This window comes from Streptomyces sp. NPDC042100, assembly GCF_055582325.1.
Genome location: NZ_JBVJDK010000001.1, coordinates 365776 through 591495, shown reverse-complemented (window position 1 = coordinate 591495; position 225720 = coordinate 365776). Strand labels below are relative to the sequence as shown.

The 225720-nt window shown below is 71.9% G+C and carries 212 protein-coding genes, 4 tRNA genes and 1 pseudogene (2 of these 217 cut by a window edge); 76 read left to right on the top strand and 141 right to left on the bottom strand.

Annotated elements, in window-relative coordinates:
* The 5 genes from sucD to ACZ6J5_RS02810 all read right to left on the bottom strand — a co-directional run.
* Positions 1-643, bottom strand: the 5' portion of a protein-coding gene (gene sucD, locus ACZ6J5_RS02830; protein ID WP_046912434.1) for a succinate--CoA ligase subunit alpha. It extends 242 nt beyond the left edge of the window; the window shows 643 of its 885 coding nt (coding positions 1-643); the start codon lies at positions 641-643; its stop codon lies beyond the left edge, outside the window.
* Between the two features lie 19 nt (positions 644-662).
* Positions 663-1841, bottom strand: coding sequence for an ADP-forming succinate--CoA ligase subunit beta (sucC, locus tag ACZ6J5_RS02825; RefSeq protein WP_362480708.1), 1179 nt, complete (start codon positions 1839-1841; stop codon positions 663-665).
* 489 nt (positions 1842-2330) lie between these two features.
* Positions 2331-3476 carry a VWA domain-containing protein gene (locus ACZ6J5_RS02820; protein WP_469386905.1) on the bottom strand — a complete coding sequence of 382 codons (1146 nt, stop codon included), beginning with the start codon at positions 3474-3476 and terminating at the stop codon, positions 2331-2333.
* Positions 3473-6163 carry a DUF5682 family protein gene (locus tag ACZ6J5_RS02815; protein ID WP_469386904.1) on the bottom strand — a complete coding sequence of 897 codons (2691 nt, stop codon included), beginning with the start codon at positions 6161-6163 and terminating at the stop codon, positions 3473-3475. Before ACZ6J5_RS02815 ends, ACZ6J5_RS02820 begins: the two co-directional genes overlap by 4 nt.
* Entirely contained in the window at positions 6160-7323 is a 1164-nt protein-coding gene (locus ACZ6J5_RS02810) for an ATP-binding protein (RefSeq protein ID WP_469386902.1), read from the bottom strand. The genes ACZ6J5_RS02815 and ACZ6J5_RS02810 overlap by 4 nt, the downstream gene beginning before the upstream one ends.
* A gap of 138 nt (positions 7324-7461) precedes the next feature.
* On the opposite strand from ACZ6J5_RS02810, the gene ACZ6J5_RS02805 reads away from it, so the two are divergent.
* Both ACZ6J5_RS02805 and ACZ6J5_RS02800 read left to right on the top strand, forming a co-directional pair.
* Positions 7462-8820, top strand: coding sequence for an SWIM zinc finger family protein (locus ACZ6J5_RS02805; protein WP_469386900.1), 1359 nt, complete (start codon positions 7462-7464; stop codon positions 8818-8820).
* Between the two features lie 66 nt (positions 8821-8886).
* Positions 8887-10479, top strand: a complete 1593-nt coding sequence (locus ACZ6J5_RS02800) for a DUF5691 domain-containing protein (RefSeq protein WP_469386898.1) — start codon at positions 8887-8889, stop codon at positions 10477-10479.
* A gap of 99 nt (positions 10480-10578) precedes the next feature.
* Here ACZ6J5_RS02800 and ACZ6J5_RS02795 read toward each other — a convergent pair whose 3' ends face one another.
* Positions 10579-10989: a cobalamin B12-binding domain-containing protein gene (locus tag ACZ6J5_RS02795; RefSeq protein WP_469386896.1), complete on the bottom strand. Its 411-nt coding sequence runs from the start codon at positions 10987-10989 to the stop codon at positions 10579-10581.
* Between the two features lie 223 nt (positions 10990-11212).
* Here ACZ6J5_RS02795 and ACZ6J5_RS02790 point away from each other — a divergent pair, with 223 nt between their 5' ends.
* Positions 11213-12079 carry an esterase/lipase family protein gene (locus ACZ6J5_RS02790; protein WP_469386894.1) on the top strand — a complete coding sequence of 289 codons (867 nt, stop codon included), beginning with the start codon at positions 11213-11215 and terminating at the stop codon, positions 12077-12079.
* A 206-nt stretch (positions 12080-12285) separates the two neighbouring features.
* Entirely contained in the window at positions 12286-13812 is a 1527-nt protein-coding gene (locus ACZ6J5_RS02785; protein WP_469386892.1) for a M23 family metallopeptidase, read from the top strand.
* Between the two features lie 106 nt (positions 13813-13918).
* On the opposite strand, the gene pcrA is transcribed toward ACZ6J5_RS02785, so the two are convergent.
* Positions 13919-16393, bottom strand: a complete 2475-nt coding sequence (gene pcrA, locus ACZ6J5_RS02780) for a DNA helicase PcrA (protein ID WP_469386890.1) — start codon at positions 16391-16393, stop codon at positions 13919-13921.
* A gap of 71 nt (positions 16394-16464) precedes the next feature.
* Positions 16465-16818, bottom strand: coding sequence for a hypothetical protein (locus ACZ6J5_RS02775; protein ID WP_469386888.1), 354 nt, complete (start codon positions 16816-16818; stop codon positions 16465-16467).
* A 341-nt stretch (positions 16819-17159) separates the two neighbouring features.
* Here ACZ6J5_RS02775 and ACZ6J5_RS02770 point away from each other — a divergent pair, with 341 nt between their 5' ends.
* The gene (locus ACZ6J5_RS02770) at positions 17160-18248 is read left to right on the top strand and encodes a C40 family peptidase (RefSeq protein ID WP_469386886.1); all 1089 of its coding nucleotides are present in this window, start codon (positions 17160-17162) and stop codon (positions 18246-18248) included.
* 10 nt (positions 18249-18258) lie between these two features.
* Here ACZ6J5_RS02770 and ACZ6J5_RS02765 read toward each other — a convergent pair whose 3' ends face one another.
* Both ACZ6J5_RS02765 and ACZ6J5_RS02760 read right to left on the bottom strand, forming a co-directional pair.
* Positions 18259-18963 (bottom strand): response regulator transcription factor, encoded by a 705-nt coding sequence (locus ACZ6J5_RS02765; RefSeq protein WP_362480740.1) that lies wholly within the window; start codon positions 18961-18963, stop codon positions 18259-18261.
* Positions 18960-20228 (bottom strand): ATP-binding protein, encoded by a 1269-nt coding sequence (locus ACZ6J5_RS02760; protein ID WP_469386880.1) that lies wholly within the window; start codon positions 20226-20228, stop codon positions 18960-18962. Before ACZ6J5_RS02760 ends, ACZ6J5_RS02765 begins: the two co-directional genes overlap by 4 nt.
* A gap of 167 nt (positions 20229-20395) precedes the next feature.
* Here ACZ6J5_RS02760 and ACZ6J5_RS02755 point away from each other — a divergent pair, with 167 nt between their 5' ends.
* Both ACZ6J5_RS02755 and ACZ6J5_RS02750 read left to right on the top strand, forming a co-directional pair.
* On the top strand, positions 20396-21868 hold the full coding sequence (locus tag ACZ6J5_RS02755) for a PspC domain-containing protein (RefSeq protein ID WP_469386878.1): 1473 nt from the start codon (positions 20396-20398) through the stop codon (positions 21866-21868).
* On the top strand, positions 21855-22115 hold the full coding sequence (locus tag ACZ6J5_RS02750) for a hypothetical protein (RefSeq protein ID WP_469386876.1): 261 nt from the start codon (positions 21855-21857) through the stop codon (positions 22113-22115). Before ACZ6J5_RS02755 ends, ACZ6J5_RS02750 begins: the two co-directional genes overlap by 14 nt.
* Here the strand turns inward: ACZ6J5_RS02750 and ACZ6J5_RS02745 are convergent.
* The 4 genes and pseudogenes from ACZ6J5_RS02745 to guaA all read right to left on the bottom strand — a co-directional run.
* A pseudogene (locus ACZ6J5_RS02745) lies at positions 22025-22474 on the bottom strand (DoxX family protein); the annotation flags it as partial. The gene ACZ6J5_RS02750 and the pseudogene ACZ6J5_RS02745 sit on opposite strands and share 91 nt — an antisense overlap.
* 511 nt (positions 22475-22985) lie before the next feature.
* Positions 22986-24224, bottom strand: coding sequence for a hypothetical protein (locus tag ACZ6J5_RS02740; RefSeq protein WP_469386874.1), 1239 nt, complete (start codon positions 24222-24224; stop codon positions 22986-22988).
* A gap of 161 nt (positions 24225-24385) precedes the next feature.
* Positions 24386-25180, bottom strand: coding sequence for a class II aldolase/adducin family protein (locus tag ACZ6J5_RS02735; protein ID WP_469386872.1), 795 nt, complete (start codon positions 25178-25180; stop codon positions 24386-24388).
* Positions 25181-25387: 207 nt separating this feature from the next.
* Entirely contained in the window at positions 25388-26983 is a 1596-nt protein-coding gene (gene guaA, locus ACZ6J5_RS02730) for a glutamine-hydrolyzing GMP synthase (RefSeq protein WP_469386869.1), read from the bottom strand.
* 321 nt (positions 26984-27304) lie between these two features.
* Between guaA and ACZ6J5_RS02725 the strand changes: the two genes are divergently transcribed.
* Positions 27305-27649: a chorismate mutase gene (locus tag ACZ6J5_RS02725; RefSeq protein WP_469386866.1), complete on the top strand. Its 345-nt coding sequence runs from the start codon at positions 27305-27307 to the stop codon at positions 27647-27649.
* A gap of 681 nt (positions 27650-28330) precedes the next feature.
* Here the strand turns inward: ACZ6J5_RS02725 and ACZ6J5_RS02720 are convergent.
* The 6 genes from ACZ6J5_RS02720 to ACZ6J5_RS02695 form a co-directional block, all read right to left on the bottom strand.
* Entirely contained in the window at positions 28331-30166 is a 1836-nt protein-coding gene (locus ACZ6J5_RS02720) for a GMC oxidoreductase (RefSeq protein WP_469386865.1), read from the bottom strand.
* A 66-nt stretch (positions 30167-30232) separates the two neighbouring features.
* The gene (locus ACZ6J5_RS02715) at positions 30233-31855 is read right to left on the bottom strand and encodes a succinic semialdehyde dehydrogenase (RefSeq protein WP_469386863.1); all 1623 of its coding nucleotides are present in this window, start codon (positions 31853-31855) and stop codon (positions 30233-30235) included.
* 103 nt (positions 31856-31958) lie between these two features.
* Positions 31959-33737, bottom strand: coding sequence for a serine/threonine-protein kinase (locus ACZ6J5_RS02710; RefSeq protein WP_469386861.1), 1779 nt, complete (start codon positions 33735-33737; stop codon positions 31959-31961).
* A 218-nt stretch (positions 33738-33955) separates the two neighbouring features.
* On the bottom strand, positions 33956-37066 hold the full coding sequence (locus ACZ6J5_RS02705; protein WP_469386859.1) for a protein kinase: 3111 nt from the start codon (positions 37064-37066) through the stop codon (positions 33956-33958).
* 78 nt (positions 37067-37144) lie between these two features.
* Positions 37145-39493 (bottom strand): serine/threonine-protein kinase, encoded by a 2349-nt coding sequence (locus tag ACZ6J5_RS02700; RefSeq protein WP_469386857.1) that lies wholly within the window; start codon positions 39491-39493, stop codon positions 37145-37147.
* Positions 39494-39645: 152 nt separating this feature from the next.
* On the bottom strand, positions 39646-41352 hold the full coding sequence (locus tag ACZ6J5_RS02695) for a glycerol-3-phosphate dehydrogenase/oxidase (RefSeq protein WP_469386856.1): 1707 nt from the start codon (positions 41350-41352) through the stop codon (positions 39646-39648).
* A gap of 270 nt (positions 41353-41622) precedes the next feature.
* On the opposite strand from ACZ6J5_RS02695, the gene ACZ6J5_RS02690 reads away from it, so the two are divergent.
* Entirely contained in the window at positions 41623-42864 is a 1242-nt protein-coding gene (locus tag ACZ6J5_RS02690) for a nucleotide sugar dehydrogenase (RefSeq protein WP_469386854.1), read from the top strand.
* Positions 42865-43020: 156 nt separating this feature from the next.
* A complete protein-coding gene (locus ACZ6J5_RS02685; protein ID WP_469386852.1) occupies positions 43021-43515 on the top strand; it encodes a hypothetical protein in 495 nt (164 codons plus the stop codon).
* A 101-nt stretch (positions 43516-43616) separates the two neighbouring features.
* Here ACZ6J5_RS02685 and ACZ6J5_RS02680 read toward each other — a convergent pair whose 3' ends face one another.
* The 4 genes from ACZ6J5_RS02680 to ACZ6J5_RS02665 all read right to left on the bottom strand — a co-directional run bounded on the left by ACZ6J5_RS02680 (position 43617) and on the right by ACZ6J5_RS02665 (position 47947).
* Positions 43617-44741 carry a GuaB3 family IMP dehydrogenase-related protein gene (locus tag ACZ6J5_RS02680; protein ID WP_469386850.1) on the bottom strand — a complete coding sequence of 375 codons (1125 nt, stop codon included), beginning with the start codon at positions 44739-44741 and terminating at the stop codon, positions 43617-43619.
* A gap of 106 nt (positions 44742-44847) precedes the next feature.
* Positions 44848-46347 carry an IMP dehydrogenase gene (gene guaB, locus ACZ6J5_RS02675; protein WP_469386849.1) on the bottom strand — a complete coding sequence of 500 codons (1500 nt, stop codon included), beginning with the start codon at positions 46345-46347 and terminating at the stop codon, positions 44848-44850.
* Between the two features lie 139 nt (positions 46348-46486).
* Positions 46487-47089, bottom strand: a complete 603-nt coding sequence (locus tag ACZ6J5_RS02670; protein WP_046908296.1) for a sigma-70 family RNA polymerase sigma factor — start codon at positions 47087-47089, stop codon at positions 46487-46489.
* Between the two features lie 246 nt (positions 47090-47335).
* Positions 47336-47947: a response regulator transcription factor gene (locus ACZ6J5_RS02665; RefSeq protein WP_003948568.1), complete on the bottom strand. Its 612-nt coding sequence runs from the start codon at positions 47945-47947 to the stop codon at positions 47336-47338.
* 469 nt (positions 47948-48416) lie between these two features.
* On the opposite strand from ACZ6J5_RS02665, the gene ACZ6J5_RS02660 reads away from it, so the two are divergent.
* Positions 48417-48764: a WhiB family transcriptional regulator gene (locus tag ACZ6J5_RS02660; protein ID WP_362468628.1), complete on the top strand. Its 348-nt coding sequence runs from the start codon at positions 48417-48419 to the stop codon at positions 48762-48764.
* Positions 48765-49072: 308 nt separating this feature from the next.
* Here ACZ6J5_RS02660 and ACZ6J5_RS02655 read toward each other — a convergent pair whose 3' ends face one another.
* Positions 49073-49996: a LysR family transcriptional regulator gene (locus ACZ6J5_RS02655; RefSeq protein WP_469386846.1), complete on the bottom strand. Its 924-nt coding sequence runs from the start codon at positions 49994-49996 to the stop codon at positions 49073-49075.
* Positions 49997-50084: 88 nt separating this feature from the next.
* Between ACZ6J5_RS02655 and ACZ6J5_RS02650 the strand changes: the two genes are divergently transcribed.
* The 4 genes from ACZ6J5_RS02650 (at position 50085) to ACZ6J5_RS02635 (ending at position 53757) form a co-directional block, all read left to right on the top strand.
* Positions 50085-50750: an MOSC domain-containing protein gene (locus tag ACZ6J5_RS02650; protein WP_469386844.1), complete on the top strand. Its 666-nt coding sequence runs from the start codon at positions 50085-50087 to the stop codon at positions 50748-50750.
* A gap of 155 nt (positions 50751-50905) precedes the next feature.
* Positions 50906-51679 (top strand): SDR family NAD(P)-dependent oxidoreductase, encoded by a 774-nt coding sequence (locus tag ACZ6J5_RS02645; RefSeq protein WP_469386842.1) that lies wholly within the window; start codon positions 50906-50908, stop codon positions 51677-51679.
* Between the two features lie 239 nt (positions 51680-51918).
* Positions 51919-52896 carry a hydroxyacid dehydrogenase gene (locus tag ACZ6J5_RS02640; RefSeq protein WP_469387424.1) on the top strand — a complete coding sequence of 326 codons (978 nt, stop codon included), beginning with the start codon at positions 51919-51921 and terminating at the stop codon, positions 52894-52896.
* 162 nt (positions 52897-53058) lie between these two features.
* Complete coding sequence (locus ACZ6J5_RS02635; protein ID WP_469386840.1) at positions 53059-53757, top strand: ester cyclase; 699 nt, start codon at positions 53059-53061, stop codon at positions 53755-53757.
* 92 nt (positions 53758-53849) lie between these two features.
* On the opposite strand, the gene groL is transcribed toward ACZ6J5_RS02635, so the two are convergent.
* From groL to ACZ6J5_RS02620, 3 genes are all read right to left on the bottom strand, one after another.
* Positions 53850-55481 (bottom strand): chaperonin GroEL, encoded by a 1632-nt coding sequence (groL, locus tag ACZ6J5_RS02630; protein ID WP_469386838.1) that lies wholly within the window; start codon positions 55479-55481, stop codon positions 53850-53852.
* 125 nt (positions 55482-55606) lie between these two features.
* Complete coding sequence (groES, locus tag ACZ6J5_RS02625) at positions 55607-55915, bottom strand: co-chaperone GroES (protein ID WP_030022440.1); 309 nt, start codon at positions 55913-55915, stop codon at positions 55607-55609.
* Between the two features lie 479 nt (positions 55916-56394).
* Positions 56395-57327 carry a polysaccharide deacetylase family protein gene (locus ACZ6J5_RS02620; RefSeq protein ID WP_469386836.1) on the bottom strand — a complete coding sequence of 311 codons (933 nt, stop codon included), beginning with the start codon at positions 57325-57327 and terminating at the stop codon, positions 56395-56397.
* 101 nt (positions 57328-57428) lie between these two features.
* On the opposite strand from ACZ6J5_RS02620, the gene ACZ6J5_RS02615 reads away from it, so the two are divergent.
* On the top strand, positions 57429-58613 hold the full coding sequence (locus ACZ6J5_RS02615) for a THUMP-like domain-containing protein (protein ID WP_469386834.1): 1185 nt from the start codon (positions 57429-57431) through the stop codon (positions 58611-58613).
* On the opposite strand, the gene ACZ6J5_RS02610 is transcribed toward ACZ6J5_RS02615, so the two are convergent.
* The 8 genes from ACZ6J5_RS02610 to tsaB form a co-directional block, all read right to left on the bottom strand.
* Entirely contained in the window at positions 58558-59232 is a 675-nt protein-coding gene (locus ACZ6J5_RS02610) for a hypothetical protein (RefSeq protein ID WP_469386832.1), read from the bottom strand. The genes ACZ6J5_RS02615 and ACZ6J5_RS02610 overlap by 56 nt on opposite strands.
* A 75-nt stretch (positions 59233-59307) precedes the next feature.
* Positions 59308-60504 (bottom strand): RNA polymerase sigma factor, encoded by a 1197-nt coding sequence (locus ACZ6J5_RS02605; protein ID WP_469387422.1) that lies wholly within the window; start codon positions 60502-60504, stop codon positions 59308-59310.
* 158 nt (positions 60505-60662) lie between these two features.
* Positions 60663-61028 (bottom strand): YciI family protein, encoded by a 366-nt coding sequence (locus ACZ6J5_RS02600; RefSeq protein ID WP_469386830.1) that lies wholly within the window; start codon positions 61026-61028, stop codon positions 60663-60665.
* 107 nt (positions 61029-61135) lie between these two features.
* The gene (locus ACZ6J5_RS02595; protein WP_469386828.1) at positions 61136-61993 is read right to left on the bottom strand and encodes a polysaccharide deacetylase family protein; all 858 of its coding nucleotides are present in this window, start codon (positions 61991-61993) and stop codon (positions 61136-61138) included.
* A gap of 36 nt (positions 61994-62029) precedes the next feature.
* Positions 62030-62281, bottom strand: a complete 252-nt coding sequence (locus tag ACZ6J5_RS02590; RefSeq protein ID WP_469387420.1) for a hypothetical protein — start codon at positions 62279-62281, stop codon at positions 62030-62032.
* Positions 62282-62295: 14 nt separating this feature from the next.
* Positions 62296-63411 (bottom strand): tRNA (adenosine(37)-N6)-threonylcarbamoyltransferase complex transferase subunit TsaD, encoded by a 1116-nt coding sequence (gene tsaD / locus ACZ6J5_RS02585; RefSeq protein ID WP_469386826.1) that lies wholly within the window; start codon positions 63409-63411, stop codon positions 62296-62298.
* Positions 63401-63913 carry a ribosomal protein S18-alanine N-acetyltransferase gene (gene rimI / locus ACZ6J5_RS02580; RefSeq protein ID WP_469386824.1) on the bottom strand — a complete coding sequence of 171 codons (513 nt, stop codon included), beginning with the start codon at positions 63911-63913 and terminating at the stop codon, positions 63401-63403. Before rimI ends, tsaD begins: the two co-directional genes overlap by 11 nt.
* Complete coding sequence (gene tsaB / locus ACZ6J5_RS02575; RefSeq protein WP_469386822.1) at positions 63910-64569, bottom strand: tRNA (adenosine(37)-N6)-threonylcarbamoyltransferase complex dimerization subunit type 1 TsaB; 660 nt, start codon at positions 64567-64569, stop codon at positions 63910-63912. The genes rimI and tsaB overlap by 4 nt, the downstream gene beginning before the upstream one ends.
* Before the next feature lie 121 nt (positions 64570-64690).
* Between tsaB and ACZ6J5_RS02570 the strand changes: the two genes are divergently transcribed.
* Complete coding sequence (locus ACZ6J5_RS02570; protein ID WP_469386820.1) at positions 64691-65260, top strand: hypothetical protein; 570 nt, start codon at positions 64691-64693, stop codon at positions 65258-65260.
* A 40-nt stretch (positions 65261-65300) separates the two neighbouring features.
* Here the strand turns inward: ACZ6J5_RS02570 and ACZ6J5_RS02565 are convergent, their stop codons facing one another.
* The 9 genes from ACZ6J5_RS02565 to ACZ6J5_RS02525 all read right to left on the bottom strand — a co-directional run bounded on the left by ACZ6J5_RS02565 (position 65301) and on the right by ACZ6J5_RS02525 (position 74047).
* On the bottom strand, positions 65301-65492 hold the full coding sequence (locus tag ACZ6J5_RS02565) for a hypothetical protein (RefSeq protein ID WP_469386818.1): 192 nt from the start codon (positions 65490-65492) through the stop codon (positions 65301-65303).
* Between the two features lie 110 nt (positions 65493-65602).
* Complete coding sequence (gene tsaE / locus ACZ6J5_RS02560) at positions 65603-66106, bottom strand: tRNA (adenosine(37)-N6)-threonylcarbamoyltransferase complex ATPase subunit type 1 TsaE (protein WP_469386816.1); 504 nt, start codon at positions 66104-66106, stop codon at positions 65603-65605.
* A gap of 14 nt (positions 66107-66120) precedes the next feature.
* Positions 66121-67275 (bottom strand): alpha/beta fold hydrolase, encoded by a 1155-nt coding sequence (locus ACZ6J5_RS02555; RefSeq protein ID WP_469386814.1) that lies wholly within the window; start codon positions 67273-67275, stop codon positions 66121-66123.
* A gap of 12 nt (positions 67276-67287) precedes the next feature.
* On the bottom strand, positions 67288-68436 hold the full coding sequence (gene alr, locus ACZ6J5_RS02550; RefSeq protein ID WP_469386812.1) for an alanine racemase: 1149 nt from the start codon (positions 68434-68436) through the stop codon (positions 67288-67290).
* Positions 68437-68468: 32 nt separating this feature from the next.
* A complete protein-coding gene (locus ACZ6J5_RS02545) occupies positions 68469-69356 on the bottom strand; it encodes a L,D-transpeptidase family protein (protein ID WP_469386810.1) in 888 nt (295 codons plus the stop codon).
* An 82-nt stretch (positions 69357-69438) separates the two neighbouring features.
* The gene (locus ACZ6J5_RS02540; protein ID WP_469386809.1) at positions 69439-70929 is read right to left on the bottom strand and encodes an NAD(P)H-hydrate dehydratase; all 1491 of its coding nucleotides are present in this window, start codon (positions 70927-70929) and stop codon (positions 69439-69441) included.
* A 103-nt stretch (positions 70930-71032) separates the two neighbouring features.
* Complete coding sequence (locus ACZ6J5_RS02535; RefSeq protein ID WP_362468590.1) at positions 71033-71401, bottom strand: holo-ACP synthase; 369 nt, start codon at positions 71399-71401, stop codon at positions 71033-71035.
* Between the two features lie 8 nt (positions 71402-71409).
* Positions 71410-73257: a glutamine--fructose-6-phosphate transaminase (isomerizing) gene (gene glmS, locus ACZ6J5_RS02530; protein ID WP_469386806.1), complete on the bottom strand. Its 1848-nt coding sequence runs from the start codon at positions 73255-73257 to the stop codon at positions 71410-71412.
* A gap of 40 nt (positions 73258-73297) precedes the next feature.
* The gene (locus ACZ6J5_RS02525; RefSeq protein ID WP_469386804.1) at positions 73298-74047 is read right to left on the bottom strand and encodes a hypothetical protein; all 750 of its coding nucleotides are present in this window, start codon (positions 74045-74047) and stop codon (positions 73298-73300) included.
* Between the two features lie 104 nt (positions 74048-74151).
* Between ACZ6J5_RS02525 and coaA the strand changes: the two genes are divergently transcribed.
* Both coaA and ACZ6J5_RS02515 read left to right on the top strand, forming a co-directional pair.
* Positions 74152-75153 (top strand): type I pantothenate kinase, encoded by a 1002-nt coding sequence (gene coaA, locus ACZ6J5_RS02520; RefSeq protein ID WP_469386802.1) that lies wholly within the window; start codon positions 74152-74154, stop codon positions 75151-75153.
* Between the two features lie 68 nt (positions 75154-75221).
* Positions 75222-76196, top strand: coding sequence for a DUF389 domain-containing protein (locus ACZ6J5_RS02515; protein ID WP_469386801.1), 975 nt, complete (start codon positions 75222-75224; stop codon positions 76194-76196).
* A 120-nt stretch (positions 76197-76316) separates the two neighbouring features.
* On the opposite strand, the gene glmM is transcribed toward ACZ6J5_RS02515, so the two are convergent.
* From glmM to ACZ6J5_RS02495, 4 genes are all read right to left on the bottom strand, one after another.
* The gene (gene glmM, locus ACZ6J5_RS02510; protein ID WP_469386799.1) at positions 76317-77684 is read right to left on the bottom strand and encodes a phosphoglucosamine mutase; all 1368 of its coding nucleotides are present in this window, start codon (positions 77682-77684) and stop codon (positions 76317-76319) included.
* 144 nt (positions 77685-77828) lie between these two features.
* A complete protein-coding gene (gene rpsI, locus ACZ6J5_RS02505; protein WP_189974781.1) occupies positions 77829-78341 on the bottom strand; it encodes a 30S ribosomal protein S9 in 513 nt (170 codons plus the stop codon).
* A 44-nt stretch (positions 78342-78385) separates the two neighbouring features.
* Positions 78386-78829, bottom strand: a complete 444-nt coding sequence (gene rplM, locus ACZ6J5_RS02500; RefSeq protein ID WP_365337593.1) for a 50S ribosomal protein L13 — start codon at positions 78827-78829, stop codon at positions 78386-78388.
* 206 nt (positions 78830-79035) lie between these two features.
* Positions 79036-79443 (bottom strand): winged helix-turn-helix transcriptional regulator, encoded by a 408-nt coding sequence (locus tag ACZ6J5_RS02495; RefSeq protein ID WP_469386796.1) that lies wholly within the window; start codon positions 79441-79443, stop codon positions 79036-79038.
* Between the two features lie 111 nt (positions 79444-79554).
* On the opposite strand from ACZ6J5_RS02495, the gene ACZ6J5_RS02490 reads away from it, so the two are divergent.
* A complete protein-coding gene (locus ACZ6J5_RS02490) occupies positions 79555-80493 on the top strand; it encodes an NADP-dependent oxidoreductase (RefSeq protein WP_469386794.1) in 939 nt (312 codons plus the stop codon).
* A 35-nt stretch (positions 80494-80528) separates the two neighbouring features.
* Here the strand turns inward: ACZ6J5_RS02490 and ACZ6J5_RS02485 are convergent, their stop codons facing one another.
* Positions 80529-82151, bottom strand: a complete 1623-nt coding sequence (locus ACZ6J5_RS02485) for an ABC-F family ATP-binding cassette domain-containing protein (RefSeq protein ID WP_469386791.1) — start codon at positions 82149-82151, stop codon at positions 80529-80531.
* A 56-nt stretch (positions 82152-82207) separates the two neighbouring features.
* Here ACZ6J5_RS02485 and ACZ6J5_RS02480 point away from each other — a divergent pair, with 56 nt between their 5' ends.
* Positions 82208-83191 carry a hypothetical protein gene (locus tag ACZ6J5_RS02480; protein WP_469386787.1) on the top strand — a complete coding sequence of 328 codons (984 nt, stop codon included), beginning with the start codon at positions 82208-82210 and terminating at the stop codon, positions 83189-83191.
* Here the strand turns inward: ACZ6J5_RS02480 and truA are convergent.
* The 32 genes from truA to ACZ6J5_RS02320 form a co-directional block, all read right to left on the bottom strand.
* A complete protein-coding gene (gene truA, locus ACZ6J5_RS02475) occupies positions 83162-84019 on the bottom strand; it encodes a tRNA pseudouridine(38-40) synthase TruA (RefSeq protein WP_469386785.1) in 858 nt (285 codons plus the stop codon). The genes ACZ6J5_RS02480 and truA overlap by 30 nt on opposite strands.
* Positions 84020-84105: 86 nt before the next feature.
* On the bottom strand, positions 84106-84573 hold the full coding sequence (gene rplQ, locus ACZ6J5_RS02470) for a 50S ribosomal protein L17 (RefSeq protein ID WP_401651169.1): 468 nt from the start codon (positions 84571-84573) through the stop codon (positions 84106-84108).
* 120 nt (positions 84574-84693) lie between these two features.
* A complete protein-coding gene (locus ACZ6J5_RS02465) occupies positions 84694-85716 on the bottom strand; it encodes a DNA-directed RNA polymerase subunit alpha (protein WP_003966937.1) in 1023 nt (340 codons plus the stop codon).
* Between the two features lie 149 nt (positions 85717-85865).
* Positions 85866-86270 carry a 30S ribosomal protein S11 gene (gene rpsK / locus ACZ6J5_RS02460; protein ID WP_003956432.1) on the bottom strand — a complete coding sequence of 135 codons (405 nt, stop codon included), beginning with the start codon at positions 86268-86270 and terminating at the stop codon, positions 85866-85868.
* Between the two features lie 66 nt (positions 86271-86336).
* The gene (gene rpsM / locus ACZ6J5_RS02455) at positions 86337-86717 is read right to left on the bottom strand and encodes a 30S ribosomal protein S13 (protein ID WP_015035595.1); all 381 of its coding nucleotides are present in this window, start codon (positions 86715-86717) and stop codon (positions 86337-86339) included.
* A gap of 189 nt (positions 86718-86906) precedes the next feature.
* Complete coding sequence (rpmJ, locus tag ACZ6J5_RS02450; protein WP_003956441.1) at positions 86907-87020, bottom strand: 50S ribosomal protein L36; 114 nt, start codon at positions 87018-87020, stop codon at positions 86907-86909.
* A gap of 62 nt (positions 87021-87082) precedes the next feature.
* Complete coding sequence (gene infA / locus ACZ6J5_RS02445) at positions 87083-87304, bottom strand: translation initiation factor IF-1 (protein ID WP_003956442.1); 222 nt, start codon at positions 87302-87304, stop codon at positions 87083-87085.
* Positions 87305-87443: 139 nt separating this feature from the next.
* On the bottom strand, positions 87444-88295 hold the full coding sequence (gene map / locus ACZ6J5_RS02440; RefSeq protein ID WP_469386783.1) for a type I methionyl aminopeptidase: 852 nt from the start codon (positions 88293-88295) through the stop codon (positions 87444-87446).
* Between the two features lie 108 nt (positions 88296-88403).
* On the bottom strand, positions 88404-89051 hold the full coding sequence (locus ACZ6J5_RS02435) for an adenylate kinase (RefSeq protein WP_469386781.1): 648 nt from the start codon (positions 89049-89051) through the stop codon (positions 88404-88406).
* Complete coding sequence (secY, locus tag ACZ6J5_RS02430; protein ID WP_362468562.1) at positions 89051-90370, bottom strand: preprotein translocase subunit SecY; 1320 nt, start codon at positions 90368-90370, stop codon at positions 89051-89053. The genes ACZ6J5_RS02435 and secY overlap by 1 nt, the downstream gene beginning before the upstream one ends.
* Before the next feature lie 215 nt (positions 90371-90585).
* The gene (rplO, locus tag ACZ6J5_RS02425) at positions 90586-91041 is read right to left on the bottom strand and encodes a 50S ribosomal protein L15 (protein WP_132912410.1); all 456 of its coding nucleotides are present in this window, start codon (positions 91039-91041) and stop codon (positions 90586-90588) included.
* A gap of 2 nt (positions 91042-91043) precedes the next feature.
* Positions 91044-91226: a 50S ribosomal protein L30 gene (gene rpmD / locus ACZ6J5_RS02420; RefSeq protein WP_005313525.1), complete on the bottom strand. Its 183-nt coding sequence runs from the start codon at positions 91224-91226 to the stop codon at positions 91044-91046.
* A complete protein-coding gene (gene rpsE / locus ACZ6J5_RS02415; protein WP_015035588.1) occupies positions 91226-91828 on the bottom strand; it encodes a 30S ribosomal protein S5 in 603 nt (200 codons plus the stop codon). The genes rpmD and rpsE overlap by 1 nt, the downstream gene beginning before the upstream one ends.
* A 45-nt stretch (positions 91829-91873) precedes the next feature.
* A complete protein-coding gene (gene rplR / locus ACZ6J5_RS02410) occupies positions 91874-92257 on the bottom strand; it encodes a 50S ribosomal protein L18 (RefSeq protein ID WP_046908252.1) in 384 nt (127 codons plus the stop codon).
* Positions 92258-92260: 3 nt separating this feature from the next.
* Positions 92261-92800 (bottom strand): 50S ribosomal protein L6, encoded by a 540-nt coding sequence (gene rplF / locus ACZ6J5_RS02405; protein ID WP_469386778.1) that lies wholly within the window; start codon positions 92798-92800, stop codon positions 92261-92263.
* 20 nt (positions 92801-92820) lie between these two features.
* Positions 92821-93219, bottom strand: coding sequence for a 30S ribosomal protein S8 (rpsH, locus tag ACZ6J5_RS02400; protein WP_030209003.1), 399 nt, complete (start codon positions 93217-93219; stop codon positions 92821-92823).
* A 223-nt stretch (positions 93220-93442) separates the two neighbouring features.
* Positions 93443-93628 (bottom strand): type Z 30S ribosomal protein S14, encoded by a 186-nt coding sequence (locus ACZ6J5_RS02395; protein WP_003948630.1) that lies wholly within the window; start codon positions 93626-93628, stop codon positions 93443-93445.
* 5 nt (positions 93629-93633) lie between these two features.
* A complete protein-coding gene (gene rplE, locus ACZ6J5_RS02390; protein ID WP_469387418.1) occupies positions 93634-94191 on the bottom strand; it encodes a 50S ribosomal protein L5 in 558 nt (185 codons plus the stop codon).
* Positions 94188-94499, bottom strand: a complete 312-nt coding sequence (rplX, locus tag ACZ6J5_RS02385) for a 50S ribosomal protein L24 (protein ID WP_041130777.1) — start codon at positions 94497-94499, stop codon at positions 94188-94190. The genes rplE and rplX overlap by 4 nt, the downstream gene beginning before the upstream one ends.
* 2 nt (positions 94500-94501) lie before the next feature.
* Positions 94502-94870, bottom strand: coding sequence for a 50S ribosomal protein L14 (gene rplN / locus ACZ6J5_RS02380; RefSeq protein WP_003956455.1), 369 nt, complete (start codon positions 94868-94870; stop codon positions 94502-94504).
* 99 nt (positions 94871-94969) lie between these two features.
* The gene (gene rpsQ, locus ACZ6J5_RS02375) at positions 94970-95275 is read right to left on the bottom strand and encodes a 30S ribosomal protein S17 (RefSeq protein ID WP_469386777.1); all 306 of its coding nucleotides are present in this window, start codon (positions 95273-95275) and stop codon (positions 94970-94972) included.
* Positions 95275-95499, bottom strand: a complete 225-nt coding sequence (gene rpmC, locus ACZ6J5_RS02370) for a 50S ribosomal protein L29 (protein WP_046908248.1) — start codon at positions 95497-95499, stop codon at positions 95275-95277. The genes rpsQ and rpmC overlap by 1 nt, the downstream gene beginning before the upstream one ends.
* Positions 95499-95918: a 50S ribosomal protein L16 gene (gene rplP / locus ACZ6J5_RS02365; RefSeq protein WP_015035580.1), complete on the bottom strand. Its 420-nt coding sequence runs from the start codon at positions 95916-95918 to the stop codon at positions 95499-95501. Before rplP ends, rpmC begins: the two co-directional genes overlap by 1 nt.
* Before the next feature lie 5 nt (positions 95919-95923).
* Positions 95924-96757: a 30S ribosomal protein S3 gene (rpsC, locus tag ACZ6J5_RS02360; protein WP_469386774.1), complete on the bottom strand. Its 834-nt coding sequence runs from the start codon at positions 96755-96757 to the stop codon at positions 95924-95926.
* Complete coding sequence (gene rplV, locus ACZ6J5_RS02355) at positions 96757-97104, bottom strand: 50S ribosomal protein L22 (protein WP_004571827.1); 348 nt, start codon at positions 97102-97104, stop codon at positions 96757-96759. The genes rpsC and rplV overlap by 1 nt, the downstream gene beginning before the upstream one ends.
* A 42-nt stretch (positions 97105-97146) precedes the next feature.
* On the bottom strand, positions 97147-97428 hold the full coding sequence (rpsS, locus tag ACZ6J5_RS02350; RefSeq protein ID WP_015035577.1) for a 30S ribosomal protein S19: 282 nt from the start codon (positions 97426-97428) through the stop codon (positions 97147-97149).
* A 12-nt stretch (positions 97429-97440) separates the two neighbouring features.
* Positions 97441-98277: a 50S ribosomal protein L2 gene (gene rplB / locus ACZ6J5_RS02345; RefSeq protein WP_469386772.1), complete on the bottom strand. Its 837-nt coding sequence runs from the start codon at positions 98275-98277 to the stop codon at positions 97441-97443.
* Between the two features lie 48 nt (positions 98278-98325).
* The gene (gene rplW / locus ACZ6J5_RS02340; RefSeq protein ID WP_352188385.1) at positions 98326-98649 is read right to left on the bottom strand and encodes a 50S ribosomal protein L23; all 324 of its coding nucleotides are present in this window, start codon (positions 98647-98649) and stop codon (positions 98326-98328) included.
* Positions 98649-99299, bottom strand: coding sequence for a 50S ribosomal protein L4 (rplD, locus tag ACZ6J5_RS02335; protein ID WP_469386770.1), 651 nt, complete (start codon positions 99297-99299; stop codon positions 98649-98651). Before rplD ends, rplW begins: the two co-directional genes overlap by 1 nt.
* A gap of 4 nt (positions 99300-99303) precedes the next feature.
* Entirely contained in the window at positions 99304-99948 is a 645-nt protein-coding gene (gene rplC, locus ACZ6J5_RS02330; protein WP_469386768.1) for a 50S ribosomal protein L3, read from the bottom strand.
* Positions 99949-99958: 10 nt separating this feature from the next.
* Complete coding sequence (gene rpsJ, locus ACZ6J5_RS02325; protein ID WP_003948644.1) at positions 99959-100267, bottom strand: 30S ribosomal protein S10; 309 nt, start codon at positions 100265-100267, stop codon at positions 99959-99961.
* Positions 100268-100701: 434 nt separating this feature from the next.
* The gene (locus ACZ6J5_RS02320) at positions 100702-101868 is read right to left on the bottom strand and encodes a hypothetical protein (RefSeq protein ID WP_469386766.1); all 1167 of its coding nucleotides are present in this window, start codon (positions 101866-101868) and stop codon (positions 100702-100704) included.
* 206 nt (positions 101869-102074) lie between these two features.
* Here ACZ6J5_RS02320 and ACZ6J5_RS02315 point away from each other — a divergent pair, with 206 nt between their 5' ends.
* Positions 102075-104069: a PIG-L family deacetylase gene (locus ACZ6J5_RS02315; RefSeq protein ID WP_469386764.1), complete on the top strand. Its 1995-nt coding sequence runs from the start codon at positions 102075-102077 to the stop codon at positions 104067-104069.
* Between the two features lie 77 nt (positions 104070-104146).
* Here the strand turns inward: ACZ6J5_RS02315 and ACZ6J5_RS02310 are convergent, their stop codons facing one another.
* The 6 genes from ACZ6J5_RS02310 to ACZ6J5_RS02285 form a co-directional block, all read right to left on the bottom strand.
* Positions 104147-106744, bottom strand: a complete 2598-nt coding sequence (locus ACZ6J5_RS02310; RefSeq protein ID WP_469386762.1) for an N-acetylmuramoyl-L-alanine amidase — start codon at positions 106742-106744, stop codon at positions 104147-104149.
* Positions 106745-106982: 238 nt separating this feature from the next.
* Positions 106983-108176 carry an elongation factor Tu gene (gene tuf, locus ACZ6J5_RS02305; RefSeq protein ID WP_389204800.1) on the bottom strand — a complete coding sequence of 398 codons (1194 nt, stop codon included), beginning with the start codon at positions 108174-108176 and terminating at the stop codon, positions 106983-106985.
* Positions 108177-108327: 151 nt separating this feature from the next.
* Positions 108328-110454 carry an elongation factor G gene (fusA, locus tag ACZ6J5_RS02300; RefSeq protein WP_469386760.1) on the bottom strand — a complete coding sequence of 709 codons (2127 nt, stop codon included), beginning with the start codon at positions 110452-110454 and terminating at the stop codon, positions 108328-108330.
* A 39-nt stretch (positions 110455-110493) separates the two neighbouring features.
* On the bottom strand, positions 110494-110964 hold the full coding sequence (gene rpsG, locus ACZ6J5_RS02295) for a 30S ribosomal protein S7 (RefSeq protein ID WP_046908238.1): 471 nt from the start codon (positions 110962-110964) through the stop codon (positions 110494-110496).
* A gap of 2 nt (positions 110965-110966) precedes the next feature.
* The gene (rpsL, locus tag ACZ6J5_RS02290) at positions 110967-111338 is read right to left on the bottom strand and encodes a 30S ribosomal protein S12 (protein WP_003948652.1); all 372 of its coding nucleotides are present in this window, start codon (positions 111336-111338) and stop codon (positions 110967-110969) included.
* Between the two features lie 411 nt (positions 111339-111749).
* Positions 111750-112199: a helix-turn-helix transcriptional regulator gene (locus ACZ6J5_RS02285; protein ID WP_362468539.1), complete on the bottom strand. Its 450-nt coding sequence runs from the start codon at positions 112197-112199 to the stop codon at positions 111750-111752.
* Positions 112200-112452: 253 nt separating this feature from the next.
* Between ACZ6J5_RS02285 and ACZ6J5_RS02280 the strand changes: the two genes are divergently transcribed.
* The 3 genes from ACZ6J5_RS02280 to ACZ6J5_RS02270 are packed head-to-tail and all read left to right on the top strand — an operon-like array spanning position 112453 to position 113751.
* The gene (locus tag ACZ6J5_RS02280) at positions 112453-112812 is read left to right on the top strand and encodes a WhiB family transcriptional regulator (RefSeq protein WP_469386759.1); all 360 of its coding nucleotides are present in this window, start codon (positions 112453-112455) and stop codon (positions 112810-112812) included.
* Positions 112805-113548: a hypothetical protein gene (locus ACZ6J5_RS02275; RefSeq protein ID WP_469386758.1), complete on the top strand. Its 744-nt coding sequence runs from the start codon at positions 112805-112807 to the stop codon at positions 113546-113548. The genes ACZ6J5_RS02280 and ACZ6J5_RS02275 overlap by 8 nt, the downstream gene beginning before the upstream one ends.
* Positions 113542-113751 carry a hypothetical protein gene (locus tag ACZ6J5_RS02270; protein ID WP_469386756.1) on the top strand — a complete coding sequence of 70 codons (210 nt, stop codon included), beginning with the start codon at positions 113542-113544 and terminating at the stop codon, positions 113749-113751. Before ACZ6J5_RS02275 ends, ACZ6J5_RS02270 begins: the two co-directional genes overlap by 7 nt.
* A 133-nt stretch (positions 113752-113884) precedes the next feature.
* Here the strand turns inward: ACZ6J5_RS02270 and ACZ6J5_RS02265 are convergent, their stop codons facing one another.
* Positions 113885-114733 carry an ATP-grasp domain-containing protein gene (locus tag ACZ6J5_RS02265; protein ID WP_469386755.1) on the bottom strand — a complete coding sequence of 283 codons (849 nt, stop codon included), beginning with the start codon at positions 114731-114733 and terminating at the stop codon, positions 113885-113887.
* A gap of 115 nt (positions 114734-114848) precedes the next feature.
* Positions 114849-115190, bottom strand: a complete 342-nt coding sequence (locus ACZ6J5_RS02260; RefSeq protein WP_469386754.1) for a hypothetical protein — start codon at positions 115188-115190, stop codon at positions 114849-114851.
* A gap of 312 nt (positions 115191-115502) precedes the next feature.
* Here ACZ6J5_RS02260 and ACZ6J5_RS02255 point away from each other — a divergent pair, with 312 nt between their 5' ends.
* The 4 genes from ACZ6J5_RS02255 (at position 115503) to ACZ6J5_RS02240 (ending at position 117520) form a co-directional block, all read left to right on the top strand.
* A complete protein-coding gene (locus ACZ6J5_RS02255) occupies positions 115503-115910 on the top strand; it encodes a hypothetical protein (RefSeq protein WP_362468531.1) in 408 nt (135 codons plus the stop codon).
* Between the two features lie 167 nt (positions 115911-116077).
* The gene (locus ACZ6J5_RS02250; RefSeq protein WP_469386753.1) at positions 116078-116680 is read left to right on the top strand and encodes a phage tail tube protein; all 603 of its coding nucleotides are present in this window, start codon (positions 116078-116080) and stop codon (positions 116678-116680) included.
* 115 nt (positions 116681-116795) lie between these two features.
* On the top strand, positions 116796-117086 hold the full coding sequence (locus tag ACZ6J5_RS02245; RefSeq protein ID WP_469386752.1) for a hypothetical protein: 291 nt from the start codon (positions 116796-116798) through the stop codon (positions 117084-117086).
* 110 nt (positions 117087-117196) lie between these two features.
* Positions 117197-117520, top strand: coding sequence for a hypothetical protein (locus tag ACZ6J5_RS02240; RefSeq protein WP_469386750.1), 324 nt, complete (start codon positions 117197-117199; stop codon positions 117518-117520).
* 39 nt (positions 117521-117559) lie between these two features.
* Here the strand turns inward: ACZ6J5_RS02240 and ACZ6J5_RS02235 are convergent, their stop codons facing one another.
* Positions 117560-118441: a hypothetical protein gene (locus tag ACZ6J5_RS02235; RefSeq protein ID WP_469386748.1), complete on the bottom strand. Its 882-nt coding sequence runs from the start codon at positions 118439-118441 to the stop codon at positions 117560-117562.
* 252 nt (positions 118442-118693) lie between these two features.
* On the opposite strand from ACZ6J5_RS02235, the gene ACZ6J5_RS02230 reads away from it, so the two are divergent.
* The 14 genes from ACZ6J5_RS02230 to ACZ6J5_RS02165 all read left to right on the top strand — a co-directional run bounded on the left by ACZ6J5_RS02230 (position 118694) and on the right by ACZ6J5_RS02165 (position 130825).
* The gene (locus ACZ6J5_RS02230; protein WP_469386746.1) at positions 118694-118885 is read left to right on the top strand and encodes a hypothetical protein; all 192 of its coding nucleotides are present in this window, start codon (positions 118694-118696) and stop codon (positions 118883-118885) included.
* Positions 118886-119047: 162 nt separating this feature from the next.
* Positions 119048-119758, top strand: a complete 711-nt coding sequence (locus ACZ6J5_RS02225) for a hypothetical protein (RefSeq protein WP_469386744.1) — start codon at positions 119048-119050, stop codon at positions 119756-119758.
* Positions 119759-119882: 124 nt separating this feature from the next.
* The gene (locus tag ACZ6J5_RS02220) at positions 119883-121085 is read left to right on the top strand and encodes a phage tail protein (RefSeq protein ID WP_469386743.1); all 1203 of its coding nucleotides are present in this window, start codon (positions 119883-119885) and stop codon (positions 121083-121085) included.
* Positions 121082-122356, top strand: a complete 1275-nt coding sequence (locus ACZ6J5_RS02215; RefSeq protein ID WP_469386742.1) for a tape-measure protein — start codon at positions 121082-121084, stop codon at positions 122354-122356. Before ACZ6J5_RS02220 ends, ACZ6J5_RS02215 begins: the two co-directional genes overlap by 4 nt.
* A 45-nt stretch (positions 122357-122401) precedes the next feature.
* Positions 122402-123325, top strand: coding sequence for a phage distal tail protein (locus ACZ6J5_RS02210; protein WP_469386741.1), 924 nt, complete (start codon positions 122402-122404; stop codon positions 123323-123325).
* A 151-nt stretch (positions 123326-123476) separates the two neighbouring features.
* Entirely contained in the window at positions 123477-124673 is a 1197-nt protein-coding gene (locus ACZ6J5_RS02205) for a hypothetical protein (RefSeq protein ID WP_469386740.1), read from the top strand.
* An 86-nt stretch (positions 124674-124759) separates the two neighbouring features.
* On the top strand, positions 124760-125974 hold the full coding sequence (locus tag ACZ6J5_RS02200) for a hypothetical protein (RefSeq protein ID WP_469386739.1): 1215 nt from the start codon (positions 124760-124762) through the stop codon (positions 125972-125974).
* Between the two features lie 54 nt (positions 125975-126028).
* A complete protein-coding gene (locus tag ACZ6J5_RS02195) occupies positions 126029-127168 on the top strand; it encodes a hypothetical protein (protein WP_469386738.1) in 1140 nt (379 codons plus the stop codon).
* Between the two features lie 11 nt (positions 127169-127179).
* Positions 127180-128280 carry a hypothetical protein gene (locus tag ACZ6J5_RS02190; RefSeq protein WP_469386737.1) on the top strand — a complete coding sequence of 367 codons (1101 nt, stop codon included), beginning with the start codon at positions 127180-127182 and terminating at the stop codon, positions 128278-128280.
* On the top strand, positions 128280-128852 hold the full coding sequence (locus ACZ6J5_RS02185; RefSeq protein WP_469386736.1) for a hypothetical protein: 573 nt from the start codon (positions 128280-128282) through the stop codon (positions 128850-128852). The genes ACZ6J5_RS02190 and ACZ6J5_RS02185 overlap by 1 nt, the downstream gene beginning before the upstream one ends.
* 28 nt (positions 128853-128880) lie before the next feature.
* Positions 128881-129294: an ATP-binding protein gene (locus ACZ6J5_RS02180; protein ID WP_469386735.1), complete on the top strand. Its 414-nt coding sequence runs from the start codon at positions 128881-128883 to the stop codon at positions 129292-129294.
* 82 nt (positions 129295-129376) lie between these two features.
* A complete protein-coding gene (locus tag ACZ6J5_RS02175) occupies positions 129377-130285 on the top strand; it encodes a peptidoglycan-binding protein (protein WP_469386734.1) in 909 nt (302 codons plus the stop codon).
* A 38-nt stretch (positions 130286-130323) separates the two neighbouring features.
* Positions 130324-130575, top strand: coding sequence for a hypothetical protein (locus ACZ6J5_RS02170; protein ID WP_469386733.1), 252 nt, complete (start codon positions 130324-130326; stop codon positions 130573-130575).
* Positions 130562-130825: a hypothetical protein gene (locus ACZ6J5_RS02165; RefSeq protein WP_469386731.1), complete on the top strand. Its 264-nt coding sequence runs from the start codon at positions 130562-130564 to the stop codon at positions 130823-130825. The genes ACZ6J5_RS02170 and ACZ6J5_RS02165 overlap by 14 nt, the downstream gene beginning before the upstream one ends.
* 82 nt (positions 130826-130907) lie before the next feature.
* Here ACZ6J5_RS02165 and ACZ6J5_RS02160 read toward each other — a convergent pair whose 3' ends face one another.
* From ACZ6J5_RS02160 to ACZ6J5_RS02115, 10 genes are all read right to left on the bottom strand, one after another.
* Positions 130908-134807 (bottom strand): DNA-directed RNA polymerase subunit beta', encoded by a 3900-nt coding sequence (locus tag ACZ6J5_RS02160; RefSeq protein WP_469386730.1) that lies wholly within the window; start codon positions 134805-134807, stop codon positions 130908-130910.
* A gap of 106 nt (positions 134808-134913) precedes the next feature.
* Positions 134914-138396: a DNA-directed RNA polymerase subunit beta gene (gene rpoB, locus ACZ6J5_RS02155; protein ID WP_469386729.1), complete on the bottom strand. Its 3483-nt coding sequence runs from the start codon at positions 138394-138396 to the stop codon at positions 134914-134916.
* A gap of 547 nt (positions 138397-138943) precedes the next feature.
* Positions 138944-139324 (bottom strand): 50S ribosomal protein L7/L12, encoded by a 381-nt coding sequence (gene rplL / locus ACZ6J5_RS02150; RefSeq protein ID WP_361165928.1) that lies wholly within the window; start codon positions 139322-139324, stop codon positions 138944-138946.
* Positions 139325-139434: 110 nt separating this feature from the next.
* Positions 139435-139965 (bottom strand): 50S ribosomal protein L10, encoded by a 531-nt coding sequence (gene rplJ, locus ACZ6J5_RS02145; protein ID WP_365321149.1) that lies wholly within the window; start codon positions 139963-139965, stop codon positions 139435-139437.
* Positions 139966-140211: 246 nt separating this feature from the next.
* Positions 140212-141138, bottom strand: coding sequence for an SCO4651 family lipoprotein (locus tag ACZ6J5_RS02140; protein ID WP_469386728.1), 927 nt, complete (start codon positions 141136-141138; stop codon positions 140212-140214).
* A 155-nt stretch (positions 141139-141293) separates the two neighbouring features.
* The gene (rplA, locus tag ACZ6J5_RS02135) at positions 141294-142022 is read right to left on the bottom strand and encodes a 50S ribosomal protein L1 (RefSeq protein WP_469386727.1); all 729 of its coding nucleotides are present in this window, start codon (positions 142020-142022) and stop codon (positions 141294-141296) included.
* Between the two features lie 83 nt (positions 142023-142105).
* Positions 142106-142540 carry a 50S ribosomal protein L11 gene (gene rplK / locus ACZ6J5_RS02130; protein WP_030318720.1) on the bottom strand — a complete coding sequence of 145 codons (435 nt, stop codon included), beginning with the start codon at positions 142538-142540 and terminating at the stop codon, positions 142106-142108.
* Positions 142541-142699: 159 nt separating this feature from the next.
* Positions 142700-143593, bottom strand: coding sequence for a transcription termination/antitermination protein NusG (gene nusG / locus ACZ6J5_RS02125; protein WP_469386726.1), 894 nt, complete (start codon positions 143591-143593; stop codon positions 142700-142702).
* 44 nt (positions 143594-143637) lie between these two features.
* On the bottom strand, positions 143638-143925 hold the full coding sequence (gene secE, locus ACZ6J5_RS02120; RefSeq protein WP_362468480.1) for a preprotein translocase subunit SecE: 288 nt from the start codon (positions 143923-143925) through the stop codon (positions 143638-143640).
* Between the two features lie 112 nt (positions 143926-144037).
* Positions 144038-144110, bottom strand: a tRNA-Trp gene (locus ACZ6J5_RS02115).
* 228 nt (positions 144111-144338) lie between these two features.
* On the opposite strand from ACZ6J5_RS02115, the gene ACZ6J5_RS02110 reads away from it, so the two are divergent.
* Together ACZ6J5_RS02110 and ACZ6J5_RS02105 are read left to right on the top strand one after the other, a co-directional pair.
* Positions 144339-145565 (top strand): pyridoxal phosphate-dependent aminotransferase, encoded by a 1227-nt coding sequence (locus tag ACZ6J5_RS02110; RefSeq protein WP_469386725.1) that lies wholly within the window; start codon positions 144339-144341, stop codon positions 145563-145565.
* Between the two features lie 129 nt (positions 145566-145694).
* A complete protein-coding gene (locus ACZ6J5_RS02105) occupies positions 145695-146750 on the top strand; it encodes an adenosine deaminase (protein WP_469386724.1) in 1056 nt (351 codons plus the stop codon).
* Here ACZ6J5_RS02105 and ACZ6J5_RS02100 read toward each other — a convergent pair.
* The 6 genes from ACZ6J5_RS02100 to ACZ6J5_RS02075 form a co-directional block, all read right to left on the bottom strand.
* Complete coding sequence (locus ACZ6J5_RS02100; RefSeq protein ID WP_469386723.1) at positions 146747-147805, bottom strand: UDP-N-acetylmuramate dehydrogenase; 1059 nt, start codon at positions 147803-147805, stop codon at positions 146747-146749. The genes ACZ6J5_RS02105 and ACZ6J5_RS02100 overlap by 4 nt on opposite strands.
* Before the next feature lie 55 nt (positions 147806-147860).
* Positions 147861-148289 (bottom strand): MaoC family dehydratase, encoded by a 429-nt coding sequence (locus tag ACZ6J5_RS02095; RefSeq protein ID WP_469386722.1) that lies wholly within the window; start codon positions 148287-148289, stop codon positions 147861-147863.
* Entirely contained in the window at positions 148286-148744 is a 459-nt protein-coding gene (locus ACZ6J5_RS02090; protein WP_469386720.1) for an FAS1-like dehydratase domain-containing protein, read from the bottom strand. The genes ACZ6J5_RS02095 and ACZ6J5_RS02090 overlap by 4 nt, the downstream gene beginning before the upstream one ends.
* 82 nt (positions 148745-148826) lie before the next feature.
* Positions 148827-148991 carry a 50S ribosomal protein L33 gene (gene rpmG / locus ACZ6J5_RS02085; RefSeq protein ID WP_003956487.1) on the bottom strand — a complete coding sequence of 55 codons (165 nt, stop codon included), beginning with the start codon at positions 148989-148991 and terminating at the stop codon, positions 148827-148829.
* An 89-nt stretch (positions 148992-149080) separates the two neighbouring features.
* Positions 149081-149153, bottom strand: a tRNA-Met gene (locus tag ACZ6J5_RS02080).
* A gap of 44 nt (positions 149154-149197) precedes the next feature.
* Positions 149198-149270: transfer RNA gene (locus ACZ6J5_RS02075), tRNA-Thr, on the bottom strand.
* A gap of 219 nt (positions 149271-149489) precedes the next feature.
* On the opposite strand from ACZ6J5_RS02075, the gene ACZ6J5_RS02070 reads away from it, so the two are divergent.
* Genes ACZ6J5_RS02070 through ACZ6J5_RS02060 form a run of 3 tightly spaced genes read left to right on the top strand, consistent with a single transcriptional unit; the run spans position 149490 to position 152471 of the window.
* Positions 149490-150755 (top strand): amidohydrolase family protein, encoded by a 1266-nt coding sequence (locus ACZ6J5_RS02070; RefSeq protein ID WP_469386718.1) that lies wholly within the window; start codon positions 149490-149492, stop codon positions 150753-150755.
* Positions 150756-150772: 17 nt separating this feature from the next.
* Entirely contained in the window at positions 150773-151429 is a 657-nt protein-coding gene (locus ACZ6J5_RS02065) for an NAD(P)H-binding protein (protein WP_469386716.1), read from the top strand.
* A 52-nt stretch (positions 151430-151481) separates the two neighbouring features.
* Positions 151482-152471 (top strand): DUF6236 family protein, encoded by a 990-nt coding sequence (locus ACZ6J5_RS02060; protein ID WP_469386714.1) that lies wholly within the window; start codon positions 151482-151484, stop codon positions 152469-152471.
* Positions 152472-152588: 117 nt separating this feature from the next.
* Here the strand turns inward: ACZ6J5_RS02060 and ACZ6J5_RS02055 are convergent.
* Positions 152589-152670, bottom strand: a tRNA-Tyr gene (locus tag ACZ6J5_RS02055).
* Positions 152671-152841: 171 nt separating this feature from the next.
* Here ACZ6J5_RS02055 and ACZ6J5_RS02050 point away from each other — a divergent pair.
* From ACZ6J5_RS02050 to ACZ6J5_RS02040, 3 genes are all read left to right on the top strand, one after another.
* Entirely contained in the window at positions 152842-153333 is a 492-nt protein-coding gene (locus ACZ6J5_RS02050; RefSeq protein ID WP_469386712.1) for a YajQ family cyclic di-GMP-binding protein, read from the top strand.
* A 191-nt stretch (positions 153334-153524) separates the two neighbouring features.
* A complete protein-coding gene (locus ACZ6J5_RS02045) occupies positions 153525-154283 on the top strand; it encodes an HNH endonuclease (protein ID WP_469386711.1) in 759 nt (252 codons plus the stop codon).
* Between the two features lie 2 nt (positions 154284-154285).
* Complete coding sequence (locus tag ACZ6J5_RS02040; RefSeq protein WP_469386709.1) at positions 154286-154906, top strand: alpha-ketoglutarate-dependent dioxygenase AlkB family protein; 621 nt, start codon at positions 154286-154288, stop codon at positions 154904-154906.
* A 7-nt stretch (positions 154907-154913) separates the two neighbouring features.
* Here the strand turns inward: ACZ6J5_RS02040 and ACZ6J5_RS02035 are convergent, their stop codons facing one another.
* Positions 154914-155183, bottom strand: coding sequence for a GlsB/YeaQ/YmgE family stress response membrane protein (locus ACZ6J5_RS02035; RefSeq protein ID WP_469386707.1), 270 nt, complete (start codon positions 155181-155183; stop codon positions 154914-154916).
* Positions 155184-155240: 57 nt separating this feature from the next.
* Between ACZ6J5_RS02035 and ACZ6J5_RS02030 the strand changes: the two genes are divergently transcribed.
* A complete protein-coding gene (locus tag ACZ6J5_RS02030) occupies positions 155241-156470 on the top strand; it encodes an APC family permease (protein ID WP_469386705.1) in 1230 nt (409 codons plus the stop codon).
* Here the strand turns inward: ACZ6J5_RS02030 and ACZ6J5_RS02025 are convergent.
* The 14 genes from ACZ6J5_RS02025 to ACZ6J5_RS01960 form a co-directional block, all read right to left on the bottom strand.
* The gene (locus tag ACZ6J5_RS02025) at positions 156451-157533 is read right to left on the bottom strand and encodes a barstar family protein (RefSeq protein WP_469386703.1); all 1083 of its coding nucleotides are present in this window, start codon (positions 157531-157533) and stop codon (positions 156451-156453) included. The genes ACZ6J5_RS02030 and ACZ6J5_RS02025 overlap by 20 nt on opposite strands.
* Positions 157533-157931, bottom strand: a complete 399-nt coding sequence (locus ACZ6J5_RS02020; RefSeq protein WP_469386701.1) for a YccF domain-containing protein — start codon at positions 157929-157931, stop codon at positions 157533-157535. The genes ACZ6J5_RS02025 and ACZ6J5_RS02020 overlap by 1 nt, the downstream gene beginning before the upstream one ends.
* The gene (gene htpX, locus ACZ6J5_RS02015) at positions 157928-158791 is read right to left on the bottom strand and encodes a zinc metalloprotease HtpX (RefSeq protein ID WP_469386699.1); all 864 of its coding nucleotides are present in this window, start codon (positions 158789-158791) and stop codon (positions 157928-157930) included. The genes ACZ6J5_RS02020 and htpX overlap by 4 nt, the downstream gene beginning before the upstream one ends.
* A 146-nt stretch (positions 158792-158937) precedes the next feature.
* The gene (gene mscL / locus ACZ6J5_RS02010) at positions 158938-159393 is read right to left on the bottom strand and encodes a large conductance mechanosensitive channel protein MscL (protein WP_469386697.1); all 456 of its coding nucleotides are present in this window, start codon (positions 159391-159393) and stop codon (positions 158938-158940) included.
* A gap of 34 nt (positions 159394-159427) precedes the next feature.
* Complete coding sequence (locus ACZ6J5_RS02005; protein WP_469386695.1) at positions 159428-160918, bottom strand: NADH-quinone oxidoreductase subunit N; 1491 nt, start codon at positions 160916-160918, stop codon at positions 159428-159430.
* Positions 160918-162471: a complex I subunit 4 family protein gene (locus ACZ6J5_RS02000; protein ID WP_469387416.1), complete on the bottom strand. Its 1554-nt coding sequence runs from the start codon at positions 162469-162471 to the stop codon at positions 160918-160920. Before ACZ6J5_RS02000 ends, ACZ6J5_RS02005 begins: the two co-directional genes overlap by 1 nt.
* Before the next feature lie 27 nt (positions 162472-162498).
* Positions 162499-164472 carry an NADH-quinone oxidoreductase subunit 5 family protein gene (locus tag ACZ6J5_RS01995; protein WP_469386693.1) on the bottom strand — a complete coding sequence of 658 codons (1974 nt, stop codon included), beginning with the start codon at positions 164470-164472 and terminating at the stop codon, positions 162499-162501.
* Entirely contained in the window at positions 164469-164885 is a 417-nt protein-coding gene (gene nuoK, locus ACZ6J5_RS01990) for an NADH-quinone oxidoreductase subunit NuoK (RefSeq protein WP_469386691.1), read from the bottom strand. The genes ACZ6J5_RS01995 and nuoK overlap by 4 nt, the downstream gene beginning before the upstream one ends.
* The gene (locus tag ACZ6J5_RS01985; protein ID WP_469386689.1) at positions 164885-165484 is read right to left on the bottom strand and encodes an NADH-quinone oxidoreductase subunit J family protein; all 600 of its coding nucleotides are present in this window, start codon (positions 165482-165484) and stop codon (positions 164885-164887) included. The genes nuoK and ACZ6J5_RS01985 overlap by 1 nt, the downstream gene beginning before the upstream one ends.
* Positions 165481-166047, bottom strand: a complete 567-nt coding sequence (locus tag ACZ6J5_RS01980) for a NuoI/complex I 23 kDa subunit family protein (protein ID WP_469386687.1) — start codon at positions 166045-166047, stop codon at positions 165481-165483. The genes ACZ6J5_RS01985 and ACZ6J5_RS01980 overlap by 4 nt, the downstream gene beginning before the upstream one ends.
* A 2-nt stretch (positions 166048-166049) precedes the next feature.
* Entirely contained in the window at positions 166050-167018 is a 969-nt protein-coding gene (locus ACZ6J5_RS01975; RefSeq protein ID WP_362468438.1) for a complex I subunit 1/NuoH family protein, read from the bottom strand.
* Positions 167015-168106 carry an NADH-quinone oxidoreductase subunit C gene (locus ACZ6J5_RS01970; RefSeq protein ID WP_469386684.1) on the bottom strand — a complete coding sequence of 364 codons (1092 nt, stop codon included), beginning with the start codon at positions 168104-168106 and terminating at the stop codon, positions 167015-167017. Before ACZ6J5_RS01970 ends, ACZ6J5_RS01975 begins: the two co-directional genes overlap by 4 nt.
* Positions 168103-168675, bottom strand: coding sequence for an NADH-quinone oxidoreductase subunit B (locus tag ACZ6J5_RS01965; protein ID WP_469386682.1), 573 nt, complete (start codon positions 168673-168675; stop codon positions 168103-168105). Before ACZ6J5_RS01965 ends, ACZ6J5_RS01970 begins: the two co-directional genes overlap by 4 nt.
* Positions 168666-169058, bottom strand: a complete 393-nt coding sequence (locus tag ACZ6J5_RS01960) for an NADH-quinone oxidoreductase subunit A (RefSeq protein WP_469386680.1) — start codon at positions 169056-169058, stop codon at positions 168666-168668. Before ACZ6J5_RS01960 ends, ACZ6J5_RS01965 begins: the two co-directional genes overlap by 10 nt.
* Before the next feature lie 259 nt (positions 169059-169317).
* Here ACZ6J5_RS01960 and ACZ6J5_RS01955 point away from each other — a divergent pair, with 259 nt between their 5' ends.
* The 5 genes from ACZ6J5_RS01955 (at position 169318) to ACZ6J5_RS01935 (ending at position 176260) form a co-directional block, all read left to right on the top strand.
* Complete coding sequence (locus tag ACZ6J5_RS01955) at positions 169318-170499, top strand: sensor histidine kinase (RefSeq protein ID WP_469386678.1); 1182 nt, start codon at positions 169318-169320, stop codon at positions 170497-170499.
* Between the two features lie 354 nt (positions 170500-170853).
* The gene (locus tag ACZ6J5_RS01950; protein ID WP_469386676.1) at positions 170854-172140 is read left to right on the top strand and encodes a sensor histidine kinase; all 1287 of its coding nucleotides are present in this window, start codon (positions 170854-170856) and stop codon (positions 172138-172140) included.
* Positions 172141-172272: 132 nt separating this feature from the next.
* A complete protein-coding gene (locus ACZ6J5_RS01945) occupies positions 172273-172932 on the top strand; it encodes a response regulator transcription factor (protein WP_362468647.1) in 660 nt (219 codons plus the stop codon).
* Between the two features lie 345 nt (positions 172933-173277).
* Positions 173278-175215, top strand: coding sequence for a 2-oxoacid:acceptor oxidoreductase subunit alpha (locus ACZ6J5_RS01940; RefSeq protein WP_469386674.1), 1938 nt, complete (start codon positions 173278-173280; stop codon positions 175213-175215).
* Positions 175208-176260 (top strand): 2-oxoacid:ferredoxin oxidoreductase subunit beta, encoded by a 1053-nt coding sequence (locus tag ACZ6J5_RS01935; RefSeq protein ID WP_469386672.1) that lies wholly within the window; start codon positions 175208-175210, stop codon positions 176258-176260. The genes ACZ6J5_RS01940 and ACZ6J5_RS01935 overlap by 8 nt, the downstream gene beginning before the upstream one ends.
* A 58-nt stretch (positions 176261-176318) precedes the next feature.
* On the opposite strand, the gene ACZ6J5_RS01930 is transcribed toward ACZ6J5_RS01935, so the two are convergent.
* The 4 genes from ACZ6J5_RS01930 to ACZ6J5_RS01915 all read right to left on the bottom strand — a co-directional run bounded on the left by ACZ6J5_RS01930 (position 176319) and on the right by ACZ6J5_RS01915 (position 182313).
* Positions 176319-178499: a bifunctional serine/threonine-protein kinase/ABC transporter substrate-binding protein gene (locus ACZ6J5_RS01930; protein WP_469386671.1), complete on the bottom strand. Its 2181-nt coding sequence runs from the start codon at positions 178497-178499 to the stop codon at positions 176319-176321.
* Positions 178500-178501: 2 nt separating this feature from the next.
* Positions 178502-180973: a bifunctional serine/threonine-protein kinase/ABC transporter substrate-binding protein gene (locus ACZ6J5_RS01925; protein ID WP_469386669.1), complete on the bottom strand. Its 2472-nt coding sequence runs from the start codon at positions 180971-180973 to the stop codon at positions 178502-178504.
* Positions 180970-181821: a hypothetical protein gene (locus ACZ6J5_RS01920; RefSeq protein ID WP_469386668.1), complete on the bottom strand. Its 852-nt coding sequence runs from the start codon at positions 181819-181821 to the stop codon at positions 180970-180972. Before ACZ6J5_RS01920 ends, ACZ6J5_RS01925 begins: the two co-directional genes overlap by 4 nt.
* Before the next feature lie 87 nt (positions 181822-181908).
* Complete coding sequence (locus ACZ6J5_RS01915) at positions 181909-182313, bottom strand: winged helix-turn-helix transcriptional regulator (RefSeq protein ID WP_469386666.1); 405 nt, start codon at positions 182311-182313, stop codon at positions 181909-181911.
* Between the two features lie 112 nt (positions 182314-182425).
* On the opposite strand from ACZ6J5_RS01915, the gene ACZ6J5_RS01910 reads away from it, so the two are divergent.
* Both ACZ6J5_RS01910 and rarD read left to right on the top strand, forming a co-directional pair.
* Positions 182426-183301: an NmrA family NAD(P)-binding protein gene (locus ACZ6J5_RS01910; protein ID WP_469386664.1), complete on the top strand. Its 876-nt coding sequence runs from the start codon at positions 182426-182428 to the stop codon at positions 183299-183301.
* Between the two features lie 116 nt (positions 183302-183417).
* Positions 183418-184461 carry an EamA family transporter RarD gene (rarD, locus tag ACZ6J5_RS01905; protein WP_469386662.1) on the top strand — a complete coding sequence of 348 codons (1044 nt, stop codon included), beginning with the start codon at positions 183418-183420 and terminating at the stop codon, positions 184459-184461.
* A 3-nt stretch (positions 184462-184464) separates the two neighbouring features.
* Here the strand turns inward: rarD and ACZ6J5_RS01900 are convergent, their stop codons facing one another.
* Positions 184465-184797: a DUF6401 family natural product biosynthesis protein gene (locus ACZ6J5_RS01900; RefSeq protein ID WP_469386660.1), complete on the bottom strand. Its 333-nt coding sequence runs from the start codon at positions 184795-184797 to the stop codon at positions 184465-184467.
* Between the two features lie 41 nt (positions 184798-184838).
* Positions 184839-186251, bottom strand: a complete 1413-nt coding sequence (locus ACZ6J5_RS01895; RefSeq protein WP_469386658.1) for an MFS transporter — start codon at positions 186249-186251, stop codon at positions 184839-184841.
* 102 nt (positions 186252-186353) lie between these two features.
* Between ACZ6J5_RS01895 and ACZ6J5_RS01890 the strand changes: the two genes are divergently transcribed.
* From ACZ6J5_RS01890 to ACZ6J5_RS01870, 5 genes are all read left to right on the top strand, one after another.
* A complete protein-coding gene (locus ACZ6J5_RS01890) occupies positions 186354-186815 on the top strand; it encodes a winged helix-turn-helix transcriptional regulator (protein WP_469386656.1) in 462 nt (153 codons plus the stop codon).
* A 58-nt stretch (positions 186816-186873) separates the two neighbouring features.
* Positions 186874-187329 carry a VOC family protein gene (locus ACZ6J5_RS01885; RefSeq protein ID WP_469386654.1) on the top strand — a complete coding sequence of 152 codons (456 nt, stop codon included), beginning with the start codon at positions 186874-186876 and terminating at the stop codon, positions 187327-187329.
* 5 nt (positions 187330-187334) lie between these two features.
* Positions 187335-188165 (top strand): 4-hydroxy-tetrahydrodipicolinate reductase, encoded by an 831-nt coding sequence (gene dapB, locus ACZ6J5_RS01880; RefSeq protein ID WP_469386652.1) that lies wholly within the window; start codon positions 187335-187337, stop codon positions 188163-188165.
* A 98-nt stretch (positions 188166-188263) separates the two neighbouring features.
* Entirely contained in the window at positions 188264-188734 is a 471-nt protein-coding gene (locus ACZ6J5_RS01875; protein ID WP_469386650.1) for a nuclear transport factor 2 family protein, read from the top strand.
* A 157-nt stretch (positions 188735-188891) separates the two neighbouring features.
* A complete protein-coding gene (locus ACZ6J5_RS01870; protein WP_469386648.1) occupies positions 188892-189275 on the top strand; it encodes a hypothetical protein in 384 nt (127 codons plus the stop codon).
* A 62-nt stretch (positions 189276-189337) separates the two neighbouring features.
* Here ACZ6J5_RS01870 and ACZ6J5_RS01865 read toward each other — a convergent pair whose 3' ends face one another.
* From ACZ6J5_RS01865 to ACZ6J5_RS01845, 5 genes are all read right to left on the bottom strand, one after another.
* Positions 189338-191149, bottom strand: a complete 1812-nt coding sequence (locus tag ACZ6J5_RS01865; RefSeq protein WP_469386646.1) for a hypothetical protein — start codon at positions 191147-191149, stop codon at positions 189338-189340.
* Positions 191150-191253: 104 nt separating this feature from the next.
* Positions 191254-191766: a DUF1203 domain-containing protein gene (locus ACZ6J5_RS01860; RefSeq protein WP_469386644.1), complete on the bottom strand. Its 513-nt coding sequence runs from the start codon at positions 191764-191766 to the stop codon at positions 191254-191256.
* A gap of 38 nt (positions 191767-191804) precedes the next feature.
* Positions 191805-191993 carry a DUF397 domain-containing protein gene (locus tag ACZ6J5_RS01855; protein WP_469386643.1) on the bottom strand — a complete coding sequence of 63 codons (189 nt, stop codon included), beginning with the start codon at positions 191991-191993 and terminating at the stop codon, positions 191805-191807.
* A 9-nt stretch (positions 191994-192002) separates the two neighbouring features.
* Complete coding sequence (locus ACZ6J5_RS01850; RefSeq protein WP_469386641.1) at positions 192003-192194, bottom strand: DUF397 domain-containing protein; 192 nt, start codon at positions 192192-192194, stop codon at positions 192003-192005.
* Entirely contained in the window at positions 192191-193060 is an 870-nt protein-coding gene (locus ACZ6J5_RS01845; protein WP_469386639.1) for a helix-turn-helix domain-containing protein, read from the bottom strand. The genes ACZ6J5_RS01850 and ACZ6J5_RS01845 overlap by 4 nt, the downstream gene beginning before the upstream one ends.
* Positions 193061-193201: 141 nt before the next feature.
* Here ACZ6J5_RS01845 and ACZ6J5_RS01840 point away from each other — a divergent pair, with 141 nt between their 5' ends.
* Both ACZ6J5_RS01840 and ACZ6J5_RS01835 read left to right on the top strand, forming a co-directional pair.
* Positions 193202-193624 carry an ATP-binding protein gene (locus ACZ6J5_RS01840; RefSeq protein WP_469386637.1) on the top strand — a complete coding sequence of 141 codons (423 nt, stop codon included), beginning with the start codon at positions 193202-193204 and terminating at the stop codon, positions 193622-193624.
* A 293-nt stretch (positions 193625-193917) separates the two neighbouring features.
* Entirely contained in the window at positions 193918-194799 is an 882-nt protein-coding gene (locus ACZ6J5_RS01835) for a helix-turn-helix domain-containing protein (RefSeq protein ID WP_469386635.1), read from the top strand.
* Positions 194800-194809: 10 nt separating this feature from the next.
* On the opposite strand, the gene ACZ6J5_RS01830 is transcribed toward ACZ6J5_RS01835, so the two are convergent.
* On the bottom strand, positions 194810-195160 hold the full coding sequence (locus ACZ6J5_RS01830) for a beta/gamma crystallin domain-containing protein (protein WP_469387414.1): 351 nt from the start codon (positions 195158-195160) through the stop codon (positions 194810-194812).
* A 382-nt stretch (positions 195161-195542) separates the two neighbouring features.
* On the opposite strand from ACZ6J5_RS01830, the gene ACZ6J5_RS01825 reads away from it, so the two are divergent.
* The 3 genes from ACZ6J5_RS01825 (at position 195543) to ACZ6J5_RS01815 (ending at position 200281) form a co-directional block, all read left to right on the top strand.
* The gene (locus ACZ6J5_RS01825; protein ID WP_469386633.1) at positions 195543-197528 is read left to right on the top strand and encodes an eCIS core domain-containing protein; all 1986 of its coding nucleotides are present in this window, start codon (positions 195543-195545) and stop codon (positions 197526-197528) included.
* Between the two features lie 196 nt (positions 197529-197724).
* On the top strand, positions 197725-198699 hold the full coding sequence (locus ACZ6J5_RS01820; RefSeq protein ID WP_469386631.1) for a hypothetical protein: 975 nt from the start codon (positions 197725-197727) through the stop codon (positions 198697-198699).
* Positions 198700-198973: 274 nt separating this feature from the next.
* Complete coding sequence (locus tag ACZ6J5_RS01815; RefSeq protein WP_469386629.1) at positions 198974-200281, top strand: M28 family metallopeptidase; 1308 nt, start codon at positions 198974-198976, stop codon at positions 200279-200281.
* A 93-nt stretch (positions 200282-200374) separates the two neighbouring features.
* Here the strand turns inward: ACZ6J5_RS01815 and ACZ6J5_RS01810 are convergent, their stop codons facing one another.
* Positions 200375-201574, bottom strand: coding sequence for a LolA family protein (locus ACZ6J5_RS01810; protein WP_469386627.1), 1200 nt, complete (start codon positions 201572-201574; stop codon positions 200375-200377).
* 944 nt (positions 201575-202518) lie between these two features.
* A complete protein-coding gene (locus ACZ6J5_RS01805; protein WP_469386626.1) occupies positions 202519-202917 on the bottom strand; it encodes a hypothetical protein in 399 nt (132 codons plus the stop codon).
* Positions 202918-203360: 443 nt separating this feature from the next.
* Here ACZ6J5_RS01805 and ACZ6J5_RS01800 point away from each other — a divergent pair, with 443 nt between their 5' ends.
* From ACZ6J5_RS01800 to ACZ6J5_RS01785, 4 genes are all read left to right on the top strand, one after another.
* Positions 203361-204308, top strand: a complete 948-nt coding sequence (locus ACZ6J5_RS01800; protein WP_469386624.1) for an FtsK/SpoIIIE domain-containing protein — start codon at positions 203361-203363, stop codon at positions 204306-204308.
* 194 nt (positions 204309-204502) lie between these two features.
* On the top strand, positions 204503-205792 hold the full coding sequence (locus tag ACZ6J5_RS01795; RefSeq protein ID WP_469386622.1) for a replication initiator: 1290 nt from the start codon (positions 204503-204505) through the stop codon (positions 205790-205792).
* Positions 205785-205967: a helix-turn-helix domain-containing protein gene (locus tag ACZ6J5_RS01790; protein ID WP_043409963.1), complete on the top strand. Its 183-nt coding sequence runs from the start codon at positions 205785-205787 to the stop codon at positions 205965-205967. The genes ACZ6J5_RS01795 and ACZ6J5_RS01790 overlap by 8 nt, the downstream gene beginning before the upstream one ends.
* Positions 205967-207256 carry a tyrosine-type recombinase/integrase gene (locus ACZ6J5_RS01785; protein WP_469386619.1) on the top strand — a complete coding sequence of 430 codons (1290 nt, stop codon included), beginning with the start codon at positions 205967-205969 and terminating at the stop codon, positions 207254-207256. The genes ACZ6J5_RS01790 and ACZ6J5_RS01785 overlap by 1 nt, the downstream gene beginning before the upstream one ends.
* Before the next feature lie 97 nt (positions 207257-207353).
* Here the strand turns inward: ACZ6J5_RS01785 and ACZ6J5_RS01780 are convergent, their stop codons facing one another.
* Complete coding sequence (locus tag ACZ6J5_RS01780; RefSeq protein ID WP_469386618.1) at positions 207354-207749, bottom strand: hypothetical protein; 396 nt, start codon at positions 207747-207749, stop codon at positions 207354-207356.
* A 1-nt stretch (position 207750) separates the two neighbouring features.
* The gene (locus ACZ6J5_RS01775) at positions 207751-214767 is read right to left on the bottom strand and encodes a polymorphic toxin-type HINT domain-containing protein (protein WP_469386617.1); all 7017 of its coding nucleotides are present in this window, start codon (positions 214765-214767) and stop codon (positions 207751-207753) included.
* 373 nt (positions 214768-215140) lie between these two features.
* On the opposite strand from ACZ6J5_RS01775, the gene ACZ6J5_RS01770 reads away from it, so the two are divergent.
* Positions 215141-219985 carry an FG-GAP-like repeat-containing protein gene (locus ACZ6J5_RS01770; RefSeq protein WP_469386615.1) on the top strand — a complete coding sequence of 1615 codons (4845 nt, stop codon included), beginning with the start codon at positions 215141-215143 and terminating at the stop codon, positions 219983-219985.
* A gap of 82 nt (positions 219986-220067) precedes the next feature.
* Here ACZ6J5_RS01770 and ACZ6J5_RS01765 read toward each other — a convergent pair whose 3' ends face one another.
* Positions 220068-221078: a polyprenyl synthetase family protein gene (locus ACZ6J5_RS01765; RefSeq protein ID WP_469386614.1), complete on the bottom strand. Its 1011-nt coding sequence runs from the start codon at positions 221076-221078 to the stop codon at positions 220068-220070.
* A 175-nt stretch (positions 221079-221253) separates the two neighbouring features.
* Between ACZ6J5_RS01765 and ACZ6J5_RS01760 the strand changes: the two genes are divergently transcribed.
* On the top strand, positions 221254-222759 hold the full coding sequence (locus tag ACZ6J5_RS01760; RefSeq protein ID WP_469386612.1) for a peptide MFS transporter: 1506 nt from the start codon (positions 221254-221256) through the stop codon (positions 222757-222759).
* Between the two features lie 21 nt (positions 222760-222780).
* On the top strand, positions 222781-224778 hold the full coding sequence (locus tag ACZ6J5_RS01755; protein ID WP_469386610.1) for a CocE/NonD family hydrolase: 1998 nt from the start codon (positions 222781-222783) through the stop codon (positions 224776-224778).
* Between the two features lie 79 nt (positions 224779-224857).
* On the opposite strand, the gene ACZ6J5_RS01750 is transcribed toward ACZ6J5_RS01755, so the two are convergent.
* On the bottom strand, positions 224858-225720 hold the 3' portion of the coding sequence (locus tag ACZ6J5_RS01750; protein ID WP_469386608.1) for an LPXTG cell wall anchor domain-containing protein. The gene runs 457 nt beyond the window's last position; only the last 863 of its 1320 coding nucleotides appear in the window; the start codon falls outside the window, past its right edge; its stop codon occupies positions 224858-224860.

The window sequence follows — 225720 nt, the reverse complement described above, 5'->3', positions numbered from 1 at the left end:
CGATCTCGCCGATCATCACGATCAGGTCCGTCTCCGGGTCGGCCTCGAAGGCCGCCAGGGCGTCGATGTGCGTGGTGCCGATGACCGGGTCGCCACCGATGCCGACGGCGGAGGAGAAGCCGATGTCACGGAGCTCGTACATCATCTGGTACGTCAGCGTGCCGGACTTCGAGACCAGGCCGATGCGGCCCGGCTTCGTGATGTCGCCCGGGATGATGCCGGCGTTGGACTGGCCCGGGGTGATGAGACCGGGGCAGTTCGGGCCGATGAGGCGGGTCTTGTTGCCCTTCTCCACGGCGTACGCGTAGAACGCGGCGGAGTCGTGGACGGCGATGCCCTCGGTGATGACCACGGCGAGCGGGATCTCGGCGTCGATCGCCTCGACCACGGCGGCCTTGGCGAAGGCCGGCGGGACGAAGAGGACGGAGACGTTGGCGCCGGTCTCCTTCATGGCCTCGGCGACGGTGCCGAAGACGGGGATCTCGGTGCCGTCGAAGTCGACCTTCGTGCCGGCCTTGCGCGGGTTCACGCCGCCGACGATGTTGGTGCCGTCACCCAGCATGAGCTTGGTGTGCTTCATGCCCGTGGCACCGGTCATGCCCTGGACGATGACCTTGCTGTCCTTGTTGAGGAAGATAGCCATGGCTGTGTGTCCTGGTCCCTTACTTCGCGGCCGCGAGCTCGGCGGCCTTGTCGGCCGCGCCGTCCATGGTGTCCACGCGCTGCACCAGCGGGTGGTTGGCGTCGGACAGGATCTTGCGACCCAGCTCCGCGTTGTTGCCGTCGAGGCGCACGACCAGCGGCTTGGTGACCTCTTCGCCCTTCGAGGCGAGGAGCTCCAAGGCCTGCACGATGCCGTTGGCGACCTCGTCACAGGCGGTGATGCCGCCGAAGACGTTGACGAACACGGACTTGACGTCCGCGTCGCCGAGGATGATCTCCAGGCCGTTCGCCATGACCTCGGCGGACGCGCCGCCGCCGATGTCGAGGAAGTTGGCCGGCTTCACGCCGCCGTGGTTCTCACCGGCGTACGCGACGACGTCCAGGGTCGACATGACCAGGCCGGCGCCGTTGCCGATGATGCCGACCTCGCCGTCGAGCTTCACGTAGTTGAGGCCCTTGGCCTTGGCGGCAGCCTCGAGCGGGTTGGCTGCGGCCTTGTCCTCAAGCGCCTCGTGCTCGGGCTGGCGGAAGTCGGCGTTCTCGTCGAGCGAGACCTTGCCGTCGAGGGCCAGGATGCGCCCGTCCTTGGTCTTCACCAGCGGGTTGACCTCGACGAGGAGGGCGTCCTCGGCGACGAAGGTGTCCCACAGGGTGACCAGGACCTCGGCGATGTTCTCGGCGACCTCGGCCGGGAACTTCGCCAGGGCGACGATCTCGCGGGCCTTCTCCAGGGTGACGCCGTCGTTGGCGTTGACCGGGACCTTCGCGAGGGCCTCGGGGGTCTTCTCCGCGACCTCCTCGATGTCCATGCCGCCCTGCACCGAGGCCATGGCCAGGAAGGTGCGGTTGGTGCGGTCGAGCAGGTACGAGACGTAGTACTCGGCCTCGATCTCCGGGGACAGCTCGGCGATCATCACCTTGTGGACCGTGTGGCCCTTGATGTCCATGCCCAGGATGTCCGTCGCGCGGGCGACGGCCTCGTCCGGGTCCGCGGCCAGCTTGACGCCGCCGGCCTTGCCGCGGCCGCCGACCTTCACCTGCGCCTTGACGACCGACTTTCCGCCAAGTCGCTCGGTGGCCTCGCGCGCCGCCTCAGGCGTGTCGATGACTTCACCGGCCAGCACCGGTACACCGTGCTTGGCGAAGAGGTCCCTCGCCTGGTACTCGAACAGGTCCACGCGCGTCCCTTTTCTAGATGATCGCGGTTCGTTGTCTGCGTGGGCGTGCCGCGGAGGGCAACGTGACTGCGCTGTCACTAGGGAGGCGTACACGGTGTCCGTGGACGCGGCATGTCCGTCTCGCAGGTTATCCCCGTGGGACGTTGGTCCCTAAATCGCAGATCACAACGGAGCGGTGATACGGGTCACAGAACGTAGGCCCGCCGAGGCGTTCCGTGGGGGACGCCCCGGGCGCCCGAAGGCCCCTTGTGGCAGGCGGGGAGCGGGGGTTGCGCCTCGCGCGGCGCGCCGGGGCGCGGAGACGGGGGCACGGGGACCCGACTGTGATATGGGCCTCAGTGCGGCTCCGGGGGCCCCTCCGGGTGGCACGCGGACGACGGATTCCGCACCGCCCGCCGGGACCTTCCGCCCCTCGGGTCTCCTCTCCGGGCGCCCCTCGGGTCTCCTCTCCGGGCGCCCGTCCGGTCTCCTCTCCGGGCGCCCGTCCGGTCACCCCTCGGGTATCGGCAGCGGCCGCTTCTCCAGGGCGGCGGCCATGACCTCCGGGAAGAGGTCGGGGGTGCAGGCGAAGGCGGGGGCGCCGAGCGCGGCGAGCGCGGCGGCGTGCTCCCGGTCGTAGGCGGGGGCGCCCTCGTCGGAGAGGGCGAGCAGGCACACGAACTGCACCCCGGACGCCTTCATCGCCGCGACCCGCTTCAGCATCTCGTCGCGGATGCCGCCCTCGTAGAGGTCGCTGATGAGGACGACGACGGTGTCGGCGGGGCGGGTGATCCGCGACTGGCAGTAGGCGAGCGCCCGGTTGATGTCCGTACCGCCGCCGAGCTGGGTGCCGAAGAGGACGTCGACGGGGTCGTCGAGCTGCTCGGTGAGGTCGACGACGGCGGTGTCGAAGACGACGAGGCGGGTGGCGATCGCGCGCATCGAGGCGAGGACGGCGCCGAAGACGGAGGCGTAGACGACGGAGGCGGCCATGGAGCCGGACTGGTCGACGCAGAGGACGACCTCCTTCCGCACCGCGCGGGCGGCCCTGCCGTAGCCGACGAGCCGCTCGGGGACGACCGTACGGTGCTCGGGGAGGTAGTTCCCCAGGTTGGCGCGGATGGTGCGGTCCCAGTCGATGTCCCGGTGGCGGGGGCGGCTGATCCGGGCCGACCGGTCCAGGGCGCCGGTGAGGGTGGCGCGGGTGCGGGTGGCCAGCCGCTTCTCCAGGTCGTCGACGACCTTGCGGACGACGGCCCGCGCGGTCTCCTTGGTGGTCTCCGGCATCGCCTTGTCGAGGGAGAGCAGGGTGCCGACGAGGTGCACGTCCGGCTCGACCGCCGTCAGCATCTCGGGCTCCAGGAGCAGCGCGGCGAGGCCGAGACGGTCGATCGCGTCGCGCTGCATGACCTGGACGACGGAGCTGGGGAAGTACGTGCGGATGTCGCCGAGCCAGCGGGCGACGGAGGGCGCGGAGCCGCCGAGTCCGGCCGCGCGCTCCCGGCCACCGGGCGCCGGCTCCCGGCGGTCGTAGAGGGCGCCGAGGGCGCGGTCCATGGCGGCGTCGGTGCCGCCGAGGTCGTGTCCCGTGCCGTCGGCCGGCCCGCCGCCGAGGACGAGCCGCCAGCGGCGCAGGCGCTCGGGGCCGAGAGTCATGCGGGGACCTCCGTACCGAGGATGAGGTGCAGCAGGGGCAGCACGCCGTCGGCGCGCTCGGGGTCGGGGGCGGCGGCGAAGCCGGGCGCCGCGGCGGCGGGCCGGGCGGCGCGGCCCTCGGCGGGGCCGCGCGCGACGAGCTCGCCGAGGGTGCGGCGCACGCCCGGCTCGTAGGCGGCGAAGGTGCGCCGCAGCAGCGGGAGGACGTCGGTGAACGCGTCCGCCGGGACGCCGCTCAGCCAGCCGTCCACGAGCGCGAGCAGCCGCTCGTCGTGGACGAGCAGCAGCCCGCCGCCGGAGGCCCCGCCGACGAAGCCCTCGATCCACGCGGCGGCCTCGGCGGGCGGCACCCCGGGCGAGAGCGCGAGCCCCATGGTCCGGGCCGCCTCGTCCTCCCCGAGCCGCCCCTCGTCGAGCAGCAGCCGCGCGGCCCGCCCCCGCACCACTCCGGCCACCCCGTCCCGCCCCACGATCCGCCGCAGCACCCCGGCCCACCGGTCGACGAGGGAGGGAGCGGCGGGGACCGCGGGGGCGGGGGCGGGGGTGGGGACGGCAGGGGTGGGGGTAGGGACGGATGGGACGGGAGTGGGGGCCGCGGAGACGGCAGGGGCGGAGACGGCAGGGGCGGGGGCGGCAGGGGCGGGGGCGGCAGGGGCGGGGGCGGGGGTGGGGACGGCTGAGACGGGGGCGGGGGCCGCGGAGGCAGGGGCGGCGGGGGCGCGAGGGGCCGGGTCCGCCGGATCGATCGGGCCGCCGGCCGGATCAGCCGGACCCACCGGGTTCACCGGGCCCGCCGGATCGGCCGGGTTCGCCGGGGCTGCCGGGGCTGCCGGATCAGCCGGATCAGCCGAATGAGCCAGGCCCGTCAGGTCCACCGGACCGTCCAGGCCCACCGGACCGGCCAGGCCCACCGGACCGGCCAGGCCCGCCGGGAGGAGGGCGATCGAGGCGTGGACCGCGTCCAGGTGGGCGCGCATCTCGGTGGCCGCGTCGGCGTCGAGGCCGGCGCAGGCCGGGGGGAGGCCGACGCAGATCCGCTCGGCGAGGCCCGTGGCGACCTCGCGGAGCGCGGTGGTGTCGGTGGCGCGCACGTCGCCGTAGCGCAGGGCGCGGGCCAGGGCGGGCAGGGCCTGGGCGAGGTGGGCGACGTCGGTGTCCAGCGCGGCGCGGTCGGCGAGCGCCCCGAGGACGGCGGGCAGGGCGTCGGTGAGCCCGGCGTGCAGGCAGCGCTCGGCGAGGGCGGTGAGCGCGGCGAGGTCCGGCGCGGCGGCGGCCCGCGCCTCGGCCCGGGCGGTCGCGGCGGCCTCGACGGTGGTGCCCCACACGCCCGCCTCGGCGACCCGCACGTGCAGCTCGGGCTCCCAGCGCAGCCGCCAGGCCTCCCGGAAGGTGCCGGTGGACGCGCGCACGGCGGCGGGGGCGCCCCAGTCGACGCCGAGCAGCAGCAGCCGGTGGAGCAGCCGGCTGCGGGCGGCGTCGGTGTCCCCGCGCAGGTCGAGCTCCAGCTCGCGCGCCTCGGCCTCGGGCTTGAGCCGCAGGCTCCGCTGGAGCCGGGCGAGGTCGCGCTGGAGCGGCACGGCGGGCGCGTCGGCCGGGACGCCGCCGAGGACGTCGCCGATGACGAGCCGGTCGCGGACCAGGTCGAGCGGGACGTCGGAGCCCTCGCACATGACGGCCCGCACGGCGTCGGTGGTCTCGCCGAGCCCGGCGCAGGGCCGCCCGCGCATCGCGGCGAGCGTGTCGGCGAGCCGGACGGCCTCGATGACGTGCGCGGAGGAGACCGGCAGGTCCTCGGCCCGGAGCAGCCCGGCGACCTTGGTCATCCACCGTTCGAGCGGGCGGTCGGGGGCGCCGAAGAGGTGGGCGTACCAGCCGGGCGCCTCGATGCCCGCCCCGTAGCCGGAGCGGCGGGCGAGCCGGCGGTGGGTCCAGGGCACCCAGGTCACCTCGGTCCTGACCTTGGGGAGTCCCTTGAGCAGGGCCCGGTCGGCGGTGACGGTGGTCGCGCGGCGCAGCGCGGGGACGTGCCAGGCTCCGCAGACGACGGCGAGGTCGTCGCCGAACTCCTTGCGCGCGGCGCGCAGCCGCAGCCGCATGTGGGCCTCGCGGACGAGGTCGCGCGGGTGTCCGCCGTGGCCGTACGCCTCGCGGAGCGCGCCCATCGCCTCGGCGAGGGCCTCGAAGGGGGCGAACGGGTCGCTCCCGCCCCGCAGTTCGACGACGTCCTCCCACCAGCGCTCGGCGTCGTCGTACCCGGCGGTGTGGGCGAGCTCGGCGACGGGGTCGACGCGCAGGGCCCGGCCGTTGGTCTCCTCGGGGGCCGGTTCGGCGGCGGCTTCGGGGGCGGCGAGGGTGTGGGCGGCGGGCAGGTCGACGAAGCGGACCTCGGCGCCGTGGCCGAGGGCCCAGCGGATCGCGACCCACTCGGGCGAGAACTCCGCCATCGGCCAGAAGGCGGCGCGGCCGGGGTCGTCGACGGCGTGCGCGAGGAGGGCGACGGGGGGCCGCATCCCGGGGTCGGCGGCGAGCGCGACGAGGGCGTCGGCCTCGGGCGGCCCCTCGATCAGGACGGCCTTGGGCCGGCCCGCCTCCAGGGCGGCGGCCACGGCCCGCGCGGACCCGGGCCCGTGGTGCCGCACCCCGAGCAGCAGGGGTCCGGGCGCGCCGGGGGCCGGGGCTCGGGTCACGCCGTCACCTCGCGGCAGGCGCGGTAGAAGTCCTTCCAGCCGTCTCTCTCCCGGACCACGGTCTCCAGGTACTCCTGCCAGACGACCCGGTCGGCGGCCGGGTCGCGGACGATCGCGCCGAGCAGCCCGGCGGCGACGTCGGCGGAGCGCAGGACGCCGTCGCCGAAGTGGGCGGCGAGGGCGAGCCCGCCGGTGACGACGGAGATCGCCTCGGCCGTGGAGAGCGTCCCCGAGGGGGACTTGAGCTTGGTGCGCCCGTCGGCCGTGACCCCGTCGCGCAGCTCGCGGAAGACGGTGACCACCCGGCGGATCTCCTCGACGCCTTCGGGCACGGCCGGCAGGTCGAGCGAGCGGCCGATCTGGTCGACCCGCCGGGCCACGATGTCCACCTCGGCGTCGGGGGTGGCGGGCAGCGGCAGCACGACGGTGTTGAAGCGGCGGCGCAGGGCGCTGGACAGCTCGTTGACGCCTCGGTCGCGGTCGTTGGCGGTGGCGATGAGGTTGAATCCGCCGACGGCCTGGACCTCCTGCCCGAGCTCGGGGATCGGCAGGGTCTTCTCGGAGAGCACCGTGATGAGGGTGTCCTGCACGTCGGCGGGGATGCGGGTGAGCTCCTCGACGCGGGCGGTCAGGCCGGCGGCCATGGCGCGCATGACGGGACTGGGCACGAGCGCGTCGCGGCTGGGCCCGTGGGCGAGCAGCCGCGCGTAGTTCCACCCGTAGCGGATGGCCTCCTCGGGGGTGCCCGCGGTGCCCTGGACGAGGAGGGTGGAGTCGCCGCTGACGGCGGCGGCCAGGTGCTCGGAGACCCAGGTCTTGGCGGTGCCGGGCACGCCGAGCAGGAGCAGGGCGCGGTCGGTGGCGAGGGTGGTGACGGCGACCTCGACGATCCGGCGCGGGCCCACGTACTTGGGGGTGATCACCGTGCCGTCGGGCAGGGTGCCGCCGAGGAGGTAGGTGGCGACGGCCCAGGGCGAGAGCCGCCAGCGGGTGGGGCGCGGGCGGTCGTCGGCGGCGGCGAGCGCGGCGAGTTCGTGCGCGAAGGCGTCTTCGGCGTGCGGCCGGAGCACTTCGCCCGCCGCGCCGTCCGGGGCGCCTTGCGGGGCACCGTCCGTGGCGTCGGCGGCGGCGCGGTCCGTGGTGGTTTCGGGCAGGGTCATGGGTCCCCCTCCAGATCGTTCGACCTGCTGTACGAACCACGGTGCACCATGCCACTGACAATCGGCCCCACCCTCCGCCCCACCCGTGGAAACCGCAGGTGGGAGCATGTGTCAGTGGAGGGTCGTACGGTCGTTCCCATGGACGAACAGGGGGAGCTCTGGACGGCGGATCAGGTGCTGGCACTGGCTCCTGACGACGCCTCACGCAGAGCGGGAAGCAAGCTGGGCACGCCCGGACCGTGGTCCGGCACGGGCGGCGGCCGGGGGGCCGTGTGGGGCCTGTGCAAGGGCAGCGGGCGCACGCCGTACCGCACGGTCGTGGACACCACGGGCCCGGCGTACCAATGCAGTTGCCCGAGCCGCAAGTTCCCGTGCAAGCACGCGCTGGGGCTGCTGCTGCTCCGGGCCGGCGGCGACGTGCCGTCCGGCCCCGGCGACGCGGCCGGGGCGCCGGACTGGGCCGCGAGCTGGCTCGCGGGCCGCCGCGAGCGGGCGGAGGCGGCGCGGAGCACCGGGCGCGCACCGGGCGCGGGGCCCGCCGACCCGGAGGCGGCGCGCCGCCGGGCCGAGCGGCGGGCGGCGCGGATCACGGCGGGGGCCGAGGAGTTGGAGCGGCGGCTGGCCGATCTGCTGCGCGGCGGCCTGGCCGCGGCGGAGCGCTCGGGGCCCGGGGCGTGGGAGGAGACGGCGGCACGCATGGTCGACGCGCAGGCGCCCGGCCTCGCGGGCCGGGTGCGGGAGCTGGGGGCGGTGGCCGGCTCGGGCCCGGGCTGGCCGGTGCGGCTCCTGGAGGAGTGCGCGCTGACCCATCTCCTGGACCGGGCCTGGCTGTCGGCGGACCGGCTCCCCGAGCCGCTGGCGGCGACGGTGCGGACCCGGGTGGGCCTGACGGCCCCGCCGGCCGGCCCGCTGCTGCGGGACCGCTGGCTGGTCCTCGCGCAGTACGACGCCGCCGAGGGCAAGCTGACGGCCCGCCGGGTCTGGCTGCACGGGGAGGCGACGGGCCGCACGGCCCTGCTGCTCTCCTTCGGGGCCGCGGGCCGCGCCCCGCAGCTCGCCCTCCCGGTCGGGACCGTGCTGGACGCGGAGCTGCGGGGGTACGAGGGCGGGGGCGGGCTCCGCGCGGAGCTGGTCGAGCAGTTCGGCGCGCCCGCGCCCGCAGGGCCCCCGCCGCGCGGCGGCACGGTCGGCGCCGCCCTCACCGCGTACGGGCACGCGCTGCGCGAGGACCCGTGGCTGGACGCCTGGCCGGTGACGCTGGCCGGCGTCGTCCCGGCCCGCGCGGAGTACGGCTGGCAGCTCGCCGACGCGGCGGGCGCCGAGCGGGAGGCCGTGCCGCTGACCCGCGCCGCCCAGGCCCGCCCGGGGCTGTGGCGGCTGGTGGCCCTGTCGGGCGGCGCGCCGCTCACGGTCTTCGGCGAGTGCGGCCACCAGGGCTTCACCCCGCTGGCCGCCTGGTCGCCGGACGCGCCCGGGGAGACGGTGCCGCTGGTCTGACCCCCTGGAACCGCACGGAACCGCACCGCATCTGTCTCGGAAACCCCCTGCTGAAGGAGGGCTGTCATGGTGGCCATGGACGCCTGGGAAGAGCTCGTCACGTCGGCGCTGCTGGGCACCGACCGCAGACCGCACGGGGGCGCTTCCGGGGACGCGGCGGCCGTCGCGCTGCTGGACGCCGCCGCCGTGCACACCGTACGGCGACGGGCGGGGCTGCGGCCCGGCCCCGCCGCCGCGCCGCTGGAGCCCGCGCCCGAGGACGGCCGCAGGCCGCTGCCGGAGGCGGCCCGGCGGCGGCTGGCCGGGCTGCTCGCGGGCCGGGCGGCGCCCGCGCCCTCCGGGGGGCGGCGGGGGGCCGCGCCCGACCTGGCGGAGCTGCTGCCGCAGTGGCTGGCCGCCGCGCACGAGCGGGGCTACCGCGCCCCGGCGGCGGCGCTGCCCGCGCTCCTCGACGCGGCCCGCGCCCGGACCGACCTGCGGCCCCAGGCGCTGGCCTTCGCGGGCCCGCGCGGGCTGTGGCTGGCCGGGCTCAACGCGGAGTGGAAGTTCGCGCTGCGCGGCGCGGGCGGCGGCGGCGCGCTGCCCGAGCCCGGCGACGCGGCGGCGGTGGCGGCGCTGTGGGAGGAGGGCCTGTTCGCGGAGCGGGTGGCGCTGCTGGCGGCCGTACGGGCCTGGGACCCGGCCGGGGGCCGCGCGCTGCTGGCCGCCACCTGGGGCACGGAGCGGGCCGAGGACCGGCTGATGTTCCTGGACTCGCTGCGCGCGGGACTGTCGGACGAGGACGAGGAGTTCCTGGAGGCGGCGCTCGACGACCGCAGCCGCAACGTGCGCGCGATCGCCGCCGAGCTGTTGTCGGCGCTGCCCGGCTCGGCGCTGGCCGCGCGGATGGCGGAGCGCGCCGCGTCGTGCGTCTCCCTGGACCGTACGCGCGGGGAGGCGGCGATCGTGGTCGAGGCGCCGCACGAGTGCGACGCCGGGATGCGGCACGACGGGGTGACGGCCACCCCGCCCACGGGCCGGGGCGAGCGCTCCTGGTGGCTCGGCCAGCTCGTCGAGGCGGCGCCGCTGCACTGCTGGCCGGCCCGGTTCGGGGGGCGCGGGCCCGAGGAGATCGTGGCGCTGCCGGTCGCCGACGACTGGCAGGCCGAGCTGCACGCGGCCTGGTGCCGGGCGGCGGTGCGGCAGCGGGACGCGGACTGGTCCCGGGCCCTGCTGGGCTCCCCTTCGGCCCCGCAGGCCACCGGGCCCGGCACGTCCTCGCTGGCCGAGCGGGCCAAGCTGCTGTCCACGCTGCCGGAGCGGGAGCGGGCGGGCTGGGTGGCCTCGTTCATAGCGGCGCACGGTCTGTCGGAGGCGTTCCAGCTGCTGGGCGTGTGCGCGGTGCCGTGGGCGGCGCCGCTGGGCGGGGCGGTGGTCGACGCGCTGGACATCGCGCGGGACGCGGGGAGTTACCCGTGGAGCTTCAGCGGGGTGATGGGCCTCGCCGAGCGCTGCCTCTCCCCCGACGCCGTCCCGCAGCTCGCGGCCCTGACGGCCCTCCCGGCCGAGGAGGAGGACGCCTCCCCGGGCGCCGGGGGCTATTGGTCGGAGGCCTTCCAGCGGCTCGTGGCGACGCTGGGCCTCCGGGCGACGATGCACGCGGAGCTGGCGGAGGACTGAGCGGGACGCGACCGCGCGCGAGCGGACCCGGTCCGGGATACGGGGGAGCGGCCGGCGCGCCCCGCGCCGGCCGCTCCCGCGGCCTCCCGCTCGCTCGGCTCAGGCGGCGGCCACGCGGACGTTCGCGTTGACCCACTCCACGATGGAGCCGGTCGTCGCGCCCGGGGTGAAGATCTCGGCGACGCCCTTCTCCTTCAGCGGCGCGATGTCCGCCTCGGGGATGATCCCGCCGCCGAAGACCTTGATGTCCTCCGCGTCGCGCTCCTTCAGCAGCTCCAGCACCTTCACGAACAGCGTGTTGTGCGCGCCCGAGAGGATCGAGAGGCCGATCGCGTCGGCGTCCTCCTGGATCGCGGTGTCCACGATCTGCTCGGGCGTCTGGTGCAGCCCGGTGTAGATGACCTCCATGCCGGCGTCGCGCAGCGCCCGCGCGATCACCTTGGCCCCACGATCGTGGCCGTCGAGACCCGGCTTGGCGACCACCACTCGAATCGGACCGGTCACGCCCATCAGTGCCTCCACATGCGACCCCCGCGCCTGGCCGCGGGAAAGTGAACGAACGTTATCGCCAGCATCCCGCAAGCGGCCGTTTCGCGGTGGGCAGCGAGGGGGAAATCACACGTGGGACATCGTTCGCTCCGCTGAGGAGCCGCCACGGGGTCGCCGTATCACCGCGCCGCCAGCCGCACGGCGCGGGGATGCGGCGCCTTCCGTCCCGGGACGGAGGCCGTCGATGGAGCTCATCCCCACCGAGGTCGCCGACCGCGTGAAGGCCACCGCTCTGGAGCTCGCGGTCCTTGCCGGACACCTGGTCCTCTACCCCTCCGGGCTCGTCTCCGAACGCCGCCCGCGCGGCCCGGTCGCCGAGCGGGACACGCCGGCCCGCCGGCCGGTGGTGCTGCTGCACGGCTTCGTCGACAACCACTCGGTCTTCGTGCTGCTGCGCCGCACCCTCGCCCGGCACGGCCGTGAGCACGTCGTGTCGCTGGACTACTCCCCGTTCACCTGCGATCTGCGCACCGCCGCCGAGCGGCTGGGGCGGCTGGTCGAGGAGACCGGGGAGCGCACGGGACAGGCCGAGGTCGACCTGGTGGGCCACAGCCTGGGCGGGCTGATCGCGCGCTACTACGTGCAGCGGCTCGGCGGTGACGCCCGGGTGCGCACGCTGGTCATGCTGGGCACCCCGCACGCGGGCACCGCCTTCGGCCCGCTGGCCGACGCGCATCCGCTGGTCCGCCAGATGCGGCCGGGCTCGGCGGTGCTGCGCGAGCTGGCGGGGCCCGCGCCGGGCGTCCGGACGCGCTTCGTCAGCTTCTGGAGCGACCTGGACCGGGTGATGGTGCCGGTCGAGACCGCGCGCCTGGACCACCCCGACCTGATCACGCACAACGTGCGGGTGAGCGGCATCGGCCATCTCGCGCTGCCGGTGCACCCGGCGGTCGCGGCCGGGATCCTCGCCGCGCTGGACGACGGCGACCCGGCCACCGGGACAGCCGGGGCTGCCGGGGCTGCCGGGGCTGCCGGGGCTACCGGGGCTGCCGGGGTCGCCGGGGTCGCCGGGGCCGCCGACGCGGCCCCCGGCACCGGCGCGGTGGCGTGACGGCACCCGACCGGAACGTCGGCCTCCCCCGTTCCTCGAACGTTCCTCGAACACAGAGCCAAAGCTCTCCCCACCGGCCGCCGAAAGACGGCCGATCGCCCGTTTCCCCGCGGCTCGAAACCCGCGGAAGATTGTCGGGCGCGCATACCGCCGGGTACAGTCACGCCACTGCTTGACCCCCTGCCCCCGAGGCGAGAGAGAAGTTGGTGAACGACCAGCACCCCCACGCCGGGTACGTCACGGACGCCACCCAGACCACCGGGAGCTTCACCGCGGATCCGCGGTTCGGCGGTTACGACGCCGATTACGCAGCGGGTCTCAGCGCAGGTCAGAGCATGTACGGCGGCTACGCCGAGCACACCGGGTACGCCGACCCGAACGGTTACGCCGGGCACACCGACCCGAGCGGCGCCTGGGACACCGGCTCCTACGGCTCCTACACGGCCACCGGCCAGTGGGACGCCAGCGCGTGGAGCGAGGCGCAGCAGACCGGCCAGTACGAGGCCGTGGCCTTCGCCGCCACCGCGTACGACACCACGGGCCAGTGGACGGCGCCGGGCTTCGAGACCGGCACCTACGACATGACCGCCGCGACCGCCTGGCACCAGGCGCCGACGCAGGAGCCGGTCGTCCCGCAGCAGTACACCCCCGGCCCGGAGCACACCGCCGAGTTCGACGCGTACGCCGCCGAGGTGCCCGGACCCTCCGAGCACACCGAGCACACGGCGTATGTCGACCACACCGACTACGCCGAGTACTCCGAGACCACGCAGGTCCCCGCGTATGAGGGGTACGAGGCGTACGGCGCGGACACCGGCCTCGCGGCGGACGCCGCCGCGGACCAGGACGCGGAGCTCCACGCCTTCCACGCCGCCGAGACCATGGTCGCCCTGGAGGTCCTGCCGGAGGGCGCCGGCTCCGCCGAGGAGCTGCCGCCCGTCGCCGGACGTCCCGCGCGCCGCTCCTCCGGCGGTGGCGGCGCCCGAGGCCGGCGCCGTACGCCCGCCAAGCGCTCCGCGCTCCTCACGGTCGCCGTCCCGTCCGCCTGTGTCATGGGCGTGGCCGGGATCGCCGCCGCCTCGGTCGGCGGGCTCACCGACTCCGGCGCGGACACCAAGGACAACACGACCACCATGGCCGCCGCCGACCCGGCGTCCGTCAAGGAGGTCGCCGCCAACAGCAAGCTGGACACCCAGCTCGCCGCGCTCAGCGCCGACGCCCGCAGCTTCGGCGACCGCGCCAGCCGCACCCAGGAGCGCATCGACCTGCGGCTGCGCCAGGACGCGGAGAAGAAGAAGCGCGAGGAGGAGGCGGCCCGCAAGGAGGCGCTGCGGCCGAAGTTCATGCTTCCGGTCAAGCTGCACCAGCTCAGCGCCCGCTTCGGCCAGTCCGGCGTCAACTGGATGTCCGTGCACACCGGCATCGACTTCCCGGTGCAGTACGGCACCCCCGTGATGGCCGCGACCGACGGCACCGTGCGCACCCAGTGGAACAGCGCCTACGGCAACATGGCGATCGTGACCATGGCGGACGGCACCGAGACCTGGTACTGCCACCTGAGCAGCACCAAGATCCGCTCCGGCAAGGTCAAGGCCGGCGAGGTCATCGCGTACTCCGGCAACTCCGGCAACTCCACCGGCCCGCACCTCCACTTCGAGGTCCGGCCGAACGGCGGCGCGGCGATCGACCCGCTGCCCTGGCTGCTCAGCCGAGGTCTCGACCCGACCAGCTGACGGGCGACAGCCGACAGCCGAAACGACGCGTACGAGGAAGGGCCCCACCGGATACCGGCGGGGCCCTTCCCCCGTTCCCTCGCCCAGGGCCGGGGGCCCGGGTGGACTACAGCTTCTCGACCGGCGCGTACCGCAGCAGCAGGCGCTTGGGCTTCTCGTCGCCGAAGTCGATCGTCGCCTGCGCGTCCGCGCCGACGCCCTGGACCGCCATGACCGTGCCCAGGCCGAACTGGTCGTGGGTGACCCGGTCGCCGGCCTGGAGCGAGATCACCGGCTTGTCGCTGGTGCGCCGGGTGGCGAAGCCCGAGGGGCCGGAGCGGGCGCGCGAGGAGGACAGCGAGGAGGTGATCCCCGAGGTCGGCCCGGCGGGCTTGGCCATGGGGCCGGTCCGCTTCCACTCCAGGTAGGCCGGCGGGATCTCCTCCAGGAAGCGCGAGGCCGGGTTGTACGAGGGCTGGCCCCAGGCGCTGCGCATCGCGGAGCGGGTCAGGTAGAGCCGCTCGCGGGCGCGGGTGATGCCGACGTACGCGAGGCGGCGCTCCTCCTCCAGCTCCTTGGTCTGGCCGAGCGCGCGCATGTGCGGGAAGACGCCGTCCTCCATGCCGGTGAGGAACACCACCGGGAACTCCAGTCCCTTGGCGGTGTGCAGGGTCATCAGGGTGATGACCCCTGAGCCGTCCTCGTCCTCGTCGGGGATCTGGTCGGAGTCGGCGACGAGGGCGACCTTCTCCAGGAACTCGGCGAGGGTGGCGGGCTCTTCGCCACGCTCCTGCTCGAACTCCAGGGCCACCGCGGCGAGTTCCTGGAGGTTCTCGATGCGGGTCTCGTCCTGCGGGTCGGTGGAGGCCTGGAGCTCGGCCAGGTAGCCGGTCCGCTCCAGCACCGCCTCCAGCACCACGGCGGGCCCGGCGCCGGACTCGGCGATGGTGCGGAGCTCCTCCATGAGCGTGTTGAAGCGCTTGACCGCGTTGGCGGAGCGGGCCGCCATCCCGTACGCCTCGTCGACGCGCTTGAGCGCCTGCGAGAAGGTGATCTTCTCGCGCAGCGAGAGGGCGTCGATCATCGCCTCGGCGCGGTCGCCGATGCCGCGCTTGGGGACGTTGAGGATGCGGCGCAGCGGCACGGTGTCCTCGGGGTTGGCGAGGACGCGCAGGTAGGCGAGGACGTCGCGGACCTCCTTGCGCTCGTAGAAGCGCACGCCGCCGACGACCTTGTAGGGCAGTCCGACGCGGATGAAGATCTCTTCGAAGACGCGGGACTGGGCGTTGGTGCGGTAGAAGACGGCGACGTCGCCCGCCTTGGCCGCGCCCGTGTCGGTGAGCCGGTCGATCTCGTCGGCGACGAACTGCGCCTCGTCGTGCTCGGTGTCGGCGACGTAGCCGGTGATCTGCGCGCCCGCGCCCGCGTTGGTCCACAGGTTCTTCGGGCGGCGGGACTCGTTGCGCTCGATGACCGCGTTGGCGGCGGAGAGGATCGTCTGGGTGGAGCGGTAGTTCTGCTCCAGCAGGATCGTCGTCGCGTCCGGGTAGTCCTCCTCGAACTGGAGGATGTTGCGGATGGTCGCGCCGCGGAAGGCGTAGATCGACTGGTCGGCGTCGCCGACCACGCACAGCTCGGCCGGACCGAGGTCCTCGTACCCGGTGCCGACGAGCTCGCGGACCAGGGTGTACTGGGCGTGGTTGGTGTCCTGGTACTCGTCGACGAGGACGTGGCGGAAGCGGCGGCGGTAGTGCTCGGCGACGTCCGGGAAGGCCTGGAGCAGGTGGACCGTCGTCATGATGATGTCGTCGAAGTCCAGCGCGTTGGCCTCGCGCAGTCGCGCCTGGTACATCCGGTACGCCTCGGCGAGCGTCTTCTCGAACCCTCCCCCAGACTCCGTCTGGGAGACGCCCCCAGCGGCCTGGTCGGCGAAGGTCTCCTCGTCGATCAGCTCGTTCTTCAGGTTGGAGATCTTGGCGCTGAAGGACTTCGGCGGGAACTTCTTCGGGTCGAGGTCCAGGTCCCGGCAGACCAGCGCCATCAGGCGCTTGGAGTCGGCGGCGTCGTAGATCGAGAACGACGAGGTGAAGCCCAGCTTCTTCGACTCGCGGCGCAGGATGCGCACGCACGCGCTGTGGAAGGTCATGACCCACATGGCGTTGGCGCGCGGGCCGACGAGCTGCTCGACGCGCTCCTTCATCTCGCCGGCGGCCTTGTTGGTGAAGGTGATCGCCAGTATCTGCCCGGGGTGGACGTGCCGGCTGCCCAGGAGGTGGGCGATGCGGTGGGTGAGCACGCGCGTCTTGCCGGAGCCGGCCCCGGCGACGATGAGCAGCGGGGTGTCCGTGTGCACCACGGCGGCGCGCTGCTGCTCGTTCAGCCCCTCCAGGAGCGCGGCGGTGTCCACGACGGGCCGGTGGGCGCCGTCGCGGTAGTAGGCGTCCCGCTCGGGCGGGGGCGCGTCCCAGTGCTCCCCGAAGAGGGCATGCGGGACCTCCTCCGCGGCCGGGGCGCCGTGCTCGTGGTCCTCGGGCGGGGGCGGGGGCTCCTCCGAGTGGTTCCGGAGGCTCGCCAGGAAGCTGTCGTCAAAGAGGCTGCTCATCGCCTCACGAGTCTAGGACGCCGCACCGACAGTCCGCTGCCGCCTCCGGAAGCGCGAAGGAAAACCGCAGGTCAGACCCAGAGGGTGGCGATGAAGATGTTCGCCATGGTGAGGCCGCCGACGGCGCCGAAAAGGGCCTTGTCGACCTTCTCCTCGTCGCGCTTGACGTAGACCAGGGCGAGGATCACCACGAGGACGGCCAGCTTGATGCCGACCTTGACGTTGTTGACCGTGTGGCCGTCGGCCTGGTTGAGGCCGACGAGCGCGAGGCCGGTGACGAGCATGGTGAGGGCGCCGTGCAGCATCGCGGGCACGAAGCGGGCGGTGCCCGCGCCCATGGCCTTCATCTGGGTGAGGAAGCCGCCCAGGAGGCAGGCGATGCCGATGATGTGCAGGGCGACGAAGACATTGATGAGGACGTCCATGGGGCGGAGCCTAACCGGGGCCATAGCACCGGCTTCCGGGCGGGTCCACCTTCTCCCGCGCTTCGGTCAGCGGCCGCCGCGAGCGCCGCCGGACCCTCCCTGGGAACGGACGAGAACGGTCGGAAGACATCAAGTACCGCCAATAGCGGTCAACTCCCTGCCCCCGCACGGCGGCCAGGTTTAGCGTCCTGCCCCAGGTGACCGGCTCCCCACCTCCGCCGTCCGGCGGCTGCCGGTCGCCCCCGCCGAGAAAAGACCGGCGGCGGTCCGTCCCCCTGTGCGGACCGTCGCCGGCCCCGGCGGGCCGCGTCCCCCACGGGGAGAGGATGTGACCCGCCCTCGTGGCAGCGCACCGCAAGCCCAAGCAGACCCTCCTCGGCGGCCCGGCGGCCCGTACCGCCGCCACCCTGGTCCTCGCCTCCGCGGCGAGCGCGACCGTCTTCCAGGGCTCCGGGCAGGCCGCGCCTCGGCCGACCCCCGCGCAGGTCAAGACCGAGGTGGACCGGCTCTACGAGCAGGCCGAGGCCGCCACCGAGAAGTACAACGGCGCCAAGGAGAAGGCGGACCGGGCCCGCGCGGCCTTCGACGGGCTGCGCGACCAGGCCGCCCGCAGGACCGAGCGGCTGAACCGGTCCCGGGACGCGCTGGGCGCCGTCGCCGCCGCCCAGTACCGCTCCGGCGGGCTCGACCCCGCCCTCCAGCTCGCCCTCACCTCCGACCCGGACCAGTACCTGGAGCGGGCCGCGCTGGCCGAGAAGGCGGGCGACCGGCAGGCCGCCGCCGTCACCGCCGTACGGCGTGAGCTCGCCGCCGTACGGCAGCTCCGCAGCGAGTCCGAGGGGCGGCTGCGCGAGCTGCGCACGCAGGAGGCGGACCTGCGCCGCCAGAAGGCGACCGTCCAGGGGAAGCTGGACGAGGCCCGCACCCTGCTCGACCGGCTCACCGCCGAGGAGCGGGCCCGCTACGAGGCGGCCGTCGCCTCGGGCGGGCACGGCGGGGCCGACGGGCTCGCCGCCCCGGGCGCCACGACGGCCAGGGCCGACCGCTCGGCCGCGATCCGGGGGCCCGTCACCGCCCCCACCTCGCGCGCCGCCGCGGCCATCGCCTTCGCCCAGAAGCAGCTCGGCAAGCCGTACGTGTGGGGGGCGACCGGCCCCTCCGCCTACGACTGCTCCGGGCTCACCCAGGCCGCCTGGCGCGCCGCCGGGGTCTCGCTGCCCCGCACCACGTACACCCAGATCAACGCGGGCACCCGGATCTCCCGCTCCGAGCTGGCCCCCGGCGACCTGGTCTTCTTCTACTCCGGGATCAGCCACGTCGGCCTCTACATCGGCGGCGGCCAGATGATCCACGCCCCGCGGCCGGGCGCCCCGGTCCGGACCGCCCCCATCGACGAGATGCCCTTCGCGGGCGCGACCCGGGTGAGCTGAGGCCCCGGCGTCAGACCAGGCGGCGGGCGGTGGCCCAGCGGGTCAGCTCGTGCCGGTTGGAGAGCTGGAGCTTGCGCAGCACCGCCGAGACGTGGGACTCGACCGTCTTCACCGAGATGAAGAGCTGCTTGGCTATCTCCTTGTACGCGTAACCGCGGGCGATCAGCCGGAGCACCTCCCGCTCCCGCTGGGTCAGCCGGTCCAGGTCCTCGTCCACCGGCGGCGCGTCCGTGGAGGCGAAGGCGTCCAGGACGAAGCCCGCCAGGCGCGGCGAGAAGACGGCGTCGCCCTCCTGGACCCGGAAGACCGAGTCGACCAGGTCGGTGCCGGTGATCGTCTTGGTGACATAGCCGCGGGCGCCGCCCCGGATCACGCCGATGACGTCCTCGGCCGCGTCGGAGACCGACAGCGCCAGGAAGCGCACCGGGTCCTCGGCCGCCGCCATCAGGCTCGCGCAGCGGCGCAGCACCTCGACGCCGCCGCCGCCCGGCAGGTGCACGTCGAGGAGGACGACCTCGGGGCGGGTGGCCGTGATCACCGTCACCGCCTGGTCGACGTCGGCGGCCTCGCCGACCACCTCGACGCCCGTCACCTCGGTACGGCCGATCTCGGCCTGCACCCCGGTGCGGAACATCCGGTGGTCGTCGACGAGCACGACCCGCACCCGGCGCCCCGTGCCCTGCGCCGCCGCCCCGCTCTCGGTCCCGTCGCTCATCCGTCCGCCCTCTCCATCTCGAGCTCCACTTCGGTGCCCCCGCCCGGCACGGACCTCAGCCGCGCCGATCCGCCGTTGCGCTGCATCCGGCCGATGATCGATTCTCGTACGCCCATGCGGTCGTCCGGAACCGCGTCCAGGTCGAAGCCGGGACCCCGGTCCCGCACCGAGACGAAGACCGTCCGGCCCTCGACCTCGGCGTAGACCTGCACCGGCCCGCCCTCGCCACCGTACTTGGCCGCGTTCACCATCGCCTCGCGCGCGGCCTGCATCTGCGCCCCGAGCCCCTCGTCGAGCGGGCAGTCGCCGACGACCACGACCTCCAGCGGGACGCCGTGCTTGTCCTCGACCTCGGCGGCGGCCCGCTTGACCGCATCGGCGAGGGTGGCGGGCTCCTCGTCCTCGTCCTTGCCGGTGCCCTCCGGCTTGTACAGCCAGTTGCGCAGCTCGCGCTCCTGGGCGCGGGCCAGCCTGCGGACCTCGCCGGGGTCGTCGGCGTTGCGCTGGATCAGGGTCAGGGTGTGCAGGACGGAGTCGTGCACATGGGCCGCGACCTCGGCCCGCTCCTGGGCCCGGATGCGCAGGGTGCGCTCCTCGTTGAGGTCCTGCGACATGCGCACCAGCCAGGGCCCGGCGAGCAGCGCGATGCCGGTGAGGACGGCGACGGCGGCGGTGAGGGCGGTGCCGAGCTGGGCGACGGAGCCGCGGACCACGAGGAAGACCGCGAGGCCCGTGCCGACCAGGGCGACGCCGACGAGCCCCCGGACGAGCTGGAGGACCCGTCTGCGGCGGCCGGGGTCGGTCCAGCTCGCCCGGCGGGCGTTGTCCGCCTGGCGCCAGACGAGGACGACGCCGACGCCGATCAACAGCGAGGGCCAGACATAGCGGCCGGCCTGCCGGTCGACGTTGATGCTGCCGATGAAGGAGGAGAAGCCGATCGCGAGCGCGATCAGGGCGAGGACCTGGCCCTTGTCGGGCTTGCGCAGCCGTCGGCGGCCGTCGGCTGTGGTCTCGAAGACGGGGCGGGGCGTGGCCCGGCCGCCGACCCCGAGCGGGACGACGATCCAGAACACCGCGTAGAGCACCGCGCCGAGGCCGTCCGTGAGCATGAGGACCGCGAAGAACGCGCGGACCCAGATCACGGGCAGCCCGAGGTGTCCGGCCAGGCCGCGCGCGACACCGCCGAGCCACCGGCCGTCGGCGCTCCGGTAGAGCCTGCGGACGGGCGGTTCGTCGGTCTCTGCGACGCGGGCGGCTGCGGACATGCACTGATCGTCACACGTCCGGCGGGTCCGGGACATCAGGGTCCGCCCGGATATCGGCCCCGGAGCGTTCTCGGGGTCGGCTCGGGGTCGGACCCCGGCGGAAGATCAGGGTCAAGGCAGGGTCGGTCCCGGTGCCGCCGGGGGTCACGGGGCGTCACCATGGAGCCATGACGAGTTCGACGCCTTCGCACCACGAGGCCCCGCCGCCGGCGGAGGGCCCGCCCGCCCCTCCGCTGCGCAGGTCGCGCGGCCAGAAGGTGGTGGCCGGGGTGTGCGGCGGGCTCGGCCGGCACTTCGACCTGGACCCGGTGCTGTTCCGGATCGTGCTCGGCGTGCTGTCGGTGACCGGCGGCGTCGGGCTGATCTTCTACGGTTTCGCGTGGCTGCTGCTCCCGTTCGCGGACGAGGAGGAGAGCGAGGGGCGCCGGCTGCTGACCGGCCGGGTCTCCGGCTCGTCCCTGACGGCCGTGCTGATGGCCCTGGTGGGCTGCGGGATCTTCCTGTCGATGCTGCACAACGGCGGGACGCTGGGCTTCGCCCTGGTCCTGTCGGTCGCGGTGAGCGGGGCGGCGGTGTGGTCGCTGCGGCGCCGCTCGGTGGCCGCGACCGCCGAGGAGGGCGGCCGGATAGACGCCACCGCCGCGCTCGCCGTCGCCGAGGCACCGCCCGAGACGAAGGCGCCGCCCGTGATGGACTTCCCGTCCTGGTGGCGGGACCCGATCGTGAAGGACGGCTCCACCGGCAAGGTCGCCATCGGCTACATGTGGGGACCGCACGGGGTCCTGGACGCCGAGGGCAAGATCGACGGCGTGGTGCCGACGCCGGGCAGCCAGTGGGGCACGCCGTACGACGAGCCTGAACGGCCCACGCCCTCGACCCGGGTCGGCGCGAAGCCGCCGTCCATCGGCGGCCTGGTGTTCCTGCTGGCGCTGGTGGCGGGCGGGCTCGGCACGGGCCTCTCCTGGCACGGGCATCCGCTGGGCACCAGCCTCCAGATCGGGCTGGCCGCCGCGCTCGCCGTGTTCGGCCTGGGCCTGGTCGTCAGCAGCCTGCTCGGCAGGACCGGCTTCGGCACGGTGTTCCTCACGCTGGTGACGGCGGGCCTGCTGGCGGCGGCCTCGGCGCTGCCCAAGGAGATCTCGACGGAGTGGATCCGGGAGACCTGGCGCCCGGCGGCCGTCGCGGCGGTGCAGCCTCGGTACGAGCTGGGGCTCGGCGACGGCACGCTCGACCTGTCCGCCGTGCCCGTCCCCGCCGGGGTGACGGTGTCCACCGAGGCGGAGGTCGGCGCGGGCCGGCTGAAGGTGATCGTGCCGGAGAACGTCACGCTGAAGGTGCGGGCCCAGGTGGGCCTCGGCGACATCCGCTTCCCGGCGGAGCCGGCGCCCGCGGCGCCCTCCCCGCCCGTGCGGCCCACGGCTCCGGCGCCGTCCACGGCGGGGGCCTCCACGGCGCCCCCGACGGCACCCGCGTCCCCGACGCCCGTCGCCACGCGGCCGGTGGACGACATCGACATCGCCCCGGATCTCGACGAGACCCGGACGTTCCCCCCGCCGCCCGGCGTCCCCGCCGGCGGCACCCTCGACCTCTTCCTGAAGGTCGGGGCCGGACAGGTGGAGGTCATCCGTGCGGGTTCATGAGTTCCGCCCCGGGCGGCTGGTCCTCGGCCTCGCCGCGCTCTGCCTCGCGGCCCTCTTCGCGGGCGACGCGGCGGGCCGCTGGTCGGCCCCGTGGTTCGCGGTGATCCCGGTGCTCTGCGGCGCCCTCGGGCTCGCGGCGCTGACGACCTGGATCGCCTACGGGATCCGGCGGCGCTCGGCAAGCAGCGCGTCGAGCGACAGCAGCGGGGCCCCGGCGAGCAGCAGCGGCAGCCAGGACATCAGATAGGCGAGGTCGTTGCCGAGGTAGTACGGGTTCACCTGCCAGCTCACGGTGAGCCAGAGACTCAGCGAGATCAGCGCCCCGCCGAGCGCGGCGACCCGGGCGTACAGCCCGAAGAGGGTCCCGAGGCCGACCAGGAGCTCGCCGAGCGCGATGGCGTAGCCGAAGCCGACGGGGCTCTTGAGAGCGAGGTCGACGAGGGCCGGAAGCGCGGAGGAGTCCCGCACCCCGTGCATCAGCTCGCCGAGCGAACCGGGCCCGGAGTCGGCGAGGAAGCCGGCGGTGGTCAGCTTGTCGAGCCCGGCGTAGATGAAGGTGACACCGAGGAAGATCCGCAGCGGGACCAGCGCGTACCGGGAGGCGAGCGCCTTCCACGCCCCACCCCCGGCCTCGGCACCGGACCGGGCCCCGGCCCCAGCGCCTGCCCCGCCCCCGGCACCGGCGCCGGCCCCGGCGCCTGCCCCGCGCCCGGTCCCGGTCCCGGTCCCGCCGAGGCCACCGCGCCCCCCGGAGCCACCCGATCCCCCGGGGCCCCCAGGACTGCCAGCGCCGCCGAAGCCTCCAGAACCCCCAGCGCCCCCAACATTCCCAGGACCCCCAGCTCCTGCAGCGCCTCCAGCTCCCCCAGCTCCCCCAGCTCCCCCAGCGCCAAGGTCCCCGGACCCTCCGTCCGGGTTCATCGCTCCGTCGTCCGCTCGTCCCGTCATCTCCGGCCGCCTCTCCGTGCCCCGCGTCCTGACCGCTTCCTGACCGCGTTCTGACCGCTTCCTGCGCGGCTCCTGCGCGGTTCCTGCGTGCGTCACCGGTCGCGCCGTCGCGCGGGCCGGGTCCGAGGAACGATTCTCCTCGGATTCCCTGTGACCGGGCGGGTGGGGCTCAGTCGACGACGTCGATCGTGACCCGGTTGGTCTCGACCCCGGCGGCCGTGACGACCGAGACCTCGACCCGGCCGGGCTCGACGTCGACCGGGAGGGGCACGGTCAGCTCGGTGTCGGCCGGGTTGGCGAAGCCGCCGGGGACGGGGACCAGCGGGACGTGGGCGTGGACCGGGCCGATCCGGACGACCAGCCGGGTCAGCGGCTCCGGACCGGCCGCCCCCGCGGGGACGAAGCCCGTGCCGCGGATCTCGATGTCGTCGCCGGTCCTGATCGGGGCGTCCAGATCGCCCGCCTCACGCGCCCGGACCACCGAGAAGATCTTCGGCCGCCCGCCCTCGGCGCACTTGGCGGCGAGGTAGATCCCGGCGGAGACGACGAGCAGCAGCACGAGCGACCAGGGCAGCTCGGGCAGCCGGTCCGGGGTGCGGCCGAGCCGGACGGCGGCGAGCAGCAGCACGGCGGCGGAGACCAGGACGTACTGCGCGTCGGTGAGGCAGGCGCGGCCGTCGTCGTCGCAGAGGAGGTCGGCGGGGCGGGGGCGGTCGGCGCGGACCTTCTGGAGCCGCCGGGCGGCGACCCGCAGCGAGACGATCAGGCGAGCGGTGACGGCGACACAGGAGACCGCGCCGAAGACGACGAGCAGCCCGGCGCCCCGGCGCAGGCCGAGGTCGACGCCGGGGGCGCCCGCAGCCAGCCGGAGGGAGAGCAGCAGCACGGCGTAGACGCAGAGCAGCAGCCAGCAGGCGGCGACGGCGCGGGAGGTGGAGAGCCGCCGGTCCTCGCCGACGAGGGGCGCGAGGACGCCGCCTCGCTCGCGGTGCAGCCGGGCGGCGGCGGTGAGGGCGAGGGCGGGCAGGACGGCGGCGCCGAGCGCGGCGGTGCGGGTCCCGGTCCAGCCGGTGCCGACGGCGGTGAGGGCCTGGCCGAGGAGCAGCGCGAGGACGGCGCCCCAGACGGCGGCGAGGGTGCCTCGGTAGACCCGGCCGGGCCGGGCCGCGCCCGCTTCCCGGCCGCGCGCGGTGACGGTGCGGGCGGACTGGGCGAGTTCGTCGGAGACCCACTGCCGGGAGGCGACCGGCGAGTGGGCGAGGGCGGCGGGGACGCCGTGCCCGGTGGCGAGTTCGTCGCGGCGGGCGAGGAAGGCGGCGACGGCGCGCCGGTGGCCGGAGCCCTCGCAGTGCGGGCAGTCGCCGCCGTCCTGATCGGCCCCGCACTGTCTCGCCTCTTGCACCGCCACGGCGCCGCCCACTTCCCGTTCGCCCGGCCCGCCCGCCGCCGGCTCGGTCAACTCACTGTTGATTCCTGGGAATTGTGCCGTACCTCGTGCGCATTCGGGGGGCTCTGCACACCCCGCGCGGGAGTGATTGAAGAGTCATCACATTGACGTAAAGACACGTTCTACGACAGGAGTTCGGGCTCCGTGCGGCTGATCCGCCGCCACAGCGGCTGGTAGTTGATCCAGGCGACGAGGTCGCTGCCGAGCTGTTCGCGGGTGGCGACGGCGTCGCGGTGGTCGATGAGCACGGGCTTTCCCGCCGCCCGCGCGGCGAGCTGGACCTGGGCGCAGCGCTCCATGGCGATGAACCACCAGGCCGCCGCGTCCACGGAGGAGCCCACCGTGAGCAGCCCGTGGTTGCGCAGCACCATCGCCTTGCAGGGGCCGAGGGCGACCGCGATCCGCCGGCCCTCCTCGGGGTCCACGGTGACGCCCGTGTAGGCGTCGTAGAGGATGTGGTCCTGGTAGAAGGCGCAGGCCTCCTGGGTGATCGGGTCGATCATGTCGCCGAGCGCGGCGAGCGCCCGCCCGCTCGTCGAGTGGGTGTGGACGACCGCGACGACGTCGGGCCGGGCCCGGTGCACCTCTGCGTGGGCGGTGAACGCGGCCTGGTTGACGTGGTGGGCGCCGTAGACCACCCGCCCCTCGCCGTCGACCAGGATCAGGTCGCTCGCGGTGAGTTCGGCGAAGGGGGCGCCGAAGGGGTTCACCCAGAAGCAGTCGGGGTGCTCGGGGTCGCGCGCGGTGATGTGGCCGGAGACCCCCTCCTCGTACCCCAGGCGCCCGAAGACCCGCAGCGCGGCGGCCAGGCGCTGCTTGCGGTGGGTGCGCTCCTCGGCGGCCGTCGCGTGGACGGGCGGCATGGCGAAGTGGAGCTGCTCGACGGGCACGGGCACCGGCACCGGTATCTGGGTCATGCGCCGGAAGGTAACGCCCGTCCCCATAAGTCACCAGAGCCCGTACGGACCAAAGCGCGGCCCCGCGCGGAAACGCGGACCGCCGCCCCCGTGGCGTACGGGGACGGCGGTCTCGGGCGCTCGCACGAGGGCACGCGTACCTGGGCGATCACACCTGGGCGATCCCATCAGGGCGCTCCTTCGCGCGCGCTCACGCGCGGGGCGGGGTCACTCCCACTCGATGGTGCCCGGCGGCTTGCTCGTCACGTCGAGGACGACGCGGTTGACGTCGGCGACCTCGTTGGTGATCCGGGTGGAGATCTTGGCGAGGACCTCGTAGGGCAGCCGCGACCAGTCGGCGGTCATGGCGTCCTCGGAGGAGACCGGGCGCAGCACGATCGGGTGGCCGTAGGTGCGGCCGTCGCCCTGGACGCCGACGGAGCGGACGTCGGCGAGCAGCACGACCGGGCACTGCCAGATGTCGCGGTCGAGACCGGCGGCCGTCAGCTCCTCGCGGGCGATGGCGTCGGCGTCGCGCAGCAGGTCCAGGCGCTCCTTGGTGACCTCGCCGACGATGCGGATGCCGAGGCCGGGGCCGGGGAACGGCTGGCGCTGGACGATCTCCTCGGGCAGGCCGAGCTCCTGGCCGACCATCCGGACCTCGTCCTTGAACAGCTGGCGCAGCGGCTCGACGAGCTCGAACTCGATGTCGTCGGGGAGGCCGCCCACGTTGTGGTGCGACTTGATGTTGGCGGTGCCGGTGCCGCCGCCGGACTCGACGATGTCCGGGTACAGGGTGCCCTGGACCAGGAAGGCGACCTCGGGGCCCTCCTCCTGGAGGATCTCCAGCTGCGCCTGCTCGAAGACACGGATGAACTCGCGGCCGATGATCTTCCGCTTGGTCTCCGGGTCGGAGACGCCGGCGAGCGCGTCGAGGAAGCGCTGCTGGGCGTCGACGACGACCAGGTTGGCGCCGGTGGCGGCCACGAAGTCCTTCTCGACCTGCTCGGTCTCGCCCTTGCGCATCAGACCGTGGTCGACGTAGACGCAGGTGAGCTGCGAGCCGATGGCCTTCTGGACGAGCGCGGCGGCCACGGCGGAGTCGACGCCGCCGGACAGGCCGCAGATGGCGCGCTTGTCGCCGACCTGGGCGCGGATCGCGGCGACCTGCTCCTCGATCACGTTGCCGGTGGTCCAGCTGGGCTGGATGCCGGCGCCTCGGTAGAGGAAGTGCTCCAGGATCTGCTGGCCGTGCGTGGAGTGCAGCACCTCGGGGTGGTACTGGACGCCGTACAGCTTCTTCTCGTCGTTCTCGAAGGCGGCGACGGGCACCACGTCGGTGGACGCGGTGACGCTGAAGCCCTCGGGGGCGGCGGAGCAGGCGTCGCCGTGCGACATCCACACCGACTGCTCGACCGGGGTGCCCTCGAAGAGGGTGGAGCCGGCCTTGGAGACGTGCAGCGGCGTACGGCCGTACTCGCGGGCGCCCGTGTTGTCGACGGTGCCGCCGAGCGTGGTCGCCATCAGCTGGAAGCCGTAGCACATGCCGAAGACGGGGACTCCGGCCTCGAAGATCGCGCGGTCCAGGCGCGGGGCGTTCTCGGCGTACACCGAAGAGGGACCGCCGGAGAGGATGATCGCCTTCGGGTTCTTGGCCAGCATCTCGGCCACCGGCATGGTGGACGGGACGATCTCGCTGTAGACCCGGGCCTCACGGACGCGGCGGGCGATGAGCTGGGCGTACTGGGCGCCGAAGTCGACAACGAGGACTACGTCCGGGTTGGTGACGACGTCGGGCGCGGCAGCGGGGGTCGCTGATGACACTACGGCGGCCTTCCGGCGGTAGGAGCGGTTCCCCCGAAGGGGGGCTATTTGTCGATTCTACCGGCGAGCCACGGCCGGTTTTCGTCTCACCATCCGAACCCGGATTGCCCCTCGGCTCCCAAAGGGGTCCATACTGTCCCCATGCGCGAGCTCACGACCTACGTCTTTACCTATGGCAACCGGCCCACCGGCTGCCATGGTCGTGCTGCTTGAGCAACTGACAAGCGACTTCCGAGGCGCCCCGGGCCGACAAGGCCCGGGGCGTCCGTCGTTTCCGGGTCAGGATCGCCCGGGGCCCCCGACACCACCAGGAGCCCCGACATGACGACCACGACCACCACCACGCGCACCACGGCGACCACCGCCACCGCCGTCGACGCCGCCGCGACCCTGGCCGAGAAGACCGGCGCCCGCACCGGCGAGGCGGCCGCGCTGATCGGTGACGCGCGCGAGCGCATCGACGCGCTCGACGACCGGATCATCGGCCTGATCCAGGAACGGGTGGCCGTCTCGGCGGTCATCCAGGAGGCCCGGATCTCGTCCGGCGGGCGCCGGGTGAACCTGGCCCGCGAGATGGAGGTCCTCGGCCACTACCGCGACGCGCTGGGCAAGCCGGGCACCGCGCTCGCGATGACGATGCTGGAGCTGTGCCGGGGCCGCATCTGAGCCGGGTCCGGCCGGCGGGCCCCGGGGGTGCGCCCCCGCACCCGAGTTCGGTCGCGCCCTCACCCGTACGGCGCGTGACCGGGCCGGGCGCCGCTTCGTTGGTGGTGTTGTCCGTGCCAGCCAGGGGCGGGCCCGAATGAGACCACGCGTGGCTTCGCTGGGGCGTGTGACGTACCTCTGGTACGTCGTGGGACCTCGCCCCAGCGCATGTGACCGGACGGCAGGGGACAGCAGCCCGGTCACCCAGAAAGGGCGGTCGGTCCCGGGGACGCCCGGGGCCGGCCGCACCCGGCCGATCGACCCGAGACCCCCCACACCGTCCCGCTCCCCCCTCCCGCAGCCCCCGCAGTCCCAGCAGTCCCCGCCTTCTCCCGCACCACCCGCTCCCCCTGCTCCTCCCGCTCCCCCTCGCTTCCCTCCCCAGCGGCGCACTCCACTCCCCCGGCGCCGCGTTCCCCAGGGGCCCCGCGACCGCGACCGGAATCGCGACGCGGGGCCCCTGCGCGTACCGACCCCAGGGGATGTGACACGCGTCACATGAAGATCTCATGAGAGCGCTACAACCAATCCCCCAGGTCACCGGTCATCTATGCAGCACCACCCAGAAGCTGGAGGGGCGCTGCACTCGGAGGGGGGTGCAGCGCCCTTTCCTCTTATCTGGAACCGGTCGCCCGGAGCGGCTCAGACCTTCTTCGGCGGCATCGCCGGCATCCCGAGGAACGGCAGCCTGAGGGCACCGAAGGCCTCCGCCGGGACCGCCGGGGACTTCGGCTCGACGGCCGCCACCCGCACGTACGTCTCGCCCTGGCGCGGCCGCGGGTCCTCCTCGCCCTTGTTCGGCCAGAAGGACATGGCCCGCTCCGCCTGCGCGGTGATCGTCAGCGAGGGGTTGACGCCGAGGTTGGCGGAGACGGCGGCGCCGTCCACGACGGAGATGCCCGGGTGCCCGTAGAGCCGGTGGTACGGGTCGATGACGCCCGTGGCCGCGTCCGCCCCGATCGGGCAGCCGCCCAGGAAGTGCGCGGTGAGCGGAGTGCCCATGAGCTCGCCGATGTTGGAGCCGGCGAAGCCGTTGATCTCCTCGGCCATCAGGGCGGCGGCCCGGGTCGCCGCCTCTATCTGGGTCGGGTTGGGCGCGCCGTGGCCCTGCCGGGCGGTGAGCAGGCCCTTGCCGAGGCCGCCGGGCTTGCGGAAAGTCGTCAGCGAGTTGTCAAGAGACTGCATGACCAGGCCGATGATGGTCCGCTCCGACCAGCGCCGGTTGGAGAGCGAGCGCGCCGCGAGCGAGGGGTGCTTGACCAGCTCGACCAGCCAGTTGCGCACCCGGTGGGCGCCGTAGGGCACCTGGAGGACGGTGAGCCCGCCCATGGAGTTGGAGCCCTTGCCGTAGCGGACGGGCTCGATGTGGGTGTTCTCGTCCGGGTGGATGGACGAGGTGATCGCGACGCCCCTGGTGAAGTCGACCCGGTCCTTGCCGTGCCGCGCGCGGTAGCGGCGGTCGGTGGTCTGGGAGCCGACCAGGGCCTCCGAGTTGGTGCGGGTGAGCTCGCCGAGCCGGCCCGAGATCCGGGGCAGCAGCCCGGTGTCCTTCATCCGGTGCAGCAGGGTCTGGGTGCCGTACGTGCCGGCCGCGACGACCACCCGGCGGGCGGTGAAGGTGCGCCCGGCGCCCTTCTTCCGGTTGTCGGTCGGCAGGGTCTTCACGGCGTAGCCGCCGCGCGAGTCCTCGGTGAGGGCGACGACCGAGGTCATCGGGTGGACGACCGCGCCCGCCTTCTCGGCGAGGTACAGGTAGTTCTCGTTCAGGGTGTTCTTGGCGCCGTGGCGGCAGCCGGTCATGCACTCGCCGCACTCGGTGCAGGCCCTGCGGGAGGGGCCCGCGCCGCCGAAGTACGGGTCGGCGACCTCACCGCCGGGCTTCGCCTTCACCCGCTCCGAGCCGTCGGAGTCGGAGCCGTCGCCGAAGAAGACGCCGACCGGGGCCATGTGGAAGGTGTCGCCGATGCCCATGGCCTGGGCGGTGGCCTTGAGGTGCACGTCGGAGGGGGTCATCGTCGGGTTGAGCCGGACGCCCAGCATCCGCTTGGCCTGGTCGTAGTACGGGGCGAGCTCCTCGCGCCAGTCGGTGATGTCCTTCCACTGCGGGTCCTCGAAGAAGGGCGCGAGCGGCTCGTAGAGGGTGTTGGCGTAGTTGAGGGAGCCGCCGCCGACGCCCGCGCCCGCCAGCACCATGACGTTGCCGAGCAGGTGGATGCGCTGGATGCCGTAGAGGCCGAGGGAGGGGGCCCAGAGGAAGTTCTTCAGGTCCCAGGAGTTCTTGGGCAGGGTCGCCCGGGTGAAGCGGCGGCCGGCCTCCAGGACGCCGACCCGGTAGCCCTTCTCGGTCAGGCGCAGGGCGGTGACCGAGCCGCCGAAGCCGGAGCCGACGACGAGGACGTCGTAGTCGTACGCGTCGTCGGCCGAGCCGCCGGCCGGGCCGTCCTCGGCCTGATTCTGGGCAGGGGGTACCTCGGTCATGGCTCTCCTCGTACGGAAGGGGGGACGGCGGACGGGGACGGCGGACGGGCGCGAACGGGATGCGGGTCAGCGCAGGCGGAGGGCCTTCATCACCTTCAGGGACGTGCTCATGAAGGCCGCGTACTTCTCGTCGTCCATCCCGAAGGAGGGCGCGAGCGGCATCACCCGCTGCTGGGCGACGGTCTGGGCCTCGGTGAACTTCATGATGCCCTCGGAGCCGTGGCGGCGGCCGAGACCGGAGTCCTTCATGCCGCCCATGGGGGCGCGGACGCTGCCGTACGCGGGCGCGTAGCCCTCGTTGATGTTGACGGTGCCGGTGCGCAGCCGGGCCGCGAGGGCGTGGCCGCGGCGGGAGTCGGTGGTCCACACCGAGGAGTTGAGGCCGTACGGGGTGCCGTTGGCCTGCTCGACGACCTCGTCCTCGTCGCTGAAGCGGTAGATCGAGACGACCGGCCCGAAGGTCTCCTCGGTGCACACGGCCATCGGCGCCTCGACGCCGTCGAGGATGGTCGGCTCGTAGAAGAGCGGGCCGATGTCGGGGCGGGCGACGCCGCCGGCGACCAGCTTGGCGCCCTTGGCGACGGCCTCGTCGACGTGCCGGGTGACGGTCTCCAGCTGCCGCTCGCCGACGAGGGAGCCCATGTCGGCGCCGTACGCGAGGGAGTTGCCGAGCCGCATGGCCTTCGTCCGGGCGGCGAAGCGCTCCAGGAAGGCGTCGGCGACGGAGGCGTGGACGTACAGCCGCTCGATGGAGATGCAGAGCTGGCCGGCGGAGGAGAAGCAGGCGCGGACGGCGCCCGCGGCGGCCTTCTCGATGTCGGCGTCCTTGAGGACGATCATGGCGTTCTTGCCGCCGAGCTCCAGGGTGACCCCGACGAGCCGGGCGGCGGCGCCTTGGGCGACCTCGCGGCCGGTGCGGGTGGAGCCGGTGAAGGAGACGTAGTCGGCGTGCCGGACGACCTCGGGGCCGACGACCGGGCCCTCGCCGAGGACGACCTGGAAGACCTCGGCGGGCAGGCCGGCCTCGATGAGCAGGTCGCGGGCCCACAGGGCGGTCAGCGCGGTCTCGGTGTCGGGCTTCATCACGACGGCGTTGCCGGCCACGAAGGCGGGCAGGGCGTCGCCGACGGAGAGCTCCAGCGGGTAGTTCCAGGGCGCGATCTGGCCGACGACCCCGCGCGGCTGGCGCAGTTCGGTGACCTTGGTCAGGGTCGGCACGACACCGGTGTGGCGCTTGGGACGCAGATAGCCGGGGGCCGAGCGGCCGTAGTGGCGGGCGGCGACCGCGACCGACTGCACCTCCTCGTGGGCGTGCAGCCGGGCCTTGCCGGTCTCCAGCTGGATGAGGTCGAGGATCTCGCCCTGCCGCCGGAGGATCAGGTCGTGGAAGCGCAGCAGCACGGCCGCGCGGGCCCGGACGGGGGTCGCCGCCCAGGCGCCCTGGGCGGCGCGGGCGCGCGCGAAGGCGTCGGCGACGTCCTCGGGGGCGGACTCGGGCAGGTCCGCCAGCTTCGCCCCGGTGAACGGGGTGTGGTTGGCGGTGCGGCCGGAGCCCGCGACCCCCCGGGTGAGGCGGGCGATCAGCTCGGGCGTGACCACGTCGGCGGCCTTGCGCGCCCCGGCGGGGGCGGGGGCGACGGGGTTGGTGCCGAGGGGGGCCGTGGTGGGCAGTGCCTGCGAGTCCGTCATGAAGGCGAGCGTAGGACGCGTTCCGCCCTTTGGGTACCCGTGAGTAACGCCTTTTCACCCCCCTCCCCCACCGCGCCAGCGTTCACTGGCACATAAGCCCTGATCAGGGGCTTACGGGGTCTCCGGGGGCCCGCCAGTACTTCTTCACGATGTCGAACTGCTCGCGGGTCCGGTCCCAGCCGTCCTCGGGCGAGGCCATGTACAGGGCGTACTCGACGCCCTCGTCGTCGTAGTACACCTGGTCGATGGCGTGCCGGGGCCCCGGGTGGGTCTGCTTCTCGATCCAGGTGAACTCCCAGACAGCCGAATTCACCCGGTCCCGGAAGGTGTTCTGGGTCAGCCGCACCCGCTGGTACTCGGCCCGCCGGGCCACGATCTTCTCCAGGTCGAGCAGGTGCATGTAGGGGTTCTCGAAGTCCGGCGACCGGTCGATGCTGATCCGGATGCGGTGCTTCCCGTCGTCCGGCGTGTAGTCGATCTGGTCGCCGTCCATCCGGCGCTTCCAGCCCTTGGGGACCGCGAGGCTGAAGCCCTCCGGATCCACGACCCGCTCCCAGCCCGCCGGGACGCCGCCCGCGGCCTGGTCCTTGCCGTCCGGCCCGCCCTTGGCGCCCTGCGCGTCCTTGCCGGTGGTCGCGGTGGCGGACGGATCGTCCGTCTTCCCGCCCGTCCCGCCGGTCCCGCCCGTCCCGTCCAGATGGGTCATCGCGGCGAAGACCGCGCCGCCCGCGAGCAGCCCCGCGAGGACGGCCGCGAGCAGCGTGGCGCGCCAGCGGCCCCGGCCGGCGGCGGGGGTGCCCGAGGCGCCCGATGCGGCGGGGACACCAGGGCCGCCGGGCCGACCGGCCCTGCCCGTTCCGCCGGGCGGTACGGGGACGGTGGCGCCGTCGCCTTCGGAGGAGGAGGCCGCCGGGGCGGGCCCCTCCGGCGCGGTGCCGGACCCGTCCAGCGGCACGGGCAGCGGGGTCGTCGCCGACGGCGCGGCGGCGGCCAGCTCCTCCGCGCCCATCCGCTGGGTCGGCACGTACGCCTGCGCGGCCTCGGGCGCACGCCCCTCCATCGCGTCCAGCAGCATCCGCTCGGCCTCGTCCGCGCGGGGGCGCAGCGCCGGGTCCTTGCGCAGCAGCGCCACGATGACGGACGCGAGCGGACCGGCCTTCTCCGGGTACGGCGGCTCCTCCGTCACCACGGCCTGCATGGTGCTGATCGGCGAGCCTCGGCGGAACGGCGAGCCGCCCTCCACCGCCGCGTACAGCGTGGCGCCCAGGGACCACAGGTCGGAGGCGGGGCCCGGGTCGCCGCCCTGGACCCGTTCGGGTGCCAGATAGTCGATGGAGCCCACGAGTTCGCCCGTCCGGGTGATGGACGAGTCGCCCTCGATCGCCGCGATCCCGAAGTCCGTGATGAGGACCCGTCCGTCGCGGGCGAGCAGCACGTTCCCGGGCTTCACGTCCCGGTGCAGCACCCCGGCCGCGTGCGCGGCGCGCAGGGCGCCCAGCACGTGCAGCCCGATCCTGGCCGCCTCGCGCGGCTCGATCGTGCCGGACTCCTTGGCCGCGTCGGCGAGCGAGGGCCCGTCCACGTACTGCATGACGATCCACGGGCGGTCGTCGTGCTCCAGGACGTCGTGCACGGTGACCACGCCCGGGTGGGTGATCCGGGCCGCCGCGCGCGCCTCCTTCTGGGTCCGCGCGTGCAGGACCAGCCGGTCGGCCTCCGCCACGAACCGGCCCGCCGTCAACTCCTTGACGGCCACCACGCGGTGCAGCACCTCGTCATGGGCGCGCCAGACCTTGCCCATGCCGCCGCGCCCGATGGACTCGCCCAGCCGGTAGCGGCCCGCGAGCAGGAGTCCGGTGCCGGTGCTCTCAGAATGTTCCACGTGCCCCCGCCTGTTTGCTCGGAAGCAAGGTTACGGAGGGGGGTGCGGGGCACGGAACCTCGGGGCGGGTTGTGGAACAACACTGTGACCGGCGGGGCGTCGGCCGCTCGGCGGTTCGTTCCCCGGCCCGCCCGGTGGTTCGACGGACCGACGGACCCGGCCCGCCCGGTGGTCCGACGGACGACGGACCCCGGCCCGCCCCGTGGTCCGACCGGGTGTCAGCGGGTCGCCCGGTACGCCTTCACCGCCTGGTCGTAGATCTCCGACACCTTGTCCCGCTCGTTCTCCGGGCCGATGACCTGGACGACGTGGTAGCGACCGCCCTCGATCAGGGCCAGGTTGCGCACGAACACCTCCCGGCCCGTGCTGTCCTGCCAGGTGAACTGCCCCACCGCCATGGCCTGTCGGCCGATGTCGATCCGGCGCAGCCCGGAGGCGCTGGACCAGGAGGAGTCCCGCCAGGGCTGGAGCTCGCGCTCCTTGGTCCGCTGGTACGCCATGGGGTCGGAGCCGTTCGCCTGGACGGTGTCCCGGCCCGGGACCACGATCAGCGTGAAGTCGCCGCCCGTGTAGCGCACTTGCCCGGCGTCGTTGATCGGGCTGCGCCGCCAGTCGCGCGGGACGCCGACCTCGAAGCCCTCGGGGTCCTTGCGCACGGCGTACCCGGGGGCGAGCGCGGCGCCCGTGCCGGCCGGCGGGGCGGTGGTGCGCGGGGGCGCGGTGGACGGCGTCCCGGAGGGTTTCGCGGACGGCGAGGACGAGGGCTTCCCGGACGCGGAAGGGGCGGTGCTGCCGGACGGCGCGGCGGCCGGGGGCTTCCCCTCGCCCTTCCCGGGCATGACGACCATCGCGTACGCCACGGCCCCGCCGAACAGCAGCAGGATCAGGAGCAGCAGGATCCGCCCGAGCGAACGCGGCGAACCCGAGCTCCGGGGGGCCTTGGCGCTCCGCGCGGGGCGCTGCGGGATCTCCTCGTGGAAGGAGTCCCGCAGGAGGTCGTCGCGGAAGTCGCCCCCGTACTCGCCCCGGAAATCCCCCCGGTGCTCGCCCCGGTGCTCACCCCGGTACTCCGGCTGCCGGAGGTCCGCCGTCTCGTGGCCGGCGTGCGCCTCGGGGCCGGCCGGGGCCTCCTCGGCGCGGCGGCCCTGGCGCGGGACGGCGCCCTTGGCGTGCCGGTGACGGCCACCCGCCGCGCCGCCGCGCCGCCGCCGCACCAGCTCGCCGCGGCGGCGCACGATGGGCAGCCGGGCCGCGTCGGGCGGCGGCAGCGGCAGGGCGCCGAGCCCGGCCTCCGGCTCGGGCGCCGAGCGCACCAGCGAGCGCAGCCAGCCGCTCAGCACCTCGACGTCGGGGCGCTCGGTCGGGTCCTGGTGCAGCAGCGACTCCACGACCGGGCGCAGCGGGCCGCACTCCTCGGCGAAGGCCGGGGGCTCGGCGCAGACCAGCTGGACCAGCTCGGCGGCGCTGTCCTCCGGATACGGGGCGTGGCCCTGCACGGCCCGGTAGAGCAGCGCGCCCAGCGCCCACAGGTCGGTGGCGGGGCCGATGGGCGGGGCGAGCCGCCAGTGCTCGTGGACCGGGCCCGCCTGCTCGGGCGCCCAGCGCTCGGTGACGGGGCCGACGACCGCCATCCGCGCCTGCCGGGCCCGCTCGGCGGCGAGCCGGGTGACCGGGCCTCGGTAGACCGGGCCGCCGCCCACCGGGCCCGCGGGGGACGGTACGGGCGCGGGCGCGGGGACCGCCGCCGTGTACCCGGCCGGGAGCGCGGGCAGCCCGCCGCCGCCCGCCGGGACGGACCGGCCGCCGCCGTCCCGCGAGGCGTGCGGACCGTCGCTCCAGGTCCCGGCGAGGTACGCGCGGGGCGGCGGCCCGGCCCCGTCGTCGTCCCGGCCCTCGTCGTGCTCGTCGTGCTCGTCGTCCTCGTCGTCTTCGTCGTCGGCCTCCGTCCGCGCCCACCACTGCGGCGAGGGGTGCGCGGCGGGGGCGACGGGGGGCGCCGGGGGCTGGGCGGGGGGCCGGGGCTCGGGAGCGGGTCCGCCCGGTGCCTCCGGGGTGGGCTCGGGCGCGGCCCCGGACGCGGGCGCGGGTGCCGGGGCGGCCGGGCGCTGGACGGGCAGCGCGCCGGTCTCGCCGAGCCGGGCGGCGGCGCGGGCCCCGGCCCGGTACGCGGCGATGGCCCCGGCCCGCGCGGCCCGCACCTCCGCGGCGGACGGCGTACCGGACACCGGCGGCGCGGCGGGCGTCCCGGACCGCGCGCCCTCGCCCCGGGCGGGGCCGTAGGGCGTGCCGGCGGGCTCGGGCCCGTAGAAGTCCGCCGGTTCCCTCGGCGCTTCCTCGGCGGGTTCGGGCCGCCAGGTGCCGGCCGGGCCGTAGAGCTCGTCCCGGTGGTCCGCGGCGGGCCCCGGCTCCAGCGCGGCGACGTCCTCGCGGGCGGGCGCGTCGGCCTCGTAGACGTCCCCGTAGCCGCCCGCGTGGGCGGGCGGGTACACGGTCACGTACGCGTCGGCGTCGCTCGCGTCACGGCCGTCGTACGTCTCGTGCCGTCCGTGCGGACCGTGGCCGTCGTACGCGTCGTCGTACGGGTCGTCGTACGGGTCGTGCGCACCACCGTCGCCGTCGCCGTCACCGTCGAAGGCGGCGTCCGCGTCGGCCTCGGCGGCGTGGTCCGCGTAGTCGATGTCGGCATCGGCATCGGCGGCATCGGGGACGGCCGCCGACGGGCGGGGGCCGAAGGAGAGCTCCTCGTCGTCCGGGATCGGCACCGGGGCGTAACCGCACAGGGCCTCCTCCGCGGCGCCCGCGGCGAGGCCGGTCAGGACGACGCGGCCGTCGTCGCAGACGAGGACCGTGCGCGGTGTGACGTTCCGGTGGGTCCAGCCGTGGGCGTGCAGGGCGCGCAGGGCGGTGAGGAGGTCGGAGCCGATCTCGGCGGCCCGGTAGGGGCTCAGCGGGGCCTCGGCGAGGAGCTCGGAGAGCGGGGTGGCCGGCAGGGACTCGCTGACTATCCACAGCGAACCGGCCTCGGCGAACACGTCGAAGACCTGGTCGAGCCTCGGGTGGTCGGGTATCTGCGCGGCGGCCTGGGCCGCCTCCAGGGCGCGCCGGACGCCGGGGTCGGCGGGGCGGCGGGTGGCCCGGCCGGGGGCCGTATAGGGCTCGTCGCCGACCAGTTCGGCGTCGACGACCTCGGGCAGCGGCACCTGCCGGATCCGGACTTCCTGTCCGCTGTAGGTGTCGAACGCGCGCGTCTCGACCAGGTCGTACGCGTCGTCCGGAGGTACGGGCAGCCGGTAGCGGTCCGCGAGCACCCTTCCCGCGTAGTCGTCCACGACGCCTCCCCCCGCGCCTTGCCGTCCCCCGTGACCCGGGGCCTTGGGGCCCGGGGTCTTTCACCATACGTGCGCCCGTCAGTCCTTGGGGCTGAACGTCGCGAACGCCGTCTCGCGCAGCGTCTTGCACTCCGGCGCGTCCCAGGTGTCGGCCTGGCAGCTGACCATGATCGAGTAGCCGTGGTCGGCGTCGACCTTGAAGCCCCGGTTGAGTATCCGGATCCGCTTCCCGTTCTGGTCGCGCTCGAACTCCCAGTCGGCGACGGTCGGATAGCCCTTGTACGCGACCGGGCGGATGCCGATGTGCTTGTAGCCGTTGCTGGACGCGGCCACCGCCGCCTTGGCCAGGTTCCAGGCGGCCGCGGCGTCGTCGCGCGGGCTGTCGTTGAAGTCGACCTGGACGCGCGGGAAGCCGGTGCCTCCGGCGTGGAAGATGCCGCCCGAGTTCTGGCCCGCTATCGCGGCCAGCTTGAAGGAGGCGGGCATCGCCATCTGGAAGTGGAAGCGGCTGTTGGTGACCGTCACATAACCGGCGGGCAGCTCCGCGCCCCCGGTCCGCTCGCCGCCGGGGGTGGCGCCGGGCGTGGTGCCGCCCTTCCCGCCGGTGGTGCCGGTCGGCTTGTCGCCGCCGCCCTGCTGGCTGGGGCCGCCGCCAGAGGCGTTGGTGTCGGTGCCCGGGCTGCCGCCGGAGGCACCGGCCGAGGCCGTGGTGCCGCCGTTGGTGCCCTTGCCCTCGTCGGCGCCGTCCTGGCCGCCGCCGAGGGCGACGTACAGGATCGTGCCGAGCAGGGCGGCGACCACGACCGCCGCGATGATCACGAGGGTGCGGCGCGGGACGACGTCGGTGAGCGAGGCGCGGGACTGCGCGGGCCGGACCGGGGCCGGGGCGCCGGGGCGCCGCTCGGGCTCCGGCTTGGCCGCGGCCGCGTTCCGCACGGACTTGAGGGCGCCGCGCATCCGGTCGGCCGTCTCGCCGGTCTTCTCGCGGGCCGGCTTCTCCCGGGCGGGCGCCGTCGGGGCGGCCGGCGGGCGCTCGGGGAGCGGGGGCAGCCGGACGACCCTGGTCTCCTCGGGGGACGGCTCCGGCGGGGCCTCGGGCGCGTCGAGCACGGCGCGCAGCAGCACCCGCGCCCCGGCGTCGTCGAGCCGCTGGTCGGGGTCCTTGGCGAGCAGGCCGTAGATGACCTTCTCCAGCCCGGGTCCCGCGTTCTTCGGGGGGTCGACCGGCTCGGTCATCACCGCGGTGAGCGTGGCGATGGCGGAGCCCTTGTCGTACGGCGGGCTGCCCTCGACGGCCGCGTACAGCAGCCCGCCGAGCGACCAGAGGTCGGCGGCGGGGCCGGGCTTGTGGCCGCGGGCCCGCTCGGGCGAGATGTACGAGGGGGCGCCGACGAGCATCCCGGTGGAGGTGATCGACGGATCGCCCTCGACCTGGGCGATGCCGAAGTCGGTGAGGACGACCCGGCCGTCCTCGGCGATCAGCACGTTGGACGGCTTCACGTCGCGGTGGAGGATGCCCTCGCGGTGCGCGGAGCGCAGCACGTCCAGGATGGCGAGGCCGACCTCGGCGGTGCGGCGCGGGGTGAGGGTGCCGTCCTCGCGCACGGCGTCGGCGAGGGACTTGCCCTCGATGAGCTCCATGACGATCCACGGGCGGTCGTCCTCGTCGACCACGTCGTAGACGGTCACGGCGCCGTTGTTGCGGATCCGGGCGATGGCCTTGGCCTCGCGCAGGGTCCGGGTGATGAGGCGTCGCTTCTCGTCGTCGTCGACGCTGTTGGGGAAGCGCAGCTCCTTGACCGCGACCGTCCGGCCGAGCGTCTCGTCGACGGCCCGCCACACGGTGCCCATGCCGCCTCGGCCGAGCACGACCCCGAGGCGGTACCGCCCGGCGAGGAGCCTGCCTCCGGCGGACGCGGCGTCAGCACGGCCGGTGCGCCCGCCCGTTCCGGCGGCGCGCTTCGCGTCGACGTCGGCCAGGTCCGCGCCGAAGCCGGTGGCGGGGGCGGCCCCGTCGGTCGAGCTCCCGGCGGCCGGGGTGCCGCGCTTCTTGGTCAGGTCCGCGCCCGACCGGCCACCGGCCCCGGAGCCCGCGCCCACGGCGTCCCGGGGATCACGGGGATCCCGGGAATCCGCCGCGCCCAACTCATCGGCCGCGTCGGCCCCACCGGAGGCACCGTCAGCCCCACCGGCGGAACGGGTCGCACCGGCGGCCCCGGCGGCCCCGGCCGCGTCCTCGGGTCCCGCGGCGCCCGCCGCGTCCTCGGCCCCAGGCGCTCCGGCCGGGTCCTTCCTGTCCGTCGTCCTGTCCCGGTCCGCCTTGCGCGCGGCCGGAACAGTGCCCCGGTCGCCGTCGGTGGCGGCCCCCGCAGGGGCGTCCCGCCGGGGGTCCTGCCCCGTGTCCCGCGACTGCTCCGCCTCCGACATGCGTCCCCTCGTCGATCCCTGATCTGCGCCCGCGGCCGCCGCTCCCGCACGATGCGGCAACCCGCCCTGGAAGAGAGCTCATTGTCCCTCACTCCGGGACCGATGCCTCCCCCGGGTCCGTACTCCGAGAAGCGATCCCGTGCCCGCGCCCGTCAGATCGGCACGATGTCGGGCGCCCCCAGCCTGGCCGCGTCGGCCGTCAGGTCGTCGGGCTGGCGCTGCGATTCGCGCTCCGCCTCGACCCTCTTCTCGTAGTGCTCGACCTCCTTGTCGATCTGGTGCGCGTCCCAGCCGAGGACCCGCGCCATGAGCTCGGCGCACTCCCGGGCGCTGCGCGTGCCCCGGTCGAAGGTCTCGATGGAGATGCGGGTGCGCCGGGTGAGGACGTCGTCCAGATGCCGGGCGCCCTCGTGCGAGGCGGCGTAGACCACCTCGGCCTTCAGGTAGTCCTCGGCCGCCGGCAGCGGCGCACCGAGGGCCGGGTCCGCGGCGACCAGGTCCAGGATCTCCTCCGTCAGGGAGCCGTAGCGGTTGAGCAGATGCTCGACCCGGGCCACGTGCAGCCCGGCGCGCGCGGCGATCCCGGCGCGCGCGTTCCACAGGGCCCGGTAGCCCTCGGCGCCGATGAGCGGGGTGTCCTCGGTGACGCAGGCGGCGACCCGCTTGTCGAGTCCGTGGACGGCCTCGTCGACGGCGTCCTTCGCCATCACCCGGTACGTCGTGTACTTGCCGCCGGCGACGACGACCAGGCCGGGGACCGGGTGGGCGACGGTGTGCTCGCGGGAGAGCTTGCTGGTGGCGTCGGACTCGCCGGCCAGCAGCGGGCGCAGGCCCGCGTAGACGCCCTGCACGTCGTCCCTGCTCAACGGGGTCGCCAGCACGCTGTTGACGTGTTCGAGCAGATAGTCGATGTCGGCGCTGGAGGCGGCGGGATGGGCCTTGTCGAGGTCCCAGTCGGTGTCGGTGGTGCCGATGATCCAGTGCCGTCCCCAGGGGATGACGAAGAGCACGGACTTCTCGGTGCGCAGGATGAGGCCGGTGGTGGAGTGGATCCGGTCCTTGGGCACGACGAGGTGGATGCCCTTGGAGGCGCGGACGTGGAACTGGCCGCGCTCGCCGATGAGTGCCTGGGTGTCGTCCGTCCACACCCCGGTCGCGTTCACGATCTGGCGGGCCCGGATCTCGTACTCCCCGCCGGCCTCGACGTCCTGGACACGGGCGCCGACCACCCGCTCGCCCTCGCGGAGGAAGCCGACGACCCGGGCGCGGGCGGCGACGTGCGCGCCGTAGCTCGCGGCGGTGCGGACGAGGGTGGTGACGAAGCGGGCGTCGTCCATCTGGGCGTCGTAGTACTGCAGGGCGCCGACCAGGGCGTCCTTGCGCAGGCAGGGGGCGACCCGCAGGGCGCGCCCACGGCTGAGGTGCCGGTGCACGGGCAGGCCGCGGCCGTGGCCCGAGGAGACCGACATCGCGTCGTACAGCGCGACGCCGGAGCCCGCGTACCACCGCTCCCAGCCCTTGTGCTGGAGCGGGTAGAGGAAGGGCACGGGCTTGACCAGGTGAGGGGCGAGGCGCTCCAGGAGCAGGCCGCGCTCCTTCAGGGCCTCGCGGACGAGGGCGAAGTCGAGCATCTCCAGATAGCGCAGCCCGCCGTGGATGAGCTTGCTGGAGCGGCTGGAGGTGCCGGAGGCCCAGTCGCGGGCCTCGACGAGACCGGTGGAGAGGCCCCGGGTGACGGCGTCGAGTGCGGTGCCCGCGCCGACCACGCCGGCGCCGACGACCAGCACGTCCAGCTCGCGCTCGGCCATCGCCGCGAGTGCCGCCGCGCGCTCGGCGGGTCCCAGTGTCGCTGTCCTCACCGCTGCCTCCCGTCGTCCCCGTGTGGCCGGGTCGGGCCCACGGATTCGATTCTGTCCCGGCCCTCCGGCTTCGGCCACCGCCCGAACCGGCCCCTGTGGATAACACTCGGCGAGCTTCGACCGCACAATGCCGCATATCGGTCATATTTACGCCTAGTCTGACATTGCGCCCGCCTCGTTCTGTCCACAGGGCTTGCGCCACGCGTCCCGACGGGCTAGCCACCCACGGCCTCAGACCCCCTCCGGCACCAGGGAAGGACGGCCCACCTCATGCCCGCTGATCTCGCCGTCATCGGCCTCGGCCACCACGGACTCCCCCTCGCCCAGGCGGCCACCTCGGCCGGCGTCGCCACCATCGGCTACGACACCGACCCCCGCCCCGTCGCCGAACTCGCCGCCGGCCGGTCTCCCGTCGACGGCTCGCTCACCGCCGCCGAGATCCGCCGGATGCTCGCCGCCGGCTTCCGCCCCGTCACCGGCCCCGCCGAACTCGGCCGGGTCCGCACCGCCGTCGTCTGCGCCCCCGCCCCGCCCGGCCCCGACGGCACCCTCGACCTCACCGCCGTCACCGACGCCGCCCGCGCCCTCGCCGCCCGGCTGCGCCCGCACACCACGGTCCTCCTGGAGTCCCCGGTCCCGCCGGGCACCACCGAGGGCCCGTTCCGCGCGCTCCTCGAAGCCGGCTCGGGGCTGCGCGCCGGGCGCGACTTCCACCTGGCCTACTCCCCCGGGCGCCTCGACCCCGGCAGCCGCACCCATGCCTTCGCCGGCACCCCGAAGGTCATCGGCGGGCTCACCCCCGCCTGCACCGAGTCCGCCGCCGCCTTCTACGGGCGCCTCACCGACAAGGTGGTCCGCGCCCGGGGCCCGCGCGAGGCGGAGACGGTCAAGCTCCTGGAGACCAACTTCCGGCACGTCAACATCGCCCTGGTCAACGAGATGGCCGTGCTCTGCCACGAACTCGGCGTGGACCTGTGGGATGTCATCCGCTGCGCCGAGACCAAGCCCTTCGGCTTCCAGGCCTTCCGCCCCGGGCCCGGCGTCGGCGGCCACGGCGTCCCCGTGGACACCGTCGGCGGCCACCGCCCGCTGCGGCTGGTCGAGCTCGCCGGCCAGGTCAACGAGCGGATGCCGCAGTACGTCGTCCAGCGCTCCGCCACCCTCCTCAACGAACACGGCAAGTCCGCGCGCGGAGCCCGGGTCCTGCTGCTCGGCATCACGTACAAACCCGACCTGGCCGACCGGCAGGGCTCCCCCGCCGACGAGATCGCCCGCCGGCTGATGGACCTCGGCGCCTCGGTCAGCTACCACGACCCGTACGTCCCCGACTGGCGCGTCCGCGAGCTCCCGGTCCCCCGCGCGGACTCGCTCTACGAGGCCGCCGCCCACGCGGACCTGACGATCCTGCTCCAGCACCACCGCACGTACGACCTCCAGGGCCTGTCCGTGAAGGCGCAACTCCTGCTCGACACCCGCGGCGCCACCCCGGCGGGGGCAGCGCACCGGCTCTAGGGGGCCCGCGGCACACGTCCGGAGCAGACGCCCGAAGCAGACGCCCGAAGCAGACGCCCGGAGCAGACGTCCGAAGTAAACCCTCTGTGAACATGCCACAGGGGGCTGCTAGCCTCCAGGCCGCTTCATTTCGCGTCCCTTGGGGGGAACTTTTTCATGTCTCAGCCCGTTCCGCCGCCCGGCAACCCGTTCGCCCAGGGCGCCGAGCAGCCCTTCGCACAGCCGCCGCTCGCGCCCGCCCCGCCGGCCCGCTCCAACGTGGGCCTCGGCCTGGTCGTCGCCCTCGTCGCCGCGCTCGTCGCCGGCGGTGTCTACGGCGGCATCGCCGGCGCCATCGAGCGCGAGATCGGCTGGGCCGCCGTGGGCGTCGGCTTCCTCGTCGGCTTCGCGGCCGGCAAGGCGGGCGGTCGCAACCCGGCCCTGCCCGTGGTCAGCGCGGTGCTCTCGCTCGGCGCGGTCTACTTCGGCCAACTGCTCGCCATCGCGGTCATCGGCGCCAAGGAACTGAACGTCTCGGTCACCACGATCCTCTTCGACCACCTCGACGTCGTCCAGGCGGCGTGGAAGGAAGAGCTCGACCCGCTGACTTTCCTCTTCTTCGCCCTCGCCGCCTTCGCCGCCTTCAGCGGCTCGAAGAAGGCCGCGCAGTAAAGAGGCCGCGCGGCACAGTAGGACCCGGATACGTGTGAGGGGCCCCGCACCACCCGGTGCGGGGCCCCTCACTCACGTACGTACGGGGTACGGCGGACGCGTCAGCGCTTGTGCTGCGCGTCGTGGACGGTCACCTCGACGCGCTGGAACTCCTTGAGCTCGCTGTAGCCCGTGGTGGCCATCGCGCGGCGCAGGGCGCCGAAGAAGTTCATCGAGCCGTCCGGGGTGTGCGACGGGCCCGCGAGGACCTCCTCGGTGGTGCCGACGATGCCGAGGTCCACCAGCTTGCCGCGCGGCACGTCCTCGTGGACGGCCTCCATGCCCCAGTGGTGGCCCTTGCCGGGCGCGTCCGTGGCACGGGCCAGCGGGGAGCCGATCATGACCGCGTCGGCGCCGCAGGCGATCGCCTTCGGGAGGTCGCCGGACCAGCCCACGCCGCCGTCGGCGATCACGTGCACGTACCGGCCGCCGGACTCGTCCATGTAGTCGCGGCGGGCCGCGGCCACGTCGGCGACGGCGGTGGCCATCGGGACCTGGATGCCGAGCACGTTGCGCGTGGTGTGCGCGGCGCCGCCGCCGAAGCCGACCAGGACGCCCGCGGCGCCGGTCCGCATCAGGTGCAGGGCCGCGGTGTACGTGGCGCAGCCGCCGACGATCACCGGGACGTCGAGCTCGTAGATGAACTGCTTGAGGTTGAGCGGCTCGGCCGCGCCGGAGACGTGCTCGGCGGAGACGGTCGTGCCGCGGATCACGAAGATGTCCACGCCGGCGTCGACCACGGCCTTGGAGAACTGCGCGGTGCGCTGCGGGGAGAGCGCGGCGGCGGTGACCACACCCGCGTCGCGCACCTCCTTGATGCGCTGCCCGATCAGCTCTTCCTTGATCGGGGCCGCGTAGATCTCCTGCAGACGGCGGGTCGCGGTCTCCTCGTCCAGCTCCGCGATCTCGTCGAGCAGCGGCTGCGGGTCCTCGTAGCGGGTCCACAGGCCCTCGAGGTTCAGCACGCCGAGGCCGCCGAGCTCGCCGATGCGGATGGCGGTCGCCGGGGAGACGACCGAGTCCATGGGGGCGGCCAGGAAGGGCAGCTCGAAGCGGTAGGCGTCGATCTGCCAGGCGATCGAGACCTCCTTCGGGTCCCGGGTGCGGCGGCTCGGTACGACGGCGATGTCGTCGAACGCGTACGCCCTACGGCCGCGCTTGCCGCGCCCGATCTCGATCTCAGTCACGTTGTGTGGCCTTTCCCTCTTGGTCTGCGCCTACCAGTATCCCCGACACACGGCGAAGGGGCGGCTCCGGCCACATGCCGGAACCGCCCCCCTGTGTCGCGGAGTGTTACTTCCTGCTGTAGTTCGGCGCCTCGACGGTCATCTGGATGTCGTGCGGGTGGCTCTCCTTGAGACCCGCCGAGGTGATCCGGACGAAGCGGCCGTTCTCCTGGAGCTCCGGGACCGTGCGCCCGCCGACGTAGAACATCGACTGGCGCAGGCCGCCGGTGAGCTGGTGCACCACCGAGGCGAGCGGCCCGCGGTAGGGCACCTGGCCCTCGATGCCCTCGGGGATCAGCTGCTCGTCGGAGGCGACGCCCTCCTGGAAGTAGCGGTCCTTGGAGAAGGACTTGCGGTCGCCGCGGGTCTGCATGGCGCCCAGCGAGCCCATGCCCCGGTACGACTTGAACTGCTTGCCGTTGATGAAGAGCAGCTCGCCCGGGGACTCCTCGCAGCCCGCGAGCAGCGAGCCGAGCATCACCGTGTCGGCGCCCGCGACGAGCGCCTTCGCGATGTCGCCGGAGTACTGCAGGCCGCCGTCGCCGATGACCGGGATGCCAGCCGCCTTGGCGGCCAGGGAGGCCTCGTAGATGGCGGTGACCTGCGGGACACCGATGCCGGCCACGACGCGGGTGGTGCAGATGGAGCCGGGGCCGACCCCGACCTTGATGCCGTCCGCACCGGCGTCGACGAGCGACTGGGCGCCGTCGCGGGTGGCGACGTTGCCGCCGATGACGTCCACCGAGGAGTTCGACTTGATCTTGGCGATCATGTCGCCGACCAGGCGGGAGTGGCCGTGCGCGGTGTCGACGACGATGAAGTCGGCACCCGCCTCGATGAGGGCCTGGGCGCGCTCGTAGGAGTCGCCGGCGACGCCGACGGCCGCGCCGACGAGCAGCCGGCCGTCCTTGTCCTTGGCGGCGTTCGGGTACTTCTCGGCCTTGACGAAGTCCTTGACCGTGATGAGGCCCTTGAGCAGCCCGGCCTCGTCGACCAGCGGCAGCTTCTCGATCTTGTGGCGGCGCAGCAGCTCCATGGCGTCCACGCCCGAGATGCCGACCTTGCCGGTGACCAGCGGCATCGGGGTCATGACCTCGCGCACCTGGCGGCTGCGGTCCGACTCGAAGGCCATGTCACGGTTGGTGACGATGCCGAGGAGCTTGCCCGCCGGGTCGGTGACCGGGACGCCGCTGATGCGGAACTTGGCGCAGATCGCGTCGGCCTCGGCGAGCGTGGCGTCCGGGTGCACGGTGATCGGGTCGGTCACCATGCCGGACTCGGAGCGCTTCACCAGGTCCACCTGGTTGGCCTGGTCGGCGATCGAGAGGTTCCGGTGCAGCACGCCGACGCCGCCCTGGCGGGCCATCGCGATGGCCATCCGGGACTCGGTGACCTTGTCCATCGCCGCGGACAGCAGCGGGATGTTCACCCGCACGTTCCGGGAGATGTACGAGGAGGTGTCGATCTGGTCGGGCGCCATGTCCGACGAACCCGGCAGCAGCAGTACATCGTCGTAGGTCAGCCCGAGTGTCGCGAATTTCTCGGGCACTCCGTCGACGTTGGTCATGACACCTTCCCCAATGGCCTTGATCGGTGCGGATGTCCATGCTAACGGGCCGCGGCCGCGTCTCATTCCACGAGCAAGATCAGCGAGCAGCTTTGGACGTTCGTACGTGTACGCGAGGGACACCGGCCCCTCGCCACCCCTACTGCTCGGCCAGCGCCCGCAGCCGGCTCAGCGCGCGGTGCTGGGCCACCCGGACCGCGCCCGGGGACATTCCGAGCATCTGCCCGGTCTCCTCGGCGGTGAGCCCCACGGCGACCCGCAGGACGAGCAGCTCGCGCTGGTTCTCCGGGAGGTTGGCGAGGAGCTTCTTGGCCCACTCGGCGTCGTCGCTGAGCAGCGCGCGCTCCTCGGGCCCGAGCGAGTCGTCGGGCCGCTCGGGCATCTCGTCGGAGGGGACGGCCGTCGAGCCCGGGTGCCGCATGGCGGCCCGCTGGAGGTCGGCGACCTTGTGTCCGGCGATGGCGAAGACGAAGGCCTCGAAGGGCCTGCCCGTGTCCTTGTAGCGCGGCAGCGCCATCAGGACCGCGACGCAGACCTCCTGGGCGAGGTCCTCCACGAAGTGGCGGGCGTCACCGGGCAGCCGGTTCAGCCGCGTCCGGCAGTAGCGCAGGGCGAGGGGGTGCACGCGCGCGAGGAGGTCGTGCGTGGCCTGCTGATCCCCCTCCACGGCACGGTGAACGAGTGCACCGATCTCCCCCTGCCCGGCGGGCACGGGGGACCCCATGGTCTCGTCGTCGCGCATCGCTCCATGGTGCCTTGACGCCTGCTCGTTCGCGGCACCGCGTCCGTAGTTGTGCACCGAAGCGTTATGAGCAGGTGCGCCGGCACTCATCTCCTGCGCCCTCCCCTTCCGCTCGTTGTCCGCTCGCTCGTTCGTCTCGTCCCCGAGGAACTCCACACCTTCAAGGATGCGGCATTCCGCGGAGAAGTGACACAAGCCCGCCCCGTCCGCCGCTCGGCGGACGGGGATGCGGCCGATGGCCGCGGGTCAGCGGACCAGGCCCCAGCGGAATCCGAGGGCGACGGCGTGCGCCCGGTCGGAGGCGCCCAGCTTCTTGAACAGCCTGCGCGCGTGGGTCTTGACCGTGTCCTCGGAGAGGAAGAGCTCGCGCCCGATCTCCGCGTTGGACCGGCCGTGGCTCATGCCCTCCAGCACCTGGATCTCGCGGGCGGTGAGGGTGGGCGCGGCGCCCATCTCGGCCGAGCGCAGCCGGCGCGGGGCCAGTCGCCAGGTGGGGTCGGCGAGCGCCTGGGTGACGGTGGCCCGCAGCTCGGCGCGCGAGGCGTCCTTGTGCAGATAGCCACGGGCACCGGCGGCGACCGCGAGCGCGACGCCGTCCAGGTCCTCGGCGACGGTGAGCATGATGATGCGGGCGCCGGGGTCCGCGGAGAGCAGCCGCCGGACGGTCTCCACGCCGCCCAGGCCGGGCATCCGCACGTCCATCAGAATCAGGTCCGAGCGGTCCGCGCCCCAGCGGCGGAGGACTTCCTCGCCGTTGGCCGCGGTGGTCACGCGCTCCACGCCGGGCACGGTCGCGACCGCGCGGCGAAGCGCCTCTCGGGCAAGCGGGGAGTCGTCGCAGACGAGGACGGAAGTCATGCCTGACCTCCGCGGCTCTCGCAGCTGAAGCGCGTCACCTTGAGCCTCCAGGGCTGGTACGTATCGTCACCTGTGCGGTTGACACCCCCGGACACCTGTCCGAGCGCTTTCTCCTTCAACCGCCTCCGCACTCTCTAACGATGGTCACTCGAAAGAGTTACGGGTCGGACGGCCGCCTTCGGCACTCTATGTGAGGGACCGTACGCGGAGGAGAGCGTCGCAGGTCATCCGTCCTTCACCCGAAGCTATGCCCCATTTAGCGGGTTTTCTTCCCTTTTCGCGGTGTCTGTGGCTAGATTCGCAATGAGTCATATTTACATCTACTTAGACAGTAGTTGTACGGTCGGACCGAGCCCGCGAGAGCCGGTCCGCGGCACCCGCAGGGGACGAAGGGCCCCGTCGATCAAGCCGGCCAAGCCATCAACCCGCCCACCAATCCGTTCGACACGGTTTCAAGGGGACTAGCGCAATGGCAGATTTCTCCCGCCTTCCCGGACCCAACGCCGATCTGTGGGACTGGCAACTGCTCGCGGCCTGCCGCGGGGTCGACAGCTCCCTGTTCTTCCACCCCGAGGGAGAGCGCGGCGCGGCACGGAGTGCGCGCGAGAACTCGGCGAAAGAGGTCTGTATGCGGTGCCCGGTGCGCGCGCAGTGCGCGGCACACGCACTCGCGGTACGGGAGCCCTACGGCGTGTGGGGCGGCCTCACCGAGGACGAGCGCGAGGAGCTCATGGGTCGAGCGCGCAATCGCCTGGTCACGACGTCCGCCCCCGCGCGGGCGTCCCACACGAGTTCGGCAGGCGTGGGCCACGCCTGAAGTAACGTTTCTGCACTAGGCCTCGGGCGGGCGGATTCCGCCGCCCGCGCGGGGGGCCGTCGCCCGGACGGCGGGCGCGTACCCCGGTACGGGTGAACGCGCTCGGCCGGCCGATACCGGCGGCCTCACCCGGACGGCCGGGGGCCCTCACCCGGACGGCCCGGCGCACTCACCCCGACGGGCCCGCGCCCGCACCCGTCCGGCCGGACCCGGGTCTCCCGGACGGCGCCCCCCGCCCCCGGCCGGGGTCCCCCGGACGGCGGCCCAGGACCACCCGTACGGCGGCGCCCCGGGCCCACCCGGACGGACTAGCCGCGTGTCGTCGCCGCCGGGCGCCCGGCGGCGCGGGCCGAGGCCCTGGTCAGTTCGTCGAGGGTGGCCGCGACGGCCGGGACCTGGGCGAGGTCCGGAAGGGTGAGGGCCACGATCTCGCGCTCCACGGCGGGCTCCACCGTCACGGTGACGGCGCCCTTCGGCCGTACGGACTCGATGGCGAGCTGCGGCAGCACGGCCACGCCCAGGCCGGCGCCCACCAGGCCGATCACGGCCGGATAGTCGTCGGTGGCGAAGTCGATGCGCGGGGTGAAGCCCGCCTCCCGGCAGACGTCCACGAGCTGCCGGCGGCAGCGCGGGCAGCCGGCGATCCACGGGTCCTCGGCCAGTTCGCCGATGGCCACCGAGTCCGCCCCGGCCAGCCGGTGCCCCTCGGGCACCAGGCCGACGAGCCGGTCGGCGAGCAGCGGGCGGACCACCAGGTCGTCCCAGGCGTCGGGGCCGGTCCCGTAGCGGAAGGCGAGGGCCACGTCGCAGTCGCCCTCGCGGAGCATCTCGACCGAGCGCGGCGGCTCGGCCTCCACCAGGGAGACCCGGGTGCCGGGGTGGGCGGCGCGCAGCGCGGCCAGGGCGGTGGGGACGAGGGTGGAGCTGCCGCTGGGGAAGGACACCAGCCGTACCCGTCCGGCCCGCAGACCGGCGATGGCGGCGACCTCCTCCTCGGCGGCGGTGAGCCCGGCCAGGATGCCGGAGGCGTGCCGGACCAGCGCCTCGCCCGCCTGGGTGAGGCGCATCTCCCGGCCGGTGCGGATCAGCAGCGGGGTGCCGGCGGAGGACTCCAGGGCCTTCATCTGCTGGCTCACGGCGGGCTGGGTGCAGCCGAGTTCGCGCGCGGCGGCGGAGAAGGAGCCGGTGGCGGCGACGGCGCGCAGGACACGGAGGTGGCGGGCCTCGATCATGGCTCAAGCATAAGCCACCCTTGGGTACGATGCCGAATTCATGCCCTGACCTTTGAGAACGCCGCCGGACAGACCCTAGGCTGCCCCTATGGAACTGCTGAGCGTGAACGTGGGCCGGCCGAAGACCGTCGGCTACACCAGCGCCCCCTCGGGCCTGACCGGCATCGACAAGCGCCCGGTGGAGGGCCCGGTCCCGATCGCCGCCCCCGCACCCGGCGGGGCGAGCGGGGTCGCCGGGGACACCGTGTGCGACCTGCGCTTCCACGGGGGCGCCGACCGTGCCGTGCACGCCTTCGCGCGCGAGGACATGGACGCCTGGGAGCGGGAGCTCGGCCGCCCGCTGCCCGCCGGGTCTTTCGGCGAGAACCTCACCACCCGGGGCCTGGACGTGAACGGCGCCCTGATCGGCGAGCGCTGGCGGATCGGCCCCGACCTGGTCCTGGAGGTCACCGGCGGGCGCATCCCCTGCCGTACCTTCGCCGGCTTCGTCGAGGAGGACGGCTGGGTGCGCCGCTTCAACGCGTCGGCGGCGGGCCCCGGCGCGCTGCTGCGCGTGATCACGCCGGGCGAGGTCCGCGCGGGCGACCCCATCGAGGTCGTCCACCGCCCCGACCACCCGATCACCCTCACCCGCCTCCACCACGCGGCGACCACCGACCGCTCGCTGCTGCCCGAGACGCTGGTGGCGGCGGAGTGGATGGAGTCGGGACTGCTCGCGCTGGCGCGGAAGTACGCGGAGAAGTACGGGGAGTAGAACGGGGAGACGGACGGGGAGACGGACGGGGAGACGGACGGGGAGCAGGGTCCGCCCCCCTCAGCGGGCCGAGGCGGCGCGGGAATCGGCCGCCGGGGCCGGTGACGTCCCTTCCCGCACACGGTGTTCACGCGCCGCGGGCTAACGTGCCGCGTATGACGACTGCACTGATTACGGGCGCGACCGCGGGCATCGGCGCCGCCTTCGCGCGGCGGCTGGCCTCGGACGGGCACGACGTGGTGCTCGTGGCCCGCGATGTGAAGCGGCTTCGGGACCAGGCGACGGAGCTGCACGACCGGCACGGGATCGAGGCGGAGGTGCTGGCCGCCGACCTCTCCGAGGAGGAGGGCATCGAGTCCGTCGTGGCCCGCCTCTCGGACGCCGGGCGGCCGGTGGACCTGCTGGTGAACAACGCGGGCTTCGGCAACAAGGGCCGGTTCCTCGAGGTCTCCATGGCCGACGAGCTGACGATGCTGAAGGTGCACTGCGAGGCGGTGCTGCGGCTGACCTCGGCGGCGGCGGACTCGATGCGGACCCGGGGGCGCGGCGGCGTGGTGAACGTGGCCTCGGTGGCCGCGTTCCTGCCGCGCGGCACGTACGGGGCGTCGAAGGCGTGGGTCGTGCAGTTCACCCAGGGCGCCGCGCGGGACCTCGCCGGGAGCGGGGTGCGGCTGATGGCGCTGTGCCCCGGCTTCGTACGGACGGAGTTCCACCAGCGGGCGGGGATGGGCACGGACAACATCCCCGGCTGGATGTGGCTCGACGCGGACAAGCTGGTCTCCGAGGCGCTCGCGGACCTGGCCCGCGGGCGGACGCTGTCCGTGCCGGACCCCCGGTACAAGGCGCTGATGGGCGTGGTGAAGCTGGCCCCGCGCGGGCTGCTCGGCGGGGTGTCCTCCCGCGCGGGGCGCAAGTACGGGCCGAAGTAGGCACGTACCGGAGCGATCCCGTGACCGCCCCCGCCCCCGCTCCCGTACCGGCCCTCGGGCCCGGCGGGCGGCGCCCGGCGGGCGGCGGGCGGATTTCGATCATTTGATCTTCCGCTCTTGACTTGGGCCGGGGGCGGTCACAGGATCGCGGCCGACCCCGTCCGCGCCGCCGTGTCAGGAGCAGTGCCGTGTCCCGTAGCCGGAGAAGCACCGACGACCGTCCCGCCCTCCTGCTCGCCATGGGCCCCGGCACCGCCGGACGGCTCCTCACCGACGCCCACCGGGCGCGCCTCGCCGCCGTCGCCCGCACCGACCCGCTGCTGGTCGCCCACGACCTGACGGCCCCCGACGAGCGGACCGCCGCGGCCCTCGCCGAGGCGGAGCTGCTGCTCACCTGCTGGGGCGCCACCCCGCTCACCGCCGAGGTGCTGGCCCGCGCGCCGCGCCTCAAGGGCGTGGTCCACGCGGCGGGTTCGGTCAAGCACCACATCACCGACGCCTGCTGGGAGCGCGGCATCCGGGTCGCCTCGGTCGCCGCCGCGAACGCGCTGCCCGTCGCCGAGTACACGCTCGCCGCGGTCCTCTTCGCCGGGAAGGGCGTGCTGCGCTCGGCGCGGGCGTACGGGGAGCTGCGCACCGGCGACGCCTGGCTCGACGAGTCCGCCCCCTGGGGCAACTACCGCCGCACAGTCGGCGTCATCGGCGCCTCCCGGATCGGCCGCCGGGTCATCGAGCTGCTGCGCCCCTTCGACGTCGAGATCCTGCTGTACGACCCGTACGTCACCGATCCCGGCCCCGGCGTGGCCCTCGTCCCGCTGGACGAGCTCTGCGCCCGCTCCGCCGTCGTCACCGTGCACGCCCCGCAGCTCCCCGCGACCCACCACATGCTGGGCGCCGCGCAGCTCGCGGCGATGCCGGACGGCGCGACCCTGGTCAACACCGCGCGCGGCTCCCTCGTCGACGAGGCCGCCCTCCTCCCCCACCTCGTCTCGGGCCGCCTGCACGCCGTCCTCGACGTCACGGACCCCGAACTCCCCGCCCCCGGCTCCCCCTTGTGGACCCTCCCCAACGTCCTCCTCACCCCGCACGTGGCCGGCTCCCTCGGCAACGAGCTGCACCGGCTGGCGGAGGGGGCGATCGAGGAGGTGGCGCGGTACGGGCGGGGGGAGCCGTTCGCCGAGGAGGTGCGGGCGGCGGACCTGGGGCGGTCGGCCTAGGAGGTGACCGGGCCCGGTTCCTCGCGGGGGCCGGCCGGCGGCGCGCGTGGCCGCTCGGCCTCCGCGGCATCCCCTCCGTGCCCTCCGTGCCCTCCACACTGCCAGGGCGCCCCGCCCCCGCGGTCCTAGACTGGAAGAGTCCGTCCCGGCCCGGGAGGCGTCATGAGTTTCGTACAGATAATCGACTGCAAGACCAGCCGGATCGACGACCTGAACCGGCTCATGGACGAGTGGGTGACGCGGACCGAGGGCAGGCGCACGGCCACCCACAGCATCGTCGGCACGGACCGCTCCGACGCCTCGCACGTCGTGGAGATCGTCGAGTTCCCCTCGTACGCCGTGGCCATGCGCAACTCGCAGCTGCCGGAGACCGACCGGATCTTCCGCGAGATGGTCGCGCTCTGCGACGAGATGCCGACCTTCACCGATCTGGACGTGATCCGCGACGAGGCCCTCTACAAGGGGAACTCCCGCCGCTTCCTCGCGCTGCTCGGCGGCGGGGAGGACGTGGCGCTGCTCGACGAGGTGCTCGCCGAGGGGTACCACGACCACGATCCGTCCAGTCCGGTGGACGCCATCGGCATGGACGCGGTGCGCCGCGAGGTGGAGGCGTGGCGGGGCGGCTTCGACTTCGCGTTCACCGTCGAGGACCAGATCGCCGAGGGTGACCGGGTGTGCACCCGGTGGACCTGGAACGGGACGCACACCGGCGACTTCATGGGCTTGCAGCCCAGCGGCATCGCGGTGGAGATGACCGGCACGCTCATCCAGCGCTTCCGGGAGGACGGCAAGGCCGTGGCCGGCTGGTGGCAGTACGACATGCTCGGGCTGATGGGGCGGCTCGGGGCGGTCGAGGCGTAGCGGACGGCCCGGAACGGACCTGAGGCCCGGTGCCCCCGCGACGGGGGCACCGGGCCTCAGGACTGCGAACTACGAACTACGCGCTACGGGGCTCAGTGCGAGTGGCCGTGGCCGCCGTGCGAGTGACCGTGGTCGGCCGGCTCCTCTTCCTTCTTCTCGACGACCAGGGTCTCGGTCGTGAGGAGCAGGGAGGCGATGGAGGCGGCGTTCTCCAGGGCGGAGCGGGTGACCTTGACCGGGTCGATGACGCCGGCCTTGACCAGGTCGCCGTACTCGCCGGTCGCGGCGTTGAAGCCCTGGCCCTTGTCGAGCTCGGCGACCTTCGAGGTGATGACGTAGCCCTCAAGACCGGCGTTCTCGGCGATCCAGCGCAGCGGCTCGACGGCGGCGCGGCGGACGACCGCGACACCGGTGGCCTCGTCGCCGGCCAGGCCGAGGTTGCCCTCCAGGACCTTGACGGCGTGGACGAGCGCGGAGCCACCACCGGAGACGATGCCCTCCTCGACCGCGGCGCGGGTCGCGGAGATGGCGTCCTCCAGACGGTGCTTCTTCTCCTTCAGCTCCACCTCGGTGGCGGCGCCGACCTTGATCACGCACACGCCGCCGGCCAGCTTCGCGAGGCGCTCCTGGAGCTTCTCGCGGTCCCAGTCGGAGTCCGTGGACTCGATCTCGGCCTTGATCTGGTTGACGCGGCCGAGGACGTCCTCGGAGGAACCGGCGCCGTCCACGATCGTGGTGTCGTCCTTGGAGATGGTCACGCGGCGGGCGGTGCCCAGCACGTCCAGACCGGCCTGGTCGAGCTTGAGGCCGACCTCCTCGGAGATGACGGTGGCACCGGTGAGGGTGGCCATGTCCTGGAGCATCGCCTTGCGGCGGTCACCGAAGCCGGGCGCCTTGACGGCGACGGCGTTGAAGGTGCCGCGGATCTTGTTGACGACGAGGGTGGAGAGCGCCTCGCCCTCGACGTCCTCGGCGATGATCAGCAGCGGCTTGGAGCCACCGGCCTGGATGACCTTCTCCAGCAGCGGCAGGAGGTCCTGGATGGAGGAGATCTTGCCCTGGTTGATCAGGATGTACGGGTCGTCGAGGACGGCCTCCATACGCTCCTGGTCGGAGACCATGTACGGCGAGAGGTAGCCCTTGTCGAAGGCCATGCCCTCGGTGAACTCCAGCTCCAGGCCGAAGGTGTTGGACTCCTCGACGGTGATGACACCGTCCTTGCCGACCTTGTCCATGGCCTCGGCGATGAGCTCGCCGACCTGCTGGTCCTGCGCGGAGAGCGCGGCGACGGCGGCGATGTCCGACTTGTCGTCGATCGGGCGGGCGGTCGCGAGGAGCTCCTCGGACACGGCCTTGACCGCGGCGTCGATGCCCTTCTTCAGGGCGGCCGGGGAGGCGCCGGCGGCGACGTTGCGCAGGCCCTCGCGGACGAGCGCCTGGGCGAGCACGGTGGCGGTGGTGGTGCCGTCACCCGCGATGTCGTTGGTCTTGGTCGCCACCTCCTTCACGAGCTGGGCGCCGAGGTTCTCGTACGGGTCCTCGATCTCGACCTCGCGGGCGATCGTGACACCGTCGTTGGTGATGGTGGGGGCGCCGAACTTCTTGTCGATGACGACGTTGCGGCCCTTGGGGCCGATCGTCACCTTCACCGTGTCGGCAAGCTTGTTGACGCCGCGCTCAAGGGCGCGACGGGCGTCCTCGTCGAACTTCAGGATCTTCGCCATGGAAGCGGTTCAGCCCTCTCGAAATCGTTGAAAGAAAACTGCGCCCCTGGACGCCCGCGGAAAAGCACAGGGGTCAGGGGCGCAGCTCAAAGCATCTTCAGGTGCCTGTGAAGGTCCTGGGTGACTTACTTCTCGATGATCGCGAGCACGTCGCGAGCCGAGAGGACGAGGTACTCGTCACCGTTGTACTTCACCTCGGTGCCGCCGTACTTGCTGTAGAGCACGACGTCGCCGACCTGGACGTCGAGCGGCAGGCGCTCGCCGTTCTCGAAACGGCCCGGGCCCACGGCGAGGACGGCGCCCTCCTGGGGCTTCTCCTTCGCGGTGTCCGGGATGACCAGGCCGGAGGCCGTGGTCTGCTCGGCGTCGAGCGGCTGGACCACGATGCGGTCCTCAAGCGGCTTGATGGCAACCTTGGAGCTGGCGGTCGTCACGATCCGACCTCCCCCTTCGGAGATCTCGCGGGGTTAACTGTCTGAGGTGGCGACCAGGTGGATCCGTCGTCGCGGGTGCCGGACCTGCCCGTCGCTGTGTTGGCACTCTCCGGTGGGGAGTGCCAGAAGCGAGACTATGACCGCGATTAGCACTCGGTCAAGCGGAGTGCCAATTCACGACCCTGTGGCGTGACGCGGGGACGCTCCGGGAAGAACGTCCGGCCGGTGCCCGTGGTTCCGTACGAGGGGCCTGACCGGGGCCGGAACCCCGGATGCCGACGCCGACGGGGACGGAGACGCCGGCTCGGTGCGGGCGGGGGCGGGCCGGCCGGCGCGCGGCGGGTGCGGGGTGACCCGCTCCGCCGCCTTGCGGCCGAGCCGTTCGATCGGGTCGATCGGGTCGGCCGCGCTCGCGCAGGAGGTGAGGGCGAGCAGCGCGCCGGTCAGGGCCAGTGCGACTGCCGGCCGGCGCGCCCGGCTCATACGTAGTCCTCCAGCCTGGCCACCGCGTAGCCCTTCGCCGTGATCGTCTTCATCACCCGGCGGATCATGTCCGGCATGGTGCCCTTCCAGTCCTCCTTGCCCCGGAAGTGGGTGAGGACGATGTCGCCGGGGTGCAGGTCCCGGTCCCACTCGCGCCACTCCATGTGGTCGGGGAACGCCTCGGAGGCCCACAGCGGGACGGCCTTGACCCCGCAGCTCTTGGCCGCGCGCAGGGTGTCCTCGTTGTAGTTGCCGTACGGCGGGCGGAAGAGCTCGGGCCGCTTGCCGAAGCGCTTCTCGATGACGTCCTGCATCCCGCAGATCTCGCGCTTCTGGTCGGCGTAGTCGAGGCCCGGCAGATAGCGGTGGTTGAGGGTGTGGTTGTGCAGGGCGACGCCGCCCGGCTGGGAGGTCCGCATCTTCCGGAAGTAGCCGTAGTCCTCCTTGACCAGGTAGTCGCTGAGGAAGGCGCTGTACGGGAGCTTGAGCTCGCTCATCATCCGCAGCAGCTCGGGGTCCTTCTCGGCGCCGTCGTCGATGGTCAGGAAGACGATCTTCTGCTTGGTCGGGACGGTGGTGAAGACCGGCGGCAGGCCCTCCCCGTCGGTCTCGAAGCCCTTGCGGGTGGTGATCCTCGGCTTCACCTTGGGCGGCGCCGGGGCCTCCAGCGGCGGCTGGGCCAGGCCCCACTTCCTGGCGGCGGCCACCCGGGCGGCGCGCTCGGCGCGGACCCGGTCGGCGTACGAGCCGAGCGCGCCGGCCGCGTTCTGCGCGTGCGGCTGGCCGGCGGCGGGCTTGGGGGGCGCGGCGGGCTCCGCGCCGCCGGGGCCCGCGCAGGCGGAGCCGAGCGCGGCGACGGCGAGGGCGGCACCGACCATCCGAATAGTCCGGAATGATCTCTTTTGTTCTTTTTGTCGTACTAGCTGCATGGCGCCGCATCCTTTCAGCGCCGACCCCCTCCCGGGCGCCGACACCACCGGCGCGGCCCGCACGGTCCCCCGGGCGGCCCACACCCCGCGCGCCCCTCAGAATGGGACGGGTGACCGACCTCGCCTCCTTCGCCGCCCTGCTCGCCCCCGAGGGGCAGGCCCTGCTCGCCGCCCTGCGCGACTACGACCCCGCCCAGGAGCTGGCGGTGGCCTCCCGGCTGCGCCGCGAGCACCCCGCCGAGCTGGTCTCGGCGGCGCTCGGCCAGGCCCGGCTGCGGCAGCGGGCGGTGGCGAAGTTCGGCGCCGAGGACGCCCACCGGATGTACTTCACGCCCAACGGCGTCGAGCAGTCCACCCGCGCCACCGTCGGCGCCTACCGGGCGGCCCGGCTCAAGGAGCTCGGCGTGCGCAGCGTCGCCGACCTCTGCTCCGGCGTCGGCGGCGACGCCCTCGCGCTCGCCCGCGCCGGGATCGCGGTGCTCGCCGTCGACCGCGACCCGCTCACCGCCGAGGCGGCCCGCGCCAACGCGGCGGCGCTCGGCCTCGACGGGCTGATCGAGGTGCGCTGCGCGGACGTGACGGAGATCGACACCTCCCCGTACGACGCCGTCTTCGTCGACCCCGCCCGGCGCGGCGGACGCGGCCGGATCTTCGACCCCGAGGCGTACTCGCCGCCGCTGTCCTGGGCGGTCGAGGCGGCCCGCAAGGCCCCGCACGCGGCCCTGAAGATCGCCCCGGGCGTCCCGCACGAGGCGGTGCCCGAGGAGGCCGAGGCGGAGTGGATCTCGGACGGCGGGGACGTGAAGGAGGCCGTGCTCTGGTTCGGCACCGAGCCCGGCGCCCGCCGCGCCACGCTGCTGCCCGGCGGCGCGAGCCTCACCGGCGGGACCCTCCCCGACCCGGCCGTGCGGCCCGTCGGCCGCTATCTGTACGAGCCCGACGGCGCCGTCATCCGCGCCCACCTGGTCGCCGAGGTCGCCCGGGAGCTCGGCGGCGGGCTGATCGACCCCACCATCGCGTACGTCACCGCCGACGCGCTCGTCCCCACCCCGTACGCCGCCGCCTACGAGATCACCGACGAACTCCCCTTCAACCTGAAGAAGTTGAAGGCCCTGCTGCGTGAGCGCGAGGTCGGCACGCTGACCGTGAAGAAGCGCGGCTCCGCCGTCGAACCGGAGGAGATCCGCCGCCGGGTGAAGCCCAAGGGCCCCAACTCCGCGACGGTGCTGCTCACTCGGGTCGCGGGAGCTCCGACGATGCTGATCGGGCACCCGGCCGGGCGGTGAGCCGGACCGCCATCCGGTAGTGCCCGAACGCCTTCGCGAGGCCGGTCAGCCCCGTCACCCACAGGATGAGCGCGGCGCCCATGCCGTACGCGACGACGCCGTAGCCGCCGCCCGCCGGGTCGGTGCGCAGCGGGACCGCGAAGGCCGTCCACAGCCCGACCGCGCACAGCGCGAACGACAGCACCAGCCAGCTCGCGCTCAGCACCGGCAGCCGCAGCCGCGCGTCCGAGGCCGCGTCCCGGTCGAGCGCCGCCCAGGCCAGCAGCCGCTCGCGCACCACCCGGTCCCGGCGCACGCCGCGCACGGTCAGCCAGACGGCGGGGACGAGGACGCCGAGGCCCAGCAGCCCGATGACGACCGCGGCCATCATGGCCAGGTACTCGGGCTGCTCGTTGCCGGCGGTCTCGGCGGCGCCCACCAGCGTCACGCCGATCAGCGCCCAGCCGAGCTGGAGCAGCCCGCAGCACACCAGGAACAGCGTGAGCCGCCGGGGCCCGAGCAGCCACCGCCCCAGGGTGCCCATGGCGAACTCCCGGTCGGCCAGCAGCGCCCGCCGGTCGGGCCAGCTCCGGAGCTCGACGGGCGGCGGAGGCGGCGGCAGCGGTATGCGGGGCGACATGGCGGGGAGCCTATCCGGCGGCCGGCCACGCCCCGGCGGCCCACCGGCGGCCCGGCACTCCGGCGGCCCAGCGGCTCACCCCGCCGCCCGGCGGAGCAGCAGGGCCCGCTCCCGCTCGTTGCGCGTGAGCTCGGCGGCGCGCGCGAACTCGGCCCGCGCCTCCGCGTCCCGGCCGAGCCGCGCCAGCAGCTCGCCCCGGACGCTGGGCAGCAGGTGGTAGCGGTCCAGGGCCGGGGCGGCGGCGAGGGCGTCGACGAGCGCGAGGCCCGCCTCGGGGCCCTCGGCCATCGACACGGCGACCGCCCGGTTCAGCTCGACGACCGGGGAGGGGGCGACGGCGGCGAGCCGCCGGTAGAGCGCGGCGATCGTCGCCCAGTCCGTCTCCTCGTAGCGCGCGGCCCGCGCGTGGCAGGCGGCGATGGCGGCCTGGAGGGCGTACGGACCGGTGGCGCCGTCCGCCGCGACGGCCCGCTCCAGGGCCGCGTACCCCCGCCGGATCAGCAGCCGGTCCCAGCGCCGCCGGTCCTGGTCGGCGAGGAGCACCGGCAGCCCGTCCGGGCCGGTCCTGGCCGCCGTCCGGGAGGCCTGGATCTCCAGCAGGGCGGCCAGCCCGTGCGCCTCGCCCTCCCGGGGCATCAGCGCGGCGAGCACCCGGGCCAGCCGCAGGGCGTCCTCGCACAGGGCGGGGCGCAGCAGGTCGTCGCCGGCGGTCGCCGCGTACCCCTCGTTGAAGATCAGGTAGATGACCTCCAGGACCGAGCCGAGCCGGGCCGCCCGGTCCGCCCCGTAGGGCACCTCGAAGGCGACCCCGGAGCGGGCGAGGGTCCGCTTGGCCCGGGTGATCCGCGCGGCGACCGTCGCCTCCGGCACGAGGAAGGCGCGGGCGATCTCGTCGGTGCGCAGCCCGCCGAGCAGGCGCAGGGTGAGCGCGGTGCGGGCCTCGGCGGAGAGCACCGGGTGGCAGGTGGTGAAGACGAGCCGGAGCACGTCGTCGTCGATGTCCCCGGGGCCCGAGGGCTCCGGGTCGTACGCCGGCTCGGTCAGCTCGCGGCCGGCCTCGGCGAGCTTGCGGGCGTAGGTCTCGCGGCGCCGGACGAGGTCGACGGCGCGGTGCTTGGCGGTGGCGGTGAGCCAGGCGCCCGGCCGGGCCGGGACGCCCTGGCGCGGCCACTGTTCGAGGGCGGCGACGAGGGCGTCCTGGGCGATCTCCTCGGCGATGCCGACGTCCCGGACGATCCGCGCCACGGTGGCGATGATCCGGGCGGACTCCATCCGGAACACCGTGTCCAGGGTCTGTTCGACCGACTGTGCCGTCACGCCTCACATGACAGCACAGCCCACTGACAAGCACTGACAAGCGCTGACAAGCGCTGACAAGCGCCGGCAAGCGCCGGCAGCGCCGACCGCCGCCCGGCGCCCGGCGGCAGGGTTCAGGACCCCGGCATCTCCTCGACCTCGCGGATCTCCAGGCCCACGGTCCAGTGCTTCGGGTGGACCTCCAGGAAGCGCCGGCCCCACTCGACGGCCTCGGCCATGTCCTTGCACTGCATCATGGCGTAGCCGCCGACGACCTCCTTGGTCTCCGTGAAGGGGCCGTCCGTGTAAGCGAGCTTCCCGTCCTGCCAGGAGATCCGGGTGCTGTCGGAGGTGGGCTTGAGCCCGGCCGTGTCGAGCATGACGCCGGCCTTGGTGATCTCCTCGAAGAGCGCGCCCATGCGCTCCTCGAAGCCGGGGTCGGCGGACGCCATGTCGATGGTGTTCTCCTCGATGCGGACGAGGGAGAGGTAGCGCGGCATGGTGACTCCTCGGTGCGGTGGCGGGGCCGTTCCCCGCCTTCACACTCATACGTCGATCGGGGACGGCCCGCATCGACACCACCCCGGAGGAATCTTCCGGGCCCGCCCTAGAGGTAGTCCTCCAGGCGCGCGATCGTGAAGCCCTGCTCCTGGATGTGGCGCAGCAGGTTGGCCGTCATCTCGGTCATCGTCCGGCCCTTGAGCTCGGACGGGCCCCGGAAGTGGGCCAGGATGATGTCGCCGGGGTGCAGCTTCTTGTCGCCGCGCTGGTACTGCATGTTGGTGATCTGCATGGACTCGCGCCACAGCACGATCGCGTCGATGCCGCACTCGGCCGCCGCCGCGCGCGTGGACTCGTTCCAGTTGCCGTAGGGCGGGCGGAAGAGGCGCGGCCTGGTGCCGTACTCGGCGGTGAGCTTGTCCTGCTGGCCGCAGATCTCCCGGCGCTGGGCGGCGGCGGACAGGGTCCGCATGTTCGGGTGGGTGAGGGTGTGGTTGGCGACCCCGTGGCCCTGGGCGACGAGCGGCTTGAAGTAGCGGTAGTCGGTGCGGATGGCCGCGTCGGTGAGGAACATCGTCAGCGGGATCCCCAGGTCCCGCGTCATCGCGACGAACTCGGGGTCCTTCTCGGCGCCGTCGTCGATGGTGAGGAAGACGATCTTCTCTTGGGTCGGGATGTCGCTGACCACCGGCACGGGCCCGCCGGGCGACCGGGTCACCGGCTTCCTCGCGGGCGGGGCGGGCGGGGCGGCGAGCGGCTTGAGCCCCCACTTGCGGTACGCGGCGGCGCGCGCCGAGGCCGCGTCGGGGGTGCCCGGGGAGCCGGCGGACGCGGAGGCCGAGGGGCTCGCGGTGCCGGCGCCGGAGGGGGCGGCGCCCGCCGGACCGGTCTCCGTCGTGCAGCCGGTCGCGGCGAACAGGGCCACGGCGGTCAGCGCCGCCCACAGCGCGATCGTCTTCTTCACACGCTGTGGGATGCGCGAACCGTGCGAAGGGTTGCCCTACGTGACCGATTCCACCGACTCGAAGCGCCAGCGGTGCACCGGGCGGCCCACCAGGGCCGCGTCCGGCTCCGGCAGCTCGGGCAGCTCGGCGTCCGGCCCGCCGCCCGTCGCCCACCAGGTCAGCACCAGGACCCGCTCGCCCGGCGCCCGGAAGGTCTCGCGGCGCAGCGGCGCGCCCGGCAGCTCCTGGGCGCGCGCCCAGGCCAGCAGCTCCTCGCCGCGGCCCTCGGCGGCGCGGGCCTCCCACATCAGCGTCACCGTGGTCACGGGTAGAGGTTCTCCTTGCTGACCTCGTGCACGTGGTCGTGGTCGTGCACGTGCCCGTGGGCGTGCGCGCCCGGCACGTGCGGGTCCGTCACCGGCAGCGAGGAGTCGGCGGACAGCTCCAGGTCGGAGGCGGGCCGGTTGCGGGCGACCATCTCGGCGCCGAGGGCCGCGACCATCGCCCCGTTGTCGGTGCACAGGCCCGGCCGGGGCACCCGCAGCCGGATGCCGGCCCGCTCGCAGCGCTCCTGGGCGAGGGCCCGCAGCCGCGAGTTGGCGGCCACGCCGCCGCCGATCATCAGGTGGTCGACGCCCTCGTCCTTGCAGGCCCGGACGGCCTTGCGGGTGAGCACGTCGACGACCGCCTCCTGGAAGGACGCGGCGACGTCCCGGACCGGGACCTCCTCGCCCGCGTTCCGCTTGGCCTCGATCCAGCGGGCCACGGCGGTCTTGAGGCCGGAGAAGGAGAAGTCGTACGCGGGGTCCCTGGCGCCGGACAGGCCGCGCGGGAAGGCGATGGCCTTGGGGTCGCCCTCGCGGGCGAGCCGGTCGATGACCGGTCCGCCGGGGAAGCCGAGGTCGAGCACGCGCGCGATCTTGTCGAAGGCCTCGCCCGCGGCGTCGTCGATGGTCGCGCCGAGCGGGCGCACGTCGGAGGTGATGTCCGAGGACAGCAGCAGCGAGGAGTGGCCGCCGGAGACCAGCAGGGCCATCGTCGGCTCGGGCAGCCGGCCGTGCTCCAGCTGGTCGACGCAGATGTGCGAGGCGAGGTGGTTGACGCCGTAGAGCGGCTTGCCGAGGGCGTAGGCGTACGCCTTGGCGGCCGAGACGCCGACGAGCAGCGCGCCCGCCAGGCCGGGGCCCGCGGTGACGGCGATGCCGTCGAGGTCCTTCGGGGAGACGCCGGCGTCCTTCAGGGCGCGCTCGATCGTCGGGACCATCGCCTCCAGGTGGGCGCGGGAGGCGATCTCGGGCACGACGCCGCCGAAGCGGGCGTGGGTGTCGACGCTGGAGGCGACGGCGTCCGCGAGGAGGGTGGTCCCGTGGACGATGCCGACGCCGGTCTCGTCGCAGGAGGTCTCGATGCCGAGTACGAGCGGTTCGTCAGCAGCCATCAGAATCAGTCTCAGTTCCTTGAACGGTCAGTCGCATCACGAGCGCGTCCACGTTTCCGGGCTGGTAGTAGCCGCGCCGGAAACCGATGGGCTCGAAGCCGAAGCGCTCGTAGAGCTTCTGGGCCCGGGTGTTGTCCACGCGCACTTCGAGCAGGACCTCGTCGCACTCGAAGGCGGTGGCGTGCTGGAGCAGATCGGTGAGGAGGCGCCCGCCGAGGCCGGTGCCCTGCTGGTCGCGGGCGACGGCGATGGTCTGGACGTCGCCGAGCCCGCCGGCCGCGGCGAGTCCCGCGTAGCCGACGATCCGGCCCGCGCCGCCGCCGGTGCCCGCCGGCTCCTCCGCGACCACGTAGCGGCGGGTCGCGCGGGGGCCCCGGGAGTGCGCGAGCTCCGACCAGAACATCCCCTCGGACCAGGCGTCCTCGGGGAACAGCTCGGCCTCCAAGGCGAGCACGGGGCCGATGTCCCACCAGCGCATCTCGCGCAGGGCCGCGCCGCTCACTTCGGCGTGACCACCTTGTAGTTCTTCGGCACCTGCGCGTCGGGGCGGCGCAGGTACATCGGCAGCGGGTCCAGGAAGCCGCCGTCGCCGCCCGCGGCGAGCCGCTCGGCCGCGAGGGCGGCGAGCGCGGCGGCGGACTGGTGCTCGGGGTCCCGGGCGTCCGGGAACGCCTCCGGGTACAGCCGTGCCCCGGCGCCGACCACGGGCAGTCCGGCGAGCCGCTCGGCGATGTCGGCGGGGCGGTCGACGGCCGCGTCGGTCTCGCGAGTGCGGGCGTCGGCGTAGCGCGCCCAGTAGACCTCCTTGCGGCGGGCGTCGGTCGCCACCGCGAAGGGGCCCTCGATCCCGGAGGCGTAGGCGAGGCCGTCGAGGGTGCACAGGCCGTGCACCGGCACGCCGAGCGCGGAGGAGAAGGCGGCGGCGGTCGCGAGACCGACGCGCAGGCCGGTGTACGGGCCGGGGCCGACGCCGACCACGAGCCCGGTCACGGCGTCGAGCGCGAGCCCGGCCTCCTTCAGGATCCGGTCGACGGCGGGCAGCAGCAGCTCCCCGTGCCGACGGGCGTCGACCTGGCTCGACGCGGCGACGACGGAGTCGCCGTCGTGCAGGGCGACGGTGACGGCGGGTGTGGCGGTATCCATGGCGAGCAAGAGCACGCGAACAGCCTACGGCGCCGGAGCGGGGGGCGTGTCCGGCCCACGGCGCCCCGCCCCTGCGGGGCGGCGGCTGCTACGGTCAGGCGACCGATACGTACGTACGACAGAAGGTGGGCGCGCGGTGGCACGGAGCAGCTCGGGATTCGTGGCCGGGCTCACCGCGGCGGCCGTCGCGGTGATCGGCTTCCTCGCCTACCAGGCCTCGGCCGTGGCGCCCTCGGCCGCCGAGCTGGCCGCCAAGCCCCAGACGCCGAGCTCGGCCCCTTCCGCGCCGGCGAGCGGCAAGCCGAAGCCGGCCGCGAAGGACCCGCTGGCGCTGCCCGCGACCTCCGGGACGGGCGAGCGGGTGGTGTACGCGCTGGCGAACCGCCGGGTGTGGCTGGTGGACGCGAAGAACCAGGTCACGCACACCTTCTCGGTGATGCCCAGCACGGTCTCGCCGCAGCCCGGCGCGTACGCGGTGACCTCGCGCTCGGGCGCGGTGCGCGGCTCGGACGGGGTGCAGATCGAGCACGTGGTGCGGTTCGCGACCGTGCAGGACGTGTCGGTGGGCTTCAGCGCGGCCGTGGACAACTCGACACCGACTCCGGACCCCTCGCGGAAGACCGGCGGCATCCGCATGAAGCGGGCGGACGGCGACGCGCTGTGGACCTTCGCGGTGATCGGCGCGAAGGTCGTCGTCGTCGCCTAGGACGTGCGGGACCGCCCGGGAGCCGGGCGGGGCGCGCCGCTCAGGCGGCCTCGTCGTGGACCGCCGGGCGGACCGCGGGGTGGACCGAGGGCTCGGGCTCGTCCGCCGCCGGCGCGGGCTCGCGCGGCGGGGTCGAGACGGCGCTGGCCGCGGCGCAGGAGGCCAGCAGGTCTCTCATCGAGACGCTGTCCGCGGTGCGGTCCATCCGAACGGCGTGCTGCGGCGTCGCCATGAATGCCTCCCGTAGGTTAGGTGCACCTAACCAGCTCATGGGTCCATGTCACCACGGCGTGGAGCACTCACGCAACATTTTCCCGACACGTTGTCGGAACCTACGTACGTTCAGCCCAGCAGCAGGTCCGCGCCGGCCCACCGGTCGCCGATCCCGTTGAGCACCACCGTCCGCCGGTCGTCCACGTCGTCCGTGCCGTCATGGCCGACCACCCGGTGGATCAGCACGTGCAGCCGGTCGTCCGTCAGCTCCTCGACCTTGCCGTCACCCCACTCGACGACCACGACCGAGTCCGGCAGCGAGACGTCCAGGTCCAGGTCCTCCATCTCGTCGAGCCCGCCGCCCAGCCGGTACGCGTCGACGTGGACCAGGGCGGGGCCGCCGACCAGCGAGGGGTGGACGCGGGCGATGACGAAGGTCGGCGAGGTCACGGCCCCCCGGACGCCCAGGCCCTCGCCGAGCCCCCGGGTGAGCGTGGTCTTCCCGGCGCCGAGCTCGCCGGTGAGCATCACGAGATCGCCGGGGCGCAGCAGCTTCGCGAGGCGGCGGCCGAGCTCCGTCATCCGCTCGGGCGAGTCGATGGCGAGGGTGGCCTGGTTGTGCGGAGTGTCCATGCCCGCCAACCTACCTAGCCGCCGGCCGGTCCCTCGCCCGTGGGGACCGCGCCCACCCGTCCGAGGAGGTCGGCGAGCCGGTCGGTGACGGCCTCCGGGTGCTCCAGCATCACCAGGTGCCCGGCGTCCGGCACGATGACCAGCTCGGCGTCCGGCAGCAGACCGGCGAGCGCCTCGGTGTGCGAGCTCGGCGTGACCAGGTCCCGGTCCCCGGCGAGCGCCAGCACCGGCAGCTCCCGGAAGGCGGCCAGCGACGCCGTCTCGTCGTGCTCGACGAACGCCGGATAGAACTCGGCGACCACGTCGATCGGGGTGGACTCGATCATCCGCTCCGCGAACCGGACCACCGAGGGGTCCACGTCCTTCGAGGAGAACGAGTACTTCTTGATCAGGCCCGCGAACAGGTCGGCGGTCGCCCGCCGCCCCCGCTCCACCAGCTCCGCCCGCGAGCCGAGCGCCCGCAGCACCCCGGGCAGCACCCGGCGCACCGCGTTGACCCCGGCCATCGGCAGCCCGTAGCTGATCTCGTCGAGCCGCCCGGCCGAGGTCCCCACGAAGGCGGCGCCGACCACCCGCTCGCGCACCAGCTCGGGATGCCGGCCGGCCAGCGCCATCATCGTCATCCCGCCCATCGAGTGCCCCACCAGCACCAGCGGGCCCTCCGGGGCGGCGGCGTCGATGACGGCCTTGAGGTCGTCGCCGAGACGGCCGATGGAGACGGGCGTGCCGTCCGGGCCCGCCTGCTCGACCCCTCGGCCGGACCGCCCGTGGCTGCGCTGGTCCCAGTAGACCGCGCGGACCAGGCCCCGCAGCGCGGCCCGCTGGAAGTGCCAGGAGTCCTGGCTCAGGCAGTAGCCGTGGCTGAAGACGACGGTCACCGGCGCGGGCGCCTTCCGTCCGAACAGGCGCCGCCTGCGCGGGGCGGGCGCGTCCGCCTCGACCTCGTCCACCTCGTAGTACAGCCGCGTGGAGTCCTCGGCGACCGCCCAGCCGGGAGCCCCGCGCAGCGCCCCGAACGGGCCCTCCGAGTCCAGCGCGAGGCGTGCCTTCTCGCGCACCGAGCGCCCGACGGTCAGCCGCTCGACCGCGACACCGGCGGCGGCGCCGGCCGCGAGCACGCCTATCGCGGCACCGGCCCAGCCGGCCCTCCGCCAGGTCTCCTCGCCCACGGCCGCCCCCCGTTACGCGCCCAGGTGGACGCGCGGGACGCGCGCGCCGATCCGGGTGACGATCTCGTACGCGATGGTGCCGGCCGCGTCGGCCCAGTCCTGCGCCGTCGGCTCGCCCCCGTCGCCGGGCCCGAACAGCACCGCCTCGGTGCCCGGCTCGGGCCGGTCGCCGCCGAGGTCCACCACGAACTGGTCCATGGCGACCCGCCCGGCCACCGTCCGCACCTTGCCGGCGACGAGCACCGGACCGCGCCCGGAGGCGTGCCGGGGGATGCCGTCCGCGTAGCCGATCGGGACCAGGCCGAGCGTGGTGTCGCCCGGGGTCGTGTAGTGGTGCCCGTACGACACCCCGTGCCCGCCGGGCACGTCCTTGACCAGGGCGACGCTCGCCTTGAGGGTCATCACCGGCCGCAGCCCCAGCTCGGCGGAGGTGCCGATCTCGGGCGCCGGGGAGACGCCGTACATGGCGATGCCGGGCCGCACCAGGTCGAAGTGGGTCTCGGGCAGGGTCAGGGTGGCCGGCGAGTTGGCGATGTGCCGCACCTCGGGCTCGACCCCGGCCTTCTCGGCGTACTCCAGCAGGGTCCGGAAGACCTCCAGCTGGGCGGCGATCGAGGGGTGCCCCGGCTCGTCCGCGCAGGCGAAGTGCGACCAGAGCCCGGTCACCTTCACCAGCCCCTGCGCCTCGGCCTTGAGCGCCTCGGTGACCAGCTCCGGCCAGTCGGCGGGCTGGCAGCCGTTGCGCCCGAGCCCGGTGTCGGCCTTGAGCTGGATCCTGGCCCTGCGCCCGGTCTCCCGGGCCGCCTCGACGACCTCGGCCAGCGCCCACAGGCCGCTCACCGACATGTCGAGCCCGGCCTCGATGCCCTCCGCCCACGGGTCGCCCGGCGTCCACAGCCAGCACATGATCCGCACGTCCCGCAGCCCGGCCGCCCGCAGCGCCAGCGCCTCCTCGGGCGTCGCCGTCCCGACCCAGGTCGCGCCCGCCTCGACGGCGGCACGGGCGCAGGGCAGGGCCCCGTGCCCGTACGCGTCGGCCTTGACCACGGCCATGATCTGGACGTGCGGCTCGACCCGGGCGCGCAGCGCGCGGACGTTCGCACGCAGCGCGCCCAGGTCGATCTCGGCACGGGCACGGCGGGGCAGTGGTGTCTCAGTCATCGCGGCCCAGTCTCTCAGGTCGCCGGGCCGCCTCACCCTTCCGGCCGCTTGCCCCACACGTAGACCCGGTCCCCCTTGCGCAGCACGCCCCACAACCGCTCGGCGTTCCGGTAGCTCAGGTTCACGCAGCCTCGGCTGCCGACGGGGGTGGCGATCTGCCCGTAGACGGCGTGGAAGGCCTGGCCGCCGCTGAAGAACTGGGAGAACGGCATGGGCGTGTCGTAGATCGACGACCAGTGGTCCTTGTGCCGCCAGTAGATCTTGTGCCAGCCGGTCCTGGTCCGGTAGCCGGCCCGCCCGCTGCGCACGTTGACCACGGCGTACGTGATCTTCTTCCCCTTCTGCACCCACATCAGCTCCCGGTCGAGGTCGACACAGGCGACGGGGTAGGAGCGGGCGGGGCACTTCCCGGCGGCGTTGGGGTTCTCGCGGGCGGCGAGCAGTTCGGCGCGGCCCCAGGTGACGGGTCCGGCGTAGCCGTTGGCGGGCTTGATCTTCTCGCGCTGCTGGAAGGCGCGGATGGCCTTGCAGTCCGCGGCGGACTGCTTCCCGTCCGCCTTCAGCTTCAGCAGCCGCTCCACCCGGCGCTGGTGGGGCCCGGTCTTCGCGGTGCAGGCGGCCTTGGCGGCGTCGCGCGGCAGGAACTCGACGAGCTCGTCCACCTCCTTCGCCGGTACGGGCACGGGCTCGCCGCCCTCCACCTGCCTCGGCGGCAGCACCTGGTCGGGGGTGTCCATCGGGTACTCGCCCCGCCCGGCGGCGACCCCGCCGGGCAGCAGCACCTCCGCGGCCTCGGGCTCGGGCGCGTCGGCGCGGGCGGGCGGGGGCAGCAGGGCCGGGGTCAGGGCCAGCGGCAGGGCCAGGGCCAGGGCGGGCAACAGCGCGGTGACGCCTCGGCGGCGTCCTCTCCATCTGGTCACCCGCCCATCCCATGCCGCCCCGGGCCGGGGCGCCTGCGCTGCGCCCCCTGCGGAGCAACGCGTTCCGCCGAGTGGCGGGCGCTCAGCCGCCGGTGACGTCCCGCCAGGCGCCCGGCAGCGCCGCCGCCACGTCGCCCGCGGCCACCGGGGCGCCCCGGGCGGCGCGGCGGGCCGCCAGGCCGTGCAGGTAGGCGGCGGCGGAGGCGGCGTCCACGGGCGCGAGCCCGGCGGCGAGCAGCGAGCCCGCGAGGCCGGACAGCACGTCGCCGCTGCCCGCCGTGGCGAGCCAGGAGGTGCCGGTCGGGTTCACCCGCACCGGGCCGGTCCCGCCCGGCCCGCACACCAGCGTCGTCGAGCCCTTCAGCAGCACGGTGGCCCCGAACCGCTCGGCCAGCGCCCGGACGGCCGCGAGCCGCCCCGCCTCGACCGCCCGCCGCTCGACCCCGAGCAGCGCCGCCGCCTCCCCCGCGTGCGGCGTGAGCACCGTGGCCGCGCCGCGCGCCCGCACGGCGTCGGGGCACAGCCCGCGCAGCCCGTCCGCGTCGACGAGCACGGGCACCCCGGCCGCGAGCACCTCGGCGACCAGCGGGTGCGGGGAGATGTCCCGCGCGCGGTCCGCGGACCTCGGCGTCTCCCCCGGGGCCTCGCCGATCCCCGGTCCCACCACCCACGCCTGGACCCGGCCCGCCTTCGACGGCGGGCCCGCGTGGACCAGGGTCTCGGGGCGGGCGGCGAGGACCGCCGGGCCCGCCGGGCCGACGTAGCGGACCGCGCCCGCGCCGCCGCGCAGCGCGCCCTCGACGGCCAGCACGGCGGCGCCGGGGTAGCGGGCGGAGCCGGCGACGACGCCGACGACCCCGCGCCGGTACTTGTCGCTCTCCGCCCCCGGCACCGGCAGCAGCCGCGCCAGGTCCTCGTGCTGGAGCGCCTCCAGGTCCGGGACCGAGGGCAGGGTGGCGCCGAGCCCGATGTCGACCAGCCGCAGCGCGCCCGCGTACTCCCGGGCCGGGTCGATCAGCAGCCCCGGCTTGTAGGTGCCGAAGGCGACGGTCGCGTCGGCCCGCAGCGCCTCCCCCGGCACCTCGCCGGTGTCCGCGTCGACGCCGCTCGGCAGGTCCACGGCGACCACGACCGCGTCGGAGCCGCGCGCCGCCCGCGCGACGGGCACCGCGTCGGGCCGCAGCCCGCCGCGCCCGCCGATGCCGGTGATCCCGTCGAGCACGAGGTCGGCGGCGGCCAGCGCCTCGTACGGGTCCTCGTGCGGGCCGACCACCCGGCCGCCCGCCGCGCGCAGCGCCGCCAGGCCGCCCTCGTGGGCGCGCGCGGAGAGCGGCACGGCCGTCACGCCCGCACCGCGCCGGGCCAGCAGCGCCCCGGCGTACAGGGCGTCACCCCCGTTGTCGCCGCTGCCGACGAGGAGCACGACCCGGGCCCCGTACACCCTCGGCAGCAGCCCTCGGCAGGCGGCGGCGAGTCCCGCCGCGGCCCGCCGCATGAGCGTGCCCTCCGGCAGCCGGGCCATCAGTTCGGCCTCGGCGGCCCGTACGGTCTCCACGCGGTAAGCGGTACGCATGGCCCCCAGCCTGTCCGCTCGGCGCCCCGCCCGCCACCTTCGGCGCGGTCGCGTACGAGGGGGCCCGCCCCTCCGGCCCGCCCCTCCGGCCCGCCCCTCCGGCCTACCCCTCCGCGATCACCACCGCCGAGGCCACCCCGGCGTCGTGGCTCAGCGACACGTGCCAGTGCCGCACCCCGAGCTCGGCCGCCCGCGCCGCCACCGTGCCGCGCACCCGCAGCCTCGGCTGCCCGGTGTCCTCGACGTACACCTCGGCGTCCGTCCAGTGCAGCCCCGCCGGGGCGCCCAGCGCCTTCGCGAGGGCCTCCTTGGCGGCGAACCGCACCGCCAGCGACGCGCTGCCCCGCCGCTCGCCGCTGGGCAGCAGCAGCTCGCGCTCGACGAAGAGCCGGGAGAGCAGCCCCGGCGTCCGTTCGAGCGACGCGGCGAAGCGGTCGATCTCCGCCACGTCGATCCCCACCCCGATGATCATCTGTCCACTCACTCCACTGTCACGGATTTGGCCAGGTTGCGCGGCTGGTCCACCTCGTTGCCCCGCGCCGTCGCCAGTTCGCAGGCGAAGACCTGGAGCGGCACCGTGGAGACCAGCGGCTGGAGAAGCGTAGGTGTCGCGGGGATCCGGATGAGGTGGTCGGCGTAGGGGACGACCGCCTCGTCGCCCTCCTCGGCGATCACGATCGTCCGGGCGCCCCGGGCCCGGATCTCCTGGATGTTGGAGACGATCTTGTCGTGCAGCACGGAGCGGCCGCGTGGCGAGGGGACGACGACCACCACCGGCAGCCCGTCCTCGACCAGCGCGATCGGGCCGTGCTTGAGCTCCCCGGCGGCGAAGCCCTCCGCGTGCATGTAGGCGAGCTCCTTGAGCTTCAGCGCGCCTTCGAGGGCCACCGGGTAGCCGACGTGCCGCCCGAGGAACAGCACCGTGTCCGCCCCGGCCAGCGAGCGCGCCAGCTCCCGCACCGGCTCCATGGTCTCCAGCACCCGCTCGACCTCGTCGGCGATCCGGGACAGCTCGCGCACCACGGCGTGGATCTCGTCCCCCCACTGGGTGCCGCGCACCTGGCCCAGGTAGAGCGCGAGCAGGTAGCAGGCGACGAGCTGGGTCAGGAACGCCTTGGTGGAGGCGACGGCGACCTCGGGCCCGGCGTGCGTGTAGAGCACGGCGTCCGACTCGCGCGGGATCGTCGAACCGTTGGTGTTGCACACGGCCAGCACCTTGGCGCCCTGCTCACGGGCGTGCCGCAGCGCCATCAGCGTGTCCATGGTCTCGCCGGACTGGGAGATCGCGACGACCAGGGTCCGCTGCCCGAGGATCGGGTCCCGGTAGCGGAACTCGCTGGCCAGCTCCACCTCGCAGGGGATCCGGGTCCAGTGCTCGATGGCGTACTTGGCGATCAGCCCGGCGTGGAAGGCGGTCCCGCAGGCGATGATGACGATCTTGTCGGCCTCGCGGAGCACCGCGTCGGGGATGCGCACCTCGTCCAGCCGCAGCCGCCCCTCCGCGTCGATCCGGCCGAGCAGGGTGTCGGCGACGGCCTTGGGCTGCTCGGCGATCTCCTTGAGCATGAAGGAGGCGTAGCCGCCCTTCTCGGCGGCCGAGGCGTCCCAGTCGATGTGGAACGCCCGTACGTCGGCGGGGGCGCCGTCGAAGTCGGTGACGGTGACACCCTCGCGGGTGAGCTCCACGACCTGGTCCTGGCCGAGCTCGATGGCCGAGCGGGTGTGGGCGATGAAGGCGGAGACGTCGGAGGCGAGGAAGTTCTCGCCCTCGCCGACCCCGACGACGAGCGGGGAGTTGCGCCGGGCGCCCACCACCACGTCCGGCTGGTCGGCGTGCACGGCGACCAGGGTGAAGGCCCCGTCGAGCCGCCGGCACACCAGCCGCATGGCCTCGGCGAGGTCGCCGACCGAGGAGAACTCCTCGGCCAGCAGGTGGGCCACCACCTCGGTGTCCGTGTCGGAGCCGAGCCGGTGGCCGCGTTCGGCCAGCTCGGCGCGGAGCACGGCGAAGTTCTCGATGATCCCGTTGTGGACGACGGCGACGCGCCCCGCGTTGTCGAGGTGCGGGTGCGCGTTCGCGTCGGTGGGCCCGCCGTGGGTGGCCCAGCGGGTGTGTCCGATGCCGGTGGAGCCGCTCGACAGCGGGCGGTCCACCAGCTCCTTCTCCAGATTGACCAGCTTGCCGGCCTTCTTCGCCGCGGCGAGCCCCCCGTCGGAGAGCACCGCGACCCCGGCCGAGTCGTAGCCCCGGTATTCGAGCCTCTTGAGGCCGGCGATCACCACGTCGAGTGCCGACTGTCCGCCTACATAGCCAACGATTCCGCACATAGCGCGCAGCCTACGGCCCGGCGGCCCCGGAGGGCCGGAGTCAGCGCAGCTTGGCCGCCTGCGCGTCGACCAGGTCCTGCGGCAGGCCCTTGACCTTGCCGCTGACGCTGATGGTCGAGAAGGTGGCGAGGTTGTTGCCCTTGCGGAAGACCGCCAGGGTGCTCGTGAAGGGGGTCCCCTCCATGTCGCTGACGACGGTGAAGGCCACGGCCTCCTCACCGGCGGTCAGCGGCAGCGGGGTGACCTTCGTGACCTTGGTCTTCTCGCCGCTGGAGCTGACGGTGAAGCCCTCGCCGCAGGCGGTGGAGGCGGCCTTCAGCGAGCCGATGGCCTGCTGGGCGCCCTGGCCGCCGTACGAGCCGAGGGTGACGGCCGTGACGGGCGCGGCGAGCGCGTTCATGACGTCGTCCGGGGAGCCGGCCGTGCCCTTCTTCGCCTGGATCGCCTTGCGCAGCGCGCTCGCGCCGGGGGTGCCGGTGGAGACGCCGGACATGGCCTCGGCGAGCGGCTCGCAGGCCGCCTTGTCGGCGCCGACGTCACCGGCGTTGACGATGTCGGCCGCCCCCGCCTTCTTCACCAGGTAGCCGGGGGCGTCGGGCTGTCCGATGACCAGCTTCTCCAGCTCGGCCGCGGTCAGCGCCTTCACGTCGGGCTTGGCGGCGGCGGAGGCGGAGGCCGCGGCGTCGTTGTCGCCCTTCGGCTTCCCGTCCGGGGCGTCACCCCCGCAGGCGGTGAGCAGCAGGGCCAGGGAGGCGGTGGAGACGGCGGCGACGGCGGTACGTACAGACATGCGCATGACCGAATGATCACGGCCGGGGCCGCCGGGCCACAAGCCGATTGCCGCGTGACCCACCCCACGGCACACGATCGCCCCGGAGCCACGACAATGGCGGGGTGATCACTTCGCCGCCACGAAGCCCGAACGGTCCCGCCGGCAACGGAGCCAGGCGGGCGGCCGAGCCGACGCCGTACGTCGATCTCACTCGGGCCGAGTGGAGCGCGCTGCGGGACAAGACCCCGCTGCCGCTGACCGCCGAGGAGGTCGAGCGGCTGCGCGGCCTCGGCGACGTCATCGACCTCGACGAGGTCCGGGACGTCTACCTGCCGCTGTCGCGCCTGCTCAACCTGTACGTACAGGCCACCAGCGGGCTGCGCGGGGCCCTCAACACCTTCCTCGGGGAGAAGGCCGAGCAGCGCGGCACCCCCTTCGTCATAGGGGTCGCCGGCTCGGTCGCGGTCGGCAAGTCGACCGTCGCCCGCCTCCTCCAGGCCCTCCTCGCCCGCTGGCCCGAGCACCCCCGGGTGGAGCTGGTGACCACCGACGGCTTCCTCTACCCGATGGACGACCTGCGGGCGCGCGGGCTGATGTCCCGCAAGGGCTTCCCCGAGTCGTACGACCGGCGGGCGCTGACCCGCTTCGTCGCGGACATCAAGGCGGGCAAGGAGGAGGTCACCGCGCCCGTCTACTCGCACCTGATCTACGACCGGGTGCCCGGCGAGCGCCTGGTGGTGCGCCGCCCCGACATCCTCATCGTCGAGGGGCTGAACGTCCTCCAGCCGGCCCTGCCCGGCAAGGACGGGCGCACCCGGGTCGGGCTCGCGGACTACTTCGACTTCTCGGTGTACGTGGACGCGCGCCCCGAGGACATCGAGCGCTGGTACCTCAACCGCTTCCGCAAGCTGCGCGACACCGCCTTCCAGGACCCCTCCTCGTACTTCCGGCGCTGGACGGCGGTCTCCGAGGAGGAGGCGCTGGACTACGCCCGCACGATGTGGCGGACCATCAACAAGGTGAACCTGCTGGAGAACGTGGCCCCCACCCGGGGCCGGGCGACGCTCGTGGTGCGCAAGGGCCCCGACCACAAGGTGCAGAAGCTGAGCCTCCGCAAGCTCTGAGGTCCGTAGGCCCTGAGCCTCCGCAAGCTCTGAGGTCCGTGGGCCCCGGGCCTCCGTAAGCTCTGAGGATGCTGCACCTACGGATGATCGTCCCGCCCGACCGGACGGAGGCGGCCGCCGCCCTCATCGGCCGCACGGTGGGCACCACCCACGTGGTGGTCCTGCCGGGCGCCGCCCGCGAGCCCGCCGGGGACGTGGTGATGTGCGACGTGGCCCGCGAGGCCGCCGACGAACTCATCAACGGGCTAAGGGACCTGAGGATCGACCAGGACGGCTCGATCGCCGTCGACGACATCGACCTCTCGCTGTCGAAGCGGGCCGAGGCGGCCGAGGAGGAGGCTCCCGGGGAGGGCGCCGACGCGGTGGTGTGGGAGCAGTTGAGCGACGCCACCCACGAGGAGTCGACGCTCACCATCACGTACAGCGCGTTCATGATCCTGGCGACCATGATCGCGGCCTGTGGCGTGGTCCTGGACAACGCGATCCTGATCGTGGGCGCGATGGCCGTCGGCCCGGAGTTCGGGCCGCTGGCGGGCATCTGCACCGGGATCGTGCGGCGCTCCCCGAAGCTGGTGCTGCGCTCCTCGTGCGCCCTGGTCGTCGGCTTCGCGGCGGCGATCGCGGCGACGACGGTGTTCAGCCTGGCGATGGACGCGCTGGGCCTGTTCAGCGTGGCCAAGCTGGACGCGCCCCGGGTGAACACCGGCTTCATCTGGCAGCCGGACCCGTTCTCCTTCGTGGTCGCCCTGCTCGCGGGCGCGGCCGGCACGCTGTCGCTGACCTCGACGAAGTCGGGTGCGCTGATCGGCGTGGCGATCTCGGTGACGACCGTCCCGGCAGCGGCGAACGCGGCGGTGGCGCTCAGCTACGGGCAGTACGGCCAGATGTGGGGCTCGATCGAGCAGCTCGCGCTCAACCTGACCGGCATCATCCTGGCGGGCACGGTGACCCTGCTCGGCCAGATCCTCCTGTGGCGCACCCAGCGCGGCCGCTGGGTGCGCAAGGGCCGCGGCCCGGACGCGACGCCCACCACCACCCGCTGAGACGGTGCCGGCCCCCTTCCCGCGTACGGGGAAGGGGGCCGGGGCGTCCTCGGACGCGCGCGTCCGCCGGTCCGGTGGTCCGCCGGTCCGGGGGTCGAGGGTCCGGGGGCCGAGGGTCCGTCAGCCGGTCTGGCCGAGGGCCGACTTCACGACGTCGGCGAGGCGGCCGGCCACCGAGCGGGCCTGCTCGATGTCGGCGGCCTCGACCATGACCCGCACCAGCGGCTCGGTGCCCGAGGGGCGCAGCAGGACGCGGCCGGTGGAGCCCAGCTCGCGCTCGGCGTCGGCGACGGCGTTGGCCAGCTCGGCGGAGGTGCCGACCCGGCCCTTGTCGACGTCCGGGACGTTGACCAGGACCTGCGGCAGGCGCTCCATGACGGCGGCGAGCTCGGCGAGGGACTTGCCGGTGGCGGTGACCCGGGCGGCCAGCATCAGGCCGGTGAGGGTGCCGTCGCCGGTGGTGGCGTGGTCGAGCACGATGACGTGCCCGGACTGCTCGCCGCCGAGGGCGTAGCCGTGCTCCTTCATGGACTCCAGGACGTAGCGGTCGCCGACCGCGGTCTGGACGAGGTCGAGGCCCTCGCGCTCCATGGCCAGCTTGAAGCCCAGGTTCGACATGACGGTGCCGACGACGGTGTCGCCGCGCAGCGTGCCCGCCTCACGCATGGCGAGGGCCAGCACGGCGAGGATCTGGTCGCCGTCGACCTCCTCGCCCGCGCCGTCCACGGCCAGGCAGCGGTCGGCGTCGCCGTCGTGCGCGATGCCCAGGTCGGCGCCGTGCTCGACGACGGCGGCCTTCAGCAGCCCGAGGTGGGTGGAGCCGCAGCCGTCGTTGATGTTGAGGCCGTCCGGCTCGGCGCCGATGGTGACGACGGTGGCACCGGCCCGGGAGAACGCCTCGGGCGAGACGCGCGCCGCGGCGCCGTGCGCCTCGTCGAGGACGATCTTCAGCCCGTCGAGGCGGTTGGGCAGGACGCCGATGAGGTGGGCGACGTACTTGTCGAAGCCCTCGTCGTAGTCGCGGACCCGGCCCACGCCCGCGCCGGTCGGCCGGTCCCAGGGGGCGCCGGTGCGGTGCTCCTCGTACACGGACTCGATCCGGTCCTCCAGCTCGTCGGCCAGCTTGTGCCCGCCGCGCGCGAAGAACTTGATGCCGTTGTCGGGCATGGCGTTGTGCGAGGCCGAGAGCATCACGCCGAGGTCGGCGCCGAGCGCGCCGGTGAGGTAGGCGACGGCGGGCGTCGGCAGCACGCCGACCCGCAGCACGTCCACACCCGCGCTGGCGAGGCCCGCGACGACGGCCGCCTCCAGGAACTCCCCCGAGGCCCGCGGGTCGCGGCCGACCACGGCCGTCGCCCGGTGGCCCTCGAAGGTGCCCGCCTCGGCGAGCACGTGCGCGGCCGCGACCGAGAGGCCGAGCGCCAGCTCAGCCGTCAGATCGGCGTTGGCCACACCGCGGACCCCGTCCGTGCCGAAGAGTCGTCCCACAGCTGTCCTCCGAATGTACGTGCCATGCCCAGGGTGTCCGGGGTCCTGCCCCAAGATTATGAAACCAAGGTGTGAAAAAGCCGTACGCCCCGGCGGCACGGACAGTGCCGCCGGGGCGTACGTACAAGCAGACCGAGCAGGCGATTAACGCTTGCTGTACTGCGGAGCCTTACGGGCCTTCTTGAGACCGGCCTTCTTGCGCTCGACCGCACGGTCGTCGCGGGAGAGGAAGCCGGCCTTCTTCAGCGCCGGGCGGTTGTTCTCGACGTCCGCCTCGTTCAGCGCACGGGCCACGCCGAGGCGCAGGGCGCCGGCCTGGCCGGAGACACCGCCACCCGCGATGCGGGCGATGACGTCGTAGCGGTCGTCCAGCTCGAGCACCTTGAAGGGCTCGTTGACTTCCTGCTGGTGGACCTTGTTCGGGAAGTAGTCCTCGAGCGTACGCCCGTTGATCTTCCACTTGCCGGTGCCCGGGACGATCCGGACGCGGGCGATGGCGTTCTTGCGACGGCCCAGGCCGGCGGCCGGCTGCGGGTCGCCGAAGCGCGACGCGAGGGACTCGGAGGTGTAGTCACCCTCGACGATCTCGGTCTCGGTGGTGTACTCCTCGACGCCCTCGAACTCGTCGACGGGGGTCTCGGGGGTGGTCTCGGCCACGATGCTCCTCAGATTTCTTTCGTTCTTAGGGGGTGTGGCCGGAACTACTGCGCGACCTGGGTGATCTCGAACGGAACCGGCTGCTGGGCAGCGTGGGGGTGGTTCTCGCCCGCGTAGACCTTCAGCTTCGAGAGCATCTGACGGCCGAGGGAGTTCTTCGGGATCATGCCCTTGATGGCCTTCTCGACGGCCTTCTCGGGGTTCTTGTCCAGCAGCTCGTCGTAACGGACGGAGCGCAGACCACCCGGGTAGCCGGAGTGGCGGTATGCCATCTTCTGGGTCTTCTTGTTGCCGGACAGGTGAACCTTGTCGGCGTTGATGATGATGACGAAGTCGCCCATGTCCATGTGGGGGGCGTAGACCGGCTTGTGCTTGCCTCGCAGGAGGTTCGCGGCCGTGGTCGCCAGACGGCCCAGGACGATGTCCTGCGCGTCGATGATGTGCCACTGGCGAGTGACATCGCCGGGCTTGGGGCTGTACGTACGCACTTCGTAGCCTTCGCTTCTTCAGTGGATGGAGTCACAAGACACACCTGAAGCGATCATGCAGCTGGGGCCTGCACTGCCGGGACCATCGCCCGTATGCGAGCCACTGGTAACTGCTCCAGGGAACCTGCGTAGCGGCCCTTCGCGTGAGAACGACGAAGCCAATACGCATAACAAAGCAGAAGCGTACCCGCGCTCCCCCGGGCGGGTCAAAACGCGTCGGCGCCCCGGTCATAGGCCGCGCGGGCCGCGCCGACCTCCTCGACGTGCCCGTCCGCCCAGTCCTTCACGGCCCGCACCACGGGCAGCAGGCTCGCCCCGAGCGGGGTCAGGGCGTAGTCCACCCGCACCGGCACGGAGGGCGTCACCGTACGGACCACCAGCCCGTCCCGCTCCAGACCCCGCAGCGTCTGCGTGAGCATCTTCTGGCTCACCCCGGCGACCTTGCGGCCCAGCTCCGCGTAGCGGCGCGGCCCGTCCGCGAGGGCGTTCAGGAGCAGCGTGACCCACTTGTCGGAGAGCCGGTCGAGGAGCTGCCGGGCGGGGCACTCGGCGAGATACGCGTCATAGGCGCGCCGGGCCTCCGCACGGCGCTCGGCGGCGGTACGGGTGCCCATGGGCACGCTCCTTCCGGTGCGGTACGCACTCCGGGGTACGTACTTCCCGACGGAGAGTAGCCCTCCCTAGGTTCGTCGGGTCAGCACACCGCCCCAGGGAAGGCCCCGGCCATGCGCGCTCTCGTCATCGACTCCTTCGGCGGCCCCGAGGTCCTGCGGATCGCCGAGGTCCCGGTGCCCGCGACCGGACCCGGAAGGGTCCGGATCAGGGTCGAGGCGGCCACCGTCCACCCGGTCGACCTCGCGACCCGCGCGGGCGTCCTCGCGGAGGCCGGACTGATGGCCGGCCGGGGCCGCACCGGCCTCGGCTGGGACGTCGCCGGCCTCGTCGAGGAGACCGGCCCCGGGGTGACGGGACTCACACCCGGCGACCGGGTCATCGGCCTGAACGACCGGCTGGACGTGCCGCTCGGCAGCCAGGCGGAGTACGTGGTCCTGGACGCCCACGCGGTCGCCCCGGCCCCCGCCCGGCTCGCCCCCGAGGCCGCCGCGACCCTGCCGCTGGCCGGGCTCACCGCCCTCCAGGCGCTGGACGCGCTGGACCTGCCCGCCGGGGAGACGGTCCTGGTCACGGGCGCCGCGGGCGCGGTCGGCGGCTATGCCGTGCGGCTGGCCGCCGCGCGCGGCCTGCGGGTCGTGGCGACGGCCCGCCCCGCCGACGAGGCGGCCGTGCGGGAACTGGGCGCCGGGCTCTTCGTCCCCGCCACCGCCCCGCGCCTCGGCGAGGCCGTCCGGGAGCTGGCCCCCGGCGGCGTGGCCGGGGCCCTGGACGGCGCCGTCCTCGGGGCCGCCGCCCTGGACGCCGTGCGCACCGGCGGCGCCTTCGCGGCCCTGGTCGCGGGCGGCGCCCCGTACCCGCTGCGGGGCATCCGGATCGTCCCGGTCTGGGTCCGGGCCGACGCGGCCGGCCTGGCGCGCCTCGCGGCCCTGGCCGACGAGGGCGTCCTCGTCCCGCGCCTGGCCGGGACCCTCCCCCTCGCCGAGGCCGCAGAGGCACACCGCCGCCTCGCGGCGGGCGGCCTCCGCGGCCGGCTGGTCCTGGTCCCGTGAGCGGACCGGACCCGGCGGGAATCGTCAGACGGGCCCTACCGGGCCCGCTCCACCCGCCGCTCGTCCCACACCGGTTCGGTGGTCTCCCGGACGACCCCGTCCGAGCCGAAGACCAGGAAGCGGTCGAAGGAGCGGGCGAACCAGCGGTCGTGCGTCACCGCCAGGACCGTGCCCTCGTACGACTCCAGACCGTCCTGGAGCGCCTCGGCCGACTCCAGGTCCAGGTTGTCCGTCGGCTCGTCCAGCAGCAGGGCCGTGGTGCCGGCCAGCTCCAGGAGCAGGATCTGGAAACGGGCCTGCTGGCCGCCGGAGAGCTTGTCGAAGGGCTGGTCGCCCTGCCGCTCCAGCTCGTAGCGGCGCAGCATCGACATCGCCGCCCCCCGGTCCTTCGCGTGGTCGGTCCACAGGATGTCGACGAGCGGGCGCCCGAAGAGCTCCGGGTGCGCGTGGGTCTGCGCGAAGTGGCCGGGGACCACCCGCGCGCCCAGCTTCCAGGTGCCCGTGTGCGCCACCGAGGGGTCACCGGCCAGCAGCCGCAGGAAGTGCGACTTGCCGGAGCCGTTCGAGCCCAGGACGGCGACCCGCTCCCCGTAGAAGATCTCCAGGGAGAAGGGCTTCATCAGGCCCGTGAGCTCCAGGTTCTCGGCCGTGAAGGCCCGCACCCCGGTGCGCCCGCCGCGCAGCCGCATCCGGATGTCCTGCTCGCGCGGCGGCTCCGGCGGCGGGCCGGCCTCCTCGTACTTCCGCAGCCGGGTCTGCGCGGCGGCGTAGCGGGAGGCCATCTCGTGGCTGACCGCGGCGGCCTGGCGCAGGGTGACGACGAGCTTCTTCAGCTGCGCGTGCTTCTCCTCCCAGCGCCGCTTCAGCTCCTCGAAGCGCGCGAAGCGCTCCCGCCGGGCCTCGTGGAAGGTGTCGAAGCCGCCGCCGTGCACCCACACGTCGGACCCGGCCGGGCCGGGCTCCACGGCCACGATCTTCTGCGCGCCCCGGGACAGCAGCTCCCGGTCGTGGGAGATGAAGAGCACGGTCTTGCGGGTCTCCCGCAGCCGCTCCTCCAGCCAGCGCTTGCCGGGGACGTCCAGGTAGTTGTCCGGCTCGTCGAGCAGCAGCACCTCGTCCTGGCCCCGCAGCAGGTACTCCAGGACCAGCCGCTTCTGCTCGCCGCCGCTGAGCGTGCGCACCTCGCGGAACTGCGCCTTGTCGTACGGCACGCCCATCGCGGCCGTGGTGCAGATGTCCCAGAGGGTCTCGAACTCGTACCCCTGGACCTCGGCCCAGTCGCTGAGGGCCTGCGCGTACGCCATCTGCGCGGCCTCGTCGTCGACCGTCATGATCTTGTGCTCGGCCTCGTCGACCGCCTTCGCGGCGGCCTTGATGCGCGCGGGCGCGACCGAGACCAGCAGGTCGCGCACGGTCGACCCGTCCCGCACGGAGCCCACGAACTGCGGCATCACGCCGAGCCCGCCGCTGACGGTGACGGTGCCGCCGTGCGGCTGGAGCTCACCGGCGATCATCCGGAGCAGGGTCGTCTTGCCGGCGCCGTTGGCCCCGACCAGGGCGACGACGGCGCCCTCTCCCACCCGGAAGGAGGCGTCCCCGAGCAGGACCCTCCCGTCCGGAAGGTAGTACTCCAGATGTGCGGCCTCGACATGTCCCATGGAAGGCATTGTCACCGCCGGACCCGCCCGATCCCAAGCGGATTAGGATGCGCGGCATGAGCTTTGGGGGACCACAGTGGCCGCAGCAGGGCCCGGAACAGCCGCAGCCGTACGGACAGCCGCCGCAGCCGCCGCAGCAGCCACAGCCGTGGCAGCCGCAGCAGCAGGCCCAGCCGCCCTACCAGCAACCACAGCCGCAGCCGCAGCAGCCGCCGAATCCCTTCCCCGGCGCCCAGCAGGGCCACACCCCGGACTGGGGCGCCCTCGCCGACGCCTCCGCCGCCCGTAACAAGCGCAGGCGCGGCCTGCTGATAGGCGGCGGCATCGTCGCCGCGCTCGCCGTCAGCGCGGTCGTCGCCACCTCCGTGGTCCTGACCAACAAGAAGAACAACGAGGCGTCGAACCAGCCGATCACCGCGACCGGCTCCGCCGCCCCCGGCGACTCCGCCAGCCCGGCGCCGACCTTCTCCTCGGTCGCTCCGCTGCCCCCGCCGAACCCGATGGACTTCCTCTCCGACGCGAAGAAGGACAAGGCGCCGCTGAGCGCCGAGGGCCTCTTCCCCGGCAAGAAGCTGACCATGAACGGGCGCCCGTACCAGAAGGGCGCGACCTCCTCCACGACGGACTGCGCCGCCGTCACCCAGGGCGGGCTCGGCCCGGTCCTCAAGAGCAACGGCTGCACCCGCGTGATCCGGGCCACGTACGTGAAGGACGGCGTCGCCGTCACGGTCGGCGTCGCCGTCTTCCCCACCGACGACCAGGCCCTCCAGGCGAAGAAGCAGGCGGCCGGCGGCATCGCCCCGCTGGCCGGCGCCGGTGTCGGCGACTTCTGCCACGCGACGGTCTGCCTGCGCCGCACCAACTCCATCGGCCGGTACGTCTACCTCACCCAGACCGGCTTCGCCAACGGCAAGAAGGTCACCACCGGCGACCAGCCGGTCTTCCGGACCGCGGACGACCTGGGCACCTTCACCTTCAACCAGATCTACGCCCGAGGCCGGGCCCAGGCCTCAGCAGCAGCCGGCGCTCCCGGGGAGTGAGCGCTTGTTGCGCGCCTCCCGGCTGCGCGCGGCGAGCTGGTCGTCGGCCGGGTAGCCGACCTCTTCCAGGGTGAGACCGTGCGGCCGTACGACGTGCACGGCCGAGTCCCGGACACCGGCGGCCAGCACCTTGCCGGGCCACTCCACCGGCCGGTGCCCGTCGCCGACGAAGAGCAGCGCGCCGACCAGCGAGCGGACCATGTTGTGGCAGAAGGCGTCGGCCTTGACGGTGGCCTCCATGACCCCGTCGGGCCGCCGCTGCCAGCGCAGCTCCTGGAGGGTGCGGATGGTCGTCGCGCCCTCGCGCCGCTTGCAGTACGCGGCGAAGTCGTGCTCCCCGACCAGCGCGGCGGCGGCCTCGTTCATGGCGTCCATGTCGAGCGCCCAGTCGTGCCACAGCACGTGCCCGCGCAGCAGCGGGTCGACGCCGCCGGGGTTGTCGGTGACGCGGTAGGCGTAACGGCGCCAGACCGCCGAGAAGCGCGCGTTGAAGCCCTCGGGGGCCTCGGCCACCCGCCACACCCGGACATCGTGCGCGAGCCGCCCGGCGAGCCGCCGCAGCAGCTTGTCCCGGTGCTCGGCCCACAGCTCGACGGGCAGGTCGACGTGGGCGACCTGGCCGCGCGCGTGCACCCCGGCGTCGGTCCGGCCGGCGACGGTCAGCTCGTACGTCTCCTTGGAGCGGGTGACCGTCTTCAGGGCGTCCTCGATGTCGCCCTGCACGGTGCGCTGCCCCTGGGCCTGCTTGGCCCAGCCGGAGAAGTCCCTGCCGTCGTACGAAAGGTCCAGCCGTACCCGTACGAAACCGGGCTGCACGTCGTCGCTCACGCGACCCATCCTCTCAAAGCCTGAACATACGGAACGGGCCCGCACCCCGAGGGGTGCGGGCCCGCGCACAAGACCGTTCAGAACGCTCAGGCGTCCTGCTCGTCCTTCTTGGTCTCGACCGCGGCGGCCTCGTCGGCCTCCTTGACGGCGCGCACGGTGGCGGCCTCGGCCTCGGCGACGGTCGCCTTCTTGGCGATCTCGCCCTCGACCAGCTCGATCACGGCCATCGGCGCGTTGTCACCACGGCGGTTGCCGATCTTGGTGATACGGGTGTAACCACCCGGACGCTCCGAGTAGCGCGGCGCGATCTCGGTGAAGAGGGTGTGGACGATGCCCTTGTCGGTGATCGTCTGCAGCACCAGGCGACGGTTGTGGATGTCGCCCTTCTTCGCCTTGGTGATGAGGCGCTCGGCGACGGGACGCAGACGGCGGGCCTTGGCCTCGGTCGTCGTGATGCGGCCGTGCTCGAACAGCGACTTCGCCAGGTTGGCGAGGAGCAGCTTCTCGTGAGCGGCGGAACCGCCGAGGCGGGCACCCTTCGCGGGACGCGGCATGGTGTTTCTCCTAGGTGTCTGCCCCGGCCGTGTGAGGTACCGGGGTCAGTATCCGAGCAGGCGGTCGCCTGTCGGAGATCCGGGCGGCGCCCCGGTCGGGGGCGCCTCCGGAAAGTGTGCTCAGTACTGCTCGGTCTCGACGAAACCGGCGTCCGCGTCGTCGTCGGCGCCGAAGGCGTCGGCGGCGGCGGTCGGGTCGAATCCGGGCGGGCTGTCCTTGAGGGCCAGGCCCATGCCGGCCAGCTTCGCCTTGACCTCGTCGATCGACTTCGCACCGAAGTTGCGGATGTCGAGCAGGTCGGCCTCGGAACGCGCCACGAGCTCACCCACGGAGTGGATGCCCTCGCGCTTGAGGCAGTTGTAGGACCGAACGGTGAGCTCCAGCTCCTCGATCGGCAGCGCCAGGTCGGCGGCCAGGGCGGCGTCCGTGGGGGACGGGCCCATGTCGATGCCCTCGGCGTCGATGTTGAGCTCGCGGGCCAGACCGAACAGCTCGACCAGGGTCTTGCCGGCGGACGCCATGGCGTCACGCGGGCGCATGGCCTGCTTGGTCTCGACGTCGACGATGAGCTTGTCGAAGTCGGTGCGCTGCTCGACTCGGGTCGCCTCGACCTTGTAGGTGACCTTCAGCACGGGGCTGTAGATGGAGTCGACCGGGATGCGGCCGATCTCCTGGCCGACCTGCTTGTTCTGCACGGCGGAGACGTAGCCGCGACCGCGCTCGACGGTCAGCTCCATCTCCAGCTTGCCCTTGCCGTTGAGCGTGGCGAGGACGAGGTCGGGGTTGTGCACCTCGACACCGGCCGGGGGCGCGATGTCGGCGGCGGTGACCAGGCCCGGACCCTGCTTGCGCAGGTACATCACGACCGGCTCGTCGTGCTCCGAGGAGACGACCAGCTGCTTGATGTTCAGGATGAGGTCGGTGACGTCCTCCTTGACGCCCGGCACGGTGGTGAACTCGTGCAGGACCCCGTCGATCCGGATGCTGGTGACAGCGGCGCCGGGGATCGAGGAGAGGAGGGTACGGCGGAGGGAGTTGCCGAGGGTGTAGCCGAAGCCCGGCTCCAGCGGCTCGATGACGAACCGGGAGCGGAACTCGTCGACGACCTCTTCGGTCAGCGAAGGACGCTGAGCGATAAGCATGTCTTCGTTTCCTTCGTTTGTGGACGCCCACTATTTGACGCCCGACAGATACTGCGAGGTACAGCCAAGGGTACGGGCGGCACGTCCCCTCACGGGGTCGTACCGCCCGGACACTCAAAGACGCACAGGCGTCGCTACGTCAGACGGGGTCAGACGCGGCGGCGCTTCGGCGGACGGCAGCCGTTGTGCGGGGTGGGGGTGACGTCCTGGATCGAGCCGACCTCGAGGCCGGTGGCCTGGAGGGAGCGGATCGCGGTCTCACGGCCGGAGCCGGGACCCTTGACGAAGACGTCGACCTTGCGCATGCCGTGCTCCTGCGCGCGGCGGGCGGCCGACTCGGCGGCCATCTGCGCGGCGAAGGGGGTGGACTTGCGCGAGCCCTTGAAGCCGACGTGGCCGGCGGAGGCCCAGGAGATCACGTTGCCCGAGGGGTCCGTGATCGAGACGATCGTGTTGTTGAACGTGCTCTTGATGTGCGCGTGGCCGTGAGCGACGTTCTTCTTTTCCTTGCGGCGCACCTTCTTGGCAGCGCCCTGACGACCCTTGGGGGGCATCTCTTACTCCTACGGGAGGTGGTCGGTCCTACAGCGAAGACCGCTTGGTCAAGCGTCCGCTGAGGACTACTTCTTGCCCGGCTTCTTCTTACCGGCGATGGCGCGACGCGGGCCCTTGCGGGTACGAGCGTTCGTGCTGGTGCGCTGGCCGCGGACGGGCAGGCCACGACGGTGGCGGAGGCCCTGGTAGCAGCCGATCTCGACCTTGCGGCGGATGTCGGCGGCGATCTCGCGACGGAGGTCACCCTCGGTCTGGAGGTTGGCGTCCACGTACTCGCGGATCTTGACGAGGTCTTCCTCGGCAAGGTCGCGGACACGGGTGGACGGGTTCACGCCGGTCGCGGCGAGAATCTCCTCGGACCGGGTACGCCCGATGCCGAAGACGTAGGTGAGTGCGACCACCACGCGCTTTTCGCGCGGGATGTCAACACCGGAAACGCGTGCCATTCAATGGCTCCTGTGTTCTCGGGGGTCTGCTGCAGAACCGCTCCCGGCTGCCGTGTGAGGTACAGGTCGGGTCCCCGGCCCCCGCCGGAGGTGCCGTCAACCGTGGGACACGATCGGACGGGCTCTGCGTATGTACGTGTTGCTATGCGTCGCGCGAAGAACTGCGAAATGCAGGTCGGTCGGCGTGCGTCAGCCCTGGCGCTGCTTGTGGCGCAGGTTGTCGCAGATGACCATGACCCGGCCGTGACGGCGGATCACCTTGCACTTGTCGCAGATCTTCTTGACGCTCGGCTTGACCTTCATGGGATGTGAGGTTCTCCGGGTCAGTGCCTTCACCCACGCCGAGGGCGGGGTGCGGGCAAGATCTACTTGTACCGGTAGACGATCCGGCCACGCGTCAGGTCGTACGGAGACAGCTCCACGACGACCCGGTCGTCCGGAAGGATTCGGATGTAGTGCATCCGCATCTTGCCGGAGATGTGCGCGAGGACCTTGTGACCGTTCTGGAGCTCCACCTTGAACATGGCGTTCGGCAGGGACTCGATCACGGTGCCCTCGATTTCGATGGCACCTTGCTTCTTGGCCACGCTTCGCCCTTCGAATCGGCTACCTTGATCGACTCTCGCTCCGGGTGCGGACACACGGGTACACGAGAGCCGACGCATCAGTCTACGTCAGGGCTATCCAAAAGACGAATCCGGGAAGTCTGCCCCACGTGGAAGATCATTACGCCAGCGGATCCGGCGCCGCCACCACACCCAGCTCCGCCAGCTTCGCCTTGCCTCCGTCGATCGCCGTCAGGACCAGCGGGCCCGCCTCGGTGAGGGCGACCGAGTGCTCCCAGTGGGAGGACCAGGTGCCGTCGGTCGTGATGACCGTCCAGTCGTCCGAGAGGACCTCGGTGTGCGGGGTGCCGAGGGAGACCATCGGCTCGATCGCCAGGCACAGGCCGGGCACCAGCTTCGGGCCCTTGCCGCGCTTGCGGGAGACGTAGTTCAGCAGGTGCGGGTCCATGTGCATCTCGGTGCCGATGCCGTGGCCGCCGTAGTCCTCGATGATCCCGTAGCGGCCCAGGCTGTGGTCGCCCACGGCAGGACGCGGCTGGCGCTTGATGTACGTCTCGATCGCCTTCGAGATGTCGACCAGCCGGCCGCCCGGCTTCATGGCCGCGATGCCGGCCCACATCGACTCCTCGGTCACCCGGGAGAGCTCGACCAGCTCGGGCGCGTGCCCGGTGCCCACGAAGGCGGTGTACGCCGCGTCCCCGTGCCAGCCGTCGACGATCGCGCCGGCGTCGATCGAGATGATGTCGCCGTCCTTCAGGACCGTCTTCTCGTCCGGGATGCCGTGCACGACGACCTCGTTCACCGAGGTGCAGATCGTCGCGGGGAAGCCCCCGTACCCCAGGAAGTTCGACTTCGCGCCGTGGTCGGCGATCACCTTGCGGGCGACCTCGTCCAGGTCCCGCGTCGTCGCGCCCGGCACCGCCGCCTCGCGCGTGGCCGCGTGGATGGCCGCGACGACCAGCCCCGCCTCGCGCATCTTCGCGATCTGCTCGGGGGTCTTGATCTGCACCATCGTGACGGGGGCCTTCCTTGCGGGTACTGCGCGGTTACGGGGGGACAGAACAACGATACGGCCGCGGCGCCCCTGCGGGCATCGCGGCCGTATCGGACCGAGCGTGGGTTACTTCTTCAGCGCGTCCATCGCGCGGGCGGTGACGTCGTCCACCTTGCCCAGCGCCGAGATCGTCACGACCAGGTTCTGCGCCCGGTAGAAGTCGATGATCGGCTCGGTCTCCGTGTGGTAGACCGACAGGCGCTTGCGGACGGTCTCCTCCGTGTCGTCCTCGCGCTGGTAGAGCTCGCCGCCGCAGGCGTCGCAGACGCCCTCGGCCTTCGGCGCGTTGTACGTCACGTGGAACACGTGCGAGGAGTCGTTGCGGCAGATGCGGCGACCCGCGATCCGCTTGACGACCTCGTCCTCGGGGACCTCCAGGTCCAGGACCGCGTCGAGCTGGACGTGACCCGCCTTGAGGATCTCGTCCAGGGCCTCGGCCTGGGCCACGTTGCGCGGGAAACCGTCGAGCAGGAAACCGTTGGCGGCGTCCGCCTGCTCCATGCGGTCCTTGGCCATCCCGATCGTCACGGAGTCCGGCACGAGCTGCCCGGCCTTCATGTACGACTGCGCCTCGACCCCCAGCGGCGTGCCCTGCGAGATGTTCGCACGGAACAGGTCACCCGTGGAGATGTGCGGGATGTCCAGGTTCTTGGCAAGGAACGCGGCCTGCGTTCCCTTGCCGGCCCCGGGCGGTCCGACGAGGACGATTCGCATCAGCGGAGGAACCCTTCGTAATTGCGCTGCTGGAGCTGGCTCTCGATCTGCTTCACGGTCTCAAGACCCACACCCACGATGATGAGGATGCTCGTCCCGCCGAACGGGAAGTTGGCATTGGCGCCGCCGAAGCCTGCCAACGCCATCGTCGGCACAAGAGCGATCAGACCCAGATACAGCGAGCCCGGCCAAGTGATCCGGTTGAGCACGTAGCTCAGGTACTCGGCAGTAGGACGACCGGCCCGGATACCCGGGATGAAGCCACCATACTTCTTCATGTTGTCGGCGACTTCCTCGGGGTTGAACGAGATCGCCACGTAGAAGAAGGCGAAGAACACGATCAGGAGGAAGTACGCGGCGATGTAGTAGGGGTGGTCACCCTTGACGAAGTGGGCTTCGATCCAGGTCTTCCACCCGGCGGTCGAGTTCGAGAACTGCGCGACCAGTGCCGGGATGTAGAGCAGCGACGACGCGAAGATGACGGGAATCACACCCGCCTGGTTCACCTTGAGCGGGATGTACGTGGACGTACCGCCGTAGGACCTGCGGCCGATCATGCGCTTCGCGTACTGCACCGGGATGCGGCGCTGGGCCTGCTCGACGAAGACGACGAGGGCCACCATCACGAAACCGATCAGGATGACGGTGCCGAACTCGATCCAGCCCCCCGCCAGGTTGCCGCTCTCCTTGATGGCCCACAGGGCACCGGGGAAGCCGGCGGCGATCGAGATGAACATCAGGATGGACATGCCGTTGCCGATGCCGCGGTCGGTGATGAGCTCACCGAGCCACATGACCACACAGGTACCGGCGGTCATCGTGATGACCATGGTGGCGGTGGTGAAGATCGACTGGTCCGGGACGACCTGGTTGGCGACGGTGCAGCCGCTGAAGAGCGCACCGGTCCGGGCCGTGGCGACGAGGCCGGTGCCCTGGAGGACGGCGAGGGCGACCGTCAGATAACGCGTGTACTGCGTGATCTTGGCGGTGCCCGACTGCCCCTCCTTCTTCAGGGCTTCCAGGCGCGGGATGACGACGGTCAGCAGCTGCAGGATGATGCTCGCCGTGATGTACGGCATGATGCCGAGCGCGAAGATGGTGATCTGCAGCAGCGCCCCGCCACTGAACATGTTGACGAGGCCGAACAGGCTGTTGTTGCCCTGGCTGGCCTGGTCCACACACTGCTGCACGGCCTCGTAGCTGACGCCCGGCACGGGGATGTGGGCCCCGAGGCGGTACAGCACGATGATGCCCAGCGTGAAGAGCAGCTTCTTGCGCAGGTCGGGCGTCTTGAACGCCCGGGCGAACGCGGTGAGCACGGTGCCTCCTGCGACCCCCGCGCACGTGCGTCAGAGGTGACGGTCTTGAGGTTCGACGAATATGAAGCCGTCCGGAGAACCTGCGGGCATACCGCACGCACTCTAAGGACAGTGGACGCCACCTTACCGGCGACTATGGCCCCCTAGGAACGACCAACCGGGGATGCCCCTTTTGAGAGGCATCCCCGGTCGGATGTTCAGGCCATCGAGTCGTCTCAGACGAGCTCGGTGACGGTGCCGCCGGCGGCGGCGATCTTCTCCTTGGCGGAGCCGGAGACGGCGTCGACCGTCACCTGCAGCGCCACGGAGATCTCGCCGGTGCCGAGCACCTTGACGAGCTGGTTCTTGCGAACCGCACCCTTGGCGACCAGATCGGCCACCGTGACCTCGCCACCCTGCGGGTAGAGCGCGGCCAGCTTGTCCAGGTTCACGACCTGGTACTCGGTGCGGAACGGGTTCTTGAAGCCCTTGAGCTTCGGGAGGCGCATGTGGAGGGGCATCTGCCCACCCTCGAAGCGCTCCGGAACCTGGTAACGGGCCTTGGTGCCCTTGGTACCACGACCGGCCGTCTTACCCTTCGACGCCTCACCACGACCCACACGGGTCTTGGCGGTCTTGGCGCCCGGGGCGGGACGGAGGTTGTGGATCTTGAGCGGGTTGTTCTCCGCCATGATCAGTCGACCTCCTCAACCGTCACGAGGTGGCGGACGGTGTGCACCATGCCGCGGAACTCGGGGCGGTCCTCCTTGACGACCACGTCGTTCAGGCGCTTGAGCCCGAGCGAACGAAGGGTGTCGCGGTGGTTCTGCTTGCTGCCGATGTACGACTTCGTCTGCGTGATCTTGAGGCGAGCCATTACGCACCCGCTCCCGCACGCGCACGAAGCAGGGCCGCGGGGGCGACGTCCTCGAGCGGCAGACCACGGCGAGCCGCGATCTCCTCGGGACGCTGCAGACCCTTGAGGGCCTCCACGGTCGCGTGCACGATGTTGATCGCGTTGTCGGAGCCGAGCGACTTCGACAGGATGTCGTGAACGCCGGCGCACTCGAGAACGGCGCGCACCGGGCCACCGGCGATCACACCGGTACCGGGGGAAGCCGGCTTGAGCAGGACGACGCCCGCGGCCTTCTCGCCCTGGATCGGGTGAGGGATGGTGCCCTGGATGCGCGGAACCTTGAAGAAGTTCTTCTTGGCTTCCTCGACACCCTTGGCGATGGCCGCGGGAACTTCCTTGGCCTTGCCGTAACCGACACCTACCGTGCCGTCACCGTCGCCCACCACGACCAGCGCGGTGAAGCTGAAGCGGCGACCACCCTTGACAACCTTGGCGACGCGGTTGATCGCGACAACGCGCTCAACGTACGCGGTCTTCTCGGCGGCAGCGCCACCGTCGCGGCCCTTCCGGTCCCGCCGCTCGCCGCCACCGGCACCGCTTCCGCGGCGCTGGGGTCCAGCCATTGGATTACCTCTCTCTGTTACGTCCGTTAGTCCCGGAACCGGGGCTTAGAACTTCAGCCCGGCTTCGCGGGCGGCGTCAGCCAGAGCGGCAATGCGCCCGGCGTACCTGTTGCCACCACGGTCGAACACGACGGCCTCGACACCGGCGGCCTTGGCGCGCTCAGCGACCAGGGCACCGACCTGCTTGGCCTGCGCGGACTTGTCACCCTCGCCACCGCGGATCGACGCGTCCAGGTTCGACGCCGACGCCAGGGTGTGACCCTTGAGGTCGTCGATGACCTGAGCGGTGATGCCGCGGTTGGAACGCGTCACGACGAGGCGCGGACGCTCCGCCGTACCCGACACGTGCTTGCGGATGCGCAGGTGACGGCGCGCCTTGGCAGCGCGCTTGTAAGCGTCGCCCTTGGCGATCTTGACACCGTATGCCATGGCTTACTTACCAGCCTTTCCGACCTTGCGGCGGATGACCTCGCCCGCGTACTTGACACCCTTGGCCTTGTACGGGTCGGGCTTACGCAGCTTGCGGATGTTGGCGGCGACCTCGCCGACCTTCTGCTTGTCGATGCCCTCGACAGCGAACTTGGTCGGGGACTCGACCTTGAACGAGATGCCCTCGGGCGCCTCGACCAGGATCGGGTGGCTGTAGCCGAGCTGGAACTCCAGAGCGGAGCCCTTCGCGGCCACGCGGTAACCGACACCGCTGATCTCGAGCGCCTTGATGTATCCCTGGGTCACACCGGTGATCATGTTGGCCACCAGCGTGCGGGACAGGCCGTGGAGGGCCTTGTTCTGACGCTCGTCGTTCGGACGGGTGACGTTGAGAACGCCGTCCTCGCCCTTAACGATCTCGATCGGGGAGGCGACGGTGTGGGTGAGGGTGCCCTTGGAACCCTTCACCGTGACCGTACGGCCCTCGATGGTGACGTCCACGCCGGCGGGAACCGTGATGGGGAGCTTGCCAATACGAGACATAGCTTTTCCTCCGTTCCCGACTACCAGACGTAGGCGAGGACTTCCCCACCTACGCCCTTCTTGCCTGCCTGCTGGCCGGTCAGGAGACCGTGGGACGTGGAGATGATCGCCACGCCCAGGCCGCCGAGGACCTTCGGCAGGTTGGTGGACTTCGCGTAAACCCGGAGGCCGGGCTTCGAGATCCGCTTGATGCCCGCGATGGAGCGCTCACGGTTCGGACCGAACTTGAGCTCGAGGACGAGGTTCTTGCCGACCTCGGCGTCCTCGACCTTCCAGCCCGTGATGAAGCCCTCCTGCTGGAGGATTTCCGCGATGTGAGACTTGATCTTGCTGTGCGGCATCGTCACGGTGTCGTGGTATGCCGAGTTCGCGTTACGCAGACGCGTGAGCATGTCTGCGATCGGATCAGTCATGGTCATGAATTGGCCTTCGGCCTCTCTCGCCGGGGTTTCCTGGTGCACCATCCCTCTCCCCGATCCGAGACGGGGCGGGTGCGGTGCGGTGGACCTACGGCGTAGTAAGTCGTACGGGCGACGGACGCCCAACCCCACTAGCCTAAGCCATGCGGGGGTGGGCCTCCGCCAACCCAGTGCTTACCGAGAGACTCCGGTCATTCACCAACGCCCAAAGGGCGAAGGGGAATTACCAGGAGCTCTTGGTCACGCCCGGCAGCTCGCCACGGTGAGCCATCTCACGAAGGCACACGCGGCACAGGCCGAACTTGCGGTACACGGAGTGGGGACGACCGCAGCGCTGGCAGCGGGTGTAACCCCGCACGCCGAACTTGGGCTTGCGGGCAGCCTTCGCGATGAGAGCCTTCTTCGCCATCTCGCTTACGCCTCCTTGAACGGGAAGCCGAGGTGACGGAGAAGCGCGCGGCCCTCGTCGTCGTTGGTCGCCGTGGTCACCACGGTGATGTCCATACCCCGGGTACGGTCGATCTTGTCCTGGTCGATCTCGTGGAACATGACCTGCTCCGTGAGACCGAAGGTGTAGTTGCCACGGCCGTCGAACTGCTTGGGGGACAGGCCGCGGAAGTCGCGGATGCGCGGCAGCGCGAGCGACAGGGTGCGGTCCAGGAACTCCCACATGCGGTCGCCACGGAGCGTGACGTGGGCACCGATCGGCTGACCCTCACGCAGCTTGAACTGCGCGATGGACTTGCGGGCCTTGGTGACGGCCGGCTTCTGACCGGTGATCGTGGTGAGGTCGCGGATCGCACCGTCGATCAGCTTCGAGTCACGGGCGGCGTCGCCGACACCCATGTTGACCACGATCTTCACGAGGCCGGGGATCTGCATGACGTTCTCGTAAGCGAACTCGTCACGCAGCTTGCCCGCGATCTCCTCGCGGTACTTCGTCTTGAGACGCGGAGTGGTGGTAGCCATCAGATGTCCTCACCCGTCCGCTTGGCAACGCGGATCTTGTTGCCCTCGTCGTCGAAGCGGTAACCGACACGCGTGACGACCTTCTTGCCGTCCTTCTCCACGACCAGCTGGACGTTGGAGACGTGGACCGGAGCCTCGGTCGTCACGATGCCGCCGGCCTGCGACGGGCCGGCCTTGGTGTGCTTCTTGACCCGGTTGACACCCTCGACCAGGACGCGGTTCTCGGCGGGGAAGGCCGTGATGACCTTGCCCTGCTTGCCCTTGTCCTTACCGGTGATGACCTGGACCAGGTCGCCCTTCTTGATCTTCATGCTTACAGCACCTCCGGCGCGAGCGAGATGATCTTCATGAACTTCTTCTCGCGCAGCTCACGGCCCACCGGGCCGAAGATACGGGTGCCGCGAGGGTCGCCGTCGTTCTTCAGAATGACGGCGGCGTTCTCGTCGAAGCGGATGTACGAGCCGTCCTGGCGGCGGCGCTCCTTGACGGTGCGAACGATGACCGCCTTGACGACGTCACCCTTCTTCACGTTGCCACCGGGGATCGCGTCCTTGACGGTGGCGACGATGACGTCACCGATGCCCGCGTAGCGGCGACCCGAGCCACCGAGAACACGGATGCAAAGGATCTCCTTGGCACCAGTGTTGTCGGCGACACGCAGTCGCGACTCCTGCTGGATCACGTCTTATCTCCTGATTTGTCTGCCGGTTCCCCACCGGGGGCCGATCACTCGGCCCCCGGCAGAGCCTGGCGGAACGAACCTGAGGGAATCCTCAGGTACTTACTTGGCCTTCTCGAGGATCTCGATGACGCGCCAGTGCTTCGAGGCGGACAGCTTGCGCGTCTCCATGAGGAGGACGCGGTCGCCGACGCCCGCAGCGTTCTGCTCGTCGTGAGCCTTGAGCTTGTTCGTACGGCGGATGACCTTGCCGTACAGCGCGTGCTTGACGCGGTCCTCGACAGCGACGACGACGGTCTTGTCCATCTTGTCGCTGACGACGAGGCCCTCGCGGACCTTGCGAGCGTTGCGCTCGCCCGCGGCGGAGCCGCCGTTCGATGCAGTCTCAGTCACGTTGTTCTCGCTCATCAGACGTTCTCCACCGTCTCGATGCCCAGCTCGCGCTCGCGCATCAGGGTGTAGATCCGGGCGATGTCCTTACGGACGGACTTGAGCCGACCGTGGTTCTCGAGCTGGCCCGTCGCCGCCTGGAAGCGGAGGTTGAACAGCTCTTCCTTGGCCTCGCGGAGCTTGGCGACAAGCTCCTCGTTGCCCAGCTCGCGCAGCTCGGACGCCTTGGTACCGGCCGACATCACAGCTCACCTGCCTCGCGCTTAACGATCTTGCACTTCATCGGCAGCTTGTGAGCCGCACGAGTCAGAGCCTCACGCGCGATCTTCTCGTTCGGGTAGGACAGCTCGAACATCACCCGACCGGGCTTGACGTTCGCGATCCACCACTCGGGAGAACCCTTACCGGAACCCATGCGGGTCTCGGCCGGCTTCTTCGTGAGCGGGCGGTCCGGGTAGATGTTGATCCAGACCTTGCCGCCACGCTTGATGTGGCGGGTCATCGCGATACGCGCGGCCTCGATCTGACGGTTGGTCACGTACGCCGGCGTGAGGGCCTGAATGCCGTACTCGCCGAACGCAACCTGCGTGCCACCCTTGCTCATGCCCGAGCGCTTGGGGTGGTGCTGCTTGCGGTGCTTGACCCTACGGGGGATCAGCATGTCGGTCAGGCCTCCGTTCCGGTGCTCTCAGCAGCCGGAGCGGCGGCGGGAGCCTCGGCCTTGGGGGCCTCGGCAGCCTGAGCCTGCTGCGGCTTGCGACCGCGACCGCCACGCTCGCCACCACGGCCACCGCGGCCGGCCGGACGGTCAGCGCCGCCACGGGACGGGCGGTTGCCGGCGCGGGCAGCAGCGTTCTCGGCGCGGACCTCGGCGATGTTCTTGACGTCGCCCTTGTAGATCCAGACCTTCACGCCGATGCGGCCGAAGGTCGTCTTGGCCTCGAAGAAGCCGTAGTCGACGTTCGCGCGGAGCGTGTGCAGGGGCACGCGGCCCTCGCGGTAGAACTCCGAGCGGGACATCTCGGCGCCGCCGAGACGGCCGCCGCACTGGATCTTGATGCCCTTGGCGCCGGCCTTCATCGTGCCCTGCATGCTCTTACGCATGGCGCGACGGAAGGAGACGCGGGAGGAGAGCTGCTCGGCGACGGCCTGGGCCACGAGCTGAGCGTCCATCTCGGGGTTCTTGACCTCGAGGATGTTCAGCTGGACCTGCTTGCCGGTCAGCTTCTCCAGCTTGCCGCGGATGTTGTCGGCCTCGGCGCCACGGCGACCGATGACAATGCCCGGGCGAGCGGTGTGGATGTCCACGCGGACGCGGTCACGGGTGCGCTCGATCTCAACCTTCGAGATGCCGGCGCGCTCCATGCCGGACGTCAGCATCCGACGGATGGCGACGTCTTCCTTGACGTAGTCCTTGTACAGCTTGTCGGCGTACCACCGGGACTTGAAGTCCGTGGTGATGCCGAGCCGGAACCCGTGCGGGTTAACCTTCTGGCCCATTACCGGGTTCCTTCCTTGCTGCTGACGACCACGGTGATGTGGCTGGTCCGCTTACGGATCCGGTAGGCACGGCCCTGAGCACGCGGACGGAACCGCTTCAGGGTCGGGCCCTCATCCACGTACGCCTCGCTGATGACCAGCGAAGAGGCGTCAGTGTGGTCGTAGTTGTGCGCGGCGTTGGCGATGGCGCTGTCCAGCACCTTGCCAACCGGCACGCTCGCGGCCTGCGGGGCGAAACGCAGGACCGCCTGAGCCTCCGTGGCGTCCATGCCACGGATAAGGTCCACCACGCGGCGGGCCTTCATGGGCGTGACGCGGATGTACCGCGCCTGGGCCCTGGCTTCCATGGTTGTCCTTCCAGTGTCTGTCATGGTCATTCCACCCCGCTACTAGCGGCGCTTCGACTTCCGGTCGTCCTTCACGTGACCCCGGAAGGTGCGCGTCGGCGAGAACTCGCCGAGCTTGTGGCCGACCATCGACTCGGTGACAAACACCGGAATGTGGGTCTTGCCGTTGTGCACCGCGATCGTGTGGCCGAGCATGGCCGGGATGATCATCGAGCGACGGGACCAGGTCTTGATGACGTTCTTGGTACCGGCTTCGTTCTGGGCGTCCACCTTCTTGACGAGGTGGCCGTCGACGAAGGGTCCCTTCTTGAGACTGCGCGGCATCTAAACCCGCTCCTAGCGCTTCTTGTTCGTCTTGCGGCGGCGGACGATGTACTTGCTCGAAGCCTTCTTCGGCGAGCGAGTACGACCCTCCTTCTGACCCCACGGGGAGACCGGGTGGCGACCACCGGAGGTCTTGCCCTCACCACCACCGTGCGGGTGGTCGACCGGGTTCATCGCCACACCGCGGACGGACGGGCGAACGCCAAGCCAGCGCTTACGGCCGGCCTTGCCCCAGTTGATGTTCGACTGCTCGGCGTTGCCGACCTCGCCGATGGTGGCGCGGCAGCGGGCGTCGACGAGACGGATCTCACCGGACGGCATACGAAGGTGGGCCATCGTGCCCTCCTTCGCCAGCAGCTGCACGGAGGCACCAGCGGAACGCGCGAACTTGGCGCCGCCACCGGGGCGGAGCTCGATCGCGTGGATCGTGGTACCGACCGGGATGTTGCGGAGGGCCAGGTTGTTGCCGGGCTTGATGTCCGCACCCGGGCCGTTCTCGACGCGGTCACCCTGCGTCAGGCCCTTGGGGGCGATGATGTAGCGCTTCTCGCCGTCCGCGTAGTGCAGCAGCGCGATGCGCGCGGTGCGGTTGGGGTCGTACTCGATGTGAGCGACCTTGGCCGGCACGCCGTCCTTGTCGTGACGACGGAAGTCGATCACACGGTAGGCGCGCTTGTGGCCGCCACCCTGGTGTCGAACCGTGATCCGACCGGTGTTGTTACGGCCGCCCTTGCTGTGCAGGGGACGGACCAGCGACTTCTCCGGCGTGGACCGCGTGATCTCGACGAAGTCGGCTACGGAGGAGCCACGACGGCCCGGCGTAGTCGGCTTGTACTTGCGGATTCCCATTTCTCAGTCCTCGGAAGATATCCGACTTCTGGACGTCTCCGACCGCCGTCAGGCGGTCGGGCCGCCGAAGATGTCGATGCGGTTGCCCTCGGCAAGGGTCACGATGGCGCGCTTGGTGTTGGCGCGCTTGCCGAAACCGGTGCGGGTGCGCTTGCGCTTGCCCTGACGGTTGATCGTGTTGACCCCGGTGACCTTGACCGAGAAGACCGCCTCGACGGCCTGCTTGATCTGGGTCTTGTTGGCGCCGGGCGCGACGATGAACGTGTACTTGTTCTCGTCCAGCAGCGCGTAGCTCTTCTCGGAGACGACCGGCTTGACGAGGATGTCGCGCGGGTCCGTGAAGGTCTTGCTGGTGATCGTGGCCTCGGACATCAGGCCTCGCTCCCTTCGGTCGTGGTGGCCTGGGGGCCAGACACGAAGGACTCGAGGGCGGCCTGGGTGAAGACCACGTCGTCGGATCGCATCACGTCGTACGTGTTCAGCTGGCCCGGCTCCAGGATGTGCACCTGGGGCAGGTTGCGGGCGGACAGCCACGCGGCCTCGTCGGAGCGCTCGACGACCAGGAGCAGGTTCTTGCGCTCCGAGATCTTGCCGAACAGCGTCTTGGCGGCCTTGGTGGAGATGCCACCCTCGACCACGCCGGAGACGACGTGGATGCGGGAGTGGTTCGCCCGGTCGGTGAGGGCACCGCGGAGGGCGGCGGCCTTCATCTTCTTCGGGGTCCGCTGGGAGTAGTCACGCGGCACGGGACCGTGCACGACGCCACCACCGGCGAACTGCGGGGCGCGGGTCGAACCCTGACGGGCGCGGCCGGTGCCCTTCTGGCGGTAGGGCTTCTTGCCACCACCACGGACCTCGCCACGCGACTTGACCTTGTGCGTGCCCTGACGGGCGGCGGCCAGCTGCGCGACGACGACCTGGTGGATCAGCGGGATGCTGACCTTGGCCTCGAAGATCTCGGCCGGGAGCTCGACGGTCCCGGTCTTGTCGCCCGCGGGCGACAGAATGTCAATGGTGCTCATATCCTCAGGCCCCCTTGGCCGCGGTGCGGACCAGGACGAGGCCGCCGTTCGGACCAGGAACCGCACCCTTGATCAGGAGCAGACCCTTCTCCGCGTCAACGGCGTGGACGGTCAGGTTCTGGGTGGTCACGCGCTCGTTGCCCATACGGCCGGCCATGCGCATGCCCTTGAAGACGCGGCCCGGGGTGGCGCAGCCACCGATCGAACCGGGCTTGCGGTGCACGCGGTGGGCACCGTGAGAAGCCTTGCCACCACGGAAGTTGTGGCGCTTCATGACACCGGCGAAGCCCTTGCCCTTGCTCTTACCGGTGACGTCGACCTTCACGCCGGCCTCGAAGACCTCGGCGGTGATCTCCTGGCCGAGCGTGTACTCGGAGGCGTCAGCGGTGCGGAGCTCCACCAGGTGGCGGCGCGGGGTGACGTCGGCCTTGGCGAAGTGGCCCTTGAGGGGCTTGTTCACCTTGCGCGGGTCGATCTCGCCGAAGGCGATCTGGACCGACTCGTAGCCGTCGTTGTCGTTCGTGCGGACCTGGGTCACGACATTCGGGCTGGCCTTGACGACGGTCACCGGGACGACCCGGTTGTTCTCGTCCCAGACCTGCGTCATGCCGAGCTTCTCGCCCAGGATGCCCTTGATGTTCTTAGCCATCTGCGCGCCCTCAGAGCTTGATCTCGATGTCGACGCCCGCCGGCAGGTCGAGACGCATGAGCGAGTCAACCGTCTTCGGCGTGGGGTCGAGGATGTCGATGAGGCGCTTGTGCGTGCGCATCTCGAAGTGCTCGCGCGAGTCCTTGTACTTGTGCGGCGACTTGATGACGCAGTACACGTTCTTCTCAGTGGGCAGCGGCACCGGGCCCGCGACCGACGCACCAGTGCGGGTCACCGTCTCGACGATCTTCTTCGCCGAGGAGTCGATGACCTCGTGGTCGTAGGCCTTGAGCCGGATGCGGATCTTCTGTCCCGCCATGGCTACTCAGTAGTCCTTTGTCTAGAAACGCTCTGGAACCCGGGGGTTCTACCGACTCCCTCTCCGACCCACGCGGTCGGGCGTGTCGCACTCCCTCTACGAAGAATTCCCTAAGGAATTCCCAACCAAGGGGGTGCGGGCCCAAAAACCCGCGAAGCCGGGGACGGAACACCACCCGGGCGCCTGGCCGGCACCCCGCTGACACTTCCCGGAAGATTCCCGTACGTCCGCTCCTGAACAGGGGCGACGAGTACTGTGGGACTCGCTTCCGGTCCTCCCGGCGGGAGGCGCGCAGCATCGGTACTCAACCGAGCAACCCCGACAGTCTGCCATACGCGGGCATCCCGCCGCCAATCGGGGTCGAAGACTGTACCCCACGTCACGTCGCGGTACACGCAGGGGCACGACCGGCGGGCCGCGCCCCGCGCGGGGGCTCAGGTACGAGTGGCCTGGTGGCAGGTGTCCGGCTCCTCGTCCAGGTCCTTGCTCCGGTCGTACGGGTCGAGGGCCGGCCCGGTCGGCCGCGCGCCCCCGGCGGCGTGGTCCTCGGTGAACTTCGGGCGCAGGAAGCCGGTCGCCCGGCGGGTGCAGTCGTCGTTGGCCGCGCTCTCGTCCCAGCGCAGCACGAAGAGCCGCTCCGGGGTCGCGCGGATCCTCGCCGGGTCGTACAGCGCGAAGGTCATCTGGCGCCGCACCACGGTCCTGGCCACCTCGTCGAAGCCGGGCCGGGTCTTGAGCACCGGGTACACGAAGGTGTAGTCCGCGTGCACCAGCACCTCGTGCCGGTCCTTCCCCGCCGTCACGGTCATCCGGCCACGCGTCTTGACCACGTCCCCGGCCAGCCGCACCTCCGCCGGGTCGAAGCGGCTGAAGAGCAGCACCGGGTTGTCCCGCTCCGAGGGCTTGGCGAGCATCCGGTCGACCCGCCCCCGGACGTCGTCCTGGTACGGGTCGAGCAGCGCGATCGCGGCGTCCGGGCGCTTGCCGCCCGCGACCACCGCCGGGTCCAGGTTGGCCGCCACCAGGAAGGTCTTCGCGCGCGTGAGGGCCTCGGCGACCCGCTCCCGCGACATCCAGCCCACCGCCTTCGCCGGCGGCGGCACGATCCCCGCCGCCCCGTCGGCCCAGCGCACCGCCGGGGAGCCCTTGAAGGGCTCCCTCAGCGTCGGCCGGTCCGGGTCCACCGGCTCCGGCGGCGCGGCCGGCCGGGCCGTCTCGGCGGCCAGCGGGGTGGTGTGCCCGGGCCGGTCGCTCCAGCTCGACGGCAGGGCGGAGGCCACCCCCTCCGGGAGGTACCCGGTGACGAGCTGGGGCCGTACGGCGACCAGCGCCAGCGCGGCGACCAGGGTGACGCCGAGGGCGGCCCGCACCCGGCGCCGGCGGTGCGCGGTGCCGTTCATCTCCTGCCAGGCGGGCCCGGTGCGCCAGCCCGGGGGCTCCTGGGCCTTGGGCCGCTTCGGCCCCTTCGGCCCCTTCGGCCGCTTCGGCGGGCGGGCCTTCCGCGGCAGCCGGTCCTGCTCCTCCGTGCCCAGCCCCTGCTCGCGGGCTCCCTCGACGAACGAGGCCCATTCCTCGTCGGAGACCGACCGCTTCTCACTCATGCTTCCCACCCCGGTGACGCCGTGCCGCATACTGCGAACCGGACGGTCTCACGCCGCCCGCCGGGAGAAACAGAATGGTCAGCGCCTTTTGATCAGTTCGTGACCCGCCCTCGGCCGGCCACCGTCGAACCCGGAGCCCCGAATCGCCGTCTAGTCAGGCGCACGGGGACCGGCAGGGACACGACGGCACAGGGGACGTACGACCGGTGGACAGCAGAAGAGTGACGCGGCGCGGGGTGCTCGCCGGAGCGGTCGCGGTGGGCGCGGCGACGGCCGCCGGGTGTTCCGTACCCAGCCCGCCGAGGGCCGAGCAGAGCGCCGACCCGGCGCCCGGACGGCCGGTCGCGCACGCGGCGGGGCGGGCGCTGCTGATGCAGTTCGCCGCGCACCCGGACGACGACCTGTACTTCATGAACCCCGACTCCCAGCGGCTGCTCGACGCCGGGGTCCCGCTCGTCTCCGTGTACGTCACGGCGGGCGAGCACACGGGCCGGAACTGGATCAAGGGGATGCCCCCTCGGCAGCCCGACCGGGCCGCCTACTCCTCCGCGCGCCACCAGGGGCTGCGCCAGGCGTACGCGGAGGCGCTCGGCGCGGACCGGTTCACGCCCTGGGAGCGCCGGACCACCGAGCTCGCGGGCGGGCGCCGGGCCGAGGTGGACACGCTCGCGCACGGCGGGCGCAGGGTCGAGCTGGTCTTCCTCAACCTGCCCATGCACACCCCCCGCCGGTACATGGCGCTGCCCGCCCTCTGGGAGGACCGCGCCCTCGAACTGCGCACCCACCTGTCCGCGGACTCCCCCGTCGCCCGCTCCGACGGCTACGACCACGACGGGCTGATCGAGGTCCTCGCCGGGCTGCTGGCCGCCTACCGGCCGACCGTCGTGCACACCCTGGACCCCGACCCGGACCTCCAGCACAGCGACGCGGCGACCCGAGGGCGGGACAGCGAGCAGCCCGGCTACTCCGACCACGGCGACCACACCGCCGTCGCCTCCTTCACCTGGGCCGCGCTGCTGCGCCGGGTCGCCCGCGCCACGGCCGCCGGGGAGCCCGTGCCCGCGTTCGCCACGGTCTCCTTCCGGGGCTACTACAACCGCCACTGGCCCAAGAACCTCCCGCCCCGGGTCCTGGCCGAGAAGGCCGCCCACCTCGTCCCGTACGGCGGCGACCCGTCCTGGGAGTGCGGCAACCCCTCCGGCTGCGGCGACTACGGCGTCGGCGGCGACCGCCCGCTCACCAACCGCAAGGGCTGGGTGCGCGCCACCCACTACCGCTGGCCCGCGCCCGGACCGGCCGTCGCGCCCGGGCCCGACGGGCGGCTCGCCGCCTACGGGGTGCTGGGGCTGCGCGCGGTCCGCTGGCGGGAGACCGCCCCGGGCTCCGGGCGCTTCGGCGAGCCCGAGGACCTGGGCGGCGGCCCGCTGGCGCCCGCGCTGGCCCGCGCGGTGCTGCCGGACGGGCGGCTGCTGCTGTTCGCGGTGCGCTTCGCCGCGCTCGCCGGGCGCGGCGGGCCGAACCGGCGCGAGCTCGTGGTCCTGGAGCAGCGCTCCCCCGGCGGGCCGTTCCTGGCCTGGCGGGGGCTGGGCAATCCGGAGCGCGGCGACGACCGGGGACGCCGGATCGGGGCCCCGGCGGCCGTGACCGGGCCCGACGGGCGCGTCCACCTCTTCGTACGGGACGCCGACAAGGGCGTCGCCACCCGCGTACGGGCCGCCGACGGCACCTGGGGCCCGTGGAGAGCGCTCCCGGCGCAGGGGGAGCTTCAGGACGGCCTGACGGCGCTCACGGACGCGGGGGGCCGGGTGCACCTGCTGGCCGCCGGCCGGGACGCCGTACAGCACTGGACCGACGGGAAGCCGGCCGCCGCGCTCCCCCGCGCGGGGGACCCGGTCGCGGCGGTCCCGGCCGAGGGGCCCGAGGGCGTCCGGGTGTTCTACCGGCGCCCGGCCGAGGCGGCGCTGCGCGCGAGCTCAGGTCCGGTCCCGGACTTCGACGGCTACGGCCTGCTGTCCGCCGCCCCCGGTCCCGGCGGCCCGCTGCTGCTGGGCCGGGACGAGCACCACCGGGTCCAGCTGTCCCGCGCGGGGCGGCTCCACACCCGTACGGAGGGCCCGGCGCCGGTCGGCGACCCGGTGCCGCACGCGGGGGCGGCGGTGGGCCTGGGGGCGGACGCGCGGCCGTGGCTCTGGCGCCCGTAGCGGGCCCCTGAGACCCGGAAAGGCCGAGGGCCCGCCTCCCCGAAGGGAGGCGGGCCCTCGACGCGTCCGCGCTCAGGTCACTTGGTGAAGTAACCCGTGATGTCGGCGAGCAGGTCGACCGAGCCGGACTTGTTGTAGAAGTTCACCTTGCCGTTGACGACGGGCACGACCACCAGGTTGGGGATGGTCAGGCCGGCGGTGAAGTTCAGGTTCGACGCGCTGGAGCGCTCCTGGCCGTCCGGGTAGACGGAGACGAAGCTGTTCGCGGTCGGGCCGGTGGCCGTCACGTTGAGGACGACGGCGGTGACGCCGGTGGCGGGGACGCCCTGCACGCCCGCCACGTCGAGCGTGACGAAGCTGTTCGGGCCGACCTTCGCCTTCGGGACGCCGAGGCCGGAGCGGGTGTCCATGAGGCGCAGCGGGCCCAGGTTGACGTGCGAGGCACCGGTGGTCTCGGACGTGAAGTAGCCGGTGATGTCGGCGAGCAGGTCGACCGAGCCCGACTTGTTGTAGAAGCTGACCTTGCCGTCGACGACCGGGACGATCACCAGGTTGGGGATGGTCTGGCCGGCGCTGAAGTTCAGGTTCGAGGCGCTGGAGCGGGTCGTGCCGTGCGGGTACACGGAGACGAAGCTGGCCGAAGTGGCGTTGGTCGCGGTCACGTTGAGGACCACGGCGGTGACCTTGTCGGCCGGGACGCCCTGCACGCCGGTGACCTGGAGGTCCACGGTGCCGTTGGCGCCGACCTTGGCGGCCTGGTCGAGGCCGAGGCCGGAGCGGGTGTCCATCAGGCGCAGCGGGCCCAGGTTGACGTGGGTGGAGCCGCTGGTGTCCTTCGCGTAGTAGCCGGTGACGTCGGCGAGCAGGTCGACCGAGCCCGACTTGTTGTAGAAGTTCACCTTGCCGTTGACGACCGGGACGACCACGAGGTTCGGGATCGTCTGGCCGGCGCCGAAGTTCAGGTTCGACGCGCTGGAGCGGGCCGCCCCGTTCGGGTACACGGAGACGAAGCTGCCCGCGGTCGGGGCGGTCGCCGTGACGTTCAGGACGACGGCGCCGACGCCGGTGGCGGGGATGCCGCCCTGGCCGGCGACCTGGAGGACGACCTCGCCGCCCGGACCGACCTTGGCCTTCGGGACGCCGAGGCCGGAGCGGGTGTCCATCAGGCGGGTGGGCGCGAGGGGCCGGAAGGTCTTGGCGCCGGCGGCGGTCACGTCGACCGTGCCGGAGACGGTGGTGCTGCCGGTCTTGTACGTGGTGCGGACGGCGACCTTGTGGACCTCGGGGCCGGTCACGGAGACGGCCGCGCTGCGGTCGGCCGCCGCCGCCTCGGCGACGGGGGTGCCGTCGACGAGGACCTCGAACTTGGCGATCAGGGCGTTCGCCGTGGCGGTGGACCAGTTCACGGTCGCGGGACCGGAGGTCTCGTAACCGCTGCCGTTCCAGGCCGCCGTGCCGCCGAGCGAGTCGATCTTCAGCTGCGAGTCGTTGCTCTTGGCGTAGGTACGGATCTGCGGCAGCTGCGGGTACAGCATGGTGCCGGGGCACTCGGTGTTGAAGCCGTTGCGGTGTCCGGAGACGGCGTCGAACTGGTAGGTCTGGCCGACCGTGAACTGGGTGCCGAAGAAGTTCTTCTGCGTGGCACCGGCGGTCAGCGTGGCCTTGCCGGCCGGGTCCACCCCGTACTGGCCGAGCTTGTACGCGACGACCTTGGCGGCCGAGGCGAGCGCGGCGTCGGAGGCGGCCTTGTTGGTGTAGTCGCCCATGATCGAGACGCTGGTCGACTCGGAGTTCCAGCCGTAGGTGTGGGCACCGAGGACCGGCTGGTCCACGCCGCCCTGGCGGCCCTCGAAGATCGTGCCGCACTTGTCGACCAGGAAGTTGTATCCGAGGTCGCGCCAGCCGTTGGTCTTCACGTGGTAGACGTGCATCGCCCGGACCAGCGCGGCGGACTGGGAGCAGTCGTACTCCCCGTCCGTCGTGTGGTGCACGAAGGCGGCCTTGATCTTCCCGCTGGGCAGGTAGATCGGGCCCTCGTTGTTCAGCGACTCGTCGGCGCCCCACTCGGCGCGGCTGACGATCGGCGGCAGCGGGGCCGTGGACGGCGGGCCGGCCGGGGTCGGCGGCGCGTCGGCGCGGAAGGCGGCGTTCTGCGCGCGGAAGCCGCCCTGCTGGGCGGTGGTGCTGGTGCCGGGGTCGACGAGGTCGAGGCGCAGGCCGGCCGGCAGGGCGCCGGTGGCGGCGCCGTCGGTGACCCGGACCTCGGCACCGTCGGAGGCACCGACCCAGATCGGCTCGGTGGAGCCGCGGGCGCCGGCGCGCTTGCCGTCGAGCAGCGCGGGGTACGGCTCCAGGTCCATCCACTCGGTCCACGCGCCGGTCTCGGCGTCGCGGGAGCGGGCCTGGATCTTGCCCTGGATCTTCGCCTCGGGGTCCGTCCAGGACACACCGAGCAGGCCGAAGCGCTGGGTGTCGCGCTGGGACAGGACCGCCTCACCGCGGCCCTTGTCGGTCAGCAGCAGCTTCTGGACCGCGCTCTTGACCGTGCCGGTCTCGTCGCCCTGGGCGCTGTAGACGCTGGGCGGGTTGGCCGCCGGGCCCGTCTCGCCGTTCACCGCACCGTTCGCGGCGGCCTGGAAGCCCAGGACGGAGGCCGCGGCGAGGGCCGCGGTCACCGCCGTACGACGTACCAGTTTGCTGTGTTTGCGACGCACTCCACGTCCCGAACTCAAGTCGTCTCCACCCCTGTATGTGCCGTGACACGGCTGACCGGGCGCATATTACGGGACGTCATGTTTGCGGCTGCCATCGGGGTGGGTACGCAGAAGGGCCCCGCGCCGCCGAAGCGGTGCGGGGCCCTTCCAAGCAGCTCTCGCGGAGCTACCAGGTCAAACCACCGAAGTTCGTGAGAACTTACTTGGTGATCTTGACGACCTGGCCGGCGCCGACGGTCCGGCCACCCTCACGGATGGCGAACTTGAGGCCCTCCTCCATGGCGATCGGCTGGATCAGCGCGACCGACATGGCGGTGTTGTCGCCCGGCATGACCATCTCGGTGCCCTCGGGGAGGGTCACGACGCCGGTCACGTCCGTGGTACGGAAGTAGAACTGCGGGCGGTAGTTGTTGAAGAACGGGGTGTGACGGCCACCCTCGTCCTTCGACAGGATGTAGGCCTGGGCCTCGAACTCGGTGTGCGGCGTGACCGAACCGGGCTTGATGATGACCTGGCCGCGCTCGACGTCCTCGCGCTTGATGCCACGGAGGAGCAGACCGACGTTCTCACCGGCCTGGCCCTCGTCGAGCAGCTTGCGGAACATCTCGATGCCGGTGACCGTGGTGGTGGTCTTCTCGGTCTTGATGCCGATGATGTCGACGGTCTCGTTGACCTTGAGGACACCACGCTCGATACGACCGGTGACGACGGTGCCACGACCGGTGATCGTGAAGACGTCCTCGATCGGCATCAGGAACGGCTTGTCGACGTCACGCTCGGGCTGCGGGATCGACTCGTCGACGGCGTGCATGAGGCCGAGAAGCTTCTCGCCCCACTCCTTGTCGCCCTCGAGCGCCTTGAGCGCCGAGACGCGCACGACCGGCAGGTCGTCGCCCGGGAACTCGTACTCGGTGAGGAGCTCACGGACCTCGAGCTCGACGAGCTCCAGGATCTCCTCGTCGTCCACCATGTCGGCCTTGTTCAGGGCGACGACGATGTACGGAACGCCGACCTGGCGGGCCAGGAGCACGTGCTCCTTGGTCTGCGGCATCGGGCCGTCGGTGGCGGCGACCACGAGGATGGCGCCGTCCATCTGCGCGGCACCCGTGATCATGTTCTTGATGTAGTCCGCGTGACCGGGGCAGTCGACGTGCGCGTAGTGACGCGACTCGGTCTGGTACTCGACGTGCGCGATCGAGATCGTGATACCGCGCTGGCGCTCCTCAGGAGCCTTGTCGATCTGGTCGAAGGCCGAGGCCTCGTTCAGGTCCGGGTACGCGTCGTGCAGCACCTTGGTAATGGCGGCCGTGAGGGTCGTCTTACCGTGGTCGATGTGACCGATGGTGCCGATGTTGACGTGCGGCTTAGTCCGCTCGAACTTCGCCTTCGCCACTGGGGTCCTCCTGTGGAGTGGTTCTGTACGCCTTACTCAACGGCGCCAGGTGATCTTTGCTGGGATGCCGTCCGCCGGGGACTCTTCCTCCGGGTTCGAAGTCCGAACCCCCGACGTACGGTGTCAAGCCTAAAGCGTGCACTCGGGTGAGTTACTCGCCCTTGGCCTTCGCGATGATCTCCTCGGCGACGTTCCGCGGAACCTCGGCGTAGGAGTCGAACTGCATCGAGTAGCTTGCGCGACCCGAGGTCTTGCTGCGGAGGTCTCCGACGTAGCCGAACATCTCCGAAAGGGGCACGAGGCCCTTCACGATGCGAGCACCGTGACGCTCCTCCATGGCCTGGATCTGGCCACGGCGAGAGTTGATGTCGCCGATGACCTCACCCATGTAGTCCTCGGGCGTGGTGACCTCAACGGCCATCATCGGCTCAAGGATGACGGGGGAAGCCTTGCGCGCGGCCTCCTTGAAGGCCTGCGAACCGGCGATCTTGAACGCGAGCTCGGAGGAGTCGACCTCGTGGTAGCCACCGTCGAGAAGGATGACGCGGACGCCAGTCATCTCGTAGCCGGCCAGGATGCCGAACTGCATGGCCTCCTGCGCACCCGCGTCGACCGAAGGGATGTACTCCTTCGGGATGCGGCCACCGGTGACCTTGTTCACGAACTCGTACGAGGCGTCGCCGCCCTCGATGGGCTCGATCGCGATCTGCACCTTGGCGAACTGACCGGTACCACCGGTCTGCTTCTTGTGGGTGTAGTCCACGCGCTCGACGGCCTTGCGGATCGTCTCGCGGTACGCGACCTGCGGCTTGCCGACGTTCGCCTCGACCTTGAACTCGCGACGCATACGGTCGACGAGGATGTCGAGGTGAAGCTCGCCCATACCACCGATGATGGTCTGGCCGGTCTCCTCGTCCGAGTGGACCTGGAAGGAGGGGTCCTCCTCCGCGAGACGCTGGATGGCGACACCCAGCTTCTCCTGGTCACCCTTGGACTTGGGCTCGATCGCGACCTGGATGACCGGCGCCGGGAAGTCCATGGACTCCAGGATGACCGGGTTCTTGTCGTCGCACAGCGTCTCACCGGTGGTGGTCTGCTTCAGGCCCATGACGGCGACGATGTCGCCGGCGCCCACCGAGTCGATCTCCTCACGCTTGTTCGCGTGCATGCGGTAGATCTTGCCGATGCGCTCCTTCTTGCCCTTGACGGAGTTCAGCACCGCGGTGCCGGCCTCCAGGCGACCGGAGTAGATCCGGACGAAGGTGAGCTTGCCGAGGTGCGGGTCGCTCGCGATCTTGAACGCGAGGGCCGACAGCGGCTCGTCGTCGGACGGCTTGCGCTTGACGACGACCTCGGCGTCCTTGACGTCGTGGCCCTCGATGGCCTCGACGTCGAGCGGCGAGGGGAGGTAGCGCACGACCGCGTCGAGCAGGGGCTGGACGCCCTTGTTCTTGAACGCGGTGCCACAGAACACCGGGGTGACCGTGGTGTCGCCGCCCTTGCCGGAGGCGATGGTGATGCGACGGACGGCGTCGTAGAGCTGCTCCTCGGTGGGCTCGACGCCCTCCAGGAAGAGCTCCATGAGCTGCTCGTCGTTCTCCGCGATGGTCTCGACCATCTTGGCGCGGTACTCGTCGGCGAGCTCGGCCTTGTCCGCGGGGATGTCGACGACGTCGTACATCTCGCCCTTGCTGGCCTCGGCGGACCAGACAAGCGCCTTCATGCGGACGAGGTCGATGACGCCCTCGAAGTCGGCCTCGGCACCGATCGGGAGCTGCATGACGATCGGGGTCGCGCCGAGGCGGTCCACGATCATGTCGACGCAGCGCAGGAAGTCGGCACCGGTCCGGTCGAGCTTGTTGACGAAGCAGATACGCGGAACGCCGTAGCGGTCCGCCTGACGCCAGACGGTCTCGGACTGGGGCTCGACGCCGGCCACGCCGTCGAACACGGTGACAGCACCGTCGAGCACGCGCAGCGAACGCTCCACCTCGACGGTGAAGTCGACGTGACCCGGCGTGTCGATGATGTTGATCGTGTGGTCGACGTTCTCGAGCGGCCAGTGACAGGTGGTGGCAGCGGAGGTGATCGTGATGCCACGCTCCTGCTCCTGCTCCATCCAGTCCATCGTGGCGGCGCCGTCGTGGACCTCACCGATCTTGTACGAAACGCCGGTGTAGAACAGGATCCGCTCGGTGGTGGTCGTCTTGCCCGCGTCGATGTGGGCCATGATGCCGATGTTGCGCACCTTGGCCAGGTCAAGCGAAGTGGTAGCCATAAGGCTTCAGTCTTCTCTCGGTCTCGATGTGGGTTGCGACTACCAGCGGTAGTGCGCGAAGGCCTTGTTGGACTCGGCCATCTTGTGCGTGTCCTCGCGCTTCTTGACCGAAGCGCCGAGGCCGTTCGAGGCGTCCAGCAGCTCGTTCATGAGGCGCTCGGTCATGGTCTTCTCGCGACGGGCGCGGGAGTAGCCGACCAGCCAGCGCAGCGCCAGGGTGGACGCGCGACCGGGCTTGACCTCGATCGGCACCTGGTAGGTGGCGCCACCGACACGGCGGGACTTGACCTCGAGGGACGGCTTGACGTTCTCGAGAGCGCGCTTCAGCGTGACGACCGGGTCAGCACCGGTCTTCTCGCGGAGGCCCTCCATGGCGCCGTAGACGATGCGCTCGGCGGTGGAACGCTTGCCGTCCAGCAGGATCTTGTTGATCAGCGAGGTGACAAGAGGAGAGCTGTAGACCGGGTCGATGATGACCGGGCGCTTCGGGGCGGGGCCCTTACGAGGCATTCTTACTTCTCCTTCTTGGCGCCGTAGCGGCTGCGAGCCTGCTTACGGTTCTTGACGCCCTGCGTGTCGAGGGAACCGCGGATGATCTTGTAACGAACACCCGGCAGGTCCTTCACACGGCCACCGCGGACGAGCACGATCGAGTGCTCCTGCAGGTTGTGGCCCTCACCCGGAATGTAGGCCGTGACCTCGATGCCCGAGGTCAGACGCACACGCGCGACCTTACGGAGGGCCGAGTTCGGCTTCTTCGGGGTGGTCGTGAACACACGCGTGCAGACGCCGCGACGCTGAGGGGAACCCTCGAGTGCGGGCGTCTTGTTCTTCTCGACCTTGTCCTGCCGGCCCTTACGGACCAGCTGCTGGATCGTAGGCACTACTTCTCCGGTTTCTGTGTGCCGTCGGTAAAACTAACCTGGAACATCGCCGACCCACGCGGTCGGGTGTGTCGAATCGCGCGAACCCCTGCCAAAGGCAGGGAGGGGCGCGGATTGCGGTGGCCCGTCTCGGACTCCGTCTGCGGCTGAAGACACGCATACGAGTCCGGGCACACCCCAGGCACAAGGCTTGAGCGTACCTATCGCATGGACTCCGGTCAAAACAAATGCCCACACGCGGTCCGGCCCGACCGACGTGGGAGAACGCCGTGCGGACCTGACCGCGACATGGTAAAGCGAAGCCCCCCCGGCCGATCCGGGTTGATCCCGACCGTTCCCGGCAGATCTCGACCGATCTCAACCGATACTGTGCGATACCGGCCGATCCGGGCCGGACGCGGCCGGCCGGGGTCAGTCCTGGGCGGCGCGCCGGGGCTCGCCGGCGGCGCGGGCGTCCGCCCCCTCGGCCTCGGGGTCCATGAACTGGTGGACGACCTTCACGAAGACGTCCATGCGTTCGTCGGGGACGCCGAGCCAGCGCGCGAAGTCCTCCATGGTCGGCCGCCAGTCGCTGGGCGGCAGCAGGTCCGCCGCGATCGGCAGCTCCTCCGGGGTGACCCGGCCGGACCTGATCAGCATGTCCCGTACGGAGACCCCGAGGAGCGGCGCGATCCTGCGCATGGTCTCCAGGTCGGGCATGCTCTGCCGCTGCAGCAGCCGGGTCACGGCCGCGCGGTGCACGCCCGCCTCGTCCGCGATCCGGGACTTGCCGCCGCCGCGGGGGCTGTCGATGTCGTAGCCGCGCGCGCGCATCAGGCCCTCGACCCAGCCCGCGAACTCGTCGAGCCCTTGAGTGCTCATGTCGTATCGCTCCCTTTACTCCCCCACCTTTCGGTCCGCCCACTTTAGCGTGCTTGCGCGCGCGGAATTACGTGCTTTCGGGCACGCAACCGTGTCGAATCGGTGAAGGAGCGGCCATGGACCCGCTCGAAGATAGTTGCGAGCTCGCACGCAACATGTCTATCGTCCTTCGCGCCGCACTCGTCGGCCTCACGAGCCCCACAGGACCCATCGGTCCTGGGGGTGCGTGGCGCCCGGACCGTGGAGAACCTCCTTGCCCACGCTCGACCACTCCCCCTGGCAGGCCGCCGCCGCGTGCGCCGGCCTCTCCCCGTCCGTCGTCTTCTCCCGCCGGGGCAAGGAGGCGGCCCCGGCCCTGCGGGCCTGCGCCGTCTGCCCGGTCCGTCGCGAGTGCGAGACCGCCGTCGCCCCCGCCGAGAGCTGGTTCGACGGCGTCTGCGCCGGGCGCCTGTGGCGCAACGGCCGCCCGGTGAAGCCCCGCCGCCGCGCGGGCGACGCGACCCCGCCCGCCGCGGAGCCCGCCGGGGACACCCCCGGGACCGCCGCCGGGACCGCCGCCGCCCTCGACGCCGCGGCCACCGTCCTCGCCGCCGCCGGGGGTCACCGTGACTGAGCCCTCGCAGGGCACCGCCGCCGACGAGCGGGTGGTGCGGGACATCGTGCTCTGGACCGCCTCCCTGGTCCGGCAGTTCCCCGAGCTCGCCGAGGAGCTCACCCCCGGCCGCCGCTCCCCCGCCGGGGCCGCGCCCACCGCCCCCCACCCGGGCCGCGACGAGCTGATCCGCGCGGAGCGCCGCGAGGCCCTGCTGCTCGAACAGCGCCACGGCCTCTCCGTACCGGGCCACGGCGCCGCCCCGGTCCGGCTGCACGTCTCGGACGCGATCCGCGACATCACCGACGGTGTGGTGGAGCTGGAGGAGGCGGTCTGCGCCCGCCTCGGCCTGCCCCGGCCGCGCCGCGCGGGCGTCGTGGAGCGCCTGCGCCGGATCACCGGGACCCTCGGCACCATCGCCGCCCACCCGGACCTGACCCGCCACGTGCGCGACGAGATCCGCCGGATGGCCCGCCGGTGCGCCCGCACCCTGGGCGACGCGGAGACGGTGGTCCGGGTGTCCGGGCGCTGCCCGTGGTGCGACTCGGTGTCGCTGCGGGCCTTCCCGGACCGGCGCGCGGTGCTGTGCGTGAACCCGGCGTGCGTGTGCACGGACCCGGCCTGCGGCTGCCAGGACGACCCGGCCTACCGGCACCTGTGGCCGGAGGAGGAGTGGACGGAGCTCGCGGACGCGTCGGGTGCGCGCACGGAGGAGATCGAAGCGGCGATGGACGACACGAAGGAGACCTCATGCTGAGCTCGACCGCGCTTCCCCTGCCGGCCCTGATCCCGGGCCCGCTCGCCGCCGTGGAGGCGGGGGTGGCCCCGGCGACGATCCGCAAGTGGGTCCAGCTGGGCCACCTGCGGGCGGCGGGGAAAGCGGGCCGGGCGCAGCTGTTCCGCCTGGAGGACGTCTTCGCGGCGGAACGCGCGACCCGCCGCAGGCCCCGCACGGCCTGACCCCGCCTGTCCGCACCTGCCGAAGCGCCCCCGTCCCCGATCAGGGACGGGGGCGCTTCGGCAGGTCCTCACACCCGTTGCTCACACCCGCTGCTCACACCCGTTGCTCACGCCCGTTGCTCACGCCCGTTGCTCACACCCGGAGGAAATCGCGCAGCGACTCCGCCATGGCCCCGACGAACCGTTCCCGCGCGTCCGCCCCGACCAGGTCGAGGGAGAGGTACGGGTTGAGGTCCTCCAGCTCGACCAGGAGGAGGCCGCCCTCGGGGGTGCGGCAGGCGTCGACGCGCTGGATGCCGTGGTCGAGGGTGTTCCAGTCGACGAAGCGGCGGGCGAAGCGCAGGTCCTCGTCGGTGGCCTCGTACGGCTCCAGCTCCCAGCGCTTGGCGGGGTCGGGGGCGTACAGGGCGTACTGGAAGCGGTCGTCGACGAAGTAGAAGGAGACCTCGTACCGGAAGTCGATCCGCGGCTGGACCAGCAGCCCCTCGCCGTACGGGAGACCGGCCAGCTCCTCGTACGGGAGGAAGCGCAGCCCTATGGAGTCGGCGCCGGCCTTGGGCTTGACCGCGTAGGAGGGGGCGGCGGGGAGCCGTTCGAGGTCGGCGGCGCGGTCGACGGTGGGGATGACGGGGAGCCCGGCGGCGGTGAGGTCGAGGAGGTACCGCTTGCCCGCCATGTCGCCGCGCCCGTGCAGCGGGTTGTAGACGCGGGTGCCGAGGGCGGCGGCGCGGGCCCGGAAGTCTTCGTAGGCGTCCTGGTAGCGCAGGACGGGCCCGCTGTTGCGGACGACGACGGCGTCGAAGGCGTCCATGAGCGCGGCGGCGTCGCGCGGATGGCACACGGCGAGGTCGAAGCCCTCCCGGAGCCGGGCGGTGAGCTCGATGTCCTCGTCGCAGTAGCGCCGGCCGCGGGCGGGGTAGGCGAGGTCGGAGACGTAGAGGAGGCGGGGGCGGCGGGGGTGGCGGGGGCGGGCGGCGGACACGGGCGGCTCCTCGGGAGGGGCGGGCTGGGCGCTGGGGTGGGCGGCCGGTGCCGGTGAACGGCCGGTCGGTGCGGTCACGCTACCGACCGCCGGCCGCGCCTGGTCCGCCGGATGTTCACCGCCGGGACCAGCGGCTCTTGGGGCGCTCGGCGGGCGGGACGTCCTTGCTGTACTCCAGCTCGGCGGCGGTGAGGTGGAGGTGGCGGGTGACGGTGTATTCGCGGCCGTCCTCCCAGTAGGCGTCGGTCTGCTCGACGAGCCAGCTCGTCGGGGAGGTGCGGAAGACGAGCCGGCCGCACCGCTCGACCGGGACCCGCCACTCGAAGGTCCGGGTCAGCTCCTGGGCGTGGGCGAGGGCGGCCTCGCGCCCGCCGTCGACGGGGATCTTCCGCACGAGGTCCCAGCGGGCGTCCCCGCCATAGGTGTCGTTGGCCTCCACCAGCACGTACCAGCTCACGGTCCATCCCTCCCCTGTCCCACGTGGTGTGTCCGGCCCAATCTAGACGGCCTTCCGTGAGGCGATCCGAATCCGATCACCGAACTAGTTGCGTGCGCGCACGCTCTCTGTCACAGTTGGTGCAGCGGCGGAGCTGCGCCCGCAGGACGGGCGGCGGCTTCGCCGTTCGCCGTCCGGGAGCGCTCCGCGCCCCCGCCCCCTTCCCCGCGTCGAGCGCCCCGGGCGGCACCCCGCACCACCAGCACCACCCGCACCACCGGCGGCACCACCGCCCGCCCTCTCCCCTCCCGCCTTCCTTCGAGGAGACCCGTCATGACCACTCCCCCGAGTGCGTTCCCGGACGTCGAGAAGCTGGTCGTCGACGTCCTCAAGGCCGACCCGGCGCTCGCCGGCGTCACGGTCGCCGCCCAGGCCGCCGCCGGCTTCGACGGCACGCAGAACGCCGTCCTGGTCAACCGCCGCGGCGGCGCCTGGATCGGCGACCTGCACGTCGACAAGCCGCTCATCGAGTTCGAGGTCTACGGCCCGAACAAGACCGCGGCGCACGTCACCGCCAACGCGGCCCGCCGGGCGCTGCTCGCCACCATCGGCAAGCAGCTCGGCACGGTCTACGTCAGCGACGTGGAGGAGCAGGACGGGCCGCGCTGGACGCCCGACTACCTCTACCGGGGCGCGAACCGCTACCTCTGCGTGATCCGCCTCTCCCTGGACGTCCTGTAGACCGCTCCGGTCTCCCCGACGCCCCCACCCCGGGCGGCCCTTGAGGCCGCTCCCCACAGACCAGGCCCCGCCGGACCGTCCAGCGGGGCCTTTGCCGTACCCGGAGCCGGATCACCGGCCGCCGGAGCGGCGCCCCACCCCCTCTGTATCCAAGGAGAAACACCACCATGGCTGGAAACAACTCTGCCGAGATCCGCGTCGCCGGCAGCGGCAAGCTCTACGTCGCCAAGGTCGGCACGGCCGCCCCGAACTTCGGCGCGGACGCCACCACCGACTGGTCCTCCTGGACCAACCTCGGCTTCACCACCGGTGACGGCGTCACGTTCTCGAAGAAGGACAAGCTGGAGGCCATCGACTCGTGGCAGTCGGTTTCCCCGGTGCACTACATCTACTCGGCGCGTGACCTGTCGCTGAAGTTCTCGCTGCTCCAGTTCAACGAGGACACGCTGCCGTTCTTCATGGGCGGCGGCAAGGTGGACGCCGACCCGGCGCCGGCCACCGGCACCTACAAGTACGAGATCGCCGAGCGTCCGTTCGCGGACGTCCGCGCCCTCGGCCTGGAGTTCACCGACGTCAAGGCGGGCGGCACCACCGCCGTCACGTACCGCTTCATCATCCCGCGCGGCCAGGTGACCGCCACCGACGACATCAAGCTCAACCGCAAGGCCGCGTCCCAGCTGGGCGTGACCTTCACGGCGATGTCGAACGGTGACGGCAAGCCGCTGGCGTCCTTCCTGATGAAGGACGACCAGTACTCCGCGACCGTCTGATCCGGCGGACCCTTCCCCACCCGGGGCGGGACGGCCGCGTGCCGTCCCGCCCCACCCCCTCCGCTCTTCACCCACGCGCACCACGCGCACCCCGCGAACAAGGAGTACGCACACCATGGCCCGATTCGACGTCAACGCCGCCCGCGCCCAGCGCCTGGAGGCCCACGGCCGCACCTGGTCCTTCGAGCTGGACGGCGAGTCCTACACGCTCCCCACCGAGCTCTCGCGCAAGACCGCGAAGGCCCTGCGCCAGCTCGACGACAGCGACGTGGACGGGCTGCTCGAACTCCTCATGGGTGAGGAGCAGTACGCCCGCTTCGAGGAGCACGACCTCACGATGCAGGACATCGGCGCCATCCTGGAGGCCTACGGCAAGGAGACCGGGCTCGGCCTGGGGGAAGACTGAGCCTCGTCGAGTTCGTCGACGAACACGCCGAGGCCCTTGAAGCGGACCTGCTCCGCTTTTACGGGACGGATCTCCTCGACTGGCATCGGGGAGAACTGTCCAGCCGGCGGATGGCGGTGCTGATCAAGCACCTCCCCGCCGACAGCGCCGTCCAGCGCGATCTGCACGGCGAGGCCGCCGAATGGTCGGTCACCGACCACCTGCTGGCGGCGGCGGTCGACCATCTGGCCACCGCCAACTGGATGTTCATGTGCGTCAACACGGACGAGGACGACGAGCAGCCCGAGCCGCCCAAGCCCGTTCCGCGTCCGGTCATGCCCGATGAGGACGACGAGGACGACGACGGTCCCGAGGAGGAGCAGCCGAGCGGCACCGAGGGGGAGGACTCAGCGGAGTCCCTGTCCCCCTGGCAGCTCGCGCGCTTCTTCGGCTGACGCTCCCCGCTCCCCCATGGCCCCCGGCGCCCGTTCCCGTCAGGGAGCGGGCTCCGGGGGCGCTTCCCGTGCTGACGGGGAGCCCCATTCCTCCTCCAGGGCCTTGGCCCGGTCGGAGAGGCGGCGCCCACGCGCGCGCGAGCGCGCGGCGGGGCCGCCGGGCTCACCGCCCGGCCGGTCCTGCGCGCCGCCCGTCTGCGCGGGCGCGCTGGTGAGCGGCGGCACGATCGGCCGGCCGCCCTTGCCCCGGACCACCTTGCGCACCGGCTGACCGCTGCGGCGGGCGCGGCTCTCCTGGGTGGTGATCAGCGGCTCCGCTCCGGGGCCCGGTCCGGGCTCCGGGGCGGGCTCCGGAGCGGGCCCCGGGGCGGGCGGTGCCGGGGATGCCGCGGGCGCCGCCCCCTGCGGTCCGGCCGCGACGGGCGGCTCGGCCTCCTCGGCGTACGGCTCCTCGGCGTACGCGTCCTCCGCGTAGGCGTGCTCGGGCCGCCGGTCGAACAGCTCGCGCTCCACGCGGACCCGCTCCTCGGCCTGGACGAGCGAGGCGGGCGGTTCGAGCAGCCGGGCGAAGGGCAGCGTGATGACCCGGGCGCCTTCGGAGTCCTGTCCGGGACGCCGCTCCGGGCGGCGGATGCCGCGGGCGTCGCCCTGCCCCTGGGCGTACGCGTCGGCGACCCGCTTCTCGTACTCGCGACGGATCCGGGGCAGTTCGTCGGAGACGGCTTCGGCCCAGCCGCCGGTGAACGCGGCGGTCTCCCGCCGGTCGATCTCCGCGCGGGGCAGCACGACGAGGTCCTCGGGTGCGTAGCCCGCGACGTGGACGAGTTCGGCGAGGCGGGCGAAGAGGTGGGGCAGGTCCGGGTGGGTTTCGAGCCAGTCGACGACCCGTTCCCGCCGGCTAGCTCCCGGCTCCGTGTCCATGCGTCAGCACTGCCTTCCAAGCCCCCTGGGGGTCCCCGCGCGCCCCTCGCGCCCCGCCGTTCCCCAGCTGTGTCGGGCCCGGGAACGCGTCCTCCAGACTACCTCGGCTCGAACACCGGCTCCGTTCGAGGAGCGGGCACCGCCGGGCCGGGGGCGGGCCGACACGCCATCGTCCGCTTCCCGCTCGACATTGCCGAACCAATGTTCGACAATGCTTCGCACACTAGTTCGACAGCCGGAAGGCAGGGCACCATGAACTCTCAGACCGGGGGAAGCGCCACCCAGAGCACGCTTCACGAGCGCCTCACCTCGTTGCTCCAGCGCCCCGGTCCCCTCGACAAGCGCACACTCCTCGCCACCCTCGACGCCGAGATCGCGGCTCGCGAGATCCACGCCTACAAAGCGGGCTGGAACGACGCGCTCACCGAACTCCGCCGCTCCTGACCCCCACACGCCGCACCACGCCGCGCGGCCGGGACACCCGTCCCGCCTCCCGCGCACCGAGCCGCCGCTCCCGTCCCCGGGCCGGCGGCTCCGGCGTCTCCGGCACCTGCGGGTGAGCTTCGGCGCCATCTCTTCGAATCGAGGACACCCATGGGCATTCCCATGCCTCCCACCCCCCAGGAGTTCACCCACAACCTCGTCACGTCCGTCCCCTGGGTCGACCTGACGAAGGACTACAAGGAAACCAAGGTCACCGCGACCAACCTGTCGAGCACCGTCTCCGGCATGAAGGGTGACATCACCCTCATGAAGGTGGAGATGGCCGGCCTCTTCGCCGCCTCGATCGGCCTCGCCAAGATCGACTACACCCTCATCAAGCTGGACGACAAGGGCCTGACCATCAACGGCCGGCAGCGGTTCGGCTGGCCCTGGGCCGACAAGGCCAAGTCGGTGCAGCTGAAGCTGGAGCGTCGGCAGCGCTCCTTCGTGAAGGAGGGCAAGGACCTGGCGAGGAAGCTGCGCCAGCTTGAGCGCGAGCAGGAAGAGCTCAAGGTGGCCCAGCGGCGCCTGCGCGAGGCCGAAACCCGCCTGGCGAACCACCAGCGGACGAACAACACGCGGGGCATCGCCCGCGAAACGATCCTGGTGGACGGCGCGCGATCCGAGGTCAGGCGCCTTGAGAAGGTCATCGAGGACACCAAGAAGAAGGCGGAGAAGCTCACCGCCAGCGCCACGAAGACCGCGGAGAAAGTCAAGGAGCTCACCGTGGCGGAGGACAAGGCCAAGAATCACTGGAAGACCGGCGCCGCCGATGCCATCGGCGACCTCAACCGGCTCAGGGCCGCACTCGGGCAGGCCGCCTTCCAGGCGTGACGGGACCGCTCCCCATCCCCCACCCCTCGCTCCTCACCCCTTCGCGCGGCTCCGGCGTTCCTCCCGCGTTCCGGCCGCCTTCCACCGCGCCCCGTCCGCGTCCCTTCCGTGAAACCAGGTGACCATGTCCCTCTCCAAAGCCCTCGCCGGCACCTCGTCGGCGCTGAAGAACCTCAAGACCAACGCCCAGCAGGGCGCCCAGGCCGTCACCCGCGTCGGCACCGGCGCCACCTCCGCCTCCAACGGCGTCAAGCAGCTCAAGTCCTCGGCCCAGACCGCCTCCTCCCAGCTCAAGACCCTCAAGACGGCCTCCGACCAGGCCGAGAAGTCCATGGCGAAGGCCGGTCAGACCGCCCAGTCGGCCGGCACCAAGATGGGCAAGTACGAATCCGGCGCCGGCAAGGCCGCCAAGGGCCAGGACAAGCTCAACAAGTCCATGAAGGGCAACTTCCTGGCCCGTCTGATCGAGCTGTTCATGCCGCTCATCGAGAAGATCGTCGAGATGGCGTCCCGCTCGAAGACGATGCAGACGATCATGAAGAAGGCGTTCGACGCCATCAAGGTCGTCATCAGCGCCGTCATGAAGGCCATCGGCCCGATCATGAAGAGCGCCGGCGCCCTGATCAAGACGGTCTGGAACGGCATCAAGAGCGCCATCTCCACCGTGGTCAAGGCGGTCGCCACCGTCGTCAAGACCTACGTGAACATCTGGAAGACCGTCATCACCACCGTGATGAAGGCGATCAAGACGGTCATCAGCTCCGTCTGGAACGGCATCAAGGCCGTCATCACCCCCGTGGTGAACTGGATCAAGAGCGCGATCCCCAGCGCCTTCCAGGCGGTCAAGGACAAGATGTCGTCCATCTGGAACGGCCTCAAGGACATCGCGTCCCGGGCGTTCAACGGCATCAAGAGCGGCGTCTCCGGCCCGATCAACGGCATCATCGGCCTGATCAACCGCCTGATCGGCGCCGTCAACCGGGTCAAGGTCAGCATCCCGGGCTGGGTGCCCCTCGTCGGCGGCAAGACCTTCGGCGTCAGCGTGCCCACCATCCCGATGCTCGCCACCGGTGGTGTCGTCATGCCGCGCGCCGGCGGTGTCCCGGCCATCATCGCCGAGGCCGGCGAGGCCGAGGCCGTCCTGCCGCTCTCCAAGCTGGACCGGCTGCTCGCGATGACCGCGCGCCGCGCCCGTGTCTCGGCCCAGGTGCAGTCCGGCCGGGGCGGCGGCGTCGGGCTCCACATCGAGAACTACCACGCGGCCCGCAACAGCGACCCGCAGTCCACCGCGGACGCGCTGATGTACCTGGCGAAGGCGCGCGGATGAGTGCCGCCGCCACCGGGCTGCCGCCGCGCGTGTTCACCAGGGGCGGCCTGCTCGACGGCATCCCCGCCGCGTTCAGCAACCTCGGCAAGAGCATCCGCCCCGCCAACACCGCTCTCCAGGCGCTCACCAAGGCCCTGCGCGACGCCTCGGGCAAGGCGGGCACCCGCTTCGCCGCCGAGGTGAAGGCCGCCAGCGCCCCCCTCGGCCGGATCCGCTCCGATGCCACAGCCACCGCGACCGCCACCACCAAGATCGCCCGCTCCACCGCCCCCCGCGGCGTCAAGTCCTTCGGCGACAAGGCCGCCAAGGCCAAGGGCTCCTTCGGCAAGCTCGCCTCCGGGCTCGGCGGGATCCTCACGATCCTGCTGCCGCTGCTGCCCATCACCGACCTCATCACCGGCCTGATGGACAAGTTCGGCCTGGTCATGACCGTCGCCTCCGTCGTCATGACGGCCGTCAACCTCGCCATGCGGGCCAACCCGATCGGCTTTCTCGTCGGCATCCTGCTCCCGGTCGCCGCCTGGCTCATCGAGTACGCGATGAACAGCGAGGCCGGGCAGCGGATCATGCAGCAGGTCATGCAGCAGGCCCTCAAGGGCTTCGAGTCGGTCTGGAAGTTCCTCCAGCCGGTCATGGAGTTCGTCGGCGGCGCCGTCATGACGTACTTCCAGGGCTACCTCACCGTCATCACCACCGCCCTGGCCGTCATCGGCGCGGCCGTCGGCGGCTTCTCCGGCACCGGGTCCTCCGTCTCGTCCTCCTCCAACGCCCTGAGGGGCATCGCCTCCGGCTCCATGAGCGGGATCCGCAACTCGATCCAGCCGATGCTGTCCTTCTTCACCGAGCAGGTCCCCGGCTTCTTCCGCAACACCACCACCGCCGTCGGCGGGGCCATGCGGGGCTTCGGCGAGTTCATCAAGGGCGCGCTGACCGCGGCCGGCGGCGTGGTGTCGGCCCCCATCAAGGGGCTCATCGCCTTCGCCAACTGGGTCATCGACGGCCTCAACAAGCTGAGCTTCGACTTCCTCGGCAAGCACTTCGGCGTCGACATCCCCAAGATCCCCATGCTCGCCGAGGGCGGTGTCGTCTTCCCCGGCGCCGACTCCGCGCCGCGCATCGACCCGCTCACCGTCCTGGAGTCCCGCCAGGTCCCGGCGATCACCGAGCCGCCGCGGCAGCCGCACCGGATCCGGGACTTCCACGAGGACCCGGGCGCCGGGCCCCGGGCGACCGCCGAGGACCTGCTCTTCCTCATGGCCGCCCACGTCTGACGCCCTCCACCCGCCCACCCCCGCAGAAGTGAGGTGACGGCCCCCATGGCCGAGACCACCAACCCCTACTCCGGAAACTCCTACACCGCCGACCTCGCACCCGGCTCGCTGATCACCCAGGACGGGCAGATCCAGTGGGCCGGGTTCCTCATCGGGCCCGGCACCCCGTTCGCCGTCGACCGGTCCGGGCTCCAGGGGTGGGAGGACCTGCCCGAGTACGACTCCTCCGACGCCGACCGGCCCACCTCGCACGGCGCCTGGCCGGGCGCCCGCTACGCCAAGCCCCGCAAGATCGCCGGCACCGTCATCCTGATGCCGGAGTTCAACGGCGTCCCCGAGGCGCTGCGGGCCCTGCGCCAGTCGCTCGCGCTGCTCGACGAGGAGCGCTGGCTGACCGTCCGGCTGCACGGCGAACTGCTCGCCGTACGCGCCCGGATCGCCCAGCGGGTGGTCCCGGCCGACCAGGGCTTCGCCACCCAGGGCAGCTCGAAGATGTCCATCCAGTGGCTGACCTCCGACCCGCGCCGCTACGCGGTCAACGAGCAGACGGCCATCACCACCCCGCCGCAGCCCGAGTCCGGTCTGACCTGGCCGCTGACCTGGCCGCTCAACTGGGGCGAGGCCAAGTCCACCGGCGACGCCGTCATCGAGAACACCGGCTCGGCCCCCACCCACCCGGTGATCGTCTTCCGCGGCCCCTGCTCGATGCCGACCGTCACCGACCGGGCCAGCAAGCGCCGGCTGCGGTACGCGATCGACCTGGCCGCCGGTGACGAGCTGGTCGTGGACACCGCCAACGGCACGGTCATGCTCAACAACTCCGCCTCCCGCCGCCACACCGCGATGGCGGACTCCAGCCCCGAGGAGCTCTTCCTGCTCGAACCGGGGCGCACCGAGCTGTCGTTCCGCCCCGACTCGGCCCCGCCGGAGGCCCTGATGACGGTCCGCTGGCGCAGCGCCGAGTGGTGACCGGCCCCCACCCGGCCCCGGCCCACCCGGACCCGGCCCACCCGGCCCCGGCCCGGCCCCCGCGCCGAGCCCCGCTCCCGGCCGGGTCCCCGCACCAAGCCCCGCCGCCCCCGCCCCCGCCCCCGCCCCCGCCTCACGAGAGGAGCGCACCATGACCGTGAAGGCCTCCTGGCTCCAGCCCACGGGTCAGACGCGCGAAGAGACCCGCCTGACCCTCGCCGCCCTGCTGACGCCCACCGGCGCCAGCGCGGCGGAGACCCCGCTGCGTTCCCGCCACGGCATCCTGCCGGGCGGGTTCGTGCTGACCGGCACCGCCGCCATGCAGTGCTCGATCGGCACCGGCCGCGCGATCATCCAGGGCAAGGACACCCGCCAGGGCGCCTACCTGGTCGCCGCGATCTCCCCCGAGACGCTCACGATCGCCGACGGAGACCCGCAGTTCGACCGGATCGACCTGATCGAGCTGGCCGTCCTGGACGACACGTACGACAAGACGGGTGTCACCGACGCGGTCATCCGGCTCGTCAAGGGCACCCCGGCGGCCGTCCCGGTCGCCCCCGCCCCGGGCCCGGGCAGCGCCCAGCCGCTGTACCAGATCAAGGTGCCGAAGGGCGTCTCCACCGGCACCGGCGGCATCGCCTGGACCACCGGCGGCGTCACCCCGCAGTACTGGTACACGGCGGCGCTCGGCGGCATCTCGCCGGCCAGCGGCTTCAACGGCGCCTACCCCGGCCAGTACCGGGACACCAGCGGGATGCTCCAGCGCTGGGACGGCAACGCCTGGGTCTCGTACCCGAAGGCGATCGGCGGCCTCGCGCCGAGCACGGTCGGCGTCGGCAGTTACGTCGGCCAGTACCGCGACAACGGGGTGACCCTCCAGCGCTGGGACGGCAACGCCTGGCAGCTCTCGCACGGCACCGGCACGGTGCTGTTCGGCGCCACCCAGTGGCAGGCCTCCGAGCAGCAGACGATCCAGCCCAACACCTGGACCGTGATCAACCTGCCGACGGTCGAGGTCGACGACCTGCGCGGCTTCAACGGCAGCACCACCTTCGTCGCGCCGCGCACCGGCTGGTGGCGGGTCAACGCCCACGTCACCTGGCAGAACGACAGCCAGACCGGGATGCGCGGCTCCAGGGTGATGGTCAGCGGCGTCGGGCAGTCCCGGATGACCTGGCTGACCCCGGCCGGCAACGGCGCCGTCTCGGTCGGCGGCGGCGGGCTGCTGCGGCTGGTCACGGGCGACACCCTCCAGCTCGCCGGCTTCCACAACCACACCGCCGCGATCAAGACCCTGGGCGGCTCCGGCTACGGCTGCACCCTGACGGCCGAGTGGGTCAAGGCGTAACCAGCCTCCGCCGGCTCCCCGCCGGCCCCGCCCGCCCCTCCCTTTCCGCCTTCCCTCCGCACCACACCCCCCGACGGGAGAACCCCATGAACCTGCGCAGCAGCTGGGTCGCCGAGACCGGCCAGACCCGCGAGGACACCCGCCTCACCCAGATCGGCGCGACCACCATGGTCAACCCGGTCCAGGTCCGCTCCGGTGTCCTGCCCGGCTCCTACAGCGGCCAGTACCGCCTCTCCGGCTTCTGGATGACCAACGCGTCGGCGATGGCCGCCACGGTCTCCGAGGGCCGCGCCGTCATCCAGGGCGACATCTCGCAGGGCGTCTACCCGGTGGCCCTGCCCACCTCCGAGCAGGTCACCTTCGCCCCGGGCGACGCCCAGTACGGCCGCGTGGACCTGGTCGTCCTGCGCGTCTACGACAAGCTCTACGAGGGCACCCGCAACGAGGCCGTCATCGAGATCATCCAGGGCGTGCCCGGCCAGACCCCGAAGGCCGCCGCCGCCCCGGCGCGCAGCCTGCCGCTGTACGAGGTGCTGGTGCCGGCCGGCGCCAGCGCGGGCAACGGCGGCATCCCCTGGAACACCTCCCTCAAGGACCTGCGCACCGCGGTCGTCTCGGTCGGCGGCATCCTGCCGGTCGAGAACGCGGTCCTGGGCGGCGCCTACCCGGGCCAGTACCAGGACACCGCGAACAACCAGTTCCAGCGCTGGGACGGCGGCAAGTGGGTCGCGTACCCGGAGGCCGTCGGCGGCATCGTGCCGACCTCGGCGCCCATGGACAACGGCAGCTACACCGGCCAGTACCGGGCCACCGCCGCCGGTCCGCTGCAGCGCTACGACGGCGCCAAGTGGGCCCCGGCCTACCCGGGTCCGTACTTCAACGACTCGCTGGACGCGGGCTACACCCTCTCCACGACCTATGTGAACGCCCTGGTCGAGCGGGCCGAGAACCCGCTGGCGGTCACCTTCACCGCGCCGGAGAGCCGGGCCGCGATCCTCTCCTTCGGCTCCCGCATGGAGCTCAGCCTCAACTCCGGCTCCACCGGCATCGCCTCCTCCGCGTTCATGTGCGTCCGCATCACCCAGGGCGCCACCCTCGTCCGCGAGCTCGACGACGAGCTGGCCGCGATGTCCTCCAAGTCCGCCGACCCGACGAGCGCGGCCTCGGTGGCGACGACCCAGCGCCTGTACAACCTGACGCCGGGCGCCAGTTACACCGTCACCGCGTTCTACCGGACCACCCACACCAACGTGCGCGCCTGGTTCGACAACACCTACATCCAGGTCACCCCGCAGTACTAGGCGCGGCCCCGCCTCCGCCCCGGCCGCCCGACCGACCCGCCTCCAGGAGAGACCATGCCCGTACGCACCGGCTGGCTGCAGACCACCGGCCAGACCCGACCGCACACCCGCCTCACCAACAACGGCGCCACCACCCCCGCCAACCCCCTCTCGTCCCGCTCCGGCATCCTGCCCGGCACGGTCGACGGCAAGTACCGCGTCGGCGGCCTGTGGATGGGCAGCTCCGGCCCCATGACGGCCACCGTCTACGCCGGGCGGGCCGTCATCCAGGGCACCGGCGGGGGCGGCGACTACCCGGTCGCCCTCGACGCCGACATGACCATCACCTTCGGCGACGGCGACCCGCTCAACCCGCGCGTCGACCTGGTCGTCATCCGCGTCTACGACAACGACGTGGACTCCTCCGGCAAGTTCGAGGCGGCCGTCGAGATCGTCAAGGGCACCCCGGCCGCCACCCCGGTCGCGCCCGCCGCGCCCGCCCGCTCGCTGGTCCTCTTCTCCGTCCTGGTCCGCAAGGGCGCCTCGGCCGGCACCGGCGGCATCGACTGGGCCGGCGGCGCCTCCACCGACCTGCGCCAGACCGTCGTCGCGGCCGGCGGCATCCTGCCGGTCTACAACAACGGCGCGGTGCCCGGCTCCTACCCGGGCCAGTACCAGGACAACGAGAACGCGCACTACCTCCAGCGCTGGGACGGCACCAGCTGGGTCGGCTACCCGAGGGAGCTCGGCGGCGTCGCCCCCAGCGGCGCCCTCTCCACCGGCTCGTACGTGGGCCAGTACCGCGACAACGTCGGCAACCTCCAGCGCTGGACCGGCTCCGCCTGGGCCAACTACCAGCCCCCGCTGGAGAACGAGACCATCACCAGCGGCGCCGCCGCGCTGCCCAACTGGACGGTCGGCTCGCTCTACGCCCGCCGCACCAAGAGCGGCCTGTGCAGCGTGTCCGTCAACGTCTCCCGCACCGGCCCCACCATCACCGCCGACAACACCGGCCAGATCAGCGACGAGCCGGTGTGCGTACTGCCCGTGGGCTGGCGCCCCGCGATCTCCTTCGAGGCCGCCGCCTGCGACGGCTTCGGCAACGGCGGCGCCTACATCTCCACCAACGGGCAGATCGACCTGCGCACCTGGTCCCCCAACGGCCAGCTGGCCGCCGGGCGTTCCATCCGCATCTCCGCCACCTACGTCCTGTAAGGAGGCCCGCCATGGCACTCGACACGCCCTACCGGGCCATCTTCTGCGACCTGATCACCGACCAGACCATCGACATCCTGCCGCTGCGCGACGTCTCCTTCGACGACTTCATCGGCAAGGCCGGCTCGCTCTCCGGCACCATCCCCATCCCCAACAAGGACATCGCGGACCGCGTCAAGAAGGTCCGCGAGGGCCGCACCGCCGTCTACCTGGAGCGCGGCGGCGACCTGTGGTGGGGCGGCATCGTCTGGACCACCACCCTCCAGTCCAGCGGCCGGGGGGTGCTGACCCTGGCGATCCAGGCGGCGACCTTCGACTCGTACGCGAGCCGCCGCCGGATCCGTACCGAGATCAAGTACGACGTCCCCACCGACCAGCTCGCCATCGCCCGCCGGCTGTGGAGCGAGATGACCGGCAGCGGCGCCTGCTTCCGGCTCACCCTCGGCGAGGAGAAGTCCGACGTCCTGAAGACGGCGAGCTGGCGCAACGGCGACGAGACCGTCTACCTGGAGGCCCTGGACCAGCTCGGCGCCACCCAGAACGGCTTCGAGCACCAGATCCTCGTCTACCGCGACCCGGTCAGCGGCGAACGCGTCCGCCAGCTCCGGCTCGGCTCACCGAAGATCCGCACCGGCGCCACCGACCTGGTCTTCGACCGGCCCGGCGTCATCCTGTCGTACTCCTTCCCGTACGACGCCACCCGCGGCGGCACCACCGCCGTGGCCCGCGGCGCCTCCGTCAACAACAACGCCGCCGCCGAGTCCCGGCCGGTCCTCTCCACCGAGCAGCGCGCCACCGACCTGCTGGCCGACGGCTGGCCGGTGATCGACCTGTCCTCCGACCACAACGAGGTCGGCGACCAGCTCACCCTCGACTCGCTGGCCGCCGCCGAGCTCGGCGAGGCCCGCGGCGCCGTCGTCATCCCCGAGGTCAGCATCCACCTGGGCGGCATCGTCCCGCCCCAGCTGCTCGGCCGGGTCGCCCGCATCCGGATCACCGACGAGTGGTACTCCACCGGTCTCGACGCCCGCTACCGGATCATCGGCGTCAAGATCACCCCGCCCGAGCGCGGCCGGCCCGACACCGCCCAGCTCTACCTTGAGGAGGCCTGATGCCCCAGCTGCCCGAGGACATCATCGACCGGCTCAACCAGATGGAGAGCCGGATCAAGGCGCTGTCGACCGCGGTCAACACCCGCCCGGCCGTCAACGAGTTCCGGCCGCCGACCCAGGACGGCAGCGTGACGATCAACCGTCCGCTGTTCCGCATCTTCGACGGCTACAACCACGAGATCTTCGCCGACGACATCATGACCGGCGGCCTCGCCCGGCCCTGGCTCCAGCTGATGCCGCCGCTGCCGACCGACACCGCCAAGTGGCCCTCCACCACCAGCGGCGCCTTCACCACCGTCGCCCGCTGCTCCAACCCGATCTGGCAGCCGAAGATGCGCATCGCCGTGAACACGGCCGCCTCCGCCGGCGCCACCGGCCAGGTCCGGGTCCTCGTCGACACCGTGCAGTTCGGTCCCACGGTCACCGCGGGCACCACCTTCGACCACCTCGGCCTGCTGCCCGGCGACATGAGGACCCGCTTCGGCCAGACGATGAACATCGAGGTCCAGGCGCTCGCCACCGGCGGCACCGTCTACGCCCAGACCGTGCTCATCCACGGCGCGCAGACCTGATCCCGTTCCCACCCCACCAGGAGCACCCATGACCATCGACCCCACCCAGCCCTGGGGCCTCGCCATCGACTACGCGGGCCGCGCCACGGTCGAGGAGAACGGCCACACCCTCAACATCCGGGTCTACGACAACAGCTTCGGCCACACCCTGGAGCGCGACCCGGTCACCGGGCAGTACCCGGCGGTGTACGTCTCCGCCGAGCTCTCCGAGCGCGGCGAGCGCGACGCCGTGCTGCGCGGCTCCGGGCTCGTGATCGTCCAGGCCCAGAACGGCGCGCCCGCCCAGCCCGACCCGACCGCCGTCCAGCGGGCCGTCGCCGACGCCCTCGCCGACTTCGAGGCCCGCCGCTCGGCCGCCGCCGCGCTCTGCGCCGTCTGGGTCCCGGCCCCGCCCGCGCCCGAGACCCCCGCCCCGCCGGCCGAGGAGACCCCGGCCCCGTAAGCCCGCGGGCCGCGCGCCCGCCCCCGTACGTCCACGCCCCGAGCCGCACCGGCCGGGGTTTTCGCATGTCCGGAGGACACAGATGGCCACTCCCCTCCCCGCGGACCGGTTCCTCGCCGCGCTCCGCGCCGAAGGCGTCACCGTCGTCGAGCACGACGGCTGGCGCACCCACAACCGCGACGGGCACGGCGCCTGGGGCCCGGTCGTCGGCGTGATGATCCACCACACCGTCTCCAGCGGCACCGAGAACACCGTCTCGCTCTGCTACGACGGCTACGCCGGCCTGCCGGGCCCGCTCTGCCACGGCGTCATCGCCAAGGACGGCTCCGTCCACCTGGTCGCCAGCGGGCGCGCCAACCACGCGGGCGGCGGCGACCCGTCCGTCCTCCAGGCCGTGATCACCGAGACCTACGGGGACCGGCCGCCGGTCCCGCGCGCCCACCAGGGCAGCCCCGGAGCCGTCGACGGCAACGCCCGCTTCTACGGCTTCGAGTGCGTCAACCTCGGCAACGGCACCGACCCCTGGCCGGCCGCCCAGCTCGAAGCCATCGAGCGGGTCTCGGCCGCGCTGTGCCGGGCCCACGGCTGGGGCGCCAAGTCCGTCATCGGCCACTCCGAGTGGTCCGACTGGAAGAACGACCCCCGCGGCTTCGGGATGCCGGTCATGCGCGGACGGGTCCAGCAGCGGCTCGGCTCCGCGCCGACCGCCAAGCCGGTCCCGCCCAAGCCGGCCGCGCCGCGCTACCAGCCCTTCCCCGGGACCGCCTTCTTCAAGACCACGCCGAGCTCCGCCGTCGTCACCGCGATGGGCCGCCGGCTGGTGGCGGAGGGCTGCGGCCGGTACACGTCCGGCCCGAGCCCGCGCTGGTCCGAGGCCGACCGCCAGTCGTACGCCGCCTGGCAGCGCAAGCTCGGCTTCTCCGGCACCGACGCCGACGGCTGGCCGGGCGCCGCCTCCTGGAACGCCCTCAAGGTCCCGTACGTCCGGTAAGCCCCCCGCACCGAACCCCCACGCAAGGAGAACCACCCATGTCCGAAGCCGCCAAGCGCACGGCCCGCACCGTGCTGCAGACCGCCGTCGGCATCGCCGTACTGCTGCCGGCCCTGGTCGACGCCTCCGGCATCCCCGCGACCCTCCCCTGGGTCGCCGGGGCCCTGGCCGCCGCGGGCGCCCTCACCCGTGTGATGGCCGTCCCGGCGCTCCAGGCGCTGCTGCCGTCCTGGCTGCGCGTCGGCCCGCAGCCGCTGCCCGGGGCGGAGGCGGCAGATGACCGAGCCTGACCCGAACGACCCGGTCGCCGTCGCCCTCGAACTGGAGCGGCTGCGCGGCACCCTGGAGGCCGGCTTCGCCCGCGTCGACGGCTCGCTCGCCCTGCTGGTGCAGCGCAGCGACCAGACCGACAAGCAGCTCGCCGACCACGAGGCCCGGCTCGACGCGCTGGAGCGCTCCCGCTGGCCGCTCGCCAGCATCGGCGCCCTCGCCGCGGTGGCCACGGTCGCCGTCGCCGCCTGGGAGATGACCGCGCGCTGACCCCGTGCCCGTACCCGGACGCGGGAACGCCGAAGGGCGGCCACCCCTCGCGGGGTGACCGCCCTTCGGTCAGGCGACTCGCTTACTGGTTGTACGGACCGTAGTCGTAGTCCTCCAGCGGAACGGCCTGGCCGGAGCCGGTGCCGAACGGCGAGTAGTCGATGTCGTCGTAGCCGACGGCCGAGTACATCGCGGCCTTGGCCTCCTCGGTCGGCTCCACCCGGATGTTGCGGTAGCGGGACAGACCCGTACCGGCCGGGATGAGCTTACCGATGATGACGTTCTCCTTGAGGCCGATGAGGCTGTCGGACTTGGCGTTGATCGCCGCATCCGTCAGGACTCGGGTCGTCTCCTGGAAGGAGGCGGCCGACAGCCAGGACTCCGTCGCCAGCGAGGCCTTGGTGATACCCATCAGCTGCGGACGGCCGGAGGCCGGGTGGCCGCCTTCCTGGACCACACGACGGTTCTCGGTCTCGAACTTCGAACGCTCGACCAGCTCGCCGGGCAGCAGCTCCGCGTCGCCCGACTCGATGATCGTCACGCGGCGCAGCATCTGCCGGATGATGATCTCGATGTGCTTGTCGTGGATCGACACACCCTGCGAGTTGTAGACCTTCTGGACCTCGCCGACCAGGTGGACCTGGACGGCACGCTGGCCCAGAATGCGCAGCACGTCGTGCGGGTTGGTGGCACCCACGGTGAGCTTCTGGCCCACCTCGACGTGGTCGCCCTCGCCCACGAGCAGACGGGCGCGCTTCGAGATCGGGAACGCCGTCTCGTCGGTGCCGTCGTCCGGGGTGATGACGATCTTCTTGGTCTTCTCGGTCTCCTCGATGCGGACGCGACCGGCCGCCTCGGAGATCGGGGCGACACCCTTCGGCTGCCGGGCCTCGAAGAGCTCGACGACACGGGGCAGACCCTGGGTGATGTCGTCACCGGCCACACCACCGGTGTGGAAGGTACGCATCGTCAGCTGGGTACCGGGCTCACCGATGGACTGGGCGGCGATGATGCCGACCGCCTCACCGATGTCGACCAGCTTGCCGGTGGCCAGCGAGCGGCCGTAGCAGAAGGCACAGGTGCCGACGGCCGACTCACAGGTCAGGACCGAGCGGGTCTTGACCTCCTCGACGCCCGCGCCCACCAGCGCGTCGATGAGCACGTCGCCCAGGTCCACGTTGGCCGGCGCGATGACCTTGCCGTCCACGACGACGTCCTCGGCGAGCATCCGCGCGTACACGGAGGTCTCGACGTCGTCCGTCTTGCGCAGCACGCCGTCCGCACCGCGCTCGGCGATCTTCAGCTTCAGACCGCGCTCGGTGCCGCAGTCCTCCTCGCGGATGATCACGTCCTGCGAGACGTCCACCAGACGACGGGTCAGGTAACCCGAGTCGGCGGTACGCAGGGCGGTGTCGGCGAGACCCTTACGGGCACCGTGCGTCGAGATGAAGTACTCGAGGACGGAGAGGCCCTCACGGAAGGACGCCTTGATGGGACGCGGAATGGTCTCGTTCTTGGCGTTCGACACCAGACCACGCATACCGGCGATCTGCCGCATCTGCATCATGTTTCCTCGGGCACCCGAGTCAACCATCATGAAGATGGGGTTCGTCTTGGGGAAGTTCGCGTTCATCGCCTCGGCGACCTCGTTGGTCGCCTTGGTCCAGATCGCGATGAGCTCCTGCGTGCGCTCTTCCTTGGTGATCAGACCGCGCTCGTACTGCTTCTGGACCTTCTCGTCCTGCGCCTCGTAGCCCTTGACGATCTCCTTCTTCGCCTCGGGAACGACGACGTCGGAGATGGCCACGGTGACACCGGAGCGGGTCGCCCAGAAGAAGCCCGCCGCCTTCAGGTTGTCGAGCGTCGCCGCCACGATGACCTTGGGGTAGCGCTCGGCCAGGTCGTTGACGATCTCGGAGAGCTGCTTCTTGCCCACCGAGTAGTCGACGAACGGGTAGTCCTCGGGCAGCAGCTCGTTGAAGAGCGCGCGGCCCAGGGTCGTCCGGATGCGGAACGAGTCGCCCTGCTGCCACTCCGGCTCGCCCTCCTCGGCGACCGGGGGAACCCAGCCGCGCGGCGGGACGGTGCCGATCGGGAAGCGGATGTCGATCGGGGACTGCAGCGCCAGCTCGCCGGCGTCGAACGCCATGATCGCCTCGGCCGTGGAGCCGAACGCGCGGCCCTCGCCCTTGGTGTCACGGAGCTCACCGTCGGTGGTGAGGAAGAACAGACCGAGGACCATGTCCTGGGTCGGCATCGTCACCGGACGGCCGTCGGCGGGCTTGAGGATGTTGTTCGAGGACAGCATCAGGATGCGGGCCTCGGCCTGCGCCTCCGCGGAGAGCGGCAGGTGGACGGCCATCTGGTCACCGTCGAAGTCCGCGTTGAACGCGGTGCAGACGAGCGGGTGGATCTGGATGGCCTTGCCCTCGACGAGCTGCGGCTCGAAGGCCTGGATGCCGAGGCGGTGCAGCGTGGGCGCACGGTTCAGCAGAACCGGGTGCTCGGCGATGACCTCTTCGAGGACGTCGTACACGACCGTGCGGCCGCGCTCGACCATGCGCTTCGCCGACTTGATGTTCTGCGCGTGGTTGAGGTCCACCAGGCGCTTCATCACGAACGGCTTGAAGAGCTCCAGCGCCATGGCCTTCGGCAGACCGCACTGGTGCAGCTTGAGCTGCGGGCCGACGACGATGACGGAACGCGCGGAGTAGTCCACACGCTTGCCGAGCAGGTTCTGACGGAATCGGCCCTGCTTGCCCTTCAGCATGTCGCTGAGGGACTTCAGCGGACGGTTGCCGGGGCCCGTCACCGGGCGACCACGACGGCCGTTGTCGAAGAGGGCGTCGACCGCCTCCTGGAGCATCCGCTTCTCGTTGTTCACGATGATCTCGGGGGCACCGAGGTCGAGCAGACGCTTCAGACGGTTGTTGCGGTTGATCACGCGGCGGTACAGGTCGTTCAGGTCGGAGGTCGCGAAGCGGCCACCGTCCAGCTGCACCATCGGACGCAGGTCCGGCGGGATGACCGGCACGCAGTCGAGCACCATGCCGTTGGGCTTGTTGCTGGTCTGCAGGAACGCGGAGACGACCTTGAGGCGCTTGAGCGCACGGGTCTTCTTCTGGCCCTTGCCGGTACGGATGATCTCGCGGAGGCGCTCGGCCTCCTCCTCCAGGTCGAAGGACTCCAGGCGCTTCTGCAGCGCCGCGGCACCCATCGAGCCGTCGAAGTACGTGCCGAAGCGGTCACGCAGCTCGCGGTAGAGGAGCTCGTCGCCCTCCAGGTCCTGGACCTTGAGGTTCTTGAAGCGGGTCCAGACCTCGTCCAGGCGGTCGATCTCGCGCTGCGCGCGGTCGCGCAGCTGCTTCATCTCGCGCTCGGCACCCTCGCGCACCTTGCGGCGCACGTCGGCCTTGGCACCCTCGGCCTCAAGCTCGGCGAGGTCGTTCTCGAGCTTCTTCGCGCGGTTCTCCAGGTCGGAGTCGCGACGGTTCTCGATCTGCTGGCGCTCGACGGAGACGTGCGCCTCCAGCGAGGGCAGGTCACGCGTACGACGCTCGTCGTCGACGAACGTGATCATGTACGCCGCGAAGTAGATGACCTTCTCGAGGTCCTTCGGGGCGAGGTCGAGCAGGTAGCCAAGGCGCGACGGAACGCCCTTGAAGTACCAGATGTGGGTGACGGGAGCGGCGAGCTCGATGTGGCCCATCCGCTCGCGGCGCACCTTGGCGCGGGTGACCTCGACGCCACACCGCTCACAGATGATGCCCTTGAAGCGGACACGCTTGTACTTGCCGCAGTAGCACTCCCAGTCCCGGGTCGGACCGAAGATCTTCTCGCAGAAGAGTCCGTCCTTCTCGGGCTTCAGGGTGCGGTAGTTGATGGTCTCCGGCTTCTTGACCTCGCCGTGGCTCCACTGACGGATGTCGTCAGCGGTGGCCAGACCGATCCGGAGCTCGTCGAAGAAGTTGACGTCGAGCACTATGCGTCAATCCCTCTCAGGGTTGTAAGGCTGTGGGTCTGATACGGGGGTCCTGGGGCCGGCCGGGGACTCGGTGGACTGCACCGAGTCCCCGTCCGGACTCCCGTCAGACCTCTTCGACGCTGCTCGGCTCGCGCCGGGACAGGTCGATGCCGAGCTCCTCCGCTGCGCGGAAGACGTCCTCGTCGGTGTCGCGCATCTCGATGGACATGCCGTCCGAGGACAGCACCTCCACGTTGAGGCACAGGGACTGCATCTCCTTGATGAGCACCTTGAAGGACTCGGGGATGCCGGGCTCAGGGATGTTCTCGCCCTTGACGATGGCCTCGTAGACCTTCACGCGGCCGGTCACGTCGTCGGACTTGATCGTCAGCAGCTCCTGGAGGGCGTACGCGGCGCCGTAAGCCTCCAGCGCCCACACCTCCATCTCACCGAAGCGCTGGCCACCGAACTGGGCCTTACCACCCAGCGGCTGCTGGGTGATCATCGAGTACGGGCCGGTCGAACGCGCGTGCAGCTTGTCGTCGACCAGGTGGTGGAGCTTGAGGATGTACATGTACCCGACCGAGATCGGGTCCGGGAACGGCTCGCCGGAGCGGCCGTCGAACAGGCGCGCCTTACCGGTCGGGAGCACCATGCGCTCGCCGTCGCGGTTCGGGATGGTGTGCTGGAGCAGACCCGCGAGCTCGTCCTCACGCGCACCGTCGAAGACCGGGGTGGCGACGTTGGTGCCGGGGGCGACCTGGTCGGCACCGATGGCCTGGAGGCGCTGCGCCCACTCGTCGGCGAGACCGGAGACGTCCCAGCCGCGGCTGGCGAGCCAGCCGAGGTGGATCTCCAGGACCTGTCCCGGGTTCATTCGGGACGGGACACCCAGCGGGTTCAGGATGATGTCGACCGGGGTGCCGTCCTCAAGGAACGGCATGTCCTCGATCGGGAGGATCTTGGAGATGACACCCTTGTTGCCGTGACGGCCGGCCAGCTTGTCACCGTCGGTGATCTTGCGCTTCTGGGCGACGTAGACGCGGACCAGCTGGTTCACACCAGGGGGAAGCTCGTCGCCCTCCTCGCGGTCGAAGACGCGGACGCCGATGACCTTGCCGATCTCGCCGTGCGGGACCTTCAGCGAGGTGTCACGGACCTCACGGGCCTTCTCACCGAAGATCGCGCGGAGCAGGCGCTCCTCGGGGGTCAGCTCGGTCTCGCCCTTGGGCGTGACCTTGCCGACGAGGATGTCGCCGGCGACGACGTCCGCCCCGATGCGGATGATGCCGCGCTCGTCGAGGTCGGCGAGGACCTCCTCGGAGACGTTCGGGATGTCCCGGGTGATCTCCTCGGGGCCCAGCTTGGTGTCACGGGCGTCGACCTCGTGCTCCTCGATGTGGATCGAGGAGAGGACGTCGTCCTGCACGAGGCGCTGCGACAGGATGATCGCGTCCTCGTAGTTGTGGCCCTCCCACGGCATGAACGCCACGAGCAGGTTCTTGCCGAGCGCCATCTCGCCGTCTTCGGTGGCGGGACCGTCGGCCAGCACCTGGCCCTCGATGACCCGGTCGCCCTCGTCGACGACGACCTTCTGGTTGACCGAGGTGCCCTGGTTCGAGCGGGAGAACTTGTGCAGGCGGTACGTGATGTACGTGCCGTCGTCGTTGGCGACCGTGATGTAGTCGGCCGACAGCTCCTGGACGACACCGTCCTTCTCGGCCTTGAGCACGTCGCCGGCGTCGGTGGCGCAGCGGTACTCCATGCCGGTGCCGACGAGCGGGGACTCCGACTTAATCAGCGGGACGGCCTGACGCATCATGTTCGCGCCCATGAGGGCACGGTTGGCGTCGTCGTGCTCGAGGAACGGGATCATCGCGGTCGCGACCGACACCATCTGGCGCGGCGAGACGTCCATGTAGTCCACGTCCGAGGGCTCGACGTAGTCGACCTCGCCGCCACGCTTACGGACCAGGACGCGCGGCTCGGTGAACTGGAGCTCGTCGTTCAGGGTCGCGTTCGCCTGGGCGATGACGAAGCGGTCCTCCTCGTCGGCGGTGACGTAGTCGACCTCGTCGGTGACCTGGCCGTCGACGACCTTGCGGTACGGCGTCTCGATGAAGCCGAAGGGGTTGATCCGGCCGTACGAGGCGAGCGAACCGATCAGACCGATGTTCGGGCCTTCGGGGGTCTCGATCGGGCACATGCGTCCGTAGTGGGACGGGTGCACGTCTCGGACCTCGAAGCCGGCCCGCTCACGGGACAGACCGCCGGGACCCAGCGCCGAGAGACGACGCTTGTGCGTCAGACCCGACAGCGGGTTGTTCTGGTCCATGAACTGCGACAGCTGGCTGGTGCCGAAGAACTCCTTGATGGAGGCGACGACCGGCCGGATGTTGATCAGGGTCTGCGGCGTGATCGCCTCGACGTCCTGGGTGGTCATGCGCTCGCGCACGACGCGCTCCATACGAGCCAGACCCGTGCGGACCTGGTTCTGGATGAGCTCGCCGACGTTGCGCAGACGACGGTTGCCGAAGTGGTCGATGTCGTCGGGCTCGACGACGATCTCCGTGCCGCTGGCGCCGATCGTCTCGGTCTCGCCCGCGTGGAGCTTGACCAGGTACTTGATCGTGGCGATGACGTCGTCGGTGGTGAGGACACCGGCGTTCAGCGGCTCGTCCGCACCCAGCTTCTTGTTGACCTTGTAGCGGCCGACCTTCGCGAGGTCGTAGCGCTTCGGGTTGAAGTACAGGTTCTCGAGCAGCGTCTGCGCGGCCTCACGGGTCGGCGGCTCGCCCGGACGCAGCTTGCGGTAGATGTCGAGCAGCGCGTCGTCCTGACCCTGGGTGTGGTCCTTCTCCAGGGTGGCGCGCATGGACTCGTACTCGCCGAACTCCTGCAGGATCTGCTCGGTGGTCCAGCCGAGCGCCTTCAGGAGGACGGTGACGGACTGCTTGCGCTTGCGGTCGATGCGGACGCCGACCATGTCGCGCTTGTCGATCTCCATCTCCAGCCAGGCACCCCGGGACGGGATGATCTTGGCGGAGAAGATGTCCTTGTCGGACGTCTTGTCGATGGAGGAGTCGAAGTAGACACCGGGGGAACGGACGAGCTGCGACACGACGACGCGCTCGGTGCCGTTGATGACGAAGGTGCCCTTGCTGGTCATGAGCGGGAAGTCGCCCATGAAGACCGTCTGGGACTTGATCTCGCCGGTCTCGTTGTTCGTGAACTCGGCGGTCACGAAGAGCGGGGCACCGTAGGTGAAGTCACGGTCCTTGCACTCGTCGATCGAGTTCTTCGGCGGCTCGAAGCGGTGGTCGCGGAAGGTCAGCGACATCGACCCGGAGAAGTCCTCGATCGGGGAGATCTCCTCGAAGATCTCCTCCAGACCGGACTTCGTGGGGACGTCCTGTCCCGACTCAAGGGCGGCCTCGACGCGAGCCTTCCAGGCAGCGTTGCCGAGCAGCCAGTCGAAGCTCTCGGTCTGGAGCGCGAGGAGGTTCGGAACCTCGAGAGGCTCCTTGATCTTTGCAAAGGAGATGCGCAGCGGGGCGGTGCTGGCGCCGTTGTTCGTATTGGTCGAGGCGTTGCGCGAGGCGGCCAAGAGGGGGTCCTTCCGAGGGCTCGGACTCACTACGCGCGTACCGGTCCCAAGCGGAGCTTGTTGGAAGACGTGTCCCGATGTGGCTGAAAGGCCAGGTCAGAGTGGGTCGACCAGCGAAGCGGTTGCGAGGGGATGCCCCTGGTGACGGGCAGGGGGCAGTTAACAGGCAGCGCAAAGGGACAGTGTAGCCACTTGGCCCACTGATGTCCAGGGCGAGTTCTTCGCAACCCTCGTTGTTCTCAACTCCGCGGTACCTCGCGCCGTGCGGCGCACCTCGATACTGCCCGTTCGGTCGCCGATCCATGCCTCGGATACGGATCGATGTGACGACGCGTCCTGAGAATTGCGCGCTGCGTGCGGTTCGTCAAGGCCCCCGCCCCTGCGCGGCGCACGGCGAAGATCACCATACTCCGCGCCGGGAGCCCCGGACGACCGCCGCCACGCGGTCCCTGGGAACGCCGAAAGGCGACCACCCAGATGGATGATCGCCTTTCGATGCCTCCGCGTTACACGGGGGCGAGAGTCAGCTCAGCGAGCCGAAACGGCCTTACTTGACCGTGACGGAGGCGCCGGCGGCCTTGAGGGACTCGGCAGCCTTCTCGGCGGCCTCCTTCGCGACCTTCTCGAGGACCGGCTTCGGGGTGCCGTCGACGAGGTCCTTGGCCTCCTTGAGGCCCAGGGAGGTGAGCTCGCGCACGACCTTGATGACCTGGATCTTCTTGTCGCCGGCACCCTCGAGGATGACGTCGAACTCGTCCTGCTCCTCGGCGGCCTCGGCGGCGACCGGGGCACCCGGGCCGGCAACGGCGACGGCCGCGGCGGCGGTGACGTCGAACTTCTCCTCGAAGGCCTTCACGAACTCGGAGAGCTCGATGAGGGTCATCTCCTCGAACTGGGCGAGGAGGTCGTCCTGAGAGAGCTTCGCCATGATGGGCGATCCTTCCACTAATTCGGCAGGTGCCGGATGTATGTAAAGGCGGGCGTAACGGCCCGCTGCGACCCGCTCACGTGTGCGAGCGGATCATTACGCGAGCCGAATTACTCGGCACCGCCCTGCTCGGCGAGCTTGACGCGAAGCGCCTCCGCGGTGCGGACGAACTTCGACGGCAGCGCCTGGAGGAGCGAAGCAGTCTGGGACTGCTTGCCCTTGAAGGCACCGGCCAGCTTGCTGAGCAGAACCTCGCGGGACTCGAGGTCCGCGAGCTTCTTGATCTCGTCGGCGGAGAGAGCCTTACCGTCAAGGACACCGGCCTTGATGATGAGGTTCGGGTTCTCCTTGGCGAAGTCACGCAGAGCCTTCGCCGACTCCACCGGGTCACCGGTGACGAAGGCGACCGCGGTCGGACCAGCGAAGTGCTCGTCCAGTGCGGTGATCCCGGCCTCGTTGGCCGCAATCTTGGTCAGCGTGTTCTTCACCACGGCGTACTGGGCGTTCTCACCGAGCGAACGGCGCAGCGTCTTGAGCTGCGCCACGGTGAGACCCCGGTACTCGGTCAGCACAGCGGCGTTCGAGCCACGGAACTGGTCCGCGAGCTCGGCCACCGAGGCAGCCTTGTCGGGCCTTGCCATGAGCGTCGGCCTCCTTCCGGGTGATGTGACCGCTCGGAAGGGACTGAACAAAACAAAACGCCCCGGGCGCAGGCGCTCGGGGCTCAGCTCGACCGAATCGAAATCCGGGAACTCATCCACAGTCACCTGCGCGGGTCGTTCGCCACTCAGCGAATCCTTCGGCCACCGCACCTAGAGGGGCGCAGCGACGACCAGCGGTCTTTGGCTTCTGTGGAAGAGTACGTGACGGGGGCGGCGCGGGGCAAATCAGCCCTGCTGGGCACCCTTGATCATCTCGAACAGGTCGAAGGTGTCCTTGGCCGGCGGGACCTGGACGGTCGCCTTGGCCCCGTAGTCCGAGTAGTCGGCGCGCATCTTCACCGTGCCCTTGTCCATCGCCATGTCGACGACCATGCGGACCGGGTAGCCGTCGGCGTTGACCCAGATGTCGGTGTCGTAGCCCTTGAGGCCGGCCTTCTTGACCCCGGCGACGAGGTCCTGGCGCTCCTTGGCGGTCAGCACCTCGGACTGCTTGTTGCTGGCCAGCATCTGCTCGACGGTGAGCGCGCCCTTGTAGTGCTGGGCCTCGGCGCCGTCGATCTTCTCGGCACCGATGTGCTTCAGGTTCGGCGACTCCAGGAGCAGGGCGAGCTGCTGCGCCGGGTCCTGGTTCATGCTCTCCATGCCGCCGGTCATCTGCTTCTGCAGGGCCTTGTCGCCGGAGGCCTCGGCGGCGGCCTTCATGTCCAGCTTCATCCAGCGCTTGCCGTCCATCTCGGCGGCGGCCTTCTCGCCCATGTCCATGTACATGACCTGGTCGAGCATGACCATGCGCATCTCCTTGGGCGCGCTCGGGTCACCGGCGGTGAGGGCGGAGCCCGTCATGGTGAGATCCATGGCGGCCGGGTTCCAGCCCTGGACGCCGGTCATCCGCATGGTCCCGTTGCCGTCGGGGGCGCCCGCGATGTCCATGGTCATGGTGACCTTGGCCGACTTGATGTCCGAGGTCTTGCGGTACGCGGCCTGGAGCGCCTTGGCCGTCTCGTCCCGGGTCTGCGCCTTCTGGCCCGAGCCCGCGGCCTTCTTGCCCTCGGCGGGCTTGTCGGCGTCACCGTCCTGACAGCCGGCCACGCCGCCGATGACGGCCACGACGGCCAGCGAGACGCCCGCGCGCTTCCATGCGGACATGCTCATGCGTCCCCACCCCACTCATTCTTTAATGCGTTCGCAAAGTTTTTCGGTCTCCAGCACCGTAACGCACGGGACCGACAACACAGGAATGAGAAAACCGCCCCTCACGGCTCCGGAGAGCCGTGAGGGGCGGTTTCAGGACGCTCGAGTCAGGAGACTCAGACCGCGGCCGGGTCCTCCTCGACGAGGAGGTTGCGGGTGCGGTTCGAGTCGACCGGAATGCCGGGGCCCATCGTGGTGGCGATGGCGGCCTTCTTGATGTAGCGACCCTTGGCGGCGGACGGCTTCAGACGGAGGATCTCCTCCAGGGCCGCGCCGTAGTTCTCCACCAGCTGGGCGTCGTCGAAGGACACCTTGCCGATGATGAAGTGCAGGTTCGAGTGCTTGTCGACGCGGAACTCGATCTTGCCGCCCTTGATGTCGTTGACAGCCTTCGCGACATCGGGGGTGACGGTGCCGGTCTTCGGGTTCGGCATGAGACCACGCGGGCCGAGGACACGGCCGAGGCGGCCGACCTTGCCCATGAGGTCCGGGGTGGCGACGACGGCGTCGAACTCGTTCAGGCGGTTGCCCTTGGAGATCTCGTCGATGAGCTCGTCGGAGCCGACGATGTCGGCGCCCGCGGCGATCGCGGCCTCGGCACGGTCACCGGTCGCGAAGACCAGGACCCGGGCGGTCTTACCGGTGCCGTGCGGAAGGTTCACGGTGCCACGGACCATCTGGTCGGCCTTGCGCGGGTCGACACCCAGACGGAAGGCCACCTCGACGGTGCTGTCGAACTTGGTGGTGGCGGTCTCCTTGGCGAGACGGACGGCCTCGAGCGGGGCGTAGAGCTTCTCCCGGTCGATCTTCGCGTCCGCAGCGCGGAGGGACTTGCTGCGCTTCACTGCTGCTCCTGGTGTGTTTCAGGGGTGGAGTCGTGGTGCGGGCCGGCGCAGGCCCTACCACTGTGGTCGAACGAGGGGGCTGATCAGCCCTCGACCGTGATGCCCATGGAACGGGCGGTGCCAGCGATGATCTTGGACGCGGCGTCCAGGTCGTTGGCGTTCAGGTCGGGGAGCTTGACCGTGGCGATCTCGCGGACCTGGGCGGCCGTGAGCTTGGCGACCTTGGTCTTGTGCGGCTCGCCGGAGCCCTTGTCCACACCAGCGGCCTTGAGGATCAGCTTGGCGGCCGGCGGAGTCTTGGTGATGAAGGTGAAGGAACGGTCCTCGTAGACCGTGATCTCCACCGGCACGACCATGCCACGCTGCGACTCGGTCGCGGCGTTGTAGGCCTTGCAGAACTCCATGATGTTGACGCCGTGCTGACCGAGCGCGGGGCCGACCGGCGGGGCCGGGTTGGCCGCACCGGCGTTGATCTGGAGCTTGATAAGCCCCGTGACCTTCTTCTTCTTGGGAGGCATGTGCTCTCTCCGGGTCCTAGTGAGAGTTTTCAGCCGATCCATCCGGTCGTCCGGACGGAGGCATACCGCACAACGATAACGGGTATAGACGTGCGGCTAAAAACCGAGCAGGTCAGAGCGGCTGTGAGCCACTCTGACCTGGTCGGAAACCTGTGAAGATCAGTTCTTCTGGATCTGGTCGAAGCTGAGCTCGACCGGGGTCTCGCGACCGAAGATCTCGACGAGGCCCTTGACCTTCTTCGAGTCGGCGTTGATCTCGTTGATCGTCGCCTGGAGGGTCGCGAAGGGGCCGTCGGTGACGGTGACCGAGTCGCCGACCTCGAAGTCCAGGACCTCGACGGTGACCTTGCGGGCCGGAGCCGGCTTGCCCTCGGCCTCGGCGGCCTCGCGGGCGGCCTTCTCCTCGGCCTCCGGGGCGAGCATCTTGACGATCTCGTCCAGGGTCAGCGGGTACGGGTCGTAGGCGTTGCCCACGAAGCCGGTGACGCCGGGGGTGTTGCGGACGACGCCCCAGGACTCGTTCGTCAGATCCATGCGGACGAGAACGTAACCGGGCAGCTTGTTCTGCCGGACGTTCTTGCGCTCGCCGTTCTTGATCTGGACGATCTCCTCTTCGGGGACCTCGGCCTGGTAGATGAACTCCTCGACGTTCAGCGAGACGGCACGCTGCTCCAGGTTCGCCTTCACGCGCTTCTCGTAGCCCGCGTAGGTGTGGATGACGTACCACTCGCCGGGGAGCGTGCGGAGCTCCTCGCGGAGCGCGGCGATCGGGTCGACCGGAGCGGCGGGCTCGGCGTCCTCGTCCTCGTCGGACTCCTCGGACTCGCCCTCTTCGCCGTCCTCGGACTCCTCGTCGGAGCCCTCGGTGGCCTCGGCGGCCTCGTCCTCGTCCGACTCCTCGTCGGCCTCGGCGTGGATCGCGGACTCCTCGGCGGCCTCGCCGGCCTCGGCGTCAGCAGCGTCGGCCTGGTCCTCGTCGGCAGCCTCGACGATGTCCAGCTCGTCCTCGACGGACTCGGACTCGAAGGCGTCGTTCAGGTTCGCGTCAGACACGGTGGCTGCTTCTTCCTGCGATACAGATGGGGTGGAACAAAAAGTCAGCCGAAGACGTACTTGACTGCTTCCTGGAAGCCATAGTCAATCACGGTCACAAGGCCGATCATGATGACAACGAAGACAATCACCACAGTGGTGTACGTCGACAGCTGGCTTCGCGTGGGCCAGACGACCTTGCGGAGTTCCGCGACGATCTGGCGGTAGAACAGCGCGAGACGGCCCAGAGGGCCCTTCTTTCCGCGCTTGCCGCCCTTCCGGGTCTTCTTCTTCGACTCCGGGGTGGCGTCTTCGGCATCAGGCATGTCGATGGAGCCTACGGCGTCCGTCACGATCTTTCACCTGATTCCGGGTCGTGGCCGTGCCGCGCCCGGATGGGTGGAGCCGCACGGCGGTGCAATGAAGTACGTACAACATGCGCACACAGCCTGGCGGTGTGTGTAGCAGGGCCGGAGGGACTTGAACCCCCAACCGCCGGTTTTGGAGACCGGTGCTCTACCAATTGAGCTACGACCCTTTGTGGCGTCCCCCAACCTACCGCATCGTGAGATGTGGTCGGTGCGGGGCCAACGAGCAGTGAGTGTACGTGGTCGGAGGGCCCCACGTCGAACAGAAACGGCTCCGACCTGCGTCCGGCCCTCCCGCGAGGCCCCCGGGACGGCGTGTACGACCGGGAATGACCGTTCCTGTCCGCTCCGTGAAACCTGTGTGCCGGGCCCGTTCGAGGTCTGGGACGATGGGCCGTATGAGCGCTGCTACCCCTCCCACCGAGCGTCGGGTCTCCGCCCGCATCGGTGCGATCTCCGAGTCCGCCACCCTCGCCGTCGACGCCAAGGCCAAGGCCCTCAAGGCCGCCGGGCGCCCGGTGATCGGCTTCGGCGCCGGTGAGCCCGATTTCCCGACCCCCGACTACATCGTCGAGGCGGCCGTGGAGGCTTGCCGGAACCCGAAGTTCCACCGCTACACGCCCGCCGGCGGCCTGCCCGAGCTGAAGGCCGCGATCGCCGCCAAGACGCTCCGCGACTCCGGTTACGAGGTCGACGCCTCCCAGGTGCTGGTGACCAACGGCGGCAAGCAGGCGATCTACGAGGCCTTCGCCGCGATCCTGGACCCGGGCGACGAGGTCATCGTCCCGGCCCCGTACTGGACCACGTACCCGGAGTCGATCCGCCTCGCGGGCGGCGTCCCGGTGGAGGTCGTGGCCGACGAGACCACGGGCTACCGGGTCTCGGTCGAGCAGCTGGAGGCGGCGCGTACGGAGCGGACCAAGGTCGTCCTCTTCGTCTCCCCCTCGAACCCGACCGGCGCGGTCTACAGCGAGGCGGACGCCGAGGCGATCGGCCGCTGGGCCGTCGAGCACGGCCTGTGGGTCCTCACCGACGAGATCTACGAGCACCTGGTCTACGGCGACGCGAAGTTCACCTCGCTGCCGGCGATCCTGCCCGAGCTGCGCGACAAGTGCATCGTGGTCAACGGCGTCGCCAAGACGTACGCGATGACCGGCTGGCGGGTCGGGTGGATCGTCGGCCCCAAGGACGTCGTGAAGGCCGCGACCAACCTCCAGTCGCACGCCACCTCCAACGTGAGCAACGTGGCCCAGGCCGCCGCGCTGGCCGCCGTCTCCGGGAACCTGGACGCGGTCGCCGAGATGCGCACCGCCTTCGACCGGCGCCGCCAGACCATCGTGCGGATGCTCAACGAGATCGAGGGCGTCTACTGCCCGACCCCCGAGGGCGCGTTCTACGCGTACCCGTCGGTGAAGGCGCTGCTCGGCAAGGAGATCCGGGGCAAGCGCCCGCAGAGCTCCGTCGAGCTGGCCGCGCTGATCCTGGACGAGGCCGAGGTCGCGGTCGTCCCCGGCGAGGCCTTCGGCACCCCGGGCTACCTGCGCCTGTCGTACGCGCTCGGCGACGAGGACCTGGTGGAGGGCGTGTCCCGGATCCAGAAGCTGCTGGCCGAGGCCACCGACTGAGCAGACGCCCGGCATCTGGGCGGCGGGCCCCCGGTTCCACGGAACCGGGGGCCCGTTTGTGCGTTCTAGCGGGGTCCCGATCGGGGAAAGGGACTGTTCTCGTCCATTCGTGTGCGGCAAGATCAGTCGATGGAGCACGTTTACCGCGATCTCGCCACCCTGCCGAAGGCCCATCTGCACCTGCACTTCACGGGCTCGATGCGGCCCGCGACCCTGATCGAACTGGCCGACAAGTACGGGGTGCACCTCCCCGAGGCGCTCAAGAGCGGGACCCCGCCGAAGCTGCGGGCCACCGACGAGCGCGGCTGGTTCCGCTTCCAGCGGCTCTACGACCTCGCCCGCTCCTGCCTGCGTGAGCCCGAGGACATCCAGCGGCTGGTCCGCGAGGCGGCCCAGGAGGACGTCCGGGACGGCTCGGGCTGGCTGGAGATCCAGGTCGACCCCACCTCGTACGCCCCGCTGCTCGGCGGGCTGATCCCGGCCATGGAGGTCATCCTGGACGCGGTGGACGCGGCCGCGCGGGAGACCGGGCTCGGGATGCGGGTGCTTGTCGCCGCGAACCGCATGAAGCACCCCCTGGAGGCGCGCACGCTGGCCCGGCTGGCGGTGCGGTACGCGGACCGGGGCGTGGTCGGCTTCGGACTCTCCAACGACGAGCGCCGGGGCATGGCCCGCGACTTCGACCGGGCCTTCGCCATCGCGCGCGAGGGCGGGCTGCTGGCGGCCCCGCACGGCGGCGAGCTGACCGGCCCCGCGTCCGTACGGGACTGCCTGGACGACCTGCGGGCGTCGCGGGTCGGGCACGGCGTCCGGGCGGCGGAGGACCCTCGGCTGCTGCGGAAGCTGGCCGAGCGCGGGGTGACCTGCGAGGTGTGCCCGGCGTCCAATGTGGCGCTCGGGGTGTACGAGAAGCCGGAGGACGTGCCGCTGCGGACGCTCTTCGACGCGGGGGTGCCGATGGCGCTGGGCGCCGACGACCCGCTGCTGTTCGGCTCGCGGCTGGCGGCGCAGTACGAGCTCGCGCGCGTCCACCACGGCTTCACCGACGCGGAGCTGGCGGAGCTGGCCCGCCAGTCCGTACGGGGCTCGGCGGCCCCCGAGGACGTCCGGGGCCGCCTGCTCGCCGACATCGACGCCTGGCTGGCGGCACCGGCCGCCCCGGGCATCGCCCAGGGCCTGTCCTAGAGGGCCACGCCGACGGTCACGGGCTCGTTGACGAGGGTGATCCCGAAGGCGTCCCGGACCCCGTCGACGACCTCGCGGGCGAGGGCGAGCAGGTCCTCGGTGGTGGCCTCGCCCCGGTTGGTGAGGGCGAGGGTGTGCTTGGTGGAGATCCGGGCGGGCCCGGAGCCGTAGCCCTTCACGAAGCCGGCCTTGTCGATCAGCCAGGCGGCCGAGGTCTTCACGGCGCCGTCCGCGCCCGCGGGGTAGGCGGGCGGGGCGGTGTCGGGGCCGAGCCGGTCGGCGACCCGGGTGACGAAGGTCTCGTACTGCTCCGCCGTCAGGATCGGGTTGGTGAAGAAGGAGCCCGCCGACCAGGTGTCGTGGTCCGCCGGGTCCAGCACCATGCCCTTGCCGGCCCGCAGCCGCAGCACGGTCTCCCGGGCCCTCGCGAGCGGCACCCGGTCGCCGGCCCCGACGCCGAGGGCGCGGGCGGTCTCCGGGTAGGCGATCGGCGCGGACATCCCGTCGGCGTCCTCCAGCGCGAAGCGGACCCGCAGCACGACGTACCGGTCGGGCTGCTCCTTGAAGCGGCTGTGCCGGTACGAGAAGGCGCACTCGGCGTTGGTGAGGGTGACCGTCTCCCCGGCCCGCCGGTCGTACGCGACGACCTCGGTGACGGTGGCGGAGACGTCCTGGCCGTAGGCGCCGACGTTCTGGATGGGGGTGGCGCCCGCGGAGCCGGGGATGCCGGCAAGGCACTCGATCCCGGCGAGCCCGGCCTCGACGGTCCGCGCGACGGCGTCCGTCCACACCTCGCCGGCGGCGAGCTCCAGGCGGGTGCCGTCGAGGGCGAAGCCGGTGGTGGCGATGTGCAGGGCGGTGCCGTCGAAGCCCTTGTCGCCGATGACCAGGTTGGAGCCGCCGCCGATGACGAGGAGCGGGGTGCCGGAGCCGTCGGCCTCGCGGACGGCGGCGATCACCTCGTCGTCCGTGGTCGCGGTGACGAGCCGGGTGGCGGGCCCGCCGAGCCGGAAGGTGGTCAGGGGCGCGAGGGGGGCGTCGTTGAGCTGCTGCACGGGCTCAAGGGTACGGGCCCCTCCCGTGCGGAAGGGGCCCGTGGCGTGTCCGGGGTCAGGCGAGCCGGACCACGGCCCGGCTCATGCCCAGCACCTTCTGGCCGGCCGAGGTCGCGGTGAGGTCCACGCGGACCAGCCCGTCCTCCAGCTTGGCGGCCACCTTGGCGGAGACCTCGACCAGGGCGCCGTCGGCGTCGTTGGGGACGACGACGGGCTTGGTGAAGCGGACGCCGTACTCGACGACGGCGGCGGGGTCGCCGGCCCAGTCGGTGACGACGCGGATCGCCTCGGCCATGGTGAACATGCCGTGGGCGATGACGTCGGGGAGGCCGACCTCCTTGGCGAACTTCTCGTTCCAGTGGATCGGGTTGAAGTCGCCGGAGGCGCCCGCGTACCGGACGAGTGTGGCGCGGGTCACCGGGAAGGACCGCGCGGGCAGCTCGGTGCCGGTCTCGACCTCGTCGTAAGCGATCTTCGCGGTCACGGCCGGGCCTCCTCGGGCGCGCGGGACACCAGCTTGGTCCAGGCGGTCACGACGTGCTCGCCGGTCTCGTCGTGGACCTCGCCGCGGATGTCCAGGATGTCGTTGCCGGCCAGCGACTTGATCGCCTCGATGGTCGAGGTGACCGAGAGGCGGTCGCCGGCGCGCACGGGGCGCGTGTAGGCGAACTTCTGGTCGCCGTGCACCACGCGGCTGTAGTCCAGGCCCAGCTGCGGGTCCTCGATGACCTGGCCGGCGGCCTTGAAGGTGATCGCGAAGACGAAGGTCGGCGGGGCGATCACGTCCAGGTGGCCGAGCGCCTTGGCGGCCTCCTGGTCGGTGTACGCGGAATTCGCGTCGCCGATCGCCTCCGCGAACTCGCGGATCTTCTCGCGGCCGACTTCGTACGGCGCGGTGGGCGGATACGTCCGGCCCACGAAGGACTGGTCGAGCGCCATGGGCTCGCTACCTCCTGGTGTGTTGCCTGTACAAACGCCACGAGGCCGTCCCCAGAGGGGACGGCCTCGTGTACGAGCCTGATTAACGCGTCTCGCGGTGCGCGGTGTGCGAGTTGCAGCGAGGGCAGTGCTTCTTCATCTCAAGACGGTCCGGGTTGTTACGCCGGTTCTTCTTGGTGATGTAGTTCCGCTCCTTGCACTCCACGCAGGCCAGCGTGATCTTCGGGCGGACGTCGGTGGCAGCCACGTGAGTGCTCCTTGACGGACGGATAGACGGATTGAACGCAGAAAATAGTAGCCGATCGTAGGACCGACCCCACAATCGGCTACTGCGTGTAGCGGTGACCGGACTTGAACCGGTGACACAGCGATTATGAGCCGCTTGCTCTACCGACTGAGCTACACCGCTTTGATGATCTGGACCCCGCCCGAAGGCGGGATCCTTCTCACCAGAGCCCCAATACGGAATCGAACCGTAGACCTTCTCCTTACCATGGAGACGCTCTACCGACTGAGCTATTGGGGCGAGCGAGGAAGACATTACACGCTCCTCGGCCCATCACCCAAATCCGTTTCCCCGGCCCTCCGCGCGGCCTGTTCCCGGGCGCCTCCTAGGCCACACGTGCCCTCATCAGTACGACTATTGCGCTCCTCCTCGAAGGCGACCGCGGGCGCCCCTAGGCTCGGGCCCACGCTGAGTGATCTTGATCTTGGCCAGCGGTGGCCCGGAGCCGGAGGAGCCCGATTGTCAGCCGACAGCAAGCAGCCCCAGCCGTCGCCCGAGGACCGGGCCGCGGCCACCGCCGACACCACGTCGCTGCTGCTCTGCAACGCGCGGCTGACCGACGGACGCACCGTCGACGTACGGCTCGGCGGCGGGCGGATCGAAGCGGTCGGCACGGCGGGCAGCCTCCCCGCCGTCGGCGCCCGGGTCGACCTCGCCGGCTATCTGCTGCTGCCCGCGCCCGCCGAGCCCCACGCGCACGCCGACACCGCCCTCACCGCCGACTCCCCCGGCCCCGTCTCGTACGCCCCCGAGGAGGTCCAGCGCAGGGCCACCGAGGCGGCGCTGTTCCAGCTCGGGCACGGGGCGACCGCGCAGCGCGCCCAGGTGCGGATCGGGGACGTGCACGGCCTCGGGCCGCTGGAGGCCGTCCTCCAGGCCAGGCGCTCGCTGCGCGGCCTGGTCGACCTGACGGCCGTGGCGGTGCCCCGGCTGCTCACCGGGGCGGCCGGGGCGGACGGGCTCGCGATGCTGCGGGACGCGGTGAAGATGGGCGCGGGGGTGGTCGGCGGCTGCCCGGACCTGGACCCGGACCCGACCGGATACGTGGAGGCGGTGCTGGAGGTGGCCGCCGAGCACGGCTGCCCGGTGGACCTGCACACGGACGGCGAGGACCCCGGGCGGCTGGCCCGGCTCGCCGCGATGGCCGGGGGGCTGCGGCCCGGGGTGACGATCGGGCCCTGCGCGGGGCTCGGCCGGCTGGCTCCGGAGGCGGCCCGGCAGGCGGCTGACCGGCTCGCGGCCGCCGGGGTGACGGTGGTCACGCTCCCCCAGGGCGGCTGCGGGGAGACCGAGCGGCGCGGCACCGCCCCGGTGCGGCTGCTGCGGGCGGCCGGGGTGCGGGTCGCGGCGGGCAGCGGGGCGCTGCGGGACGTCTCGAACCCGGTGGGGCGCGGGGACCCGCTGGAGGCCGCCTATCTGCTGGCCTCGCTGGGCGGGCTGCCGCCCGGGGTGGCGTACGCGGCGGTGAGCGCGGACGCGCGGGCGGCGATGGGGCTCCCGGAGGTGCGGGTGGAGGCGGGCTTCCCGGCGGAGCTGCTGGCGGTGCGGGGCGAGCGGCTGGCGGGCGTGCTGTCCCTCGCGTACAGCCGGATCGTGGTGCACCGGGGGCGGGTGGTGGCGCGGACCAGCGCGGTGCGCGAGTACTGCGACTCGGCTGCGGCGCTGGACCTGCCGAGGCAGACACGCCCTGAGCGGCCCGATCCGGGCGGCGGCGCGGCCCGCTGAGCCGTACGGTCGGGAGTATGCGCGTAGTCATCGCTGGTGGACACGGACAGATCGCCCTGCGCCTCGAACGGCTGCTGGCCGCGGGCGGGCACGAGCCGGTGGGCCTGATCCGCCGCCCGGAACAGGGCGAGGCCCTGCGGGAGGCGGGCGCCGAACCGGTGCTCATGGACCTGGAGTCGGCCTCCTCGGCCGAGCTCGCCGGGGTCCTGACGGGCGCGGACGCGGCCGTCTTCGCGGCGGGCGCGGGCCCGGGCAGCGGCGCGGACCGCAAGGACACGGTGGACCGCGCGGCGGCGGTCCTCTTCGCGGACGCGGCCGAACGGGCGGGCGTGCGCCGCTTCGTGGTGGTGTCGTCGATGGGCGCCGACGCGGCCCACGAGGGCGACGCCGTCTTCGACGCGTACCTGCGGGCGAAGGGCGCCGCCGACGATGCCGTGCGCTCCCGCGCGGGCCTCGACTGGACGGTCCTGCGGCCCGGGATGCTCACCGACGACGCCGGGACGGGCCTGGTCCGGCTGGAGGCCCGGACCGGCCGGGGGCCGGTCCCGCGCGACGACGTGGCGGCGGTGCTGGCCGAGCTGCTGGAGACCCCGGCGACGGCGGGCCTGACCCTGGAGCTGGTCTCGGGCTCCGTCCCGGTGACGGTCGCGGTGAAGGACATCGCGGGCAACTGACCGGCGGCGGGCGTAGGTTGGACCCTCCACGCCGTACCGGGGGGTCCCGCCCATGCGCGTCCTGCTCTACTACCCGCTCGTCTCGCCGCCGACGGAGGTCGTGCACGAGTCGCTGCTGTACTGGGACGGCCTCGCGTCCGTCGCCCCGCGCGACCGCGAGGTGGCGCGGGCGGCGACCAGCCCGGAGCTGCGCGAGCTGCGGGAGCGGGGGCTGTACCGGCCGATGAGCCCGTACGGCTTCTCCGCGTCCGGCCTGTTCGACCCGGAGCTGTGGGAGCGGGTCGGGGACGAGCTGCACCGGCTGGCGGCCCGTCAGGCGGTGGACCCGGAGCCGTTCGACGCCTGCGTCCACGCCACGAAGTGGTCGTGGCGCGTGGAGGAGCAGGTGCTCGCGCTGGGGCTCGGCACCCGGCTGCCGGGACGCTGGTCGCTCGCGGTGACGCCGGCGGCCGCGCACACGGTCATCGGGGCGACGGCGCGGATCATGGCGGCGGGGGCGAGCCGGGGCAGCACGGCGTACATCCCGTACACCGACCGCCCGCTCGCGCACCGGGCCGCGCGGGAGCTGGCCTCCGGCGAGCCGGGGCGCGGCTACGAGGTCGAGCTCGGCCGCCTGCTGCCCCTGCCGGCCCCCGGCACCCCGCTCCCGGAGCTGCTGGCCTTCCGGGAGCGCCACGCGGACGAGCGGCACCGGCTGCTGCGGGCGGTGCACCGCCTGCTGGGCGAGCTGCGCCGGGACTACGCCCACCCGGCCGAGGTGCTGGGGGAGCTGGAGCGCGAGCTGGCCGTGGCGGCGGCGGACTACCGGGCGGCGGGCAGGGCGCTGCGGCTGGCCTGGCGGACCCGGCTGGTGACGGTGGCGGTGGCCCTGGCGGGCGCGGCGGGCGGCGCGGCGGCGCTCCCGGGCTGGGCCACGGTGGCGGCGGCGACGGCGGGCGCGTACGCGATCAACGTGGCCACGTCCCCGGTCCGTCCGCTGCGGGCCCGCCGCGACGAGCACGACTTCGCGTATCTGCACCGGGTCCGCGCGGAGCTGGGCTGAGCCGGGCTGCGCTGAGCCGGGCTGGGCCGCACCGGGCTGGGCCGGGGGCTTTCGGGCGGCGGGGACGCGAAACGGCCCCGATCCGCGTTTCCGCTGATCGGGGCCGTCTCTTCCATGTGGCGGCGCCAGGATTCGAACCTGGGTAGGCTAAGCCGACGGATTTACAGTCCGCTCCCATTGGCCACTCGGGCACACCGCCATGGGATCGCTGCTTCGGTTGGCCGCTTTTCGGCGGTGCTCCTTGGCAACGACGTAAACAATACCCGATCCCCAGGGGTGCTCCGCCACTGGATTGATCACGGGTTCGCGGCGGTCCGGGTGGCTACGCTTTGCGCTGTACCGAACGCATCCGAGCAAGGAGCCTCACGTCATGGCCGACTCCAGTTTCGACATCGTCTCCAAGGTCGATCGGCAGGAGGTCGACAACGCCCTCAACCAGGCTGCCAAGGAGATCCAGCAGCGCTACGACTTCAAGGGGACCAACGCCTCGATCAAGTGGTCGGGCGAGAAGATCCTCATGGAGGCGAACGGCGAGGAGCGGGTCAACGCGATCCTCGACATCCTCCAGAGCAAGCTGATCAAGCGCGGCATCTCGCTGAAGTCGCTGGACGTGGAGGGCGAGCCGCAGCTGTCCGGCAAGGAGTACAAGCTCTTCGCCTCGATCGTGGAGGGCATCTCCCAGGAGAACGCCAAGAAGGTCTCCAAGGTCATCCGCGACGAGGGCCCCAAGGGCGTCAAGGCGCAGGTCCAGGGCGAGGAGCTGCGGGTCAGCTCGAAGAGCCGGGACGACCTCCAGGAGATCATCGCGCTGCTCAAGGGCAAGGACTTCGACTTCGCCCTGCAGTTCGTGAACTACCGCTGACGCGACGGTCCGGCCCGGGCCGCCCGGAGCCACCCCTCCCGCACCGCGGCCGAGGGGTGGCCGCGTCCCGGCCCCGCCGCGTCCCGGCCCCGCCGCGTCCCGGCCCCGCCGCGTCCCGTCCCCGCCGCGTCCCGGCCCCGGCGGGCTGTCGGCCCCGCCGCGCTGTCGGTGCCGCCGCCTAGGCTGCCTCCATGGCCGCCTCCCGCACCTCGGTGCCCCGTCCGCTGGCACGACAGCTCTTCGTCGAGTCCGGGCACCGCTGCGCGATACCGACCTGCCGCGCGACCCCGCTGGAGATCGCGCACATCGTGCCGTACCGCCGCGTCCGCAGGCACGAGTTCCACAACATGATCGTCCTGTGCCCGAACTGCCACACCCGCTTCGACCGCGGCGACATCGACCGCCAGGCCGTGTTCCGCTACAAGGAGCTGCTGCGGCTCCCGGACCCCAACAGCGTGGCGCCCGAGGATCCCTCCCCGAGGGCGGGCCTCATCCGGTCCTACCGGCACTTCCAGGCGAAGGCCGAGGCGTGGCGGAAGACCATCTCCCATCTGAGCGCGGCCTTCGGCTTCTCCTCGACGGCCGTCCCGCCGGTCGCCAACCTCCGGGACTGCCTCAGGGCGGCGTCGGTCGCCCGCGCGGCCACCGACAAGCTGGGCGAGCTGGGCGGCGAGGGCGTCGCCGAGGCCGCCGAGTACGTCTTCGGCTGGCACCGGCGGTGGGCCGACGACGTCTTCGACCTCAAGCTCGCCGACCTCGTCCGCGACAAGGACGAGTACGAGGAGTGGAAGGAAGAGCGCTTCATGAACTTCGTCCTGCTCCACGAGGAGATCTGCGAGGCCCTGGACCTGGACCCCACGGAGCTCGACTTCTTCGAGACCGAGCGACGGGACGACCACCTGCCCGTGGTGCCGCTGGGCACCCGCGGCTTCTGGGACGCGCAGGTGTGACCGTGGGCGAAGGGCTGTTCCCGCGCGAGCGCGCCGAGCCGGCGCCCGGGGCGGTGCATGTGCCGGGGTGGCTGCCGTTCGCGCGGCAGCGGGAACTGGTCGACGCCTGCCGGGAGTTCGGGCGGGCCGCCCCGTACCGGCACACCGTGCTGCCCGGCGGCGGCGTGATGTCGGTGCGCTCGCTGTGTCTGGGCCGGCGCTGGGAGCCGTACCGCTACCTGGACGGCGTCGCCGTCGAACTGCCGGGCTGGCTGGCCGGGCTGGGGCGGGCGGCGCTGGTCGAGGCGTACGGCGGGCACGGCGGCTTCGCGCCGGACACCGCGCTGGTCAACCACTACGCGCACGGGGCGCGGATGGGGATGCATCAGGACCGGGAGGAGCGCTCCCCCGCGCCGGTGGTGTCGCTGAGCCTCGGCGACACGTGCGTGTTCCGGCTGGGGAACGCCGAGGACCGCGGCCGGCCGTGGACCGACGTGGAGCTGGTCTCCGGGGACCTGTTCGTCTTCGGCGGGCCGTCCCGGCGCGCGTACCACGGGGTGCCCAAGGTCTACGCGGGGACGGCCGAGCCCGGTCTCGGGCTCACCGGGCGGCTGAACATCACCCTGCGCGAGACCGGGCTGTGACGCGGGTTCAGCGCTCGCGCGAGTGGCCGAGGAGGACCCGGTAGGCGATCAGCAGGACCAGGGAGCCGCCGATGGCCGAGAGCCAGGTGGCGCCGTCGTAGAAGTCCGCGTCGATCGGGCGGTCCAGGAAGCGGGCCGACAGCCAGCCGCCGAGGAAGGCGCCCACGACGCCGATCAGCGTCGTGCCGATCAGGCCGCCCGGGTCGCGTCCGGGCAGCAGGATCTTGGCGATGACGCCGGCGAGCAGGCCGAGAACGATCCAACTGATGATGCTCATGCCATGAAGGACGCCCTGTCGGCCGTCGCGGTTGCCGCGCTGGCTAGGGTGCGGCCCATGACACAGGAACTGCGCCGCACCCTCGGGGTGTTCGACGCCGTCGTCATCGGGCTCGGCTCGATGCTCGGCGCCGGGATCTTCGCGGCGCTCGGCCCGGCGGCCCACGCGGCCGGTACCGGGCTCCTGCCGGCCCTCGCGGCGGCGGCCCTCGTCGCGTACTGCAACGCCCTCTCCTCGGCCCGGCTCGCCGCCCGGTACCCCGCGTCCGGCGGCGCCTACGTCTACGGGCGGGAGCGGCTCGGCCCGTTCTGGGGCTACCTGGCGGGCTGGGCCTTCATCGCCGGGAAGACCGCCTCCTGCGCGGCGATGGCGCTCACCGCGGGCGCCTACCTGTGGCCGGAGCGGGCGCACGCGGTCGCCGTCGCCGCCGTCGTCGCGCTCACCGCCGTGAACTACCGGGGCGTGCGCAAGTCCGCGCTCCTCACCCGGGTGATCGTCGCCGCCGTCCTCGCCGTGCTCGCCGCCGTCGTGACCGTCTCCTTCGGCGCCGGGCGCGCCGAACTGCTCGGGCTCGACCAGGACGTGCGCAGCGGCGGGGTGCTCCAGGCCGCCGGGCTGCTCTTCTTCGCCTTCGCCGGGTACGCGCGGATCGCGACGCTCGGCGAGGAGGTCCGCGACCCGGCCCGGACCATCCCGCGCGCGGTGCCGATCGCGCTGGGCCTCGCCCTCGCCGTCTACGCGGCCGTCGCCGTCGGCGCCCTCGCCGTCCTCGGCTCCCCCGGGCTCGCCGCCTCCGCCGCCCCGCTCGCCGACGCCGCCCGCGCGGCCGGCGCCCCGGCGCTGGTGCCCTTCGTGACGGCGGGTGCGGCGCTGGCCGCCCTGGGCGCGCTGCTCTCGCTGATCCTCGGGGTCTCCCGGACCGCCCTCGCCATGGCCAGGGACGGCTATCTGCCGGCCCCGCTCGCCGCCGTGCACCCCCGCTTCAAGGTGCCGCACCACGCGGAGCTCGCGGTGGGCGCGGTGGTGGCCGCGGTGGCGGCGACGGGCGACGTGCGGGCCGCGATCGGCTTCTCGTCGTTCGCCGTCCTCGCGTACTACGGGGTCGCCAACGCCGCCGCCTGGACGCTGGGCCCGCGCGAGCGTCCGCTGGCCGCCCTCGGGCTGCTCGGCTGCGGGGTGCTGGCCTTCGCGCTGCCCATGGGCGCGGTGCTGGCCGGGGTGGGCGCGCTGGCGGCGGGGACGGTCGCGTACGCCGTGGTGGGCGCCGTCAGGCGAACTCGACCGTGACGCCCGAGCAGGCCAGCGCGACGACGATCTCCTCGAAGGTCGGGGGCCGGTTCCGCGCGCGCGGGACGACGCCGAGGCAGGTGCGGGCGACCTCGGCGTCGTGCCAGACCAGGGTGGTGCCCGGCTCGAACGGCGGGTGCAGCTGGTCCAGGTCCTCCGCGAGATAGCCGCCGGGGCCCAGGAAGGCCTCCCCCAGCGCGCACCAGAAGGAGTCCGCGTCCACCACGTGAGCGCCGTCGAGGTGGTACGTGTCGGCCGGCGGGTCCGGCACCTCGGAGTGGCGCCTGGCCTGCTCCAGCCACGCGCCGCGGGTCCCGGCGGGGAAGCGGGCCCAGGTGCCGGGCTCCTCGGGACGGTCCCGCCACCACAGCTCCCAGATGCCGGCGACGGCGGGCGGGCGCAGGTCGCGGCGGTCGACGAGGACGGTCACGTCGAGCAGTCCGTCCCGCGCGCCCCCGGCGTCCGCGTACCCGGTATCCCCGGTATCCCCGGTATCCCCGGCGTCCGCGTCCCGCGCGGAGGGGGCCCAGCCGGTGATCCGGGCGCCCCTGGCGCCGAAGGCGGCCGTGCCGGCCTGGGCGAGGCGCTGGAAGGTCACGGGGGCGGCGAGGCCCCGGCCGGCCGCCACGGCGTCTCGCAGCGCCCCGCGCGGGGCGCAGCCGAGGAAGGTGACCTCGGTGTGGGTGGTCTCCTCCGGCTCCTCGGGGGAGACCCGTATCAGGTGGGCGCAGTCCACGGCGTCCCGACGGTCGCGCTCCCGCGCGGGCGGGGTGCGGGCCTCGATCGTGACGACGTCGCCCCGGATGCCGAGGACCCGGACGTCCTGGAGGCCGAGGACGCCGTCGGCGGTGCGCACGTGGAGCTCGCCCTGGGGCGCGGTGCCCTCGACGACGGCTTGGGTGACGGCCCGCCCGAGGGGGCCGCGCGGCTCGCAGCCGCGCAGCTCGTAGCGGGCGCGGGCGGGCGGCGCGGGCTCGGCGAAGAGGCCCTCGACGTCGGCGCAGAGGGCGAGCAGGTCGGCACCGGCGAGCAGCGCGTACTTCGGGTGCGGCGGTCTGCGCACTAGCGGGCCGGGTAGCCGTAGGCCTGGTCCGTGGGGACGATCTCCTTGCCCAGCGGCAGCAGCGAGACCGGCACCATCTTGAAGTTCGCGATGCCGAGCGGGATGCCGATGATCGTGATGCAGAGGGCGATGCCGGTGGTGATGTGGCCGAGGGCCAGCCACCAGCCGGCGAGCACCAGCCAGAGCACGTTGCCCACGCAGGAGGGGGCGCCCGCGTCGCGGCGGTCGACGACCGTCTGGCCGAAGGGCCACAGGGCGTAGAGGCCGATCCGGAACGCGGCGAGGCCGAAGGGGATGCCGATGATCGTGATGCAGAGCAGGACGCCGGCCAGCATGTAGCCGAGGAACATCCAGAATCCGCAGAGGACCAGCCAGATGACGTTCAGGAGTGTCTTCACGGGCGGCGGCCTGCCATCTGTTCGAGCCGGGCGATGCGCTCGGCCATCGGCGGGTGGGTGGAGAACATCTTCGAGATCCCCTGTCCCGGGCGGAACGGGTTCGCGATCATCATGTGGCTCGCGGTCTCGATCTTCGGCTCGGGGGGCAGCGGGAGCTGCTTGGTGCCCGCCTCCAGCTTGCGCAGGGCGCTGGCGAGGGCGAGCGGGTCGCCGGTGAGCTGGGCGCCGGAGGCGTCGGCCTCGTATTCGCGGGAGCGGGAGATGGCGAGCTGGATCACGGAGGCGGCGATCGGGCCCAGGATCATGATCAGCAACATGCCGAGCAGGCCGGGGCCGTCGTCGTCGTTGGACCGGCCGACGGGGATCAGCCAGGCGAAGTTCACCAGGAACATGATCACGGAGGCGAGCGCGCCGGCGACGGAGGAGATCAGGATGTCCCGGTTGTAGACGTGGCTGAGCTCGTGGCCGATGACCCCGCGCAGCTCGCGCTCGTCGAGGATGGCGAGGATGCCCTCGGTGCAGCACACGGCCGCGTTGCGCGGGTTGCGGCCGGTGGCGAAGGCGTTCGGCGCCTGGGTGGGCGAGATGTACAGCCGTGGCATGGGCTGGCGCGCCTGGGTGGAGAGCTCCCGGACCATCTTGTAGAGGGCCGGGGCCTCGAATTCGCTCACGGGCCGGGCCCGCATGGCGCGCAGCGCCAGCTTGTCGCTGTTCCAGTACGCGTACGCGTTGGTGCCGATCGCCACGAAGAGCGCGACGATCAGGCCCGTACGCCCGAAGAAGCTGCCGATGACGATGATGAGGGCCGAGAGCCCTCCGAGGAGTACGGCGGTCCTCAGCCCGTTGTGCCGGCGGTGCACGGTACGCCCTCCAAATGGTGCGGCAGGGGAACCCTTTGCTCGATCGGGGGTCCACCGTCCAGTGGACCCTCCCCTCCTGGTCAACGCCAGGCGGGAGGCTCGGGTTCCCCGGGCCGCACGGGGGGCCGTGTAGGCCGTACGGGTGATCAGCGGGGCAGCGGGACGCCGTACTTCTCCAGGGAGCCGGCGACCGGCTCGACCTCGCTGGTGCAGTGGGCGCAGCGGGAGGCGACGGCCGGGATCTCGGTGAAGCAGCGGGGGCAGTCGCGCTTCTCGGACTTCGGGTCGGCCGCCTCCTCCTTGGCGAACCTCTCCTGGATCTTCGACATGGGGACGACGATCAGGAAGTAGAGGACGGCGGCGGTGATCACGAACGCTATGGCGGCGGCGATCGCCAGGCCGTACGGGAAGACGGTCTTGCCGACGGTGAAGCTGGCCTCGCTGAAGTCGCCGACCGAGCCGGTGGCGAGGCCGATGAGCGGGGTGATGAACGCCTTGCTGAAGCCGGTGACGACGGCGGTGAACGCGGAGCCGACGGCCAGGCCGATGGCCATCGAGACGACGTTTCCGCGAAGTATGAAGTCCTTGAAGCCGTTCAGCACGGGGTACTGCTCCTTGGTTTGTTCCGTGGGGGGATCAGAAGAGGCTGTTCGCCGCGTAGCGGAGGGCGAGCTGCGGGTAGCCCGACAGCACGACACCGGCGGCGGCGGTCAGCGCGATCGCCAGGGTGACGGGGGTGGGGGCCCCGAGCCGGGTGACGGCTCCCTTGGGCGCGCGGAAGACCAGCGCGGTCCACCGCAGGTAGTAGTAGAGCGCGATCACGACGTTGACGCCCATGATCACGGCGAGCCAGCCCAGACCGGCGTCGACGGCTGCCGAGAACACGGTCACCTTGGCGAAGAGGCCGATGATACCCGGGGGCAGCCCGGCCAGATTCAGCAGGAAGAAGGCGAGCGCGAGGGCGGCGCCGGGGCGCTCGGCGTACAGCCCGCGGAAGTCGGAGATCCGCGCGCGCGGGCGGGTGCGGGCGACGAGCACGACGACGGCGAAGGCGCCGAGGTTCACCACGGCGTACATGAGGGCGTACGCGACGGTGGCGCCGATCTGGTCGTCGCTGGAGTACGCGGCGGCGGCGACCGGCACCAGGAGGTAGCCGGCCTGGCCGACGGAGGACCAGGCGAGCAGCCGTACCGCGCTCCACGCGCGGGTGGACGCCTGGCGCAGCGCGGCGACGTTGCCGACGGTCATGGTGAGCGCGGCGAGCACGGCGAGCGCCGGGCCCCACACGTCCGCGTAGGAGGGGAAGGCGACGACGGTCACCAGGATGAGCCCGGTGAAGCCGACGGCCTTGCCGACCACGGAGAGGTAGGCGGCGACGGGCAGCGGGGCGCCGACGTAGGTGTCGGGCACCCAGAAGTGGAAGGGCACGACGGCGGTCTTGAACGCGAAGCCGACCAGGGTGAGGACCACGCCCGCCTGGGCGAGCGTGTGCAGCTGGCCCGGCACCTCGTCGAGCCGCTGGGCGATCTCGGTGAGGTGGAGGGTGCCGGTCGCCGCGTAGACGAAGCTCACGCCGAGCAGGGTGACGGCGGTCGCGGTGACCGAGGAGAGGAAGAACTTGAGCGCCGCCTCGCTGGACATCCGGTCGCCTCGGCGCATCCCGACCAGCGCGAAGGCGGGCAGCGAGGCCACTTCGAGGGCGACGACGAGGGTGGCCAGGTCCCGGGAGGCGGGCAGCAGGGCGGCGCCCGCGGCGGAGGCCAGCAGCAGGAACCAGTACTCGCCCGCGGGCAGCCGGTCCTCGCGGGTGTCGGCGAGCGAGAGGAGCGCGGTGACGAGGGCGCCCGCGAGCACCAGGAGCTGGATGACGACGGTGAAGTCGTCGGCGGTGTAGCCGCACGCCCGCAGGGTGGTGTCCGGGGCGAGGCAGAACGTCGAGCGGTCGCCGGCGCGCAGCGGGACGAGCAGCGCGAGGGCGGCGGCCAGGCCGCCGGTCGCGGCCCAGCCGAGCAGCCGCTTGCGGGCGGCGGGCACGAACAGGTCGGCGACGAGGATCCCGACGCCGACCACGGCGGTGAGGGTGGGCGGCGCGATCGTGAGCCAGTCGACGGACTGGACGAGGGACATCACGGCTTTCCTCCGGCGAGCAGCTGCTGGACGGCCGGGTCGGTGAGGCCGAGGAGGACCGCGGGCCACAGTCCGGCGAGGACGGTGAGGGCGACGAGCGGGCTCCAGGCGGCGAGCTCGTACCCCTGGACGTCGGCGATGGGGGTCTCGCCGGCCGGGCGGGGGCCGCCCATGCAGACGCGGCGGACGACGAGGAGCAGATAGGCGGCGGTGAGGAGGGTGCCGAAGCCGCCGATCGCCATGTAGGTGAGGAAGGCGGGGCGGCTGAGTCCCTCGGCCGGGTCGAAGGCGCCGAAGAGGGCGAGCATCTCGCCCCAGAAGCCGGCGAGCCCGGGCAGGCCGAGCGAGGCGACGGCGGCGAAGGCGAGCAGGGCGCCGAGGCGGGGGGCGCGGCCGTAGAGGGCGGCGCCGGTGGCCCCGGCGAGGGTGTCGAGGTCGGCGGTGCCGTAGCGGTCCTTGAGGGCGCCGACCAGGAAGAAGAGGAGGCCGGTGATGAGGCCGTGGGCGATGTTGGCGAAGAGGGCGCCGTTGACCCCGGTGGGGGTCATGGTGGCGATGCCGAGCAGCACGAAGCCCATGTGGCCGACGGAGGAGTACGCGATCAGGCGCTTGAGGTCGCCCTTGCCGCCGGGCCGGACCAGGGCCAGGCAGGCGAGCGATCCGTAGACGATCCCGGCGACGGCGAAGCCGCCGAGGTACGGGGCGAAGGCGTGCATCCCGTCGGGGGCGATGGGCAGCGCGATCCGGACGAACCCGTACGTGCCCATCTTCAGCATGACGCCGGCGAGGAGCACCGAGCCGACGGTCGGGGCGGCGGTGTGGGCGTCCGGGAGCCAGCTGTGCAGCGGCCACATCGGGGTCTTCACGGCGAGCCCGAGACCGATCGCCAGAACGGCGATGACCTGCACGGACGTGGTCAGGCCCCGGCCGTTGTCAGTGGCCAGTGCCACCATGTCGAACGTGCCCGCCTTGATGCCGATGAGGAGGAGGCCGAGCAGCATCACGACCGAGCCGAGCAGCGTGTAGAGGACGAACTTCCAGGAGGCGGCCCGCCTGCCCTCGCCGCCCCAGCGGGCGATGAGGAAGTACATCGGGACCAGGACCGTCTCGAAGGCCAGGAAGAAGAGGATCAGGTCGAGGACGGCGAAGCTCGCGAGGGTGCCGGTCTCAAGGAGGAGCAGCAGCGCGACGAACGCCTTGGGTGACGGGCCCGTGGGCGGCTTGAAGTAGCTGTACAGCGCGCAGAGGAAGGTCAGCAGCGCGGTCAGGAGCAGGAGGGGGAGCGAGATGCCGTCGACACCGAGGTGGATCCGCACGTCCAGCGCGTGGATCCAGCTGATGTCCGTGGTGGCCTGCATCGTCGAGGGGCTGTCGTGGTCGAAGCCGAGCGCGAGGACGATCGCGGCCAGCAGGATCACGCCGGTGACGGTGACGCCGTGGCGGAGCACGGCCTGGTCGGGTGAGGTCCCCTTCAGTCCGGGCGGGGCCGGCAGGAGGGCCGCGGCGGCGCCGACGAGCGGGCCGAGGACGATCAACGCCAGAAGGAACTGCATCACGGATTCGCTGATATCGAGCACGGCTCACGCTCCGGCGGCGTTGGCGAGGACGACGGCGACGACCGCCAGGACGACGGAGCCGGCGAGCAGCGCGCTGAGGTAGGTCTGCACATTGCCGGTCTGGGCGAGGCGGACGAGCCGGCCGAGCCCCTTGGCACTGCCGGCCGCCCCGCGGACGTAGGTGTCGACGACCTCGCGGTCCAGGAAGCGGACCAGGGAGGCGGCGGCGAGCACGGGGCGGACGAAGGCGGCCCGGTAGACCGCGTCCAGGTGGAAGCCGTCGGCGGCGGCGCTGTGCAGCGGGCCCAGCAGGACGCGGCCGGGGTCGCCCGGGTCCCGGGCGGGGTGCGGCAGGTCCAGGGCCTCCGCCTCGACCTCGCCGCCCTCGGCGTCGGGGTGGGCGACGGTGGCCGCGGCGACGGCCGCGCGCTTCGGGGCGAGCGAGCGCCACACCGCGTACAGCACGGCGCCGCCGACGACGGCGAGGCCGGTGCCGAGGACGGCGGTGGTGACGGTCGGGGTCAGCGGGTGCCCGTCGAACCAGTCGTCGAGGTAGCCGGCGGTGAGTCCGAAGCCGAGGGAGGGGACGGCGAGCACCCACAGGACGGTGGTCATGGCGATCGGCTGCCTCCCGTGGTCCGGGGCCTCGGCACCGCGGCCCCGGAAGGCGAGCAGCCACAGGCGGGCCGCGTACGCGGCGGTCAGCAGCGCCGTCAGCAGGCCGGCGACGAGGACGGTCCAGCCGGCCCCGGCGGGGGCGAGGGCCGATCCGCCGGTGGCCGTGTGCTCGGCGGCGACGAGGACGGCTTCCTTGGAGAAGAAGCCGGCGAAGGGCGGGATCGCGGCGAGCGCGAGGAGGGCGATCGTCATCGTCCAGTAGGCGTCCGGGACGCGCTTGGCGAGACCGCCCATCCGGGACATCGCCGCGAGCGAGTTGGTGCCCGCGGCGTGGATGACGGTGCCCGCGGCGAGGAAGAGCAGCGCCTTGAAGGCGCCGTGCGCGAGGAGGTGGAAGACGGCGGCACCCCGGTCGCCGACGGCGAGGGCGCCCGCCATGTAGCCGAGCTGGCCGATCGTCGAGTAGGCGAGGACCCGCTTGATGTCGTCCTGGGCGAGCGCGGCGAGCGCCGAGCCGACCATGGTGACGGCGGCCATCACGGCGAGCACGGTCATCGCGGCGGCGGAGGCGGCGAAGACGGGCAGCAGCCGGGCGACGAAGTAGATGCCGGCGGTGACCATCGTCGCCGCGTGGATCAGCGCGGAGACGGGGGTGGGGCCGGCCATCGCGTCGGGCAGCCAGGTGTGCAGCGGGAACTGCGCGGACTTGCCCGCCACACCGGCGAGGAGCAGCAGCGCGATCAGGGTGGGGTGGTCCAGGCCGCCGCTCGCGACGGTGCCGAGGATGCCGGTGATGCGGAAGGTGCCCGCGTCGGCGGCCAGGGCGAAGAGCCCGAAGAGGAAGGGGACGTCGCCGAGCTTGGTGACGAGGAAGGCCTTCAGGGAGGCCGCGCGGGCCTCGGGGGTCTCCCAGTAGTGCCCGACCAGGAAGTACGAGCAGATGCCCATGATCTCCCAGCCGACCAGCAGCACCATCAGGTCGCCGGAGTAGACGACGAGCAGCATCGCGGAGGTGAAGAGGGAGACCAGCGCGGCGTACGAGGGGTAGCGCGGGTCGTGCCGGAGGTAGCCGGTCGAGTAGACCTGCACGCAGGTGGCGACGGTGCCGACGAGGATCGCGACGAGGGCGGCGAAGCCGTCGATGTGCAGCGCCAGGTCGATGGGGACCGAGCCGGTGGGCGTCAGCTGGGTGGCCGCGTCGATCGTCTTCCCGCCGCCCTGCCGGACGGCGACGAGGACGGCCAGGACGGCCGCCGCGAGCGTCGGCAGCACGGCGAGCGGCCGGGTGAAGCCGGGGGCGGTGCGGCCGAGGAGGAGGCCGGCGACCGCGCCGAGGAAGGGGAGGAGGGGGACGAGGACGGCGAGGGTCGTGGTGGTCACGCGGTGGCCTCGGCCTTCTCGTCTGCGGATGGACGGCCGCCGGACGGCTCGTCCCGGTCCGGGTCGTCCCCGTCGGGGTCGTCCCCGTCCGGGTCGTCCTCGGACGGCGTGTCCTTGGTGTCGCGGAGCCGGTCCACGTCCGAGGTGCCGCGGTTGCGGTAGACCATCAGGACGATCGCGAGACCGATGCCGATCTCCGCGGCGGCGATGGCGATGGTGAAGAGGGTGAGCGCCTGGCCCGCGTGCAGGGTGTCGCGGAGCCAGACGTCGAAGGCGACCAGGTTGAGGTTGACGGCGTTGAGCATGAGCTCGACGCCCATCAGGACCAGGATCGCGTTGCGGCGGGCGAGCACGCCGTACAGGCCGACGGAGAAGAGCAGGGCGGCCAGGACCGCCGGGTAGGCGAGATGCATCAGTCCCGGTCCCCCGCCTTCTCGGTCTCGGTCGCGCCGGTGCGCTTCGACAGGACGATCGCGCCGACCAGCGCCGCGAGCAGCAGCACCGACAGCGCCTCGAAGGGCAGCACCCAGTGCCGGAACAGGATCTCGCCGGTCACGGCCGTGGAGCCCTGGGCGGAGCCGGCGGCCCCGTCGAGGTCGATCCAGGTGGTGCGGAAGGCGTCCACGACCACCCACACCAGGGCCGCGGCGGCGGCCACCGCGACCCCGAGGGCGACCCACCGGTTGCCGGAGTCGGCGTCCGGGGAGCGCCCGATGGGGGCCCTGGTGAGCATGAGCCCGAAGAGGAGGAGGACGACGACCGAGCCGACGTAGATCAGCACCTGCACCCAGGCGATGAACTCGGCGGTCAGCAGCAGGTACTCGACGGCGATGCCGCCGAGCGCCACGACCAGCCACAGGGCGGCGTGCACGAGCTGCTTGGTGGTGACGGTGACGACGGCCGCGCCGAGGGTGACGAGGCCGACGAGGAGGAAGACGATCTCGACGCCGGTGGGCGACAGGAAGCCCTGGGTCGCGGACTGGGTCGCGGACTGGGCTGCGGCGAGGATCACTGCTGCTCCCCCTCCGCCTCGGCGGCCTCGGCGGCGGCCTGGGCCGCCGCCTTCTCCGCCGCCTTGCGGGCCGCGGCGATCTCCTTCGGCTCCTCCGCGCGCGGGTCGAGCGCGGGCGGCTCCGGGACGGTCCACATCCACTCGCGGAGCTTGTCGCGCTCGTGGGTCAGCTCGTGGATGTCGGTCTCCGCGTACTCGAACTCGGGCGACCAGAACAGCGCGTCGAAGGGGCACACCTCGATGCAGATGCCGCAGTACATGCAGAGCGAGAAGTCGATCGCGAAGCGGTCGAGGACGTTGCGGCTGCGCTCGCGGCCGCCGGGGGCGGCGGCCGGGACCGTCTCCTTGTGGGAGTCGATGTAGATGCACCAGTCGGGGCACTCGCGGGCGCACAGCATGCAGACCGTGCAGTTCTCCTCGAACAGCCCGATCACCCCTCGGGTGCGGGGCGGCAGCTCGGGCTGCACGTCCGGGTACTGCGCGGTGACGCTCTTGCGGGTCATCGTGCGGAGGGTGACGGCGAGGCCCTTGGCGAGGCCGGAGCCGGGGATCGGGGGGGCCATGGTTACTGGATCGCCACCTTCACGATGCCGGTCAGCGCGATCTGCGCGAGGGCGAGCGGGACGAGGGTCGTCCAGGCGAGCTTCTGGAGCTGGTCCTCGCGGAGCCGGGGGTAGGAGACGCGCAGCCAGATCACCACGAACGCCAGGACGGCGGTCTTCAGCAGGGTCCAGACCCAGCCGAGTCCGTCGGCGCCGAGCGGGCCGTGCCAGCCGCCGAGGAAGAGGACGGTGGTCAGGCCGCACAGGACGACGATGCCCGCGTACTCGGCGAGCAGGAACAGCGCGAAGCGCAGGCCGGTGTACTCCGTGTACGCGCCGAAGATGATCTCCGAGTCGGCGACGGGCATGTCGAACGGCGGGCGCTGGAGCTCGGCCAGGCCCGCGGTGAAGAAGACGAGCGCGCCGACGATCTGCCAGGGCACCCACCACCACTCGAAGGCGTTCAGGATGCCGGGGAGGGAGACGGTGCCGGCGGCCATCGCGACGGACGCGGCGGCGAGCAGCATCGGCAGCTCGTAGGCGAGCAGCTGGGCGGCCGTGCGGAGGCCGCCGAGCAGCGAGAACTTGTTGGCCGAGGCCCAGCCCGCCATCAGGCTGCCGAGAACGCCGACGCCCATCACCGCGAGCACGAAGAAGATGCCCGCGTCGATCACCTGCCCGACCGCGCCCTCGCTCGGGCCGATCGGGATCGCGACGAGCACGAGCAGGTACGGGAGGAGGGCGACGGCCGGCGCGAGCTGGAAGATCCGCCGGTCGGCGGCGGCCGGGACGACGTCCTCCTTCTGCGCGAACTTCACGCCGTCGGCGACGAGCTGCGCCCAGCCGTGGAAGCCGCCCGCGTACATGGGGCCGAGGCGGCCCTGCATGTGGGCCATGACCTTGTGCTCGGTCTGGCCGACGACGAGCGGGAGCACGAGGAAGACGGCGAAGACGATGAGCAGCCGGAGGGCGACGTCGAGTACGTCGGTCACGCGGGATCGCCTCCGGCGGGGTCGGTGTCGTCGGTCCCGTCGGCGGGGCCCTCGGCGGGCGGGGTGGGCTTGTCGGGCGCGGCGGGCTTGTCTGCGGACTTGTCTGCGGGCTCGGGCGCCGCCTGGTCCTCGTCGAAGGCCGGGCGGGCGTGGTGCCAGGGCGCGTCCGCGCTACGGGTCCGGGGCGCGGGCTTCTGGGGCGCTTCGGTGCCGTCCGGCTGCCCGGCCGCAGCGTCGGGCGCCGCCTCCGCCGCACGCTGACTCGCCGAGCCGGCGGAGGCGCTGCGCGAGCGGCGTACCGGAGCGGACGGGTCCACCGCCGGGGCCGGAGCCGGGGCCGACTGGCTCGCCGAGCCGTCTGACGCGCTGCGGGAGCGGCGTACCGGGGGTGCCGGGTCGGTCGCGGGCTGGGTCGCCGAGCCTTCGGCGGTGGTGCGGGCGCGGCGGACCGGGCGGTCGCCCGCCGCTGCGCGCGAGGGGCGGGCCGGGGCGGGCGGGAGCTGGCCCTTGAGGGGGCCCCACTCGTTGGGGTCGGGCACGCCGGGCGGCAGCATCTGGCGCCGCTTGGGGGCGTTCGGGTCGTGGGCCTCGCCCGGTTCCTTCGCGCCGGGCCACGCCTTGGCGACGCGGGCGGCCAGCACGAAGTCCTTGCGGAGCGGGTGGCCCTCGAAGTTCTCGGGGAGCAGCAGGTGCACGAGGTGCGGGTGGTCCGTGAAGGTCACGCCGAACATCTCGTACGTCTCGCGCTCGTGCCAGCCCGCCCCCGCGTACACGGCGACGGCGGTCGGGAGCGAGGGGGCGGCGTGCGGGACCGTCGTCCGCAGCAGGAGGCGGCGGACGTGGCCGGGGCCGACCGAGGCGACGTGCGCGCAGACGCGGAAGCCGGTGCCCGGCTCGTCGACGGCGCTGAGCCAGTCGAAGTAGGTGCAGCCCAGCTTGTCGCGGGCGATCTCCAGCGCCGCGATCCAGGAGGCCGTCGGGACGTCGACCGTGAGCAGGTCGTACGCCCGCTCGGCCGTCGCCTCCGCGCCGAAGAGGTCGGTGACCGCGTCCGGGAGGGTGTCGTAGGCGTTCTGGTTCAGCGTCATGCCGTGGCTCCCGGCTGCGGGGGCCGCACCAGGCCGCTGGTGAGCTGCGCGACGGACGGCTCGGCCGCGCCGTAGCGCTCGCCGAGGCTCTCGCGGGCGATCTTCTCCTGGAGCTTGAGGATGCCCTGGAGGAGCGCCTCGGGGCGGGGCGGGCAGCCCGGCACGTAGACGTCGACGGGGATGATCTGGTCGACGCCCTTGGTGACGGAGTACGAGTCCCAGTACGGGCCACCGCAGTTGGAGCAGGCGCCGAAGGAGATGACGTACTTGGGCTCCGGCATCTGCTCGTACAGGCGCTTGACGGCGGGGGCCATCTTGTCCGTGACGGTGCCGGAGACGATCATCAGGTCGGCCTGGCGGGGGCCGGGCGCGAAGGGGATCACGCCGAGCCGGATGAAGTCGTGACGGGCCATCGAGGCGGCGATGAACTCGATCGCGCAGCAGGCGAGGCCGAAGTTGAAGACCCACAGGCTGTAGCGGCGGCCCCAGTTGAGGACCACCTTCATCGGCTCCGGGGCCAGCCGGGCGAGCGGGCCCAGCTTGGGGGCCGGCAGCGGTGTCACAGCCATGCCAGGACGCCCTTCTTGTACGCGTAGAGCAGTCCCACGGCCAGGAAGCCGAGGAAGATGAACATCTCGACCAGGGTGGTCGCCCCGTAGCCGGGGGCGGCGAAGACCGTGGCCCAGGGGAAGAGGAAGATCGAGTCGACCGCGAAGATCACGTAGAGGAAGGCGTAGACGTAGTAGCGGACCTGGGTGTGGGCCCAGCCCTCGCCCACGGGGTCGACGCCGCACTCGTACGTCAGCAGCTTCTCGGGCGTCGGCACGACGGGCCGCAGCAGCCGCCCGGCGCCGAACGCGACGGCGACGAAGAGCACGCCGAGGACGGCCAGCAGGCCGACGACGGAGTACGTCTGAAAGTAGTCCGCCGCGACAACGGTCGGTTCCCGCACGTCCGCCCCTCGGTCTCGGTGTCTCGTCGGTGTCTCACCGGTGCTTCACCGGCGCCTCACCGGTTTCTTTACGCACGCGAGTCTAGGCCCTGCTAAGGCGGCGGTAAGCAGACGGAGCGGGTCGCACCGGGCCGGGGTCGGGCTGGGTCCGGGCCGGGGTCGGGCCGGAGTCGGCGCGGGGGCGGTGGGGTTATCCCCCCTCTTCCTCACCGACCTCCCCCATGGCGGGTCCGGGTCCCCTACCGGCAGCCTTGTCCCCATGAATGACCTCACCGCCCCCGACGCCGACGCCCCTCCCTCCCCGCCGCCGCCCGCGCGCTTCGCCTACGGCCGGCACACCTGGAAGGAGATCGCGCACCTCCTCGCCGATCTGCCGTGCGCGCTGCTCGGCTTCGTGTACGCGGTCGTGACGGTCGCGCTGGGGGTGGGCCTCGCCGTCACCGTCGTCGGCCTGCCGCTGCTGGCACTCGGCCTGGCGGGGGCGCGCGGGACGGCGCGGGCGGAGCGGGCGCGGGCGCGGGCGCTGCTGGGCGTCCAGGTGGACGAGCCGAGCCGGCTGCCGCGCCGGGACGGCTTCTTCCCCTGGCTGTGGGCGCGGCTGAAGGACCCGGTGGCGTGGCGGAGCCAGTTGTACGGGTTCATCCGGCTGCCGTGGGGCATCGTGACGTTCACGGTGACCCTGGTGTCCCTGATCGTGCTGTGGCCGGTGCTGCCGTTCGTGGCGCGCGGGCTGTCCAACGCGGACCGGGCCATGGTCCGGGGCCTGCTCTCGCCCTCCGACGAGCTGGAGCGCCGGATCGCGGAGCTGGAGTCGGACCGGGGCGTGGTCGTGGACACCGCCGCCGCCGACCTGCGCCGGATCGAGCGCGACCTGCACGACGGGGCGCAGGCGCGGCTGGTGGCGCTGGCGATGGGGCTCGGTCTCGCGAAGGAGAAGCTGCTCGACGACCCGGAGGCGGCGGCGGCGATGGTCGACGAGGCGCACGGCGAGGTGAAGCTGGCCCTCCAGGAGCTGCGCGACCTGGCCCGGGGCATCCACCCGGCCGTCCTCACCGACCGGGGCCTCGACGCCGCCCTGTCCGCCGTCGCCGCGCGGTGCACCGTCCCGGTGCGGGTCGGGGTGGAGCTGCCGGCCCGGCCGGCGGAGGCCATCGAGGGCATCGCGTACTTCACGGTCTCCGAGCTGCTCCAGAACGTCTCCAAGCACTCCCGGGCCCGCGCGGCGGCGGTGGAGGTGTGGCGGTCGGATGACCGCCTGATGCTCCAGGTCCGCGACGACGGCGTCGGCGGCGCCCGCCTGGACAGCCCGGGCACGGGCATGGCGGGCCTCGCGGAGCGGCTGGGCGCGGTGGACGGCGTCCTCGTCGTGGACTCCCCGGAGGGCGGCCCGACGGTGGTCACGGCGGAACTGCCCTGGCGCGACCGGGCGACACGGGCGTAGCCCACGGGGCCGGGCCTAGCCGCGCCGGGCCACACCGGGCCGGGCCGGGGCCCGCACCGGGCCGGGCCGCACCGCACCTGGCCGGGCCAGGCCGCACCAGGCCCGTAGGCGGGCCCCGCCCCGTAGGCGGTGCCCGCGCCCCGTAAGCCCTGCCATCGCCCCGTACGCACTCCCCCGCCCCGTAAGCCCTGCCCCGCCCCTCCCCGTACGCACTCCCCTCCCCTAAGCACTGCCCCACGCCCCCGGGTAGGGAAAACCCCCCTCCATAGACGCCGACCCTCCTCATGGTTCCGGGCCGCCGTTCCCGGGAGGGTGGGAGTGACCCAGACACCCGCGTGAGAAACGGACTCCCCGATGGCCTCCCCGCGTCTTCCCGCCGCCGTGCGCGCCCCGTTCGAAGGGCGTACCTGGCGTGAGTTCGGCTACGTCCTGCTCGGGCTGCCGCTCGGCGTCCTCTACTTCTGCCTCGCCATCTCCTTCTTCTCCGCCGGTGCCGGGCTCCTCATCACCTTCCTCGGCGTCCCGGTGCTGGCCGGCACGCTCGCGATGTGCCGGGGCTTCGGCGCGGTGGAGCGGGCGCGGGCGCGCGGGCTGCTGCGGCTGGACGTGCGGGCGCCGGAGCCGGTGCGGGGCCGGACCGGCGGGGCGCTCTCCTGGATGGGCGCGATGCTGAAGAGCGGCGCCTCCTGGCGGCACCTGCTGTACGCGCTGCTCCACTTCCCCTGGGCGGTCTTCTCCTTCTCCCTCGTGGTCGCGCTCTGGGGCTGGGGCTGGGGCCTGTTCACGTATCCGCTGTGGCAGTGGGTCTTCCCCATGTACGTGGGCCAGGACGGTCTCCAGCTGTACGGGGACGGCACTCACGGCGTCTATCTGGACTCGGGCTTCGAGATCGCCGTCACCAGCCTGATCGGCCTGCTCTTCGTCATGCTGGGGCCCTGGGTCCTGCGGGGTCTGGTGAACGTGGACCGGCTGATGGTCTCGGGGCTCCTCGGGCCCTCCCGGCTGGCCTCGCGGGTGACCGAGCTGGAGTCGGACCGGGGCGTGGTCGTGGACACCGCCGCCGCCGACCTGCGCCGGATCGAGCGCGACCTGCACGACGGGGCGCAGGCGCGCCTGGTGTCCCTGGCCATGGACCTGGGCCTCGCGAAGGAGAAGCTGGCGCACGACCCGGAGGCGGCGGCGGCGATGGTCGACGAGGCGCACGGCGAGGTGAAGCTGGCCCTCCAGGAGCTGCGCGACCTGGCCCGCGGCATCCACCCGGCCGTCCTCACCGACCGGGGCCTCGACGCCGCCCTGTCGGCGGTCGCCGCGCGGTGCACCGTCCCGGTGGCCGTGAACGTGGAGCTGCCGGGGCGCCCGGCGGCGGCGATCGAGGGCATCGCGTACTTCACCGTCTCCGAGCTCCTCCAGAACGTCTCCAAGCACGCCCGCGCCCGGCGGGCCTGGGTGGACGTGTGGCGGTCGGGCGACCGGCTGATGCTCCAGGTCCGCGACGACGGCGTGGGCGGCGCGGCCCCGGCGGAGGGGCACGGGCTCGCGGGGCTCGCGGAGCGGCTGGACGCCGTCGACGGCGTGCTGGCCGTGGACTCGCCGGCCGGCGGCCCCACGACGGTCACGGCGGAGCTGCCCTGGCGGGCGTGAACCCGCGCGCGCGGGCGGGCGGCCGGGTTGAACCCCCGCCCGCTCCCGCGCGTCCTTTCTGCTGCGATGCTGGGGATCTCTCAGCTCAGGCAGCAGAAAGGCAGGGCCGTGACGGACAAGGGCACGGAGTGCGTGCGGGTGGTCATCGCCGAGGATTCGGTGCTGCTCCGTGAGGGTCTGACCCGTCTCCTCACCGACCTCGGGCACGAGGTCGTCGCCGGGGTCGGCGACGGTGAGGCGCTGGTGAAGACCGTGTCCGACCTGGCGGCCGAGGGCGCGCTGCCCGACGTGGTCGTGGCGGACGTGCGGATGCCCCCGACCCACACCGACGAGGGCGTGCGGGCGGCGGTGCGGCTGCGCAAGGAGTACCCCGGGATCGGGGTGCTGGTCCTCTCGCAGTACGTGGAGGAGCAGTACGCGACCGAGCTGCTGGCCGGTTCCAGCACCGGGGTCGGCTATCTGCTGAAGGACCGGGTCGCCGAGGTCCGGGAGTTCGTGGACGCGGTGGTGCGGGTGGCCCGGGGCGGCACGGCGCTCGACCCGGAGGTGGTGGCGCAGCTGCTCGGCCGGAGCCGCAAGCAGGACGTGCTGGCTGCGCTGACCCCGCGCGAGCGCGAGGTGCTGGGGCTGATGGCGGAGGGGCGTACGAATTCGGCCATCGCGCGGCAGCTCGTGGTGAGCGACGGCGCGGTGGAGAAGCACATCAGCAACATCTTCATGAAGCTCGGCCTGTCGCCGAGCGACGGGGACCACCGGCGGGTCCTCGCGGTGCTGACCTATCTGAACTCCTAGAGGGATTCCTCACTATCTGACACTCTGTCAGATAGTGAGGAACCGGCGGACCCCGGCCGCCCCGCGCCACCCGGTCCACGGAATGGACGCGAAAACGCCGGTCCGTGATCGACAATGTACGGAACGTGACCCCTGGTCGCCCCAGGAGCTCACAGAGCGCGACAATTGATGAGAAAAGGGTGTCCAGGGCGTCTCAAAAAGAGGTCCGCCATCCGAGAAGTGCCGGGGAGGGTCCCGGCACGGACGTAGGGTGGGCCCCGGGACGACCGGTCGGCCGGTCGTCTTACGAGCCTGTCTCCCGCCCCGGCGGAGAGAGAACCCTTGCCGCGAGGGAGGTCCAGTTCAGTGACCAGCCAGGTCAGCAGCGAGGCCGGTGAGGCCCTGGTCGGGGAGCAGCGAAGCGCCCCGGCGACGGCCGGCCACGGCGCCGCGAAGGAAGTCCGCCGGCTCGACCGGGTGATCATCCGCTTCGCGGGTGACTCCGGCGACGGCATGCAGCTCACGGGTGACCGCTTCACCTCGGAGACCGCGTCGTTCGGCAACGACCTCTCCACGCTGCCGAACTTCCCCGCCGAGATCCGTGCCCCCGCCGGCACCCTGCCGGGCGTCTCCTCGTTCCAGCTGCACTTCGCCGACCACGACATCCTGACCCCGGGCGACGCTCCGAACGTCCTGGTCGCGATGAACCCGGCCGCGCTGAAGGCCAACATCGGGGACGTCCCGCGCGGCGGCGAGATCATCGTCAACACCGACGAGTTCGCCAAGCGCGCGATGGCCAAGGTGGGGTACGCCACCTCCCCGCTGGAGGACGGCTCGCTGGACGGCTTCCGCGTCCACCCGGTGCCGCTGACGACCCTCACGGTCGAGGCGCTGAAGGACTTCGGCCTCTCCCGGAAGGAGGCCGAGCGCTCCAAGAACATGTTCGCGCTCGGACTGCTCTCCTGGATGTACCACCGCCCCACCGAGGGCACCGAGACCTTCCTGCGCCAGAAGTTCGCGAAGAAGCCGCAGATCGCCGAGGCGAACGTGGCCGCGTTCCGGGCCGGCTGGAACTTCGGCGAGACCACCGAGGACTTCGCCGTCTCCTACGAGGTCGCCCCCGCGACCCGCGCCTTCCCCACCGGCACGTACCGCAACATCTCGGGGAACCTGGCCCTCTCGTACGGCCTGATCGCCGCCGCCCGCCAGGCGGACCTGCCGCTCTACCTGGGCTCGTACCCGATCACGCCCGCCTCGGACATCCTCCACGAGCTGTCCAAGCACAAGAACTTCGGCGTGCGCACCTTCCAGGCCGAGGACGAGATCGCCGGCATCGGCGCGGCGCTCGGCGCGGCCTTCGGCGGCGCGCTGGCCGTCACCACCACCTCCGGCCCCGGTGTCGCCCTCAAGTCCGAGACCATCGGCCTGGCCGTCTCGCTCGAACTGCCGCTGCTCATCGTCGACATCCAGCGCGGCGGTCCCTCCACCGGGCTGCCCACCAAGACCGAGCAGGCCGACCTCCTCCAGGCCATGTACGGGCGCAACGGCGAGGCCCCGGTGCCGATCGTGGCGCCGAAGACCCCCGCCGACTGCTTCGACGCGGCGGTCGACGCGGCCCGGATCGCGCTCGCCTACCGCACCCCGGTCTTCCTGCTCTCCGACGGCTACCTGGCCAACGGCTCCGAGCCCTGGCGGATCCCGGACGTCGCCGAACTCCCGGACCTGACCACGGCGTTCGCCACCGGCCCGAACCACACCCTGGCCGACGGCACCGAGGTCTTCTGGCCGTACAAGCGCGACCCCGAGACGCTGGCCCGCCCCTGGGCCGTGCCCGGCACCCCCGGCCTCGAACACCGCATCGGCGGCATCGAGAAGCAGGACGGCACCGGCAACATCAGCTACGACCCGGCCAACCACGAGTTCATGGTGCGCACCCGCCAGGCCAAGGTCGACGGCGTCGAGGTGCCCGACATCGAGGTCGACGACCCGGACGGCGCCCGCACCCTGGTGCTCGGCTGGGGCTCCACGTACGGCCCCATCACCGCCGCCGTGCGCCGGCTGCGGGCGGCCGGGCAGCCCATCGCGCAGGCCCACCTGCGGCACCTCAACCCCTTCCCGAAGAACCTGGGCGAGGTGCTGAAGGGCTACGACAAGGTGGTGGTGCCCGAGATGAACCTGGGCCAGCTCGCCACCCTCGTCCGGGCCCGCTACCTCGTGGACGCCCGCAGCCACACGCAGGTCAACGGGATGCCGTTCAAGGCCGAGCAGCTCGCCGCCGCTCTCAAGGAGACCATCGATGAGTGAGTCGCTGCTGCACCTGGTGCCGAAGGCCGAGGCCGCCCAGTCGATGAAGGACTTCAAGTCCGACCAGGAGGTCCGCTGGTGCCCCGGCTGCGGTGACTACGCCGTGCTCGCCGCCGTCCAGGGCTTCATGCCCGAGCTCGGGCTGGCCCGCGAGAACATCGTCTTCGTCTCCGGCATCGGCTGCTCCTCCCGCTTCCCGTACTACATGAACACGTACGGGATGCACTCGATCCACGGCCGCGCCCCGGCCATCGCGACCGGCCTCGCGACCTCGCGCCGCGACCTGTCGGTGTGGGTCGTCACGGGCGACGGCGACGCGCTGTCCATCGGCGGCAACCACCTGATCCACGCGCTGCGCCGCAACGTCAACCTGAAGATCCTGCTCTTCAACAACCGGATCTACGGGCTGACCAAGGGCCAGTACAGCCCCACCTCCGAGGTCGGCAAGATCACCAAGTCGACGCCGATGGGCTCCCTCGACGCGCCCTTCAACCCGGTGTCGCTGGCCATCGGCGCCGAGGCGAGCTTCGTGGCCCGCACGGTGGACTCCGACCGCAAGCACCTCACCGAGGTGCTGCGGCAGGCCGCCGCCCACAACGGCACGGCGCTGGTGGAGATCTACCAGAACTGCAACATCTTCAACGACGGCGCCTTCGAGGTCCTCAAGGACAACGAGCGGGCCAAGGAGGCGGTGATCCGCCTGGAGCACGGGCAGCCGATCCGCTTCGGCGCCGAGCTCGACAAGGGCGTGGTCCGCGACGAGGCCACCGGCGACCTCAAGGTCGTCGCCGTCACCCCGGAGAACGAGTCGCGGATCCTCGTCCACGACGCCCACTCCGCCTCCCCCACCACCGCCTTCGCCCTCTCCCGGCTGGCCGACCCGGACACCCTGCACCAGACGCCCATCGGGGTGTTCCGGTCGGTGGAGCGGCCGGTGTACGACACGCTGATGGCCGAACAGCTGGACAAGGCCGTGGAGCGGCAGGGCAAGGGCGACCTGGGGCAGCTCCTCACGGGCAACGACACCTGGACGGTCGTCGGCTGACAGGGCGTGACCCGAGCCGGGGCGGGCCGTGGACCGGGAGGTCCACGGCCCGTCCGCGTCAGCCGCGCTTCGCCGCCTCCACGAAGGGGCCCAGGCACTGGGCGCGGCCGGATCTGATCTGCCAGAGGGTCAGGCCCTTGAGGACCGCCGTCGAGTCCGCGGCGGACCGCGAGTCGTACGACCTGGCCACCCCCCGGTAGGTCCGGTCGTCCGTCAGCAGCGCGTTCGCGACGGCGGCGCTCAGGTTCCCCGGGTTCCTGCCGACGGCCCTGCCCAGCGCCTTCACCGCCCAGAACAGGGCGTCGTACGACTCGACCGCGAAGCGCTCGATCCGGTCGCCGGACCCGAGCCGCCAGCGCGCCCGGTACGCCGCCGCGAACGGCCGGGCGGACGGGACCGTGTCGGGGTCGGTGAAGCCCGCCCCGAAGTACCAGCCCTCGGCCGCCGCGCCCGCCACCGCGAGGAACTCCGGCCCGAACGCGGGCTCGACGCTGCCGGCCGGGCCACGGTAGCCCTGCCCTGCCAGCGCCCTGGCGCACAGTCCGGCCCGGCGCGGCGAGGTCCCGACGTACATCACACCCGTCGGGGAGGCGGCGAGCGCGGCCCGGACGGCGGGGCCGAAGTCCTCGGTGTCCGCCGCGACCGGGTAGGCGGTGACCGTGCCGCCCGCGGGCGGCGTCATCGTGACGTTGCGGACGCCCAGCCAGCTGTACCGGCCGGCGGCCCGGTCCTCGATGACGGCGGTGCGGCCCAGGTCGTGCTCGGTGAGGTAGCGCTTGAAGGGCACGAACATGACGTCGGGGTAGGGGCGCACCTCGAAGTACGTGCGCAGGTCCGGCTTCTGGCCCCGGATCACCCCGTCCGGGACGGTCGCCACCACGCTCAGCACCGGCACCCGGGTGTCGACGAGCGCGTTCGCCAGCGCGGTGGCGGTCCCGGTGGTCGTCGGGCCGAGGGCGAGGGCCAGGGCCGGGTCCTTCAGCAGGGTGCGGGCACCGGCGGCGGCCCGCTCGGGGTCTCCCCCGTCGTCCAGCACCGTGAGCGCCAGGTCGAAGGGCCGGTCGGCACGGGCGTTGAAGGTCTCGGCGGCGAGCCTGAGCCCGCGTTCCTGCGCCCGCCCGTCCGCGCGGGTGGGGCCGCTCAGGTCGGTCAGCACGCCGAGGGTGTGGGCCGCGCGGACGGTCCCCGCGCCGGCGCCGCCCGGGCCCGGTCCGGCCGGGGCGCGGCCGAGCAGCCAGGCGGTGAGGCCGCCGGCGCTGGCGACGGCGGCGGCGGAGCCGGCGATCAGGAGGCGGCGCCGGGAGGGGCCCCCGGGCTCCTCGTCCGCCACCAGGAGGGTCGGGTCGGCGACCGGGAGGTCCAGGATCCGGGCGGAGCTCCGCGCGATCAGCGCGGGCAGCCCGTCCGGGAGCCAGTCGCGGGCGGGCCCGTCGGCGGGGCCCAGCAGGTCCCGCAGCGCGGCGGCGGCGGGCCGGTCCGCCGCGTCTTTGGCGAGGCAGGCGGTGACGAGCGGCAGCAGCGTCGCGGGCAGGCCGTCGAGGTCGGGTTCCTCGTGCACCGTGCGGTAGACGACGGCGGCCACCGGGCCCGTACCGAAGGGGCGGCGGCCGGTCAGGGCGTACGCGAGGACGCAGCCCAGCGAGAAGACGTCGCTGGCCGGGCCGACCTCGCCCGCCCCGGGGGCGCGGGCCTGTTCGGGGGCGAGGAAGCCGGGCGTGCCGATCATCGCGCCGGTGGCGGTGAGCGCGGTGGCGCCGCTGATCCGGGCGATGCCGAAGTCGATGAGCCGGGGTCCGTCGAGGGCGAGCAGCACGTTGCCGGGCTTGACGTCCCGGTGGACGAGCCCGGCGGCGTGCAGCGTGTCGAGGGCGTCGGCGAGCCGGGCGCCGAGGGCCCGGACGGTCGGTTCGGGCAGCGGGCCGTGCCCGGCGACGGCCTCGGCGAGCGAGGGGCCGGGCACGAACTCGGTGGCCAGCCACGGCTCGTGGGCCTCCGGGTCGGCGCCGAGGACCCGGACGGCCCAGCGCCCGGTGATCCGCCCGGCGGCCTCCGCCTCGCGCCGGAAGCGGGCCCGGAAGCCGGGGTCGGCGGCGTGCTCGGCGCGGATCAGCTTGAGCGCGGCGAGGGCGCCGCCCGCCGACCGGGCGAGGTAGACCACGCCCATGCCGCCCGCGCCGAGCCGCCCGAGCAGCCGGTAGCCGGCGAGCGCGGAGGGGTCGGAGCGCGTGAGCGGCCGCACGTTCAGCCCTTCCCCGCCTTGCGGGGCTCGGCGGGCGCGGCACCCAGGAAGGCGTAGGCGCCGTTCCGTACGCCGTACAGGAAGGTGCCGTTGCCTTGGAGTTCTCCGGTCTCCTGGAAGGCGTAGGCGCCCATGGCCCCGGTGTGGACCTGCTTGCGCAGGTCCTCCCAGAGGCCCGCGTGGGTGAGCGGGCCCTTGGCCCCGCCGGTGGTGATCCGGTTCAGGATCAGGTCGACGATGTCGAAGGACTCGCCGGTGTAGTAGGCCGGGGAGGTGCCGTAGCGCGCGCGGTGGGCGTCGAGGAAGTCCTGGGTGAGCTTGCGGTCGGCCGCCGTCTGCTTCGGGTCGGCGGCGCGCTGGACGGGATCGACGACGGGCGCGCTGACGGTCCAGCCCTCGGCGGCGCCGCCCGCCCCCTTCAGGAACTGCTCGCCGAACACGCGCTGGCCGGTGAACCGGGGCCCGGTGAAGCCGAGTTCGCGCAGGGCGCGGGCGGCGAGCACGGCGGTGGCGGGCACCCCGCAGTGGACGTACGCGTCGATGCCGGCGTCGATCATCTCGCCGAGGACCGCGCGGTAGTCGACGGCCCGGCTCGGCACCACGCGGAAGTGCGGGGTGATCCCGGCCCGTGCGAAGCCGAAGCGGGTGCCGCCGGTGTACTGCCAGCTGTACTGGTCGTCGGTCCTGTCCTGGAGGACTCCGGGGCGGCGCACCCCCGGCTGTCGGGTGACCGCCCAGGCGAGGTAGGTGCCGGCCACGGTGTGGTTCGGGATGGCGCGGAGCACGGCCGTGTTCCTGGGGCCGTTGTCGCCCCGCAGGGTGAGCAGGTGGTAGCCGCAGGAGACGGTGAGGAGCGGGACGTTCGTCTCCTCGAAGGCGGGGAGCGCGGCCTCCCCGGTGTCGTCGGAGGTGGGGCCGAGAACGGCGATCACCGAGGGGTCGGAGGTGAGCTTCCGGGCGGCGGCGAGGGCGCCCGAGGCGTCCCCCCGGTCGTCGGAGACCTTGAGCCGGACGGTGAACGGCCTGCCCTGGTGGGCCGCGTTGAACCGCTCGACGGCGAGCCGGGCGCCGCGCTCCTGGGCCCGGCCGATGGCCTGGGCGGGGCCGGACAGGTCGGCGAGGACGCCGATGGTCCAGGTGCGGGAGGCGCGCGGGGCGGGCGGGGCGGGCTTCCCGTCGCGCCGGGAGTTCCACAGGGCGTACCCGCCGCCGCCCGCCGCGAGCACGGCGGCGCCCGCGCCGAGCGCCAGGAAGGCGCGTCGGCTGGGCCTCGGCGGCTGGGCGCCGGGGTCGGTGCCGTTGCCGTTGCCGTTGCCGTTGCCGTTGCCGTTGCCGGGCAGGGTCGCTTCGATGTCGGGCAGCGCGAGCATGGCCGCCGCGCGTTCGGCGATCGTGGTGACGACGGGCGCGGGCAGCCAGTCGGCGGGGGCACCGGGGGACGGCTGGTCCGTGGTGCGGGCGGGGGTGTGGCCAGTGGCGTCCTCGGTCGCCCCGGGGCCGTCGGGGCTCCCCTCGGCATCACCGGGGCTCCCCTCGGCATCACCGGGGCTCCCCTCGGCGCCACCGGGGCTCCCCTCGGCGCCACCGGGGCTCCCCTCGGCGAGCCGGCCGGCGAGCTCGGTGGCGGTCGGGCGGGCGGCCGGGTCCTTGGCGAGGCAGGCGGTCAGGAGCGGCAGCAGGGCCTCGGGGACGCCGGCGAGGTCGGGCCGGTCGTGGACGGTCCGGTAGAGCAGGGCGTCCGCCGTGCCGCCGCCGAAGGGCGGGCGCCCGGTCGTCGCGAACGCGAGGAGGCAGCCGAGCGCGAAGACGTCGGCGGGCGGGCCGACGAGGTCGGTGCGGGCCTCCGCCTGCTCGGGGGCGAGGAAGCCGGGGGTGCCGACGACGATGTCGGTCGAGGTGAGCCCGGCCTCCCCGGCCGCGCGGGCGATGCCGAAGTCGATGAGGCGGGGGCCGTCGACGGCCAGCAGCACGTTGCCGGGCTTCACGTCCCGGTGGACGATCCCGGCCGCATGGACGGCGGCGAGCGCCCGCGCGACGCCGGTGCCGAGGATCCGGACGCTCCGCTCGGGCAGCGGCCCGTGCGCGCGGACGGCCTCGCCGACGGAGGGTCCGGGGACGAAGGCGGTCGCCATCCAGGGTTCGGGCGCGTCGGGGTCGGCGCCGGTCACGGGCACGGCCCAGGGGCTGGCGACGCGCCGGGCGGCCTCGACCTCGCGGCGGAAGCGGATCCGGAAGTCGCCCTGGTCGGCCTGGTCGGCGTGGGTGACCTTGACGGCGGCGAGCTCGCCGGTGCCGGTGCGGCCGAGGTAGACCACGCCCATGCCGCCCGCGCCGAGCCGACCGAGCAGCCGGTAGCCGGCGAGCGTGGAGGGGTCTGCGGGCAGCAGGGGCTGGAGGGCGCCGGGGCCGGGGTCCGGCCGGCGTCCGGCGGGCCGGGAGTCCGACGGCGGGCCGGACTCGGGGGTCGGGATCATCGCTGGACTCCCCACTGCTTCTTGGCGCGTTCCTGCATGACGACACTGGCGTTCGCCTGTGCCGAGGTGACGTCGTTCTCGGTGTAGCCGGGGGCGCCCTTCACCACGACGGCGACGGTGGCCTGTCCGACGCGGGTCTGCATCCAGGTGTAGAACTGCTCGCCCTTGAAGGTCTCGTTGAGGTACCGACCCCGCTCCAGGAGGGTGTCGGCCGCGTACGCGTTGCCGGAGACGCCGTAGGGGACGCCGAGGGAGATGAGGCCGCTGATCCGCTCCCCCTCCCGCAGCCGCTGGTCCGGGCAGCGCAGCGCCTCCTCCAGGGTCCCGGCCATCTCCCAGTCGGCGTCGGACTCGGTGCGGTGGACGGTCACCGTGGCGGCGACCCGCAGCGGGCCCTTGCCGCCGGCGCCCGGGATCTCGCCGTAGGCGGTGACGCTGGCGAGGACGGTACGGGGCAGGGCGCCCGCCTCCCAGGTGCACCCCGCGTCGAGGACCGGCCAGGAGCCGGGCCCGCTGAGGTACGGCGTGCGCTTGACGTACTCGGGGCCCCAGTCGTCGGGCCCGGCCACGATCGCGAGGGCGAGCCGCCGGGCCTCGGCGGCGGTGCGCGTGGCCTTCGCGGGGTCGGCGGTGAAGGGCGGTCCGGTGGGGGTGGGGCTGGCGGTCGGGGCGGGCGCGGTCGAGGGGGTGGCCGAGGCGCCCGTGCCCGGGGTCCGGGTGGCCGAGGCGCCGCCCGTTCCCCCGCTCCCGCCCCCGCCTCCCGACGAGCAACCCGCGAGCAGCGCCGCGCCCGCCGCCGCCACCGCGCCCGCGCGCAGCAGCCGTCCGTACCCGGATCCATCCCTCACGCGTTCCCCCACGGTCGCTCGCACGATCCCCCGGTCGGTGAGGGAGATCGTACGGCCCTGGAGGGTCAACTCGCCCGGGCTACAACGTCATTGGGACGCGGTGCGTACCTCGTCGTAACGCTCCCGGGCCTCCTGGACGGCGGGCAGCCGCCGCTCCGTCCAGCGGGCCAGCGCGTCGACCTGCTCGGCGGCCTCGCGGCCGAGCGCGGTGAGGCTGTAGTCGACGCGGGGCGGGATCACGGGCTGGGCGGCGCGGTGCACCAGGCCGTCGCGCTCCAGGGTCTGGAGGGTCTGGGTCAGCATCTTCTCGCTGACCCCGCCGACCGCCCGGCGCAGCTCGCCGAAGCGGTACGAGCGCTCCAGCAGGACGATGAGGATGAGCACGCCCCAGCGGCTGGTGACGTGCTCCAGGACGCGCCGCTCGGGGCACATCGCGTCGACCACGACGGGGTGCCGGAGCCCGCCGGCACCACTCGGCTCACTTACTCCCATGCCAGTACCTTACTTCAAGGTGGGTACTTACGAATCGATAGTGCACGCCGTACGGTGAGTGGAGCCCCTCCCTCCGAGGCCCCCGCCCCCGCCCACCCCCAAGGAGCGCACCATGAGCATCGTCGTCACCGGAGCCACCGGCCAGCTCGGCCGCCTCGTCATCGACGCCCTCCTCGCCACCCCCGGCGTCGCCGCCGGTTCCGTCGCCGCCGTCGTCCGCGACAAGGAGAAGGCGGCGGACCTGGCCGAGCGCGGGGTGGAACTGCGGATCGCCGACTACGACCGCCCCGAGACCCTGGCCGCCGCCTTCGCGGCGGGCGACCGGGTGCTGCTGATCTCGGGCAGCGAGGTCGGGCGCCGGATCCCGCAGCACACCGCCGTCCTGGCCGCCGCCAAGGCCGCCGGCGTCGCGCAGCTCGCGTACACCGGCATCCTCGGCGGACCCGAGGCCGACTTCCTGCTCGCCGAGGAGCACACGGCGACCGAGCGGGCGATCCTCGACTCGGGGGTGCCGTACACCTTCCTCCGCAACGGCTGGTACACCGAGAACTACACGGCGAACCTCGCCCCGGTACTGGCCCACGGCGCCGTCGTCGCCAACGCGGGCGAGGGCCGCATCGCGTCCGCCGCCCGCGTGGACTACGCCGAGGCCGCCGCCGCCGTCCTGACCGGCCCCACCGAGGAGCACCTGAACCGCGCGTACGAGCTGAACGGCGACGTCTCGTGGCCGCTCGCCGCGTACGCGGCGGAGGTCGCCCGGCAGACCGGCCGGGAGATCGCGTACACGAACGTGCCCGCCGCCGCCCACCTGGACATCCTCACCGGCGCCGGGGTGCCGGCCCCCTTCGCCGAGATCCTGGTCGACGTGGACCGGGCCGTCGCCCTGGGCGCGCTCGCGAGCCGAGGCGACGACCTGGCGCGCCTGATCGGACGCCCGACCACGCCGCTCGCCGACACGGTCGCGGCGGCCCTGGCCGCCACCGCCTGAGCCGCCCGTCGACGCCCTCCGGATTCGTCAGGACCGTATACCGATACGGACATGACATCCCGCCCCGCGCGGCGCTACCTTCGACAGGACAGCGTGGCGCGGGGCGGGGAGGTTCGGTGAAGGACGACAACGAGGCCCGGACAGGGCTCATCTACGGGATCGGCGCCTACGGGATGTGGGGGCTGGTCCCGCTCTTCTGGCCGCTGCTCAAGCCCTCGGGCGCGGTCGAGATCCTGGCCCACCGGATGGTCTGGTCGCTCGCCGTCGTGGCGCTCGCGCTGCTCGCGATGCGCCACTGGAGCTGGCTGCCCGCGCTGATGCGCAGCCCGCGCAAGCTGGCCCTGATCACCGTCGCCGCGGCCGTGATCAGCGTCAACTGGTGCCTGTACATCTGGTCCGTCAACAACGGGCAGGTCGTCGAGGCGTCGCTCGGCTACTTCATCAACCCGCTCGTCACGATCGCGCTCGGCGTCCTGGTCCTGAAGGAGCGGCTGCGCCCGGCGCAGTGGGCGGCGGTCGGCATCGGCTGCGCGGCGGTCGTCGTGCTGTCCATCGGCTACGGACGCCTGCCCTGGATCTCCCTCACGCTCGCCTTCTCCTTCGCGATCTACGGCCTGGTGAAGAAGAAGGTCAACCTCGGCGGCGTGGAGTCGCTCGCGGCCGAGACGGCCGTGCTGTTCCTGCCCGCGCTCGGCTACCTCGTCTGGCTCGGCACCCAGGGCTCGCTCACCTTCGGCGCCCACGGCACCGGCCACGCCGCGCTGCTCGCGTCCACGGGCGTGGTGACGGCCGTCCCGCTGATCTGCTTCGGCGCCGCCGCGATCCGCGTCCCGCTCTCGACCCTGGGCCTGCTCCAGTACCTGGCGCCGGTCTTCCAGTTCACGCTCGGCGTCGTCTACTTCCACGAGGCGATGCCGCCGGAGCGCTGGGCGGGCTTCTCGCTGGTCTGGCTGGCCCTGACGGTCCTCACCTGGGACGCCCTGCGCACGGCCCGCCGCAGCCGCCTGGCGGTGGCGAAGGCGACAGCGACAGCGACAGCGACAGCGACAGCGACAGCGACGAACGCGGCGACGGCCGTGGCCGCGCCGGGAACGGCGACGGGGACCACCACGGCCGCCACGGAGGCCGCGCCGCCCGCCGCCACCCGGGAACCGGCGTGACCCCTACGCCCCGGCGTCGGCGTCCAGGAGACCGTGGTCCCGGATCAGCCGGCAGACCGCGGTGAGCCGGAGGCTCGCGAAGTCGTGGCCTCCGACCGGTTCGACCCAGGACGCCTCGGTCAGCCAGTCGGTGAAGCCGAGGACGTAGTCCCCCAGCTCCTCCCGCCCCACCGTCCGGTCCCGCGCCCCGCGCTGGGCCGGGACGAGGGCGTCGCGCACGGCCGCCGCGTGCTGGTCGAGCGCGGCCAGCAGCCCCGGCTCGGCGGAGCATTCCGCGAGCCGGGGCGCGTAGGCGGCGGCGAGACCGGCGAGAGGACAACCGGGCGAATCGTTCATTCCTCCACGTTAGGGGCGGAGGCGGTCGCCCCGGACCCCCCTCAGACCGTGAGCTTGCTCGCAGCGGCGGCGGCCGGCTCGACCGGAGCCCGGTCCCCCGCACCGGGCCTTCCCCGCACCCCCGTGGCGGAGATCACCGCCCCGAGCGCCACCATCGCCAGCGGGATCAGCAGCCCCGCCCGGATGCCGTCGAAGCCGCCGCCCGCGATCCCGTACACCGCGGTCACCGCCGCCACGCCGACCGCCGAGCCGAACTGGGTGGCCGTGGTCAGCAGTCCGCTCGCGAGCCCCTGCTCCTCCTCCGCGACCCCGTCCGTGCCGACGATGGTCAGCGGGCCGTACGCCAGGCTGAACGCGAGCCCCGTGAGCAGCAGCGCCGGGAACATCGCCGCGTACGAGCGGTCCGGCCCGACGGGCAGGAAGAGGGCATACGAGAGGACCGCGAGGACGAAGCCGCCGAGGATCACCTTGGCGTTGCCGTACCGGGCGACCAGTCTCGGGGTCAGCGTCGGCGCGAGGATCGCGTCGACGCCCATCACCAGCAGGGCGAAGGCCGTCTGGAGCGAGGACCAGCCGCGCAGCTCCTGGAGGTAGAGGGTGGCGAGGAACTGGAAGCCGAAGAAGGAGCCGACGAAGAGCAGCGCGCCGAGGTCGGCCCGGACGAGCGGGGCGCGGCGCAGCAGTCCGAGGCGGACGAGCGGGGCGGCGGCCCGGCGTTCGACGGCGACGAAGGCGCCGACGAGGGCGAGCCCGGCGGCGAGGACGGCGGCGGTCAGCTGCCAGCCGTCGAGCCCGTGCTCCAGGCGGACGAGGCCGTAGGCGAGCAGCAGCATGGCCCCGGCGGCGCTGAGCGCGCCGGCCACGTCGAAGCCCGCGGAGCCGCGGGCGGGCCGGGCCTCGGCCGGGATCAGCCGGATCGCGGCGACGAGGATGACGGCGGCGAGCAGGACGGGCGCGAAGAACACCCAGCGCCAGCCGCCCAGCGTCGTCAGCACGCCGCCGATGACGAGGCCGAGCGAGAAGCCGCCGGCGGCGGTGCCCGCGAAGACGAGCAGCGCCTTGTCGCGCTGGGGGCCCTCGGGGTACGAGGTGGTGATGATCGACATCGCGGCGGGGGTCATGAACGCGGCGGCGACACCGGTCACGAAGCGGGCCAGGATCAGCGTCCAGCCGTCCTGGGCGAAGCCGCCGAGCCCGGAGAAGACGAGGAAGACGGTGAGCCAGCCGAGGAACATCCGGCGGCGGCCGAGGAGGTCGGCGGCCCGGCCGCCGAGCAGGGTGAAGCCGGCGTAGCCGAGGACGTAGGCCGACATGACCCAGGCGGTGGTGCCGGTGGCGAGGCCCAGGTCGGCGCGGACGGCGGGGACGGCGACGGCGAGCATGGCGACGTCGATGCCTTCGAGGAAGATCGTCCCGCAGAGGACGAGCAGCAGGCTCCAGGCGCGTACGGACACAACTGTCTCCAGGTCGGGGAGGGTTGGGGAAGGTGATGGTTACGGAAGAGACGGCCGGTTCCCTCTTGTAACCACCTGCATCCTGCGGCAGCATCGGGTCCCATGGAAGAAGGCACTTTGAAGTCACCGAGTCACTGCGCGGATACCGACTACGCGTCCGGCGCCGCCGCGACCGGCGCCGACACCGACCCCTTCCAGTGGGACACCCGCGAGGACTGCGAGGTGCGGCAGATCCTGGACCGGGTCGCCGACAAGTGGTCGCTGCTGGTCATCGCCCTGCTCGACCGCCGGAAGCTGCGCTTCACGGAGCTGCGCCGGGAGATCGACGGCGTCAGCCAGCGGATGCTGACCGTGACGCTGCGGCAGTTGGAGCGGGACGGCCTGGTGAAGCGGACCGTGTACCCGGTGGTCCCGCCGCGCGTGGAGTACGAACTGACGCCGCTGGGCCGCACGTTGCACACGACGATCCGCGCGCTGGTGACCTGGACCGAGGAGCACCAGAACGAGATCGCGGCGGCGCGCGAGGAGTACGACGCCCGGGAGGCGGCGGCCGCCGCGGCCTGAGCGGGCCGGGCCGCACGGGCTCCCACCGACTGTCAGACCCCTCCCGTATAACCGTCACATGACCACTCCCGTGCACTGGAAGCTCGTCGTCGACTGCGCCGATCCGCACGCCCAGGCCGCGTTCTGGGCGGCGGCGCTGGCCTACCGGGAGGAGGACCACAGCGGCCTGATCGCCACGCTCCTGGCCGCCGGGGCCGTCCCGCCCGCCGCCACGCTCACCGTCCGGGGCCGGGCCGCCTGGCACGACCTGGCCGCCGTCCGGCACCCGGACGACCCGCACGACCCGGCGTCGGACACGGGGCTCGGCCGCCGGATCCTCTTCCAGCGCGTGCCGGAGCCGAAGACCGGCAAGAACCGCCTCCACATCGACCTGCACCCCCAGACCGACAGCAGGGCGTCGGAGGTCGCCCGGCTGACGGCGCTCGGCGCCTCGGTGCTGCGGGAAGTGGAGCAGCCCGGAGGGAGTTGGGTCGTGATGTCGGACCCGGAAGGCAACGAGTTCTGCGTACATTAACCCGTATGATCCGAATTTGCTTCGCCGGCGTGACCGGCTGGACCGCCCCGCCGATCCTCGCGGGCATCGCGCACGCCGACGACCTGGAGCTGGTCGCGGGCGTCTCCCGGTCGGCGGCGGGCCGCCCACTGGCCGAGGTGACGGGGGTCCGCGCCGAGGGCACGGTGTACGCCTCGGTGGCCGAGGCCCTCGCCGCGACCCCGGTGGACGTGCTGGTCGACTACACGAGCGCGGCGGCCGTGCGGGAGGACGTGTGGGCGGCCGTCGAGGCGGGCGTCCACGTGGTCGTCGGCTCCAGCGGCCTCACCGCCGAGGACTACGCCGAGCTCGACGCGCTGGCCCGCGCGCGGGGTGTCGGGGTGATCGCGGCGGGCAACTTCTCGGTGATGGCGGCGGTCCTCGCGCGCGCCGCCGAGCTCGCGGCGGAGCACCTGGACCACTGGGAGATCATCGACTACGCGAGCGCCGCCAAGCCGGACGTGCCGAGCGGCACGGCCCGCGAGCTCGCCGAGACCCTGAGCGGCATCCGGGCGCCCGAACAGGGCGTGCCGGTGGAGCAGGTGCACGGCCCGGCGGAGGCGCGGGGCGCCGACGTGGCGGGCAGCCGCGTGCACTCCGTACGCCTGCCGAGCTTCCTGCTCAGCACGGAGATCGTCTTCGGCGGCGACGGCGAGCGCCTGACCCTCCGCCACGACGCGGGCGCGACCCCCGACCCGTACACGGCGGGCACGCTGCTCGCGGTGCGGCGGGTGGGCGAGGCGGTGGGGGTGCGGCGGGGGCTGGGGACGCTGCTGTTCGACGCCTCGCCGCCTGCGGAAGCCCCCGGGAAGCCCTGACCCCGGGAAGCCTTGAACCGGGGAGGTCTTGACCCCTGGGAAGCCTTGAATCGGAGAGGCCTTGACCTCAAGCGCACTTGAGGTACGAGGGTGGGGGCATGGACACCGAAGAGATGCGCCGTCAGCTGCGAGCCCTGACCGACCGTGCCGAGATCACCGACCTGATGGACCGCTACCTCCGCTCCCTGGACGACGGGATCTTCGACGAGGAGTGGGCCCGCGCCTTCCACACCGAGGACGTCACCGCCGAGATGCCGATCGGCACCGTGCGCGGGCGGGAGGCCGTGAGGGCCCGGATCGAGCAGGGCATGGCGCTGTTCGACCGGACGGTGCACATGGGCACCAACGCCGTCGTCGAGGTCGACGGCGACCGGGCCACCGCCCGGGGCGCCCAGCTGAGCACCCACATCCTGGCGGACGGGCCGGACGGCCCCGGCGACCTGTTCGTCTCCGCCGGCCACACCGAGTCCGAACTGGTCAGGACCCCGGAGGGCTGGCGGATCGCCGCCTCGGCGCTGCGGATCGCGTGGACCCGGGGCACGCCGCCGCACGTTCCGGCCGACGCGTAGGGGGCCCGCCCGCGGCTTCCGCACGCCCCCGCGGATGCGTCATCGCGCCGGACGCGCGGTGTTGGCAGCCCGGCACTCGGCCGGAAGCCTGGGAAGCATGATGAGTTCACAGGGCACGTGGAAGGCGACCAGCCGTACGAAGAGGATCAGCGCGGCCGTGACCGCGGCTGTGGCGGTCGCCTGGGGAACGTTGTTCGCGGGGGCACCGGCGGCCGCCGCCGGTGCCCTTTCGATCGAGGTCGGGGCGAGCTACTACAAGGGCACGCCGACCTGGTCGAACCGGTCGGTCGCCATCGACGGACTGTTCAAGGCCACCGGGTGCCGGCGGGTCTACGCACGGGCCTGGGCGGGCAGCACCTCGCTGGACTTCAAGAGCACCAGCACCTGGTGCGACAGGGCCGGGGAAGCGGACTTCTCCCTTACCGCGAACGTCGTCGGCGGGTCCGACTCCATCTGGGTGTACATGACCGACGCGAACCAGACCATCCTCGAAGGCCAGACCTGCTACCGCTCCGGCTCCTGCGTCGACGGCCTGCGCTAGTACGGCGACGGGCCCGGCCCCCGCATCGGGGGCCGGGCCTGGGCGAACGGTCGCCGTCCCGGCTACGGACGCCGTGACCTGCGGGTGCTCCGCCGCAGCAGCACGCCTATCGCGACGCAGCCGACCGCGGCGACGCCCGCGACGAGAGCGGTCGTACCGGTACTGGCCAGCCCACTGCCGGAGCCGGAGCCCGGCCCCTGACTGCTGCTGGGCAGCGGGGCGGGGGTGCCGCTCGCGTCCGGGGTGACGGTCGGCTTGGGCGTGTGGGTGGGGTCGGGATCGGGGTCGGGACTGCCGGTCGGGTCCGGCCGACCGGTGGGGTCGGTGGTCGGGTCCGTGGTCGGGTCCGTCGTCGGATCGGTCGTCGGGTCCGTCGTCGGATCGGTCGTCGGATCGGTCGTCGGGTCCGTGGTCGGGTCCGGTTCCTTCACCGACGTGATCGTCGCGTCGTCCTCGTTGTTCGACAGGTCGGGGTCCGGGGTGTCCTCGGAGCGGGCGACCACGTGGTTGGTCAGTTCGCCCTCCCCCGACACGCGGGCCTCGACGGTGAGTTCGGCGGTGGCTCCGGCGGCGAGCCGGCCCACCTGCCAGACGCCGGTCGCCGCGTCGAAGGAACCCGTGCCGGTGGTGCCGGAGACGAGTTCGAGCCCCGCCGGGACGGTGTCGGCGACCGTGACGCCCTCCGCGTCCGAGGGGCCGTCGTTCTTCAGCGTCACGGTGAAGCGGGCCGTCCCGCCGGGCGCGACCTGCGCGTTCGCGGCGGCCTTGGTGACCGCGAGGTCGGCCGCGGGGCCCACGGGGGTCACGGTGGTGTTGGACGTGGAGGTGAAGGTCTCGTCGCCGAGCGGGTCGCCGTAGCCGGTGGTGGCGGTGTTGTCGACGGTGCCGCCGACCGCCTCGGTCAGGACGCGCACCTGGAAGGAGACGGTCACCCGCTCCTCGGGCTGGAGGCTGCCGCCGTTCGCCACGCCCGCGCCCGCGCCGAGCCGGAACCGTACGGCGTCCCCGAGCAGCTCGGCACTGTCGTCGCCCGCCGCGTCGGTGCGCGCCCCGGTGCCGGAGCCCCGTACGACGGCCAGTGAGCCCGGCACGTACTCGGTCCCCTTGGGCAGCGCGTCGTCCAGGACCACGTTCACGGCCCGGTCGCCGCCGCCGTTGCGGACGTCGAGGCTGTACTCCAGGACGTCACCGACCTGCGCGGGAGAGTGCTCGTTCCGGTTGGCGACCGACTTGGTGGTGACCAGGCAGGGGCCGGTGCCGAAGCTGATGCCGTCGAGGAAGTTGCCCATGGTGGGGTCGCCGCTCGCGGTGGACACCGCGCGGAACCCGAACATGGTCCTCGTCTGTCCCTCGGGCACCTTGTACGTTCCCGAGTGCTCGCCCCACGCGTCCTTGCCGTCGGTGAGCGGCCCCTGCGAGGCGAGCGCCCCGCCGGGGGCGCCGACCAGCACCTCCATGGTGTCCTGGCCGGTGCGGCCCCGGTGGTCGAGCCGCCAGCGCAGGACCTCGCCGGGGGTGGTCGCCACCTCCTGGTAGAGCGTGGAGTCCTCGTTGGCGTTCAGCTCGGCGAACTGGCGCCCTTCGGCGGCGGGGACGCCCTTGTAGCCGGTCGACCAGAGTTCGATCTTGCCGTCGGACTCGCTCGTCCTCCAGCCGGGGACGGTGCTGTCGGCCACGAACCGGAAGGTGTCGTCCGGGATGGCCGGCTGCTCGAAGCCGCCGTTGGTGAGGGAGACGGTGCCGTCGCACGTGGTGGGCGACGGGTCGGCGGCTGCGGCCGTGCCCGTGATCATCGTCAGGGAGGCGACGGGCACGAGGAGCAGGGATATCGCGGTGAGTCCGCTCAGCCCGGCTCTCAGATTCTTCCTACGCATAACCAAAGGAGCCTAGGGCGACCATCTCGCGCCGCGTTCCCGCTTTCGTCCCGCCTTCGCGGGGCCTCCTCCCCCACTTGGAAGGGCCTTTCGGCCCTCCGCCGTCAGGGGCGCCGTACCTCGAAGAGGAAGCAGCCGTACTCGACGGCCCGGACGTGCACGAACGCGACCTCAGGGTCCGCGAACGCCTCGCCGAAGGCGCGGTCGAACCCGGCCTCGGCCTCGCTGGGCACCTCCAGGAGCCGCCCGCCGGCGATCCGCCCCCGGCCGTCGTACCGCCGCACCGTCCGCAGCACCCCGGCCCGCCCGAAGGGGTACGCGTCGGGCCCGGACACGGGCCCCCCGCACTCCTCGGCGTGGACGAACACGGGCCCCTGCTCGTCGTACGCCCCGGGCTCGACCCCGGCCCCGGCGGCCCACCGCCGCAGCGGCGCGTACGAGACGAGCGCGATCCGCTCCCCCGCCTCGGCCCGCCGCAGACAGCACCGCAGCGGACTGCCGACGCCCTCGTCCTCGGTGACGTCGTACGGGACACAGGGCCGCCCGGCGTCATCGACGCGGCGCAGCTCGGCGAGGGCGGTGAGCGGGATGGGGCGGGGGGTGTAAGTGGTTGCCATGCGTCCAGCCTCACGCGGGTGGGGCGTGGACGCTGGCGCTATTCGGACGCGGAGTCCACGAACACGGCCCAGGCCGAGGAACCGAACCCGAGCCGGGCGCGGTCCGCATCCTTGGAGTCGCGGACGTGGACGGTGCCGGGGGTGACGGCGATCTCGACGCAGTCGGTGCCTTCGCTGTTGCTGCTGTAGCTGCTCTTGAACCAGGCCAGCTCGGACTCGTCGGCCATGTCGCTCCTCTACTCTCCGCAGGCGTGCGTCACGAACCCGGCCCACGCCGCCGACCCGAAGCCGAGGCGGGCGCCGTCCGCGTCCTTGGAGTCGCGGACGTGGACGGTGCCGGGAGTGGCGGCGACCTCGACGCAGTCGTTGCCATTACCGCTGCTGCTGTAGCTGCTCTTGAACCAGTCCAGCTCGGGGGTGCGGATCATGTCTCTCCCAGCAGTTGCTCGATGAAGTCCCGCGACTCCGCCGGAGTGAGGGCCTTGGACCGGATGATGCCATAGCGCAGATCCAAGATCCGGAGTCGTTTGAGGTCGGAGACCGGACGGCCGCCGAAGTCACCGTCCATGCGTCCGACCGCCGTGCCGTCCCCGAACTTCAGCACCTCGATCACCCCTCCCGTACCGGGGTGATCGGCGCGCTCTGTCGGCATCACCTGAATCTCGACGTTGGGCAACTCGCTCACCTCCATGAGTCGTTCCAACTGGCGACGCAGCACCATCCTCCCCCCGATGGGCCGCCGCAGCGACACCTCTTCCTGGATGAAGCTGAACTCCGGCGCGGGGTCCTTCTCCAGCACTGAGCTGCGCGCCATCCGCGCTGCCAAGTACCGCTCCAGTTCCTCGGCCCCGTACGCCGGACGCCAGGTCCGCATGATTGCCCGGGAGAAGTCCTCCGTCTGCAACAGTCCGTGGACGTTGAAGTTGGAGTACAGGCAGAACTCGACCGCCCGCGCCTCCAGCTTCGCCAGGCTCCGTACCGTCTTCGGGTACTGGACCTCCAGGATGTCCTTCTTCATCGCCGAGATGACCCCGTCGGCGCCGACCACCTCGTCCACCCTGTCCAGGAACTCCGGGCGCGGAATCCGGGCACCCCGCTCGACCTTGCGGACCATGTCCTCGCCGTAGCCGATCCGGGCACCCAGGTCACCCGCCCGAAGCCCCTTCGCCTCCCGCCACGCCTTGATCTGGCGCCCCACCGTCGCCACGACCGCCGCACCGGACTCGTCACCGGGCTCGACCTCCCAGCCGGGCTCGTCCGCACCCGGACCGTTCACCTCGTCGTCCACGCTCATGCGCGCCACCTCCTTCGGCCCCGCCCTACCCCCGGGGTGGTCCTGGACAGTCGAGACAAGGCCGGACAGTCGCGGGACAGTAACCGTACGTAAGGGCATGTTCGATGGGCAGCGTAAGCAGCCGCCGCCACGCTGGGTGACATGAACGAAGAACCCACCCAACTCTTGGCGCCTGCACGCCAATTCGGAATCCAGCTCTCCGCCACCCGCCGAGGCGCCCGGCTGGCCCGGCTGCTCGTCGCGGAGCAGGTGCGCTCGTGGGAGCTGGGCCACCTGTCGGAGGCGGCGACGCAGATCGTGGCCGAGCTCGCGGCGAACGCCGTCACACACGGGCGCGTCGCGGGGCGGGACTTCCGGCTCGCCCTCCTCGTCCAGGGGGACGCGCTGCGGATCGAGGTCGCGGACACGCGGGGTGACCGGATGCCCCGGCTCGGGCGGCCCGGCGGCGGGGCGGAGTCGGGGCGGGGGCTGCTGATCGTGGAGGGGCTGGCGACGCGCGGCTGGGGCGTGCGGCTCGGGCCCATGCCCGGGAAGACCGTATGGGCGGAACTGGCCCTGGAATAGGGGCCGCCGCGTCGCGCACGTCCGCGACGCGGCGGCCCACGCCGTAAAGGCTTTAAAGGCTTGGGGAAATCAACCCTCCAACCCCTCCAGCCTCCCCGCGCCGGCCCCGCGCCCGCTCCGCGTCAGCCCTCCGCCGCCCCTCACTCCCACGGGTGACTTTTGCCAACTGAGCTGGATTCGGGGCTGGTTGCGTGGCATATGCTCCAGCTCACCACCCCAGACATGCGTCGGCCCCCGGCCGGGACTGGCATCCCGATCGAGGGCCTGACCACCGAGGAAGAAGCACCTTCCCGATGGATACCCAGAAGACTAGCGCGCGCCCCCACTCCTCCGGGCTCGTACACGTCAATGTCCGCCACACGACCCGGTACACGGTCGTCGGCAACCACCTCGCCCAGCACCGCGAGCTGTCGCTGCTCGCCAAGGGGCTGGCCCTCTACCTCCAGTCGCTGCCCGCCGGGGCGAGTGTCGGCATCAAGGCCATCGCCGCAGTACATCCCGAGAGCGAGCTGCGCATCGCGGCGGCCCTGCGGGAGCTGGAACGGCACGGATATCTGAAGCGGACCCGGGAGCGGCTCCCGGACGGGCGGTTCGTGCCGCGCACCATCTCGTACAACCGGCCGGGGGCTGACCCGGAGCCCGTACGGGAGACCCCGAGGCGCGAGAAGCGCCCCCGCCCGGCGCAGCCGCAGGCACCGGCACCCGCTCCCCCGGCACCGCCGCCACCCCCCGCGCCGCCGCTCGCGGAGCAGCACCTGCCCGCCGCCGCGCTGCTTGAGCGGCTCCGCGTACGCGAGCCCCGGCTGACGCTGGGGGCGCGGGACATCGAGCGGCTGGCGCCGGGGGTGACGGCCTGGCTGGCGCGGGGGGCCGCGCCGGAGGCGGTGTGCCGGACGCTCACGGCCGGGCTGCCCGAGCGGCTGGGCCACCCGGCCGGCCTGCTGGCCCACCGCCTCGCGAATCTCCTGCCGCCACCGCCACCGCCCCCGCCCCCGCCCCCGCCCCCGCAGCCCCTCGTCTCGCGCAGCGGCCGGATGACGTACACGTCGCCGCGCTCGCCTTTCGCGGAGTGCGGGGACTGCGGACGCCCGTTCCGGGGCGCGCCCGGCCCCGACGGCGTGTGCGCGGACTGCCGCGAGGAGCGGGAGGGGACGGGGGCGGAGGCGGTGGCCTGATCTCCCGGGGTCAGAGGATCTCGATGTCCCTGACCTGCGGCGGGCGGTGCGGGAAGGTGATCTCGGTCCAGCGGTTGATGCGCACGGAGTCGCCGTTGACGTCGTAGTAGATGAGGTCGTTGTTGCCGGTTGAGATCTTGTCGACCCACCAGCTGCCGAAGCCCATCCGGCCCTTGTTGGCGTAGCAGTCGACGCTTTCGCGACCGTCGCTGTGGGACCAGATCTTCAGGAAGCTCTCGCCGCCACGGCACTCGACGTGGTCGATGGCGTAGGCGCTGCCGGGGATGGCGATGGTGAGGGATGCCGCCGCGACGCAGGTCACGAGGGCGGAACGTACGAGCCTTGTCGACTTCTGGAGCACGATCTCTCCGTTCGGAGCTGTCAGGATCTGTTTCGGGATCTGTTCAGGCATGTCGATCGAAAGGCGCGCCGCGTGCCGCTGGACGGCGTTCGCGGTCGCACACAGGAGACTTCTACGCGATCGATGCCCAGCGCAATCAACTTCACACGGGTCGACCGAAATTGGCACCATAGAGTCTGAATCCGACATCTGATGAGTAGTTGTTGCTTTTCAGCCAGATCGGGCCAGCAGCCACCCGGCACAGGACGACCGTCTTCAGCGCCGAGGCACGCCCGTCCCGTACGCATCCGTTCACCCGGCACTGCCCTTCCGTACCTGACCTCCCCGCGTCCTGGGGTAGTAGGCAGGAGGAGGCAGCGAACCCGCGTGGAAGTGGTGTCCCATGAACGGTCCCGAGAACATGAAGCGCACCAGGGCCGACGGTGAGCGTGCGCCCGACGCCAAGCGGCCCCCGGCCCGGCCGACGGAACCGCAGGGCCTGATGGGACTCCAGGCCACGATCGGCAACGCGGCGGTCGTGCAGATGCTGCGGCAGGCCGGCCGTCTCGGGGCCCAGGACCAGGATCAGGATCCGGCCCGGGATCAGGCCCTGGATCAGGCCCGGGATCAGGCCCGGGATCCGGCCCGGAATCAGGCTCCGGATCAGGCCCAGCACCAGCACGGAGCCGGCTGCGGCCACCCGCGGAGCGAGGAGGCGCCGCCCCCGGTGCAGCGTTCCGCCGTTCACGGCGTGCTGCGCGAGCCGGGGCGGCCGCTGGACGAGGCCACCCGTACCGACATGGAGTCCCGCCTGGGCGCGGACTTCTCGGACGTCCGCATCCACACCGACAGCGCCGCGAAGGAGTCCGCCGCCGAGGTCGGCGCCCGCGCCTACACCTCCGGCAACCACGTCGTCATCGGCGACGGCGGCGCGGACCGGCACACCCTCGCGCACGAGCTGACCCACGTCATCCAGCAGCGCCAAGGGCCCGTCGCCGGAACCGACAACGGATCCGGCCTCAAGGTCTCCGACCCCTCGGACCGCTTCGAACGCGAAGCCGAGGCCAACGCCGCGCGGGCGCTGGCGGGCCCCGCACCCGACACCGTCCAGCGCGCCCGGGACGAGACGGCCGCGACCGCCGGGCCCGTGCCGACCGTGCAGCGCTACCACACACAGCAGATCAACACGGCCGGAGGAGACGCTCCCCACTTCCAGACGCAGAGCCTGATCGGCCAGCTGGGTGAGACCGACGTCCCCGGCCAGCTCCCCCTTTCCATCGACCACGCGATCACCCCCCACACGCCGACCGAAGCCGGCGCACTGGGCGTGCGCGTCTCGCAGGACCACTCGCTCGCCGTGCTGGACAGCGAGGACGAGCCGAAGGAGTTCTACGCCACCGCGGCTCGTCTCACCGAGGCCAACGCCGCCCTGGAGGCCGCCGGAAGCGCGATCCAGCTCGTGGCGGTCGGGAACACCACGATCACCGTCGACGCCGGCGGCGAGCCCAGGACCCTTCAGAAGGTGACCGCCGTCAGACGCGGCAACGCCTTCCAGGCCGAACGGTTCGCGAACCTTGTGGAGCACCAGTGCATCCGCGTCGCGGGCGGGGTCATCGGGATGGAGGTCGGGCGCAACTTCCACGGCGTCGAGAACTTCAAGCCGGCGCCCAAGAAGCACACCGCGCCTGACGGAAGGGTCTTCGAGGCGAACGAGCTCGCCGGCAGGCTGGTCGACGGTCCGGACGGCCCGGCGGAGAACGCGGCGCCCCTCGGTGAGCGCTACGGCAGGGCTCACCGGGACGGAACCCTGCAGGGCGCCCAGGAGCTCGGCGCCAACCAGCACGCGGCCCCGGCGATCGGCGAGGCGTTCGGCATCTACTCGATCGGCGACACCGGCAGGCACGACCAGAAGGACTTCGCCGCCCCGGACGACGCTCCGTTGATGGCCGTCACGTGGAACTTCCACTTCGCCGGCGTCGTCGCCCAGGCCGGTGGCGACCGCGTGACCCTGGAGAACTACACCAGGGACGACAACTTCAGCGAAGCCCTGCAGATCCTCTACAAGGACCTGGTCCTCCGCTACAAGAAAACCCTCGCGGAGAGGATCCGGGAACTCCTCGGCAAGAAGGACTACCCGTTGGAACCCGAAGGCATCGAGTTCATGGGGATGCTGAACAAGGTGGTACGGCGGGAGGCGGAGAGTGCGGGGCTCGACGCGGCCGCGGAGGCCGCGCGGCTCTCCGGGGACAGCGAGGCACCCACCCGCTGGTTCTTCCGCATGTACGGAACCGAGGAGGGCCAGTCCTTCCACGAGCAGCAGTACGGCGGCGGCCAGAACATGATCATCAACCCGCTCACCACGCGCAGCCGCAAGCCGGCGTCGGCATGACCGGGGGGCGACGGTCGGCGCGTCACGTCCTGGGCGGGCGCGGAGGGCCTCGCGATGCGTCCGGTGGCCTTCCGGCCCCGGCACGGCCTCCCCATACAGCGAACTTATGAGTCCATAGAGGGACAAGAACTGCCGGAGCGCCAGTTCCCACGTAAAGGTGTGTGGACCGTCCGCCCCCGAAGGAATCGACAGTCCCTTGAAACGCATCCGCATGACCGCCCCGGTCGCCGCCCTGGCGGCCGCCCCGATGCTGCTGACCGTGACACCCGCCGCTGCGGCGGAGGCCGCGCGACCGGCGCCCTCCGCCACGGCGGCCTCCGCTCCCCACGACGCCTCGGCCCCCGGGAAGGCCCGGACCGCCGACAAGCCGGCGACCGGAATGGCGGCGACGCTGAACGGGGTCCCGGACGAGTTCTACCCGGGCGGCGACTGGGAGGAGTTCGACCTCGTCCTGGAGAACACCACGGGGAAGCCCGTGGCCGGCGACACGTTCATCCTCACCATAGAGGTCAACACCATCTACCCCGAGCCGGGCCTCGACTCGTCGCTCATGAACATGCAGATGCGTGTCGACGGTGTCTGGCTCGACGCCGACCTTCGGATGATGGGACGCGACCGCGACGTGGACGCCTTCCTCCCGATCGGGGGCACCACGGTGGCCCCGGGGAAGACCACGTACCCGATACGGCTCAAGTTCACCGCGGACGCCCCGCTCACCAGGTTCTTCCTCGGCCCGCGGCCGAGCGAGAACGTCAACGTCGGCCCCACGGACTTCTGGGTGGAGTCGCACCTCGTCGCCCCGAAGGACCCCGGGGAGCCCAGCGAGGAGCCCAGCCGGGAACCGAGCGGCGAGCCCAGCCAGGAGCCGAGCGAGGAGCCCAGCGGGAAGCCCGACCCGGAGCCCAGCGAGGAACCCGGAAGCGGCGGGGCCTCCGGCGGCCCGTCCGGTAGGCCCACGCCCCGTCCCACGTCGAGCGCGTCCGACCAGGGCGCCGTCCCGGCCCCCGCCGACACGGCGGACCCGGGAGCGTCCGGCGGCTCCGGCACCCTCGCGCGGACCGGCGCGGGAGCCTCGTCGAACTGGGCGCTCGGCATCGGCGGCGGCGCGGTCGCGCTGGGCCTCGCCTGTCTCGCGGGCGTCGCCGCGCACCGCCGTCGCCGGCGGGCCTGAGCCCTCCCCCAGAGACCCGCGGATGCCGTGATCCCGCCAACTCCCCCACCCCTGAATCCGGTTGGTGGATCATGGCATCCGCGACACTCTGTTCGGAAGCCGAACAGGCATGACCGAAATCCGCCCTTGACGTGACCGCAAACTCTCACTGAACATTCGTCACACACAGCGCAACCGCACAGCGCAACCGCACAGCTCCAACGCCTCGTACCACCACGGTGCGAGGCGCTCGTACGTTCCGTCCCATCCCCAGTTCGGAATCCGGAGCCCCCACATGAAGCTCTCCGCGAGATTCGCCGCCGCCGCCGGAGCCTCCGTGCTCGCGCTCGGCGCGTTCGCCGGGGCGGCGCCCGCCGCCTTCGCCTCGGGCCAGGCCGTGACGCCGCCCGACATCTCCGTGACCAACGTCAAGCAGCACCTCACCGACCTCCAGGCGATCGCCACCGCCAACGGCGGCAACCGGGCCCACGGGCGCACCGGCTACAAGGCGTCGATCGACTTCGTGAAGGGCAAGCTGGACGCGGCCGGTTTCACCACCACGCTGCAGACCTTCACGTACAGCGGCGCCACCGGCTACAACCTGATAGCCGACTGGCCCGGCGGCGACCCGAATCAGGTTGTCATGTCCGGGTCGCATCTTGACTCCGTGACGGCCGGCCCCGGCATCAACGACAACGGCTCCGGCTCCGCCGCGATCCTGGAGACCGCGCTCGCCGTCTCCCGTGCCAACCTCCAGCCCACCAAGCACCTGCGCTTCGGCTGGTGGGGCGCGGAGGAGCTGGGGCTGGTCGGCTCGAAGTACTACGTCAACAACCTGCCCGCGGCGGAGCGCTCGAAGATCAGCGGCTATCTGAACTTCGACATGATCGGCTCGCCCAACCCGGGCTACTTCGTCTACGACGACGACCCCACCATCGAGCAGACCTTCAAGACGTACTTCGCCGGGATCGGCGTCCCGACCGAGATCGAGACCGAGGGCGACGGGCGCTCCGACCACGCGCCGTTCAAGAACGTGGGCATCCCGGTCGGCGGGCTCTTCTCCGGCGCGGACTACATCAAGACCGCCGCGCAGGCGCAGAAGTGGGGCGGCACCTCGGGCCAGGCGTTCGACCGCTGCTACCACGCCTCCTGCGACACGACGGCGAACATCAACGACACCGCCCTCGACCGCAACGCCGACGCCATCGCGTACGCGGTCTGGAACCTGTCGAGCGGCTCGACGACCCCGCCCACCGGCACGGTCTTCACCAACGACACGGACGTGACCGTCCCGGACAACGGCGCCGCGGTGACCTCGTCGGTGACCGTGAGCGGAGTGACGGGGAACGCGCCCGCCACCCTCGCCGTCGGTGTGAACATCGTCCACACCTACATCGGCGACCTCATCGTGGACCTCATCGCCCCCGACGGCTCGGTCTACAACCTGCACAACCGCGCCGGCGGCAGCGCCGACAACATCAACCAGACCTACACCGTCAACGCCTCCTCCGAGGTCGCCAACGGCGTCTGGAAGCTCCGCGTGCAGGACAAGGCGGCCGCCGACACCGGGTACATCAACCAGTTCAAGCTGACGTTCCCGTAGGTCCCGGGCACAGCCGGAACGCACGTCCCCACGAGTCTCCCGGGTGGGTCGGTGACCATCGCCCCCGACCCACCCGGGGTCCCAACGCGGCCGCTACTTGGCCGCGTTCGCCGTTTCCACCAGCTTCTGCGGGGTCACCGCGCCGACGTAGACCTTGCCGTCGTCCGTCATCAGAGCGTTGACGATCTTGGTCTTGAAGACCGTGCCGGAGCCGAACTTCCCGCTCACCTTGTCGCCGAGCGCGTCCAGGAAGCCCTGGACCTCCTTCGGCGCCTCGTCGGTCTTGGGCGCGGGGGCGCCGGAGTCGAGCCTGGCGATGGCGGTCCAGCCCTCGCCGACGACGTTGAAGCCGCCCTTGCCGTCGGGGCCCGCGGCCCCGCCGAGGCCGAAGTCGCCGAGCGCGCCCTCCAGGCCCTTGGGCAGCCCGTCGCGCTTCCCGCCCTCCTCGCCCGCCTTCTCGGCGGCGCCCTCGGTCACCTTCGCACCCTTGGGCGCCTTGAAGGCGAAGGCGGAGGCGTCCGGCTTGCTGAAGTCGATCTTCGTGAAGCCCGCGTCGACGACGGGCTTGCCGCCGCTGACCGAGTTCAGCGTGAACTTCAGCGGGGTGCCGGTGCCCGCGTCGACGGCGATCTTGACGGACTCGACCGTCGAGCCGGACTGCTTGGGCTTGATCACGAGCTGGTACGCGTCACGGCCGGCCACCTTGGCGGTGCCGCCGACGGTGATCGAGGTGGTGTCGCCGGCGGCCTTCAGGACCTCGTCGGCGAGCTCCTTGGGCGTCCCGGGCACGCCCTTCTCGGCCTTCTCGCCCTTCTCACCCCGGCCGCCGTCCGCCTTCTCGTGGAAGACCTCGTTGGACTTGCTGTCGTACGCCCAGACGTCGTCGCCGTTGTGGATCAGGCTGTACTCGTCGGAGCCGTCGACCAGCGTCAGCTTCTGGCGCTCGGGCCCGTCGGCGGCGAGCCGCAGGGTGTGCGAGCCCGAGACGAGCTGGGTCAGCCTGTCGGCCGGGTCGGCGGAGGAGGAGCCGGAACCGGCCCCGGCGGAGGGCAGCAGGCCCGCGAAGGAGGGCAGGCCCAGGTCGGTGCTGACGCGGAACGTGCCGGACAGGGTCTGCGTGTCCGATGCGGCGATCTTCTCGATCAGCTGCTGGGCGGTGATCTCGGGCAGGTCGGGGTCACCGGACGCGGCGAGCGCGGGGACGAGCCCGATCGTGGCCGCCGCCACTCCCGCGACGGCGACCGGGACGACGTAACGGCTCGCCTTACGCTGACGGTTTTCGTTCGTTGCCATGGTCTGCGCTACCTCCGTGGGCACCTTGGTCGATGACTCCATCTCACCAGACCCCCGCGCCCGGTACGTCAGCCCCCGGGATCAACCTGCCGTACCCCTCCAGGATGACCCGGACCCCGAGAACCCTGCCTTACGGCGGGGGCCGCGGCAGCCCGCCGGAACAACCACCGGCCCCCTCGACTACCTCCCGAAGCCCCGAGCACGGGTGGCGGGGTCCTGGACTTCAAGAGGGAACGCCGGTGCGATCCGTCTTCGCGGTCATGGCGGGACGCCAGCCTTCCGCACTGTCTACGGCAGCCGCTCACAGACTTCCATCCAACGCAGGAGGGTCGCACGCAGTGTGGGATCGAGAACGCACGACTGCATTGCAGTCAAGGCACGAACGATATTCTTCACCCGACGCAGTTCGGATATCTCGCCAATGGGGCGCGATACCCAATCGTCCGCGACCCTCGCGATCTCTTCGGGGGACCGCCCAATCACCCGAAGCGCATCCTCAGCCACTCGATCCGGATGCAAGACTTCCTGGACATCACTACCCGGGTACCGTCCGTACTCAGAAACCAGGAAGGCAAGCCGCATAACCCCCTTCCAGGAGGGAATGACCCGCAGCTCCACAGCTTCCGTGTTGCGAGTGCGGCCAACACTCCGTACTTGCGTCGACTCGAGGTCGACAGTGCGTCATTGCGCACCCGGTCCAGGGAGACCTCCACGAGCGTCTCCCACCAGCAGAACCTGGCGCCAGGATCGCCGGGCTGGCCGGCCAACAGCCAGCCCCTTTGCGCGCCTCTTTCCTCAATTGCGTCAAATGACAGATTTCTTCATCGCTAGGGCCCGACAAGTTCCACACTCACTGATTTGAGATTCGAAGCCCGAAGAATATTCCACCAGGCCCTCATCATGCCGCGCACCTCATCCAGGACCGCCCACTCCCGAGACCCCACCTACGACAACGGCGTTGTGACCCGCCGGAACAGCCGCTCGTCCTCTTCGGCCAAGTCCCAGAGCGCGGCCACCCCCGAGGCCCGCACACACCTCAATGACTCGTTCTGCCGGGCGATCTCCAACTCCAGCAGACTGCCCACCGGCCCCCCGCTGATCCCCCGGGGCCACAGCGCAGCCGCTTTCCGTCCCTGCTCGAAGCACTGCCCGAGCCGCTCCTCCCCTGCCTCTTTCACGGAGACGTAGGCGTAGAAGCCGACCAGCAAGCCCTCCCACCAGAAGCGGGCCAGAGGATGCGAGTCGGGGAACTCCTGACCCATGCGCCAGTCGGCCGAGAAGCCCGCGGCAGCCGTGGGCAGGTCCATCTCCCCGCCCAAGTGCCGGGCGAGGATGGCAAGCACACCCCGCCTGACGGTCCGCAAGGGCTCCACAGCCCCTGCTTCCCCCGCCACGGATGCCAGCGCCCCCTCTATCCGCAACGTGCTGACACAGGCCAGCGCCCCCGCCTCGGAAAAACTGAATCCAGCAACATCTAGCGATACCACTCCCACCCTCCCTCTACGAATGAATCGATTATTGATTGTTAAACACGAAGAACAGCCATTCCTCCAGCTTGCCAGCGCCTCCCGAGGGAACGTCGACACCTCCGACTTCCAGGACCTTGGCGCAATAAGTCACACAGTTCAAAGTCCGCCCGCCATCATGGATCCCGAATGTATGACCTTCCGTTGCATCCTGAAAAGCCTGCGCACGGCGCGCATTCGGCAAATGGAAGGTAATCCTAAAGGAATCCTTCGGTGCGACTCCAAAGTATTCTCCACAGGGCCTGTGCGACGCCTGGGGCATGAGGCGCATCCGGATCAGCCAGCCCAAGCCCGGTGTGATCGTCGCGCGAGGCTTCCGGCGCGAGCCGCTGGAGGCGGTGATCCGCTCACCACTCCTCGGCTCGGACGGCTCCCCAGCTTGCCGACCGGGTCAGTTCGTCTCCACCGATGACGTGCTACTCGGCTGGGACGAGGACGGCACCCCCATCGTGCTCAACCTCGCCTACTCCGCGCACGCCCTCGTCGCCGGCCTCACCCGCTCCGGCAAATCGATCACCGTCAATACCCTGCTCGCCTACGCCTCCCTCATGCGGGACGTACGCCTGATCGTGATCGACCCCAACCTCGGCGCGGTCGCGCCCTGGTGGCGTACCGCCTACAAGGTCTCCGACGCCATCCACCCCGATGAGCCGACCGACATCCTGCGCTGGGTGCGCGAGGAGATGAAGCGCCGGGAACGGCTGTTCTGGTCCGGTCACACCGACCGCATCACCGAATTCAGCCCCGAGCTGCCGCTGCTGCTCGTGGTGATCGACGAGGTGGCGAACTACACCCGACACCCCGACCGCAAGGCCCGCGAACGCTTCGAGGCGGAGCTGCTGGCCATCGCCAGCCAGGGCGCCAAGTTCGGCATCCGACTGTGGCTGCTCACCCAGAAGCCCTCCGCCGACGTGCTCACCACCGCCGTACGCACCAACCTCTCCACCCGGATCTGCCACCGCGTCGACACCATCGAGGACTTCCTGCACCTCTTCCCCGACGGCCGGGAACTGGACCTCACCGCCGCCGACCGCACCATGCCCCAGGGTGTCTCCATCGCCTCCGTCGGCGACATGCGCACCCCGGTCCGGCTGCGCTCGGTCTACCTGCCCACCGAAGCCTGCTGGCAGATCAACGACCTGATGTGCGCCGAAGGGCTCAAGGTCCGCGACCTGCCCGACCGCGTCGACCTGGACAAGGCCGCGTGACCGCCGCCTCCTGGTCCCGCTTCGCAGTGATCCCCGGCAAGGGCGTGTAGTCGCCAAACCCTCGCCCCTGCCGGGGCCTCCCTCCCCGTCCATCCACGGCACACGCGTGTGCCGCAGCGCAGAGAGGTCCCGCCAGCATGCCACCGCACAAGCCCACCGCCACAATCCCCCGCCCCGAACCAGTCACAGCAGCAATGCCCACGTTCACCGGGTACCGCGACCTGCTCGGCCTGGTCCGACAGCTGTCCTCGCTCGGCAGGTGCGCCCAGCCCATCCGGCTCGAAGGCCACCGCACCGAGATCGACGCCTTCACCGGCGAGATCCTCCGCGAGCTGAAGTCCAAGGAACTTCCCGCCGGACATCTCCTGGTCCGCTGCGGCAACCGCCGCACCACCCGCTGCCCCTCCTGTGCCGAGCTGTACCGCCAGGACACCTACCACCTCATCGCCGCCGGCCTGCGCGGCGGCAAGAACATCCCCGACCAGGTCGCCAGCCACCCCCGTGTCTTCGCCACCCTCACCGCGCCCTCGTACGGCCCCGTCCACGGCCGGCGCACCGGCGGCTCCACCCGCTGCCGCTGCGGACACACCCACACCAAGGACGACCCGCTCCTCGGTACCCCGCTCGACCCCGAGCGGTACGACTACACCGGCGCCGTGCTGTGGAACGCCCACGCCCCCGCCCTGTGGGCCCGCTTCATGCTCCACCTGCGCCGCACCATCACCGCCGCAGCCGGTGTCCCGCAACGCCTGCTCCACAAGGTCGCCCGCGTCTCGTACGCCAAGGTCGCCGAGTACCAGCAGCGCGGGCTGATCCACTTCCACGCAGTGATCCGCCTCGACGGCCCGGCAGGCCCCTACACCCCGCCGCCCGCCTGGGCCACGCCGGAACTCCTCGCCGACACGATCCGGATCGCGGCCACCCGCGCCCACATCGACGGGCCCGAGGTGAACGGCCGCGCTCTCTCCTTCGCCTTCGGCGAGCAGATCGACACCAGGATCATCCGGTCCACGGCCTTCCAGGGCGGGACCACGATCACCGAGGACAAGGTCGCCGGATACGTCGCCAAGTACGCCACCAAGGGCACCGAAGCCGCCACCGGCACTCTCGACCACCGGCTGAAGAGGATCACCGATCTCTGGTTCGAGTCCGTGCCCGAGCACGCCGCCCGCATGATCCGCACCGCCTGGGCCCTCGGCGTCCGCGAGGACCTCAAGCACCTGAACCTGCGCAAGTGGGCCCACATGCTCGGCTTCCGCGGCCACTTCTCCACCAAGACCCGCGCCTACTCCACCACCCTCGGCGCGCTCCGGGCCGCCCGCGCCGCCTGGCACCGCCGTCACACCCCTCCGCCCTCCCCGACCACCCTCGTCCTCGCCCACTGGGCCTACGACGGCACCGGCCTCACACCTGACCTCGAACGCCTCGCCGCACTCATCGGGGGTGGCCCGACGGGCGAACAGGAGGTAGCGACTCGTGCGTGACGATGAACTCCTCACCGTCCCCGAGGCCATGGCCCGACTCAAGATCGGCCGCTCCGCCCTCTACGACCTCCTGCGCACCCGCCGCCTGGCCTCGCTGACCATCGGCCGCGCCCGCCGTATCCCCGCCCACGCCCTCGCTGACTACGTTCAGCGCCACCTGGAAGAGGCCGCCTGATGACCGCCCCCAAGCGCAAGCAAGCCCGCGCCAGCGGCGAAGGCACCATCTACCAGCGCAAGGACGGCCGCTGGGAAGCAGCCGGCTACGTCCTCGCCGCCAACGGCACCCGCAAACGCGTCCGCGTCTATGGCACCACGCGGAGAGAAGCCGCGGACAAACTCGCCGAGAAGATCGCCGACAGCAACCGCGGTCTCCCCGTCGCCACCGCCGACAGCACTGTCGGCGACTACCTCACGTACTGGCTGAACGGCGTCGCCGTCCACCGGCTCCGCGAGAACACCCACACCCGCTACGCCGCCTGCATCCGCCTTCACCTCGTCCCCGGCCTCGGCACCAAGAAGGTCGCGAGGCTGACCGCCAAGGACGTCCGCACCTTCCTCGACCGGCTCCGCACCACCTGCCAGTGCTGCACCAAGGAAATCGACACCGAACGGAAGAAGTGCTGCGCCATCGGCGAGTGCTGCCAGAAGCAGCTGTCCCCCTCGACCGTGACCTACGTGCACTCGGTCCTCAAGTCGGCACTGGAACATGCTGTCCGGGAGGACGAGCTGCCCCGAAACGTCGCCCGGAACGTCAAGACCACTGCGCACCGGCCCAGGCGCTTCCAGCCCCTCACTGCGACAGAGGCTCGCAAGTTCCTCGACGCAGCCCGCGCCGACCGGCTCCACGCGCTGTACGAACTCGCCCTCCGCACAGGACTCCGCAAGGGCGAACTCCTCGGCCTCCACTGGGAAGACCTCGACCTCACCACTGGAACGGCCAGCATCCGGCGCTCGCTCCAGCGCACCCGCACCAGCGGACTCACCTACCTGCCCACCAAGACCCGGGCATCCGAACGACGCATCGCCCTTCCCAGCGAGTGCGTCCACTCGTTGAAGGAACACCGGGAAGGTCAGGAAGGAGAACGCGAAGCGGCAGAGAAGGGCTGGAAGAACAACGGCCTCGTCTTCACCACACAGGCAGGTGGGCCCATCGATCCCGCGAACCTCAATCGCAGCTTCCGTGCCCTCCTCGATCGGGCAGGGCTCCGCCGCATCCGCTTCCACGACCTACGGCACTCCACCGCCACCCTGCTCCTGGAGCAAGGCGTCGAACTCGTCGTGATCAAAGAGCTCCTCGGCCACGCCCACATCGGCGTCACCGCCACAGTCTACGCCCACGTCAGACTCCGCCTCCAGCGCAACGCCATCGACCTACTCAGCCATGCTCTCCAGCTCTCGAACGAGGCCACCTGCCAACGCGACGACCGCGACGAGCCACCGCTCCGTGCAGCCCCCATCCGCTGACGTTGCCGTCAACTACTGCCGTCAAAGGCCCCAACACACACGAGAGGCCCCACCAGAATCAATCTCGGTGGGGCCTCTCACATTTTTCCGCTATTGGTCAGTCCAGCGCCACATTCCAAACGCCGAATATCTCAACAAAATCCGGAGTTCGCATGATCAGAATCGGCGATCCTGACCTGGCAGACAGTAGCTCGTCGACGATGCTGCGCGCCCTGGCCGAACCGAGCCCGCCAGATACCGGCCAAACGTAGCCGCTCTGACCATTCCCTCCGAACTCTTCACACAGGATTGAGCTATCCGAACCCGGAATGGCCCAGAGGGCGAAAAGTCGATCGTCGAGAATCTCAGTTTCCAGCCGCTCTGCGAACAGTTTGAAGTACCAGCAGGCGTCGCCGCTCTCACGCCTCACGATCCCTTCGATTGGCCCATCACGCCAATCGAAGATGACCAGAACCTGCAGCTGGTCAAGCTGTTCTGTCGAACTCTCGCTCACCCTACCTCCGCCCAAACACTGTATTGAACCCTCTTTGAACTGTCGAGTCTACCGGTTTAGGGATTATCAGGGTGTGATGCATCGGTAGATTTCGAGTGGGGGTGAAGATTAGTGAGAACCCTGCTGCTTCTATTTGCTCCTTGGTTGCTACAGATGCACCCTCAACCGGACCATCGACCGCTCGCACCGAAAGTCCGTGACCGAATGACTTCGGGTTCTCTTCCGCCTTTTGTGCTTGAGTGGAGAGTCGGCCAGTACTTTCCTTGCTGGTTCCGAGCCTCGCAAAGCTCTGATCAGAACTGCAGGTGCACGGCTGGCCAAACTCCGGGCCGCCCGGACCGCAATTGTGAACGAGGACCGGTGTGGCGCCCGCCAGCACATAGTACGTATGGAAGTCCGCCACCGTCAGGTTGCGTACGCTCGCCGGCTGGGTCCAGGCTCGGACCGCTGTGACCTGGACGTGGGTGCCCGCGCTGGTGCGGAGCCACTGGCCCGGCTTCAGGTCCTTGGCGTCCACCCACTCGCGGAGGGCCGGGATCCAGAACGGGTGGCCGTCGGTGGCCGTGATCGGGGCCGTCCGGTCGCCCTTGGTGCCGTCCGTGTCGACGGTGATCTTGATGAGGTGCTTCTCGCCCTCGCCGATGATCACGGCGGCCACGTCCTTGCCGGCCGTCTCTCCGGTCTTCTCGTCCGTCGAGAGGACCTCGTCCCCGGGCTTCAGGTCCTTGATCGCCTTGGCGGATCCGTCGGCGAGCAGCACCTTCGTGTCGGGGGTGAAGCTGTTCCTGACGGCGCAACTCGTCGGTTCGTCGGCGCTACCGTCCGCCTTCTTCGCCGCGTCGGCCGCCGCCTCGTCCGCCTTCTTCGCCGCGGCCTTCGCCGCGTCCGCCTCCTTCTTCCAGGCGGCCATGTCCTCCGTGTACTTGGCCATGGCCTTGGCCTCGTCGTCCGCCCGCCGGAGCATGCGGGTGGCCCAGCGGACCTCGTCCTCCCAGCGGTGGTACATCTTCCAGGCGGTCTTCAGGGCTTTGAGCGCCTTCTTCGCCTTGCCGGCGAACGGCATCGCCGCGTCCAGGGCGATCGAGCCGCACGCCCAGAGATCGCCCCCGATGCAGTCCTTGATGTCGTTGAAGCCGCTCATGTCCTTGGCGACTTCGATGGCGATCTCGAGAATGATGTCCGCCTTGGACTTCTTCTTGATCGCGGACGCCTTCTTGACGTCGTCCTCGCTCACCGTGGAGCTCGGCTTCGTCGGCGCACCCCCGCCGCCGCCCCCCGGGGCCCTCGGCTTCTCCGCGCCGACCTCGTCCTTGGTCTTGCCCTCCGTCTGGACCCTGGTCCTGCAGTTCTCGTCGGCGCAGAAGGCACGGCCCGACGGATCCGCGAACGTGATCGGGCTGTTGTTGCCGTACGCGTAGGGATTCATCGTCTGGGATTCGGCGATGTCCATCTGCGGATCCACCGAGATGAAACGTCCCAGCGCCGGGTCGTACTCGCGCGCCCCCAGGTGCGTCAGCCCCGTGGAATCGTCCTTGGTGCCGCCGATGTACCCCTTCTCGGACGGCCACACGGACGGCGCCTGACCGCGCTCCTCGCCGAACGGGGTGAACTTGCGCCGCGTCACCGCCTTCGTCGTCGCGTCGACGGAGGTCGTGGCCGTGCCGTTCCGGTCGGACAGCAGGTAGGAGGTCGTGATCGTGCCGCCCTGTGCCACCTTGACCATGGCGGGACCGGCCGGATGGCCGTAGGACCGGGTCGTCTTGACGACCTTGCCGTCCTTGTCGACCTTGAGCTCGGTTCCCGGCAGGTACAGGGTGGCCCCGCTCGGCTCGTGCTTGATCAGGCGGTTGCCGCCCGCGTCGTACACGAACGAGGTGTCGTTCTGGCCCGCGGTCACCTTCTGCAGGTGGCCCTCGACGTCCCACTCCAGGTTCTGGGTGTCTCCCTGGATCGTGCGCGTGTTCGTGTTGCCGACCTCGTCGTACCCGTAGAGCTCCTCGCGGGAGCCCTGCGGGCCCGTCGTGGTCACCTTGGAGAGGCGGCTCTTCGTCGGCAGCCCCGTGGCGTAGGCGTACGCCCGGGTGACGTCCTTGGCCGGGTCCCCCGAGGTGTCGTGCCGGGTCTCCGTCCGACGGTTGCCCGCGGCGTCGAAGGTGTACGAGTGCCAGTAGGGATCAGGCCCGCCGACCTGGGGAGCCGTACCGGGGCCCGCCGATCCGGGACTGCTCACGCAGTCGTCCGTCGACGTCCACGCGTCCGACATCCGGCGCAGGTAGTCATAGGCGAAGCACTGCACGTCGGTGGTGGCCGGAGTCGGGTTGTCACCGGTCTTCTCGGTGATCCGGGTCACGTTTCCGACGGTGTCGTACGCGGTCGTGGTGTCGCTGATCCGCGTCGTCCCGACAGTGCCGACCTCCTGGTCGTGCGTCGCCCTCGTGACCCGTCGGGTCTGCTCGTCGAAGGCGTAGCTGGAGATCAGCTGCTTGCCGGCCGAGTCGACCCTGGTGCGCAGCACGTCACCCAGCGGCGTGTACTCGGTGCCGGCGACGAAGGTCTTTCCCGCCACCGACATCGTGGTGACGGCGTCGAGCATGTTGTAGCCGACCGAGACACGTTCCGAGGGCAGTCCGCCGACCGCGGGCTGGGTCGCCGTGTAGGGCAGCCCGGTCCGCGACGTGTACGTGTTGGAGAACGTGTACGTGCCGGCGAGCCCCGTCTCGGAGGCGGGGATGGTGATCGAGTTCCCCTTGGGGCGGTACTCGGTGTCGTACCCGGTGACGGCCTGGACGTAGGCGTCGCTTCCCACGTACCGGGTTGACGCGACGGGGAGGCCCAGAGCTCCCGGCAGCGTGTCGTACGTCTGTGACGTCAGCCTGGGGCCGGTGACCGTTCCCGAACGGGTCTCGGTGACGCGCCCCAGGTCGTCGTAGACCATGGCGATCGTCCGTGCGGGCTTGCGCCCGTCCGTCGTCGACACCACACGATCGCCCTTGTCGTACGCGAAGGTGCTCGTGCCCTTGTCGGGGTCGGTGCTGGACGCGATCCGCCCGCGGATGTCGTACGTGTTCGACCATTCGTTGCCGACCTGGTCGACGACCTTCTCCAGTCGGCCCTTCCGGTTGTAGCGGTAGGTGATGCTGTCGTAGTCGCCGCTCGGCGCGTCGCCCTTGAACTGGCGCAGTTCGGTCTTGCGGCCGAGCGCGTCCACCAGCGCCATCGTCGGTGTCTCGCCGTTCGGCGGATCGACGGCGGTCCAGTCCCCGCCGTACGTCGTCGTGGTGCGCCAGGTCTCGATCGCGAACTTGCGGGCGATGGTGGCGGTCGGACGGCTCATTCCGTCGTACGTGGTCACGCTGGAGGACGGAACGCCGTTGTCGACGGCCGGGAACATGACCGGAGCGGGCTCACCGGCGCTGTTGTAGTAGCCGGCGTTCTCCTTCCATACCCGCCCCAGGCTGTCGTAGAAGGTGTCCGTGATGACACGGCCGCCCCCCGACGCAGGGTTCTGGGTCTGGCGCAGCCGCAGTGCGCCGTCATAGATGTCGTAGCTGACCCGGTAGGTGCCGTTCTCCAGCAGGCGCTTGTTGGTGATGACGACGGGGGCCGACGGCCCGACGGTGTACGAGAACTCGGCGTCCGGGGTCGCGGTGAGCGAGTCGCGGTCGGGCGACCACACCTTCGTCATCCGGCCGAGCGGGTCGTACTGCATGACGCTCTTGCGCCCGTTGGCGTCGGTCTGCGCGACGGGCAGGCCGCGGCCGGGGTCGACCTCGGTCGTCGCCGTGTGCCCGAGGGCGTTGGTGGTCACGGTCTTGGTGACCACCGAGCCCGTTGCGGGCGTGTAGGCCATGCTCGTGGTCTTGCCGTACACGTCGGTCATGGACGTGGGTCGCCCGTACTCGTCGAAGGTCGACGAACCGGAAGGCTCGTACAGCGGCGTGGAGCCCTCGTAGCCCTTCAGCGATTCCGTTCCCACGACATTGCCGACCGCGTCGTACGTGACCTTGGCGTCGGAGATGACGTCGTCCGGGCTGCTGAGGGTGCGGTCATCGCACGCCTTCGCCAGGACCTCGGTCCGAGTGCGCTGGGACCAGAACGACTTCGCGGCGTTGTCGAGATAGGTGTATTTGGCACAGGTGTCGTCGTTCAGGTCCTTGGTGTCGCCACGGCTCGTGGTGTTCTTGACCCGGCCACGATCGTCGTAGGTGTGCTCCACCGCCGTACGCCGCTGCTCGCGCCCACCGGACAGCACAGAACGCGACTCCGTCGACGCCACTCCCTTGCGCCACGCCTCCAGCGGCGCCGCGCCGGTCGCCGTACGGTCTCGGGTCGCGATGGGCCCCTTGGTCCACGGGGTGTTGAGCGTGGCCGAATGCAGGGCTCCGCCCTCACCGTCGTAGTAGACGGTCTCCCGGATCTGGCCTGCGAGCAGCGCGTGATCGACCACCTGTCCGCCCTCGGAGTCCGTCACCTTGACCAGGCGCCGCGTCCCGTCGGCCTTGCGGTCGTTGTCGAGGCCCCGGAAGTAGAGGGTGTCGGTCTGCGAGCGCTTGTCGGGAGCGACTCCGACGAAGGTGCGCACCTTGGCGTACCCCCGGTAGACCGACCAGGTGCGGGCCGGCTCCTTGGTCAGCTCGCTGCTCTCGTCGTAGGTCCAGGCGGGGGTGCCGATGTACTGGTAGTTGGTCTCGCGAGCGGGCGAGGTGCCGTTGATGTCCTCTTCGCGGACCTGGTCGACCCGGTGCTTGTGGAACCAGTCGGTCGTGTAGATCTTCTTCGTCCCGGACGGGTCCTTCGGATCGTTGGTCTCCTGGATCACCGGGTAGCAGCGCAGCGTGTTGTCCGCGGGCGAGGCGGGCAGCTTGACCGCACCCGGGGTCGTGGAGCACTCGGTGGGGGCGTAGGTGACGACGGTGCGTGCGCCCGTCTCGGTCTGGATCGACTTGATCCGCCAGCGCTTGTGCGGGGGGTCCCCGTCGTCGTCGTTGTCGACACGGTTGTCGAGCTGCGTGCCCCCGAACGTGACGGGTTCCATGGGAAGATCGCCGCCGTTGCGTCCGGTGTGCCGGATGCTCTTCAGCCAGAGCGGGTACTCCCCTGCGACGGCGCCGTCACCGGTGGGAAGGAACTCCTGATCCAGCGTCCACGTGTCGACCGGGGTCGGGACCCCGTTCTTCAGGACCTGGGTCGTCACCGTCTCCAGGCGCTTACGGGTGAAGAAGGTGGGCGAGGTGCGGTTGGTGCAGGTCTCGCCCGCTGCGCAGAGCTGATCCGCGGGGACGTCGGGCCAGCGTTTGGTGACGTCCGGAGGCGCGGTCGGGGTGAGCTTGGACGCGGCGCAGTCGAAGACTCCGGTGACGACGATGCAGCGCTCCGCGACTCCGTAGACGACCTCGGCCGGTGCCGGGGCGAAGAGGTTGTCGTAGCGCAGCCCGTACGCGGCCCGGTTCAGCCAGCCGCCGCGGTCGTATCCGCGCGCCGTCGAGGTTCCCGTGGCGCTGACGTTCGCGCCGTAGTAGTTGCGTTCCTTGGTGTACCAGTACGTCAGGGCGTTGCCGCGAGGGTCGACGACATAGTCCAGATTCCAGCGGTACACCTGGTCGCAGACCGAGTCGGCGAAGGCGGCGGCGTGGCATTCCTCCCCGGGGTGGTTGCCGTAGACGGGCACCGTGAAGGCCGAGTTGGTGACGGGCAGGCCGGTCTTCCAGCCGGGCAGGCGGTTGCGGCCGAAGTGGAATTCGACGCCCTCGGTGTTGGTGACGACCCAGTACTCGTTTCCTTTGTCCCCGTTGTCGGTGTCCGTACGGATCTCGACCTTGGAGCCGTCGTCGTCGGCCGGAATCCACTTCTTGCTCTTGTCGTCCAAGACCAGCGACGTCGATGAGCCGTTGAGCGAAAGCGACACCATCGGCGGACCCTGGCAGAGGTCACCTGTCATGTGGGTGGTCGGATTGTTGAACCCGCTGTCCGGCTTGCGGTCGTCGACGCACGGCACGTAGCTGCGCTCGATGAAGTTGTCGCCCATGTCCCAGCCGTCGCCGGCCCAGGACGACTGCTGCGAGGTCGCGACCGTCCTGCCGTCCACCGATCCGGACGAGTACGAGAGAGCGACCGAGGGGCCGGGACCACCGAGCGAGGCCGGGATCTCCATGGGATAGGACCAGGAGAAGTCGCCCGCCGAGCCACCCCCCGACCACGAGCCGGTGGGGCTGAGGGTCGTCGCCTTGTACGTGCCCATGGGGCCGGACGGGCCACCGGTCACAGCGAGGACGACGGGCCCGTCGGCCTCGGCGGCGGAACGCACCGCGACGGTTCCCGTGAGGGCCCCAGACGCGGCGTCGTTGGCGCCGGACACCGCGCCGACGGTGCGGCACTCGGCCTTGCCCGGTGTCGTCAGGGCACAGGCCGGCAGGGTCGTGAACCGGAGCCGTGAACCCCACGCGCCGCCATAGGCATGGGCGAAGGAGCGGTAGTCCAGTTCCACCGACAGCGGGGCGGCCCCCGCGCCGGTGTCAGTGCGCGCCACGGAGAGGAGCAGCCCCTGGACGCCTGCCTTGCGGGCGGCCTCCCGGGGAAGGACCGCTACCTTCGCCCCGATCTCGGGGGCGTCGACTCCTGGCGTCCTGGCCCCCTTGGCCGCACCGGGGTTCCCGACGGCGATGCGCAGCGGAAGGGCGCCGGCCCGCACACCAGGTGCGCTCGGAGCAGCCGTGTTCTTTCGCGCGAGGGCGTCCTGTGCCCGCGTCCGCGCCACCAGACCCGTGGTCGGTCTGGGCACGGTGACCTGCGCCGTCGCCGGCTTCGGCCAGTTCACGGCGGGCGCCTGCCGGCGGGCCGCGTCCGCGCTCTCGGCAGGCGGCGGCGGTGCGGGGCGGGCTGTGCCGACGGCGGCCGGGACGTCGGTGATCTTCTGGAGTTCCGCGAGCCCGCGCCCCTCGGCAGCCTGCGCGACGGGAGGCAACGAACCGCCGGAGGCCAGCAACGCCAGCCCCAGCGCGAAAAGGCCGGAACGCCACACCGCAGATTTCGACCTCGACCGCTTTCTCGCACGCCGAAAAGACACGCTGATCCCCCACCCCTGGATTAATGATCACACGATGAAGCGCACGCTACGCAGAGAAGAGAGGTCGTGACAAGGAGCTCCGAAGAGATCGGCTGAATTCCGTCAACTCGGCCTGAATCACGTCGCGTCGATTCAAGGCCGCCTGCTAGAAATCACTTCGATACCGGCTCGAATCCCGGCGATTTCCATCGGGGGGGGGCGTCGGGATTAAAACGATTTGACATCAAGGATGGGAACGGAACGCACTGCCATGACACTGTTCAGGTCAAAATCATCCGATTCATCGGGGGGATTACGGAGAGGGTTCTCGGCATTCGTCGTCCTGACGATGTCCGCAGGACTCCTCTCTCTCGCGCCGCCCGGGCACGCCACCGAGGCCGCCGCGGCGGGACCCCCCGGAACGGCAAGCGAAGTCCGGGACGCGGGGCAGGCCGTCGAGGAGGCCGTACGCACCGGGAAGCCCGTGGAGATCGTCTCCCGGCGCACCGAGACGGACGAGGTGTACGCGAACCCGGACGGCACCTACCGTGTCGACCGCTCGATCCTCCCGGTCCGCGTCCGCCATGGAGCGGAACTGGTGACGATCGACCCGACGCTGGCCGGGCGCTCCGACGGCCGGCTCGCGCCCAAGGCCTCGGCCATGGACGTCTCCTTCTCCGCCGGGGGTGACCGAACCTTCGCCACGATGGTGCGCGACGGACGCAGCCTCTCTCTCACCTGGCCCTACGGCGTCCTGCCCGAGCCCACGGTGGCCGGACGGACGGCTACCTACCCGGAGGTGCTGCCCGGCGTCGACCTGACGGTGACCGCGGGCACCACCGACTTCTCCCACGCCCTCGTCGTCAAGACCCGGGCGGCGGCGAAGAACCCGCAACTCCACGCCGTGGACATCGGCCTCGGCGCGAAGGGCACGGAGGTGAAGACAGGGGCGACCGGCGAGATCCGCGTCACGACCCCCTCCCAGAGCACCCTCTTCGTCGCGCCGCAGCCACGTATGTGGGACTCCGGAGGATCCGAGTCGGCGACCCCCGCCGACCCCAGGACCCCCAAGGCCGCGTCGCCCGCGAAGCGCTCGCTGCAGGACACGCTGGACGGAGCCGCGGAAGGGGCTCGGCAGGCCCTCCTGGGTGTGGAGCTCGGTCAGGGCAAGCTCACCCTCACGCCGGACACCGCGCTGCTGAACGACCCCAAGACGGTCTACCCCGTCGTGATCGACCCGGTCTGGGCACCGGACGCGTGGAAGAACGCCTGGTCGATCGCCTATCAGCACAGCGCCTACCCCGGCAGCGCCGACACCGTCTACTGGAACGGCGGGACCATCTCCGACTTCGCCCGCGTCGGCTACGCGAACGACACCCAGCTGGGCGGCACGGTACGGGCCAACACCTACTTCCGCGTCTCGACGGCCAACACCTGGGGCAAGCAGGTCATCAGGTCGACGCTGCGCATCAAGCAGACCCATGCCGGCTCCTGGTCCTGCAACTCCGGCGACCTTCTGGTGCGCACCCTCGGGAACAAGCTGCCGACGAACATCACGTACAACAACCAGCCGGCCTTCGGTGAGGTCGTGGACTCCTCGGGCGAGTCGTTCGGCGGCAGGAACTGCCCGGCGGACAGCGCGGGGCTGGTGGAGCTGGACGTGACGGCCGCGATCTCGAAAGCCGCCTCAGGCAAGTGGAGTTACTGGGCGTTCGTGCTGACCTCTCAGTCGAACGCCATCGACGTCTCGTGGCGCAAGTTCGACCCCAACTCCGCACGGGTCTCCACCCTTCTCAACACGCCGCCCGCCAAGCCGACACTGGCCATCGACCCTTTGGTCCCCTGTACCGGAGGCACTATCGGGACCACTGACCAGATCACGTTGCGGGCACGTGTGAGGGACGCGGAGGACATCGGGCTCAAGGCCGAGTTCCGGTTCGGTTCGACCACGGCCTCGGGCTACACGTCGAAGACCGTCGACGTGAGCAGCGGGAGCACGGCCATGTGGCGCATCCCGGCCGGCACCACGCTCAAGTCGGGGACGTACTGGTACGACGTCATCGTCAGGGACGCCATCAGCAACAGTCCGTGGGCCGGACGCTGCCAGTTCACCTACGACTGGGACCGGCCGTCGGAGCAGCCCAAGGTCTCCTCGGCGCAGTTCCCCGAAGACGTGACCAAGGCATGCCCGGCCACCGACGGCGGTCCGTGTGCGAACCCCGCCCGGACCGATGGGACGTTCGTCTTCGACGCGAACGGGGTGTCGGACGTCACCAAGTTCGTCTGGTCGACGGACTCCGACACCAGGGAGAGGACCGTACAGGCCACCAAGGTCGGTGGCTCGGCCAGCGTGACCTTCAGGCCGCCCCACGCGGGCCCGCAGAACCTCTACGTCCGCAGTGAGGACGCGGCGAACAACCGCTCGGACACCAAGGTGTATCCGATCATCCCCACGCGGGCGGCCGAGCGGGACCGGCTCGGCGACGTGAACGGGGACACCACCATCGACCTGGTCAACGTCGACCCCGGCACCGGGCAGCTCTGGACGTACCCCGGAAGCGGCGACGGCACCTTCGGCACGGGAGTCCTCGCGCACGACAGCTCGTTCGCCGACGCCACCCTCACCATCGGCGGCAGTTGGGACGATCAGGACTACTACGAGGACGTCATCGCGCTGCGGCCCGCGGCCGACGATCCCTCGGTCTACCAACTCTGGGCACATCGAGGCGGAGGCAACGGCACGCTCGACCGAGACGCGTCCGGAGTCCGGCGTCTGACGGTCCCCGGTGAAGGCGACACGGATCCCGGTTCGGACAACCACGCCTACTGGCGCAATGGTGCGCAGATCGTCTCCGTCCCCAGCTTCAACGACGACAACGGGGACGGCGCCCTCACCGACGCCGATGACCCTGATCTGCTCGTCAAGGCGGGTTCGTCGCTCTGGCTCTACCTCGGCAAGCGGGGGAGCGAGTTCTTGGACGAGGTCTCCCCGCAGCCGATCTCATTGGGCAACGGCGACTGGGGAAACATGACGGTGATGTCGCCGGGAGACGTCACCAAAGACGGGATTCCCGAGATCTGGGTCCGTGACCCGAGCTCCGGAACCGTCTACCAGTACCCGAGCCGACGGCTCAGCACGCCCGAGCCGAATGCCTCGACGCTCGCCGATCTGACCGTCTACGGCGACGCGACGCAGCGGCAGAGCATCGGCACCGGCTTCACCGGAGCGGCCTACCCGCATCTGACCACCAGCGGCGACTTCGAGGCCGACGGCCACCCCGACCTCTGGTCGCGCGACGGCACCGGCCGGACCGTGGAGTTCCCGGGCCGGGCGCCCAGCGGCGGATCCGCCTTCGGGTCCTCTCGTCTGCTGTTCACGACGGGCCTCTCCTGGGCGGACTGCGAGGCGGTGCCCGCTGCCTCCGGAGGCACGGCGACCTTCCAGGTCTGTGGACCGATCCTGGCGAAGTTCAAGGCGCTGGGTGGAGTCGCGGCCTTCGGCAAGCCGACTTCGGCGGTCTCCGCGGTGAGCGACGGCGGCCGGTACGCCAACTTCGCGCGGCCCGGCATCACCACCACCGACCGTGCCATCTCCTGGAGCAACTCCACGGGCACCTGGTCCGTCGTCGGTGCCAACTTCGCCAAGTGGGCCGCTCTCGGCCGGGAGACCGGGCTGCTGGGCTATCCGACGGCCGACGAACGGCCGACGAACGTCTCGGGTGGCGCGTTCTCGACGTTCAGCAAGGCCGGGAAGGCGGGCGCCCTCTACTGGAGCTCAGGCACCGGATCCCATGAGATCCACGGCGGCATCTACACCCGGTACCTCGAGTTCGGTGGCGTGGCGGACTACGGATACCCCACCACGGACGAGATGGCCACGGCCACCAAGCCCGGCGCGTACCAGAACTTCCGCAGCGGGATCACCACGGGTGACAACGTCTCGTTCTACTGGAGCAGCGCGACCGGCGCCTGGCCGGTGGTGGGGGCCATTCGCAGCCATTGGCTGAGCCTGAACGGACACGCCGGCAGCCTCGGCTTTCCGACCTCCGAAGAGTCCGCTCCCGCCGGCGGTCGGCGCTCGGACTTCGAGACCGGCTACATCCGCTGGAACCGGGAGAGCGGCTACGTCGCGCAGCACGGCTGGACTGATGGAACGCGTCATCTGCGCACCGAGCTCGCGGGCGATGTCGACGGCGACGGCAGGACCGACATCATCACCGCCTACAACTACGAGAACGCGACCACGGGCATCTACGTGGCCAAGGCGAACCTCGACGGGGGCCACAACGCTCCGCAGGAAGTCTGGTCGGCGGAAGCCGGCGGTTTCGACTACACGAAGGCGAAGTGGGCCTCTGGCGACTTCAACAAGGACGGACGCGACGACGTGGCGGCGTTCTACGGCTACGCGGACGGGTCCGTCACCATCTGGTCCTTCCTGTCCCAGCCGGTCGGAGAGCCCAAGCCCATCCGGAGTTCGGTTCTCCCGGCGGGCACCTGGAACTGGTCGCTCAGCTCCGTCTTCGCCGGCGACCTGAACGGGGACGGCCGGGACGACCTCGCCTTCAGCTACGACTACGGCGGCGGCGTCACCGCGCTCTTCAAGCGCCTGGCCCGCACCGACGGGACCTTCGACAACCCGGTGCAGGTGTTCAAGTCGAACGCAGGCGACTGGTACGAGGACAACGCCACGTACACCGCCGGTGACACCAACGGCGACGGCCGGGACGACATCGTCGCCTACTACGACTACGCCAGCGGCGCCGGCGCGCTGTTCACGTTCACGTCGAAGCCCGACGGGTCCCTCAACACCGCGCTGAAGTCGTGGAACGTGCCGGACTCTGGATGGCCCCACGGATTGATCAGGTTGGCGACGGCCGACTACAACGTGGACGGCCGCGATGACCTCGTCCTGCTGAGTGGCGGTGGAGGGATGAAGGTGAACCTGTTCCGGGCACGGATCGATGGCGGTTTCGACACCTACGAGACGCCCTACTCAGGCATGCTGGGTGGCCTCTCCATGGGCATGCCCGAATACCCAGTCGCCGGCGACGTGAACAACGACAAGCGTCCCGACCTTTCGCTGTCGCGCAGTCTCACCAGCGGGGAAACCCGGGTGTACACGTTCTACGGAAACGAGACAGGAAGCCTCGACCGGCCTGTCCGCAGCTGGTACGCATCCCCCGGTACCTGGTGACAGCGGGTAACGGCTAGCGGCTCCCGCCGGCCGCGGGCGCAGGGGCCGCGTCCCGTCAGGGAGGCGGCCCCCGTGACAAGCCTCACCCCGCCCGGTGCACCACCGCGTCGCACATCTCCTCCAGGGCCGCCTTCGCGTAGCCGTCCGGCAGCGGGGCCAGCATCGCGCGGGCCTCCTCCGCGTAGCGGACGGTGTCGCGGCGGGCCTGTTCCAGGGCGGGGTGGACGCGCAGGCGGCGGAGGGTCTCCGCGTGGCGGGCGTCGTCGGTGAGGTCGCCGTCGACGAGGGCGACCAGCTCCAGGTCCTCCGGGCGCCCGTGGGCCGCCGCGGCGGCGCGCAGGTGGAGGACCGGGAGGGTCGGGATGCCCTCGCGCAGGTCGGTGCCCGGGGTCTTGCCGGACTCGTGCGAGTCGGACGCGATGTCCAGCACGTCGTCGGCGAGCTGGAACGCGACGCCGAGCCGCTCCCCGTACTGGGTGAGGATCTCGACGACACTCGCGTCCGCGCCCGACATCATCGCGCCGAAGCGGCAGGCGACGGCGACGAGCGAGCCGGTCTTGCCGCCGAGGACGTCGAGGTAGTGGTCGATCGGGTCGCGGCCGTCCTGCGGGCCCGCCGTCTCCAGGATCTGGCCGGTCACGAGCCGTTCGAACGCCTCGGACTGGATGCGTACGGCCTCGGGTCCGAGGTCCGCCAGGGTGTGCGAGGCGCGGGCGAAGAGGAAGTCACCCGTGAGGACGGCGATGGAATTGCCCCAGCGGGTGTTCGCGCTGTCGACGCCCCGGCGCACGTCCGCCTCGTCCATCACGTCGTCGTGGTACAGCGTCGCCAGATGGGTGAGCTCCACCACCACGGCCGAGGGCACGACACCCGGCGCGTACGGGTCGCCGAACTGGGCGGCCAGCATCACGAGCAGCGGCCGGAAGCGCTTGCCGCCCGCCAGTACCAGGTGCTGGGCGGCCTCCGTGATGAACGGTACGGCGCTCTTGGTGGCGTCGAGGAGGCCCGCCTCCACCGCCGCCAATCCGGTCTGGACATCGGCTTCGAGAGCCTGGTCCCGCACGCTAAGACCGAACGGCCCGACGACGGTCACGAGGGGGGTCTCCTGTCTGCTGACGCCTGCTGACGCTGTTCCGATCACTCGGATTGTCGATGTGTCGGTCGTTTCGCTCAAGCCAGCGTATCCGGTCACGTTTCGATCACCGTGGGCGCCTTCCCGTCACCCCCGGTATGTTCGTGATCAGCTCATACGACCAGGAGTAGGCGTTTTGTCCCGAACAACGATCGACACCGACACGAACGGCGAGCAGCCGCCGCCCGAGGACGACCACGCGTTCTTCGGGCAGCCCCGAGGGCTGCTCACCCTCTCCGGCCTGGAGGTCTGGGAGCGCTTCTCGTTCCTCGGGATGCAGGCGATCCTCGTCCTGTACTTCGCCGACACCGTCGCCCACGGCGGTATGGGCATGGCCCCCGGCACCGCGGCGTCCGTCTCGGCCGCGTACGGCACCCTCGTCTACCTCGTCTCGGTGGCCGGCGGCTGGCTCGCGGACCGGATCCTCGGCTCCTACCGGGCGGTCCTCTACGGCGGCATCCTGATCGCCTGCGGGCACTACGCCATGGCCGCGCCCGCCCCCGCGATGACCTGGGTGGGGCTCGGCCTGATCAGCGCCGGAACCGGACTGCTCAAGCCCAACGTCGCCACCATGGTCGGCAAGCTCTACCGCACCGACGACGAGCGCCGCGACGCCGGTTTCGCGCTCTACTACATGGCGATCAACATCGGCGCCTTCGCCGGCCCGCTGATCACCGGCTGGCTCGGCGACCACAAGGGCTGGCACTGGGGCTTCTCCGCCGCCGCGGTCGGCATGACCCTCGGCCTGATCCAGTACGTGGCCGGGCGCCGTCACCTGGCTGGGCGCAGGCACTCCGCCGAGTTCGCGCTCGCCCCCGAGGCCCTGCGCCGCGCCGTCCGCATCATGATCGTCGGGGCGCTCGTGACCGCCGCCGCCGCCACCGCCCTCGCGCTGGCCGGCTGGCTCACCATGGCCCGCTTCGTCGACCTGCTCACCCTCATCTCGGTGATCGCCCCGGTCGTCTACTTCTGGGTCATGTTCCGGAGCCCCCGGGTCACCGCCGAGGAGCGCGGCCGCCTCAGGCCGTACGTCGTACTCTTCCTCGCCTCCGTCGCCTTCAACTTCATCCTCTTCCAGGCGTACTCGACGATGATGCTGCTGGCCTCCACCAACGCCCGCACGACCATCCTCGGCTTCGACTTCCCGGCCAGCTGGTACGCCTCCGCCCTCGGCGCCTTCGAGGTGCTCCTGGCGCCCGTGGTGGCCGCCGTGTGGGCCCGGATGGGCACCCGCCAGCCGCACGCCTCCAACAAGATCGCCTTCGGTGTGATCCTCGGCGGCCTGTCCTTCCTCCTCATGGTCCTGCCGACCTCCGGGCACGCCGACGACACGTACGAGATGGCCGCCTGGTGGATCGTCGGCTCCTACCTGCTGCTGGGCCTCGGCGACGTGCTCCTGGAGACCTCCGGGATGTCCGCCACCAGCAAGCTCGCGCCCAAGGCCTTCGGCAGCCAGACCATGTCGCTCTGGTTCCTCTCGCTGGCCCTCGCCAACGGCATCCAGGCCCAGACCGTGAAGCTCTACGACGACGTCTCCAAGCCCGCGTACTTCGGCGTCAACGGCGCCATCGCCGTCGCCGTCGGCCTCGGCGTCATCGCCCTGGCGCCCTGGCTGCGCCGCACCATGCACCCCGTCCACTGACGCATTCCGCCGAGGTCCGTCATGCACATCCGCACCGACTTCCCGTACGAGACCCGCCACGAGGACGTCCGCATCCCCATGCCGGACGGCACCCTGCTCTACGCCCGGGTGTGGCGCCCGGTCACCGACGAGCCCGTGCCCGCCCTCCTGGAGTACCTGCCCTACCGGCTCACCGACTGGACCGCCCCCCGCGACTGGCAGCGCCACCCCTGGTACGCGGGCCACGGCTACGCCTCCGTACGCGTCGACGTGCGCGGCCACGGCAACAGCGAGGGGCTGCCCGGCGACGAGTACGACGCCCTGGAGCTCGCCGACGGCGTCGCCGTCGTGCACTGGCTCGCCGAGCAGCCCTGGTGCACCGGCAAGGTCGGCATGTTCGGCATCTCCTGGGGCGGCTTCAACTCGCTCCAGATCGCCGCCCTCGCCCCCGAACCGCTCAAGGCGATCGTCACCGTCTGCTCCACCGACGACCGCTACGACAACGACGTGCACTACATGGGCGGCTCCGTGCTCGCCGTGGACATGCACGCCTGGGCGGCCACCATGCTCGCCTTCGTCTGCCGCCCGCCCGACCCCCTGTACGCGGGCGAGGAGTGGCGGGCGCTGTGGCTGAAGCGGCTCGCGGCCGTCGAGCCCTTCATCCACACCTGGCTCGCCCACCAGACCCGCGACGCCTACTGGAGACACGGCAGCGTCTGCGAGGACTACTCCGCCATCGGCGCGGCCGTCCTCGCCGTCGGCGGCTGGCACGACCCGTACCGCGACACGGTCCTCCGGCTCGTCGAGCACCTCCCCCAGGACCGGGTGCGCGGCATCATCGGGCCCTGGTCCCACCAGTACCCGGACCGGGGGCTGCCGCCCGGCCCGGCGATCGGCTTCCTCCAGGAGACCCTGCGCTGGTGGGACCACCACCTCAAGGGCGCCGACAACGACGTCATGGCCGAGCCGCTGCTGCGCTCCTGGATCAGCGACTCGCACCCGCCGGCCACCGTGTACGAGGAGCTGCCCGGCCGCTGGGTCGCCGACCCCGCCTGGCCCTCCCCGCACGTCACCCCCGTCACGTACGCCTTCGGGGGCGCCCCCGTCCCGGTCGTCTCGCCCCAGCAGACCGGCCTCGACGCGGGCCGCTTCTTCCCCTTCGGCAACGACGGCGACCTGCCGCCCGACCAGCGCGCCGAGGACGCCTACTCGGCCTGCTTCGACCTCCCCGTGCCCGCTGACGGCGCCCCCATCGAGATCCTGGGCAGACCCGCCGTCTCCCTCCACCTGATGTCGGCCGCGCCCACCGGGCAGGTCGCCGCCCGGCTCTGCGACGTCGCCCCCGACGGTTCCTCCACCCTCGTCACCCGGGGCGTCCTGAACCTCTCCGCCCGCTACGGCCGCGACCGGGCCGTGGAGGCCCAGGTGGGCGAATGGGAGAGCGTCGGCTTCGAGCTCAACGGGATCGGCCACACCTTCCCGCCCGGCCACCGGGTCCGGCTGGCCGTCTCCTCCGCGTACTGGCCCTGGATCTGGCCCCAGCCCGACGCGGCCGGCTTCACCCTGGACCCGGCCGGCTCCTCGCTCACCCTGCCGGTACGGGCCCCCACCGAGGACGCCGTCGAGTTCGGCGAGCCCGAGCAGTCCGCGCCGCTCGGCGTCAGCTACCCGGCCACCCTGGAGGAGCCCCGGCCGGAGCGGCTGGTCGTGCGGGACGTCGCCAAGGGCGAGTGGCGGCTGGAGGTGGACCCGCGCTACGGCGGCACCCGGGTCTACCCGGACGGCCTGGAGTTCACCGAGGACGCCCTGGAGACGTACACGATCGACGAGGCGGACCCGCTGAGCGCCCGGACCCGCTCCGACTGGTCGATCCGGCTGCACCGGCCGGAGCTCGCCTGGGACGTGACGATCGACACCCGCTCCGAGATCCGCTGCGACGCCGACTCCTTCCTGACCTCGAACGAGGTGATCTGCAAGGAGGGCGGCGAGGTGGTGTTCCACCGCACGTGGGAGCGGGCCATCCCGCGCACGGCGGGCTGAGGCCCGTACGGGACCGGCCCCCCACCCGCGTACGTGCGCGGAGGAGGGGCCGGCGGTGGGGCCTGTGCGACCGGGACGGCTACGCGTCCGCGCCCGCCTTGCGACGACGCGCCACGACCATCGCGCCCGCGCCGAGGACGACAGCGGCGGCGCCCGCGAGGCCGATCGGCAGGGTGGACTCGCTGGAGCCGGTCTTGGCGAGCGTGCCGCCGGTCCCGGACCCGTTGGTCACGGGCGTCTTGGACGAGCCGCCCTGCTCGGAGGTGTTCCCGTTGCCACCGGTGGTGCCCTTGTCGGACTCCTTGCCGGGGGCGGGCTTGTCGGCCTTGAGGATGTCGAGCGGGATCATCGCGGTGCCACCGGCCCACGTGCTGCCGCAGGAGCCGTCCTCGTTGTAGTAGCCGACGTCGCCGTCGAGCGAGGCCTCACCGGCGGCGGCCTCGGCGTCGACGGTCACCTTCAGCTTGAAGTCGTAGGACTTGCCCGGCTTGACCGACGCCACGGCGGATATCTCCGTGAACTCGTCGACCGGCGTCCACTTCGGGCTGTCCACCGAGGACCAGGCCAGGTGGAGGTACTGGTCCTGTCCGTCGATCAGGCTGTAGAGCGCGGCGCCCGCCTCGACCTCCTCGAACGTGACCGTCTTGCTCTTGTTGATCACGGTCAGGGTGTAGACGGCGCTGGTACCGGCCCTCACCTTCGCGGGACCGACGAGCCCGGCGGCGACGTTCTTGTCGCCCTCGCACTCCGGCAGTTCCTCCTCCTCCAGCGCCTCCTTCAGCGCGGCCTTGACCGCGTCCAGCGCCTTGAGGGCGGCGGCCTTGGCCTTGTCGGCCTCGTTGATCCGCTTGAGGAGGTCGACGCGGGCGTCGTCGAACGCCTTGCGCGCGGCGGACTGGGCCGCGGCCTTGGTCTCGGCCGTGGTCTTCGCCTCGTCGGCGA

Bases quoted from the DNA above. Each gene is read 5' to 3' on its own strand.
- ACZ6J5_RS01860 (WP_469386644.1), bottom strand. From the start codon at position 191,766: ATGGCAACCACTTACACCCCCCGCCCCATCCCGCTCACCGCCCTCGCC.
- ACZ6J5_RS01835 (WP_469386635.1), top strand. From the start codon at position 193,918: ATGGATACCCAGAAGACTAGCGCGCGCCCCCACTCCTCCGGGCTCGTA.
- ACZ6J5_RS02240 (WP_469386750.1), top strand. From the start codon at position 117,197: ATGGCGGTGCTGATCAAGCACCTCCCCGCCGACAGCGCCGTCCAGCGC.
- ACZ6J5_RS02245 (WP_469386752.1), top strand. From the start codon at position 116,796: ATGGCCCGATTCGACGTCAACGCCGCCCGCGCCCAGCGCCTGGAGGCC.
- rpsE (WP_015035588.1), bottom strand. From the start codon at position 91,828: ATGGCTGGACCCCAGCGCCGCGGAAGCGGTGCCGGTGGCGGCGAGCGG.
- tsaD (WP_469386826.1), bottom strand. From the start codon at position 63,411: ATGGCTGCTGACGAACCGCTCGTACTCGGCATCGAGACCTCCTGCGAC.
- ACZ6J5_RS02320 (WP_469386766.1), bottom strand. From the start codon at position 101,868: ATGAGTGAGAAGCGGTCGGTCTCCGACGAGGAATGGGCCTCGTTCGTC.
- ACZ6J5_RS02645 (WP_469386842.1), top strand. From the start codon at position 50,906: ATGACGACTGCACTGATTACGGGCGCGACCGCGGGCATCGGCGCCGCC.
- ACZ6J5_RS02105 (WP_469386724.1), top strand. From the start codon at position 145,695: ATGGAGCACGTTTACCGCGATCTCGCCACCCTGCCGAAGGCCCATCTG.
- ACZ6J5_RS02805 (WP_469386900.1), top strand. From the start codon at position 7,462: ATGGACGAACAGGGGGAGCTCTGGACGGCGGATCAGGTGCTGGCACTG.
- rpmD (WP_005313525.1), bottom strand. From the start codon at position 91,226: ATGGCTCGCCTCAAGATCACGCAGACGAAGTCGTACATCGGCAGCAAG.
- rpmJ (WP_003956441.1), bottom strand. From the start codon at position 87,020: ATGAAGGTCAAGCCGAGCGTCAAGAAGATCTGCGACAAGTGCAAGGTG.
- rplP (WP_015035580.1), bottom strand. From the start codon at position 95,918: ATGCTGATCCCCCGTAGGGTCAAGCACCGCAAGCAGCACCACCCCAAG.
- ACZ6J5_RS02565 (WP_469386818.1), bottom strand. From the start codon at position 65,492: ATGGCGACGCCGCAGCACGCCGTTCGGATGGACCGCACCGCGGACAGC.
- ACZ6J5_RS02610 (WP_469386832.1), bottom strand. From the start codon at position 59,232: ATGTCGCCCCGCATACCGCTGCCGCCGCCTCCGCCGCCCGTCGAGCTC.
- rplJ (WP_365321149.1), bottom strand. From the start codon at position 139,965: ATGGCAAGGCCCGACAAGGCTGCCTCGGTGGCCGAGCTCGCGGACCAG.
- ACZ6J5_RS02285 (WP_362468539.1), bottom strand. From the start codon at position 112,199: ATGAGCACTCAAGGGCTCGACGAGTTCGCGGGCTGGGTCGAGGGCCTG.
- ACZ6J5_RS02810 (WP_469386902.1), bottom strand. From the start codon at position 7,323: ATGACCCTGCCCGAAACCACCACGGACCGCGCCGCCGCCGACGCCACG.
- ACZ6J5_RS02030 (WP_469386705.1), top strand. From the start codon at position 155,241: ATGACACAGGAACTGCGCCGCACCCTCGGGGTGTTCGACGCCGTCGTC.
- ACZ6J5_RS01785 (WP_469386619.1), top strand. From the start codon at position 205,967: ATGACCGCCCCCAAGCGCAAGCAAGCCCGCGCCAGCGGCGAAGGCACC.
- ACZ6J5_RS02435 (WP_469386781.1), bottom strand. From the start codon at position 89,051: ATGCGAATCGTCCTCGTCGGACCGCCCGGGGCCGGCAAGGGAACGCAG.
- ACZ6J5_RS01815 (WP_469386629.1), top strand. From the start codon at position 198,974: ATGAAGCTCTCCGCGAGATTCGCCGCCGCCGCCGGAGCCTCCGTGCTC.
- ACZ6J5_RS02190 (WP_469386737.1), top strand. From the start codon at position 127,180: ATGGCACTCGACACGCCCTACCGGGCCATCTTCTGCGACCTGATCACC.
- ACZ6J5_RS02775 (WP_469386888.1), bottom strand. From the start codon at position 16,818: ATGGACGTCCTCATCAATGTCTTCGTCGCCCTGCACATCATCGGCATC.
- ACZ6J5_RS02465 (WP_003966937.1), bottom strand. From the start codon at position 85,716: ATGCTTATCGCTCAGCGTCCTTCGCTGACCGAAGAGGTCGTCGACGAG.
- ACZ6J5_RS02490 (WP_469386794.1), top strand. From the start codon at position 79,555: ATGCGCGCTCTCGTCATCGACTCCTTCGGCGGCCCCGAGGTCCTGCGG.
- ACZ6J5_RS02665 (WP_003948568.1), bottom strand. From the start codon at position 47,947: ATGACTTCCGTCCTCGTCTGCGACGACTCCCCGCTTGCCCGAGAGGCG.
- dapB (WP_469386652.1), top strand. From the start codon at position 187,335: ATGATCCGAATTTGCTTCGCCGGCGTGACCGGCTGGACCGCCCCGCCG.
- tsaE (WP_469386816.1), bottom strand. From the start codon at position 66,106: ATGGACACTCCGCACAACCAGGCCACCCTCGCCATCGACTCGCCCGAG.
- ACZ6J5_RS02820 (WP_469386905.1), bottom strand. From the start codon at position 3,476: ATGACTCTCGGCCCCGAGCGCCTGCGCCGCTGGCGGCTCGTCCTCGGC.
- rpsC (WP_469386774.1), bottom strand. From the start codon at position 96,757: ATGGGCCAGAAGGTTAACCCGCACGGGTTCCGGCTCGGCATCACCACG.
- rplO (WP_132912410.1), bottom strand. From the start codon at position 91,041: ATGGCGGAGAACAACCCGCTCAAGATCCACAACCTCCGTCCCGCCCCG.
- ACZ6J5_RS01955 (WP_469386678.1), top strand. From the start codon at position 169,318: ATGAATGACCTCACCGCCCCCGACGCCGACGCCCCTCCCTCCCCGCCG.
- rplL (WP_361165928.1), bottom strand. From the start codon at position 139,324: ATGGCGAAGCTCTCTCAGGACGACCTCCTCGCCCAGTTCGAGGAGATG.
- ACZ6J5_RS02000 (WP_469387416.1), bottom strand. From the start codon at position 162,471: ATGCAGTTCCTTCTGGCGTTGATCGTCCTCGGCCCGCTCGTCGGCGCC.
- ACZ6J5_RS01800 (WP_469386624.1), top strand. From the start codon at position 203,361: ATGAGGCGCATCCGGATCAGCCAGCCCAAGCCCGGTGTGATCGTCGCG.
- ACZ6J5_RS02600 (WP_469386830.1), bottom strand. From the start codon at position 61,028: ATGCCGCGCTACCTCTCCCTCGTCCGCATCGAGGAGAACACCATCGAC.
- ACZ6J5_RS02720 (WP_469386865.1), bottom strand. From the start codon at position 30,166: ATGACCGAGGTACCCCCTGCCCAGAATCAGGCCGAGGACGGCCCGGCC.
- ACZ6J5_RS01950 (WP_469386676.1), top strand. From the start codon at position 170,854: ATGGCCTCCCCGCGTCTTCCCGCCGCCGTGCGCGCCCCGTTCGAAGGG.
- ACZ6J5_RS01865 (WP_469386646.1), bottom strand. From the start codon at position 191,149: ATGCGTAGGAAGAATCTGAGAGCCGGGCTGAGCGGACTCACCGCGATA.
- ACZ6J5_RS02635 (WP_469386840.1), top strand. From the start codon at position 53,059: ATGAGTTTCGTACAGATAATCGACTGCAAGACCAGCCGGATCGACGAC.
- rplV (WP_004571827.1), bottom strand. From the start codon at position 97,104: ATGGAAGCCAGGGCCCAGGCGCGGTACATCCGCGTCACGCCCATGAAG.
- ACZ6J5_RS01925 (WP_469386669.1), bottom strand. From the start codon at position 180,973: ATGATCCCGACCCCCGAGTCCGGCCCGCCGTCGGACTCCCGGCCCGCC.
- rplD (WP_469386770.1), bottom strand. From the start codon at position 99,299: ATGAGCACCATTGACATTCTGTCGCCCGCGGGCGACAAGACCGGGACC.
- rpsK (WP_003956432.1), bottom strand. From the start codon at position 86,270: ATGCCCCCCAAGGGTCGTCAGGGCGCTGCCAAGAAGGTGCGCCGCAAG.
- ACZ6J5_RS02255 (WP_362468531.1), top strand. From the start codon at position 115,503: ATGACCACTCCCCCGAGTGCGTTCCCGGACGTCGAGAAGCTGGTCGTC.
- groL (WP_469386838.1), bottom strand. From the start codon at position 55,481: ATGGCGAAGATCCTGAAGTTCGACGAGGACGCCCGTCGCGCCCTTGAG.
- ACZ6J5_RS02110 (WP_469386725.1), top strand. From the start codon at position 144,339: ATGAGCGCTGCTACCCCTCCCACCGAGCGTCGGGTCTCCGCCCGCATC.
- ACZ6J5_RS02650 (WP_469386844.1), top strand. From the start codon at position 50,085: ATGGAACTGCTGAGCGTGAACGTGGGCCGGCCGAAGACCGTCGGCTAC.
- ACZ6J5_RS01980 (WP_469386687.1), bottom strand. From the start codon at position 166,047: ATGGCCCCCCCGATCCCCGGCTCCGGCCTCGCCAAGGGCCTCGCCGTC.
- ACZ6J5_RS01755 (WP_469386610.1), top strand. From the start codon at position 222,781: ATGCACATCCGCACCGACTTCCCGTACGAGACCCGCCACGAGGACGTC.
- ACZ6J5_RS02655 (WP_469386846.1), bottom strand. From the start codon at position 49,996: ATGATCGAGGCCCGCCACCTCCGTGTCCTGCGCGCCGTCGCCGCCACC.
- ACZ6J5_RS02765 (WP_362480740.1), bottom strand. From the start codon at position 18,963: ATGAGCGACGGGACCGAGAGCGGGGCGGCGGCGCAGGGCACGGGGCGC.
- rplQ (WP_401651169.1), bottom strand. From the start codon at position 84,573: ATGCCGCGTCCCGCGAAGGGTGCCCGCCTCGGCGGTTCCGCCGCTCAC.
- ACZ6J5_RS02790 (WP_469386894.1), top strand. From the start codon at position 11,213: ATGGAGCTCATCCCCACCGAGGTCGCCGACCGCGTGAAGGCCACCGCT.
- ACZ6J5_RS01840 (WP_469386637.1), top strand. From the start codon at position 193,202: ATGAACGAAGAACCCACCCAACTCTTGGCGCCTGCACGCCAATTCGGA.
- ACZ6J5_RS01850 (WP_469386641.1), bottom strand. From the start codon at position 192,194: ATGATCCGCACCCCCGAGCTGGACTGGTTCAAGAGCAGCTACAGCAGC.
- rpsS (WP_015035577.1), bottom strand. From the start codon at position 97,428: ATGCCGCGCAGTCTCAAGAAGGGACCCTTCGTCGACGGCCACCTCGTC.
- map (WP_469386783.1), bottom strand. From the start codon at position 88,295: ATGGTGCAGATCAAGACCCCCGAGCAGATCGCGAAGATGCGCGAGGCG.
- ACZ6J5_RS02725 (WP_469386866.1), top strand. From the start codon at position 27,305: ATGACGACCACGACCACCACCACGCGCACCACGGCGACCACCGCCACC.
- ACZ6J5_RS02090 (WP_469386720.1), bottom strand. From the start codon at position 148,744: ATGGCGCTCGACCAGTCCTTCGTGGGCCGGACGTATCCGCCCACCGCG.
- ACZ6J5_RS02700 (WP_469386857.1), bottom strand. From the start codon at position 39,493: ATGTCGGAGGCGGAGCAGTCGCGGGACACGGGGCAGGACCCCCGGCGG.
- glmS (WP_469386806.1), bottom strand. From the start codon at position 73,257: ATGTGCGGAATCGTTGGCTATGTAGGCGGACAGTCGGCACTCGACGTG.
- pcrA (WP_469386890.1), bottom strand. From the start codon at position 16,393: ATGAGCAGCCTCTTTGACGACAGCTTCCTGGCGAGCCTCCGGAACCAC.
- ACZ6J5_RS02590 (WP_469387420.1), bottom strand. From the start codon at position 62,281: ATGTGGGAGGCCCGCGCCGCCGAGGGCCGCGGCGAGGAGCTGCTGGCC.
- ACZ6J5_RS02170 (WP_469386733.1), top strand. From the start codon at position 130,324: ATGTCCGAAGCCGCCAAGCGCACGGCCCGCACCGTGCTGCAGACCGCC.
- ACZ6J5_RS02605 (WP_469387422.1), bottom strand. From the start codon at position 60,504: ATGGAGTCCGCCCGGATCATCGCCACCGTGGCGCGGATCGTCCGGGAC.
- ACZ6J5_RS02195 (WP_469386738.1), top strand. From the start codon at position 126,029: ATGCCCGTACGCACCGGCTGGCTGCAGACCACCGGCCAGACCCGACCG.
- rplF (WP_469386778.1), bottom strand. From the start codon at position 92,800: ATGTCTCGTATTGGCAAGCTCCCCATCACGGTTCCCGCCGGCGTGGAC.
- ACZ6J5_RS02535 (WP_362468590.1), bottom strand. From the start codon at position 71,401: ATGATCATCGGGGTGGGGATCGACGTGGCGGAGATCGACCGCTTCGCC.
- ACZ6J5_RS02210 (WP_469386741.1), top strand. From the start codon at position 122,402: ATGGCCGAGACCACCAACCCCTACTCCGGAAACTCCTACACCGCCGAC.
- ACZ6J5_RS02045 (WP_469386711.1), top strand. From the start codon at position 153,525: ATGGCCGCCTCCCGCACCTCGGTGCCCCGTCCGCTGGCACGACAGCTC.
- rplR (WP_046908252.1), bottom strand. From the start codon at position 92,257: ATGGCATACGGTGTCAAGATCGCCAAGGGCGACGCTTACAAGCGCGCT.
- ACZ6J5_RS02795 (WP_469386896.1), bottom strand. From the start codon at position 10,989: ATGGGCGTGACCGGTCCGATTCGAGTGGTGGTCGCCAAGCCGGGTCTC.
- rplB (WP_469386772.1), bottom strand. From the start codon at position 98,277: ATGGGAATCCGCAAGTACAAGCCGACTACGCCGGGCCGTCGTGGCTCC.
- alr (WP_469386812.1), bottom strand. From the start codon at position 68,436: ATGACTGAGACACCACTGCCCCGCCGTGCCCGTGCCGAGATCGACCTG.
- fusA (WP_469386760.1), bottom strand. From the start codon at position 110,454: ATGGCTACCACTTCGCTTGACCTGGCCAAGGTGCGCAACATCGGCATC.
- rpsH (WP_030209003.1), bottom strand. From the start codon at position 93,219: ATGACCATGACTGATCCGATCGCAGACATGCTCACGCGTCTGCGTAAC.
- ACZ6J5_RS02205 (WP_469386740.1), top strand. From the start codon at position 123,477: ATGACCGTGAAGGCCTCCTGGCTCCAGCCCACGGGTCAGACGCGCGAA.
- ACZ6J5_RS02235 (WP_469386748.1), bottom strand. From the start codon at position 118,441: ATGGACACGGAGCCGGGAGCTAGCCGGCGGGAACGGGTCGTCGACTGG.
- ACZ6J5_RS02185 (WP_469386736.1), top strand. From the start codon at position 128,280: ATGCCCCAGCTGCCCGAGGACATCATCGACCGGCTCAACCAGATGGAG.
- ACZ6J5_RS01915 (WP_469386666.1), bottom strand. From the start codon at position 182,313: ATGGGAGTAAGTGAGCCGAGTGGTGCCGGCGGGCTCCGGCACCCCGTC.
- ACZ6J5_RS01935 (WP_469386672.1), top strand. From the start codon at position 175,208: ATGAGTGAGTCGCTGCTGCACCTGGTGCCGAAGGCCGAGGCCGCCCAG.
- ACZ6J5_RS02670 (WP_046908296.1), bottom strand. From the start codon at position 47,089: ATGCGCGACGACGAGACCATGGGGTCCCCCGTGCCCGCCGGGCAGGGG.
- ACZ6J5_RS01965 (WP_469386682.1), bottom strand. From the start codon at position 168,675: ATGGCTGTGACACCGCTGCCGGCCCCCAAGCTGGGCCCGCTCGCCCGG.
- ACZ6J5_RS02485 (WP_469386791.1), bottom strand. From the start codon at position 82,151: ATGGGACATGTCGAGGCCGCACATCTGGAGTACTACCTTCCGGACGGG.
- ACZ6J5_RS02165 (WP_469386731.1), top strand. From the start codon at position 130,562: ATGACCGAGCCTGACCCGAACGACCCGGTCGCCGTCGCCCTCGAACTG.
- ACZ6J5_RS01970 (WP_469386684.1), bottom strand. From the start codon at position 168,106: ATGACGCTGAACCAGAACGCCTACGACACCCTCCCGGACGCGGTCACC.
- ACZ6J5_RS02480 (WP_469386787.1), top strand. From the start codon at position 82,208: ATGAGCTTTGGGGGACCACAGTGGCCGCAGCAGGGCCCGGAACAGCCG.
- ACZ6J5_RS01825 (WP_469386633.1), top strand. From the start codon at position 195,543: ATGAACGGTCCCGAGAACATGAAGCGCACCAGGGCCGACGGTGAGCGT.
- ACZ6J5_RS02225 (WP_469386744.1), top strand. From the start codon at position 119,048: ATGCCTCCCACCCCCCAGGAGTTCACCCACAACCTCGTCACGTCCGTC.
- ACZ6J5_RS02685 (WP_469386852.1), top strand. From the start codon at position 43,021: ATGTCTCAGCCCGTTCCGCCGCCCGGCAACCCGTTCGCCCAGGGCGCC.
- ACZ6J5_RS02005 (WP_469386695.1), bottom strand. From the start codon at position 160,918: ATGTCCCTCGTCCAGTCCGTCGACTGGCTCACGATCGCGCCGCCCACC.
- ACZ6J5_RS02065 (WP_469386716.1), top strand. From the start codon at position 150,773: ATGCGCGTAGTCATCGCTGGTGGACACGGACAGATCGCCCTGCGCCTC.
- ACZ6J5_RS02060 (WP_469386714.1), top strand. From the start codon at position 151,482: ATGCGCGTCCTGCTCTACTACCCGCTCGTCTCGCCGCCGACGGAGGTC.
- rpmC (WP_046908248.1), bottom strand. From the start codon at position 95,499: ATGTCGGCCGGTACCAAGGCGTCCGAGCTGCGCGAGCTGGGCAACGAG.
- ACZ6J5_RS02615 (WP_469386834.1), top strand. From the start codon at position 57,429: ATGGGACGGGTGACCGACCTCGCCTCCTTCGCCGCCCTGCTCGCCCCC.
- ACZ6J5_RS02050 (WP_469386712.1), top strand. From the start codon at position 152,842: ATGGCCGACTCCAGTTTCGACATCGTCTCCAAGGTCGATCGGCAGGAG.
- ACZ6J5_RS02395 (WP_003948630.1), bottom strand. From the start codon at position 93,628: ATGGCGAAGAAGGCTCTCATCGCGAAGGCTGCCCGCAAGCCCAAGTTC.
- rplK (WP_030318720.1), bottom strand. From the start codon at position 142,540: ATGCCTCCCAAGAAGAAGAAGGTCACGGGGCTTATCAAGCTCCAGATC.
- rpsG (WP_046908238.1), bottom strand. From the start codon at position 110,964: ATGCCTCGTAAGGGCCCCGCCCCGAAGCGCCCGGTCATCATCGACCCG.
- ACZ6J5_RS01900 (WP_469386660.1), bottom strand. From the start codon at position 184,797: ATGAACGATTCGCCCGGTTGTCCTCTCGCCGGTCTCGCCGCCGCCTAC.
- ACZ6J5_RS02715 (WP_469386863.1), bottom strand. From the start codon at position 31,855: ATGACGGACTCGCAGGCACTGCCCACCACGGCCCCCCTCGGCACCAAC.
- rpsM (WP_015035595.1), bottom strand. From the start codon at position 86,717: ATGGCACGCGTTTCCGGTGTTGACATCCCGCGCGAAAAGCGCGTGGTG.
- ACZ6J5_RS01810 (WP_469386627.1), bottom strand. From the start codon at position 201,574: ATGGCAACGAACGAAAACCGTCAGCGTAAGGCGAGCCGTTACGTCGTC.
- rpsJ (WP_003948644.1), bottom strand. From the start codon at position 100,267: ATGGCGGGACAGAAGATCCGCATCCGGCTCAAGGCCTACGACCACGAG.
- ACZ6J5_RS02690 (WP_469386854.1), top strand. From the start codon at position 41,623: ATGCCCGCTGATCTCGCCGTCATCGGCCTCGGCCACCACGGACTCCCC.
- ACZ6J5_RS02035 (WP_469386707.1), bottom strand. From the start codon at position 155,183: ATGAGCATCATCAGTTGGATCGTTCTCGGCCTGCTCGCCGGCGTCATC.
- ACZ6J5_RS02220 (WP_469386743.1), top strand. From the start codon at position 119,883: ATGTCCCTCTCCAAAGCCCTCGCCGGCACCTCGTCGGCGCTGAAGAAC.
- ACZ6J5_RS02495 (WP_469386796.1), bottom strand. From the start codon at position 79,443: ATGGGCACCCGTACCGCCGCCGAGCGCCGTGCGGAGGCCCGGCGCGCC.
- ACZ6J5_RS01885 (WP_469386654.1), top strand. From the start codon at position 186,874: ATGACCACTCCCGTGCACTGGAAGCTCGTCGTCGACTGCGCCGATCCG.
- rplX (WP_041130777.1), bottom strand. From the start codon at position 94,499: ATGAAGATCAAGAAGGGCGACCTGGTCCAGGTCATCACCGGTAAGGAC.
- ACZ6J5_RS02230 (WP_469386746.1), top strand. From the start codon at position 118,694: ATGAACTCTCAGACCGGGGGAAGCGCCACCCAGAGCACGCTTCACGAG.
- ACZ6J5_RS02515 (WP_469386801.1), top strand. From the start codon at position 75,222: ATGCTGCACCTACGGATGATCGTCCCGCCCGACCGGACGGAGGCGGCC.
- ACZ6J5_RS02540 (WP_469386809.1), bottom strand. From the start codon at position 70,929: ATGCGTACCGCTTACCGCGTGGAGACCGTACGGGCCGCCGAGGCCGAA.
- ACZ6J5_RS02140 (WP_469386728.1), bottom strand. From the start codon at position 141,138: ATGAGCATGTCCGCATGGAAGCGCGCGGGCGTCTCGCTGGCCGTCGTG.
- rplC (WP_469386768.1), bottom strand. From the start codon at position 99,948: ATGGCTAAGAACATCAAGGGCATCCTGGGCGAGAAGCTCGGCATGACG.
- ACZ6J5_RS02250 (WP_469386753.1), top strand. From the start codon at position 116,078: ATGGCTGGAAACAACTCTGCCGAGATCCGCGTCGCCGGCAGCGGCAAG.
- ACZ6J5_RS02270 (WP_469386756.1), top strand. From the start codon at position 113,542: ATGCTGAGCTCGACCGCGCTTCCCCTGCCGGCCCTGATCCCGGGCCCG.
- ACZ6J5_RS02760 (WP_469386880.1), bottom strand. From the start codon at position 20,228: ATGTCCGCAGCCGCCCGCGTCGCAGAGACCGACGAACCGCCCGTCCGC.
- ACZ6J5_RS01795 (WP_469386622.1), top strand. From the start codon at position 204,503: ATGCCCACGTTCACCGGGTACCGCGACCTGCTCGGCCTGGTCCGACAG.
- rpsQ (WP_469386777.1), bottom strand. From the start codon at position 95,275: ATGAGCGAGAACAACGTGACTGAGACTGCATCGAACGGCGGCTCCGCC.
- ACZ6J5_RS01770 (WP_469386615.1), top strand. From the start codon at position 215,141: ATGTCCGCAGGACTCCTCTCTCTCGCGCCGCCCGGGCACGCCACCGAG.
- ACZ6J5_RS01890 (WP_469386656.1), top strand. From the start codon at position 186,354: ATGGAAGAAGGCACTTTGAAGTCACCGAGTCACTGCGCGGATACCGAC.
- ACZ6J5_RS02800 (WP_469386898.1), top strand. From the start codon at position 8,887: ATGGTGGCCATGGACGCCTGGGAAGAGCTCGTCACGTCGGCGCTGCTG.
- ACZ6J5_RS02525 (WP_469386804.1), bottom strand. From the start codon at position 74,047: ATGTCTGTACGTACCGCCGTCGCCGCCGTCTCCACCGCCTCCCTGGCC.
- rplW (WP_352188385.1), bottom strand. From the start codon at position 98,649: ATGTCCGAGGCCACGATCACCAGCAAGACCTTCACGGACCCGCGCGAC.
- ACZ6J5_RS01875 (WP_469386650.1), top strand. From the start codon at position 188,264: ATGGACACCGAAGAGATGCGCCGTCAGCTGCGAGCCCTGACCGACCGT.
- ACZ6J5_RS02175 (WP_469386734.1), top strand. From the start codon at position 129,377: ATGGCCACTCCCCTCCCCGCGGACCGGTTCCTCGCCGCGCTCCGCGCC.
- ACZ6J5_RS01910 (WP_469386664.1), top strand. From the start codon at position 182,426: ATGAGCATCGTCGTCACCGGAGCCACCGGCCAGCTCGGCCGCCTCGTC.
- ACZ6J5_RS02660 (WP_362468628.1), top strand. From the start codon at position 48,417: ATGGCAGATTTCTCCCGCCTTCCCGGACCCAACGCCGATCTGTGGGAC.
- ACZ6J5_RS02180 (WP_469386735.1), top strand. From the start codon at position 128,881: ATGACCATCGACCCCACCCAGCCCTGGGGCCTCGCCATCGACTACGCG.
- ACZ6J5_RS02755 (WP_469386878.1), top strand. From the start codon at position 20,396: ATGACGAGTTCGACGCCTTCGCACCACGAGGCCCCGCCGCCGGCGGAG.
- ACZ6J5_RS01845 (WP_469386639.1), bottom strand. From the start codon at position 193,060: ATGAGCGTGGACGACGAGGTGAACGGTCCGGGTGCGGACGAGCCCGGC.
- ACZ6J5_RS02215 (WP_469386742.1), top strand. From the start codon at position 121,082: ATGAGTGCCGCCGCCACCGGGCTGCCGCCGCGCGTGTTCACCAGGGGC.
- ACZ6J5_RS01855 (WP_469386643.1), bottom strand. From the start codon at position 191,993: ATGGCCGACGAGTCCGAGCTGGCCTGGTTCAAGAGCAGCTACAGCAGC.
- ACZ6J5_RS02640 (WP_469387424.1), top strand. From the start codon at position 51,919: ATGGGCCCCGGCACCGCCGGACGGCTCCTCACCGACGCCCACCGGGCG.
- ACZ6J5_RS02735 (WP_469386872.1), bottom strand. From the start codon at position 25,180: ATGACCCAGATACCGGTGCCGGTGCCCGTGCCCGTCGAGCAGCTCCAC.
- guaB (WP_469386849.1), bottom strand. From the start codon at position 46,347: ATGACCAACGTCGACGGAGTGCCCGAGAAATTCGCGACACTCGGGCTG.
- ACZ6J5_RS02620 (WP_469386836.1), bottom strand. From the start codon at position 57,327: ATGCAGCTAGTACGACAAAAAGAACAAAAGAGATCATTCCGGACTATT.
- ACZ6J5_RS02200 (WP_469386739.1), top strand. From the start codon at position 124,760: ATGAACCTGCGCAGCAGCTGGGTCGCCGAGACCGGCCAGACCCGCGAG.
- nuoK (WP_469386691.1), bottom strand. From the start codon at position 164,885: ATGCATCTCGCCTACCCGGCGGTCCTGGCCGCCCTGCTCTTCTCCGTC.